Source organism: Urechidicola vernalis, assembly GCF_031846385.1.
GTDB classification, from domain to species: domain Bacteria; phylum Bacteroidota; class Bacteroidia; order Flavobacteriales; family Flavobacteriaceae; genus Urechidicola; species Urechidicola vernalis.
Genome location: NZ_JAVRHV010000005.1, coordinates 1 through 204,447, shown reverse-complemented (window position 1 = coordinate 204,447; position 204,447 = coordinate 1). Strand labels below are relative to the sequence as shown.

Below are 204,447 nucleotides of genomic sequence, written 5' to 3'. Positions count from 1 at the left end.
GCAATAATTTTCAACATTATTGCAACAATTTATATTAAGTTTCGTCTTTAATATCAAACACATAAAAGAAAGTTCAAAAATTGAGAGAATCGAGGATTAAAATTTCATTTATAGTAATTGCTTTTTGCTCATTCATTTTTGGATGTAATCCGAATTTTAATAAGAAAACAGATTCAAAAAAGGAAAAAGCAATAAATAGCCTTATTAAAAATGATAGCACTTTATATTCGGTAAAAGACGCCATGAAACTACATGGTTTAAAAGGATTAAGCGTAGCTGTTTTTGAAAACTATAAGATTGTATGGACAGGAACCTGGGGGATAAAAGATGTTGAAACAGGAGAACCTATTGATGGTAATACTGCTTTTTCAACGGCCTCTATTGCAAAACCAATCACAGCTACTTTATTTGCAATTTTAGAAGAAAAAGGTTTGATAAATTTGAAGGACCCCGTTTCAAATTATTTGAAAAGGTGGAAATTACCAGAGAGTGAGTTCTTAAGTGATACAGAACTAACCTTTGAACATTTATTAAGTCATACAGCGGGAACTACCCAACATGGCTTTGCCGATTTCTATGAAGGTGATTCAATCCCTATCTTGGTCCAAAGCCTAAAAGGCCAACTCCCTCGTTACGATGAGGAAATATCATTCCAATGGAAACCCGGGACAAATTGGAGTTATAGTGGTGGTGGATATGTTATAGCACAAATGGCAATCGAAGATAGTCTTGGAGTGTCATTAGCCGACTTGGCCTATGAATATCTTTTTCAGCCACTGGCTTTAAATAATACTACGATGAAGCAACCAAATGAAACCGATTTTCTTACTAATATTGCTATGGCTCATGATGAAAATGGTGAGATTGTTGGAACAGGTATACCTATTACTCCACAAGTGGCCCCATCAGGCTTATGGTCAACTCCATCAGATTTAGCAACTTTTGTCATTGAAATACAAAATGCCTTAAGAAATAAAAACAATACAGTAATATCGAATAAAGTAGCAAAAAGGGTAACAGCTATTGTTACGTCAAAAGTTTTGGGTGGATGGAGCCTAGGTTGGGAAAGAAGGTACGGTTTCGGTAACTATGATTGGTTTTCTCATGGAGGAGCAAATACCGGTATTGGTGGTCATATATACGGAACGATGAAGGATGGTAACGGAATTGCCTTTTTAGGAAATGGTGCCAACACAAATAGAATGCCAGTAACAAATCAATTCAGAAACAGTATTATTGAAGCTAATAAATGGTATATTCCAATAGATAAATCACTTGAAAAACCTATGACCAAGGAATTAACTGAAATGATTACTGGAAAATACATACATACCTTATTTGGCGAAGTAGTAGAAGTAATTAGCGGGGATGAAGGTTTATATATAAAGGGTTTTATCGGCAATGGCACGAATGAATTGACTTTTATTGGTGACGACACGTTTTTAATTGACGGATCTCCGTCAAAGATAAAAATTAAAAAAAATGAAGCTGATGGTTCATTGTATATTCTCTTGATAAGAAATAACACAAATGAAGAAAGAGTGGCATATAGAAAACAATTTTAGTAATTAATAACTACTGCCAACACCGTGTATAATTCATTGCTAGTATTCGGCTACTTACGAAAATCCTCGCGGATTTTCTATTCGGTTTGTATTTGCTAAATTAGTTGCTCAAACACGCAACGAAATCATACACAAACACGCTGTGTGTAATTCCTGAAAAAACAATATTCGTAATTATTATTTTTACACTAACTATTATTTTAGTTGTATAACTATAAAAATAGTTATATTTGTCCTGTTCAAAATTTTAAACATGAAAAACATAGTATTACTAATTTTTATAGGTGCGATTCAATCTTTAACTATTCAAGCACAAGATAAAGTGGAAAAACCAGAGTATGTTATAATTCTCAATGAGAAAATAGTGACAAAACAGGAAGTACAAGTGTATGCAAACAATGGAAAACTGAAAAACATGAACAAGGGTGTTACACAAGAAAAACGTGACTCTCTTTATGAAATACTCGGAGATGTTATAAAAGATAAAGAGTTTGTTATCACTATAAAAATAAGAACAGAAGAAGAACTTGCGGAACAAAAACGAATTGCTCCTAAAAATAAAGTGGAAAAAAAAGAGTCTAAAAATGACTTCTTTTTAACCATAAACGATAAGGCTTCGGATTTTACCGTAAAAATGTTAAATGGAGAAGATATTACACTTTCAGAACTAAAAGGTAAAGTAGTATTACTGAATTTTTGGGCAACCTGGTGTGGACCTTGCTTGATGGAATTTGCGGAAATTCCAGATAAAATACTAAAACAATTTGGTGATAAGGACTTTATTTTTGTACCCATAGCCATTGGACAAAAAAAAGAAACTGTTTCTCAAAAAATGCCACATTTGAAAAAATACGGAGTCAATTTTAACGTTGGCTATGATACCAATGGAGAAATATGGCATCAATATGCTCAAGGTTCAATCCCAAAAAATTTTTTAATTGATAAAAAAGGAACAATTAGATACACTTCTGAAGGGTATTCCAAAGAAACTATTGACAATCTAGCAGATGGAATAAAAAAACTGATATCTGAATAAAAACTAAACACAACACCGTATAAAATTTATGCTAACTTTAGAGAAAAATTGTAAAAACAAAACAACCAATTAACATTTGTACTAGTTATTTTTTAACTAAATTCTTAGTTGAAACTAAAAATTTAGTTATATTTGAATTCATCAAACAAAAACAACTTTATGAATTCAAAAAATGTTTTAAAAATACTTTTAATAAACTCAATTTTAATTGGATTTTCAAGCTGCAGAAAAGAAAAAAGGGTAATTGAAAAAATTGATTTTAAAACCCACTATAAATTTTCTTCTGAAATAGAAGACAAAATAGCTAAAGACACTGTTCCTTGGAAATATCAATTTTCGGCTGCTGATTATGCTGCAAAAGGAGATTATAAAAATGCTTTAATTCAATGGGATATGGCAACAGGAACAAGGGAAGTAAAGTATTCAAAAAACCAAATAGATTCGATTTACAAGAAATATTCAAAAGTTAACGCATCCGATTATATTCTCGAAAAAGCAAAGGAAAATCAATTATTAATAATAAACGAAGCGCATCAAAATTCTTTCCATCGAGTATTCACTAAATCACTTCTGCAAAACCTTTTCGATAATGGATATAAAAATTTAGGCCTTGAAGCACTAGGAAATGGAAAGTATTTAGATTCAACACTCAATAACCGAAGTTATCCAATTCTCAAAACAGGATATTATATAAAAGATCCTCAATTTGGAAATTTAGTCAGAGAAGCTTTAGAAATAGGATATGAATTATTTGCTTATGAAAATATGAGTAAAGGAGGAGGGAAACCAAGAGAAATAGAACAAGCAAGAAACATTGAAAATGTAATAAACTCTAAACCAAATGAGAAATTTTTAATTTATTGTGGTTTTGACCACGCTTTAGAAGGAATTCATAAACCTTGGGAAAAAGCAATGGCTGGAAGATTAACTGAATACACAAAGATAAATCCTCTAACTATTAATCAGGTACTTTATAGCGAAAAAAGTAACTCAAAATACAACCACCCTCTGTTAAAAGCACTAGATATTAAAGAGTCAACAGTCTTAATTGATAAAGATAATAATCCATTAAAATATAAACGTGGAACTGCTTGGACTGACATAGTCGTTTTTCACCCAAATACAAACTATATTGATGGAAGACCTAATTGGCTCTTTGAGAATGGTAATAAAAAAGTTTCCATTACTTTAAGTGATATTAAAATTAAATTTCCAGTTATGGTTCTTGCTTTCAAAAAAGGAGAAGATATGAATTTGGCTGTGCCAATTGACATAACAGAAGTAAAAAACCAAATAGATAATTGTAGTCTAGGATTAAAACAAGGGGACTATACTATAGTAGTTACAAATGGAAAAGAGTCAGTAAAATTTAAACAAAACGTAAAATAACTATTGCCAACAATGTGTATAATTAATTGCTTGCGGAATTCCCTTTCGGAAAATTCACACGAATTAATTATCTTTCCGCAACGGCGGAAAGTAAATCGCACTTTTAACCGCAACTCATCATAACACAAACAAGTTGTGACACATTCAACTAGCGTTGAACTTTTGTTGCTACGTGCTTTGCGCTCCCACCCCAAAAGGAATGTGTCACAACAGACCTGCTAAACCAAATTACTCCATCTCAATTCTAAATGAATATCAACCCTAGTTGGGCATCGAGCCTAAACGATGACACAACTATACCTAAACGTAATTTGGATCTGTATTTTGCGCTCCCAATAATCAGAATTTGACAAATAACGATAATTACATTATCTATTTGATGAACTATTATCGAACTTTATTAGGAAGTCCAATACTTCGATAATAGTTGTTCAAATTCTTTATATTTACTCTTAAAACACAGAACTTCGTTTAGCAGGTCTGTTGCTACCATTTCTCTATCGCGACCGATCATTTTTAGTCCTGTAACAATTCCTTCATCATTCAAAATAAAATTAAGTTTCATTGCTTGATTGTTATCTAAAAACTTATGGTCTCCATAATAATTAATCTCCACTTTTTGACCTTGCGCATCGCCATAAATTTTGTCTCCTATAATAATTATTGATAAGGTAAAATCTGGCGAGAATTCATAGTTTCCTAAATAAATTGACATTTCTTTATGAGACAATTTGATAAATTCTACGTTCGAAACTATGGGAGCAGTATTTATTTTATGATCATAACTCATCATTCTTGTAGGCATCCATTTTCCTTGTTCTAAAATCCATAGGTTTGTAAATCTAGCAATTGTACTACCAAAAGAATGTCTACCCGTTTGGATTGCTCCATATAAATTCCCTTTATTATATAAAGGAAACACTTCAAGACTGCCTTTTTCTAAAACTCTTTTTATATTGTTTTTCTCTGTACCGCAAATATTCTTTTTTAATGTTCTTATAAATTTTGCTCTAGACTCTGTAATACCATCTTTGTCATGATAAAATTCAAATTCTTCAGGCAACAATTCTTGAAACACTTCCAAATTGCATTTATTAAACCCTACTTCAAAAAACAAACTGTCTTTTGCTTTTAAAACTTGAAACAAATCATTATCATTTGAAATTTGAGCATTAATAACATTTGAAAGAAGTATGGCTATTAAAGCAATTCCTTTAATTTTTCTAACCGGTAATTTCATAATTAAATTTATCTATTTCCAATAGGACAATATTTATTATAAAAAGGTTACCAAATTTCAATAAAATTACTGCTCCCCATAATAAAGCACCTAAAGTTAACACTGGTTATAATTCATTGCTAGTATTCTCTTACTTACGTAAATCCTTGGTTTTTTTCTATTTAGCTTGTATTTACTACATTAGTTGCTGAAAAACGGTGCGAAATCATAAGCAAACTGTTAATTATGAAGTATAGAATTCTTATTTATTGTCTCATTGCAATTATTGCTTTTAGCAGTTTTAATACTTATGAAAATTCAGATTATATAGAATATCATAAACAAATTACCAAGGCAGAAAAGTTTCTAAGTGAACAGCAGTTTGTCAAAGCTTTAATCACATACGAACAGGTTTTTAAACATTATGAGTTCGTTTTTTTGAGAGATTATAAAGTCGCTTCGCAATTGGCGTTTTACTTAGGTGATAAAAAAAAGGCTTTCGATTTTATAAAAATGGGTATAGCAGCCGGATGGGAGTTAAAAGATTTAAAGAAAAATAATTTTTTGAAGTCACTTCAAAACAATCCTGAATGGAGCACCATTATACAATCCTATGATAATCTTCGGAGTAGCTATGAAAGAAGAATTGATTGGAGTTTAAGAGAGCATGTGCATCTTATGTTCAAAAAAGACCAGAAAAAAGCGCTAGGCGCACTATTTAGGATAGGAAATAAGGCTCAAGAAAAATATGGAACAATGAAGTTTGCTCCTCATAGCGAAAATCAAATGCTAGAACTCATAGATATATTGAATAATCAAGGATATCCTGGAGAAAAACTGATTGGTAATGATTTCTGGATGTCAACAATTATAAGCCATCACAATTCTATATCTTTAGAATATAACAAGAAAGACACTCTCTATGTCTTCATTAAACCCAAATTAGTTACAGCCATTGAAAAAGGAAATATATCTCCCTATGAATTCGCCTTAATAGATGATTGGCAAATAGCCGTGTCTTCAAAAAGAACAATGCCAGGTTATGGATTTCTACAATCACCTGTAGATTCCACCTTATCAAAAACAAATCAATTAAGGCAAAAAATAGGGCTTAGAACCATAAATATTCGAAACAAACTAGTTACTATAGAAAGAAACACTGGTATGAATTTTTATCTTCCAGATTGGGTAAATGGTAGTATTAAAATCGAATAAAGTAAAGGCCACAAAAAAACGCTTCTATTTATTTCTGAATTGCCAAAAAATCTACCAATCTCGCAGCCAAACTTGCGGTATGATTGTCAATATCAAACTTCGGATTTAACTCGGCAATATCACAACCCACTACTTCAGCGTTCTTTGCTACAAAATCTAAAACAATCCAAACAAATTTAGGTTCAAATCCTAAAGGTGATGGTGCGCTAACTCCAGGGGCATAAGCACTAGAAAAACCGTCTAAATCTATGGTAATATATAAGTAATCTATTTTATTTATAAACTGTTTTAGTCGGTTTTGAACCTTAGATATATTACTTAATTCACATTCAAAATTTGTCATAAAATCGGTTCCCAAATCTTTAGCAACATCGAACAAAGCTTTACTGTTTCCCTGCTCTTGAATACCCAAAACAAAGTATTCGAATTCCTCTCCTTCCTTGCGTAAGTCATAATAAATCTGATTAAAAACAGTACCTGAAGTGGGTTTATCTACCATAGGTCTTAAATCAAAATGGGCATCAAAGTTTAGAATTCCAATTTTTCCTTCTCCTTTTGACTTTATATAATCGCGAACACCCATATAAGAGCCGTAGGTAATATCATGTCCCCCTCCTAATACAATTGGAAAAATGCCATTTGTTTTTAATTGATGCGTAGCCTTTCGTAAATAGGCTTGTGCAGTCTCTAAATCTCTATCTTCACAACAAATATTACCAAAGTCTAAAAGATCTTTTTCCTGATTGTGAATTGGAATTTTTGCCAACCTATTTCTAATAGCATCTGGCCCATTAATAGCGCCTTCTCTCCCTTGATTTCTTCGAACGCCTTCATCAACCGCATAACCTAGCAAACCAATACTTGGAGAAACGCTTTCAAGGGCTAAATTTTCTTGTAATCGAATTCTATGATGCCAATATTCACAATCTAAACTTCCGTCATTCTCTCTTCCTTGCCATAAAGCAGCACTTACTTTATGCAATAATTCTTTTGTTTCTATCAATTCTTAAAACTCTAAATTGTTTAAAATATCGCCATCAACCATTTCTGGTAAGGTTACTTTTAAATTCGGGCTGCGCTTCATTTCTCTTTTAATAGCAAATAAAGCCTCATCATTTCTTGCCCAACCTCTACGAGCAATTCCATTGTTTACATCATAAAACAACATGCTTTCCAGTTTTCTTTGGGCGTCTGAAGTACCATCTAACAGCATTCCAAATCCACCATTAGAAACTTCTCCCCAGCCAACGCCTCCACCATTATGAATAGACACCCAGGTAGCGCCTCTAAAACTATCGCCAATTACATTATGAATAGACATGTCTGCAGTAAACTTACTTCCGTCGTAAATGTTACTTGTTTCTCTGTAGGGTGAATCCGTACCACTAACATCATGATGATCGCGACCCAATACTACTGGCGCAGATAATGTTCCGTTTTGAACAGCATCATTAAATGCAGAGGCTATTTTCATTCTACCCTCGGCATCAGCATATAATATCCTAGCCTGTGAACCAACCACCATTTTATTCTGTTTTGCGTCTTTTATCCAGGTGATATTGTCTTGCATCTGCAACTGAATTTCCTCTGGTGCGTTTTCTTGGATTTCTGCCAAAACTCGCATTGCAATTTCGTCTGTTTTATCCAAGTCTTCCGGATTACCTGAAGTACAAACCCATCTAAATGGACCAAATCCATAGTCGAAACACATCGGGCCTAAAATGTCTTGGACATATGATTTATACCTGAAATCAATACCATTTTCAGCCATAATATCGGCTCCTGCTCGGCTTGCTTCTAGCAAAAATGCGTTTCCATAATCAAAGAAATAGGTTCCCTTTTCTGTATGTTTATTTATAGCAGAAGCCTGTCTTTTCAAAGACTCCTGCACTTTTTCTTTAAACAATTCTGGATTGTTTCGAATCAAATCATTCGACTCCTCATAAGTTAAACCAGCTGGGTAATAGCCACCCGACCACGGATTATGCAGTGACGTTTGATCAGAGCCAACATGAATATATACATTAGCCTTATCGAATTCTTCCCAAACCTCAACAATGTTCCCAACAAAAGCAATGGAAACAACCTCTTTATTTTTTTGAGCTTCCTGAACTCGAGAAATCAGAGTTGGCATATCTTTAATAATAACATCTGCCCAACCTTGTTCATGTCGTTTCTCAGCTGCTTTTACATTTACCTCAGCACAAACAGTTATACAGCCCGCAATATTCCCTGCTTTAGGTTGCGCACCACTCATTCCTCCTAACCCCGAGGTCACAAAAACTTTTCCATTTGGATTGTCATTTCTATCCAATACCTTTCTAAAAGCATTCATCAAAGTAATTGTTGTTCCATGTACAATTCCTTGTGGGCCAATATACATATATGACCCTGCAGTCATTTGTCCGTATTGGGTTACACCTAATGCGTTGAATTTCTCCCAATCGTCTTGCTGTGAATAATTTGGAATCATCATTCCGTTAGTAACAACCACTCTTGGCGCATCTTTAGATGAAGGAAAAAGTCCCATTGGATGTCCAGAATACATATGTAAAGTCTGCTCTTCAGTCATGGTTGCCAAATATTGCATGGTTAACACGTATTGCCCCCAATTTTGAAACACGGCACCATTACCACCATAAGTAATTAACTCTTCTGGATGCTGAGCTACAAAAGGATCTAAATTATTCTGAATCATTAACATGATAGCAGCGGCTTGTGCTGATTTTGCAGGATACTCCGAAATAGGTCTTGCATATAAATTATATGAAGGCTTAAAGCGGTACATATAAATTCGTCCGTATTCTTTTAATTCTTGAGCAAATTCCAACGCTAATTCCGCATGCCATGCTTTTGGGAAATAGCGCAACGCATTTTGAACCGCTAATTTCTTTTCATCTTTTGATAAAATATCTTTTCGCTTAGGCGCTCTATTTGCGTTTTTAGGATATGCTTTCTTAGCTGGTAATTCAGATGGAATTCCTCGCAATATTTCTTGTTGAAATTCTAATGTCGTCATTTCAATAGATTTTTAATAGTTCTCAAATTCGTTATCGTACTGGCTATACGCCCCATCCATTTCTGATAAATGCAATAAATCTCTAGATTGCACCAATTTCAATGCCTTATCAATATCATAAGAAAAGATGCGGTCTTCTTTAGCAAAACCTACATGCTTGCGAACTTCATCATAAACCTCATCTAATATTTTACTAGAATTTAAAGGTTTTCTAAACTCAAAGGCCTGAGCAGCACTTAACAATTCAATTGCTAATATTTTTTCCAAGTTCTCTAAAACACGAAGTGCTTTTCTCCCGCCAATAGAACCCATACTTACGTGGTCTTCTTGTCCTAAAGAAGTCGGAATGCTATCGGCACTTGCAGGGAAACACAAGCCTTTGTTTTCACTTACCAAAGCGGCAGTTGTATATTGCAGAATCATAAATCCGGAATTCAACCCTGTATCTTCCATCAACAATCTTGGAGTACCTTCATATTTCCCTTCTAACGACAAATAGGTTCTTCTATCTGAAATACTTCCTAATTCCGCCGCTGCCAAGCAAGCATAGTCTAGTGGTAATGCCAATGGTTGTCCGTGAAAAGAACCTCCACTAATAATTAAATCTTCCGAAATTATAATTGGATTGTCTGTTGCTGAATTCATTTCTACCTCAACAATTTCTTTTAAATGTAGCCAAGCATTTCTAGAACTTCCATGCACTTGTGGCATGCATCGTAAAGAATATGGGTCTTGTACCTTACCACAATCTATATGTGATTTTCCAATGTCGGAATCCTTTAAAAATTTGGCAATTCTTGCCGCAACATGTGTATTCCCTTTATACGGCCTAGTAACGTGTAATTCTGGATGAAAAGGCGCTTGTGACCCCATCAATCCCTCTATCATTAATGCACCAATAACATCGGCATGCGAAAGTGTGCTATGTAATTTATCTACAACCATCACCGCATGCGCTAAGATAAATTGTGTTCCGTTGATTAACGCCAATCCCGCTTTTGGGTGTAAAGGAACCGGCTCTAAATTAAATGCACGCAATACTTCTGAACTGTGAACTCTTTTCCCTTTATAATAAACTTCTCCTTCGCCCAATAATGGTAAGAACAAGTGCGATAATGGACATAAATCTCCTGATGCTCCTACAGAACCTTGCTCCGGAACAACTGGAATAACTTCGTTATCAATATGCCATAAAATTCGGTCTATTATTGTTCTTGATATTCCTGAATGCCCTTGCGATAATGACTGAACTTTTAGAATCAACATTAATTTTGCCAAATCTTGTGAAATAGGGTTACCGACCCCAACACTATGACTTAATAAAATTTTACGCTGTAACTCGCTGGTGTCTTCGGGTGAAATTTTAGTGTCACACAATGGCCCAAACCCTGTATTTATTCCATAAACGGCCTCTTCTTTTTGAGAGGTCTTTAACACAATTTGATGTGCTTTTTCTATTTTACTTGCAACCGAAGATGAAATTATTGTTTCTATATTCCCTCTTAAAATGACTAAAACTTTTCCTACAGTTAAATGATCTTCTCCGTATTTAAACATACTTCAACTCCTTTTTAATTTCTTCAAAATTAGCATTATATTTGATGCTTAACAATATCAATACCATCAAGTATTGATAATTAATAGTTATCAATGGAGTTACGTCATATTCATTACTTTTTAGCAGTTGCTGAAGATTTACATTTTCGAAAAGCGGCAGAACGCTTATTTATTTCTCAGCCGGGATTGAGCCGACAAATAAAGCAGCTGGAAGAAGAATTAGGCTTTCCGTTATTTGAACGTAGCAATAAAAAGGTTTCATTGACGAAAGCAGGAAATTATCTTAAAAATGAATTTGTACTCACACTTAAAAACATTAATGATTCAGTGCAACATGCACAATTATTAAATCAAGGAATTGAAGGAAATATAAACCTTGGCTATGTTGGCTCCGCCATGCAAAACGTGATTCCAAGTTTGCTACATCGCATAAATGAGAACCTTCCAAATCTTCATTATAACTTAAAGGAAATGGAAAACCCCGAACAAATTGATGCACTGCTTACACAAGAAATTGATCTTGCATTTGTACGTATGAACCAAGTCCCATCGGGTTTAAAAATAAAACCGATTTTTGAAGATACTTTTTCTCTGGTCCTACCTAAAAATCACCCAATTAATCAAAGTAATTTTAAAAACCTTTCACAATTTAAAAACGAACAATTTATTCTTTTCGATCAATCATACAGTCCGAACTACTATGCTCAAGTGATGCAAATTTTCAGTGATAGTGGGTTTATACCGAGTATTTCTCATAACACAGTACATGCGAGTACCATTTTTAAACTAGTCGAGAACAATTTTGGAATAGCCATTGTTCCGAGCACCCTTCAATTAGGGTATCAAATGAATATTAAGTTTATTGAATTGAAAAAAATAAAACAACGAACTGTTTTATCAGTTGCATGGAATGCCTCCAATAGAAACCCAATTTTAGAAAACATTCTTAAATTAATATAGCTGCCGATTCTATAAAAAAGACATCATTATCTTTTTTACTATATTTGAGTCCTAAAGGAAATCTATGCTATCAAATGCTTGTAAATATGCAATTCGATCCGTTTTGTATTTGGCCATTCACTCAAATGAATCAAAAAAAATTGGGGTGAAGGCTATTGCTGAAGAGTTAGAAACTCCACAACCTTTTTTAGCCAAACTATTACAACAATTGTCTAGAGATAACTTGGTCTCTTCTACCAAAGGTCCAAACGGAGGCTTCTTTTTAAGTGACATGGACAAACAAAATGCCATTTGGAACGTTATTGAAAGTATTGATGGGACTGATAAATTCGACAACTGTTTTTTAGGATTAAAAAAATGCAATGGCGAAAATCCATGCCCTGTTCATTTCATAGTTGCTCCTTTTAAAGAAACTATATTGGCCGATTTTCGAGATAAAACTATCGAAAAATATGTGACCTCTATGCAAGGTACCAGGCAAGTAATTACACTTAAAGATTTAGATAAACTCTAAGAATTTTATTAGCAAGGTTTTCATTCCAATTTCTAAATATTCAACAATTACTTTTTTTATCCTTTATAATTAAAGTGTTCTATAGGATAGCATAAACTATCATTTGTTAGTTGAAGGCTTCAGAAGAAAAGGTCTATTTATAGCGTTCTAAATAATTAAACCATAAAACTAATTTCGAACCCTAATAATATTAAATGACAATGCTCCATAAAGCCTTCCTACTAACCAAATCATAAAAAGAGAACCTTAATTATTGGTTTCAATAAATAAAGTCTTTTGTAAATAAGAGTGTTTTGTCTTCTAAACAAAGAAAAATGATAAAATCCATTCAAGTTCTGATATTTATCATATTTGACAAATTAATTCAGTTCTAAATAGAATCGCTAAAATAAAATGATGAGGACTAAAAAAACTCGGAAATTTCCTCCAAGCTTTTTCAATTTGATTAGAAAAGTTATTCAATTTTTAATTGCCAACTAGCCTCTCCTTTTTCTAATTTATAAATAACTTCTTCTTGATATTCCACAGGCTCGGAATTAATATCTTCGCTTAAATAGATTGGGAAATAACGTATCAATCGATCGTTTTCAAAAACAAAAGTATCATGCCCCTGATAGGCTTCGAACAATGCGCCCTCTTCAAAATCTTTTTCAGTAAATTCTGGAATATATATGGGTGTAACACTTTTATCTTGGTTAGAAGCATATCCATAAACAGTAGCGTAACTTCCTGAACCAGCCGATCGTGTAATTATATACAATTCGTCATAACCATTATTATCTAGATCTGTAACTTTAATTTCCATTACTGGATCAATATCCGTCAAGGTAAACTCGTTGTTGATTTTAAATCCTTTCGTTTCAATTATTAAAGAGGCTAAACTTGCACTATTTGTATTTACTTTATTTACAGTAAATACTTTTCCGGTAGCCGTGATAAATTCATTCGGGTTTTTCTCTTCTCTCTGATTACAAGAAAGTATAGCTAACAATATTCCGAAAATTACGATGCTTTGTTTCATGATGTGAAAATAGATAAAGTTACATATAATTCATAGACAACTGAATTCGTTTTCGTTGCACGTCAACTTCTAGCACTTTTACTATAACTTGTTGATGCAGTGCAACAATTGAAGAAACATCAGACACATATTTATCCGCCAAATTTGAAACATGCACTAGGCCACTTTCTTTAATCCCTACATCCACAAAACATCCAAAATTGGTGATGTTGTTTACAATCCCAGGCAATAATTGTCCTTCTCGTAAATCGTTAATTGTTCGTATGTCTTTATTAAATGTAAATACTTTAGCCGTTTCTCTCGGGTCAGCTCCAGGTTTTTCCAATTCGGAAATAATATCCTTTAAAGTTGGTAAACCCACAGAACCTGTACAATATTTGTGTAAATCTATTTGTTGTAAAACCGTTTTATTACCGATTAACTCATCAACTGATTTCTTTACTTCCTTTGCCATTCTATTTACCAACAAATAACTTTCTGGGTGTACAGCCGAATCATCTAATGGGTTTTTAGCATCTTTAATTCTTAAAAATCCTGCTCCTTGTTCAAATGACTTGGCTCCCAATCTTGGTACTTTCTTAATCTCATTTCTAGATTCAAATGCACCATTTTCATTTCGATACGTCACAATATTCTCGGCCAATTTTGGTCCAATACCCGAAACATAACTCAACAAAGGTTTACTTGCAGTATTGATATTTACGCCAATTGTGTTTACACAACTTTCTACAACAGCATCCAATGATTTCTTTAGTTTCGATTGATCTACATCGTGCTGGTACTGTCCCACTCCTATAGACTTGGCATCTATTTTAACCAACTCAGCCAACGGGTCTGCCAAACGTCTCGCAATAGAAACGGCTCCACGTACCGTTACATCATAATTAGGAAATTCTTCTCGCGCAATTTTTGAGGCAGAGTAAATCGAGGCGCCAGCTTCACTTACTACAAATACTTGAATTTCTTTATCGAATCTAATTTTACGAATCAATTGTTCCGTTTCTCTAGAAGCTGTTCCGTTACCAATAGCAATGGCCTCAATTTTATGCGCATTTACTAAGGAACTAATCTTCTTCATAGCCTCTATAGATTTGTTCTGTGGCGCATGCGGAAAAATGGTTTCGTTATGTTTTAAATCACCTTGCGCATTTAAGCAAACCACCTTACAACCAGTTCTAAATCCAGGATCAATACCCAAAATTCGTTTCTCACCTAAAGGTGATCCAAGCAACAACTGCTTTAAGTTTTTAGCAAATACATTAATGGCAGTTTCGTCCGCTTTCTCTTTAGCTTTTGCCAGAATTTCATTCGATAACGCTGGCAGTAACAATCGTTTATAAGCATCTTTAATAGCCAACGCTATTTGATCTGCACACTCATTGTTTGATCGGATAATTCTACTTTCAATTTTATCCAATGCCCGTTCATCATCTATTTCAATTTTTAGGCGAATAAACCCCTCCTTTTCCGCACGTAAAATGGCCAACAATCTATGTGAAGGACATCTACTTAAAGACTCTGACCAATCAAAATAATCTCTAAATTTTTGTGCTTTTTCATCCGTAATTTTTGTCTTAACTCCTTTGGTTGTAATCTGTGCAAACTTTTCTAATTGCCAACGAATATTATTTCTGATATCAGTTCGTTCATTTATCCACTCTGCAATAATATGTCGCGCACCGTCCAATGCATCGTCTTCATTTGTTACTTTCGCATTCACATATTTAGATGCGATATAATCCAAATCATTTGCGCGTTGACTCATGATTATTTTGGCTAAAGGCTCCAATCCATTTGCTCTAGCAGTTTCTGCCTTTGTTTTACGCTTCTTTTTATACGGCAAATACAAATCTTCTAAGACAACTAAATTATCAGAACTTTCAATTTTCCGCTGTAATTCGTCCGTTAAAACCTCTTGTTCTTTAAGTGCTTTTAAAATGGATGATTTCCGTTTATTTAATTCTTCAAACTGCTCCTTGAATTTTACAATATCCCCAATCTGAACTTCATCTAAATTTCCTGTTCGCTCTTTACGATAACGAGAAATAAAGGGAACGGTACAGTCTTCATTTAACAATTCAACTGTATTGCTAATTGATGCTTCTGACAGGTTGGTAAAATTCTTTATAAATTGAATTAATTGGCTACTCATAGTTTGATTCATGAAAAAGACTGATTGAAAAATGCCATTCTGAATGAAAATGAAGAATCTCTTATTTCTATATCACTTGAATACTAAATAAATGAGATTTTTCGACTTCGCTCAAAATGACAAAAAGTTCTTTTCAATCAGTCTTTATAATTTACTTTTAAAAAGGTGATTTAACTCACGCTCTCTCCATTATTTACTTCTCTTTCTGGCTCAATAAAGGCTAGTTTACCATCCATAGTGTCAGTCATTAAAATCATACCTTGACTTTCAACTCCTCTAATTTTACGAGGTGCCAAATTGACCAACACACTCACTTTTTGCCCAATAACGTCTTCGGCTGAAAAACTTTCTGCAATACCACTAACAATGGTTCTAGTATCAATCCCAACATCAACCTTCAGTTTTAACAATTTCTTTGTTTTTGGAACTTTTTCGGCTTCTAGAATCGTTCCAATTCTAATATCCAATTTTGTAAAATCATCAAAAGAAATTATATCTTTTTGAGGCTCTACTTCTTTATTTGCAATTTCATTTGCAACTTTTGTCGCTTCTAACTTGTCTAACTGAATTTGAATGTCTTTGTCTTCAATCTTAGCAAATAACAATTCAGCCTTTCCAATTTGATGACCAGAAGGTATAAGTTCTTCTTTAATTGAAACGTCATTCCAGTTAGATGCTTCGACATGCTGAGCATGACTTTCGTTGTCATTCTGAGTAACACGAAGAATCACTTTTAATTTATTCGAAGTAAATGGTAAAAATGGTTCGGATAAAGTTGCTAATGCTGCCGCAATTTGTAAAGCAACATACATAATTGTTTCAACCCTTTCCGGATTCTCTTTTACTTGTTTCCATGGCTCTTCATCTGCCAAATATTTGTTTCCTAAACGAGCCAAGTTCATCAATTCGCCCATCGCTTCTCTAAATCGATAACGCTCTACAGAGTTTGCAATGATTCCAGGAAACTCCTTTACTTTTGCTAGGGTCTCTTCATCGACTTCAGAAAATTCTCCCGCTGTTGGAACAATTCCACCATAATATTTATTTGTTAGCACCACAACTCGGTTTATAAAGTTTCCGAAAATGGCAACTAACTCACTATTATTTCTTGTTTGGAAATCTTTCCAAGTAAAATCATTATCCTTTGTTTCTGGCGCATTCGCTGTTAATGCATAACGCAATACATCTTGCTTTCCAGGAAAATCTTCTAAATATTCATGTAACCAAACAGCCCAATTCTTAGAAGTAGAAATCTTGTTTCCTTCTAAATTTAAAAACTCGTTGGCTGGCACATTCTCTGGCAATATGTAGTCGCCATGTGCTTTTAACATTGCTGGGAAAATGATACAATGAAATACGATATTATCCTTCCCAATAAAGTGTACTAATTTAGTGTCTTTATCTTTCCAATAAGGCTCCCAATCTTTTCCATTTTCTTTTGCCCATTCTTTAGTAGAAGAAATATATCCAATCGGTGCATCAAACCATACATACAACACTTTTCCTTCGGCTCCTTCTACTGGAACGGGAATTCCCCAATCCAAATCACGTGTTACCGCTCTTGGCCTTAAACCGTCATCCACCCATGATTTCACCTGACCCAGCACATTGCTTTTCCAATCGTTTTTATGACCTTCTACAATCCATTCTCTTAACCAAGATTCGTATTTGTCTAGTGGTAAAAACCAATGTTTGGTTTGCTTTAAACTTGGTACATTACCGGTAATGGCAGATTTCGGGTTGATTAAATCTGTTGCATTATGACTTGTTCCACATTTTTCACATTGATCTCCATAACTCTCTTCATTTCCACACTTTGGACAAGTACCAATAACAAATCGGTCCGCTAAAAACTGATTGGCTTCTTCATCGTATAATTGCTCATCTACCTTTTCAATAAACTTGTCATTCTCATACAAATTCTTGAAAAATTCTGATGCTGTTTCATGGTGAACCGCTGCTGAAGTTCTTGAATAATTATCAAACGTAATTCCAAATTCATTAAATGAATTTTTAATGATTGCATGATATTTATCTACCACTTGTTGCGGTGTAATGCCTTCCTTTTTTGCTTTTAATGTAATTGGCACTCCGTGCTCATCAGAACCACAAACAAAAGCAACATCATGTCCTTGCATTCGCAAATAGCGCGCATAAATATCTGATGGTACGTAAACGCCTGCTAAATGTCCAATATGAACAGGGCCGTTTGTATAAGGTAATGCCGATGTAATGGTATATCTACTCACAAAAATGAATTTTAATCTTTGATTGCAAAAGTACTCAATCCGACTGATAGGTTAAAATGAGAATGATTTTTTCTTTACTTTTGATAGCATCTAATAATTAACCCATTTCAATGTTGAAACAACTTCTGTTATTCGTATTTTCTTTTAGTTTTATTCTTAGCTATAGTAATAATTTTAAAAGTGACTTAATTAAACCGCCAAGTCTTAAAAAAGGTGATACCATCTTGATAGTTGCACCTGCAGGAAAACTTAAAAATTTAGAGGCAATACAAGCAGGAATTGACCTTGCCGAACAATGGGGTCTAGTTGTGAAGTTAGGAAAATATGTGCTTGGAGAAAGTAATTCCTTTTCAGGCACTGATCAAGAACGATTAGATGATTTTCAAAAAGGATTAGACAACCCTAATATTAAAATGATTTGGGCAGGTCGTGGTGGTTATGGTACTGTCAGAATTATTGATGATTTAGATTTTACTACTTTTAAAAAACACCCCAAATGGGTTGTTGGTTATTCTGATATTACAGTTTTACACAACAAATTACACACGTTAGGATATCAGAGTATTCATGCACAAATGCCAAGTACGTTGGATTTAAAAGATCCCATTCAAGAACCATCTATGCAATCACTTTATCAAGTGTTATTTGGTAAAAAATTGAAATATAGTTTAGACGGAAACGGAAACAATAAAATTGGAAAGTGTAAAGGTACTTTAGTTGGCGGGAACTTATCCATATTATATAGTATGCTTGGTTCTGATACAGATTTAGATACTACTGGAAAAATCATATTCATTGAAGACGTTGGTGAGTATTTATATCATATCGATCGCATGCTGATTAGTTTAAAAAGAGCAGGATATTTTGAAAAGGCAGCTGGACTAATTGTTGGCGATTTTAGATTAAAAACAAATGATAGCAATCCTTTTGGCAAAACATTACAAGAAGTGGTTTTTGAAACCTTAGAAGGAACTGATTTTCCAGTAATTTTCGATTTTCCTGCAGGTCATATTGATGATAATAGAGCATTAGTCTTTGGAAGTGAAGTAAGATTAAAGGTGTCTAAAGAGAAAGTTTCAGTTTCCACAATCAACTAAAAATGGCTCAACATAATGAACTTGGGAAAAAAGGAGAGCAAATTGCCATTGATTATTTGATAGACAAAGGGTATACCATATTAGATAAAAATTGGAGGTTTCAAAAAGCAGAAGTAGATGTTATTGCTCAAAAAAATGAACTCATAATTGCGGTAGAAGTTAAAACCAGAACATCTGATTATTTTGGAGACCCTCAAGATTTTATTTCAAAAAAGAAAATAAGCCTACTCGTTTTGGCTATGAATGAATACGTTCTGTCTAAAAACTTTGATAATGAAATAAGATTTGACGTCATTGCTATTCTCAAAAACAAACAGACCTTTAAAATTGAACATATAGAAGATGCGTTTTTGTATTTTTAACCGTCAACTCAACCATTTATGAACAGATACTGCATTAGTATTATAGCTACGTTAGCATTTATAGCAACTTCTTGTAAAGAAAAACCTCAATCAATTGTAAAAAACGAATCGCCAAAACCAAATGTTGTTATCATCTTTCTAGATGATTCAGGGTATTCAGATTTTAATCCTTTCGGGCAGGTAGCTATCGAAACTCCAAACGTTCAAAAACTAGCAAATGAAGGTGTGCGTTACACCAATTTTCATGTGCCACAAGCAATTTGCTCGGCATCTAGATCCGCTTTAATGACAGGATTATATCCTGGAAGAACAAAGGTTTTTGGTGCGCATGGTCCAAAAGAAAAGTGTTTAGATACCATTTATCCAACGATGGGTGAAATTTTTCAAGCAGCAGGGTATACAACTGGAATATTCGGAAAATGGCATTTAGGAGATACGCCAGAAACGAGACCTCATAATAGGGGGTTTGATGAATCTGAAGGACTGATGTATTCTAATGACATGTGGAAACACCATCCGGTAAATCCTAAATATTGGGGTAGATTTCCAATTCAATATTGGAAAAACGGAAAAGTTACTATTGAGGATGTCGGTGTACCCGAACAAAAACAATTGACGAAATGGTATACAGAAGGTGCAGTAGATTTTATCAATAGAAATAGCAACGAACCTTTCTTATTATACGTGCCACACTCCATGCCGCATGTGCCTATTTTTGCTAGCGAAGAATTTGAAGGAAAATCGGGTAAAGGCTTGTATGCTGATGTCATGTTAGAATTAGATTGGTCAGTAGGACAAATTATGAATGCAATGCATAAGAATGAGGTAGACGAAAATACCATTGTAATTTTCACATCAGACAATGGCCCTTGGGCGGCATATGGAAACCATGCAGGAACAACGCCATTTAAGGAGGCTAAAGCTACAAGTTTTGAAGGTGGTACTAGAAGTGCTTGCATCATAAAATACCCAAATCATTTAGAAGCAAATTCAAGTTCTGATAAAATGTTTTCATCTTTAGATTTATTGCCTACGCTGGCAAGTATAACCTCATTAGAATTACCAGAAGGTCCAATGGACGGCAAAAATGTATGGGATCTAATTACGGGTGAATCCGGTGCAAAAAATCCGCATAATTACTATCCTTTTTCTACAGGGAAAAATTTTGAAAGTGTAATGAGTGGTGATGGAAAATGGAAATTACATTTACCTCACAAATACGCTTCTTTAAATACGCCCGGTAAAGACGGTGCTTCGGGAAACTATGATAACAAGGAGATTGAACTATCATTATTTGATATGGAAAACGATCCATATGAATCGAAAAATGTGATCAACGAGCATCCGGAAATTGCAAAGCAATTAAAGACTTTTGCCGATGCTCATAAAACGAAATTTTATTCAGAAAAATAATCGATTACATCTTCAAAGGTATCTGGCTTTGCCAGAATTTTTTTATCGGAGTCCAATACAAAATAAGAAGGTGTTGCATTGATATCGTAACTACGCGCGAATTCATTTTCCCATTTATCTAGACCTAAAACATTAATCCAGTTGGGCATCGTTTTTATTTGGTTTTTAAAGCCAATTGCGTCTTCCTCTAAGGCAACAGCAATAACTTTTACATTAGGCAAACTTTCTGAATAGTTGTAAAACAAAGGAATTTCATCTAAACAATGTGAACAAGTTGTGCTCCAAAAAACGACAACATACTTTTCAGCTTCACTTAATTCAGATAATTTTTTTTCAACTTCATTTTCAGTCCAAGTAATTTCAGGAGCAGTCATTCCAACCGCTATTTTTATCATGCTATGTATCTGTTTCAAAAACCGTTCGTCTTGAAATTCCTGCGGCTGTGTTTTATAGTAGTTTTCTTCGATATAAGACACCAATTCTATGTTTTGTTGCTGTGCAAATGCATATATTAAAGAACTAATCACCTCATTCTTAACTTTATTATTATCCCCAATCTTATCCATTGCGATAGCAATGACTTGCTTTTTTAAGGTAGCATCTGTTTCCTGATCCTCAGCCGAATTCATATAAAACACATACTCAATCACCTTATCAATAAAAAAAGAAGATGAAGTTAAATTGTCATTCGAGAAATCTACATAATCAAAAAAGTGTTCATTCATGCTAAGCATGTAGTCTTCTAAGCTCTCAATGATTTCAGGACTATAGTACTTCTCATTGCCTTTGATAAAATCCAATGTCATTAGTCCAACAGCTTTCTTTTCAAATCCATCCTGTAGTTCATATAACTTTAGCAATTCTTTTGGATATTCCTCTTTTATATATTGCTTTATCGGAGCATTAAAATAAGCATATTGCAAGGAGTCTAATTTATATTGCTGTGCTCCAATCTGCTGAATATAGGTTTGATAAACTTTATTCTCTTCAGAACTAGAAAAGACCGCAGTATCATCTGGCATAGAAGGGTCAAATTCTACCGCTATGGTTTCATTATTATATAAAACCTCGAAAAAAAGCCCGTTTTGCAAATCAAAAAACAAACGATACATCCCTGGAGTGGCATCCATTGGAAATTCCAATTTAAAATTTCCGTCCTCGCTTTTTGCATTCGTAACATATGCTTGATGCGCTCCATTAATTCTAAACATTGATATTTGATCGAATGCTCCTTGTGGGTTCAGTTTTACAAATAGAGAATCTTGACTTAGCGCAGTAATCGGAACTAAAACTAGTAGAAACAACAGGTGTTTTAACATGGTAACTTTTTAAAAATCAGCGTTATTTTTCGAGCGACTAAAAATACACTTTAATTGCTTATTTTGCTAAAAATTAACGCTTCGTTATGGATTTAAAAAACAAAGTAATTTGGATTACAGGGGCATCTTCTGGAATTGGAGAGGCAACCACTATCGAATTGTCTAAAATGGATTGTAAGTTGATCATCTCATCTAGAAATGAACAGCAATTGGAAAGTGTAAAAAAAGCGGCAATGCATCCTAAAAATATTAAAATATTACCGTTAGATTTAGAGCAATACGAAACCTTAGAAGCAATAACCCATAAGGCAATTGAGTTATTTGGACATATCGATATTCTAATTAATAATGGAGGTATAAGTCAACGCGCTTTAGCCAAAGACACTTTGTTAAAAGTTGATAAAAAAATGATGGATGTCAACTACTTCGGAACAGTGGCGCTTTCAAAAGCTTTACTTCCTCATTTTACGGAGCGAAAATCAGGACAATTTGTTGTGGTAACCAGTGTTGTTGGTAAAGTGGCCACACCAGTTCGTTCTTCTTATTCTGCATCTAAACATGCATTGCACGGCTTTTTTGATAGTTTGCGTGCCGAGGTGCATAAATACAATATAGTTGTTACTTTAATAATGCCAGGTTATGTAAGGACTCGATTGTCATTTAACGCTTTAGTTGGTAATGGCGAGTTGCAAAATAAAATGGATGTAGCCACAGACAACGGTATTTTACCCGAAGTGTTTGCCAAGAAAATGATCCGGGCAATGAGTCGAAAAAAACGTGAAGTGGTAATTGGTGGACTCAAAGAAACCGCAAGCATTTATTTAAAACGAATATCCCCTGCGTTACTTGCAAAAGTGGTTCGAAAAGTGAATGTGACTTAAATCAACTCCTTTTCAATAAAATACTGTACAATAGCTTCTTTCATTAATACCGATTGTTCGCCAGGTTTTAATGTTGGTAATTGTTCTTTAGTATTATAATGTGGCCAGCCATCATCATCAAAAAAGTCAAATTCATAATAGCCATAAGGCTCTAGCAACCTACAAATAGCAATATGCATTAGATTTACTTTTTCATCTTTTTTAAAATTCTTTGCTCCAATACCTAGTTCTTGAACTCCAATTAAATACACAATCGCATCTAAATCTAATTGTTCTCCATCACCAAACTTTTCGGACATAAATCCGACAACTGCTTCCCAGTTTTCTTTCAATTGCTGTTCTCCTATCATGGTGTAAAGATACTTTATTCTATCATTTTTCGTTTATAGTTCAAACAGTTTGATTTACAATTTATTCTGTTAAATTTGTTTACACCAAATCAACTCCTATGAACACCTTTGATATTGTCTTACTTGTTTTATTGCTATTCGGATTTATTCGCGGACTTATGAAAGGTTTGTTTGTTGAACTAGCCTCGCTTATTGCCCTAATTGCTGGAATTTACGGAGCCATGCATTTTTCTTATTTTGTAGGTGATTACTTGCACAAGAGTGTAGATTGGGATGAAAAATACATTTCAATAACAGCGTTTGCTTTAACTTTTATTGTAATTGTAATTGTTATTGCCATGCTTGGTAAAATGCTTACCAAAATGGCTGATTTTGCATCCCTAGGCTTTATTAATAAATTGCTAGGTGCCATTTTTGGAGCGCTAAAAATTGGAGTGATATTAAGTGTTTTGTTATTGATTTTTGACAAACTCAATAAAAACATTCCTTTTACTTCTGAAGATGTAACCGAAGATTCTATACTTTATGAACCAGTGCAGGATTTAGCGCCAATACTGTTCGGAGATTATTTAACTGTGGTAGAAGAAACAATAGGAGATGTTGAGATTTAAATCTCTTTAATATTCTCCCCAACAATACAACCAATTTTACCATCGGCTAGATTTATCGTTTACCCAAGATTAATAATTTCTAGAGTATTCTTTTCTCTCTATAAGTTTATCTACAATCTCTCCGTTATTAATTTTAAATTTTGTCTTCAAAGTGATTTTTTCTTTAATAGTATGTTTAAAAACTGAAACGTGTAAATGAGGAGTTGAAGAATAACCAACATTACCACTATATCCAATTAATTGCCCTTGACTTACTTTTTCACCCACCTTAACCTCTGAACCGTTTTGCTTTATATGCACGTATTCCGCAAATGTTCCATCTGAGTGATAAACTAAAATGACATTATTAAACTTTATACAATCTATTGTTGAACAGTTTATATCATTTTTTTCAACCACTTTTACTACGACTCCATCTCTAATTGCTAAAATTTCCGTTCCAATAGGCATAGAAAAATCAAGAGAATTCTCATTCTGATGAGAAAAAGAACCGTTATAACCTTGAATCAGTAAAAATTTATCTGAAGACTGGTAAGGTAAAGTATAAGGATAATCTAAATCATGCGTTTCAATGCGAAAATCCCCGTAACTTGTTAAATAATCAAAAGAAAAATTGAATGGTTTAGTTTTTTTGAAGTTCTTAAAGTTGCTATTAGTTGATTTCTTTTACGAGGTTTTACAACTTTAGTAACACTTGTTTCCCCCTCTTGTCCGACAACAATCATATTTGCAAGCACAAAATTGAGGTTTAGTGTTGTAGGACAATGTTCCTTACTGTCAACATAAAACTTAAAACCATTACTAATTTGCTCATAATAAATAGTAATATTTTCTTGTCCATTACATAAAGTATAGACAAATAAAAATATTAAAGTATAGTAAAATTTAACCTGAAAGTGCATATTAATCATTTGGGTCGTGAAATTTAAAAAAATCGATTCAATTAAGAAGTAACGGAATACCGTGATTTTTCATATTCACGGTTTTCCGTGAGAGACAATTCTGAGATTAATAAAAGAAATATTCGAAGTTAAATCTCTTTAATATTCTCCCCAACGATCCAACCAATTTTACCATCGGCTAGTTTTATTTTTTTCCAATCGTCTATAGCGTCTAGCACCTGCACCTTTGTACCTTCATGTAACTCAAAGATTGTATCGCTATTAAAAGTAGGTGCGTTTTTAATTTCCGTTTCTTTTTCAAAAACAATTGCCATGGTGGTGTTTTCTTCAAAACTATAGGCTTTAAAGGCAAAAGTTGTAGCAATTACTAAAAGAATCGCACTCAACAAGCTGGTATTAAAAAACAATATTTTCTTTCCAGATGAATAAGAGAAATGATACAATAAAAACAACAGAGCACCTAAAAATGAAAATACAATAGCGAGAACAGCCCATGTTTCATAAGGCAACTTATAAATAACAGCATCAGAAAATTTTTGAAAAACTGTTTTTGGTAATACTTCAATAGCATCTAAGGCTAACTTGTTGGCAAATTCTAAATTTATCTGAGCATCTTCATTGGTCGGGTTAATCTTTAGCGCTTTTTCAAAATTGTAAATTGACGGACCCACCATATTTAATTTATAATAACTATTCCCTAAATTAAAATACACCTCATCCGACTGCACTTCTAAATCTGAAATTTGCTCATAAACCTCAATAGCCTCTTGATATTTTCCTGTCTTGTATAATTCATTACCCTTATCAAATAATTCATATGCCGATTGTGAAAATCCAAAACTTGAAATCAATAAAAACGCTATGATAACTATTCGATTCATCTATATCTGTTTATCAATTTTAGCAATTACCATTTTTGCTTTGTTATACTCCTCTTTCATCATAGTATCTGTGGTTGGGGTATAACGAGCAAAGTCGCAATCATTCAGTACTGCTATAAACTCTTTAATCGTTTCAATATCAACTTTTCTTCCTTGCAGAATTGCTGATATTTTCTCTTTACTGATATCCGAGGTTTCAATATTCAATGTCGCCTTTAAATAATTATGCAACGCTTTTTCTAATGAAATATAAAATGCTTCTTTTTTACCTAATTGCTTCTTAGCCTGAGATAAATATTTCTTCGCAAGTTTATCTGCTTTTCTTAAACGTTTCCCTACCACGTCACCGTCTCTTTGCGCCTTTTTCTTTCCGATAAATATTCCAATCGGAATGGCAATAAATGGAAGGAACAATAATAAATAAAACAAATTAGATTTAAAGAATACCTCTTTTAAAACCGGCTCAAAATTTGTTCTGTATTGAATAAATCTGAAGTTTTTATCCGTTGCCATTACCACTTGTTTTCCTGGAGTTACCGCCTCATCATTTACTGATGCATTCGGTTGTGTTTTACCCTCAGTAACATCAATTATTATGGGTTGATTGGTAATTGTTCTATAGGCCTTTTCTTTTAAACTAAAGTAGGTAAATGATACCTCAGGTATTTTATATTTACCCTTAAACTCAGGCACAATGGTGTATGTATCCGTTATTTTACCTGATAACCCGGTTAAGGTGGTTTTAACACTTTCCTTATGTTCTGGTGTGTAAACCTCTAATTCTTCCGGTGTTTCTATTTTTGGTAATTCAAATAATTTTAAGTTCCCTTTACCAGAAACTTTAACCTCTAATTGTGTGGTTTCATTGGCTCTTAAAATATCTTTTGAAGCAGAAACTAAGAAATCGAATTCTCCTACAGCTCCAGAGAAATCAGCAGGTCTGTTTTCATAAGGCAAGTCTTGAACGTTAACTTTTCGTTTACCAGAACTTGTTGAGTAATTTACCCGCTGCGTAATTGCATTTCCGAAGAAATCACCTCTTCCGGTTGGTACTGCTACGGCAATGTCCATGTTAATTGGATCAATGTCTAGTTTACCCGATTTTTGAGGAATTAACAGGGCGCGTTTTAAAATAATATAACGGTATTTCTCTCCTTTGTACGTAGTATTCTGAACCTCTGGTTTCTTTACTTCAATATCTTGATTCCAAAATCCATTGTATTGGGGTACATCTTTAATTTGCCAATTGCTAAAGCCAATATTATGGCTGAAATACAATTTATAGACAACATAAATACCTTCACCCACATAAGGTCTTTCATTAGAAATTTCAGCAGTTAAGTGTAAATTCTGACTTGCTATATAATATGGGTCATTCGGATCCTTAGGCACTTCGGATTCCGGTAAAACCTTTATTTGAACACTGTTTGATTTAATACGCTTCCCCTTATAGTCAATGGTACCTGGTTGAATAATAAATGTTCCAACCTTTTTAGGTTTTAAAATAAAAATATACGATTGCTCATAAGAAGCTTTGCCATTTATCCAAGATTGATTTATAGAGGAACTTGGGCCAGCCAAGACTTCAAAATCTTCCATGTCTGGCAGTTCAAAATCGTCGGCTCCTTGTTTGTTCACCGTAAATTCTAATCTAAAACGTTGGTGTACGCCTAACTCACTTTTACTTACTGTAGTGATAAATTCCACCTCATTCTGCCCAAATACTGTAGCAGAAACAAATAGAAAAATTACTATGTAAAAATGTTTAATTCGCATTTAATTTACCAATCTTTTTCTTGTTTAATCTTTTTCCCTTTTTCTTTTCTAGCATTCATTTTTTCTTGGGTCTTTTTCTCCTCATTATTCATTGCTTCTAGCAATTGCTGAATTTGTTGAGGCGATAATTTACCCGGTTGAGGCTTTTTATTTTGATCATTACCCTTGTAGTCTTTTTGATCCTTCGGGTCTTTTTGCTGATCGTTTTTATCATCTTTCTCATCATCTCCCTTCTGCTGATCATCCTTTTTATCTTGCTGATCATCATTCTTGTCGTCGTTCTGATCTTTTTTATCCTGATTCTTATCGTCTTTATTATCCTTGTTGTCTTTATTGTCTTTGTTATCTTGATTTTGCTGCTGATCTTCTAACATTTTTTGAGCCAAGGCTAAATTGTAACGAGTCTCGTCGTCTTTAGGGTTGTTTCTCAAAGAATTTTTATAGGCATCAATTGCTGGCTGGTATTTTTTAGCATCAAAATGTGTATTACCAATATTATGATATGCCTCACTCTTTGTCATTTTATCCTCCGTCAACTTTGCAGTTATCTCGTACTGTGCAATTGCTTCTTCATCTCTGTTTTGTTGCGATAAAGCATTTCCTAAATTATAATTTGCTATTTCGTACGCGGGGTCATTTACCAATGCCTTTTTATAAGCGACCTCAGCATCAGAAAATTTTTGTTGGTTGTACAACTCATTTCCTTCTCTAACGTACTTTCTAGCCTCACGTTGTAAAGCAGGGTCAATTTCCTGAGCCAAAATACTCAACGGAATTAATGCACATATGATTATTAAAACTTGTCTCATTTTTTATTAAACAAATTTAATTTTTGAATCCATTTTGTCTTTTTCTCTAGCATAAGAGCATCCATAATTAAAAAGAACAAAGCAATAGCAACAAACCATTGGAATTGATCTTTATAATCTGAAAACTGCTTGGTCTCAAACTCACTCTTTTCTGCCTTCAATAATAAATCTTCAACATAGTCTACAGTAGCCTGCGTTTTATTTCCTAAAATATATTTTCCATTGCCTTTGTCTGCAATTTCTTTTAGAGTTGATTCAACCAATCTTGTAACAACAGTTTCTCCTTTACTATCTTTTTTATAGCCTTCTAATTTGCCATTAAATTTAATCGGAATTGGCCCTCCTTTTGCCGTTCCCACTCCAACCGTATAGGTTTTAATTCCTTCTTTTGTTGCTTTGGCTATGGCGCTCGATGCATCTTCTTGATGATCTTCACCATCCGAGATAATAAACAAAAAACGATTTGTTTGTTCATCATCATTATAATAGGTCGTAGCCATTTCAATAGCATCATTTATAGCTGTTCCCTGGCTCGATACTAAATTTGGACTTGCATTTTGCAAAAACATTTTGGCCGCTCCTTGATCTGTGGTTATTGGTAATAACGGATATGCATTACCCGCATAAATAATGATTCCAATTCTATCACTTCCTAATTTATCAACTATTTTAGAAATGATTTGTTTTGCCTTTTCTAGTCTGTTTGGTGCAATATCTTCAGCCAACATACTTTTAGAAACATCCAGTGCAAATACAATATCTACTCCTTGTCTTTTTACCGTTTCTAACTTTGTCCCCATTTTTGGGTTAGTTAAAGAAATAATTAAAAATGACAACCCAAATAAGAAGGCAATGATCTTAATAAAACTCTTAAAATCAGATTTTTCAGGCATTAACTTTTCTAACAACTCCGGATTTGCGAATTGTTTCTGTTTCCTTTTTTTCCACCAAAATATCGCAAGGAAAACCACAAAAATCACCGGAACAGAGATTAAAAAGGTAAAGTAATATGGTTCTTCTATTTGATACATTGTACTATATAAATGATCTAAAAATTGTAAATCTTAATAACATTTCTAACCCTAAAATAAGTCCAGCTAATATTACCAAGAATCGGTATCTTTCATCGTAATTGTAATATTTAAACTCCTCTATTTCGGTTTTCTCTAGTTTGTTTATTTCGTCGTAAATAGCTTCTAACTTTTTATTGTCAGTTGCTCTAAAATATTTCCCTTCAGTTTCAGACGCTATATATTCTAATAATTCTTCATCAATCTCTACTGGCATGTTTTGAAACACCAACTTTCCGTTGCCATCTCTATAAGCCGGTGAAGGCGCATTGCCCTTTGTTCCAAGGCCAATTGTATAGGTTTTAATTCCTAATTCTTTAGCCAATTCTGTAGCCGTTTTAGGATCTACGAACCCGGAGTTATTTACTCCGTCTGTAAGTAAAATAATAACCTTGCTCTTTGCCTTACTTTCCTTTAATCGGTTTACGGCAGAACCTAAGCCCATTCCAATGGCGGTTCCTCCTTCTAATTGCCCCCATTTGATATCATTAATGGTTCTTTTCACGATTCTTTTGTCACTTGTAATAGGTGTTTGAGTAAAACTTTCTCCGGCATAAATGACAATTCCGATTCTATCACTTGGTCTTTTATCAACAAAATTAGTCGCTACCTTTTTTAAGGCTCCCAAACGATTTGGTTTCAAATCACGTGCCAACATACTTGCAGAAACGTCAATAGCCATTACAATATCAATTCCTTTATTGGTATTTACTTTTGTACTAACCGATGTAATTCTTGGTCTTGCCAATGCTACAATTAATAAAGAAATCGCAGCCAACCTTAACACGTGTAAAATTGGTTTTAACCTTGGTAAAATAGATGGTTCTCCAAACGATTTTGTACTTGATAAAGTAAGTGATGCTGTACTTTTTTTACGCAATACAACGTAATAAACTACCAATAGTGGAACCACCAACAGCAACCATAAAAACTCGGGATTTGTAAATTCTATGTTATTCCACAACCTCATTTTACAACTTTACAGAATTAATTACACGATTCGCTATTTCTTCTCCACTGGCATCTCCATCTTTGTAAGTAACTACAATTGTCCTTGATCCGTTAATATCTCCAAACACTGCACCTCTCAACTGATAAAATTCTGGTTTATTAGTTACAGGATTAACCATGCTATACTGAGAAATTAATTTCACCCCTTCTTCTCCGTCAATTTGCATCGACTCCTGGTCTGAGGAAATAAATTCTACTCCTTGCGACTGCATTGCAGACAATGCACCTTGCACCCCCGATTCCAAATTATACTCAGTAACCTTTTCCGTAAAATCCATCGTAGTAACACTAATTTGAAGACCACCAATAATACTTGTGTAGTCAAATTGTGCTATTTGATTAATCATTTCCTTTGCCCGAGCAGGAACCTCTAATAAATTAGATTTTAGAATTTCTGGAGACTCTAAGGTTACCGTTGGTGAACCGTAGGTGCTTAAACTCCAATCATTCTTCAATAACTCTTTAGTTTGATACCCAATTATATTCTCCTGAGCGTATTTATATCCTTTGAACATCAGAACTCCTACAACTGTTAGAACAACAAAAAGGAAACCAACAACAGATATAATAATAATCTTCTTTTTACTCCACTTTTTCTTTGTTGCTTGCTTGTTCTGCGGAGTATTTATGGTTTCATTTGTTACATTCTCAGTCACTTCAACTTCTTCTGGACGAAGGTTATTGATAATATGTTCCGTTTGAGATCTGTGTCCTTCCACCTCTATGGCCATTGGCTTAAACTTGGCAAATTTTACCAAATCGGCTTCTTGCAATAATTTCTGTAAATTCTTTATTGTCTCTTTTGGCAAATCGAGTTTATCCATACTCTTAAAATCCAAAATCATCTCAATTAATTCATCCGTTGTAGATTCTAATGCCGGAATTTTTAACTCTCGCTCTATAAAAGACCTAATAATATCAGTTAATTCAATATAATAGAGTTTTATCTTGTCTTGTTTCAATAATTCTTTGGCATCTAATTCGCCCAAACGCTGCATTGCTAATTGATACGGTGGTATTCTTTCTTCAAGTGGAATTTCTTCCTTTTTCTTTCTTAAAACAACATACAATACAATTGCAATAATCAACAACAGAATTGCCAAGCCTATCCAAACATACAAGGCATAATCATCAAAAATTATCGGCTGATTTTTAACCGCTTTTATCGGGAAAAGTTTTTGCTTTAACGTATCAACCTTTACAGTAGATACCGCAATAAGTAAGGAATCCGTTTTAAAATTTTTAGCATTTATTAAAACTTCTTGCTGAGGGATTACGTACGAACCACTATCAAAACTAGTCAATAAATACTTTTTTATAAATTTTGTTTTCGTAGTGTCAACTGGCAAATCTTCAACAACCTCAACTTTTTTAAGACTGTCCATTTCCAACTTCGGAAAAACAACAGTTTCTGTATTATCTACAGTTAATTTATATTCAATCTGTTCTCCAATTCTAATGTTGGTTGTATCTACCTCCATTTTTATTGGGGACTGAGCCATTACAAATGCTCCTATGAAAAATGCTATATAGAAAATTCTTTTCTTCAACTTATCTCGCTCCTTTTTGCTTAAAATATCCTAATAATTTCTTTACATAACTTTCATCTACACGCGTACTGATTGTTCCTGCTCCACTGCGACTAAAAGATTTCTCGTAATAATCAACCGATTTTAAATAATTGGCTTTATAACTAGTACGTACAGATTTGGACATGGTGTTTACTAGAACAACTTCGCCACTTTCTGCATCTTTTACAGGTAGCATTCCTAAATTTGGAATCTCTTCGTCATGCTTATCATATACTCTTATACCCGTTACATCGTGCTTATTTCCAACTATTTTCATAGTGTGATCATAGCCTTCATCCATAAAATCTGACAATACAAATACAATGGCTTTTTTCTTCATCACATTAGATAAATACTTTAACGCCTCTTCAATATTTGTTTTATTACTTTTAGGTTTAAATTCAATTAACTCGCGAATAATTCTAAGTACATGTCCTTTTCCTTTTTTAGGCGGAATAAACAATTCAACATCGTCAGAAAACAATAGCAGTCCTACTTTATCATTGTTTTGAATGGCCGAAAATGCCAGTGTCGCCGCAATTTCAGTAACTGTATCTCGCTTAAATTGAGAAGTGGTTCCAAAAAACTCAGACCCACTAACATCAACCATTAACATCATGGTTAATTCTCGCTCCTCTTCAAAAACTTTAATATATGGTTCGTTGTAACGTGCAGTAACATTCCAGTCTATACTTCTAACATCATCTCCAAACTGATACTGTCTTACTTCAGAAAAAGTCATACCACGTCCTTTAAACGAACTGTGATATTCGCCAGAAAATATATGATCAGACAATCGTCTTGTCTTAATCTCTATCTTTCGTACTTTTTTTAATAATTCTTTAGTATCCAATGTTGTTGAATTGTTGAATTGTTGAATTGTATAATCGTTGTTTTACCATTTAAACAATTAAACGGTTTAACAAAAACTATGGTACTTCTACCTCGTTTACGATTTTGCTAACAATATCTTCTGAAGTTACATTCTCAGCTTCAGCCTCATACGTAATTCCGATCCTATGACGTAATACATCTGTAACTACAGCTCTTACATCTTCTGGAATAACATAACCTCTTCGCTTAATAAATGCATAACATTTTGCTGCCATTGCTAAATTGATACTTCCCCTAGGCGATGCACCAAAGCTAATCAAGTTCTTTAACTCTGCTAAGTTATAACGCTCCGGAAAACGTGTAGCAAAAATGATATCTAAAATATATTTTTCGATTTTTTCATCCATATAAACTTCTTTTACAGCCTCTCTTGCCGAGTTGATCTGATCTAAAGAAATCACTGGATTAATCTTATCGAATCCGCCAGACAAATTCTGACGCATAATTAATTGTTCGTGTTCTTTCTGAGGATAATCAATTACCACTTTTAGCATAAAACGGTCTACCTGCGCTTCAGGTAATGGATATGTTCCTTCCTGCTCTACTGGGTTTTGCGTTGCCATTACCAAAAATGGCTCATCTAACTTAAACGTTTCATCTCCAATTGTAATTTGACGTTCTTGCATGGCCTCTAACAATGCCGACTGTACTTTTGCAGGCGCACGGTTAATCTCATCTGCCAATACAAAGTTTGCAAAAATAGGTCCCTTTTTAATCATGAAATCATTCTCTTTCATATTATAAATCATGGTTCCTACAACATCGGCAGGTAATAAATCAGGTGTAAACTGGACCCTACTAAATTCTCCTTTAACCGCTTTAGATAAAGTATTAATTGCTAGGGTTTTTGCCAAGCCAGGAACTCCTTCAAGTAAAATATGTCCATTTCCCAACAAACCAATAAGCAATCGTTCAATCATATGTTTCTGACCAACAATGACTTTATTCATCTCCATTGTTAACAAATCTACAAAAGCGCTTTCCTTCTCTATTTTCTCATTTATCGCTCTGATATCTACGGTAGTGTTAGTATTTTCTATCATTATTTGAATTTTAAGGCGTGAATTTACATTCCTTTATTGAGTGTTGCAAGTAGCAGAATATTTTTTTTTAACGCTGTTAAAAATTGGTTAAAAATATTCTATAAAAAAGCTTATTCTACAAAGGTTTGAAGCGATAATTCGCTTCCATCAAAGACCGCAAAAGTGAAGTGCGTAATCCAGTCTCCGGTGTTGATGTATTTTGAATTTTCTCCAACAGAGATTTCCATAGGTAAATGACGGTGACCAAATAAAAAATAATCATAGTGCTTTGACTCTAATTTGCGCTTAGCATATTGCACCAACCATTCATTTTCTTCTCCTAAAAAAACGACATCCTCGTCACCGGAAATCAATTTGTTTTTTACCGATAAATACTGCGCCAATCGAACTCCGATATCTGGATGTAACCAACGGTACAACCATTTAGAAAAAGGATTTGTAAACACCTTTTTCATGCGCTTATACCCCTTGTCTCCAGGGCCTAAGCCATCGCCATGTCCAATTAAAAATGATTTTTTATTAAAGGTAAATTCTTGTGGTTTATGATAAACAGGAATGTCCAATTCTTTTTGAAAATAATCGTCCATCCACAGGTCATGATTACCAATAAAAAAATAAATCGGTATGCCAGAATCTCTAATTTCCGCAAGTTTACCCAAGACTCTTACAAAACCTCTTGGAACAACTTTTTTATACTCGAACCAAAAATCGAATAAATCTCCAAGCAAGAAAATAGCTTCAGCATCTTTTTTTACAAAATCTAGCCAACGAATAAATTTCTGCTCTCTCGGGAAACTATCTTCAGGAGTTGGTGCTCCAAAGTGCTGATCAGAAGCAAAATATATTTTTTTAGTTGAATCCATTTAAAAATGAAAAGTACAAAGATTAATTGGAGTTTTCCAATTCCTTTACCGTTTCTATCATTGAATCATCGATTTGAATAACTTGATAAAAGCCATTTTCATCATATAAATTCTGAGCAAAACTTGCTTTCAAATAATCCTCTACCCTTTTCCTTGTAGCTGGTGCTAATGGTAGATTTACATCTAACTGTGATAAGTATTTATTCAAAATTTCGCCATCCTGATCGAATTCAGCAATAAATTTATCTACATCTAGTCCTTTGAATTTATCTCGGTTATTATCTACATATTCAAATGAAAATTCGTTCAATCCTCTTACATATCTATTTTGAATATATTGCGTAGTATCAATCCCTACAAAGGTATCTGGCACAATTCCTCCTCCTCCAAAAACAACCTTTCCTTTTGGTGTAACAAATTTTAAAGAATCATTGACTTTAATACTATCCGCACTAACCAGTTCGCCATTGGAATAACGCTCAGAAAATGTTTCATAATATTCCTTGCTTCGACTTAAATTATAAGGTTTTTGAATTGATCTACCGGTTGGCGTATAATATCTTGCTGTAGTTAAACGAATGGCAGAACCATCTCCAAGACCCATTGTTTGTTGCACTAAACCTTTCCCAAAAGAACGACGTCCAATGATTGTTCCCCTATCATTATCTTGCAATGCTCCGGCAATAATTTCGCTGGCCGAAGCAGAATTTTCATTAATAAGCACAAAGACTTTTCCATCTTCAAAACTACCTGTTGAAGTCGCAAAATCTTTCATTACGTCTCCTTTTTTATTTTTTGTAAAGACAATTAGTTTATCCTTCTCTAAAAACTCGTCCGCTATTTGATTGGCTATATTCATAAATCCACCGCCATTATCTCTTAAATCAAACACCAGTGTTGTCATCCCTTTATTTATCAATTGATCCAATTCTATTTTAAACTCATCATAAGAAGTCATTGCAAATCGATCCAGTTTTATATACCCAATATCTTCATTAATCATATAAGAAGAAGTAACACTTTTAATAGGTACATCTCCTCGCGTTAAAGTATATGGTAAAACTTTATCTACAGATCTTCTATAAATAGAGAGTTCCACTTCAGTATTAGGCTGACCTTTTAAAATTTTCATCACTCCATTATTGTCCAATCCAACACCTGAAAGAGAATCGCTGTTTGCCTTCAAAATTCGATCACCTGCTTTCAGTCCAATTCTTTCGCTAGGTCCACCTTCCAACACTCTTGAGACAACAACAGAATCAGCAAAAATTCTAAACTGAACACCAATTCCAACAAAGTTTCCTTGTAACTCCTCTGTTTCACGTTGTAATTGCTCCTTTGTAAAATAAACAGAGTGCGGATCTAATTTTCCAACAATCTGATTAATGGCTCCATCCAATAATTCTTCAGTATTCACCTCATCTACATAATCATATTGAATATAATTTATCAATCTTTTTATTTTAGACTCCTCAGCACTTGCTCCAAAAATGGAACCCGACTTATTTTCGAAGTTTAGAAAACTTCCAATCAATATTCCAACGGCTACAGCTATTCCTAAATATATGGGTCCTTTATTATTCATTCAACTCTTTTAAATGGGTTATTTCTACACCTGCCTTTGCTAAAAAATCCAATCCTGAAGTGTCTTTATATTCTTGATGATATACCACTCTTTTTATTTCGGATTGATGAATTAGTTTACTACAATCTTTACAAGGTGATAGCGTAATATATAACGTAGCGCCTCTACAAGATTGTGTAGAACTAGCAACTTTTAATATGGCATTTGCTTCTGCATGTAATACATGCCATTTGGTATTTCCATCACAATCTTCACATTCATTATCAAAACCCGTTGGAGAACCATTAAATCCATCTGAAATAATCATTCTTTTCTTAACGATTAAAGCCCCCACCTGTTTTCTTTTGCAATGCGACAATTTAGCCCATTCTAATGCCATTCTCATATAGGCATTATCATATTTAAGTTGCTTTTTACTCATCCTTATTTTTAACCTCACGAAAATAAAGAGAATTGATTAATAGTGCGTTAAATATTTACCAAATTTTAATTTCTCGCGTGATCAACCATATTTTTTTTAACCACGTTGTACCACTTATTTTTTAACAAAAAAAAGAAAAGAACACCCAGTAATTATCCTAAATCACTAAACTTCAATCTATTTATCATAAAATTTCTATATTCGAAAAAACTTAACCCATTAAAATGTCCTCACTTAAGCCATTCGAAGGTCCGTTAGGCCAACGAAAAGCGAAACATTTAATTCGCAGATTAACTTTTAAGTATAACAAAGAGCTAATAGATTTTTTTTCTAAAAAATCGGCTTTGGAAAGTTTAAACGAACTAATCAAACAAAAAGAAGACTCTCTTTCAGAGCCCTATGACCCACTTCCTACAGTAAGTCCAGATGGATATTGGACATCGTCTGAATTACATCCAAATCAATTTGATGGACAAGGAAGAAAGAGAAGTTATATTACAGGGCATTGGTGGTACAACGCCATTAACCAATCATCTTTAAGACATAAATTTACATTCTTTTTACATTCATGTTTTACAGTTGGAAAAGATTTAGGTGCTGGTCCAGCAACAACATTTTACGACCATTTGAGGCTTCTAGATTATTACTCCTTAGGAAATATTAAAACCCTCGCAAAAAAAATTACACTCGACAATTCCATGTTGACTTATTTAGACAACACAGATAACAACGCCAATAATCCAAACGAAAATTATGGAAGAGAGTATTTAGAATTATTTACAATTTTAAAAGGTGAACAAAAAGGAGAAGGTGACTATACTAATTACACCGAATTTGATGTGCAGCAAGCCTCGAAAGTATTTTCGGGCTTTAAAACGAAAATAGATCGCTCAAATATTGATTTAGACACAGGAATTCCGAGGGGATATGCGAATAAAAACAAGCATGATAAAAATGACAAAACATTTAGTGCCGCTTTTGACAACAAAACTATCAAAGGTAGAGATTCTGTTCAGGGCATGTATGAAGAACTGGATGAATTTGTTGAAATGGTATTTTCTAAAGAGGCTACAGCCATTTCTTATGCAAGAAAATTATATCGTTTTTTTGTAAAAAGCGAGTGGGATGAAGAAGTTGAAACTAATATTATAAAACCTCTTGCCATCGTTTTAAAAGAAAATAATTATGAACTGATTCCTGCAATAAAAACACTATTTGCAAGCGAGCACTTTTATGATATGGATGATAGTGATACTACGAATGAAATTATTGGCGCTATTGTTAAAAGTCCATTACAATTGCTTTCTGAAATTTCCACTCTATTTAATGTTTCATTCCCAAATCCTGAAGTAAATCCGCTATATTTTTATCGAAACTTTTACCATTGGTTTGTACACAATATTTTTCTAAGCAGTGCGGGGCTACAATTGTACAATCCCGATTCTGTGGCAGGATACCCTGCGCACTATCAAACTCCAGATTTTGATCGGCATTGGTTTTCGTCTACCACCATCATTTCTCGTTACAAACTAATGGAGAGTTTTATTTTAGGAAAGAACACCATTATCTCCGGAAATATTTATTCAGAATTAGATACTGTTTCATTCATTGAAAATAACATCATTAATATTTCCAACTCAATTGAAATGATAACGGAAATTTCTTCAATACTATATCCAGAAGTAATCGACGAGAGTAGGGTTTCCTATTTTGAAAGCATCCTAATCTCTGGATATAATAGTTATTACTGGGGTGCGGAGTGGAGGCGCTTTAAAAACAATGGAAATGATGAAGTTATCAGACCTCGTTTAAATGAATTATTAATTGCAATGGTTAATGCACCTGAATTTCAACTAATGTAACCCCCATTAAAAATGAATAGACGAAATTTTATAAAATTATCTGCAACTGCTAGTGCTATTGGATTAACACCCATTGAAATTAACGCCACCTTAAAACCTTTGCTTTCTATGATGGAATGCCCGGACATTTCTAATAGAAAACTCATTTTAATTAACTTGTCTGGAGGAAACGATGGCTTGAACACTGTAATTCCTCTAAATCAATATGATTTATACAGTAATTTAAGGCCTACCCTAAAAATTGTAAATTCTGGAACAAACGCTTATTTAAAATTAGACACCTCACTAAACGATGATCAGCAAATCGGATTACATCCGGCATTATCTGGATTAAAATCTATTTATGATCAAGGAAATTTGAGAGTGCTTCAATCCGTTGGGTATCCGGCTCAAAACAAAAGTCATTTTAAATCGAAAGATTTATATATGACCGGTAACGACGGAAACAGTTCAAATAACGGACATAATTCTGGGTGGATTGGACGATTTATGGAACAATATTATTATGAATTCCTAGACGACCCTTTCCCAATGGCTGTTGAAATGGGTTCTCCTAAAAACTCCTTAGGATTCCATGGAGTAGAAGAACATGGAATGGGATTAAATATAACCGGACAAGACCCTTCGGGTTATTATTCTGTGTTAAATGGATTGGGTGGAACACCACCCGAAAACATCCCCAATTCGGACTACGGAAAAGAATTAGAGTTTTTAATAAATGCGGATAAATTATCAAACAAATATGCAGAAGCTATCTCTACATCATTTAACAAAGGTAAAAATGCCATTTCATATCCTAGTACGAACATCTCTGACCAACTTAAAACAGTTGCTCGTTTAATTAGTGGAGATTTACAATCAAAGGTGTTTATGGTTCGCCTGCATGGATTTGACACGCATAATTCACAAGCAGAAGAACTTGGAAATCCGATTGGAAATCATTATAACTTATTGAAACAATTATCAGAAGGTATCGAAGCATTTCTAACTGATTTATCTTCTCAAAATCTGGCAAATGATGTTGTGGGATTAACGTTTTCTGAGTTCGGAAGAAAGGCAAAAGAAAATGGAAACTTAGGAACGGATCACGGCCGAATTGCTCCAATGTTCGTTTTTGGAGAACCTGTTGGTGGTGGTGTATCTGGTTCTAACCCAGATCTATCTGAAGCGGGCAGTAGTAATAATTATCAAATTGAAACTGTTCAGCATGATTATCGTGAAACATTTGCAACACTTTTAAAAGATTATTTAGGTGCTTCTAAAGAAATTATTGATGGTTCTTTCTTTAACCACACTTCAAACCGAAGTTTTTATGACAAGCCGATTGAGAATCTTATTAAGGATGAATTCAACGTTTCTAAATATTGCATAAAAGCGCCTAGTCAACCTCCAAAAGATGGAAAAGAATGGCAGATTTTCCCAAACCCTTTTGAGGATAAAATTATTCTTTATAGTATTAATGAACTAGAACAAGTTGAAATTGAAATTTTCTCTTCTTCAGGTCGATTTATTTTAAAACGAACTAAAAATGCGGTTGCCGGCAGATTACACTTAGACCTCAAAAATTTAAAATCAGGAAATTATGTGTTAAAACTTACCTATAATGGCTTATCAGAAACTCATAAGATCATGAAAATTAAATAGAAATTTACATGCTATGAAATTCTACCAAAGTGGCTTCATAATATTGATTTCCAAGTTTTGAAAGTAAACTGTTAATTACATTGCTATCGCCGTCTACAGCAATTGCAGAATACCCAACATCATTTAAACTCCCCAATCGTAAATCGATAATATTAATCTGTTTTGATGCCAATGCTGAAAGAAGAATTAACAAAACTCCGGGTGCATTGTTGTGCTTAGTAACAATCATTTTACCGCTCAGTGCAATTTTTAACTCAACTCCGTCTAACTCTAACAAATAAACACCTTCGCGATTGTAGTTCGGTAAGATTGCATTTTCCTTAAAGGTCAAATTTGTAAACAACCCCGCATCCGTTCCGTTTATAAAATCAATTGCATTTTGAATATTTCCATTACTCGAACCTAAGGATAAAAACGCTACAGCAGTTCCATCACCATTAGATTTTAACCTTGCCGTTTCTACATTAATTTCTTCTGAAGCCAATGTATTAAATAGTGATGATATCACTCCTGGCTTGTCTAAGTGTTCAGAAAACAACCCATTCACTTTTTTATTCGAACTTTCTGGTGCCTTATCAGTAACTGTTATAGATTTATCAAATTTTCTAACACGCAATGCATTGTAACCACCCATGCTCGTTGCATTCTTATAAATATCTACAAATTCTGAGAAGGAACCACCAAACGAAAAATCAGGAATTATTCTTCGTTCTTCATTATCTAATCGAGAGTTCAATAGTTCAATTCCCTTATTTAAAACGGTAAATTTCACCTTTAAATCATGATCATCGAAAATCGTTCTCGTTTCAGGAATTAGTTTTGAATAGCTCACATAATTTTGATATCCTGCTTCATTAATGTACTCTAAACTTTCTTTAAAATTTACGCCGTAATAGCGGACATGATGTGTGTCCGTCCCGACACAAACAGGAATTTGCAATTCATGAGCTCTCTTTAGAATTGGCAATATTGGATAGACGCCAACCCCCTTAAATTTACCTGCCATGTTCACATCGAGAGATAAATTTCTATCGGCAATAATTTCTAGTAATGTTCTTAATTTATTTGCTAACGGATGATCGCTTGTTTCAAAATTTAAAATAGCATCTGGAATGTCAACATTTAATTTAGGTAAGTCTAAATGACCAATAATCTGAATCATATCTCCGAAACCCTCAATCATTTGAATCATTTCATTAAAATAACCATCCCAATAGGCTTCTAAACTTCCTCGAAGTTTTAACAATTCTTGTGCCTCTTCTTTTGAACCATCATATGGCAACCCTTCTGGTGAGAAATGAACCGAACCTATAACATAATCGGCATCTTCTGCCTGAAAAATCTTAGACCTACTCCATTGTAAGCCCAAATCTTCTCCCATCCATTCCAATTCTACACCGTACTTAATATTAATTTGTCCATCATATTTTTCACGAAGATTTGCAATACGCTTTGGATAATTTAAATAAGATTGATTTCCACGAATAAACTTAACATTAGTGTCTAACTCCGCTATATATCTAAACTTAGTTAACCTTGGAGAATGGATAATAAATGTGATGCTTGGATGGCCCGCTTCAATGGCCTTATCAACAATATCTTCTAATTTGTCAATTCCATGCTTTACATGATCTTGCTCAGTCCCAGCATGAATTCCATGTGTTTCCCAAATAAATTCATTCAACTTTTTCATTAATCCGTATTGTTTGTGAATAATATCATACAAACTTACTAATTGGTTTAGAATTTACACCTAATTGATGATTGTTTTGAGAATATTTAAATAATGGCATTCATCTGAATTCATGTTTATGAAATAAACTCGTGTTAATTACATTATTTGCAATGAAAAGAAGTCCTTTAAAATGAAAAAGCTTCAACAAATGTTGAAGCCTTCTAGTACTCAAGGTGGGAATCGAACCCACACTCCCGAAAGAACTGGATTTTGAATCCAGCGCGTCTACCAATTCCGCCACTTGAGCCTGTTTAAAATTGGTGTGCAAATTTAGGGAATAAATTATTTTTAATCCTACAAATACCGAATAAATATTTCTACTTTTGCACCAAACAACACACTTAAATTCTTTCAAAATGTCAAACAACATTCTAGAGCCAAAATTCTTTGCTTGCACTCAAAGTACGGAATTGGCTGAAAAAATTGCAAAAGCCTATGGTACTGATTTAGGCAACGTTATCATATCTAAATATAGCGATGGTGAGTTTCAACCAGCCTTAGAGGAATCGGTTAGGGGGCGTCGGATTTTCGTTATAGGATCTACCTTTCCAAATTCAGACAATTTAATGGAAATGCTGCTAATTTTAGATGCTGCAAAAAGAGCATCTGCAAGACATATTACAGCGGTTATTCCTTATTTTGGATGGGCTAGACAAGATAGAAAAGACAAACCAAGAGTGCCTATAGCTGCAAAATTAATTGCAAAAATGTTGGAAACTGCAGGAGCGACTAGAATTATTACCATGGATTTACATGCTGATCAAATTCAAGGTTTCTTTGAAAAGCCAGTAGATCACTTATTTGCCTCTACTATTTTTATGCCTTATTTAAAAAGTTTAAATCTTGAAAATCTAACAATTGCATCTCCAGATATGGGTGGTTCTAAAAGAGCCTATGCCTATTCTAAGCACTTAAAAAGTGATGTCGTAATCTGTTATAAGCAGCGTTTGAAGGCAAATGTGATAGCTCACATGGAATTAATTGGTGATGTCCAAGGAAAAAATGTTGTTTTGGTAGATGATATGGTAGACACTGCAGGAACTTTAGCAAAAGCGGCTGAATTAATGATGGAACGTGGAGCGCTGAGTGTTAGAGCATTAGCGACTCACGGAATTTTATCTGGCGGAGCAATTGAGCGTATTGAGAACTCTAAATTAGAAGAGTTAATTATTTCAGATACTATTCCATTAGAAAGGAGTAGTTCTAAAATAAAAGTTGTACCTTGCGCGCCCTTATTCGCTGATGTAATGTCTCATGTTCAGAACAATACATCTATTAGCAATAAGTTTATATTATAAATTTTAATTAAATAACAATCATGAAATCGATTACAATCTCAGGATCTAAAAGAGAAAGCGTAGGTAAAGTTGCGACTAAAGCCTTACGTAATGCTGGAAAGGTACCTTGCGTATTATACGGAGGAAAAGAAGCCTTACACTTTTCGGCAGATGAACTAGCGTTCAGAAACTTAGTGTATACTCCAAATGTATATACTGCAACGATTGAACTTGAAAGCGGTGAAAAATTTAACGCTATTCTACAAGACATTCAATTTCACCCAGTAACGGACAAAATCTTACACATTGATTTCTATCAATTGTTTAGTGATAAAGAAGTTACTATGGAAATTCCAGTGCATTTAGTAGGAAACGCTCCAGGTGTTATGAATGGTGGTTCTTTACGTTTTCCTAAGCGTAAATTAAGAGTTAAAGGTTTACCAGATAATTTACCTGACTTCTTCAATGCAGACATTTCTAAATTAAGAATTGGAAGCAAGTTAACAATTACAGAAATTGATGACCACGGTTGTACTTTCTTACACCCTGAAAACACGGTTGTAGTACAAGTGAGACAATCTCGTAATGCATCTGAAGAAGAAGAGGATGAAGACGAAGAAGGAGTTGAAGAAGGAGCAGAGGCTGCTGAAGCAACTGCTGCTGAATAATTCAATTCTAAGCAAAACAAAAAAAGCATCTCAATTATGAGATGCTTTTTTCGTTTACAGCAATATGCTTTTACAATACTTTATCTAGTTTTTTATAACCCTCCAAATTAGATACTCCCCAATTTTTCAATTCTTCCTGAGACCATAAATCAGGAAAAAATATGCGTCGTTGATATTTAGGGTGCATATATTTTCTCCAAGTGCTTCCACCTGTTGCTTCCACTTCTTTATCTCCACTGCTTAAATATTTTCCTGCGGCATCATAATGCGCCATAACCCAACTTACATTAACGGTATGATCATAGTGACGCATGGCATTTACCAATTCAATGTTTTTTTGATCGTCTTCAGGTAATTCTTTAAAACGACTCCATAAATTAGTAGTGTTATACTCTTTCATAAATCGTAAAAAGCGTGATTTATACTTTCGCTCAAATTGTTGTAGCATAAACGTTTTATCGCCTGTTTTATGATCTTTCCCTGCGGCCTGCCAATACAAATGTTCAAACGCATGCTCATAAGGTGTATCTCTATTTATGGAATCTCTAAACCTATAATCGATTAAATTAATTAATTCCGTCGAGGCAAATTCTATCATTCTATATTGAGCGCTTTGAAAACCACTAGCCGGAGTTAACGTATGCCTAAACTGCATATATTGTTCAACATCCATGCCGTCTCCCATAATATCAAAAGAAGTAGCCAGCATATCAAAATAACGGCTTACTCTTCCCAATCTAGACGTGAAAAATTCTGTAGTTAGATTTTCCTTGCGAGAAATTTGAGTCATTTCCCAAAGGATCATTTTAAACAACAACTCATTTATTTGATGATACATAATAAACACTTTCTCATCAGGCAGTGTTGTTCTTTGCGCTTGTAACGAAAGTAAGGGTCCTGTTTGAATATAATCCCAATAAGTCACAGGTTTGCTATAGAGCATCCCTTCTAGAATAGCCTGTTCAGGAATTCCTAATTCGTCATACCTTACTTCTAAATCCTTAAGAATTTGTTCTTTTTTCATTTATAACACTTATAAAGTACCTCTGTTTTCTTGTTCTCTTTCAATGGCTTCAAACAAGGCTTTAAAATTACCAACACCAAACGATTGAGCACCCTTTCTCTGGATAATTTCAAAAAACATTGTTGGTCTATCAACTACAGGCTTGGTGAATAATTGTAACAAATAGCCTTCATCATCCCTATCAATCAATATTCCGTGTTCCTTTAAAATCTCAACATCTTCATCTATTGCGCCTACACGTTCCAACAAATCATCATAATAGGTTTCTGGCACATATAAAAATTCGACACCTCTATCTCTCATTGCAGAAACTGTTTTTACAATATCATTTGTTGCTACCGCAATATGTTGCACTCCTGGTCCATTATAAAAATCGATGTATTCTTCTATCTGAGATTTCTTTTTCCCTTCAGCCGGTTCGTTTATCGGGAATTTAATTCTTCCATTTCCATTCGACATAACTTTACTCATCAATGCAGTAAAATCTGTAGATATATCATCATCTGTAAAGGAAATTATTTGGGCAAATCCCATTACTTTGGCATAGAACTGGCACCATTCTTTCATTTCTCCCCAATCTACATTACCTACCATATGATCTACAAATTTTAAACCTACAGTTTCTGGATTGTAATGAGATTCCCATTTTCTATATCCCGGAAGAAACACGCCGTTATAATTTTTGCGTTCTACAAAAATGTGAACTGTATCTCCATAGGTATGAATTCCAGATCTGACAACCGTTCCGTTTTCATCCTCTTCAACTCTTGGCTCCATATAAGATTTTGCACCTCTTTTTGTAGTCTCTTCCCATGCTTTTCTAGCATCTTCTACCCAAAGTGCAACTACTTTTACACCATCGCCGTGTTTATTAATATGTTCGTTTAACTCTCCTCCCTCTTCCAAGGGAGTTGTTAAAACCAATCGAATTTTATCTTGCTTTAACACAAATGATACGCGGTCTTTCATTCCCGTCTCTAAACCTGCAAAGGCCTCTGATTGAAAACCAAATGCTGTTTTGTAGAAATGTGCCGATTGTTTCGCGTTACCAACGTATAATTCAATATAGTCCGTTCCTAATAACGGCAAGAAATCCTCTGCTTCATCAAATAATTTCTCTAGTCCGTATGTTGTATTCTGTATGTTCTTTAAGTTTTTAATCTCTCCCATCTTCTTAATTTTTATCTAACCATGATTGGTAATATGACTCGTCTGAAATTTTTACAGCCTCCTCCGTAACCATTAAAGGCGCAAACGTATCAACCATGACTGCCAATTCTAATGTTTCTTTTTCTCCTATACTTTTTTCCATTGTTCCTGGGTGTGGTCCATGCGGTATCCCAGCCGGGTGCAATGTTATTTGTCCCTTATCCACACTTTTTCTACTCATAAAATCTCCATCTACATAATACAAAACCTCATCAGAGTCTATATTACTATGGTTATATGGTGCAGGCACGGCATTTGGATGATAATCATATAAACGCGGTACAAATGAACAAATTACAAAGGCATCTGTTTCAAAAGTCTGATGAATTGGAGGGGGCATGTGTACACGACCCGTTATTGGTTCAAAATCATGAATTGAGAATTTGTATGGATAGTTATATCCATCCCAACCAACTACGCTAAACGGATGTGCAGCATAAACATATTCATGAATCATGTCTTGCTTTTTAACTTTTATAGTAAAGTCTCCTTTTTCATTAAAAGTTTCTAATTCTTTAGGTGGATGCATATCGCGTTCACAAAAAGGCGAATGTTCTAAATGCTGCCCAAACCAATTTCTATAACGTTTTGGAGTATAAATTGGACTTTTAGACTCTACTATAAACAATCTATTCTCTTCTGTATCGAAGTCTATTTGGTATATCATTCCTCTTGGAATGACTAAATAATCTCCATACTCAAAGTCTATATTTCCAAGAAAAGTTCTTAATTTCCCTGTGCCTTCATGAATAAAAATGACCTCATCTGAATCTGTGTTTTTATAAAAATACGAGGTAAGTGATTTCTTGGGGGCTGCCAACGCAATATGGCAACTACTGTTGGTCAAAACAATTTTTCTGCTTTCTAAAAAGTCGTCAATTGCTGGAACCTGAAATCCTTTTAAACTTAACGATTTCATGTTTTTATCCACCGCAATTTTTGGGCTTACATCTGTAGATTTTAGCACCTCTTTAACCTGCGTCGGTCGTTGGGTATGATATAATAACGAAGACATTCCATCAAACCCAATAGTTCCGAAAAGCTCTTCATAATAGAATTTACCCCCAGGACTTTTAAAAACAGTGTGTCTTTTAGAAGGAATATTACCTATTGTATGATATCTAGGCATATTTTAATATTTAAAATGTTGAATAATAATTTGCAATACTCTATTAATAAAAGAGTACAATTATTCAGGGCTTCTCTTGATGAGAAATTTTAAAAGAAGTAATAATTCTGCCCATGTATTGTTCATAACAACACAAATATACAGAATTTAAAGGGAAGTATTATTCGACAGTTTCTTGACTAATTTCAATTACTTTTTTAATCTGAGGAACATGTCTCTTAATTGTAGCCTCTACTCCGTTTGTAAGTGTCATTTGATTGACAGAGCAGCCAACGCATGCTCCTTCTAACTTTACTTTTACAACATCATCTTCAATATTTACTAAAGAAATATTACCTCCATCTGTAATTAAATAAGGTCTGATTTCTTCAAGTGCATCTTCTACTTTTGCTATTAATTCTTGTGCTGTCATATCCTATTTTTTATTTGGGCTACATCCGCTCATTGTTGTAATTCTCACCACTTCTGTAGGAGGTAAGTTTTTATTTCTTTTCAATAGTTCTGCAACTGTATTTTTAGTTACTTCATTAAAAATCGTTTCCTGTGGTGTTCCAGATTGCAACGCTGCAGGTGTTCCAAAATCTCCTGCTTCACGTATGCTCTGAACTAAAGGAACTTCTCCTAAGAATCGAGTTTCTAAATCTTCTGCTAAATTCTTAGCACCATCTTTTCCAAAGATATAGTATTTGTTGTCTGGTAATTCTTCAGGAGTAAAATAACTCATGTTTTCTACAATTCCTAAAACCGGAACATTGATGCTCTCTTGTTTAAACATTGCAACTCCTTTCTTTGCATCAGCCAAAGCAATGTTTTGAGGTGTACTTACAATTACTGCTCCTGTAATTGGTAAAGATTGAACAATTGATAAATGAATATCTCCAGTTCCTGGAGGTAAATCCAATAATAAGAAATCTAATTCTCCCCAATCCGCATCAAAAATTAATTGGTTCAATGCTTTGGAGGCCATCGGTCCTCTCCATATTACTGCTTGATTCGGTTGCGTAAAAAAGCCTAGTGATAATATTTTTACACCATAATTTTCAATCGGCTTCATTTTTGAACGTCCATCAACCTTTACAGATCTCGGTCTTTCTTTTGCCACATTAAACATTATGTGTGTTGATGGTCCATATACATCGGCATCTAATACTCCAACACTAAAGCCCATTTTTGCTAAACTTACCGCCATATTGGCCGTAATTGTAGATTTTCCTACACCACCTTTACCAGATGCAATTGCAATAATATTTTTAATTCCAGGAATTTCTTTTCCTTTGATTTGGTTTGTTGGTTTTGCTTGCGCAATGGCTTTTACATTTACCTTTATATCTGCTTTTGGATGTACTTGCTCATGAATTGTTTTCATGATATCAACCTCTACACGTTTTTTTGCTTGTAAAGACGGGTTTCCAATTTCTACATCTACAATTACTTCTTTGTCAAAAACTACAATGTTTTTAACCGAATTACTTTCAACTAAACTTTTCCCTTCTCCAGGAGCAGTAATACTTTCAAGTGCTTTTAATATGTCTTTTTTAAGAATACTCACGTAACTAAATAATAAAGGTTTTACGCAGCAAAGATACGCTTATTTTTTACTTTAATTTAACCTAATTTTCAAGGTCTAATTCTTCGGATGGATCCCAAAAAATCTTATCAAAATCTTGGATTTGATTTTCGATCACAACCACGCCTTCATTTTCTAAAAGTTGCTGCATTAAATTAGTGCCATCAAAGTGGTTTTTACCTGTCAATAAACCCACTCTGTTCACCACCCTATGGGCAGGAACGGTTTCATCGTTATGAGAAGCATTCATAGCCCAACCAACCATTCTTGCCGAACGAGCAGCACCCAAAAATTTGGCAATGGCACCATAACTAGTAACCCTTCCGAATGGGATTAAACGCGCTACTCCATAAGCCTTTTCAAAAAAGTTGTCGTTTGTTTTTTTCATAAACTAAAAGTACTAAAATCAATGATAAGAATTCTCGAATTCACTCGAAATGAAAAAAGAAAACTATTCTAAAGATTAGCGACTAGTAATTCAATCTAAATTTAATGTAAGTAATAGCCTTCCCTGTTTCTAAATACTGACTTTCATAATAAGTTTGCGTATTAACAACCTCTTTTGGCGCATGCTGAATATTCTTATAAACATCATGGTGGGCATACAATACTTCATGACCTTCGCCATGTAAAATACCCAACGTATAACCATGCATAAATTCACTGTCCGTTTTTAAATGAGCCACACCATCTGGTTTTAAAATTGTATCATACATTTTTAAAAACTGTTGATTGGTCATTCTATGCTTAGTACGTGTGTATTTAATTTGAGGATCTGGAAACGTAATCCAAATTTCATCCACTTCATTTTCGGCAAAACACTTATCAATCAATTCTATCTGAGTTCTTAAGAAGCCAACATTTTTCATGTCGCTTTCTAAAGCTGTTTTGGCTCCACGCCAAAAACGAGCCCCTTTAATATCTACACCGATAAAATTTTTGTTGGGGTGTTGTTCTGCTAAGGCCAATGAATATTCACCCTTTCCACAACCTAATTCTAAAATAATTGGGTTGTCATTTTTGAAAAAGGTATTCCATTTTCCTTTCAGCGAAAAATTAGTCAATACTTCTTCACGAGAAGGTTGTATAACATTTGCGAAAGTTTCATTCTCGCGAAAACGCTTCAATTTGTTTTTACTTCCCACGGGAGACTATTTAAATAAGTATAAAGGGAGTGAAGAACTACTCTGTTCCTTCGTCTTTGAATTTCTTCAATTGACGCATCCAATAAACGAAAGCATAGCATGTAATTAACATAAGAATCCAGCTAAACGAATTTTGCAACCACCAGTTATCCATAAATCTAATTCCGTCTAATGGCTTAAATGCTACATTGGTGAAAAAATCGCCTATCGCTCTAAAAATATTGTTTGCAATCATTGTTAAATATATTTACTTTGCAAATGTATAAAAACTCAGAATGATTGCCAATTTTTTTAAGAAAACTAAACCTATTCATGCTATATTTATAGGGGGTATTTTCGTCTTTTTTTATTTGCTATCGATTTTTTTAATAGAAAAACCAGAATTTTCATTTTTAACGGTGTTGTCAAAATTTGGATTTTCCATTGTTTTTTTGATTCTCTTTTTCCTGATTCGATTCATCAATCGAAAAAATAATCTATCTGGTCAAGACTCATATGTACTATTATCGCTAGCATTTTTATTCGGAATGTTCCCAAAAACAATACAATTGAATGAAGTTTTTATTTCTCATTTTGTTTTGCTCTTTGCATTTAGAAGAACCTATAGTATTCAATCTTTAAAAAGTGTAAAACTGAAGATTTTTGATAGCGGTTTTTGGATTGGTATTGCCGCATTGTTTTATGAATGGAGTTCTTTATTTCTTATTCTTACAATTATTGCTATAATCGTTTATAAAAAACAAGAAATTAGGAATTGCATTATAGTATTAATTGGGTTTATAACTCCTTGGTTCTTGTTTTACACCTATTGTTTGGTGTCGGAAAAAATGGAGTTGTTTTCAGATCGACTTTTAATTGAATACAGTTTTGTCTTTGACAATTACAGTTCCTTAAATGTACTTGTGCCTCTTTTATTTATGAGTGCTTATGGTCTTATTGCAATGGGGCTAACAAGACTAAAAATCAATTCACTTACAAACGATATAAGGCCATCTTTGAACCTTTTATATGGTCATATTATTATTGCAGTAACAGTATTGCTATTTGCTCCAAATAAAACTGGTTCCGAATTTATTTTTGCCTTTTTACCGCTTGCTGTTTTCACGGCTAATTTATTGCAATTAGTAACACATCAAAAAGTTAGAGAAGTTCTCGTTTATTTATTAGTTTTGGTCTGCTTAAGCGCCTATATATTATAATTTAGAGCCATAGGCTAAATCGCCGGCATCTCCTAAACCAGGCACAATATATCCTTTATCGTTTAATTTATCATCAACCGTTGCAATCCATAAGTGGGTGTTTTCCGGAAAATGCTTTTTGATATAAGCTATTCCTTCAGCTGAACCAATTACTGCCACAATATGCGTTTGTTTAGGAACTCCATTTTTCAACATCGCCTTATAAGTTTCTACTAAAGATCTTCCGGTAGCCAACATTGGGTCTGCTAGAATAAGCGTTTTCCCGTCAAAACTTGGAGATGCTAAATACTCAACTTTTATTGTAAAATTGGCTTCAGAAGTATGTTTTCTATAGGCAGAGACAAAAGCATTTTCTACATCATCAAAATAATTTAACAAGCCATTATGTAAAGGCAATCCTGCTCTCAAAATGGAGCACAATACCAACTCTTCAGTAATTAATTCAATTGGTTTTACACCAAGGGGTGTTGTAATTTCTTGATTAGAATAATTGAGTACTTGACTCATCTCATATCCTAAAATTTCGCCAATACGTTCAATATTTCTACGAAACCTTAAACTGTCTTTTTGCAAATTTACGTCTCTAATTTCTGAAATAAACTTGTTTAAAATTGATTTTTTAATAGAGAAATCATGAATGGTCATAAGCATCGTTTTCACAAAGATAATTTTTATTCGATATGTTTAACAGCATTATTTATCATCTTTGCAAACTAATAACTACGAGATGAAAGGTAGAATTTTAGCGTTTCTTGCCGCATTAGGAGCTACTTTAATTTATGGTGCCAATTATAGTATTGCCAAAGATGTGATGCCTTTGTATGTTAAACCTTTTGGTTTTATAATACTTCGTGTTGTAGGTGCGTGCCTCTTATTTTGGATCCTCGGTTTATTTGTGAAAAAGGAAAAGATTGATAAAAAAGATTTTATCCCTATTTTCTTTGCTGGCTTGTTTGGAGCGGCCTTAAACATGCTGTTCTTTTTTAAAGGACTTAGTTTAACTACCCCTATAAACGCCTCCGTTATTATGATCGTTGGTCCAATTCTCGTTTTTATTTTATCCATTTTATTTTTGAAGGAAAGGTTGGTTCCGCATAGAATATTGGGAGTACTAATTGGATTTATTGGTGCCGCAATTTTAGTTATTTATGGAAAATCTGAAGCGGAAAACGCCCCCAATATTGTTCTAGGAAATCTATACATCTTTATCAATGCATCTTGCTATGCAGTGTATTTGATCATTATTAAAAAACTCCTCGAAAAATACCACCCATTTACATTGATTAAATGGGTCTATTTATTTGGACTTTTTGTTGTTGTTCCCTTTGGATTTTCGGAATTTCAAGAAATTGAATGGGCACTTTTACCTGAATCAATTATTTACAAAATTCTATTTGTAGTTGTATTCACCACATTTTTCGCTTATTTATTTAATATTATCGCCCTAACCAAATTAAAAACTACAACCGTTGCTGCCTTTATTTATCTACAACCTGTGGTTACAAGTATTTTCGCACTAATTTTAGGAAGTGATGAATTAAGCACTACAAAAGTAACGGCTAGTCTTATAATTTTCTTAGGCGTATATCTTGTAAGTAAACGCCCAAAGCAAACCGCCTAGAACACAATTTTGTGTACCTTTGCATAATTTTATTTTCGAGTATATGTTACAATCAATGACGGGTTATGGTAAGACTGAATTACAATTACCAACAAAGAAAATTACTATTGAAATTAAATCTTTAAATAGTAAAAATTTAGATTTAAATGTAAGAACACCCTCTTATTACAAAGAGAAGGAAATGAAAGTACGTAAAACCATTGCCTCAATATTAGTGAGAGGTAAGGTAGATTTTTCAATTTTTGTAGAAAGCATTGGTCAGAGTTCTTCTTCTCAAATTAACAAAGAAACAGTTGTTTCTTATATGAACCAATTGAAAGAGATTTCTCCTGCTTCAGAACTAGAGTTGCTTGAAATGGCTATTCGTTTACCGGAAACCATACAAAGTAAAAGAGAGTCTTTAGACGATAATGAATGGAAAGAGATTGAAGAAGGCATCAATACAGCGCTAAAAAACATAGCAACATACAGAAAAGATGAAGGCGAAGTTTTAAAACAAGACTTTTTAAAAAGAATCGCTGTTTTACAAAATCTATTAGATGAGGTTATTACCATTGATCCACAAAGAATAGAAAATGTAAAAGAAAGATTGAATAAAGCCATTTCAGAAATTGAAGCAAAAGTAGATGAAAATAGATTTGAGCAAGAGTTGATATATTATCTGGAAAAATTCGATATCACTGAAGAAAAAGTTCGTTTAAAAAATCACCTAGATTATTTTCTTACTGAACTAAATTCAGAAACTTCAAATGGGAAAAAACTTGGTTTTATAACGCAAGAAATTGGTAGAGAAATAAATACCATAGGTTCAAAAGCCAATTTTGCCGATATGCAAAAGCTGGTAGTTCAGATGAAAGACGAATTAGAAAAAATCAAAGAACAAAATTTAAATGTGCTTTAATGAGTAAAGGTAAGTTAATTGTTTTTTCGGCACCATCAGGATCTGGTAAAACTACCATCGTACGTCATTTACTAAAACAGACTGAGTTAAACCTTGAGTTTTCAATTTCTGCAACTTCCAGAGATAAACGTGGCACTGAAGAAGAAGGTAAAGATTATTATTTTTTATCTGCGTCAGAATTTAAAAACAAAATAAAAAACGAAGAATTCTTGGAGTGGGAAGAAGTGTATCGTGATAATTTTTATGGTACTTTAAAAACAGAAGTTGAACGCATTTGGGCACTGGGTAAACATGTTATTTTTGATATTGACGTCTCCGGTGGATTAAGAATCAAGCGTAAGTTTCCAGATCAAACATTGGCGATTTTTGTAAAACCTCCAAGTATAGACGAATTAAAAATCCGTTTAAAAAAGAGGCAAACTGAAAGTGATGATAAAATAAATATGCGTGTTGCAAAGGCTTCGGCAGAATTAGCCACCGCGCCACTTTTTGATGAAATTGTGATAAATGACAACTTAGACGATGCTAAAAAAACAGCATTTAACTTGATCTCAGATTTTACTAAAAAATAGAATATGAAAGTTGGTTTGTTTTTTGGGAGCTTCAATCCGATTCATATTGGTCATTTAATCATTGCAAATCATTTTGTAGAACATTCAGATTTAGATCAGGTCTGGTTTGTTGTTACACCTCACAATCCACATAAAAAAAAGAGTTCGCTTTTAGCAGATATCCATAGATTGTCAATGGTGAAAATTGCTGTTGAAGATTATCCCAATTTAAAGGCTTCAAATATAGAATTTGGGCTTCCCCAACCTAATTACACGGTAAATACGCTTGCGCATTTAACCGAAAAATATCCAACGCATCAGTTCTCAATGATTATGGGAGAAGACAATCTTAATGGTCTTCATAAATGGAAAAATTACGAAATTTTATTGGAAAACTATTCAATTTTGATTTATCCAAGAGTTTCTAAAAAACTTGAAACTTCAGAACTAATTTCTCACCATAACATTGAAAAAATTGAAGCTCCAATAATCGAGATTTCGGCTACACTTATTAGAAACTCAATTAAAAACAATAAAAACTTTAAGCCTTTGGTGCCTGTTGCTGTGTGGAACTTTATAGATGAAATGAATTTCTATAAAAATTAGAGGGAAAATTACTGTATTTTTAAATGAAATTATTCTAAGCAATTTCCGTTGTATATTTGCTTTTAAGAGGATTTATGACAGAACAAACACAAAATAAAAAGAATCTAAAACAGAAACTCACTCACAAATACCGTATGGTATTGATTAACGAAGATACTTTTGAAGAAAAGTTGTCTTTTAAAATGAGTCGGTTAAACGTATTTATTGCAATTGGCATTGTCGCTATAATATTAATTAGTGTTACAGCGGCTTTAATCTCTTTTACTTCTCTAAAGGAATATATTCCGGGCTATTCATCTCTTAAACTAAAAAAACAAACAAATGAATTAATTTTAAAAATTGATTCTTTAGAAACTATTCTAGAAGTGAATAACCGATACATTAGTAATTTTCAGAATGTATTAATGGATGATGTTACTGCTTTTAATTTTGATAAAGACTCGGTGTTTGAAACATTACAGTTCAATCAAGATTCATTGCAAATAGATAGTTCCGAATTAGACTCTCTTTTCCGACTAGAAGTTGAAAGTGAAGACAAATACAGTTTTTTTAACGAGGCCCAAAAAGATGTAGGAATTGTATTTTTTGCTCCCGTAACAGGAAAAATCACGCAAACCTACGATATAAACCTTCGTCATTTCGCCGTTGATGTTGTTGTTAAAACTGGAACCCCTGTTAAGGCCGTTGCAGATGGTACAGTTGTTTTTGCAGAATGGACTGCAGCTACGGGACATGTAATCGTATTACAGCATACTAAAAAATATATCTCAATATACAAACACAATGGAGAATTGCATAAGCAACAAGGAGATTTAGTAAAGTCTGGTGAAGTTATTGCAAGTTCAGGATCTACTGGTGAACTAACTACTGGCCCTCATTTACATTTTGAATTATGGAGTGACGGTTATCCAGTAAATCCAACTAATTTTATTGATTTCGAATAAATGAATATAAAATCAATTCTAGCGATTCCATTTGCAAAAAGCGTAGTAAAACGTATTTATAAATGGGCATATAATCCTGTTAAAACGCAGGATAAAGTAATGGAAAAACTGCTTTCCAAAGCAAAATATACCTCATTTGGAAAAGATCATAACTTTTCTAACATAAAAAATTACGGCGATTTTAAAACAAATATCCCTATTAGAGATTACGAAGGTTTAAGACCATATGTAGATCGTGTTGTTGCCGGAGAATCGAATGTTTTATGGAAGGGAAAACCGCTGTACTTTGCCAAAACTTCAGGAACTACTTCTGGCACAAAATACATTCCCCTTACCAAATCCTCTATGCCCGAACATATTAAGGGCGCTAGAAATGCACTATTAATGTACATCAACCGAAAAAAGAAAGCGAATTTTGTTGAGGGTAAAATGATCTTTCTTCAAGGCAGTCCAGAATTAAATGAAAAAAATGGAGTTAAAGTCGGAAGACTTTCAGGAATTTCTGCGCATTATGTCCCTGGTTATTTGCAAAAAAATAGACTGCCAAGCTGGGAAACAAATTGTATTGAAGATTGGGAAACAAAAGTTGAGAAAGTAATTGATGAAACCATTAATGAAGATATGCGTTTAATTGGTGGAATTCCATCTTGGGTACAAATGTATTTTGAACGAATTGTAGCTAGAACTGGTAAGAAAGTTGGAGACGTTTTTCCAAATTTTGAAGTTTTTGTTTATGGCGGCGTTAACTACGAACCTTATCGAAAAAAGTTTGAAGAATTAATTGGTCGCAATGTGCCGTCGGTAGAATTATATCCTGCTTCTGAAGGATTTATTGCCTATCAAGATACCGATGAAATTGGTATGCTATTAAATTTAAATGGTGGTATTTTTTATGAATTTATACCAGCTGACGAATTTTATGATGAAAATCCGACAAGACTTTCGATTGCCGATGTTGAAATAGGAGTAAACTATGTTATTATTTTAAATACCAATGCAGGTCTTTGGGGTTATAATATTGGGGATACTATAGCATTTGTGAACCTAAAACCTCATAGGATATTGGTTACAGGACGTATAAAACATTTTATATCAGCATTTGGAGAACATGTTATTGGTAAAGAAGTGGAATCTGCAATGCTAGAAGCAACTATCAATTCAAACGCAAGTGTTACCGAATATACTTTGGCTCCTAAAATTAAGACTAAAAATGAATTACCTTATCATGAATGGTTTGTGGAATTTGAGGAAATACCAAACGATATTGAGACTTTTAAATTGGACATCGATAACTCGTTACAAAAACAAAACAGCTATTATAAAGATTTAATTGAGGGTAAAATTTTACAACCCTTAAAAATATCGATTGTAAAGAGAGGTGGCTTTCATGAATATATGAAGTCTCAAGGAAAGTTAGGGGGGCAAAATAAAATCCCGAGGCTTTCAAACGACAGAAAAATTGTTGATCGTTTAGAAAATTATATCCTATGAAAGTTTTAGCTACAAATATTGGTGAAAGAAAAGTAATTCAATGGAAAAATAAATCTGTTGAAACTGGTATTTATAAATACCCAACCAATGGATCAATTTTCTTAGGGGAAGAAGATGTAGAAGATGATGCCGTTGTAGACAGAAAGCACCATGGAGGATCAGAGCAAGCTGTTTATGGCTATTCAGCCCAGCACTATGTATATTTCAAAGATTTGCACCCCAATCTAGATTGGGAATTCGGAATGTTTGGAGAAAATTTGACTTTTGATGAGTTAGACGAAGAAAACATTACTGTTGGCAGTACCTATCAATTAGGACAATGCCTACTTGAAGTAACCAAACCAAGACAACCTTGTTTTAAATTAGGTATTCGATTTGAAACACAAACCATCGTAAAGCAATTTTGGAATAGTACTAAAAGTGGTATTTATTTTAAGGTTTTAAAAACTGGAAAAGTTGAAACTGGAGACATCCTTATTCCTGAGAATATCAAAAAAGACACGCAAACCATTGCGGAAGTATACAACACAAAAAAGTAACTATCATGACAAAATTTAATAGGTACTCTCCTTTACTGCAGCCATTTACATTACCATGTGGTGTAGTAATTCCGAATAGAATTGCGAAAGCTGCAATGACCGAACGTTTGTCTGATAAAAACTTTTACGCCACAGATACCTTAACCAATTTATATAAGAAGTGGGCTAATTCTGGAACTGGGCTTCTAATATCAGGAAACATTATGGTAGATAAACGCTATAAAGAATCATCTGGAAATGTTGTTGTAGAAAATGAAAGTGGGTTAGAGCAATTAACAAAATATGCAAAGGCTGGAACTAGTAATGGTAATCAGTTCTGGGCACAAATAAGCCATGGAGGAAGGCAATCAACCATTTTTTCAACCTTTAATCCTATTGCTCCATCCGCCGTAAAATTGAAAAAATTAGGCCTATTTGCCAAGCCAAAGGCAATGACAATTGAGCAAATTGAAGATGTAATAGAGCGTTATGTTACCACCGCAAAAGTTTGTAAAAAAGCAGGATTTACAGGAGTTCAGTTTCATGCTGCTCATGGTTATTTATTAAGCCAATTTTTATCACCAAATACCAATAAAAGAACGGACGAGTATGGAGGCTTTATAGAAAATAGATCTAGAGTTTTATTAGAAATAATTAAAAAAGCAAGGATAGAACTTGGTGCAGATTTTCCTATAGCAGTTAAATTAAATTCAGCAGATTTTCAACGTGGTGGATTTGATGAAAAAGATGCCTTTTATGTAATTGAGCGATTGAAAGAACTAAACATCGATTTGCTTGAAATTTCTGGCGGAACCTATGAGAATATTGTGTTCTTAACAAAACGTAGTGAACGCGAATCTACTCGAAAAAGAGAGGCTTATTTTATGGAGTTTGCCGAGAAAGTTAGAAAAGAAACAAATATTCCCTTAATGGTAACTGGTGGATTTCGAACCTTAGAATTTTGTGAGCAAGTAATAGCAAATAACGAATTAGAAATGATCGGTTTTGCAAGACCATATTTGGCTGATGAATCATTTCCTTCTTGTTTTGTGAACAAAGAAAAAACAACCATGCAAGATGCTTCCTTTGATTTTCCAATTAAAAAAATGAGCGATTTTGCCGAAGCTGGATTCTACGATTATCAAATACATCAAATTGCAAAAAACAAACCTTTAAAACCAAATTACAGCCCATATGCTGCCATTGTTAGAATGACCAAAAACGAATTGGTAAATGGGTGGTTTTAAAAAAGCCCGATATTTTTAAATATCAGGCTTTTAACTTTATTTTTTCAATAAATCTCTAATCTCGGCAAGTAGATCATTGTCACTTGGACCGGATGGTGCAGGCGGCGGCGGTGGAGTTTTCATTTTATTTACCCCTTTTACAACCATAAACATCACAAACGCGACTATAATAAAATCGATCGTGTTTGTTAAAAAATCGCCATACAACACAGCAACTTCTCCCTCAATTTTACCTTCTGCATTTGCAACGCCTTCCTTTACCACATATTTTAAATCTTTAAAGTTAGAATTAAATATCAGTCCTATTAACGGAGAAACAATTCCTCCTGTAAACGAAGTAACCACACTTTTAAATGCGGCACCCATTACAAAACCAACAGCAATATCTACAAGGTTTCCCTTCATTGCAAAGGCTTTAAATTCTTTGAGCATTCCCATAATAATTAGTTTTAATTAGTAATTAGAATACTAATATAATGATTTTTAAGACACCAACACTCTTCTAACTCGTTGTGAAATAGCGGTTAGCATTTCATACGAAATGGTATCGGCTGCAGTTGCTAATTCTTCAATGGATTCTTGGCTATCAAAAATAACTACAGAATCACCTTCTTTGCATTCAATACCTGAAATATCTACCATTATCATATCCATACACACATTACCCACAATTTGTACTTTCTGTCCATTAATATGTACAAACCCTTTTCCATTTCCAAGGATTCTTGGTATTCCATCGGCATGACCAATAGGAATTGTAGCTATATGCATAGATTCTTTAGCGATTAAGCCTCTGTTATATCCAATACTCTCACCTTTTTTAAGGGAATGAATTTGAGATATTATAGATTTTAAGGAAAGTACGTTTTTTAACACCAAACCGGCGTTTTTTTCATTGGTAAGTCCGTATAAACCAATTCCTACTCGCACCATATCTAAATGAGCTTCCGGGTAATTTAAAACCCCAGATGTATTGCATAAATGAAGTTCAGGCATAAATCCAAATTTATGTTGGAATTCCGTTGAAATCTTTTTGAATAAAGCAATTTGGTCAAGTGTAAATTCCTTTTCATTAAGGTCTTCCGAGGCGGCCAGATGAGAGAAAAGAGATTTAACTTTTAATGCTAGGCTCTCTTTTAATTCATTCCTCAAATAATCAATATCTTCAAACGAAAACCCTAATCTATTTAATCCAGTATTAAATTTAATATGGACAGGGTAATCTGTTACTTTATTGTGACTTGCTATTTCAACAAATTCTTCAAGAATGTTTCTATTGTATAAGTTTGGTTCTAAGTCATACGATAATAGATCCACTAAATTCTCTTTCTGAGGGTGTAAAACCAAAATTGGTGTTTTAATTCCCACTTCTCTAAGACTTACTCCTTCATGGGTATACGCAACAGCAAAATAAGAAACCTTATTTTGGATAAATTGTGCAACAGCAATAGCGTCGCTACCATAACCGAAAGCTTTAACAACGGCCATTATTTTAGTCTCGCTCTTAACTTTAGATTTAAAATAATTTAAATTAAAATGTAAGGCGTTTAAATCAATTCGTAAAGTGGTAACATGGTTACTCATCTTTTTTTATCTCTTCTTCAATAACATCCATTTTGGCAACTTTTTTTTCAAGATTTGCCTTGTAATATGCCGCCCTACTCAACGGTTCATATTCTTGGGTTTCTCCCAATAAAACCAAATCGTCACCCTCTGCAGTTCTATGACTATAATGGGCTAAGTTTCCAGTTCTCGTACATACAGCATGTACTTTGGTCACATATTCTGCAGTGGCCATTAAGGCAGGCATAGGTCCAAACGGGTTTCCTTTAAAATCCATGTCCAACCCTGCTACAATTACTCTAACCCCTCTATTCGCCAAATCATTGCAGACCGCTACAATTTCATCATCAAAAAATTGCGCCTCATCAATACCAACTACATCAACATCACTTGCCAAAATTCTAATATTGGCGGCCGCTGGAACCGGTGTAGACCTTATTTCATTAGAGTCATGAGAAACCACTTTCTCTTCATCATAACGAATGTCAACCGCTGGTTTAAAAATTTCAACTTTTTGCTTTGCGAACTGAGCTCTTCTTAGTCGTCGAATTAATTCTTCAGTTTTTCCTGAAAACATCGACCCACAAATAACTTCTATCCACCCAAATTGTTCTGTATGATTTACTGTATTTTCAAGAAACATTTTGTAATTTTCGGACTTGTAAGGTTAAACAAATTTATCTTGCTAACCCTACAAATGTATCAAAAATAAACACGTACCACCAACTAAATTTTCGAACTTATGCACAAAAGATTGGAAGCCGAATTAGTGAGTTTAGCTCATACTATTTTGCAAATGAAAAACAGAAATGATGTAAATGCTTTAAAAGAGAAAGCAAGAGAATTGCATGAAAGACTATCTGTTTTGGCTTTTGTTGATGAGTATTTAGAAACGACTTCAACTGCAACAGAAACCAAAGAAGAGTTATTAGAAAAAATTGAAGTTGCTGTTGAAAATAATAAGGTTGAAATTGCAGAGGAATTATTGCAGGTGGAAGAAGTTGAAGAGAAAATTGAAATTCAAAAGACTGAAGAACCAGTTGAAACTGTCGAAACCAAAATAGAAATTACACAATCTGAAGTTGATGTTGAAGAAGAAGTTGAAGAGGAAATTGTGTTAGATATAGAGTCGCCGGAAGAAAATGATACTTCTGAATCAGAAGCGGTTAAAACTGAACCCATAAAACAATTAACCATTGAAGAAGAGTTTAAAGATGCTGTTTCTGCTGATGTAACGACAAATTTATTTTCTAAAGCTGAAGATGTTAAAACGCAAACCAAAACTTCTTTAAATGATGTGCTTCAAAAAAATATTCAAGTAGGATTAAATGATCGTATTGCATTTGTAAAGCATTTATTTAATCATTCTCAGGCTGATTTTAACCGAGTTCTTTCTCAATTAAACTCGTTTAAAACAGAAAAAGAGGCTAAGAATTTTATCAAAAAAATGGTGAAACCAGATTACGACTGGACTGGTAAAGAAGAGTTTGAAGGCCGGTTTATAAATTTAATAGAACGTAAATTCTTATAGGATGGCGCAAACAAATTATATTTTTTGCATGAAGTGGGGAACTCTTTACGGAGCAGAATACGTGAATAGATTATATTCTATGGTTAGTAAAAACCTAACATATGATTTTAAAATGGTTTGTTTTACTGATGACGAAACTGGAATTATTGACGAGGTAGAATGTCACCCAATTCCAGAAATTGACATACCATCAAATTTACCCGAAAGGATGTGGAAAAAATTAACCACACTAAAAGCCGATTTATATGGTTTGGAAGGAAGAGCCTTGTTTTTAGATTTAGATATCGTAATTGTAGATAATATTGATTGTTTCTTTGATGTTGAAGGTGAGTTCAGGATTATAAAAGATCATAGTTGGCGTTCATGGAGAATAACAGGAAATTCCTCTGTTTATCGCTTTGATATTGGTAAACATGGGTATGTTTTTGATGATTTTATTGCCAACTTTGACAACGTAATTAAAGAACATAGAAACGAACAGGAATACCTTACACACGCCATTAACGACAAAGGGAAATTACAATATTGGGATAAAGCCTGGTGCCCTAGTTTTAAATACGATTGTATTTCTAGATTCCCATTGGCCTTTTGGAAAAAACCCACTATTCCAGAAGGGTCAAAAATTATCATCTTTCATGGAGAAATAAATCCTCATAAAGCCATTAAAGGTGGTCGTGGTAAATGGTATCGATATGTAAGACCTGCTCCATGGGTGGCAGATTATTGGAACTAATTTATTTCTTTTTATCCTTTCCTGTTGGTGAGATTGTATTTACAATTCCACTTTGAAGAGTTTTCCAAATATAGTTCCCCAAACCTTTATAGGTGTCTCGTGTAAACTGCATTTCTACCTCTTTTACTTTTCCTTTTTTGTTAGGGTTAGATTTTCTAACAACATGATTTACAGACCAACTTAAGAATTTGTTTCTTTCTAAGGAGTTGGATTTAAAAACAGTTGCTTCTAAATTATGATATAGCATGGTCATATTTCCACTTGAAGAAGTATTGTTTGCTTTTGCTGAAAATTGCATTTTATCTATCTCTCCGCTTAAAATCTTTAATCCAAGTACTGGATAAAGTGCAGCATCATATAATTCGAACTCCGATTGCCCTAATTCTCCTGAAAAATAAAAGGTATGTTGTCCTTTTTTCAAAGGCATATTCATAACTACATGTAGTGGGGCCTCATTCATTAAATTCGCATCGATATTAACAGTTATTGGATTTTGAGTAAATTCTGGTATGGTAGATATGTTTTGAATTTTAGCATTTATATCATTAATCGTTAAACTAAACAAGGTGTCTTTATTTTCTAATTGCTCTTCTATTGTTAAATGACTGTTCTTAACAGATACTAAAGGAACGTTTATAACTTTGGAACTATTTTGTAAATTAATGTGTGGTAAGCCAACATATTTATCCATGTTAAACGGCTTCCTTTTATCTTTAAACAACTTTAAATCCAATCCGTTTATAGCTACACTATCGAGTAAAAAAGCATTTTCTTTAAACAATTTAATCAAGTTAAAATTGTAAACATTTACTTCTTGAAAAGTTACATCAAAAACATCATCGTTAAAGGTGTATTTCTCCGCTAAATCGAATTTTGAAATATTTGGTTTGAATGAAAAATCATTAATTGTTGCAACTTGAGATTTAAAATCTAATACCAATTTATCCAAACTTAAAGAGTAGTTCTTTTTTTCAAATTCCAACTGGACATCTTCAATTTTAAATATTTCTTGCGATGGAAGTAATTTAAATAAATTTTCTTCAATTTCAACCAGTTTTACACCACTAGAATTGAAACTAACCGGGCTATTTTGAAACGTAATTTCGCTCTTAGACACATCATAAACCTGATACATAAGATCTACGAATTCCAAATTATCAATAACCAATCCTCCCAATTTTGTAACCTTAATTGAATCTAAATTTATAGGTTTCGGCTTATTCTTTTTATCCTTTTCGATAACTAAATTTGGGTTCTCGATTTTCCGAATAAATAAATCGTTAAACGATAAAGTATTGATGGAAATTTTCTTCGAAAAAAGCAAATTAAATATTCCTATTCCCTTTAATTCCAGCGATTTCAAAGTGATATTATCAACACTATTTACCTCTCCTTTATTCTCTACCATGTCCGAAACCACTTCAGATTTTGGCACAAACTTAACTCCGTTAAAAGACAGTGATCGCCGAATCAATTTAAATTCAACTTTGTCTACCGAAGCTGTATACTCTTTGAGAAGATTTTCAGATAATACGGTAACAATTTTCTTTTTTACTATATAAGAAACAGAATAGTTAGTGAGTAAAATAGCCCCTATCGCAATAAGGATGACTATCAAATATTTTCTTTGTGGGTTTCTAAGTTTCATATAATAGAGGTGATATAAATATATGAAATTAATAATAGAGCGGATTAATTATTCAATATCTCAACAAGCTTCTCAACTGTTTTTTTACTATTCCCTACGAAAATTTCATTATCAATAACAAAAACGGGGCGCTTCAAAAAGGTATATTCATCCAAAATTAATTGACGATACTCTTTTTCACTTAATACCTGCCCTTTTAGATCCATTTGCTTGTATTTCTTTGCTCGCTTATTAAACAGGTCCTCATAACTATTTGTAAATGCATACATTTCTTCTAATTGTGCTACAGTTACTGGATTTGTTTTTATTTCTTGCAATTCAAATCCGTCAATATTTACGGCTTTCAAAATTCGTCTACACGTATCACATGTTTTAAGATGATAGATTTTTTTCATGGATTAAAGTTATCCGTTTTCACTTTAAAATTGGTTATTTTTATGAAAAATTTAAACATGACCCATCAATTCGACATCCTTAAAAAGACGAGATCCGCTATTCTTAGAATTATTGATCCATTTACATTGGAACAAATAAATAAAGTGCCTAGTGGTCATAAAAATAATATTGCTTGGAATATTGCTCATTTAATGGTTACTCAGCAACTATTATGCTACAAGAATTCGGGTTTGCCCATGTATATATCGGATGAAATTGTAGAGAAATTTAAAAAAGGCACAAAAACCGAAGGGGATCTATCTAAAGAAGAATTTGAAGAGGTGAAACGCTTATTTTTAGAGCTTCCGGAGAAACTAGAAGCCGATTATAACAATGGCATTTTTAAAAACTATAATGCTTATACAACCAGTTTAAACGTAACATTGTCCAATATTGAAACAGCATTGGCATTTAGTAATTTTCATGAAGGTATTCATTTAGGCGTTTTATTTGGACTGAAAAAATTGATCTAAATGGATGTATTTACAATAATTACTGTTCTTATCGTCTTAGCGGCACTTTTTGGATATTTGAACGCGAGATTTCTAAAACTGCCAAACACTATTGGGCTAATGTCTATAGCCATTCTTTCTACCCTTATAGTTTTAGGTATTAGTTATTTTGATGATACGCTGTTGGAACAAGAAAAACTATTGATTTCAGAAATAGATTTTGAAACGGTCCTTCTAGATGTAATGTTGAGTTTTTTATTGTTTGCAGGGGCTTTACACACAAGTTTTCAGCAATTAAAAGTACAACGTAAACCTATTTTAGCATTTGCAACCTTAGGTACTATAACCTCTACATTTTTGGTTGGAATTCTTGTTTATTATTTATTGCCATTGTTAAGTTTAGAAGTAGATTTTATTTATTGCCTATTATTCGGCGCCCTTATTTCTCCTACTGACCCTATTGCAGTATTAGGAATTTTAAAACAAGTTGGCGCACCTAAAAAATTAGAAACTAAAATTGTTGGAGAGTCATTATTTAATGATGGCGTGGGTGTTGTGGTGTTTATCACCATTTTCCAGATTGCAAAAGGAGGATCTGAAATTTCTGCTTTACATATAGCAGAATTATTTTTAGTTGAAGTGGGTGGCGGAATTGCTTTAGGGTTATTACTTGGTTGGCTCACGTATCGTCTATTAAAATCTATAGACGATTATGACACGGAGGTAATTATAACAATTGCAACAGTAATGGGCGGAACCGTAATTGCCCAATCCCTGCATTTATCTGCACCACTAGCAATGGTAACAGCGGGATTGATGGTTGGTAATGATACTGTTAGAAACAACGCCATGAGCAAAATAACGGAACAATATGTAGACAAATTTTGGGAACTAGTTGATGTATTACTAAATACTATCCTGTTTGTTTTAATTGGCATGGAAATACTTGTTTTAACGTTTGATAAAGAATACATCTTAGCAGGAATATTAATCATTCCTCTGCTCTTATTTGCAAGATATATGTCATTACTATTACCCATAAAATTCTATTCAAAAAAACTCGATTTTGTACCAAACACCAATTTAATTATGACTTGGGGCGGACTGCGTGGGGGTATTTCAATTGCTCTTGCACTAAGTCTAACTTCAGCAATGCATCGCGATTTATTTTTAGTAATTACCTACATCGTTGTTGTGTTTTCAATTGTAGGCCAAGGGCTTTCTTTAGGAAAATTAATAAAAAGAGTTGTAAAGTAATTTTTAATAACACTTAAGTAGACAGATGAAATTCGAAACAAAAGCAATTCACGGAGGCCAGCAGCATGAACCAAGTACAGGAGCTGTTTCGATGCCTATCTATCAAACATCAACCTTTGCGCAGACTGCTCCTGGAGTACATAAAGGTTATGAATATTCGAGATCTGGAAACCCTACTAGAACCGCTTTAGAAAAGGCATTCGCCAGTCTCGAAAATGGAGCTCATGGATTTGCCTTTGCTTCTGGAATAGCAGCCGTAGATTGTGTATTAAAATTGTTAAAGCCAGGAGACGAAGTTCTCACAACCAATGATATTTACGGTGGGTCTTTTCGGATTTTCACTCAGGTTTTTGAAAGATACAATATTAAATTTCAATTTATAAAACATGACGATGTTCATAAAATGGATCAATATTTTACAGATAATACCAAGTTAATCTGGATAGAAACACCTTCCAACCCTTTATTGAACTTAGTAGATATCAAAAAAATTACATCGCTCGCAAAACCAAAAAACATATTAGTTGCTGTGGATAATACTTTTGCCACTCCATATTTGCAAAGACCTCTAGATTTAGGTGCTGATATAGTCATGCATTCTGCAACAAAATACCTCGGTGGTCATTCTGATGTTATTTTGGGAGGGCTTATTGTTAAGGATAAAAACTTGACTGATGAACTTTATTTTATTCAAAAGTCATGTGGGGCTATAGCAGGCCCAATGGACAGTTTTTTAGTGTTAAGAGGAATAAAAACTTTGCATTTACGCATGGAGTGCCATTGCAGCAATGCAAAAGAGTTAGCGCATTTCTTAAAAGCACATTCAAAAGTTGATAATGTGTATTGGCCAGGCTTTAAAACACATCCAAATCATGTCATTGCTAAAAGTCAAATGAAAGATTTTGGAGGTATGGTTTCATTTACTTTAAAAAATAACCAATTATCAAGCACCTTAAAAATTTTAGAGGGTCTAAGTCTTTTTACAGTAGGGGAATCATTAGGGGGTGTAGAATCACTTTGTAGTCATCCTGTTAGTATGTCGCATGCCTCAGTCCCTAAAAAAGATAGAGATTCTGTTGGCATTGTTGACTCACTTATAAGAGTAAGCGTTGGAATAGAAAACATAGAAGATTTAATTGCGGATCTTGACCAAGCTCTTGATTTAATTTAAGTAGTAAATATAGCCTACATGAAACCAAATCAACCAATCAACAAACTTATTGGCTGCATCATCTCTAGCATTTAATCCATCTATCCAATTAGAGAAGAAATATTGATGTCTATTTTCGATGAAAATATCTGAATATTCACCTAATTTTCTTCGTGTTCCCAGCGCTAACGTTGCTGACATTGTAATTCCTTTAGAATCTCTTGCTCTATCCGGTCCTGCCCATTTAGGAAAAAGCAAACTATAGTCATCTTTCCAATTCCCATCTCCATAGGTGGTTTCAATATCCGGATTATAAAAGTTAACCCCTGCACCCATACTAACGTATGGAGACCATTTTAAATTTGGGTCACGTCTAGAGCCAAAATCATTTATATCTACAAAGTGATATTCTAAATGAGATCCTAAATGCCAAGTTCTCGTTTTTCCGTGCATCGCTCGTAACTTTTCACCATTAGTCCCTCCAATAATTCTTATCCATTTCCCAAAATGGTCCAATTCCGCTTGATGATAAGAAACTTCATTTCGCAATCTAAAGTGCTCGGCAAAATAACTTGTTTGATGATTCCATCTATATCTGTAGTCTGTAAAAGTTAAGTAATGAATAATTCCAATTCCTGGGCCTAAATTTCCAGCTTCATTACTCGATCTATCTCCTCGCTGACCATAATCAGTAGTAAAACTAGAAACTCCGTACGCTATCCCTATCTCATGAGTTCTTTTACTACGAACTCTTTGTGAATAGGACGACATCACGAATATTACCGTAAATAATATTGGGGTTACTATTTTAAATTTACGAATCAATTTCTTTTTCTAAGTTTACAAATGTAGCGATTTAAATTTTCTCATAATATCTAGTTAAAAGTTAACGGTATTTCCCAATTTGCTCTTATTTCAATTGGACCATCAACATCTTGATAATAAACGACTTTTTCAGGGTCTTCTCGTAATAAAAAATTTCCAGAATCCCAGCGCCCATTTTCATTGGTATCATATATAATTCTTACAATATATTCACTTGGTTCTAGGTTTTCGAATCTAAATTTCCTTTCTTCTATAGAATATTCTCTAGCAACAACATCTCCCTTTGTATTTATCAACTCTAATAAAAACGGAAAACTCGAAATTTTATTTAAACTTAAATCTAGTATACCATAATCACTCTCTTCTTTTGTAGAGACCGAATATTGCAATGTATCATTTACATTTCCAAATAAGTCTTCTATAGCATCGGGCAAAATTCTAAATTTATATTTTTCCCGTTGCTTTTTATCAAAATTCAATTTCAATCTCTTTTTAGAAGCATCTAATACGGCCGAAAAATACACGTTTAAAGAGTCCTTATCCACAATTGAAATTTTGGATTTGTCAAATTTATCAATTGGAATATTCGTAACAATTGAAAAAGTATCTCTTAAACTCAATGTCCCTTTGATTTCTGTTGAAACCAATAAAGAGTCTATTTTTTTTGAGCGCAATTTTACAATTAATTCTTTTTTATAATCTCCTTTCAAAATTTCGAAATGCAAAGAATCCTTTATATTGGGAGTATACCAATAGCTAACAGTATCTTTATCTTCTTCAAAAATCAATGTCGACTTAAAATCAGGTGGTGTTGGTGTCAATAGTTTAATTTCCATCCCATCCGGATTACCTTCATATCCAAAATAAATTTGTCCCTTTTTTACTTCCGAAGGTCTTGTTGCTGTAAATGGAAGTTCTTCTCTAAAAAGAGTTAATTCAAAAGATTCATCAGTTGGCAGTGTAATGATTTCCTTATGAAATGCAATTTTATCTTGTCTGCTATCAAATTTGTAATTTTTACTTACATCTTCCAAGGCCACTAATAAGTATTTCCCTTCTTTTAAATTTGTAATTTCAAAACCTATACTGTCTAAAGTATTACCGACATATGTAGGTCTTTCTTTATAAACGATCGAATCTGTATACGCCTCAGTAATTTCATACAATTGAACTGAAATATTCTCATCCGTCTCTTTTTCGAAACCGTCTTTTACCGTTCCACTTATACTTAAAGAATCAATATAGTCTCCTGTAGAAAAAACATACTTAAAGTTTCTTAGAATATTACCTTCATTATTATCGATTACACTATTTCCAAAATTGAACGTGTAAGTCGTGTTTTCTTTTAAGGTATCTAAAATCTTAATGTTAACATCTCTACTTGAGGTTCCAATTGGAGTAATTATTGGTTGTTTTTCCATAGGTGGAGAAATAACCAATTGCTGTTCTAGTTTGTCTAATTTAATATATTCATCAAAGCTGATTCTAATTTTTTCAGCCTTAAATTCTATGGTTTCCTGAGTGGGAGATGCCGTTAAAAAAACAGGGGCAACTTCATCTTTTTCTCCTCCCTCAGGCCTTCCTTGTCTGGCGCATCCTTGAATAATTAATACTCCTATTAAAAAGTACAAAAAACGAATATTCATCAATTTTTACATTTAACTACAAAGAAACATTATTTTGACTTAGAACGAATAAATTTGCGGGATATTTTAAGTAGTGTATGCAACCACGGCGATACTAACGGTAACATTTTTGCATTTTAGAAGTTCCTGAGTACATACTTCAATTGTTGCACCAGTTGTAATAACATCATCAATAAGTAATATATGTTTTCCTTCGAACAAGTCTTTGTCTATTATTTCAAAATGATTCCGTTTTCCTAAAAACCTACCAACTCTTCCTTTATGCGTCTGCGCTGCGGTATTAATTACTCTGATAAGGTTATTTTCAATAAAAGGAAGGTTTAAGATTTCACCAGCGGCTCTACCCAGTTTAGTTAATTGATTAAATCCACGTTGCATTTCTTTTTTAGGATGAATTGGAACCGGGACAATACAGTCAATAAATTGAAATCGTCCGCTACTTTTTAAAGATTTTCCTAGCCATTCCCCGAAAAATATACCAATGTCCTCTTGACCTTTGTATTTCAATTTATGAATTAAATGCTGTACTTTTCCTTTCTTAGTAAAATGAAACAAGGCCATGGCTTCTTTTAATTGAACTCTCCCATAGAACTGTTTCTCTAATTGATTGTTTTTCTGATTTAAAAAATCTGTTTCAGGAAAATCATGCCGACAAGCAATACAAATCAATTTTTCATGTTGATGCAAAACCTCTTGACAAGAATGGCATACTTCAGGAAAAAACAAATGAAATATATCTTTAATAAATTGCATTATATAGAATCATAGCAAGCGTAAAAATACAAATCTATTTCTAAAGCTTTTTAACTTTGTCATGTCCTGAATAATTTAATGTAACTTTGCGCGTTCACAAGAATAATAACCCCATAAATATTAAACCATGGAAAATAACAAATCTTCAAATCACAAAATAATTATAGGTGTTTTGATCGCATTGCTACTAGGATCATTAGGTTATACTTACTATAACAATGGTAAGGCTAATAAAATGCAAGAATTTTTAACTGAAGAAAAAGAAGAAATTCAAAAAGAATTGGATGCTATGATTGCTCAATATGATGAAGCAATTGCAGATAATTCTGCTCTTTCTGAAGAATTGGAAGACGAGCGCGAAAAAATTGTAATGTTTAGAGATTCTGTTTCTAATCTAAAAAAATCTAATAAAAGTATTATCAGACGTTACCGAAAGAAAATTTCTGATTTAGAAGCGAGTAACCAAGATTTATTTGAACAAAACGAAGAGTTGAAAGCGCAAAATGCTGGACTAAATAGCGATTTGAATGATGCCAACTCAACTATTGGAAATCAAAATCAAAAAATTGATTCAATAAACCAATACAACCAAGAGTTGAACAACAGAATTGGTGAAGGCGCCGTATTGAAAATTAACACGGTTAAAGTAGCACCAATGCGTAAGCGAAATAACGGACAGTTAAGACCAACCACACGTCAAAGAAATACAGATGCACTAAGAGTTAGTTTTGTAATTGCTGAAAATGTTTTAGCGGAAGAAGGTTCTAAAAAGGTCTTCTTACAAATTATAGATCCGAAAGGAAATTTAATTATCGATAAGGGTGTAGAAAAGTTAAATGACGATGTAACCGAAATTCATTATTCAGATATTTTTGATGTTGACTTTGTACAAGATAAGTTAGAAGTAATCTCTGTAATTGATGTTAACAGAAAAGAAATGAACGAAGGTACACATACAATAAATGTGTATTTAGATGGAAGATTTGCAGGAATTACAACTTTTGAGTTAAAATAGTAATTATCCTTTCAAAAAATAATGGTGAATGTCCTTTTAATTTAGGGCATTCACTTTTTTATTTATAGTGGTTCATAGTTCTAAAACCTTTACTATTTTTGCAGCATGGCAAAACAAGAAGACAAATTTAAGAGTGTAATTTCACATGCAAAGGAATACGGTTACGTATTTCAAAGCAGTGAAATTTATGATGGATTGAGTGCGGTTTATGATTATGCACAAAACGGAGTAGAATTAAAGAAAAATATTCGCGAATATTGGTGGAAAGCCATGGTGCAAATGAATGAGAATATAGTTGGACTTGATTCAGCAATATTTATGCATCCAACAACATGGAAAGCATCAGGGCACGTAGATGCCTTCAGCGACCCACTAATTGACAATAAAGATTCTAAAAAACGCTATAGAGCAGATGTTCTAATCGAAGATTACGTTGGCAAACTGGATACAAAAATTGAGAAGGAAGTTAAAAAAGCAGCAAAACGTTTTGGAGATTCTTTTGATAAAGCGCAATTTTTAGAAACGAATCCTAGAGTTTTAGGCTATAAAGAAAAAGGAAATGCTATTTTAAAACGCATGGGGCAATCTTTAGAAAAAGAAGATTTAGCCGATGTTAAGGCACTGATTGAAGAGTTAGCAATTGCTTGCCCATTGTCCGGATCAAAGAATTGGACAGACGTAAAGCAGTTTAACTTAATGTTCGGAACAAAATTAGGAGCCTCTGCAGAGAGCGCGATGGATTTATATTTACGACCAGAGACAGCACAAGGAATTTTTGTGAATTTCTTAAATGTTCAAAAAACGGGTCGAATGAAAATTCCTTTTGGAATTGCACAAACTGGAAAAGCTTTTAGAAACGAAATAGTAGCGCGTCAGTTTATTTTTAGAATGCGTGAGTTCGAACAAATGGAAATGCAATTTTTCATTAAACCTGGAACCCAACAAGAGTGGTACAAACACTGGAAAGACGCACGTTTAAAATGGCATTTATCATTAGGAATGGGTGAAGATAATTATCGTTTTCATGACCATGAAAAATTAGCTCATTATGCAGATGCAGCTGCCGATATTGAGTTCCGTTTCCCATTTGGGTTTAAAGAATTAGAAGGGATTCATTCTAGAACTGATTTTGACTTGAAAGCACACGAAAAACACAGTGGTAAAAAATTACAGTTTTTCGATCATGAAGAAAACAAATCTTATGTGCCGTATGTCTTAGAAACTTCTATCGGATTGGATAGAATGTTTTTGGCTGTGTTCTCTAACTCTTTACAAGAAGAAGAATTAGAAAACGGAACCACAAGAACTGTTTTAAAATTACCATCGGTATTAGCGCCGACTAAAGCCGCTATTTTGCCATTGGTTAAAAAAGATGGCTTACCAGAAGTAGCACGTAAAATTGTAGAAGATTTGAAATGGGATTTCGCCGTTAGTTATGATGAAAAAGACGCTGTTGGACGTAGATATAGAAGGCAAGATGCCAATGGTACACCTTTCTGTATTACGGTTGACCATGACACTTTAGAAGATAATTCGGTAACAATTAGACATAGAGATACTATGGAACAAAAAAGGGTTCCAATTTCTGAATTAAAATCAATTATTGAAGAAGAGGTTTCTATGAAAAACTGGTTATTAAGAATGTAACTATTTAAATACTATAAATTAAAGCTCACTTCGGTGGGCTTTTTTTATTTTTGCCAAATGAATCTATTTTCATTTTTTAAAAAAGCGTCTAACGAGCGATTTAAAGTAGAAGATCACATGAAAAAATTCCTAATTGTTGGACTTGGAAATATTGGAGAAAAATATGATGACACACGTCATAATATTGGATTTAAACTGCTTGATAATTTAGCCGGAAATGAAAATGTATCTTTTGAGTCGGATAAACTTGGAGCCGTAACTTCTTTTCGCTTTAAAGGTCGCACCTTTGTTTTATTAAAGCCGTCCACTTTTATGAATTTAAGTGGTAAAGCCGTAAAGTATTGGATGACAAAGGAAAAAATTCCGTTAGAAAATGTGTTGGTTATTTGTGATGATTTAAACATTCCCTTTGGTACAATACGCTTAAAAGCAAAAGGTAGCGCTGGAGGTCATAATGGTCTAAAAGACATTCAAGATAAATTGCAAACACAACAATACCCAAGATTTAGATTTGGAGTAAGCGATGCTTTTTCAAAAGGAAGACAAGTAGATTATGTTTTAGGTAAATGGACCAAAGACGAACAATCTCAATTAATCGAGCGCTTAGAAAAAGGTGCCGAATTGATAAAATCTTTTGGAACTGCTGGTTTAAGAAATACGATGAATAATTTTAATGGGCAGTAATATTGGGTTTATTTTGATTCAGTTATATAATCACAAATCGACTAAATTAGACTAGAATCACTATTTCCATTCATATGATAATGCACGAACAATATTGGTAATTGCCTCGTCTGATAATTCATATCTGTCTTTTAAAAATCTTTCGCACATAGAGCATCCTACTAGTAAATCTGAGTAATTCCATAGTTGAAAATCACCTGCTTTAATACAAATTTCTTTGAAAAGATTTAACTCATTCTTATTTAATGTGTCCTCGATCGACTTTTTAAAAGTCCATGGTTTAGACCAATTATCAAAAAGTAATATTTTGTTTTCAAGTGATTTCATCGAGAATAACCAATTACTGATTATCCGAAGCATACCACTCGGCATGCGACGTACCTGTTTCTCTTAATTTTAAAGAATGTAGTTCTATATTTTCCGGAAGTCTCTTTTTGATTTTATCAGCAAAATCTATAATCATCATTTCACTGGTTGGCTGGTAATCTACCAAAATAACACTATGCCCTCTATCTGCTAATTCCTTAGCAAGTTCTATATGCGGTGTGTTTTTATTAAATACGGTAGCGTGGTCAAAAACATCTACTATTTCGCTTTCTACAATGTCTTTTAAATCTTTAAAATCAATCACCATTCCGTATTTCACATTGTTTGTGTCAGAAATAGGTGTACCAATTACCGTTACTGAAAGTTTATAACTATGGCCATGTACATTTTTACATTTACCATCGTAACCATATAAGGCATGACCCGTTTCAAAGTTGAACTGCTTTGTGATTCTAATTTTGCTCATGTCTTATTTTTTAAACTTTTCTAATGCTTTTTTTGTGAAATCAGACAGCACTAATTTTCCGCTAATTTCGGCGCGTTCTACCAACAATGTTTCCCAATTTTCTGTCCCTTTCCATAATGCGGCTATCATTTCTTCTACTGCTTTTGAGTTGTATGATGCCAATTCTAATGCAATGATATCTACTTCTTTGTGTAATTTTTCAATGGAATCATATACCTCAGCATACAAGCCTTTTTCTTTGGCCCAATAGGCATTTTTCCATGCGGTTGCGTTTAAACTCAACTCGCTTAAACCTACCAATCCTATTTTTCTTTCAACGGCTGGCGCAATTACAAAAGGTCCAATTCCAATGGTCAATTCTGATAATTTAACAGCGGCCTTATCGGTAGCATACACATAATCACAGGCTGCGATTAAACCAACACCACCACCAACTGCTTTTCCTTGAACACAACCAATTATTGGTTTTTTACAAACGCGCATTGCATTGATCACATTTGCGAATCCCATAAAAAAAGTAACGCCAGACTCCAAGGAATCAATTGCTACTAATTCGTTAAACGAAGCGCCTGCACAAAAAGCTTTTTCACCTTCACTCTTTAAAATAATAACATGTGCGTTGTCGTCTGAACTCAACTCGACAAACGCCCTTTCTAAACGACTTAAAAGTACACTTGGAAAACTGTTACTTGCTGGGTGGGCGAACTCAATAGTCGCTACTTTATTCTCAATTTTGGTATATAAACTTCCTTGATCCATTGGTTCAAAGTTACGTGTTTTTAACTAGAATTTTCTTTCTAAATTTTACAATTAAGATTCCGCTTCGCAAAAGCATCCAAACGGTAAATGCAATCCATATACCGGTAAGTTCCAATCCAAAATAATCGGTAATTAATAGCGTTGGAACAAATCCTAAAAAAGTGGCAACTAACAATAGATTTCTTAGTGTAACCGCCTCCGCCAAGCCTTTAAATATTCCGTCATAAACAAAAGCAAGTGCATTTATAGGTTGCATCACTAACACAATCCAAAAAATAGAATTAAAGAGAACCACCACCTCTTTTTCATTGGTGAACAAACCTCCTATTTTGGTGTAAAAAACACCGCAAAACAATGCCAATAAAACGGCAACTACAACAGAATACCTGCCCAATTTTACACTTAACAACCACATTTTTTTGAAATTTCGTTCCCCTAATAATTTGCCCGAAACGATATTTCCAACGCTAGAATATCCATCAATAAAAAAGGCAAAAAACAACCATATTTGAAAGGCTATGGTCTGTGCTGCAATATGATTATCACCATACTTTGTAGCATATGAATTTGCCATAATCAATGCTACGTTTAAAGAAATTGCTCTAATAATTAAATTAAAACTTATCGAAATAATATTCTTAATCTCATGATTAAATGGCAATTTGAACCTTAGTGTAAATGGTGTTTTTTTCAACATTAAAACAAACGCCATAATAGCCATAATTAATTGGGCAATAACACTGGCCCACGCTGCACCTTCAATATGCATTGGCTCAATTATACCTGAAATTCCATATACAAAAGCAAAGTCTAAAACAATATTAATTGAAACGCCAACAATACTAATTACCATAGGCCAGAAGGTGTTTTGAAGCCCTCTGAACACCCCAAATACCGAAAACACAAAAAGAGTCAACGGAAATCCTAATGCTCTAATTTTATAATAGTTAACCGAATAATCTAAAATTAATCCTTTGGCATTATAGACCTGAAATATTTCCTTTGCAAAAAGCACTGTAATAAAATAAATAACAATGCTTAAAGCCACGTTTAAAAAAATAATTTGAGAAGGCAAATTCTCTATTTGATTCAGTTTTTTAGCACCCAAATATTTCGAAACAGTTGCAGATATGGCCGATCTTGTTTGTGCCAAAATCCAAACGATGGCTGAAATAAACGAGCCTGCAATACCGACCGCGGCAAGAGATTCAACCGGGTTTAAAGGAATATTTCCAACAATTGCAGTATCGGTTATAGACAACAAGGGTTCTGCAATACCGGTGATTATAGCCGGAATTGCCAATTTGTTTATCCCTTTAAATGTTATTTCAGAACTCTTATACATTCGTCTGTTTTCCGAAATTAGAATTTCTTATCTGGATTTTCTTTAAATGGAATCGAAGCATCAAAAATTTCAATTAATATTTGTTTTAGATCCTCTATATAGTTCTCCAATCTTTCGGAAGTAATTTCATTATCCTTGCTTCTCCCTTCTCCAAAATTCATTTTTAAGAAACCGTTATTTAAATTCTTAAATGAAATAATTCCAGCTTCCATCATGCTAGAACCTGAATCTTCAGAATTCATTTTATATAAAAAAGCGTACAACATCACTTGCATGGCTTTGGTGTACTTATAATCTAACTTCATTTTAGAGAAATCATTCAGTTTTAAATCTGCAGCCTTTACCATTCCTGTTTTATAATCTAAAATTCGTAATACTCCATCTACCTCATCAATTCGGTCTACGATACCTCCTAATTTTATGGGGAAATCTATCCCATCAACCTTTAAATTATAGGATAGTTTTTGTTCCAATGCAATAATCTTAATTTCTTTTCCAGCCTTAACATCCGCTAGTTCCATATTTAAAAATCGATCCAAATACTTTTTTGAAACCTCAAATATTAATTTGTTTTTACCGGTTGCTATATTACCGTTTACATAAACCTTATTGAAATTAGAAATCACTAAATTTTCTGATATGGATTTCATTTTTTTTATAACTCCTTCTGTTAAAATAGAATTGATATAAGGTGTATAGAGTTCTTCTAGTGTCTCGTGAATTACGGTTCCCATGGTGTTCACCGCTACGGTTTCTTCAACCTCTTCTACTTCTCTAATTTTTAAAATCTTTTGATAGTAAAAATCGATTGGATTATTAATATAACTTGTCAACGCTGAAGGCGATATACCTTTTGCTGCCAATTGTTGAAGTTCAATTTGCAACTCCTTAGATTTTGGAATCTCGAGCAGTTCTTTCGGAGCCATGCTAACCTTTGCTCCAACTAAGGCTTGTTTTATCTCTGGCCTATTGATTTCTAATTGGGTTAAAAATCTACTTTTTTCGCCAGTACCGTAGGCGTCTTTTTCCGTATTATAAAGTAAAAATACTTTCTTTGCTCTTTGTAAAAGTCGGTAGAAATGATATGAAAAAATCGCATCCTTTTCTTGGTAGGTAGGCAACCCAACATGTTTTTTAACGTCAAAAGGTATAAACGAATTTTCTTGCTTAGATGCTGGTAAAATTCCTTCATTCATCGAAGTAAGAATAACGGTTTCAAAATCTATTACCCTTGTTTCTAACATCCCCATTAACTGTAAACCCTCTAAAGGTTCTCCCTGAAACGCCATTTTTTCATTGCGAACTAACTGATTAAAAAAGTGATGTAGTGTTTTTAAATCTTTAATATAGTTGAACTTATTATTCAAATTTAAAAATTGCTGGAATACAGCATAGAATCGCATTAAATATTCCTTTTCTATTCCAGAAAATTCATCCTTAAATTGGTGAATACCATCCAAAATCCTCTGAATTAAATCGTGAACTCCATTCAGTTTTTGAATAAGTAACAAATCAAGAGTTTTAGAATTGCACAATTCTGAAATCTCTTGTGTAGAGACAAATATTAAATTATTTTTTCCAATAAATTGCGAAATCTCCTCGGACTCTTTTTCTATCGTTTTATAAAACGGATTGTTAATTAAATTTAAAATGTCTTTATAATAGAACGCGTTCTTTTTTACCAAGCCGAGTTTTTCTTGGTTTAAAAACAAATTAAAAATAGATTCAAAAAAGTTAGACAAGGGCATATCTCTAAGAGATAGCCCCATGGTAATATTTATCTTATCAATACCATTTGGTAACGAATTTAACATTAATGGTAAGAGCGACTCATCAGCCAAAACCAAAGCTGTATTGTTAAATTTATCTTGCTTCGATAAAATTTCACCTGCGTACTTTAATTGACTAACATTTTTGGCTGCTCCAATAATTTGAATCTCTTGTTCAGAACTCGAAAAATGATCATCTACCCAATTAATCGTATTCTTTAGAACACTCCATTCACTTTTATACTTTCTAACAAATGTTCCAGTTGTATTACTTTTCTCTAAATACGATTTGTCCACATCCCAATAAATGGATGCATTTCCATTTTGTAATAATTCTTGAAAAATGTGCTCTTCTGCTTTGTTTAAAGCATTAAATCCAACAAGTGTTACGTGTTTATTTTCAATATTATTTAAGTAATGTTGAATGTTATTTTCCGCCTCTCTGTAGATTAAGCCTTGATACCCTTTTTTTTGTTCTAGAAGATGTTGATAGAGTTCGAAATAATACGTATTCAATCGTTCAAAAAATGAAAAATAATTCTTTGTTATTTCCGTATTTGGGGTCCAATTATTCAACCTATTAATATCTCTCAGGTAGGTGAACAGATCTTTAGCGTCTATTAAATGCCGATCTACTTCATTAAAATCTTGCAGCACAACTGTGGCCCATTTATAAAATTGGTCAAAAGATTCTACAGCCTCTTCGGGTGTGCATTTTTTATAAACGGAATAGAATTCAAAAATCAATTGAACCTGATCGATTTGACTTATATCAGCTATTTCTTGGATATACGATTCTATGGAGATAATTTTCGGTAGGAAACTGGCCTTATTTAGTTGGGCCTTTAACTCGTGTTTTAAAAAAACACAAGCTCTTTGACTAGGTAGTACAAAAATTTGGTGTTCTAAAGGTGTTTCAACTTTTTGAAGGACATCACTAATAACTCGAGAAAGAAAGCTTTTCATATGCTATTTTGCTATTGTATAAAAATAAAAAAAGCCAACTGAAATCAGTTGGCTTTTTTTAAGAAATGCTATTTCCGTCTTTATCGTATTCGAAATACAAATAATCGTTATACGGAAAGCGTTGCATATGAATTCTTTTTACTTCTTCAAATACTCTTTCTTTAAACTGTTCCATGTTTTCTTTATTGATTGCAGAAATAAAGAGGCTGTTGTCCCCCATTTCATTCATCCAGGTTTTTTTCCAGTCTTCTAAAGTGTAATGCTCCTTTGTAAATTCAGTTACCAAATCGTCTTTGTCAATAGTGCTATGCGTATAGGCATCTATTTTATTAAAGACTAAAATTGTTGGTTTATCGGCGCTTTCAATTTCATCTAAAATTTTATTTACGGATGCAATATGGTCTTCAAAATTTGGATGAGAAATATCAACGACATGTAATAACAAATCTGCCTCTCTAACCTCATCTAGAGTCGATTTGAAAGATTCTACCAATTGTGTTGGAAGTTTTCGAATAAACCCAACAGTATCGGTTAACAAAAAAGGAATGTTTTTAATTACCACTTTTCTAACCGTAGTGTCTAATGTGGCAAAGAGTTTGTTTTCGGCAAAAACATCACTCTTACTCACTACGTTCATCAAGGTAGATTTTCCAACATTGGTATAACCCACCAATGCCGCTCGTACCATTCTTCCTCTATTTTTACGTTGAATGGCCATTTGCTTATCAATGGTTACCAACTTCTTTTTTAATAGCGCAATTTTATCGCGTACAATACGTCTATCCGTTTCAATTTCTGTTTCACCCGGACCACGCATTCCAATTCCCCCTTTTTGCCTACTAAGGTGCGTCCATAAACGTGTTAATCTCGGTAATAAATATTGGCATTGTGCTAGTTCTACCTGCGTACGCGCATATGATGTTTGCGCCCTTTGTGCAAAAATATCTAGAATTAGGTTGGTACGATCTAATATTTTACAATCTAGCACCTTCTCAATATTTCTTAATTGTGCCGGGTTCAATTCGTCATCAAAAATGGCTGTACCAATATTATTTTGTTCAATATAAGCACTGATATCCTCTAACTTCCCAGCACCAATAAATGTTTTAGGGTTTGGCTTTTCTAATTTTTGCGTAAATCTTTTAACAGCAACACCACCAGCAGTTCTTGTTAAGAACTCCAACTCATCCAAATATTCGTCTGTTTTTTCCTCGTTTTGATATTGCGATACAACGGCAATTAAAACGGCTTTCTCAGACTTTGCAACTTTTTCTTCAATCATAAAAATTCTGTGCTAAATATGGCTACAAATGTACGAAAAACAAAAAGAGACTGTTAAAAAAGAATCTAAGGATTGTCAAACTGAGCCTGTCGAAGTTCATAAAATCCTAATCAATAATTAGTCTTCGACAGGCTCAGACTGACATTTCAATAATACCTCACTTTTTAAACAGTCTCTTCTATAAATTGTTTTTTAGTTTCCTGTAACTTTTACATTTTCTAATTGGAACGTGGTTGTAACACCACTGTCGGCGCCTAAATATTTAAATGCAATATAAACTTCGCCTTCTAAACAAGACAAATTTATTGATCCTGAAGGCGTTAAAGTAGCGCCGTAACCATTAGAAGGGCTATCTGCCAAATCTGCCTGAATCAACGCCCATGTAGCCGTATCAACATCTCCAGTGAAATCTGTAGATGCATATACACTTAGCGCATCCCCGTTATAGTAACCTACTTTTGTATCAAATGTTAATTCTTCATCAGTCGTTGTGCTTAAATCTATTGCAGGTGTTACTAACCATACTTCCATAGGAGTTTCGTTACTTCTAAAAGCGGAAGCTTGCATATAACCATTTCCTGAAAAAGATCGCCAATCAAATTTTTCTGAACCTCCGTTTGTGTTTACATTTATCCAACCATCTGCTTCTAATTCCGATTCTGATGTGTTGTCAAAATTTTCATCAAATAAAACTGTAGCGCCTCCTATTGGGTTGCTTCCACAATCTAAAATTACCGGATCACATCTTACATCACTAGAAAAGTCTATATATGTTGGATCGTTGATAATTAGTACAAAGAAATCTGCTCTAAAATCTTTCGCCAGCACGGCGTTTATTGCTCCCTGCCCTGCAGCAATGGTGTATGATTTAAAGTCTGAAAATGTACTGGTTTGCAATGTTGCTGTAAGGTCATCATTACAACTCAATAAAGTACGCATTCCGTCATATTCGTCATTTGCTTCACCCGCATAGGTTTTACCTAATTCACTTATTTCAAATTGCATTGCTTGAATCTGAATTAAAGTATTGATATGATCTTGGGCGAAATCATCGACAAAAACAACATTAGGTACTATTGTTTCTATTTCTAATGATCTTAAAATATGATCTGAGTAGATAAAAGAAGGTATTTCTTCTACGCCACCATTTAACAAAAATCCTAAAGTGTATCTTCCTGGTGTACCATCCGATGGATCTTTATCTTCTCCGTCATCGTAAGAAACACTTAACCCATCTAATTTTATATACACCTTTCTACCAACTTCAAAAGTTTCAAATAAAGACGTTTTATCAACCAGCACTTCTATACCATGAGTCGCTCCTTCTGCTTTGTCTTGTATTATTAATTTTTTATAAAAATTTCCGGCTAAATCACTTGAAACGACATGCCCTTCTAAATACAATCCGTTAGTAGTAACCTCGAAAGTGTAAATATCTTCGCCGTTAGAGTTTTTATTCTGATTCCAGGCTTCTTTAACCGCAGACACACTAGAGTTTACGATTATGTCAGGTTCTTCTCCTCCCACAGGTGGTACTGCGTATTCGCCTCCTTGTACACATGCAAAAACGACCAAAGCCATTAGAATAAGCGCAAGAACTTTATTTATATTCGTTGGTTTCATATTATTTTTTTTATGTTTTAGTATCATTTTTCATCTAGAATCTGAAGTACACATTTAAGTAATATGTTGCTCCATATCCATACCAATATTTAGGTCCAAAAATTGGTTTTTCTCTTTCTTGATCATCTTTTAACACTCGGTAATTCGCATTTCTAGACTGTTCGAAACCTCCTGTTTTGTACTTTGTATTTAGAATGTTATTTATCGAAGCAAAGAACCCTATAAAATAATCATCAACTCTCCAAGATTTTCCTCCAACAGCGTTCACAAGAAAGTAACTATCAAATTGTTCTTGCACTAACAATTGTTTTGCAATTTCTGGATCATAATCATTGAAAGGCTGTCCATCTGATGGGTCGGTACTGAAATTACTTGTTCTAGATAATGGACTAATGTCTAAATATCCGTTAGAAAAGTGATTTCCTGTAGCGCCAAACCACCAATAATTTGGATCTCTATATTCAAATCCGATTGACATGGCTTGTTGTGGCCCTCCGGCAACATGATAATTTTTTAAGTAGGCAGGTTCATCTACTAAATTACCATCAAAAGCATCAGATGTCAAATACAAATTAGGATTGTTATTGTAAATATAATCTCCAATAGCGGCTGCGCCTTTTAATTTAATTGTAGGTGTTATTTGGTAACTTAATCCAAGTTCCATTCCTATATTTCTCTTATCTATACCCGATAAAACTTCTTGAACAAAAGCACTCGATTCCACCGCACCTTGTTCATTTACAAATGAGATTCCATCGGCATAATAAAATGAAATTTCAGTGGCATTAGCAAACTCTGTATAGAAGCCCGTAATTCTAGCCTGAACTTTAGGAGTTCTTAAAATATAACTTAAGTCTGCCGTCGTAATTTTTTCACTTGTCAAATCTTTAACTACATCATTATTTTCTCTTGAATTAGAAAATGAATTTCTTATAGTTGGAGCGTTAGATAAATACCCTGCATTAAAATTTACCAAATGACGTCCTGATATTTTATAAGTCAAACCTCCTTTAAAACTTGCATTCGAAAAACTCAATTTTTCACTTTTTCCATAAGACCGTTCCCCCGGAAAACGACCATTTTCGTACAACCCGTTTCTTTGGTAGTTAGTAGATGCAAACTTTCCGCTGAGATAAAAATCAACTTTGTTATACTGAAATTGAGCTTGTGCAAAAGCATCAATTATAGAGGCATCAATTTCATAATTATACTTAAATCGGTCTCCTTCTTGAACAAGCCTATTTGGGTTTCGTAAGTCATTTTGAGACTCATCTAAAATTTCAGAAAAAGAATCAACATTTAAAAAACCTGTACCTCCTAACAAATCTTTTATTGCTGCAAAATTCTCCGATTTTAAATTGCGATAAGACACCGATCCGTTTAAATCAATATTATCAGTTAACTCAGTTCTTAAAATAGAATTAAAAGTAAATTGTGTATCGTCATTTCTATCATCATACAAGGCGTAAATAGAATTTCCACCTAGATTAGCCGAATTCAAATTCGCATCGTACATAGATTGCCAATCCATTTGCCCATCGTCTTGAAAGTCTTCCGTTGCTAGATACGCTCCTGCATAATCCGGGTTGTCGACATCTCTTAAAAAATAACTCGGCAATTTTTGATAGTACGTTGGATCTGGATTTGAACCTCCGCCAATTAAATAATCATTACCAGAAGAATCTGTAACCAAATTCATACCTCCATGATCTATTCTGCTATTTGCAACTTTACCCGTTTGAAAAGCAATATTTGAATTTAAGGTTGTTTTTTCATTTATGTCCCAATAATGATTCAACATAAAAACGGGTTCTTCAATATGGCGTTCTCTAGAATTTCTTTTTTCTCCACGTTGTGTACCCCAATAGGCATTGTATCTCGTGTCTTTTAAATCGTATACTTCTTGTGTATTTGGTGACGATTTTCCTCTTCTGTTCGGTGTATAAAAAGCGGTGAAGTTTAGACTGTGTTTGTCATTTATAACTTTCTCTATTGCCGCAAAAAATGAATTTGAATCGTATAAACTCGCATCATTATAGCCTTCGTGTGCAAATCTTCTTGATGCAGAAAAAGAATATGCCCAACCATTTTCTGACAAACCAGAAGAATAACTAACCATTAATCTACCAGAATATGACCTATTAGAAGAAGCCAAAGAAACACGCCCTCCACGCGCATATTCTGAAGCACGCATTGTAATATTATTTGTACCTGCTACACCTCCAAAAGTATAATCTGATGCCGTCAATCCATTGGTGAAAACCTGATTACGCATCACATCATTTAAACCGCCCCAATTACTCCATTGCGGACGACCGTTATAGAGTTTATTCATTTCAATTCCGTTGATTAACAAGGAGCCATTTTCTGAATTATAGCCTCTTGCTCTAAAAAAAGTAGGGCTAAATTCGAATGCTGCCGTATTTAGAAATATATCTCTCGAGGCTTGTAATAAACCAGCGGTATTATCAGCGCCCCCCTCATCTTCACTCAATTGATCGTCGGTCAAAGAAATAACACTCAAATCATTTATTTGAACTACTGCCTCATTCAATAAAATCACACCTAAATCAACAGGTTCTCCTTCTTTAATAACAACTGGAAAATTTTGTGTGTAGTACCCATCTCTTTCAATTTGAATCAATTGTTCTCCAATAGGTACATTTTTCAATTCAAATGAACCATCGACTTGTGTTAGTTGGTGCAAATCAGCTCCAATAATTTTTACCATTACGTTTGCAATGGGTTCGGCGGAATGGCTATCCGAAACCGTTCCTTTTACACTACTCAAAGATTGTGCATACGATGCCATTACGCTCATACACAGCATGAATAATGATATATAAATTTTCTTCATACGTAATCTAAAGTTTGGACTAATACAATTTTTTTTGGACTAACAAAATTACACCTTTTTAGGAGTTTAATGAATTCTTTATATTCTTATTCTGATATTCTTGAAAAAAACTATTTACATTTGTTTGCCTCAAAAACTGCCTAACTAAATGAAAAAACACCTCTTTCCTCTTCTTTTTATAATAAGTCTTTGCTGTTTTGGACAAGAACGACAATTTAAAATAAGGACAGTTGCATTTTACAATCTAGAAAATCTTTTTGACACCATTAACAATCCGGCTAAAAATGACGAAGCAAGCCCAATAATGGAGATGAAAGCAAACAAATCTAGAATTTATTGGGATAAAATTGACAAATTAGGAAAGGTATTGTCTGAAATCGGAGTTGATAAAGCAAATAACAGCCCTGCAGTTATTGGTGTGGTGGAAATTGAAAACGATACCGTTTTAACAGACTTGGTAAATGGTACGTATTTAAAAGATAAAAATTATAAAATTATACACTACGATTCGCCAGACGAAAGAGGTATTGACGTAGGGCTTTTATACCAAGAGCGTTACTTTAAACCTACACATCATAAAAATTATGAATTAAAAATTTATACAAAAGATGGAGAGCGTGTGTTTACTAGAGATCAACTTTTAGTTAGTGGCTATTTAGACAACGAAAAGATTCATATAATTGTAAATCACTGGCCGTCTAAAAGAGGAGGAACTAGGAGTATTCCTTTTAGAGAAAAAGCAGCCGCTTTAAACCTTAAAATTATGAAAGAGGTTAGGGAAAAAGAGCCAAATGCCAAGATTATTACGATGGGTGATTTTAACGATGACCCTATTGAATCTAGTTTTAAGAAGGTTTTAAAAACTAAAAAAAATAAAGAGGATGTTAAAGAAAATGACCTCTTCAACCCGTATGAAAACATGTACAATAGTGGACTAAATACTGCTGGTTATAGGGATAACATCAACTTATTCGATCAAATTTTAGTGAGTTCACAGCTAGTCACAACCAAAAATGAATTTGAAAGCTACAAGTTGTATCAGGCAAATATTTTCAATCCTAAATACTTAATCTCAAAAAAAGGACGTTATAAAGGATATCCGTTTAGAAGTTTCTCATACGGAACTTATACAGGTGGATATAGTGATCATTATCCATCATATATATATTTATTAAAAGAAATTAAATAACATTGATACGTGTGAATAACCGCCGAACCATATTCTTTTTACTAATTGCCTGCATCATTTTTCAATCTATAACGGCACAAGATAATATTCAATGGTCTAAGAGCAGAAAACTTGAATGGAAAGATTTTCAAGGACAACCAAATGAAGATGTGTACGCTGCGGCTTTAACTTCTTATAAAATAGAGATTACACCTTCTAAGGTAATTGTTGATGAAAATAATAACATCAAGAATTTTAACGAATTAACTGTTAAGGCCTATTTTTATAAAAACCATTCTTGGGTTGTTGAAATGAACGACTACTTGTTGCAGCACGAGCAACTTCACTTTGATATCGCTGAACTTTTTGCTCGAAAAATGAGAGTGGAGTTCAAAAAGCTTCAGGCAGAAAAAATTGCCAACTTCGATACTTATTACGGAGTATACAAAAAACTTTGGGCAGCATGCAGAGAAATGCAGCAAGCATTTGACAAAGAATCGAATCATAGCATAAATGAAGTTCAGAATAACCTTTGGGTAGAAAAAATAAACAGCTTACTTCAATCTTAGGTATTTCCAATCCAACATACTATTCGCTAACAATCAGCTGATTAATTTAGTATTTAAAAAAAAGTTTAGTACTTTTAAGGTGCTATGAAATCTATTTCTCTAAAATTTTTAGTGTTTTTGGTGTGCCTTCAATCCACGGCTCAAAACAATAGTAAGACGTATAATATTCATACTGTTGCATTTTATAATGTTGAAAATTTATTTGACACTATTGACGACCCTAATTCTAAAGATGAATACAGTCCAATTCTGAAACTTAAAACCAGTAAATCTGATGCCTATTGGAGCAAAATAAATAATATAGCTCGCGTAATTTCTGAAATTGGCAAAGAGACTACCAAAACAAGTCCAACATTAATAGGCTTAGCCGAAATTGAAAACAAAGCTGTACTCAAAGATCTTATAAAAACAGAGCATATAAAAAATCAAAACTATGATTATATACATGTAGATTCGCCCGATTGGAGAGGAATAGACGTTGCGCTACTTTATAAAAAAGGGAGTTTTGAACCCATCAATTTTAAAACTTTTGAACTGTTTGCATTCAATGACAAAGGATATAGGATAAAAACCCGAAATCAATTGTTGGTTACTGGCTATTTAGACAATGAACTCATTCATTTAATAATTACTCATTGGCCATCTCAGCAAAGAGGGCAGCAAAAAACAGAATATTTAAGAGTGAAGTCTGCTGAACTTTCAGCGCAAATTATAGAAGAAGTAAGAAACGAATTCAAGCGTCCGAAAATTATTCTAATGGGCGATTTGAATGAAAACCCAACAGCCGAGTATCTCGAAGAAACTCTAAAAATATCAGCAAATAAAGAGGGTGTTTCTGATGTATCTCTGTACAATCCATTTAAATCTCATTTTAAAAATGGGCATAGTTCTCTAGGTTTTAGAGATAATTTAAACATGTTCGACCAAATTCTAATTTCCCAACCTTTTATTGCAAAAGAATATAATAACTATCAATTTTATAAATCTGGAATTTTTAATCCGAGTTACTTAACTCAAAAGAGAGGAAACTACAAGGGCTATCCATTTAGAAGTTGGGGCCAAAACAACACCTTTACTGGTGGGTATAGCGATCATTATCCTGTTTATATTTACCTGATAAAAGAACAATAATAATTATTCCTCCTGAATATCCTTTAGTAATAACTGAATAGATGTATTACCATTCCAGTGATTTTCGTCTAAATTAAATACTGCTTTAAAGGCTTTACCATTCGAAATCAATTTCTCTTTTGATCCTAAACCAAACCCAATACCGCTATAGGTTTTCTTATCTACACCATTGATAATCCCAACTTTTAAATGTGTTTTATCTTCGCCAACACATTTACCATAGCCGTTATCTCTAAGCCCTTCTGATTTAAAAACAGGTCGCATATTATTAGGACCAAATGGCGCAAATTGTTTTAAAATACTGTAGAATTTCGGCGTGATTTGTTCTAATTCTAATTCTGCATTTATTTTTACCTCGGGCGTTTTTAATTCCTCTGGTAAGGTTGCTGCAACAACCTCCTCAAATTTTTGTTTGAAATTCCTGTAATTTTCAGGAAGTAAGGTAAGTCCGGCTGCATATTTATGACCGCCAAATTGTTCTATAAATTCGGAACATTGATCTAAAGCGTTATAAACATCAAATCCTTTTACAGATCTTGCAGACGCCGCTAACTTATCTCCACTTTTGGTAAAAACTAAGGTTGGTTTATAATAGGTTTCTATGAGTCTAGAAGCCACAATGCCAATAACACCTTTATGCCAAGTTTCGCTATAAACAACAGTCGAAACGTTTTGCTCTTCAGCATTCTCTGTAATTTGTCTAAGTGCTTCATCCGTAATTTTTTTATCTAGTTCTTTTCTGTTCTTGTTAAAATCTTCTATTTCTCCTGCAATTTTAGAAGCTTTCTCAAAATCCGTCTCAGTTAACAAATCCACGGCATATTGTCCATGTTTCATTCTTCCAGCAGCATTAATTCTGGGTGCAATCACAAAAACGACATCTGTAATAGTTAATTCGTTTTTATGTAATTGATGAATAACAGCATTAAACCCAGCCCTCGGTGCTTTGTTAATCATTTGCAAACCGTAATAAGCCAATACCCTATTTTCGCCAGTCATCGGAACAATATCTGCCGCAATCGCAGTTGCTACCAAATCTAAATACGGTAACAAATCGTCAATGGTTTCACCTCTATTTTTTCCAAGTGCCTGAATCAATTTAAAACCAACACCACAGCCACATAACTCATCGAATGGATAAGAGCAATCCTCTTGTTTCGCGTCTAAAACCGCCACAGCATTTGGCACGGATTTCCCTGGCCTATGATGGTCGCAAATGATAAAATCTATTCCTTTCTCTTTTGCATAGGCTACTTTTTCAATGGCTTTAATTCCACAATCTAGCGCTATAATTAAAGAGAAATCATTGTCATCTGCAAAATCAATTCCTTTATAAGAAACTCCATACCCTTCTGCATACCTGTCTGGAATATAGGTCGCAACATTTGGATAATGTTTTAATAAATAAGAGGAAACTAAAGACACAGCGGTAGTGCCATCAACATCATAATCGCCATAAACCAAGATATTCTCGTCTTTTTCGATTGCCTTTTCAATACGAGCCACTGCCTTATCCATATCTTTTAATAAATATGGATCGTGCAAATCACTTAATGAGGGTCTAAAAAATGCTTTTGCTTGGTCAAAGGTTTCGATACCGCGCTGAATTAATAAAGACGCAATCAACCTATCACCGTTCAATTGTTTGGCGAGTGTGTTAACTTTTTCAAGTTCCGGTTGGTCTTCTAATATCCAGCGCATGCCTGTGTTTTGTCACCCTGAGCAAAGTCGAAGGGTCTTGTCTTTTTCTTGCAATTTTCATTTCGTCATTACAAACGGTCGCTTCGACTACGCTCAGCCACCAATCCAAATGACGTATTCTTAACTTTCGTGGTATTCCACTTCAATAGCTACATCCGTAAATTTACGGAACATTCCCATTACACCACAATATTGATCTACTGATAAATCAATCGCTTTCTGAATTTTATCCTTTTTAAAATCTGAACCATAAAATTTATATGTCATTACTACATCCTTGTAAATTTTTGGGTGCTCATCGGTTAATTCAGCCGATACGTCAATTTTTAAATCGTCTACCTCAGCACGCATCTTTTTTAACAAAGAAACAATGTCTAACGCAGAACATCCTGCCAATGAAGAAAGCATCAATGCCTTCGGACGCATTCCTCTAGATTCTTCCCCTTCTGCTGGATTATCGATTAGTACAATTCCGTCGTCGTGTGCAGATTCAAAAGCGTTTCCGCCTTTCCATTCCATTTCTATTTTTGCCATAGTTTTCTGTATTTAAGAATTCAAATTTACCATTTTATTAATCGTTTTTTTGTAACATTGTTTACAAATGTTTCTTAAAAACACATTGCTATGTTAAAAGTATCTGGTCAACTTGTATCTATAGAAGAAAAACGGATATATCCAGCAGAAATTATTGTTGAAAATGGCATTATTATATCTATAACAGAGAAAGAAAGCAGCAACGCCAATTTTATTCTACCCGGTTTTGTAGATGCGCATATTCATATAGAAAGCTCTATGTTGGTACCGTCTGAATTTGCACGATTGGCTGTTTTACATGGAACCGTAGGTACCATTTCCGACCCGCATGAAATTGCAAATGTATTAGGAAAAGATGGCGTGTATTACATGATTGAAAACGGAAATAAAGTGCCGTTCAAATTTCATTTTGGCGCACCGTCTTGTGTGCCAGCGACGGCTTTTGAAACGGCAGGCGCTGTGATCGATTCGGATGATATAAAAGAATTATTAGCGCATCCTGAGATTAATTATTTGGCAGAAATGATGAACTATCCAGGTGTAATATTTGATGATGAAGAAGTGCTTAAAAAAATTGCTTGGGCAAAACATTTTAACAAACCAGTTGATGGTCATGCACCAGGATTACGAGGTACCGATGCTAAAAAATATATTGCCGCCGGAATCTCTACCGACCACGAATGTTTTACCTATGATGAAGCCAAAGAGAAGTTAGAATTCGGTATGAAAATTCTGATTAGAGAAGGTTCTGCCGCTAAGAATTTCGAAGCCTTGATTGATTTATTATCTGAACACTTTGAAAACATGATGTTCTGTTCTGACGATAAGCATCCCGATGATTTAATTCTGGGGCATATCAACCAATTATGTGCAAGAGCCGTTGCCAAAGGCATCGATGTTTTTAAAGTATTACAAGCCGCATGTATAAACCCAGTAAAGCATTACAATATGAATATTGGTTTGCTAAAAGTTGGTGATGCAGCAGACTTTCTCGAGGTTGATGATTTAACCAATTTCAATGTTCTAAAAACTTATATCAATGGAGAATTGGTTGCTGAAAATGGGACCTCTTTTATAAAATCTGTTCCATTTGAAACCCCGAATAACTTTAATGTTTCAGCTAAAGAAACTAAAGATTTTTATGTTGAAAAAACTTCAAATTCCATTAGAGTTATTGAAGCCTTAGATGGTGAACTAATAACCAACGAAATTGAGGCAGAAAGTCTTTCTGAAAATGTAAATCTCATTTCTAATACCCAAACCGACGTTTTAAAAATGGCTGTTGTAAATCGCTATAGCAACACACAACCAGTCATTGCATTTATAAAGAATATTGGACTTAATAAAGGGGCTATTGCAAGTTCCGTTGCGCACGATTGCCACAATATTGTTGTAGTTGGCACAAGTGATGAAGAAATTTGCAATGCCGTAAACTTGCTTATTGAGAACAAAGGAGGAATTTGTGCGGTTAACGGCGAAATGCAAAAATCATTGGCGTTACCGGTAGCCGGTATTATGAGTGACCAAGATGGTTGGACTGCTGGAAAGGCCTATGAAGAAATAGATGCCACGGCCAAAGAATTGGGTTCACAATTAAGAGCCCCTTTCATGACCTTGTCTTTTATGGCATTGTTGGTAATACCCGATTTAAAATTATCGGACTTAGGATTGTTTAGCGGGAAGCAGTTTGAATTTGTTGAATTGCAGAAATAAATGATTTATATTACATATAAAACGAAATAGATAATATGAAAAAAAACACAATAATAGCCAGTATCATTGGCCTTGTTTTACAATGTTTTGGACTTGGATTTATGCTGTATGGCGTTAATAACAATGAAAAATTCACTTGGATTGGATACGGAATAATGTCTATTGGGTTCATTATTATCGTTATTGGACTCATTATTTTGGGTATAAAAAAGGACGGACTTTAAAATAAAACTGTAAACCAAGAATTCAACTTTTATTTGGGTTATAGAAGTCCAGTAGAAGAAATCCATTTTACTTTAAAGCCTCAATTGAGTATCGCTTTTAAACTTTATCATATTGCGATTAAATTTTTCACTCTTTTCTGTAACTCTGGGATAACCGTTTGTTCAAACCAAGGGTTTTTTGTCAACCAAAACCTATTTCTAGGTGATGGGTGCGGTAAAACAAAATATTTTGGTAAATACTCCGGGTAATTATCTACGGTTTCAGTTAGCGTTCTTTTTGCTTTTCCTTTTAAATAATAATTTTGAGCATACATTCCAATTAGAAGTATTAATTCTACATTTGGCATTTTATCTAATAAACTATTATGCCACTGTGGAGCACATTCTTTTCTTGGAGGTAAATCGCCACTTTTTCCTTTTCCTGGGTAGCAAAAACCCATTGGTACAATTGCAAAAAGGTTTTGGCTATAAAATTCGTCTTCTGTAACATTTAGCCATTTTCTTATTTGCCTTCCGCTTGCATCATCCCATGGAATACCAGACTTATGAACCTTCGTTCCCGGTGCTTGACCAATAATTATAATTTTAGAATTTCTACTGCCAGAAACTACAGGCCGTGGACCTAAAGCAAGATGTTCTTCACAAATAGTACATTGCCTAATTTCTTGGAGTAAATTCTCCATTTCTATTTTTTACGTGAATATTGACTCTGCACAATTTGATCTAGATATACTTCAGTCTTTACATGCTCAAATTCCAGCGATTTTGGCATATCTCCGAACAATGAAATACCGCCGCCTAATAGAATTGGAATTCTAGTTACGATTAACTCATCAATCAAATCTTCTTTCAAAAAATTTTGGATGACGGTACCGCCATCAATATATAAACTATGATGCCCTTGGCTATGAATGTTCGCCACAACTTCTTTCAAAGGCCCGTTTAATATTTGAATTTTATTCTCATAACCTTTAGGTGGTTTTTTCATTGAGTTGCTCAATACAAAAACAGGAAAAGGATAAGGCCAATCTACGCCAAAACCAAGAACCGTCTCAAACGTGTTTCTACCCATTATCATAGCATCTACTTGATTAAAAAAAGCAATAGCGCCCATATCATCCTGTCGTGGGTTTGGTATCATTTCTAACCAATCAATACCTTCGTCTTTATCTGCAATAAATCCGTCTAAACTGGTCGCTATAAATACCGAGTTTTTTGTTTTCATAATTATTTTTTATTGTCATTTTGATCGTAGTCGAAACATCTCCTTGTATTGGTTTTTCGCTTTCTCTTCGACAGGCTCAATGTGACAATTTGGAATCAATCCTTATTTCGTTTTCCCTGCAACCACAATTACAATTTCTCCTTTTGGAGGTTTATGGGTATAATGACCTAAGACTTCGGTGGCAGTACCTCTGATTGTTTCTTCGAACATTTTGGTCAATTCTCGAGAGACCGACACTTGTCTGCCTGCTCCAAAATACTCTGCAAAATGTCCTAAAGTCTTTACCAATTTATGCGGCGATTCATAAAAAATCATCGTTCTAGTTTCTTCTGCTAATAATTTTAGACGTGTTTGACGCCCCTTCTTAACCGGTAAAAAACCTTCAAAAACAAACTTATCATTTGGCATTCCACTATTAACAAGTGCAGGGACAAAAGCTGTTGCTCCAGGTAAACATTCTACATCAATATTGTTTTCTAAACAAGCGCGTGTCAATAAGAATCCAGGGTCAGATATAGCAGGAGTTCCAGCATCAGAAATCAACGCTACTGTTTCTCCGCTTTTAATTCGTTGTACAATCCGGTCCGTCATTTTATGTTCATTATGCATATGATGGCTCTGCATATGCGTAGCAATATCAAAATGCTTTAAAAGCTTACCTGATGTTCTTGTGTCTTCTGCCAAGATTAAATCTACCTCTTTTAAAACCGTAATGGCTCTGAAAGTCATATCATCAAGATTACCGATTGGTGTTGGTACTAAATAGAGTTTGGACATAAAAATTGCTTTACAACAAAGTTACAAACTTTGCGCTTCAACTGACTCTATTGAATTTAAATAATCGCGAACTTCTTGACGCACTTTTTCTTTTTGTTCAACTCCTTTACTCAAAATGACCTCAAACCTATTTTCTCCTCTTAGATTGTTAAATTGAGGATCTACTTTTATAAAATGCTCTAAATCCCCAAAAGCCATCCAGCCATTTTCCTTTTCAAATCTCTCTAAATAACTATATGACTTTTCTTTTTCTCCTAAAAAAGCATAAATCCCAGCTAAATCATATAAGGCTCCATGATATTGAAATGTAGTACCATGTTGTAAATCTAAAGTTCTTTCATAAATCTTGATTTGATCTTTCATAAAATCTACGCCCTTTTCTTTTTGTCCAATTAAATAATAGGCTTGTCCTATTCGATGCAAATCATTTGCAGTGTTATAACTATCATAATTGTCTGCTTTTACTTTTTCCCTCCACTTTTCGTAATGTTCAATAGATTTTTCATATTCCTTCAGATACAAATAAACACCACCTAGACCTGCTTCAGCTATTTGATTGTCCTCATAATAATATTGAATAGATTTCAATGCCTCCCTAAACATTCCTTGTTTCGAGTAATACCAAGAATTCATGGGTTCCTCAATATCTCCTATTTGATTACTATAATACTTCTCCTTTTTTAAATCCCCAATTCTTGAGTAAAATTGAGTATAAAAAATATTCAAACGATCTTTGTCTTGAACCGTTTTCGTTTTACTTTCTATTTCTTTTAAAATTTTAATTCCTTTCAAAAAATCAAAATCATGTTGACAAGCAATATTTAGCAATCCCCATAATGGAAACAGATCATTGGGATTTAATTTTTCCGCCTTCAAATAATCTTTTTTGGCTAACTCTTTTTTATTCTTATTAAAATAATAGCGGCCTCTTATTAAATAGGCTTGAAAGATATTTGGATTTAATCTAATTGCTTTATTTGATAATTCAAGTACGTTTTCTAAATAGTTCTCTTCTAATATAGATGAATTTCTATTCAGATCAAATTCAACAGCTGCCAATCCTGCAAATGGTTCAGCCATAAGCGAATCACTCTCAATTGCCATTTGGTAATTTAAGCGCGCTTTTTCTAAATTTGAAAGCCAATCTTTTGAAGACTGAGTAAAAACGCGAGTTCTATTAAAATACTCTTCACCTTTTAAATAATAATCATATGCTTTTTCATTCAGCGTTGGAATTGCCTCTATTCGCTCTTGAACTTCGGGCAGTATAATAGTTTGTAATGTTTCTGCAATGGATTCAGTCACATCCGCTTGCACAGCAAAAACATCTGTTAGTTGCTTTTTGTATCTCTTGGACCATAAATGCGTGTCATCTTCCGCATAAATCAATTGTGCAAAAATTACTACCTGATCTCCTACACGCTGTACGCTTCCTTCGACCAAATACTTAACATCCAATTCCTCCGCAATTTTTCTCAACGATGGTTTATTTTCTCTGTATTGTTCAACTGAAGTTCTAGATGTAACACTGAGGGCTTCTATTTTGGACAAATGATCTAATATTCCTTCCATAATTCCATTACAGAAATACAAATTCTCTTTATTCTCACTATCGTTAATAAAAGGTAATACTGCTATTGATTTTTCAATTGCATCAATGTTTTTTACAGCGTTAGAAGAATAATTACTGTAGACAAATTGACCAATTATTATGACAATAAGAATTCCGATAAACAAATTACTTGTTAATGGTTTCTTCTTCCTTTCTGAATAAGGATTCTGTTGGGCTGCGACTGAAGCGGTTCTTATCATACCTTGTGGAGACATTTCAAATGCCCATGCCAAAATCAGCGCAATTGGAAAACCGATAAATAATAATACAATTATCATTTTAATTACCCAATCTGGTGCACCAAAACTAGATGCTGCTAAACTTGCTAATTGTGCCAACAACCAAGATGTAATAGCATAAGTAATCGCTACCTTGTATACGTTTCGGCGTTTGAGTTCTGAAAAGAACTTTTTTAGATCCATAGGTTAAATTTACTAAAAAATCTCATTAACAACACATTACAACTATTTCCAAGTTGAAATACTCCCTTTTTTATCTTAAAAAGTTCATTCAGTCTCTATAAAAAATCACTAAATTTGCAACCTAATTTTTAGGAATAGATATGTATAGAAGTCATACCAATGGCCAATTGAGATTAGCCGATGTAAATGAAGAAGTTACCTTATCAGGTTGGGTGCAAAAAGTACGCGATAAAGGGTTTATGATTTGGGTAGATCTAAGAGATCGTTATGGAATTACACAATTGATGTTTGATGCCGATCGTACTGATGCTGCTGTTTTAGAAACTGCAAAAACTTTAGGACGTGAGTTTGTAATTCAGGTAAAAGGAAAAGTGATTGAACGTCAATCTAAAAACCCTAATATTGATACGGGAGAGATTGAAGTATTGGTATCTGATTTAACAGTTTTAAACCAAGCGAAAACGCCACCTTTTACAATCGAAGATGAAACTGATGGTGGTGAAGAGTTGCGTATGCAATATCGCTATTTAGATATTAGAAGAAATCCGGTAAAAGAAAGTTTAATCTTCCGTCATAAAGTAACACAGGAGGTTCGTAACTATTTGTCATCTGATGGCTTTATTGAAGTAGAAACTCCCTATTTGATCAAATCTACACCAGAAGGTGCTCGTGATTTTGTGGTGCCAAGTAGAATGAACGAAGGACAGTTTTACGCTTTACCGCAATCGCCTCAAACATTCAAGCAATTGTTGATGGTCGGTGGAATGGACAAATATTTTCAGATTGTAAAATGTTTCCGTGATGAGGATTTACGTGCCGATAGACAACCGGAATTCACACAGATTGACTGTGAAATGGCATTTATTGAGCAAGAAGATATATTGAATGCTTTTGAAGGGTTGACTCGTCATTTATTAAAAGAAGTAAATGGTGTTGAAGTTGGAGCATTCCCAAGAATGCAGTATGATGATGCCATGCGCCTATATGGAAACGACAAACCAGACATCCGATTCGGGATGGAGTTTGGTGAGTTAAATGAGGTAGCACAACATAAAGATTTCGGTGTATTTAATAATGCTGAATTGGTAGTTGGAATTGCTGTACCAGGCGGAAATTCACATACAAGAAAAGAAATAGATAATATTATAAAATGGGTAAAGCGTCCACAAGTTGGTGCTTTAGGAATGGTATATGCTCGTTGTAACGATGATGGTTCATTTAAGTCATCTGTAGATAAATTCTACAATCAAGAAGATTTAGCAAAATGGGCAGAAGTTACCGGAGCAAAGCCAGGTGATTTAATTTGTCTATTGTCTGGTGATACGAATAAAGTAAGAGCGCAATTAAGTGCCTTGCGTATGGAAATGGCAGAGCGTTTAGGATTAAGAAAGCCAAACGAATTTGCACCGCTTTGGGTTGTAGATTTTCCATTGTTAGAATTAGATGAAGAAACAGGGCATTATCATGCAATGCATCATCCGTTTACATCACCAAAACCAGGGCAATTAGAATTGTTAGAAACAAACCCTGGAGGTGTGAAAGCAAACGCTTACGATTTGGTATTGAATGGAAATGAAATTGGCGGTGGATCAATTAGAATTCACGATAAGCAAATTCAGGCAACGATGCTGAAGCATTTAGGATTCTCTGAAGAGGAAGCAAAAGCGCAATTCGGATTCTTAATGGATGCCTTTGAATATGGTGCACCTCCACATGGTGGATTGGCTTTTGGATTGGATAGATTGGTGGCCATATTAGGTGGACAAGAAACCATTAGAGACTTTATCGCATTCCCTAAAAACAATTCGGGTAGAGATGTAATGATTGACGCCCCTGCTCCGATTGATGATGAGCAATTAACAGAATTGAGTTTGAAACTTAATTTAAAAGTATAAAATTAAAGCCCTGCAAATTGCAGGGTTTTATATTTAGAACCGTTCAACTTGGTTTTACAAGTAACGATACCTAACTTTGAAATTCTAATCAGCATAAAAAGACAATCATGATATCAGAAAATATAGAAAAGTCATTAAACTCTCAGATAAAATTAGAAGCACAAGCTTCAATGCAATATTTATCCATGGCATCTTGGGCAGAAATTAACGGATACAATGGTGTGGCTGGGTTCTTTTACAATCAATCTGAAGAAGAAAAAACACACATGCTAAAGTTGATTAAATTCGTAAATGAACGTGGTGGTGTTGCTGAAATTCCAGCATTAGAAAAACCAGAAAGTGAGTTTGAATCGTTACAAGAGTTATTTACAACCTTTTTAACAAGCGAAGAAAAAGTAACACACAACGTAAATCTAATTGTTTTTGAGTGTTTGGAAGTAAAAGACTACACCACTCATAATTTTATGCAATGGTATGTTGCTGAACAGACTGAAGAAGAGGCTTTAGCAAGAACAATCTTAGATAAATTAAGAATTATTGGAGATGATAAAGGAGGTCTATACTTATTCGATAGAGACATAGAAAGTTTAGATGTAAAAACCGAAGAAGCTTAATGCTTATTTAGAATAGTTCTTATATATTTGCGCTTTATTTTAATTAAATCTAAATAAGGCGTTATATGTTGATCATTGGATCTTGTGTTGGTGGTGATGGCGGTGCTTCTGTTTCTGGTTGTTCTATGGACTGTGGTAAGAAGAAAAAGTGTTGTAAGAAATTCAAGAAAAAAGGGAAAACAAATTGTAAAAGATGCCCTAGGTTGTTTGATTAAATTTCAATGTCAGGCATTTAGTAGGTATTCACCGAATGATAAATGCCAAAAACTACAGAACTACTTCGTAAATTTCTAATTTGGAAATACAAACATATTTCCGAAAGACAATTCGTCTATATCTTAAGTATTCTTGTTGGTTTATTAGCCGGTTTAGGAACCGTAACTCTAAAAAATTTAACGCACTATATTCAATTATTACTAGAGGGTAATATTATTAAAGACTATGCTGGTTTCTATTTCGTTTTCCCAATTATTGGGCTGTCATTAGTATTTATATATCAGAAATACATTCTTAAACGAAATATAAGTCATGGTATAACCTCAGCACTGCACTCAATTTCTCGTAGAAATGGTATTATAAAACCTTTTAAAATTTATGCTCCTTTAATCGCAGCTCCATTAACCGTAGGTTTTGGAGGTTCTGTTGGGTTACAAGGACCGGCCGTAACTGTGGCGTCAGCAATAGGCTCGAACATTTCTCAATTGTTTCATATCAATGCAAAAACCAGAATGCTTTTGATTGGATGTGCAACTGCGGGTTCTTTAGCTGCTATGTTCAAGGCACCCGTTGCCGCGATTATATTTGCTGTTGAGATATTTGCGTTAGATTTAGCCTTTGCTTCTCTAATTCCTCTTTTATTGGCTTCAGTGTCTGCCATCTTAACGTCTTATTTATTCTTAGGTTCTGATTCGTTTTTTGGATTTGATTTACAAGATACTTTCGAAATAAAAGATCTTATTTTTTACATAATTCTAGGAGTGGGTACCGGAATAGCGAGTATTTATTTTAGTAAGATGTACTTCTACATTACCCAGTTCTTTAAACGAATTACCAATCCAATTAAAAAACTAATTATTGGTGGAATTGCCATTGGAATAATGCTGTATTTCATTCCGCCGTTATACGGTGAGGGATTCGATTTAATGAATGATTTATTACTTGGAAACAACATTCGTGCACTTAGGCAAACACCTTTTGATGCCGATTTAACCAATATTTGGATCGTAATCGGTCTTTTAATAGGGATTACATTTTTTAAAGCGATTGCAATGACAACGACATTTGCTGCTGGTGGTGTGGGTGGAATTTTCATTCCCACCTTATTTATGGGTAGTACCATAGGTAATATTGTAGCAAAAGTCATAAACAACATTGGGCTTGGCTTTTCTGTTAACGAATCTAGTTTTACATTGGTAGGAATGACAGGCTTACTCGCTGGAGTATTGCATGCTCCTTTAACCGCAATTTTCTTAATTGCAGAAATTACAGGTGGATATGAACTCTTTTTACCATTAATGATTGTTGCTGCCATTTCCTTTGCATTTACTAAATACTTTGTAACCAACTCTATTTACACCTCCGAATTAGCTAAAAAAGGGCAACTTATCACTCACAATAAGGATAGCAATGTACTAATGATGATGAAAATTGATAAAATAATTGAGCAAAATTTTATTTCTCTTTCACCTGAAATGAAACTAGGCGAAATTGTAAAAAATGCGGTAGCAAAATCATCTCGAAATCATTTCCCAGTAGTTAATGCTGATAACGAATTTCTTGGAATATTACGCTTAGATGATATTAGGCATATCATGTTTGACACTGAATTGTATGAAAAAATTACCGTTAAAAAGTTAATGCATAACGCACCAGATATCATCGATTACGATAATGATTCGGTACCTATTATTATGAAGAAGTTCAAATATTCTAGCGCTTGGAACTTACCCGTTATCAAAGATGGTAAATATTTTGGATTTATATCAAAATCTAAATTGCTCACCGTTTACAGGCGGAAATTGGTAGAAGTTACGCATTGATTTTTTGTACCTTTGCACCATGAAGTATCTTATTTCTTTTTTAACGATTTTATCATTTGCTAGTATCGCTTATGGCTATTTCGGAACTTCTGAATTCTCGCAAAAATTCATTGGTTTTGGTGTTGTTGGTATTTTTCTAGTGGTATTTCCTTTATTTTCTTACCATAGATGGAAAGATAAAAACATGAAAGATTATATCATTAACAATGAAAATCTTAAAAAAATGCGCGACAACGAAAAGCGTTAATTTAGATTTCGTTTTTCAATAAAAAAACGTTTCATAATCTTGGAGCAATCCTCAGCCAAAACCCCTCTTACAACTTCTGTTTTAGGATGTAAAGTAGTTTTCAGTTTTTCATATCCTCTTTGTTCATCAGAAGCGCCAAAAACAATCTTACCAATCTGGGTCCAATAACTAGCTCCTGCACACATTTGACAAGGTTCTAATGTTACATATAAGGTACAGTCCATTAAATATTTTCCTCCTAAAAAGTCTGCCGCAGAAGTAAACGCTTGCATTTCGGCATGTGCGGTTACATCGTTCAAGGTTTCTGTTAAATTATGCGCCCTTGCAATAATTTTATCTTTACAAACCACAACTGCACCCACAGGAACTTCGCCCTTTTCAAATGCCATTTCTGCTTCTTGTAAAGCGCGTTTCATAAAATAAGTGTCGTCGAATGGATTTTGCATACAACAAAGATAGTCGTAGTTTTGCTGCATGCAAAAAAGCCTGCTACAACATATTAACAATCCTGACGATTTGCGAAAATTATCGTCTGATGAACTACTTGTTGTGGCACAAGAATTACGCGATTTCATCATAAATATTGTCGCAACTAAAGAAGGTCATTTAGGCGCTAGCTTAGGTGTTGTAGAATTGACCATTGCCTTGCACTATATTTTTGACACACCAAATGATCAATTAATTTGGGATGTTGGCCACCAAGCGTATGGTCATAAAATCCTTACCGAAAGAAAAGATGTTTTTCATACAAATAGACGCTTAAATGGAATTTCTGGCTTTCCAAAAATGGCAGAAAACCAATACGATGCTTTCGGCGTTGGACATAGTTCTACATCTATTTCCGCCGCGTTGGGAATGGCTATTGCGTCAAACCTAAAAGGTGAAACAGAAAAACAACATATAGCAGTAATTGGGGACTCCTCCATTGCATCAGGAATGGCTTTTGAGGCTTTGAACCATGCTGGTGTATCTGATGCCAATCTCTTAATTGTGTTAAACGACAACACTATGGGAATTGACCCAAGCGTTGGTGCATTAAAAGAATATTTTGCCAACGTTAAAGCAGGAAAGGCCGTTCGGAAAAACAATATAATTGAAGCATTAAATTTCAATTATTCGGGTCCGATAAATGGTCATGATTTAAAGGCGCTTTTAAAAGAGCTTGAACGCTTAAAATCTGTAAAAGGGCCTAAGTTTTTACATGTGATAACTACCAAAGGTAAAGGCCTAAAAAAGGCTGAGCAAGATCAGGTAAAATATCATGCTCCTGGAAAATTCAATGCTAAGACCGGAGAGCTTATTGCAAAATCAACAACAAATCAACCTCCAAAATACCAAGATGTATTTGGGCATACCATTGTTGAATTAGCAGAGAAAAACAAAAACATTATTGGAATAACTCCAGCCATGCCTACGGGTAGTTCTTTAAAATATATGTTAGAGAAATTTCCAGATAGAGCATTTGATGTAGGAATTGCAGAACAACATGCCGTAACCTTAGCAGCCGGAATTGCAACACAAGGATTGATTCCGTTTTGTAATATTTACTCAACATTTCTACAGCGCGCATATGACCAAGTAATTCATGACGTTGCTCTACAAAATTTACCCGTTGTATTTTGTTTAGATCGGGCAGGATTAGTCGGTGAAGATGGCGCAACCCATCATGGTGTTTTTGATATTTCCTATTTAAGAATCATCCCAAACCTAATCGTATTTGCGCCCTTAAATGAAATAGAACTGCGTAATATAATGTATACCATTCAATTAGGATTAGAACACCCTATTGCAATCAGATACCCAAGAGGAAGAGGTACAACTACAAATTGGAAAACACTCTTTTCTAAAATTGAATTTGGCAAAGGAGAACAAATTTCAAAAGGTGATAAACTAGCCGTTCTAAGTATAGGAACCGTCGGAAATACAATTATTGAAATTGAAAAAGAACTGCCTGCAAATACAATTGCTCATTTCAATATGAGATTTGTAAAGCCTTTAGATGAAACAATGTTATATAACATATTTAAATCGTTCGAAAACATTATAACTATAGAAGATGGTTCCATAAAAGGTGGGTTTGGATCCGCAATTTTAGAATTTGCAGCTGCGCATAATTATAAAAATAAGACAATTAAATGCTTAGGTGTTCCCGATCATTTTATTGAGCACGGAACAGTCTCTGAACTACAAGAGATTGTAGGGCTTGATAAGGCAAGTATCTTAAAGGAAATTGAAACGTTTCTTTAAAGAACTTCTCCCTTTATTTTCTTATTCAATAGAATTGCATATCCATCGGACATTCCTGAAACAAAACTACAGATAGAAAAAATACGATCGTAGACTTCTTTTTTCTCTGTTTGTAAGTTTTCTGGTAATAAACGCAACACAAGTTTATCGTAGTTAGAAGCCTTGTTTTCAAAATTATTATTCACTGCTGTAATAAAAACATCTAGCAAATCAGAAATAATTTTATAGCCAGCCACCTCTTTCTCGATTACCTCGCTACTCCTATAAATTTTCTCTACACTTATTTTAATAATATCATTTATTTGGGCTTCGTACTTGCACTTATCTAACAATGATTTATTAAAGTTCCCGCTTAAAATAGCGTCTTCGTTTTTCAAGAAAACAGCGACGGCTTCATTGATTAAATTACCTATTGCCAAAGCACGGAGGTAACTTACTCTGTCTTTCTTTGTTTTTAATTGATAGTACTTCTCGGAATTGATCGTGTCTCTTACCAAGTTTATCAAATATTCAAGGGCAAAATCCTCATCAATTAATCCAAGGTTTATTCCATCTTCAAAATCTATAATGGTATAACAAATATCATCTGCTGCTTCTACAAGATATGCTAATGGGTGTCTATTATAAGCGAGGTCTTCATCTTCTCTGAGTTTTGATAATTCTAATTCTGAAACTACATCTTTAAAAGCACCTATATCCGATTGAAATACGCCATATTTTTTATCTACAATATGGTCACTTGGCTTTTTAGGTAGCGATTCTTTTGGGTACTTCATAAATGCTCCCAAAGTAGCATAAGACAAGCGCAATCCTCCTTCTACACCTTCTCTACTTTCGGTTAATATTTTAAACCCGTTTGCATTCCCTTCAAAATCAATTACATCTTGCCATTGTTTATCTGAAAGTTGGTTTTGGTATTGTTTTCCGTTTCCAGACTTAAAATACTCTCCTATCGCTTTTTCTCCAGAATGCCCAAAAGGAGGGTTTCCTATATCATGTGCTAGCGCAGCTGCTGCTACAATGGTTCCAAAATCATTAGCTTGATATCCGTTTTCAACTAAACTAGGATACTTTTTAAGAAGTTCTTTTCCAACAATTCGTCCTAAAGAACGAGCTACCGAACTAACCTCTAAACTATGTGTTAAACGGGTATGAACAAAATCCGTTTTTGACAATGGAACTACTTGTGTTTTATCTTGTAAACTTCTGAATGAATCCGAAAAAATAATTCTATCATAATCAACCTCGAAACCTAATCTAGTTTCATCTTGATCTTTTCTTAACCTTACAGATGTATCTCCAAAACGCTTTAAAGAAAGTAATTGTTCCCAGTTCATACCTAATATTTAGTGCTTGCAATATAGTTGTTTTTAAGAAAAAGCATTGTCCAAACTTCTTAACATTATCTAAACATATTAATGACCTTGATTTAATAACTAGGTAACATTCCCTTTACATATCTACTAGATATTTGCGCCAGATAAAAAGACGAAAACTAAAATGATTTTAAGTAAAAAATTACTGATTATAGCAACTTTATTCATCGGAGTTAGTGTATTTGCACAACAAAAGGGTGAAATTACTGGTAAAGTTCTTGACAAAGACATGAACAACGAACCTTTACCTTTTGCTAACATTTTTATAAAAGACACACAAATTGGAATAACTTCTGATTTTGACGGAAACTATAGTTTCCAAGCATTGCCAGGAACATATACCTTAGTGTTTAGTTTCATCGGTTATGAAACTATAGAAATTCCGAACGTTGTTCTTAGCGAAAACGAATCTGTAATTGTTCCTGATGTGATCTTAGGAGCAAGTGAAGGCGTTGCCCTGGATGAAGTTAACATTCAAGGAAGCACTAGAAAAGAATCTGAAACTTCTTTATTAGCAAATCAAAGAAAAGCATCTGTAATCCAAGAAAGTATTGGTTCAGAGAGATTAACCAAATTAGGTGTGTCTAATGCTGCATCAGCAACTAGTAAAATTTCTGGTGTCACAAAAAATGAGGCCTCAGGAGATATTTATATTAGAGGTTTAGGTGATAGATACCTTTCTACAACAATGAATAAATTACCAATTCCTTCTGACGATGTTGAAAAGAAAAATATAGATTTAAATCTTTTCTCAACAAACGTTATTCAGAATGTTGGGGTTTCTAAAACTTATAATACCGCTAGTTACGGAGATCAGGCATCTGGTAATGTAGATGTAACTAGTAAAAGATATGGTGGTGATAAATACTCGGTAGGATTTCAATTAGGATCTAATACCAATGTGATGCAAGGAGATGTTTGGAGTGATTTTAAGGCTAGTCAAAATGTTAATGATATGACCTTAGGTTTTTATTCTAAAAAATATGCATTGGTAGATGCCATTACAATGCAAAGTTGGAATACAGAAACAAAATCAACTCCGTTAGATTTTAAATTTGATTTTGCAGGAGGTAAAAAAGTTGAATTATTTGGAAATGACTTATCTATTTTCCTAACGGCGTCACATGGTGCAAACCATGAATATGCAAATGGTATATTTAAAACATATCGTTCTAATGTATTGGATAATTCATTTACCGATGCTACCAATTACACAACCAATATTAATACGACTGCTTTATTAGACTTGCGTTATCAACTAGGAGATAACAGTAAATTAAGTTTCAATACTTTATTTGTAAATAAAAGTATTGACAATGTTTATGAGTCTGGTAGAAATGGAGAAGGGTATGTTTTTGATCAAGATCCACAAGAAGACGGAGCGTTTATTCGCGATCAGAACTTGAAACAGACTAGAATGTATGTGAATCAGTTAATCGGAACTCACAATTTATCTGAAACAAATAAATTAGAATGGGCGGCAGGTTACAATTATGTTTGGGCAGAAGAACCAAATAGAATAAGAAACGAAGTAAACATTCTAGACGAAAACACGGTGCAATTTGCACACGTAGGTGATTTTCAACAGCGAAAATCAAGTCAAAAAATTGTTGATGATGAAATAAACGCTTACGTAAATGATCAAATTACTTTTAAACCAGACGCGGATCAACCATTAAAATTAAATATTGGAGCCAACTTAAGAAAAAAAGAACGTGACTTTAATTCTTTAATGATTGGTGTTAGAGCAAAAGGTGTGCAAACAGAGTCAATAGACGATTTAAATGCCGTCTTTACGCAATCAAATTTTGACAATGGTACATTAATTTTAAGAGAACGTATGCCAGATTTATATGTTGGAAACTTAGATGTATATGCCGGTTATGCGAATCTTGACTTTGGTTTCTCTAAACTAACAGGTAATGCTGGTATAAGATATGAGTCGGATAAAATTGATATGCTTTGGGATGTAGCGAACTATGTAGGTAGAATTGGAGAATTATCTAATACGTATAACAATGTTTTACCAAGCTTAAATTTAAAATATGAGTTAAACGAAAAAAGTGCATTTAGATTTGCGGCAAGTAAAACTTTGACTCTGCCAGAATTTAAAGAATTAGCACCTTTCGAGTATGTATCACCAACAGGAAGGGTTACAAAAGGAAATCCAGAACTACAAGAATCTACTGTATATAATGCGGATATTAAGTGGGAATTATTTCCTTCTCCTGCAGAATTAATTTCAGTTTCTGGATTCTACAAAAACATTCAAGATCCAATAAACAAGGCACAAACTAGAGGTTCTTCAGGAATTTTTACATTCGACAATACAGGAGAAAAAGCAACTGTTTATGGTTTGGAATTTGAAGGAAGATGGGGTCTTTTAAAAAGTGAAGACAAAGATTCTGATGAGGTAAACTTTATTGTTAATGTTACTAAAATGTGGTTTGATCAAGATATTTATGAAGAATTTCAATACAACGATAAAACTTCTTCAGATTTAGAAGGAGCGTCTGATTTAATCTTAAATTCATCGTTAAGCTATTCTAATAATAAAGAAAATGAATTCGGAGCGACATTAACAGGTAATTATTCTTCAGATAAGGTTTTTGCCTTGGGTGCACCAGAAGATTTTGCTAATAGTGATATTCTTTATAATGATGAAATTATTGAAAAAGGATTCTTCACATTAGACCTCGTATTGAGAAAACAATTGAATGAAAGATTATCTATGAGTTTTAAAGGATTGAATTTATTAAATCCACAGATAGAGCAAACTCAAAAAGTTAAAGATATTCCAACACAAGTCGAAACAAATGAGACTGTAGTATCATATAAGAAAGGGGTTGATTTACAATTAGGTATCAGTTATTCTTTCTAAACTAGCTATTGAATTAATAAAATTATGGCCAGCGAAATATCGCTGGCTTTTTTCATTTAATCAAGTAACATTTACTTAACATATACAATCGATTTAATCTTAATTGATAATAAACTCATAACGTTTACATAAAATCTAAATTGAACTAATCCTTGTTCTTTGTATCAGAAATTAATCATAAAGAATAATCAAAAAAAAAATGAAAAAATTAAACTCTTTACTAATTGGACTTTCTGTAATTTTTGCTGTGTCAACTTTAATAAGTTGCGCTACGGACGATCCGGATCCTATTATGAATCCATCGAACGCAACTATCGAAAATTTGAAAATAGGAATCTTGAACGGATTACTAGAAGAGAACTTTACCTTAAACCCATCAACTAGTTACCTATTAACAGGTTCATTTATTGTAAATGATGGCGTAACGTTTAACGTACCAGCAGGAACTCAAATTGAAGCTGTAGATGGTGGAACTGATGTCTATATTGCTGTATTAAAAGGAGGGAAAATAAATATTAACGGTACAGGAAGTAGCCCTGTAATTATGTCATCAATTGATGCCCAACCAGGAGACTGGGGAGGGTTAACAATTTGTGGTGACGCAACAACAACTGCTGGTATTGATGCAACGGCTGAAGTTGGTGGCTTTATTTATGGAGGAACCAATGATACAGACAGTTCTGGTATAATAAAGAACCTAGTAATTAAAGGAACTGGAGCACAAATTAATTCAGAATCTCAATACAATGGAGTTTCATTTTATGCTGTTGGTTCTGGAACTGTTGTAGAAAATATTGCAGTTATTGATGGATCAGATGATGGTGTTGAATTTTTTGGAGGAACAGTTTCTGTTAAAAATCTTTATGTAGAAAATACTGAAGATGATGCAATAGACTGGACAGAAGGATGGAATGGAACAATTGATAATGCTTATATTTCTCATACAATCGCAGGTTTTTCTACGGTAGTTGAAGGAGATAAAACAAATAACAATCCTAAATTGAATAACCTAACGGCAATTTCTACTGTTGGAGGTACTGCATTGCAGCATAAAAAAGAATCTGGTTCTACTATTACAAATTTATATTTAAGTGGATATTCGCAAAATATAGATATGAAAGATGGTGGAGCACTATCAAATGTTATGATTGATGGTTCCCCTGCAGACCCAGATGCACCTTACAACACTGGTACGCCTGTAGATATTTCTGATTGGGATTTTATAAATGGACAAATTTTACCTGTTGAGGTTTTAAATGGAAACTTAACAGCTGATAAAACATTAACTGCAGATATTAAATACAGTTTAACTGGATCTTTTATTGTACAAGATGGTGTTACTTTAACTATTGAAGAAGGAACTAAAATATCAGCAGACAAAGGTGGTGTAGACGTTTACATTGCTGTTTTGAAAGGTGGTAAAATTGACGTGCAAGGAACTGCTGAAAATCCAGTAATTATGTCTTCTGTAGATCCACAACCAGCAGATTGGGGAGGTTTAACAATTTGTGGTAAAGCGACTACAACTGCAGGTGTAGATGCAACTGCCGAAGTAGGAGGTTTCATTTATGGTGGAAATGATGACGCAGATAATTCTGGTGCCATAAACTATTTAGTAATTAGAGGAACAGGTGCTCAAATTAATTCTGAGTCTCAATACAACGGAATTTCATTATATGCCGTTGGCTCTTCTACAGCCATAGACAATGTTGCCGTAATTGATGGAGCAGATGACGGAATCGAATTTTTTGGAGGAACAGTTTCTGCATCTAATGTTTATTTAGAAAATAATGAGGATGATTCTATCGATTGGACTGAAGGATGGAATGGAACTGTAACAAACACATATATTTCTCATACAATTGAAGGATTTTCAACAGCGTTTGAAGGTGATAAGGTTAACAACAATCCTAAGTTTGATAATGTAACCGCTATATCTTCTGTAGATGGAACGGCCTTACAATTCAAAAAGGAATCAGGGGCAACAATTACCAATTTATACTTAGAAGGGTATGATACTAATATTGATATGAAAGATGGAGGATCTTTAGATAATGTAAAAATAGACGGTGCATCAGCAACCACTTCAGATGCTTACAATACAGGAACAAAAGTTGATATTAACGCTTGGAACTGGAGATTGGGAAGCCTATAAATTAAAAGTTAGTTAGTAGTACACATATTTGAGTTAATTAAAAAAAGCGTTTTGATTTTAAATCAAAACGCTTTTTCTATGTGTAAATAATCAAATTTACTCTTGTTCAATCGCAACCGTTTTGGAGTCATTCCATTTATAAACTTTGGCAATTGTGTTATTTTCATATTGAACCTCTGTCAATTTTCCATTTGACATAAACATCCAAGTTCCAATTTTCTTTCCATTAGAATAATTTGCTTTGGTAATCTTATCTCCTTCTTTATTGTAAAGACTCCATTCTCCATGCAGTTTTTTATTCTTATAAAACCCTTGTTCTTTTATTTGACCATTTTCATAAAAAGTAGTTACAGCAACCAAATTCCCTTCTATTTCATAAACTGGTTCTGAACCATTCGAGGCATAAGTATACAATCCAACACAAAATAATACTAAAACTAAAATACTTTTTTTCATCTCCATACATGTTTAATTCACAGCCAATTTATCTATTTTATTTACATTTTCCAAACAATTACTTAACATTAACTTAACATTGGAGTCGTTCAAACAGGTAAGCTGCTGACTATCAGTAATTATAATTCTTAATATTTACATAATGTTAAGCTTACATTTTGTACAAATTGAAACACGACTTTTGTTTTGAATTTATGTTTGCTATGCATGAATTCAACATTTCATATATCATTAGTTTTTGTCGGCTTGATTTAGAAATGTAAGGCTACCAATCTACTAGGTAGCCTTTTTTATTGTTATCATAACTTCTTCATAACATTAACTTAACATTGTAGTTGGTTATTTGCAGCGACAAAAACTAATAACGATATATAATGGTAAAACACTACGCTGTAGTTCTTGCTGCATTATTTGCAGCTGTATCAGTACAATCTCAAAAATTAAGTGACACCAAATTTGGAAAAGGCATGGTTAACCATGTTGCAAAAGATAGTTCTTGGAGTGTAAAATTTGCACCTAGAATTCAAATGTTATCCTCTACTAACTGGGATTATGAAGATGGAAATTTTGGAAAAGCCAATACAAGTTTTTTAATACGAAGAGCCCGATTGAAATTTGATGGTTTTGCATTTTCTCCAAAATTTAAATATAAAATTGAACTCGGACTTTCAAATAGGGACATTTCTGGTGGGTCTATTTATACGCGAGATACTCCTCGAATAATTTTAGATGCCGTTATAAAATGGAACTTCCATGAAAACTTTGTTTTATGGGCAGGGCAAACAAAACTTCCAGGAAATAGAGAACGTGTTATTTCTTCTGCTAATCTGCAGTTAGTAGACAGGTCTCTGTTAAATGCCAATTTTAATATAGATAGAGATATTGGTCTGCAATTAAGACACCATTTTAATTTAACCGATAAATTTGTAGTTAGAGAAATCGTTTCCATTGCACAGGGTGAAGGAAGAAATATTACTTATGGAAACCTTGGTGGTCATCAATTTACGGGTCGTTTAGAGTTTTTACCTTTTGGAACTTTTAAAAGTAAGGGAGATTATTTAGGAAGTTCTTTACAAAGAGAGTCTTCTGTTAAATTGAACTTTGCTATAGGTTTTGACCATAATAATAACGCCGTTAAAACAAGAAGTAATCAAGGTGAATTTATGATTACTGATGATGGGTTTTATGAAACAGATATTAATACTGTATTTATTGACGCCATATTAAAATACAAAGGATTCTCATTCATGGCAGAATATGCCAAAAGAACTGCTGATGATCCCATTGCAAAAAACTCTGATAACACACCAACTGGATTTGTAGTTCGTGAGGGTACAGGTTTAAATATTCAATCTGGTTACTTATTTCCGAAAAACTGGGAACTTACAGGCCGTCTTTCTCACGTAGATGTAGTAGATAAAGATTTAACAAATCAATATACATTAGGATTTTCTAAGTATTTTGCAGGTCATAAACTTAAAATTCAATCAGATTTGAGTTATTTGAACCTTGATCTTTTAGGAGACAATCTTATGTACAGATTACAATTAGAGGTGCACTTCTAAACAAACATAACTATAAGGTAACATTAAAAAACTTTTAAAAATTTAATTTTGCAAAAAATATATACACATGGATAATATTTACTTATTAATGATTATTGCTCTTGCGGTTTTAGCCGTAGCCGATTTGGTGGTTGGAGTTAGTAATGACGCCGTAAACTTTTTAAATTCAGCAATAGGTTCTAAGGCTATTTCGTTTAGAACTATAATGATTGTTGCCAGTCTTGGTATTGCTTGTGGGGCCATTTTTTCTAGTGGTATGATGGAGGTTGCACGAAAAGGAATCTTTAATCCGGGTATGTTTATGTTTGAGGATATCATGATCATTTTTATGGCCGTGATGATTACCGACATTTTATTGCTTGATTTCTTCAATACATTAGGTATGCCAACCTCAACAACGGTATCTATCGTGTTTGAATTATTAGGTGCGGCTGTAGCAGTTGCTATGGTAAAAATTGGTGCTAACGGAGAAAGTTTTTCTGAGTTATCTAATTATATAAATACAGGAACGGCCTCAAAAATTATTTTTGGAATTTTCCTATCTGTTTTAGTCGCCTTTTCTGTTGGTGCATTGGTACAATATCTTTCGAGATTATTATTATCGTATAATTTTGAAAAGAAACCTGTTTGGGTAGGTTCTTTGTTTGGAGGTGTAGCCTTGACTGCAATGGTGTATTTTATCTTAATGAAAGGAATTAAAGGTGCTGAAATTGCAAAAGAACAATTCGATTTTATCGGCGGAATGACCATCAAAGACTTTTTAGAAAATTATGTACTTGCAATAGTTGCAGTTAGTTTTGTAATTTGGTCGTTGCTTTCTTATGTTTTTATTGCAATTCTTAAAACGAATATTTATAAACTGATAATTGTTGTTGGTACATTTGCATTGGCATTAGCTTTTGCTGGAAACGACTTGGTAAACTTTATTGGAGTGCCAATGGCTGCTTTAGAATCATTTAACCAATGGAGAGCCTCTGGAATAGATGCTTCATTGTTTAGTATGGAGGTTCTAGCAGGTAAGGTCGAAACTCCGACTATTTTATTATTCATCGCAGGAATTATTATGGTTGCCACATTATGGTTCTCTAATAAAGCAAAAGATGTAGTAAAGACATCGTTAGATTTATCGTCACAAGGTGAAACGAAAGAGCGTTTCCAACCAAACTTTTTATCTAGAGGATTGGTAAGAGGAGCCATGTCTGCATCCAAATATTTAAAATTAGTAACGCCACAGTCTTTCCAAGATAAAGTTGAAGAGCAATTTGAGAAGCCTGTTATTGAATTAACGCAAGGTAAAACACACGAATTACCTGCCTTTGATATGGTAAGAGCTGCTGTGAATTTAATGGTTGCAGGTGTTCTTATTTCTATCGCTACATCATACAAATTACCATTATCTACAACATATGTAACTTTTATGGTTGCAATGGGTACTTCTTTGGCAGATAGAGCTTGGGGAAGTGAAAGTGCTGTTTATAGGGTTGCTGGTGTATTGAATGTGATTGGTGGTTGGTTTGGAACTGCAATTACTGCTTTTGTGGCTGCTGCAATTGCTGCTATCTTAATTAGTTGGAACAAGGAAGTAATGGTTCCTATATTGTTGTTAATTGCTATTCTTTTATTAGTAAGAAACTCGATTAAACATATTAACAAGAAAAAAGAAGCACAAGCAGAGGATAGCTTAAATAGATCAGAAAGCAAGTCTGTACAAGGTGTTATTGAGGAGAGTGCTGACAATATTTCTAAAGTATTGAAAAGAGTAAGTAAAATTAATGAAGATACCATTAACGGTCTTATTAATCAGGATTTAGCCTTATTGAAAAAAGGTAGAAAAACAGTTGAGAAATTGGAAACTGAAATAGAAGATTTACAAAACAACATCTTCTACTTTATTAAGAATTTAGATGAAACTTCTGTAAGTGCAAGTACTTTCTATATCGATGTTATTGGCGATTTACAAGATATTGCCCAATCTGTAGGATTTATATCTAAAGTAAGTCATAAGCATATAAACAACAATCATAAGGCTTTAAAGAAAAATCAGTTGAAAGAGTTGAAGCAGATTTCTCATGATTTGACGGCTTTATTTGCAAAAACTAGAATTGCTTTTGAAACGAGAGAATTTGATCAAATTTCAGGCCTTCTAGAAGAGAAACAAGGTTTATTAGATGAAGTTTCGGTATATGCACAAAAGCAGGTAGAGCGTACAAGAACAACAGAATCTAGTCCTAAAAACACTACCTTATACTTTAGTATTTTATTAGAAACTGAAGATTTGATAAAAGCGACGATTAGTTTGTTAGAAATCTATGCTTTTAAAAAGTAATAGATAAAAATTTATAAACAAAAAAGCCTCAACTAACGTTGAGGCTTTTTTTTCTCGTCTTTGGAGATTAATCAGAAGATTTATGAACCACACATCTCGCAATCGTCAGGATTGTTTTGAGAAGCAATTAACATTGCTTTCAACTCCTCAGGCGTTAATGGTTCGTCTTCCTTTTTCTTATCGTTAGATACCGTAAATTGAATTGCATTTACAGCCGATTTTGTTCTTAAATAATACATTCCAGTTTTTAAGCCCGATTTCCAAGCATAGAAGTGCATTGATGTTAATTTCGCATAATTTGCGTCTTGCATAAACAAGTTCATAGATTGAGACTGATCGATAAAGTATCCTCTCTGACGCGCCATGTCAATAATATCACGCATGCTCAATTCCCAAACAGTTTTATACAATTCTTTTAAATCTTGTGGAATTGACTCGATATGTTGAATAGATCCGTTTGCACGCATAATATCTTCTTTCATATCGTTGTTCCACAATCCTAATTCAACCAAGTCTTCTAATAAGTGCTTGTTTACAACAATAAACTCACCAGACAATACTCTACGTGTATATATATTAGATGTATAAGGCTCAAAGGCTTCGTTGTTTCCTAAAATTTGCGAAGTAGATGCTGTTGGCATTGGTGCCACTAATAATGAGTTACGAACACCGTGTTTCATTACTTGCTTACGTAGTTTTTTCCAATCCCATCGCCCACTTAAATCATCTTCAGAAACATTCCACATATTAAACTGGAATTCTCCTTCACTCATTGGCGAACCTTTAAATGTTGAATATGGCTCTTTCGCTTTAGCAATTTCCATAGAAGAAGTTACAGCGGCAAAATAAATAGTTTCAAAAATTTCTTGATTCAGTTGTTTTGCTTCATCAGAAGTAAACGGCATACGTAGCATAATAAATGCATCTGCCAATCCTTGAATTCCTAATCCTACCGGACGGTGACGGAAGTTAGAATTCTCCGCTTCTTTCACAGGGTAATAGTTACGATCAATAACCGTATCTAAATTTCGTGTTACTTTTTTAGTAACATCGAATAATTTTTTATGGTTGAAATATTTCTTTCCATCCTTATCTTCACTCACAAACATAGAAACCGCAATAGATGCAAGGTTACAAACAGCAACCTCATCCTTTGCCGTATATTCCATAATTTCTGTACACAAGTTAGACGAACGGATTGTTCCTAAATTCTTTTGATTCGATTTTCTATTTGCAGCATCTTTGTACAACATGTATGGGTTTCCTGTCTCAATTTGAGCCTCCAAAATTTTCTCCCATAATTCACGTGCTTTGATAGTTTTACGGCCCTTTCCTACTTTTTCGTATCCAGTATATAGTTTTTCAAACTCATCACCATACGTATCGTATAAATGAGGGCACTCATTTGGACACATCAAGGTCCAATCGGCGTCTTCTTGCACACGTTTCATAAATAAATCCGAAATCCACATTGCATAAAATAAATCTCTAGCACGCATTTCTTCTTTACCTGTATTCTTTCTTAAATCTAAGAAATCAAAAACATCAGCATGCCAAGGCTCTAGGTACATTGCGAAAGAACCTTTACGTTTTCCTCCTCCTTGATCTACATAACGCGCTGTATCATTGTACACTTTCAACATTGGTACAATACCATTAGATGTACCGTTTGTGCCTCTAATATAAGACCCTGTTGCGCGGACATTGTGTATAGATAATCCTATTCCACCTGCAGATTGTGAAATCTTAGCAGTTTGTTTAAGCGTATCGTAAATTCCATCAATACTATCATCTTGCATTTGTAATAAGAAACAAGAAGACATTTGAGGCTTTGGTGTACCTGCATTAAATAACGTTGGCGTTGCATGGGTAAAAAATTTCTTACTCATTAACTCATAAGTTGCTACGGCTTCATCAATATCGTTTAAGTGAATTCCAATAGCAACACGCATTAACATATGTTGAGGGCGTTCGGCAACCTCACCATTAATTTTTAATAAATAAGAGCGTTCTAAAGTTTTAAACCCGAAATAATCATAGTTAAAGTCACGGTTGTAAATTATGGTAGAATCTAATTTAACAGCGTTGTCTTTAATTACTTTATACGTATCGTCAGCAATAAGAGGTGCTTTTTTTCCAGTTCTAGGATTCACATATTTGTATAAATCTTCTACAACTTCAGAAAACGTTTTTTTCGTGTTTTTATGTAAGTTCGATACCGAGATTCTTGCCGCTAATTTTGCAAAATCTGGGTGTTGAACCGTCATGGTCGCAGCAGTTTCTGCAGCAAGATTATCCAATTCAGATGTTGTAACCCCATCATATAATCCTTCAATAACACGCATGGCAACCTTAGTTGGGTCTACCAATTTGTTTAATCCATAACATAATTTACGAATTCTTGCCGTGATTTTGTCGAACATCACTGGTTCTTTCCTACCGTCTCTTTTTACTACGAACATCTTTTTAAACGTTTTTTAATTAGTTATACCTCTTATGCCTCTATGGGCTATTTTAATTAATGTTTTTTGCCATTCGGGATTTCACCGAAAAGCCAAAATATTTGGAGTCTCCTGTTAAAACAAGAAACTAAGTGGGGTTTCTTTATTAAAGAATTCAGTTGAATTCGTTAAATATATAGGTGACTTTTAAAAGTCAGCATCAAAAGAGATGCTTCCAGTTCCTCCAGATTTTACTCCGGCTTTCTGGTATTCAGATACTCTTTTTTCAAAGAAATTTGTCTTTCCTTCTAAGGAAATCATTTCCATAAAATCGAATGGATTTGTTGAATTATATACCTTTTCACATCCAAACTCCAACAACAGCCTATCCGTTACAAACTCAAGGTACTGTGTCATTAATTTGGCATTCATACCAATTAAACTAACCGGTAATGATTCGGTAATAAACCCTCTTTCTATGTCTAATGCATCCGTTAAAATCTTAGTGATTTTTTCCTTCGGCACTTTATTTACAATATGCTTGTTATGAAGGTGAACTGCAAAATCGCAGTGCAACCCTTCATCTCTTGAAATTAACTCATTCGAAAACGCTAATCCTGGTAATAATCCTCTTTTTTTCATCCAGAAGATAGAGCAAAAACTCCCTGAAAAGAAAATTCCTTCTACAGCAGCAAACGCAATTAAACGTTCTGCAAAATCATCGCTTTCTATCCATTTAAGCGCCCAATCTGCTTTTTCTTTAATTGCTGGAAAAACTTCAATTGCTCTAAACAATTGATCCTTTTCTGCTTCTTTTTTTACATATGTATCAATCAATAATGAATACACCTCAGAATGTACATTTTCCATCATTATTTGAAATCCATAAAAGAATTTCGCTTCCGAATATTGTACTTCGTTTACAAAATTTTCTGCTAAATTTTCGTTTACAATACCATCAGAAGCAGCGAAAAATGCTAGGATATGTTTGATAAAATAACGCTCATCGTCACTCAATTTATTTTCCCAATCTTTAACGTCCGCCTCTAAATCAATTTCTTCAGCGGTCCAAATCATTGCTTGTTGTTTTTTATACCAATCCCAAATATCATGGTGTTGAATTGGAAAAATTACAAATCTGTCTTTATTTTCTTGTAATATTGGTTCTACGTTAGGCATTTGAATTGAATCTTATCTAGGGTCAAAAAATTAGTTTCTCTCTCTGAATGGAGTGAAACAAATATTTAAAATAATCGTCAAAAATAAAAGTCATACTTATTCACAATAGGCTCTAGTTTTTAACAAATTATTAAGAATTAGCGATATTGCCACAAAACACCAAGTTGCACAACTATCTTGAAATCAACTGTTTATGCTTACGAAAATTTACTAAAACTAGACGGGTACTGACTTCTCTGCAAAACGTCAAATCAGAAAATTACTATTGTAAAGTAACGGTGTCAAAAACGAAGATCATTTTAAGAGAAAAATAATATGAGATTATTTACTCTTAAATTTTTTATATTCTTCTGCAACTTTCTCTAATTCGGCATACCAATCTTCACCAAATTTTCTAATTAAAGCTTGCTTCACAAATTTATACGTTGGCACTTGTAATTCTTTACCTAAAGAACAAGCATCATCACAAATTTGCCACTTATGATAATTTACAGCAGAAAACTCACTGTAATCCTGAACGCGAATTGGATATAAATGACAAGAAATAGGTTTTTTCCAATCAACATCTCCTTGATTGTAGGCCTCTTCAATTCCGCATAATGCAGTATTGTGTTCATCAAAAATGACATAGGCGCAATCTTTACCATCTATTAACGTGGTTTCATGCTCACCATCAGTTGTGGTAAACAATCCTTGTTCTTCAATCGCTGCAATTCCTTCTGGTCTTAAATAAGGTTTTACTTTAGGATACACATCCATTAATTTCTTTAATTCCCCCTCTTCTAACGGAGCGCCTGCATCGCCGTCTACACAGCAAGCTCCTTTACAAGCTGATAAATTGCAAACGAATTCTTTTTCGAGTATGTCTTCTGAAATAATTGTTTTTCCAATTTGAATCATGCTGCGAAAATACAATTATTATTTCCTTAATTTTACACTAAGATCACATTATCCAATTCTCTATTTACTAATTTTGCAATAAAATAACTAGACATGAATTTTAATTTTAAAGAAATATTTACAGCCTTTATGGTATTATTTGCTGTTATTGATATTATTGGTAATATTCCAATTATTATTGATTTACGTAAAAAAGCGGGTCAAATCCAGTCAGAAAAAGCGTCAATAATCGCTGGTATAATAATGATCTTTTTTCTATTTCTTGGTAAAAGCTTATTGTCTCTAATTGGGGTTGATGTAAATTCATTTGCTGTGGCTGGTGCTTTTATCCTTTTCTTTATTGCGCTTGAAATGATTTTAGGAATAACTTTATATAAAGACGATGAAGGTGATGCTATTACTGCTTCTGTATTTCCATTAGCATTTCCTCTAATTGCAGGCCCAGGTAGTTTAACAACACTATTGTCGCTTCGTGCGGAATTTGAAGTTGAAAACATTATTGTTGCTGTAATTTTAAACGTAATTTTAATTTACATTGTTCTAAAAACTTCTTCTAAAATTGAACGATTAATTGGTCCAAATGGAATCAAAATAATTCGAAAAATATTTGGTGTTATTCTACTTGCTATCGCTGTAAAACTATTTGCTGCAAATATTAAAATGTTGTTCTAAATGACCTACGATGTATTGATTATTGGTGGGGGTGCAGCTGGGCTTTCTTGCGCAATAATGCTAGGTTCTGCCATAACACAGCCTTATGCAAAAGATAAATCTATTGGCATTATTACCCATCAAAAGACCTCTTCTTTACAAAATGCTATGTTCAATAATGTATTGGGCTTAAAAGAAAGTATTACCGGTAAAGAAATCATGAAGGCTGGTACAGATCAATTATCTAAGTTATTTCCGCATGTACATCAAATAGAAAATGAAAAAGTTCTAAATATTATCGAGAGTGATGATACTATTGAAGTTATAACGAATAAGAATAGTTACACGGCCAAAACAATTGTAGTTGCCGTTGGACCTAAAAATTTTAGCATTAAAGGCGTGGAAAAATATACGGAGTTACATGCCAAACTTCCACCTGAAAAAAATAGAACCCAACTAAAAAACGATGACCACCAAGTTACCAAAAACATTTACGTTGCTGGTGTACTTGCTGGTCATCGAAGTCAATTTGCAATAGCTACCGGAAGTGGAACTTCTGTGGCTACCGATATTATGTGTTTATGGAATAATGGAAAACCTGTTAAGGTGCATGATTCCATTATTCAACCGTAACTGATTTTGCCAAATTTCTTGGTTGATCTACATTCTTACCTAGCATCACAGCAATATGATATGATAATAATTGTAATGGGATTGTAGTCAATAAAGGCGTAAACAATTCGTCTGTTTCGGGAATTTCAATTACATGGTCCGCAATTTCTTTTACCTGAGTATCTCCTTCAGTAACAATTGCGATAATTTTTCCTTTACGTGATTTTATTTCTTGAATGTTGCTTACCACTTTTTCATAATGTCCCTTGCTTGTTGCAATAACAATTACCGGCATATTTTCGTCAATTAATGCAATTGGTCCATGCTTCATTTCTGCGGCTGGATATCCTTCTGCATGGATATATGAAATTTCTTTAAGCTTTAATGCTCCTTCTAAGGCTACCGGGAAATTATATCCTCTACCCAAGTATAAACAATTAGGAACATCTTTATAAATAGACGCAACATGCTGTACCAATTCATTCATTGAAAGTAAAACTTCTACCTTTCTAGGAATCAATTCCATTTCATTCAAATAGGCATGGTATTGACCATGAGACAAATTACCATTCGCTTTTCCTAATTTCAATGCTATTAAAGAAAGTAATGTAATTTGAGTTGTGAAGGCTTTTGTTGATGCTACTCCAATTTCTGGGCCAGCATGCGTATAAGCACCTGCATGCGTTTCACGAGCTATAGAAGAACCTACTACATTACAAACTCCAAATACAAAAGCTCCTTTTTCTTTAGCTAATTTAATAGCCGCTAAAGTGTCCGCTGTTTCCCCAGATTGAGAAATAGCAATTACCACATCCTTCTCTGTAATAATTGGGTTTCTATATCTAAATTCAGATGCATATTCAACTTCAACAGGAATACGTGCCAAATCTTCAAATAAATATTCTCCAACCAAACCAGCGTGCCAAGAAGTTCCACAGGCCACCACAATAATTCTATTGGCATTCTGAAACTTTTCAATATGATCATCTATACCAGCCATTCTAATGATCCCTTCATTCACCAATAGGCGCCCTCTAAAAGTATCAGTTATAGCATGTGGTTGTTCATAAATCTCTTTTAACATAAAGTGGTCATAACCACCTTTTTCTATTTGTTCTAGATTCATTTTCAGTTCATGAATATCATGATCTACTAATGAATCGTCAGATAACTTTCTAGTTTTAATTTTTTTCCCAACTCTAATTACAGCCATTTCCTCATCCTCTAAATAAATGGCGTTTTTTGTATATTCAATAAATGGTGAAGCGTCAGAAGCAACAAAAAACTCTGAATTATTTTCACCAATACCAATAGCAATAGGACTTCCTAACCTTGCAACTACCAGTTCGTTTGGTTTATTTTTATCAAACACAGCAATAGCATAAGCACCTATCACTTCATTCAAAGCCAATTGAACAGCTTTTCCAAGTTTAACTTTGTTTGTTTTTTGAATTTCTTCAATAAGATTTACCAACACTTCGGTATCGGTATCACTTTTAAAAGTGTACCCTCTATTGATTAACTCCTTTTTAATAGTATCATAATTCTCAATAATTCCATTGTGAATTATAACTAAATCTCCTGAGTTTGACACATGGGGGTGGGCGTTTTCATCATTTGGTTCACCATGGGTCGCCCAACGTGTATGTCCGAATCCAAGAGTTCCAATTTTTGCATCTTCAGCAGCAATGCTTGCTTCTAAATCTGCTACCTTACCTTTTGTTTTAGATATATGAACACCTTCATTATACATAAGTATTCCGGCACTATCATAACCTCTATATTCGAGGCGTTTTAAGCCATTTACAACAATAGGATACGCATCTCTGTATCCGATATATCCAGCGATTCCACACATAGCAATAAGTTTTTTAAGTTAGCAGTCTTTTTTATTTCTTTTCGGAGTAAACAAGCTCCAATTTCAATCTTTTTTCAGCATTTTCCGAATTACTCCCATGAACAATAATTCCCTTTGGAGTCCAACTATAATCCTGAACTTCAAGATCTAATATCTCATTTGGAATATCTGAAGCATTCATTACCTTAATTGCTAATTGCTTCAATTCAGTTGGGTCATCTTCCTTTAGAATTCTCGAAATATAATTCGTTATTTTCATTTTATAACGCCATGGATTCCCATCTTCATCTCGTTCTAAATAACCTCCAAAAATTTCAGAACCCAAAACGACATCCGCTATCTGAGTTTCATCTTCATAATTGTATAAGAACAAACGCTCTGGCAGAATAGATAAATCCGCAGACTCATCTAAATATAAAATCAAGTTTGCCTCATTAATTAACCAATTTTTAGATCTAATTTCATCCAAATCTTCATCCACAAAAAGATCAACCAAAGCAACAGAGCCAGCGGCTCCATTTAAAAACAAACGGGTATCTCCATCTATTGTATTTGGCGCATCTAAGAATGGTTTCGCTTTAGAATCTGTATAATCTCTAATATATGTATTATTATTTACATTGTTAAAATAGAAATTTGCCGTCTGCTTCGTACGTTCCTCCCCAACGGTATTCGTATAATAAATAATCATTTTTGAACGCTGAAATTCTAACGCCATAATAGATGTATCATCTGTTGGGTTTATCTTTGAAGCTTGAAGGTATAATCCATTAAAAAACTCAATAAAAGCCGCTTGACTTTCAAATACCTCAGGGTTGGTTAAAAAATTATCTTCAAAAAACTGAGTGTTTAAAGGTAATTTTATCGATGGAGCCGAATTTGATTCTTTAATTGTATCAGCATCATGCTCCATTGTATCTTCGTCAATTATTATTTCTTTACGCTGAATAATTGATATCGTATCATTCTTATTTGGCTTAAACGCACCACTATACAAAGCAGTTGGTTTAAACAAATACGTTTCATCCGAATAATAATCTAATTCTTCACCAGGATTCTCTGGATCTAAGGTATTCAAATAAGTGTTTAACTCGTAAACACTTAGTGTATACTCTGTAGATTGGTCACCAAAAATAGAGTCCAATTCCCATTTTGGCGAACCGTCTTCATTGTCTTCTGCATCTCTAGTTGCCAAATAAGGAATGTTTAACACAACAGAATCAATTGCTGGGTCTGTTCCAAAATTTATAGTTGATAGAAAAGCAGCTTGCCCAACAATAGAGGCATCTAACGATCCAAAATCATTATTTTTATAAATTCCTAGTAAATATTGACCTAGTCTATTTGCCTTAACCTCTAAATCATTTTGATTATAGGCTTTTACATTAGAAGAAAACTCTTGTGTTTCAAATAACCCATTATCTACAATTCCAACTCCTACATCTTCAAGATCTCCTTCACAAGAAACTATTCCGGAAACAAATAACAACGCTAACGCTACTAACTTAATAGCCTTTACAATACTTTTAGCCATAAACAATATTAATTTATTGTAACACTTCTGTTTGATAAAAATCGTAGTAAGCATCCTCAAAGTGATCTACCGGTTGAAAATCTAATACCGGTTTCTCTAAAGATTTTGCAAACTCCACCAATTCAGGATCTACATCTTCACTTCCAGTGATGACTGCGTCCGAACTTTCGATGGCTATTTTTAGAAGATTAGAAAAGTTTGGAGTATCAATTTCATTTAACTTTTGATCGTCAATATTATCGAACTGAACTTTCTGCTTCAATTCTTCATTTAACGAACCGTCAAATTTATTATTATAAATAGATGTAACTACTTTACTGTTTTCAAAAAGCGCATCATCTTTGTAATATTCTTTCAAATATAGTGGTAACAAAGAAGCCATCCAACCATGCACATGAATAATATCCGGTGCCCAATTTAGTTTCTTTACCGTTTCCACAACTCCTTTTGCAAAAAAGATCATTCGTTCATCATTATCGTCGAATAATTCTCCTTTATCATCTGTAAATATAGCTTTACGTTTAAAATACTCATCGTTGTCAATAAAGTATACTTGCATTCTCTCTTTTGGAATTGACGCAACTTTTATAATTAACGGCATGTCTATATCGTTAATAATTAAGTTCATCCCTGACAAACGAATTACCTCATGTAACTGATGTCTTCGCTCATTAATAACACCAAACCTTGGCATAAAAATTCTAGTTTGACCGCCTTTGCCATGCACCATTCTCGCTGACTCAAAAGACATTCTCGACATTTCGGTTTCCGGTAAATATGGAACCACTTCCGAAGACACGTACAAAACTTTCTTATCCTTCATTCTATTAGTATGAATTAATTTTGTGCAAAAATACGAAATTTAATACAGAATTTACGCCCAAAAGAGTAAGTTTGCACCCCCTTTAACAGTAATTAACAGATTACTATGTTGGTTTTTGAAACAATAAAAAAATTACAACAACATTTATCATCGGCTTCCACCGAACGAAATATTGGTTTTGTTCCTACCATGGGCGCACTTCATGATGGGCACTTGTCACTTATTGAAAAAGCCAAAACCGAAAACGATTTGGTTGTGGTGAGTATTTTTGTGAATCCTACACAATTTAACAATGCTGATGATTTAATCAATTATCCGAAAACAATAGACGCAGATTTACAACATTTAGAAAACATAGACTGCGATGTTGTTTTTACACCTTCTCCAAAAGAGATGTATGGTGATAATTCTGTAGCTGAAAAATTTGATTTCAACGGACTAGAAAACCAAATGGAAGGGGCTTTTAGAACAGGTCATTTTGATGGGGTTGGAACTATTGTAAAAAGACTATTCGAAGTTGTAAAACCAACTAACGCATATTTCGGAGAAAAGGATTTTCAACAATTACAAATTATTCGAAAACTTGTAGAAAAGTTTAACATTCCTGTACATATTCATGGTTGCGATATTTTTAGAGAAGATGATGGATTGGCTATGAGTTCTAGAAATGTGCGACTTACAGGATTGGAACGAAAAGAAACGCCTTTAATTTATAGCGTTTTAAAAACTGTAAAAGCGAAATTCAACACTACTCAAATATCAGAAATTAATGATTGGGTTGTCAAGGAATTTGATAAAAGTTCTGTTCTTAATTTAGAGTATTTTCAAATTGCGAATGAATCCAATTTAATTGAAACTATTCATCGTAATTCGGGCGAAAAATACCGCGCATTTATTGCAATAAATGTAGGGGAAGTTCGACTGATTGATAATATCGCGTTATAAAATTTATATTCAATAAAAATAATTAATTTTGCCGCATGCAAGTAACGGTCGTAAAGTCTAAAATACACAGGGTTAAAGTAACCGGAGCCGATTTAAATTACATTGGTAGTATTACCATTGATCAGGATTTAATGGAGGCTTCAAATATTATTGAAGGAGAAAAGGTTCAGATTGTAAATAACAACAATGGTGAGCGTTTAGAAACGTACGTAATTCCTGGTGAAAGAAAGAGTGGAGAAATAACCTTAAACGGGGCAGCAGCAAGAAGAGTTGCTGTTGGTGATATTCTTATCATTATCGCTTATGGGATTATGAATATTGAAGAAGCTAAAGAATTTAAGCCTTCCTTAGTTTTCCCAAATGAGGAAAACAATTTATTGCAATAATTTTGAATAAAGGAATTAAAAAAATTCTTTTCACAGTACTTCCAATTGCCTTGGGAGTGTTTTTGATTTGGTATTTTCTATCAAAACTTACCGATGCAGATAAAGAGGCTATTTTGAACTCTTTTAAATCGGCTAATTATTGGTGGGTATTTCTTTCTTTATTCCTTGGGATTTTAAGTCATCTTTCACGAGCCTATAGGTGGAGGTTTATGATTGAGCCATTAGGATACAAACCTAAATACTCCAATTTAGTTTTTACTGTTTTAATCGCCTATTTGGTTAATTTAACAATACCTAGGGCAGGTGAGTTTGCAAGAGCTTCTGCAATTAAAAAATATGAAGGCATTCCTTTTGACAATGCATTGGGAACAATTGTTTCCGAAAGAATTGCCGATGTATTAATGCTTTTAACCATTGTTGGAATAGCTTTTTTTGTACAAGCTGATTTTTTATTTAACAGTGGCCTTATCAATCCTAAACAGTCAATAATTTCTTTAACTATAGCAGGTGTAATAGGTCTAATTGCTATTGCTTTAATAAGAAAGTCGTCTCATCCATTCGCTATTAAAATTAAAACTTTCCTGTTGGGGTTATTAGATGGTATTAAGTCGATCTTAAAAATGAAAAATAAATGGGCTTTTATTTTTCACACTATCTTTATTTGGCTCATGTATGTACTTATGTTTTATGTAGTAACATTTGCCTTGCCAGAAACTTCTAACCTACCATTCGGAGCGATTATTGTTGGTTTTGTCGTTGGAGGGTTAAGTATGGCAATAACAAACGGAGGCTTAGGAGTATATCCTATTTTTGTTGCAAGCGCATTTATCCTATATGGCGTTGAGGAAAATCCGGCTAAAGCATTTGGTTGGATTATGTGGACAGCACAAACCCTGATGGTCCTAGTATTTGGAGGGCTTTCTTTTTTATTACTTCCTTTGATAAACAAAGAGAAATAATTTCTTTTCTTTGTACATCAATCAAATTTAATGGCTAAAACAAAAACGACCTTTTTTTGTCAAAACTGCGGTTCTCAATATGCAAAATGGCTGGGGCAATGCTCATCTTGTAACGAGTGGAATACCATTGTAGAAGAAGTTATTCAAAAAGAAGAAAAACGAAGTTGGAAACAAAATAACGCCCCAAAAAAGGCAGCGAAAGCGCTTAAAATTGATAACATTGTTCTAAATGAAGAGGACAGAATCCATACTCAAAACAACGAATTGAATCGAGTTCTTGGAGGCGGCATCGTTCGTGGATCATTAATTCTACTTGGCGGTGAGCCAGGTATAGGAAAATCCACACTTTCCTTACAAGTTGCTTTAGCAATTGAAAAAAATGTACTTTATGTTTCCGGCGAAGAAAGCCAGAGTCAAATAAAAATGAGGGCTGAAAGACTTAAAAATAACAACTCAAATTGTCATATTTTAACTGAAACAAAGACTCAGAATATTTTTAAAAACCTAGAAGAAGTTCAACCTGATTTAGTCGTTATAGACTCCATTCAAACACTGCATACAGATTCTATTGAGGCTTCTCCAGGAAGTATTTCTCAAATTAGAGAAACGACTGCAGAATTGATAAAATTTGCAAAGGAAACCTCAACCCCCATTTTATTAATTGGCCATATAAACAAAGAGGGGCATATTGCTGGGCCAAAAATTTTGGAACATATGGTCGATGTTGTGCTTCAGTTTGAAGGCGACCGAAATCATACCTATAGAATTTTAAGAGCTCAAAAGAACCGTTTTGGCTCTACAGCAGAATTAGGAATTTATGAAATGCAAAGCACTGGATTACGAGAAGTAGACAATCCTTCAGAAATATTAATTTCTCAAAAAGATGAATCTCTTAGTGGTACCGCAATTTCCGCTACTTTAGAAGGAATGCGACCATTAATGATTGAAGTGCAAGCGCTAGTTAGCACAGCGGTTTATGGCACACCTCAACGTTCGGCTACTGGTTATGATCTTAAACGTTTAAATATGTTACTGGCCGTTTTAGAGAAACGTGCTGGCTTTAGATTGGGCGCCAAGGATGTGTTCTTAAATATAACGGGAGGTATAAAAGTAGACGACCCTGCAATTGATTTAGCCGTTGTTTCTGCAATCCTATCATCAAACGAAGATGACGCCATTCCACAAATATTTTGCTTTGCAGCAGAAATTGGATTGGCTGGGGAAATAAGGCCGATTAACAGAGTAGAACAACGAATATTAGAAGCAGAAAAATTAGGGTTTGAAAAAATATTTATCTCTAAGTATAACAAATTAAGCAAGCCATTTAACGGAATAGAAATAGTCTTAATTTCTAGAATTGAAGAGTTGTACGATAACTTATTCGCATAAAAAAAGGCCGACTAAATAGACGACCTTTATTGAAACAATTGAATTGTTCTTATTTTTTATTTACATCAACAATATACTTTTCTAAAGCCATTGTCATTGATGGTGTTTCTGGAGTTGGAACTTTTATATTACAATCTAAACCTGCTTTTTCAGCGGCTCTTACTGTTGAGTTTCCAAATACAGCAATACGTGTTTTGTTTTGTTTAAATTCAGGGAAATTCTTGAATAAAGAATCAATTCCTGATGGGCTAAAGAAAACCAAAACATCATAGAATACGTTCTCTAAATCAGATAAATCACTTACCACAGTTTTATAAAACACTGCTTTTGACCACTCAATATTTAAGGCGTCTAATTCAGAAGGAATTAATGGCTTTAACTTATCAGAGCATGGTAGTAAGAATTTCTCTTCTTTATGCTTCTTAATCAACTTCACCAATTCAGGGAACGTCTTTTTACCCACATAAATTTTACGTTTTCTATAAACCACATACTTTTGAAGATAATATGCAATTGCTTCAGACTCGCAAAAATACTTTAAAGTATCCGGCACTTTATAACGCATATCTTCAGCAATTCTAAAGAAATGGTCTACGGCATTCCTACTAGTAAAAATAATCGCCGTAAATTGACCTAAGTCTATCTTTTGCTGTCTTACTTCTTTGGCAGAGGCTCCTTCCACGTGAATAAAGGATCTAAAATCAATTTTTACCTTTTGCTTGTCAGCCAACTCGAAGTATGGGGAGTTTTCTGATTTAGGGGCTGGTTGGGAAACCAGAATTGTTTTCACTTTCATAAAATATCGTATTAATTGATTATTTTGAAAATTAACAACAAGGGTGCTATTTCAAGGGCACAAAGATACAATATAAAATAAAACAAACCGCCTAATACCACACTTTTATTAAATTTCAGTGTAAATACATATCTCATAATCAATAATATGCTTAAAACAACTATCAATAATCGAAATGCTAATAATCCATAACTATTTACATAATATGCAAAAATCAAAAAGGGAAGAATAAGAATGGAAACAGAAAATAAATAGGATATTTTAACAAATGCCAATTTTTCCTGCGCTTTTTTTAGCTGAAACACTTGCCCTAAAAACATGCCTATTAAATGCCTAATTAAAAAATAACAAATTAATACTCCTATTATTTTTAAAAATAAAAATGGAATTGAAGCTATTCTATTATCAACATCTATATAATGAGCTGTTAAATAAATTAATAAGGACAGTGCTAAAATTTGAACCGAAAATAATAGGATGTAGAACAAATTGTAGAAATCTCCTTGCTCATTGCGGTAATTTATTAAATAGCGCTTATTAAACAGCACAAATGTCAATTCTAGCAGTCGTTCTTTGTATATGTATTTTGCAACTACCAATAGCAGAAATATTAGCAAAAAAGCTGCAGTAATCCAATCGCCTTTTATAGGTAGTAGAAGAGAAATTTGATTCATTAAGTAAGTAGCGTTTACCGTAAAAGTTAACACAAATTTAGTAATAAAAAACAGTATCTTTGTGCTTCAATAAAAATATATGTCCGACGTTTTAGTCATTATTCCTACTTACAACGAACGAGAAAATATTGAACTTATTATTCGTGCTGTTTTTTCTCAAAAAAAGGCGTTTGATATTTTAATTGTAGACGATAATTCTCCTGATAAGACTGCCGAGATTGTTGCTGATTTAATAGGCGAGTTTCCAGAACGATTATTTTTAGAAGTTCGAAATGAAAAAACCGGTCTTGGTACTGCCTATATTCATGGATTTAAATGGGCATTAAAAAAAGGCTATGAGTACATTATTGAAATGGATGCTGATTTTTCTCACAATCCAAATGATTTGATACGATTGTACGCTGAATGTGCAACCAACAATGCTGATGTTGCTGTGGGTTCTCGCTATTTAAAAGGTCAGATTAACGTTGTAAATTGGGATATTAAACGCATTTTGTTGTCCTATTTTGCTTCGCAATATGTGCGAATTGTAACTAGTATTCCTGTAAAAGATACAACAGCCGGTTTTGTTTGTTATAGGAAAGAGGTTTTGGAAACAATAGACTTAGATAGCATCCAATTTGTGGGTTATGCGTTTCAAATTGAATTAAAATTTAAAGCTTGGAAGCGCGGATTCAATATAAAAGAAGTCTCCATTATTTTTACTGACAGAATTAGAGGGAAATCAAAAATGAATGGCTCCATTATTTCGGAGGCAATTTTTGGAGTGTTAAAAATGAGGTTAAACGGACTACCAAATACAAAAGAAAATGCAAAAAGTACTGATTAAAAATGCGCTGTTAATTAATGAAGGGAAATCCTTTAAACGCGATTTATTGATTGAAGGAGAATATATTTCACAGATAGGTTCTTCAATTAATATTGACGAATCTGAAGTTAATGTAATAGATGCAAATGGGTCTTATTTGCTACCTGGCGCTATAGATGATCAAGTTCATTTTAGAGAGCCTGGATTAACACACAAGGCAAATATAGGTACGGAGAGTAGAGCAGCTGTTGCAGGTGGAATCACTTCCTTCATTGAAATGCCTAATACAGTGCCACAAGCAACCACTCAAGAATTGTTAGAGGATAAGTTTAAAACAGCATCCGAGTCTTCTTATGCTAATTATTCTTTTATGTTTGGTGGTACAAATGACAATTTGGAAGAGTTGTTAAAAACCAACCCAAGAGATGTTGCCGGAATCAAATTATTCTTAGGTTCTTCAACGGGAAATATGTTAGTAGACAACGAAGAAGTTTTAGAGAAGATTTTCTCATCTACAGATCTGATTATTTCTGTACACTGCGAAGATGAAGGGACAATTAAAAAGAATTTCAAAGAGCAATTTGATAAATACGGTGATGACATTCCCATTAAATTGCATCCAAAAATACGAAGTGAAGAAGCTTGTTATCTGTCATCATCAAAAGCCATTGCTCTAGCTAAAAAAACCGGAGCAAGGCTACATATTTTCCACCTGTCAACGGCAAAAGAAACAGAATTGTTCCGAAATGATATTCCGCTAGAAGAGAAAAAAATTACCGCAGAAGTATGTGTACATCATTTATGGTTCGAAGAAAATGATTACGATACAAAAGGAACTTTTATAAAATGGAATCCCGCTGTTAAAACAGCGAACGACAGGGCTGGACTGTGGAAGGCTTTGTTAGACGATAGAATTGACGTAATTGCAACCGATCATGCACCTCATACTATTGAAGAGAAAGAAAATTCATATACCAAAGCACCTAGCGGCGGACCATTAGTTCAACATGCCATGGTTGCCCTATTAAACAAAGTGAGTGAAGGGGTTATTTCTATCGAAAAATTGGTGCAAAAAATGTGTCATAACCCAGCGATTCTTTTTCAGGTAGAAAAACGAGGCTATTTAAGAGAAGGTTATTATGCTGATTTAGTTCTAGTAAATCCAAATGACCCTTGGACGGTAGAAAAATCGAACGTGTTGTATAAATGTGGATGGTCACCTTTTGAAGGAACTACCTTTAATTCGAAAATTACACATACTTTTGTCAATGGTAATTTAATTTATAACAAAGGTCAATTTAACGACACCATTAAAGGAAAACGCCTTTTATTTAATAGATAATGAAACAGTTTAGTCTATACATTCTTTTAATCCTTTTTATTGTTTCTTGTACTAGTAATACCATTTACAAAAGACCCGATGATCTCATAAAAAAGGATGAAATGATTGCCTTGATTCTAGATATTCAATTGGCAAATGGTGCTAGAAATATTAAAAATTCGGATGGACAGCGATTGGTAGAATACATGCCTCTGGTTTATGAAAAATACGGCATTGATAGTGCCCGATTTGCACGCAGTAATTACTATTACTCAACCCGGATCGATGATTATACTAAAATGCTAAGGGCTGTTAAAGAGCGCCTCGGAAAAATGGAAAAGGACTATGATCGAAAAGTTTTTGTTCAGGATTCTATTGATGGCAAATACAATAATTCAGAAGAGAAAAGAAAAAGAGTTGCTCAACTTGATGAAAATAGAATAAATTTAATATCATTTAGCGAAGATTTTAACAACTCCATTTGGTTAAAAGGTAATTCAGGAGATAGCTCTTCTCCAATCATTATTTCAAATTTTGCATCCGCGCCTAATGGACAAGATTCTGCTGATAAAATCATTTTTGAAATAAAGCCAAATAAAAACCAACGGAATAGAAGTTGGATAAGACAAAAAGTGGGGAAAACGAATAACCCTAAAATATTATCTTGTTGGATGAAATCAGCTGATAATAAAGAATATATTATTGGTTGGCATACAGGTAGTGTCCGGGGAGTTGTCAATGTAACTGATAAATGGACTAGATACGTCTTTGAGGACAAATTGGAAAATTCTATTTTTGCTGGGTTAGAAATAACTAATAAGACCTCTGCAAAAGTTTCAATTTTATTATGGGGGTTTCAAGTTGAAGAATCAAAATCTGTTTCTGATTATAGAAAAACAGAAGAATTTGAAATTGGTAATATTCAAAACCCAAAATTAGTACCTCCTCCACAAACTGAAGGTATTCAGAAATAACTAGAAATTATCACAAATCCTTTTAACGGACTCTTCCACTGATTTGAAATTATAATCTAATGCTTTTAAAATTTTGGCGTTGGAAAACTCACTTTTCTTATGAATTGATTTTGCAGAATTTTTCGTTAACATCGGTTCTCTACCTGTTAAAAAAGACATAACTAAAGCCAATCTCCAACCTATTTCTGTCATAAAAACTGAAACTAATTTAGATGGTGGTTTTAAATTAAAACCATTTGCAATCTGTGTAAAAACTTCTTTAAAACTTCTATTTTCCGCTATTAAAATATACCGTTCATTTACAATACTACTATTTAAAAGTTGAATCATTATATCTATAACATCTTGCACATCAACATAACCAGTTGTGCCGTTTGTATAATGTTTTAATCCTTTCTTCACTTTAGAAAACAACTTACCAGATCCTTGATTATAAAATCCCTCGCCCAATATTATCCCCGGATTCACAATTACCGCATCCAATCCTTCCTGTGTTCCGCGCCAAACTTCCATTTCTGCACCATGTTTTGTAATAGCGTATCCGTAATTACTGGTTTCTACATTCCATTCGGTAGATTCATCTATTAATCCGTTGATTGTAGGTTTACCTACAGCCGCAATAGAACTTACATAACATAATTTTTTAATACCTTGTACAATAGAAAAATTCACAATATTTGCTGTTCCCTCAATATTTATATTGCGCATGGAGCGATACTTTTTTGGGTGAAAAGAAATCATCGCAGCACAATGGTATACAAATTCTACATCTTTAAAAACCGGTTCTAAAGAAGTCGTATCCGTAATATCGGCAACTACCCATTCAATTTTATCAAAGTAACTATCAACCTTTTTAAAATAGTAGAAAAACACCTTTTTAACAGCGTCCAAATTGCTGCTGCTCCTGTGTATGGCTCTAATTGGTAGCTTCTCTTGGGTTAATTTCACCAATAAGTGGGCTCCAACCAATCCCGTTCCTCCTGTAACTAATATCATAGAACGAAAGTAAAGAAAACTAAATTATTCATTCTTAATTATTCATTGATTTTTATCTTTGCCAAAAATTATTTTTTTAAGATGAAGAACTTTGTAGAAGAATTGAAATGGAGAGGCTTGTTACATGATATCATGCCAGGAACTGAAGAGCAACTTGCAAAAGAAAAAACGAGTGCATATATCGGATTTGATCCAACTGCAGACTCTTTACATATTGGAAGTTTAGTTCAAATCTTTATCTTAAAACATTTTCAATTAGCCGGTCACAAACCAATCGCTTTAGTTGGTGGCGCTACCGGAATGGTCGGTGATCCATCAGGAAAATCTGCGGAAAGAAATTTGTTAGACGAAGAGACCTTAGCAAAAAATATTGCCGGAGTACAAGAGCAATTAGAACGCTATATCGATTTTGAATCTGATGAAAACAGTGCAGAATTGGTGAATAACTACGATTGGATGAAAGATATTTCACTAATCGATTTTGTACGTGACACCGGTAAACACATCACCGTAAACTACATGATGGCAAAGGATTCTGTTAAAAAACGAATTTCTGGCGAGAATACAGACGGAATGAGTTTTACAGAATTTACCTACCAATTATTTCAAGGATACGATTTCTACCACTTATACAAAGAGAAGAATTGTAAACTACAAATGGGTGGCTCTGATCAGTGGGGAAATATAACCACTGGGACTGAATTAATCCGTAGAAAAGCACAAGGAAAAGCTTATGCCATTACAGTGCCATTAGTTACAAAAGCAGACGGAACTAAATTCGGAAAAACCGAAGGTGGAAATGTTTGGTTAGATGCTAAAAGAACTTCGCCTTATAAATTCTACCAATATTGGTTAAACTCTTCTGATGAAGATGCAGAAAACTTTATCAAAATCTTCACCTTTTTAGATAAAGAAACTATTGAAAAATTAACTGCAGAGCATAAAGAAGCACCTCATATGCGTTTATTACAAAAAACAATTGGTAAAGAGGTAACCATTATGACCCATGGACAAGAAGCGTATGACAATGCTATTAAAGCATCTAACATCTTATTCGGAAAGTCTACTTCAGATGATTTAAAAGGATTGGATGAACAAACTTTTTTAGATGTATTCGAAGGTGTGCCACAGGCTTCAGTTTCTAGAAATCAGATTGAAAATGGATTCGAAATAGTTCCTGCCTTTGCAGAGACTGGATTTTTAAAATCTAATGGAGAAGTAAGAAGAGCCTTAAAAGAAAACTCTATTTCGGTAAACAAAACAAAAGTAAAAGAGGACTTCGTTATTACTACAAATGATTTAATTGCCAATAAATATGTGTTATTACAACGTGGTAAAAAGAGTTATTTCTTATTGAAAGTTGAGTAACGTATTTTTGAATAAAGTAGAATTACCTAAAATCTTTTATTATATTTCTTTAGTCTTAAATATGATTCTTATTTTTTCTTCGACTGAATCAAATGAAAACGTAGGATATTTTTTCTCTAATAATTTTTTCATTTGACCTAGAGTATTCTTAATATTAACTCTTTTCATATCAATTGCTGTAAAAAGTAATTCAACATTTTTGTCTTTCTCTTTTATTACTAATTGAATTCCATTGCTTGAATTTAAACTATGCAATTCTGAGGATATAATTAAAAGACAATTTGTAATTATTGCAATGGCCCAATTACCTTTCGTATAAATTAAAGGGTCAGATTTAAAATCTGGCAAAGAAAATCCCCCAATTAAATTTGTTGCATTTCTAGATAGGTCTTGGGCTGAAATTATTATTTCTGATAATTTCGTAGATTCTATATTTAATATTAATTGCTCAAGTGCGGCGACACAATCTTCCCCATCTCTAATTGCAAATTCAATTTCTCGAAGTAAACTTTCATTCAATTGATTGGCTTCGGAAGCTGCTTCCAAATACAACTTTGATTTTATCGACTCCTGAGTATTTTCTCGATGTTTATATTTTGAATGCAGAATAAAAGATCTTATTGAAGCTACGGCAGAATATCCTTGATTGATAAATTGTTGAATTGGTTTAAACGTTTGTGACAACTCCGAAAGAGCAGGTTTTAAAGTGGCCTCAGTTAAATCAAGCCTCTTGTGCTTTCGCTCCTTTGTAATCGCTACAAGTCTTTTATTTACAAGTAATGACAATTCTTGCAAATTGTCTTTATCCTGAACCGTAAACCCCCTCTTCTTAAAATCAAGAACGCACAACGAGCCAACCACAACATCTTCTACTAAAATAGGCACTCCTAAATAAGATTGAATATCATACTCTTTGACAACATGTTGCGGAATTCTTGAATCATTCGGAGCATCATTCACTTCAAACGGTTCACCATATCGAACCACGAATTGACAAAATGAGACATCTCTATGTGTTCCTCTTGCCGAAGCTAAATCATCAGGCAATCCAACAAAAGCTTTAAAAAATTGGATGTGGTCAAGAACAAGACTAACTAAAGCTATAGGGCTTGAAAGTTCATCAGCCGCTTTTTTTACAATTTCTTGTAATTCTTGGTCGTTAGTTTCTGCCAGTAATTCTTTAGTAAAAACCTTAAATCGATCATTTCTTCCCTCAAGTACATTAATTCTATCCATAAGTATTTCTTTGAATTAATGGGGTTCACAACAATCTCTTAAACGCTAATTTAAAATTATTGTTTGTAAAAAACAAACTAAACCCTAGTTTATCAACAAATTACAGCCTCTTATTTCCGAATTGTCAAAACGCCCTAAAATTTCGAAAGTTCCATTATCAAATTTCTTTCCTAAATCTTGGGTTGCAATAAAACAACAAGAATTGATATTGGCTAAATCGATAACATTTACGCCTCCTGTTTTTCCGTTTGGCAATAAAGACAAAGCGTCTTCAGTATCCCGTATCAAAATATCCATCCAAGGTGGACATTTAAAAATTCCATCTCCTTTGGAATAAGCTTGAGAAAGCAATTCGGTCATACCATATTCTGAATGTATTTTTTCTACATTAAGGCCTCTTGTTAATTCATTATGCAATTCAGCGCGAATCATTTCTTTTCTTCGTCCTTTCATACCACCTGTTTCCATAACAATGGCATTTGAAAGGTCAATTTCACGCTTTTCAGCCTCATCTAACAAAGCATATGAAACACCTAAAATCAGCAATTTTTTATTGTTTAATGATGAATTTTGAACGATTTCTTTAAATTTTGAGTTGTTTTTAAGGAAAAAACCACTTTTTTCACTTTTCGATTTTTTAATTAAATCGTCTACCATATAAATTAAAGAAGATCCATCACGTTCTAAATAACTTGGCAATAACGCCAATAAAATATAGTTATCAATATTTCCATAAAAATGCGCAAACCCTTTTAGATAACTTTCTTCATATACAGTAAGGTCCGTTACAAAATGTTTGCTCTGTATTCCTCCGGTTCCGCTACTTAAAAATGTCTGTTCAACGGCGTCATTGTTAGATACAACTGTATGAGACTTAAAAAACTGAATGGGTAAAAAAGGAATTTCGCTAATATTAGAAACAGAAGAAACATCTACCTTAAGGTGTTTTATAAAATCGCGATATACAGCACAATTCTTCGCTTGAAATCGAAATATTTCAAGTGCTTGTTCTTCAAACTGAATTCGACTCGATATGTTAAAATTGAGTTTTGGTTTCATTCGTGTCGCAAAAATACTATAAATTTGGCCATCAACTAGCCGTATTTTTAATCATATAAACCCTAAATATTAAAATTATGAAACGGTATTTACTACTTATTTTAGCCATTACGACCTTTATTTCTTGTAACGATGATGATGACGATTATCACGATTATCATTTAGAGTACACAGAAGTAATTAGCGCTGATGTTCCAGAGGAATTTGAATTTGGACGCACCTATCGAGTTGAAGTTACCATTGAATTAGACGATAGTTGTCACTTTTTTTACAACCAATACGATTATTTTTATGAAGGTACTTCTAGATTAATCTACCCAATTGTTCATATTGATGATGGCATTCCTTGTACACCTAATATTAGAGAGGTTACTTTCTCTATACCAGTTCAGGCATTGCAAACAGAACCTTATATATTTAAATTCTACCAAGGAGAAGATGCAGATGGCCAAGATTTATTTTTAACAATAGAGGTTCCGGTAGTATAAAAGAACTTTATTATCCACAATATTGAATCCAAATTTTCACTGTTCGAATAAATAGTTTCGAATTCTGAGAATTTGGATTTTTATTTAAAATGAAGTAACCTAATTATTGTATTGTGATTCATTCACCCTTATTTTAAAAACCATTGTTAAATTAATCCTGTACATCAATTCCGATTGAAAATTCAATAATCTAACTCTAAGTATCTTTCCTTTTAAAATTGTAGTTTTAACCATAAAAAACTTAGTAATGACAGATATTAAAAAATCACTTGAAATTTTAGGGTTAAAGGAACTAAATAATGGTGTTTCCACAGGTTCAGACAACTTTGGAAATGGTCCAATAATCGAGTCTTATTCTCCTGTTGACGGTCAATTAATCGGAAAGGTTTCTACGGCTACTAGAGAAGATTATGACAAGGTTATGGATGCTTCTACTAAAGCATTTTTATCTTTTAGAAATATGCCTGCTCCACAACGCGGAGAAATTGTTCGCCAATTTGGAAACAAATTGAGAGAACTTAAAGAACCATTAGGAATGTTAGTTTCTTATGAAATGGGGAAATCTCTTCAAGAAGGTTATGGTGAGGTTCAAGAAATGATTGATATCTGTGATTTTGCAGTTGGATTGTCTAGACAATTAAACGGACAAACGATTCCATCGGAACGTCCAGGGCATGTTATGAGAGAGCAATGGCACCCTATTGGTGTTGTTGGTATTATTTCTGCATTTAACTTTCCAGTAGCCGTATGGGCATGGAACACTGCCTTGGCTTGGATCTGCGGTGATGTTTGCGTTTGGAAACCATCAGAAAAAGCGCCTTTATGTTCAGTTGCGTGTCAAAATATTATTGCAGACGTTTTAAAAGAAAACAACTTACCTGAAGGTATTTCGTGTATTGTAAACGGAGATTATAAAGTGGGCGAATACATGACGACTGATGCTAGAGTTCCTTTAGTTTCAGCAACTGGTTCTACAAGAATGGGAAGAATTGTTGGTGCTACTGTAGCAGAACGATTTGGTAAATCATTATTAGAATTAGGAGGTAATAATGCGATTATTATTACACCAACAGCCGATTTAAAAGTAGTTGTTCCTGGTGCTGTATTCGGTGCCGTTGGAACCTGTGGACAACGTTGTACTTCTACAAGAAGGTTAATTATTCACGAATCTGTATATGATAAAGTAAGAGATGCTATTGTTGGGGCTTACGGCCAGTTAACAATTGGAGATCCTTTAGATGAAAAGAATCATATTGGGCCTCTAATTGATTCGGATGCTGTAAACACCTATTTAGCGGCTATTGAGAAAGCAAAAACTGAAGGGGGTAACGTATTGGTTGAAGGTGGTGTTCTTGAAGGTGAAGGATATGAAAGTGGATGCTATGTAAAACCTGCTATTATAGAAGCAGAAAACCATTTTGAAATTGTACAGCACGAAACTTTTGCTCCAATTTTATATTTGATGAAATACTCTGGTGAAGTTGAAAATGCAATCGATAAACAAAACGGCGTTGCACAAGGATTATCATCGGCAATTATGACCAATGAAATGAAAGAAGCAGAAAAGTTCTTGTCTTATGCTGGATCCGACTGTGGAATTGCAAACGTAAATATCGGAACTTCTGGTGCGGAAATAGGCGGTGCTTTTGGTGGAGAAAAAGAAACTGGAGGTGGACGTGAGTCTGGTTCTGATGCATGGAAAGTGTATATGCGCAGACAAACGAATACGGTGAATTATTCTGATGAATTGCCTTTAGCGCAAGGAATCAAGTTTGATTTATAAAAAACTATTGTCAAACTGAGCCTGTCGAAGTTTCCTTATTTTAAGGTCTTCGACAGGCTCAGACTGACATTTCAAATAAATTAATCTCTTCTAGTATTGTTGAATCCTAACGCCAAAATCTTCCGTAGACTGGTGTAAACTCAAGTTGACATTCTTATTGATACCTTACCTTTCTTAAAATTCGCATCGAATCTTTATAAAGTATATATGCCGTTTTATCCTCTAAAGCTCTGAGAAATAATTTTGATGCTTCCAAATTATCCTTTGCGTCAACAAAATCATTTAGCGCACAGATTAGATACGTTGTAGGGAATTTTTCTAAATCCTTTTGTTCAATTTTAGTTAAGGACCTACCGGTTTTAAGTTTCTCTAGAATTGCATTGTTTGAATTATAAATATGATGTAAAACAGTTCTATCATATGCTGGCGGCTTAAATAATAACTCAGATATCATATTGTGTTTACCATTGTCTTTAAAATGAATAACAACCTTCTCTAAAGGAAAATGTTGATACTCTTCTTTAATCCCCAGTTTTACATATTCAGTAATTATAAATGAAGAATTGTTGTGCTCTATTGTCACTTCATCTAATACGGAGTAAAACAAGAGAACTTGCTCGTTTACCAATTCAATATCTACTCTTGAGTAATAATTCTGGCCATTTATTCTGTTTAATTTCCCAGCCCAACAAATCACAAATTGCTCTTTAAAAACCTTAAATTGTGGATTGTACTCTTCGTTATGACTGTTTATAAAATCAAACACACCAGTCAATGTTAACTCTAAATTGTTACTAGCAATTTTCTCTATCGACTCAACAATAGGTTTGTTTGTATTTCTGAGTTCGAATTGTTCTGTGGTCGGCATAGAATTACTGCCTCTGCGATAAAAAGAGGTTCCTCTAGGGTATTTCCATGCGTTTCGTTTAAAAGAGGAAATAGAGGCCGTAGGGTGAATTGTAACAAGTCCTATTACCTTGTGTTTTTGAAGTTTTGGAAACCCAATATTCTCATATTGAATTTTAGGAGGATTCGCTAAATACGCATTAACTAAGTTTTGAATCTTACTATCATCATAAAAGTCTACACCTAAAATTTTATTCGATTCATCCTCTACACCAATAACTATATAAGAATTGTTTTCTGGATTAGAATTGGACAAAGCGCAAATGTGCTTTATAAACTTTGCCTTTCCAATTTTATTAGAAATGTTTAAGCGCTGTTTTTTATCATAAAAACTATTTTCATCTGAATGGTTGAGTAGGTTTTTAATTAATAAACGCTTGTTAATCATCTTAATTCTTATTTAAGATCGTTGCGCTTGCTTGTGCTGTTGGGTATACCACTAAATCTTCAATATTAACATGGTACGGTCTTGTAACTACAAAATGAATAATGTCCGCAATATCTTCAGCCTGTAAGGCATTATACCCTTCATACACCGCTTTTGCTTTTTCAGAATCTCCTTTAAAGCGTACATCCGAAAATTCCGTTTCTACCGCTCCTGGGTGAATACCGGAAACACGAATGTTATATTTATTCAAATCAATTCTCATTGCCTTGTTTAAAGCATCTACAGCGTGTTTTGAAGCGCAATACACATTTCCATTCGGATAAACTTCTTTGCCGGCTATAGAGCCTATATTAACAATAAAGCCGCTGTTTCTTTCTGTCATTATTGGAAGCACTGCTTTAGACACATATAACAAGCCTTTTACATTAATATCCATCATAGCGTCCCAATCATCAATATCGCCATCTTGAATGGTGCTTAGACCATGCGCATTACCCGCATTATTTATTAGTACATCTATATTTTTAAAATCATTTGGAAGCGAGGCAATAGCTTTAAATATTTCATTTTTATCTCTAACATCAAACTGAAGTGTCCTTACTTTGGTTAATTTACCTAATGTTGTTTTTAAATGCTCAAGTCTTTCCGCTCTTCTTCCACACAGAATTAAAGTAAATCCTTTTTCAGCAAAAAGTGCTGCGGTTGCCATTCCAATTCCAGAAGTTGAGCCAGTTATTAATACTGTTTTATTCAAAATATTTTTGTTTTAGCTAAAGATAGTTTGCTCCTAGCTATAAAAAAAATAAACAAGAAAAAACCCCTCGCGATGCGAGGGGATTCAATTCAATTGGCTACAAGCGTAGCCAACCAAAAATCAACTAACCAAACTTTATTTTAAATGCTTTTCTCCTAATATTGTTCTACTATCTACTTTAGTACGTTTTTTAGATCCATTCCTTACGCTCTTATCAGAATTTGCTGATTCTTTTTTACGTAAGTTTCTTTTCTCTATTAAATTGAAACCTCTACCCGTAAATTGATAGGTTGTACCCGAACTTAAATGGTACATCTCTAGTACGTTGTCATTAATAACGGTCAAATCGAACTTTTCAGTATCTCCACCATCATAATTCAATGTTAAAATTTGAGAATCGATGATAATATTATACAATCCTTGATAATCCCAGATAACATCACCAATCTCTAACCCAGTTTCATCTATTGATGACAAAAATGTATTGTCTCCGTCTTCATAAAAAAATGTCAAATAATTTTCATCATCAAATGGATTTAAATCTCCATCGTCACTAACATACGTTTTTTCCCAGCCATCATATTCCTGCACCATTAAATCTAAATTGTCGTAAAACAATCCATCATAATCAAATGTTGTTGTTTGAAACCCTTCTAAAACGTAGGTCACATCTTCTTCAAAATTGTATAACTCAATAGTATTTACATTCAATTGTTTTACATGAAAGTCAATACGTCCGTCAATATTATGATTGGTAATTAGGGTCATTCCGTTTGTATCATAGGTTCCAACATCAATTCCTAATCCATTACCTGTTTCACCAATACCCACTAAATTATTATTCGCGTGCATTACACCATTTAAATAGGAAAGGGTAAAGGCTTGCGCCACATAATATACATCTCCAGTTCCGTAACTTTTACCGTAATCTACATACCAAACTTCATATTCTGCCAACAATTCATATAGACTTATTGGCTCCACTGGTGGTGGAATATCATTATCGCTTGAACATGACACTAAAAATGTCATTGCTAATACACTCAAAAGTAATTTTACTGCCTTCATATCTTTCTTAATTGATTCGAAATAAACTTTTCAAATTCTATGCCAAACAAAGATACGGGCTTTAAGTGAAACGTTTAACGACACTTACTGTCATAAAAAAACCTCTTTATTTCTAAAGAGGTTTTTATTTTTATAATGAGACCTTTCGACTCCGCTCAAGGTGACAAATAAGTTCTAATTGTTCAATGCTTCCGCACCACCAACAATCTCCAAGATTTCTCCTGTAATCGCTGCTTGACGTGCTTTGTTGTATGTTAATAACAAATCATCACGCATTTCACTAGCGTTGTCCGTTGCTTTATGCATTGCTGTCATACGTGCCCCATGCTCTGATGCATAAGAATCGCGAATGGCTTTGTACAATTGCGTTTTTAAAGACTTAGGAATCAATTCTAAAATAATCTCAGCTTTTCCTGGCTCAAATATATAATCTGAATTACTATCTGCTTCTTCACCTTCTATTTTCTCGATTGGTAAAAATTGTTCAACCTGCGTAATCTGTGTGGCAGCATTCTTAAACTGGTTGTAAATAATTTCTACTTTATCAAAAGATCCATCAACATATAAGTCCATTACTTTTTGAGCAATTTCTGCAACATTATCAAATGTAAGGTTGTCAAAAATTTCCGTATTTGTTTCTATAACATTAAACTGTTTAGAAAGTAAATCGCCTCCTTTTTTTCCAATTGCAAGTACTGAAACTTCTTTACCTTTATAAGAAGAATCGATGTGTTTAGTCGCTCCTTTAATTACTGAAGAATTAAATCCACCACATAAACCTCTATTAGACGTAATTGCAATAACCAATACCTTAGAAACTTCGCGTTGTTCTGCAAAAGCACCTCCTGCATCAGCGTCTAAAGTAGCACTTAAACTTTGTAACAATTGTGTTAACTTATCGGAATATGGACGCATTTGCGTAATAGCATCTTGCGCTTTTTTCAACTTTGCAGCGGATACCATTTTCATAGCACTAGTAATCTGCATCGTTGATCCGATGGAAGTAATTCTGTTACGTATTTCTTTTAAATTTGCCATATTCTTATGGTACTTAAATTAAATACTGAGTAGTTGAAATTTAATTCAACTACTCAATATCAAAATATTATTAAGCGTATTGTGCAGAAATTTCTTTCGCTGCGTTTGTCAATACATCTACAACCTCATCAGTTAATTTTCCTGATTTAATTGTATCTAAAGTATCTCTATGCTTTGCATTCAAATACTCTAAGAAATTTACTTCAAATTCTTTTATTTTATTTACAGGGACCTCTTTTAATAAGTTCTTAGATCCTGCATAAATAATAGCAGTTTGATCTTCAACACTTAAAGGGCTTGCCTGTGCTTGTTTCAAAATTTCAACGTTACGTTGTCCTTTTGAAATCACATTCATCGTTGCAGCATCTAAATCAGAACCAAACTTAGCAAACGCTTCTAACTCACGGTACTGTGCTTGATCTAATTTTAAGGTACCAGATACTTTCTTCATAGATTTAATCTGAGCGTTACCACCAACACGAGATACAGAAATACCTACGTTAATTGCTGGACGAACACCAGAGTTAAACAAATCTGACTCTAAGAAAATCTGACCATCCGTAATAGAAATTACGTTTGTTGGAATATATGCTGATACATCACCTGCTTGCGTTTCAATAATTGGTAAAGCAGTTAGAGAACCTCCTCCTTTAATTTTACCTTTTAATGAATCTGGTACGTCATTCATATCTTTAGCAATAGAATCATCATTGATTACTTTTGCAGCACGCTCTAATAAACGAGAGTGCAAATAGAATACATCACCAGGATATGCCTCACGTCCCGGAGGTCTTCTTAATAATAAAGATACCTCACGGTAAGCAACTGCTTGTTTAGATAAATCATCATAAACAATTAATGCTGGTCTACCAGTATCTCTAAAGTACTCACCAATTGCAGCACCTGCCATTGGAGCATATACCTGCATTGGAGCAGGGTCAGATGCATTAGCCGCTACAATAGTAGTATATGCTAACGCTCCTTTTTCTTCTAATAAAGCTACAATACCTGCAACAGTTGATGCTTTTTGACCAATTGCTACATAGATACAATATACAGGCTCTCCTGCATCGTAAAACTCTTTTTGGTTAATGATGGTATCAATTGCTACAGTAGATTTACCTGTTTGACGGTCACCAATAATCAACTCACGTTGACCTCTACCAACTGGAATCATCGCATCAATTGCTTTTACTCCTGTTTGTAATGGTTCAGTAACTGGCTCTCTAAATACAACACCTGGTGCTTTACGCTCTAAAGGCATTTCAAAAGTTTCACCTTGAATAGCACCTTTACCATCGATAGGAAGACCTAATGTATTTACAACACGACCGACAATTCCTTCACCAACATTTAATGAAGCAATACGGTTTGTACGTTTTACAGTTCCCCCTTCTTTAATATCAGAATAAGGGCCTAATAATACAACCCCTACATTATCTGCTTCAAGGTTTAATACAATTCCTTCTAATCCACTTTCAAACTGAACTAACTCACCATATTGCGCGTTTGCCAATCCGTAGATACGAGCAATACCATCACCTATTTCAAGTACTGTTCCTACTTCGTCAAGAGATGCACTTCCGTCAAATCCTTCTAATTGTTGCTTTAAAATTGCTGATACTTCAGCTGGTTTTATTGCTGCCATTTTTATTTGTTTTTATAAAACTAAATTCTAACTTTATTATTAAGCGTTAAACTCTCTTTTCAAGACATTTAACTTGTTTGAGATACTTGCGTCATACTGAATATCTCCTACACGTAAAATAAACCCACCAATAATTGCTGCGTCTACTTTGTTTTCAAGAATTGCTTCTTTACCTGTCAATTCTTTTACTTTAGCCAATACTTCCTTTTTTAAAGTATCCGATAAAGGAACTGCTGTAGTAACTACTGCATCTTGTTTTCCACTAACTTCATCAAAAAGTTTAATGTATTGTTTTGCAACCGTATCGAAATCTGCCAATCTTTTATTTGTGATTAACAAGTCGATTAGATTTTTTGAAAGGTCATTGATTTGATTTTCAAAAATTGCCAACAACGCACTTTTCTTTACGTCAGATTTTATAATTGAACTGCTCAATACAGTTTGCAACTCCTCACTACCTTTAATTGTAGAAGAAATTAACTGCATTTTGCTATACGTTTCTTCAGCACTGTTTTGCTCTTGTGACAAACTTAGTACTGCTTTTGCGTATCTTAATGCTGCTCTGTTATTACTCATTGCTATGTATTTAGCTGATTGTAACTTCTTTCAATAATGTCTCAATCAATTGAGATTGATCTGCGTCGTTTGCCAATTCTTTGCGAACCACTTTCTCTGCAATACCAACTGACAGTTCAGCCACTTGACTTTTTAATTCTGAAATTGCTGCGTTTTTTTCTGATTGGATAGCCGCTTGTGCTTGCTCAATCATTTTAGCACCTTCAGTTTTTGCTTCTTCCTTAGCATCAGAAATCATTGTTTCTTTGATTTCACGTGCTTCTTTCATCATGGCATCTCTTTCTGCACGAGCTTCTTTTAATAAACGTTCGTTATCAGCATTTAAGTTTTGCATTTCTTTCTTTGCATCTTCTGCAGAAGCTAACGCGTTCTTAATTCCTTCTTCACGAGCATTCACTGCTTCTAAAATAGGTTTCCAAGCAAATTTCTTTAATAAGAATAATAATCCTACAAAAAGGAAAAGTTGCCAAAAAAACAAACCAAATGAAAACTGTTCTATTAATTTATCCATAACGTATATATATGTACTTCTTTCTTAATTTTAATAGTAAAATAGTGACTATAACCAACCGTTATAGTCACTATTTTGTTTGTTATGCTGCGAATAACGCTGCAAATCCAATACCTTCAATAAGGGCTGCTGCAATAAGCATAGCAGTTTGGATCTTTCCTGAAGCTTCTGGTTGACGTGCGATAGCGTCCATTGCTGAACCACCAATTCTACCAATACCTAATCCAGCACCGATAACGATCAATCCTGCTCCTACGAAATTTAAACCTGTCATAATATATTTATTAAAAATTAAACATTCAATTTTAGTGATCGTGCTCTTCAACAGCCGACCCAAAATACAACGCCGATAGCATTGTAAATATATACGCTTGTAATGCCGCTACTAATAATTCTAATAACGATAAAGCAAACGCCAATCCAAAAGATAACGGACTACCAATCCAACTTTTGAAAATAAACATCATACCTATAATACTCATTAATACTACGTGACCTGCAGTAATGTTTGCATACAAACGAATCATTAATGAGAATGGCTTAATAATAGTACCTAACAACTCAATTGGTGCTAATACTATTTTCATAAATACTGGAACTCCTGGCATCCAAAAGATGTGTCCCCAGTAATTTTTATTTGCCGTAAATGTTGTGATCAAATACGTAATCAATGCCAAAGCAAATGTTACAGCAATGTTATTTGTTACGTTTACTCCAAGTGGACTTAACCCTAATAAGTTGATAATCCAAACAAAGAAGAATACAGTTAACAAATAACTCATGTATCTTTTATAGTGCTTTTTACCAATGTTCGGAATAGCAATATCGTCTCTTACATATAAAATAATTGGCTCTAAAGCGCGACCGATACCTGTAGGTAATGGATTAGACTTATATTTCTTAGCCATTCTACTAAACATTACAAACATTAAAATACTTACCAATAAAATAAAGAACACGTTCTTAGTAATTGAAAAGTCTAATGGTTTTGCATTTGTTGGGTGATGTGCTTCGTCATAAGTAATGGTTCCAGCAGCATCTGTTTTGTAAATCTTATTGTGATATAATTTGTAGTAGTTTCCTCCTACCTCAGCAACAGTTTCTCCGTGGTGAAATTTTGAAGACAAAAAGACCTTTAAACCTCCATCAATTAAAATAACTGGTAATGGGAAACCAATGTATTTGTGCTCTCCTTCTTCTGTAGTATAAGAATACAATCCAAAATCATACGAATCTAATAAGTGATGATCTATATATTCTTTAATCTCCGTTTTTAAATCTTTTCCTTCTTGATTTTCTGATTCAGATTTAACCTCTGCAGAAGCAAAAGAAACTGAAAATAAAATCATTATTGCGGTAAGTAATCTAACTGAAAAATTTCCTTTCATTTTACACAAATAATTGAGTGTCTTTAAAATCGGTGCAAAGGTATGTTTTTAAATTTAATTGAAAAACAATTATTCGTCTTTATTTTGAGGGTATTTCGAAGTGTAAAAATCTAGATATTCGAGCAGTCGAATCAATGCTAAAGTCTCCAAAATCAGACTGATAATATAAGGAATAAAAAAAGTGAAAAATTCTTGTTTGGTCATTTCTCCATCAGAAGTATATGATGGATAAAAGGCAATAAAAAAGAGTGCAAATTTTAAAAAACTGCCAATCATAAAAAGACTTCCCAAATTGTCTTTTTGTTTTTCTCTAACAATAAATAAACCACCAACTATAAGAGCCGCAACGCAAAAGTTTAAACTATATGCTAGAATTATTCTGTTTTCAAATAATTCTAATTCCATATAATTTAAAACAACTAAATGAAGCCCGAATCCAACGACAAGACCAAGAAACAAGAGCATTACATATTTAAAAATAGAAAATGCCATCACTTATTAATCTTATTTACTTGTGTAATTAGACTAACCAACGCCACTGCAACCCCTAATAGCGTAAAAACCATGGTAAACCATTTTTTTTCACTAGGGTAATTCTCGTCTAACTTTTTTCCTAGGTATACTGCAAGATAAATGGTGACGCCCATTTGAATGCCCGCTCCAGAAAGAAGAATAAATTTATTAGGCTGTTTTTTGGGCTTTTTGGCTGCCATTCTTTTTTAAATCTTTTATACCAGATTTCATAGTACAACTAGCATTGAAAACAGCTCCGGGTTCTACTAATAATTTATTGATAAAGACTTCGCCATTTATATTGGCTGTTTTCTTTAAGGATAACAGTTCTGATACCACTAATTTACCCGAGAATGTACCTTCAAAATCAGCATTTCCACACTCTACTTCTCCTTTAACAATACCATTACTTCCAATAATAACTCTACCAGATGTTTTAATGGTACCTTCTACAGTCCCGTCAATTCTAAAATCTCCTTCAGACTGAACATCACCAATTATAGATGTGTTCTTTCCAATAATATTTCTTTCTGAGGTTTGCGGCTGTACTCCTTTTTTTTCTGTAAACATAATAAGTGGGGTTTAAAGTTTATTAATTGTTTCTATTACTTCAGTTGCTTTTTTACCTTCTTCAGTATTCGAATATTTAAAAGCAACATACACCAAGGCTTCTCTAAACGCTGCTACTCCATCGCGTTTTCCAATAGCATATGCTCTCAATAGTTCAAACTTAGGAACAATCTCTTGGTCTTTGTATTTTATAATTGCTTCCTCTGATTTGGTAATTACTTCTTCAAAATTTCCTTCTTGATAAGCGTAATATACGTTTTTATAAATATTCTCTGGTGAACTTGCATCATCTTCATCTATAAGTTCATCCGGGTTTAATATCAATTGTGTGTATTTAGACTCTGGATAATTAGATACAATATCAGTTTTAAACTTATCCGCCTTTATTGGATTTAACTCTAAATAAATTTGATACAAATGAAATTTTGTAGGAAGAATATATTTCTCTTCGGGGTTAAACGATAATAAATCTTCGAAGTTATACGATGCAATATCAAACTGCTTAAATTGTTCTTTATAAATCAATCCTAATTTATAATACGCCTCATTGCGAACCGAACCAATACTATCTATTTCAGATTTATCTGTAGGTATACGTTCCAGATATGTTTCTAAATCATATTTCTTTGCATCTTCAATTGCTAATACTTCTAGGTTGTTTACATTTTCGTCTCCAGGAATTAGCACGCTTTTATCTGATAGCCTCCAGTTATCTTCTAAAGGTCTATTGCCCCAAACTTGGTAAAATTCTTGTTGGCCAAATCCAACAATTTGAGAATTGTAAAAATACCATTTTCCATCACCTCCAAAATCATTATTGGCATCATTCAAAGACCCAAAACCGGTATTTTCAATTTGTTGCTGTGCCGCCGCTTCTTCCGCTTTTAACCAATCAATATACTCTTGAAAATAAATAACTTGTTCTTCTTTACTCATAGCAACAACTCCTAAAATACTATCTGTAACATTTGCTATGCTTTCAAAATAAATAACCTCATCTAGACTTTTTCTTTTTCGATCTAATCTTCGAATCCTTTTCGTATTTCTGTCTTGAGGAATCTGCAAAACACTATCATAATAAGAGCCAGCCTCAACATAATTCGCTTTATCAAACTGAATATTTCCTAGGGCTTCATATGACAATCCTTGTTGAAATTGTTGGGCTCCAATTGCGTGAACTGAAGCTACAAAATGCTCTTCTGCCAAATCAATTCTCCCTAACTTTTGATGTACTAATCCAGTATGGTAATGTAACTCATCTAAATATGGTCTGTTTTCTCTATCCGCAATTAACTTATTCAACGTGGCAATAAGCACCTCAGTATCGGTATCATTCGAAAGGTTTTTAGCTATTTCTATTTCTGCATGAATTCTGTAACGGTAGGGAACGCGCTTCATGTCAATCACTTTCTGAAATGCAACATTAGAAGAGTCTATATGGTTTTGTTCTCTGTAAATTTGACCAAGAATAAAGGTGTTTCTTGCTGTTTGTTCTTTATCATAATCCGTAAGCGTTGCTTGCTTTAAATGATGCACTACTTGTGGTGTGCTGTCCATAACCGTATATACCATTGCTGCCGCGGTATGAACACTTTCTATAATTTTTTTATCATCTACAAGAGCCTCTCGCTGTAAGATTCGCTGTAAGGTAATTAATGCTAATTCTTCATTTTGCAAACGCAAATAAGATTTTGCCTGCCAAATTTTAGTTTCATTAATTAAATCGGCATTTGGATAATTTAAAATTATATAATTAAACGCTTCTAATGCAGGAACAAATCGCTGTGAATAATAACGAGATTTACCTAATAATAAAAAGGCGTCATCAATTTGTTTATTCTTTTCTTTTCCAGAAATATTCATGGAATGCTTCTGAACTGCCTTAACTGCTTTTTCTTCCGATTTTTCAAAAGCGGCGCTCGAATTTCCTCCTGAGATTTCGACCCCAGGTATGGCTAATTCTGAAACCTCTAAGCGCTCAATTGGTAAACGTTTCCAATAGTCATCTTTGTAAGTTGCATACAGTTCTTGAATACCTTGATCAAAAGCAACTTGACCATTATAAAGAATATTATATTTTGCAGTAACGGAGTGAAAACTTCTATTTAAAAACGCATCTTTTCTAGTTGAACAACTAACAACAAAAAGGATAGCAAATATTGATAAATATTTATAGAAATTTTTCTTCAAACGAATTTGTTTAGTTCTGACTTAAACTATATTCTACCTTGAATATTGTTATAAGGTGGTAAAAATACAAATTAATTCAGAATAACAGCGACGCCCCGTTATATATGCAATGATTAAAATTACATCGCAAAATGGGACTCTAATTCTTTAAGTGTTTCTGTAGATGTTTGAATATCTTTAATGACATCTCCTTTTTCCAAAACGACTATTCGCTCACAAACCTCAGTTACATGACCCAAATCATGACTTGATACTAACAAGGTAATATCCTTATTCTTGACCAATCCTTTCAACATAGTTTTTAGTCTAATTTGAGTTGTTGGATCTAGATTTGCAAAAGGCTCATCTAAAATTACAAATTCAGGGTTGCCAATCAATGCTGCCACAATTCCTGCCTTTTTCTGGTTTCCTTTAGATAAGTCTCTTAAATACTTTTTCTTACCAAGAATTTCATCATTAAATATCTCTTCGAATTGCTTTACAAAAGAGTCGATATCCGCTTTATTTTGACCTCTTAATTCTCCGATAAAATAAAAGTACTCTTCTGGAGTTAAATACCCTATTAAAAAACTTTCATCTATAAAAGATCCTGTAATAGATTTCCAATCTTCGCTTTGATTAACTTGAATATCGTCTATAGAGATGTTACCCGTACTAGGTTCTATTAAATCTAATAATAAATTGAAAAAGGTTGTTTTTCCCGCTCCGTTATTTCCTACCAAACCAAAACTTTGTCCTTTAGGAATTTCTAAGCCTTCTATTTTTAGAACTTCTACAGCTCCATACTTTTTAGATATATTATTTACTTGTATCATAGTTTCTTTTGTTTTTTATGCAACTTCTTCAAAAGCACTGATGGCTGCATATTTATTTTTTACATATTTTTTTGCAATTAAATCCATAAAATAATTGCGTAGTAACAATCCTAATATTCCAAATACACCAATGGCAATAAGTCCTGCGTGGTAACTTATTGTTAAGTAAAACAAATAAAAGATTGCAATTGGAATTCCCATTATTGGAATTATAATAATAAATTGTTTTGCACTTGTGCCTTGCGTATTTCCAATTCCGCTTACGTTTAGTTCAATACGTTTTCTATTAAAGGAGCCGGCATATAATATTACAAGCGTGTTTATACCAATGTTAAATATTGCGCCAGCGGCTACCATTAAATAGGTCTTTGTTCCAAAATACAAATAAGGTGTAGCTAAAATAAATAGCACGGTAGTAATAGCGGTCATCAAAAACCATTTTGATTCTATGTACTTTCGGTAACTTAAATTTTGAGTCATTAACATTTTGTAATAAGCACTTTCCCAAGCCGGAATAAACTGGCCGTAGTTTAGCACAAACCCTCCTGTAACAAATATGGAAGCGAATACTAAAAACCCCTTCATTTTTTCTTCATAAATAGGATTGGTAAAGAAAATTAGGCCGTATAAAACAAAAAGAAATGACATTAAAAAGACCATTTTTGTTCTTTTGTTTCTCCAAATAAGACGCATTTCATTTTTAATAAATGGTCCCATTTCTCCAAAGCTATTAACCCAAGACAAATCTGAGGCGTTTACCTCCTTAACTTTAGCTTTAATAGCTCCGTCTAAAAACAGTTGACTTTTTAAAATTTTAAAATTTATAAAGTAAAAAGTAAACAATAAGATTAAAGGAATTAAACTTAAACTTGGCGTTTCGTAAATAGCGTTAAACAATGGTTTGCTTATTGCTGTAAGGTCGAATATGTTAAAATATTGCAATGCAACTGCACCACCTAATATTGAGGCAAGCACTGCAAAAGCGATGTTACTTTTATTAATTATAAAGTTTAAGAAATTAGAAGATTGAATAATAACAATCATTGCAAAAAGCCAACCAAGTGCTCCGCTAACGCTATAACCTTCTTTCATTAAAACAATGGCAAACGGAACATAAAAGAACAATCCGAAAATATTGAATGCTGAAATTGCTGATTTAGCCAACACATAATGGACTAGTTTTTTCTTTTTAATTGGTAAAACCAGTAACGGTTTAATTTTCATTGCAGGTAATTTTTGCATTAAATACCTGAAAATTAAATCTCCCATAATAGCAAAAAGCAAATAGGAATTAACAACATGTAATGGATCAGCATCTGGAACTGTTTTTCTAATTATAAAAAAACTAAAGATTCCCAGACTTAAAAATGATACCATCATGTAAACCGCAAAAAAGCCTAGTAAAATCTTAACAGCTAATCCTTTTTGCCAATAAGAAGAGCGGAAATATTGTTTCCACTCAAGAGAAATAAAGTGTTTTATCATAGCGTAGTAGTTAGTTACGAAGTGTTAGTAGTTTTAAACTCTAAATTGTTACAGATTTATACTCAGGATATTCTTTTTCTAAAAAAGTTTCCATATTAGATGGAAGTATAAATGCTGTAATATAAATGGTTAGAGAAAAAACAGTTAAAAAAATTGCAATAAGAAATATTAAAAAATTAGAACTGACTGGATCCATAATAAACACAAATTGAATCAAAAGATTAAATAAGCCTACAAAATTTCCAAAACCGTAAATGTGTTCTTCTAACATCCATTTTTTTTTAGTTTTTTCAAAACCTACTTTCATATGCTTCTTAATTTGAAACGCTCTGAAAATCATTAAAGAAGCTCCGCCAAACCCAATAACTGCAAATACCCATTCTTGATTTACAAGTTGTAATAAAGTATAAATACCAATACATATTGTGGCAGTTACTATAATTTGTGGCAGTTTAAAAAAACCCTTGAATACGGACCAAACTAAGCGCCAATATTTTTTACTTATTTGTTTTTGCTTTTCCTCAACAACTCCCATAAAACCAAAAACACCGAATTTCTTAAACGATTGGTCCCTAGCTTGCTCAAAAGAAAGACTCGGTTGATTTTCCCAAATTGCTTCAATATCATTGGCTAAATGATCTACCAATTCTGTTTGCACATCATAATGCTCTACAAAATGAGCACTTGTAAATTGGTATAATTCTTTTATATGGCTTTTGGTTATACTCATTCCAAACTCAATTTAGGGTTTACCAAATGCTGCATTGTTTTTAAAAACTCTTGCATCTCAGCCAAACGGTGTACTGTTTCTTTAGTACCTTGTTCGGTAAGTTTGTAATACTTACGCATTCTATTTCCTACTTTGGCTATTTCTACATCTAACAAACCATCAGCCTCCAATTTATGCAGTGCAGGGTATAAGGCACCTTCGGTAATCTTTAACTCACCTTGGGTTAAAGCCTTTACTTTTTGAGTAATTTCATAACCATACATTTTATCGTTCTCTTCCAACAACTTTAAAATAATGGTTTGCAAAGAACCTTTATATAATTTCTGATTTCCCATGCCATAAATATATACATAATTTTCTTATGTATAATATTCTTAGGTATATTTTTCAATCCAAATTTTGAAGATGAACTTCGTTATGAAACTTTAAACTACAATAAACAGTACCGTTTTCTTTACTTTAGCTTAGCACCGCTATGGTGAAGTTAAAAAACTGAACAAAGTATTAGTACTTAAAGTAGTTTATAGTTGGAATAGATTTTCTATTGTATAATTTGGGTTAAATTCCCTTCTGAAAAAGAAGTTTCATACCTTTGCAAACTAATTACTATTATACATGGCACAATTCCATAAACTCACTATAAAAGAAGTTAAAAAAGAAACGGCTGACGCGGTTTCAATTACCTTTGATGTACCTGAAAAATTGCAGGCTGAATTCCAATTTAAAGCCGGTCAATACATCACTATTAAAAAGGAAATTGATGGTAAAGAGGTTCGTAGAGCGTATTCTATTTGTTCTGATCCGAATACTGATGTTTTAAAAGTTGCTATAAAAGCGGTAGAAGGTGGTACTTTTTCTGTATACGCAACCAATAGACTAAATGCTGGTGATAAATTAGAAGTTTCTAAACCAGAAGGTCGTTTTATTTTAGAGCCTCAAAGTGGAAAAAACTATATTGCTTTTGCGGCAGGTAGCGGAATTACACCAATTATGGCAATGGCCAAAGCATCATTACACGACGATTCTACTTTTACTTTGATTTATGGTAACAAAACAGAAGACGATGTTATTTTTAAAGAGAAACTAGACGTTCTTAAAAAAATGTATGGAACACGTTTAAATGTACACTATATCTTTAGTAGAGTTGAAGTTGATGGTTCTTTATTCGGTAGATGTGATAATGGAAATGTAAATTATTTCTTAAAAAACGAATATAAAGACACTGCTTTCGATTCTGCCTACATATGTGGACCTGAAAGTATGATTAAAGAAGTTTCCAGAACTTTAGCATCTAATGGAATGGCTGAAGAAAATATTCATTATGAATTGTTTTCTGTTCCAGTTGAAGTTAATGAAGGTGCTGATATACCAGATGGAAATTCTGAAATTACAGTGATGTTAGATGATGAGGAAACAACCTTTATTATGCCTCAGAAAAAATACATTCTTAACGCTGCTTTAGACAAAGACTTGGATGCACCATACTCTTGTCAAGGAGGAATTTGTAGCAGTTGTTTAGCGAAGGTTACAGAAGGAACTGTAAAAATGGATCGCAACGAAATTTTAACAGATGATGAAATTGAGGAAGGGTTAATTTTAACCTGCCAAGCACATCCGACTTCTCCAAAAGTTTCGATTGATTTTGATGATGTTTAAAATCGTACTTTAGCCTTATGGTTGAAGATATTCTAAAAGCAATTCCTATTGGTTTCGGATTGGCCTTTATGATTGGTCCTGTATTTTTTAAACTAATACAAACCAGTATTTTAAAAGGGGCTAGGGCTGCTATTGTTTTTGATATAGGTGTTGTAGCGGCGGATATAGTATTTATCCTATTTGCCTTTTACGGTTCGCATCAATTTTTAACCGAAATAAAGGACGATCCTAATTTATTCTTTGTAGGTGGAGGCATTTTAATCATATACGGTTTAAGTACTTATTTTAGAAGTAAAACCGAATTACCAACTACCGATAATGGATTTGTAATTCCGGAAAAGAAAAACTACCTGGGCTTGTTTGTAAAAGGCTTCTTTTTAAACTTTATTAATGTTGGTGTACTTGCTTTTTGGTTAATTATGGTGCTTGGTGTTAGTTCGGCCTTAAGTATGGATGTAGATCGAATTTTTAGATTTTTTACCGCAATTATAATAGCCTATTTTATTACCGATATAGGAAAAATTGTGCTGGCTAAACAATTAAAAAGTAAACTAACTCCATTAGTAATTACAAAAATTAAAAAGGGAATGGGAATAGCGCTAATTATCTTTGGTCTAGTTTTAGTTGTCAAAGGTTTTATTCCTCCAGAAGACATGAGTATTGATGATATTATAGATAAAGTTCAATAAAAAAGACCTACTAATTAGTAGGTCTTTTTTTTATATGAAACATAAATTACTGCTCGTCTATAGCGGCTTTAATTTTCTTTTCTAATTCGTCTGCTAAATCTGGGTTGTCTTTGATTAAGCCTTTAACAGCGTCACGCCCCTGCCCTAGTTTGGTGTCTCCATAACTAAACCAAGAACCACTTTTCTTAACAATACCATACTCCACTCCTAAATCTAAAATTTCTCCAACTTTAGAAATTCCTGCACCGTACATAATATCGAATTCTGCCATTTGAAATGGTGGTGCTACTTTATTCTTAACTACTTTTACTTTCGTGCTATTTCCTAATACTCTATCGCCATCTTTAATTTGTGTTCTTCTTCTAATATCTAAACGAACAGATGCATAGAATTTTAAGGCGTTACCACCTGTTGTAGTCTCCGGATTTCCGAACATTACACCAATTTTTTCACGTAATTGGTTAATAAAAATTACCGTACAATTTGTTTTACTAATAGTACCAGTTAATTTACGAAGTGCTTGAGACATTAAACGTGCATGTAACCCCATTTTAGAATCACCCATTTCTCCTTCAATTTCACTTTTTGGAGTTAAGGCCGCAACAGAATCCACAACTACTAAATCAATTGCGCCAGAACGAATTAAATTTTCTGTAATTTCTAATGCTTGCTCACCATAATCAGGCTGAGAAATAATTAAGTTGTCTATATCTACTCCTAAATTTTCTGCATAAAAACGATCAAAAGCATGCTCTGCATCAATAAACGCAGCAATACCACCAGCCTTTTGTGCTTCGGCTATGGCATGAATAGTCAAGGTTGTTTTACCAGAAGATTCCGGTCCATAAATTTCAATAATTCTACCTCTTGGATATCCACCAACGCCCAACGCTAAATCTAAGCCTAATGAGCCAGAAGATATAGAATCTACATCTTGATGAGCCACATCCCCCATTTTCATCACAGAACCTTTTCCGTAGGTCTTATCTAGTTTATCTAAAGTAAGTTGTAATGCTTTTAATTTCGCTTCTTTCTCTTTATCTGCTGCCATAATTTCTATGTAAATTAACGTGTTTAGTAAGTACGCTAAAATACAAAAAAGCCTGATAATGATTGCTCATATTTTGAGCAGAAAGTAAAGTATATTATTCTTTAATTTTCAGTAGATAAAATGAAAAACCTTGGTTGTTATTGTCTTTCACTTCTACCAATATTTTCTCTTTTGTAATAAGTGTATATTGAATTTTATTCGGAAAATCATGGGTAGTGTTTTCGAAGGAAAGTTTGTCTTTAACTCTATTATTTAATTCAAAATCAATCCATTTTGCATTGTTTTGATTCAACACCTGAGCGCTATAAATAATTTGATCCTCTATTTTTTGAAGTTTTAATTTTTCTGAAATCTTTTTTTCTCCGTTCTGCAGTTTGTAAGAAACACCATTTAAAACAGAATCGTTTTGCTTGGTCCAAACTTCATAGGTTTCTTTATGCTCGTATTTCCAGGTTCCTTTAAAATCATGAATTGAAAAATTTTGAGCAAGCATATTAATACTGCAAAAAATAAATATTGATATGAATCTGGTCACTTTCATTTTACCATATGTATATGTGGAATTCCATCCTCTAAATACCCCTCGCCTACTTGTTTAAATCCATGGGATTCGTAAAATTTCTCTAGGTAGGTTTGTGCTCCAATTTTAATATTTTTGGTATTAAAGTGAGCTTCTATGGCAGAAATACTTGCTTTCATAAGTATATGTCCTAAACCATCCTTTCTTGCAGATTCTCTTACCACTACCCTACCAATACTGGCTTCTGTGAAATAATCTCCAGGTTTAAACAATCTTGTATATGCTATTATTTCCTCATTCTTAGTAAAAAACAAATGCAATGCTTTTTGATCTTTAAAATCTAAATCTTGATAAACACAATCTTGTTCTACAACAAAAATTTCTGTTCGTATTTGAATTATTTTATACAATTCGCTTGTTGTTAATTCATCAAAAGATTTAATAATAGGTTTTAACATTTCTAATTTCTTTAAATATTAGTTCAGTTAATCTTGAACAATGATATCTTTAGTATCCTCTTTCCTAAATTCTGGTTGAATATTACTGTGATTTATATGATACTTTTCGAACAATAATTTTTCTATTTCTAAAAGTTTGACATCAAACTCTGATAGTAAAATATCCTTTTCAAAATCTATGTGTGCTTCAAGATGTAATTCATCTTCATTCAATTGCCAAATATGCACATGATGCATATTTTTGATACCATCTATTGCATTTACCTCAGCTACAATTTTTTTAATTTCTATTTCTTCAGGGGTAAATAACATTAATACTCTGGTAGATTCTTTTAATAAATCCCAACCCATATAAATTAAATAGATTGCAATTACCAATGTTAAAACACTATCTATCCAATAAACTTCATAGTATTTCATTATTAATCCACCTGCTAAAACTGCTACACTTGCCATCATATCTGTAAGTAAATGTAAATAGGCAGATTTCATATTCATATTAGAATTTGCATCTTTTTTTAGAAGTAAAACACTAAATCCATTTGCCAAAATTGCTATGAAAGATAACCAAATAACCAAATTAGATTCAATTTCTTCAGGATTTTGAAATCTTTTAATTGCTTCAATTATTAACAGAATAGCAACAATAATTAAAGAAGCAGCATTTACAAATGCCGCAATAATTTCGGCCCGTTTATACCCAAATGTTTTATTAGTTGAAGCACTTTTCTTTGAAAGTTTATTTGCTATATAACTGATTATTAGAGATAATACATCAGTAAAATTATGAAGTGCATCAGAAAGTAAGGCTAAACTTCCAGATATTATTCCACCAATAATCTGCGATACTGTAATAACAATATTCAGAAATATAGAGATTAAAAGATTGCGTCCTTTTAAATCTCCATGACTATGGTGATGCGAATGTTTATGATGATGACTCATTATATTTATTTAAAGATCACCTAATAGACTAATTAACATCTTAAAAGATGCGTAATTTCTAACAGTTTAACGGAATCTTATCTACTCTGTTTTGATGGCGACCTCCTTCAAATTCTGTATTTAAAAAAGTTTCTACCATAGCAATTGCTTGCGGAATAGAGGTAAACCTAGCAGGGATGCATAAAATATTTGCATTATTATGTTGTTTGATCAACTCCACAATTTCTTTTGACCAGCACAAACCAGCTCTAACATTTTGATATTTATTAGCGGTCATTGCAACTCCATTTGCACTACCACAAATTAAAATACCTAAATCTACTTTTGCATCATTTACTGCACTCGCAACCGGATGCACAAAATCTGGGTAATCAACACTATCTAATGTATCGGTACCATGATTTATAACAGTAATGTTTTTTGATTCTAAATACTTGATTATCTCAAATTTATAATCAGGTCCAGCGTGGTCGTTTCCTATTGCAATAGTCATTATTAACAGTTTATAAGTTTCATCAAAAATACAAAATAGGCGTTATTAACAACTATTTTTTCCATTGTTAATAGAAGAAATATAAATGATTAGTTATCAGAATATTTAATTAAAATTAAGATTGTTAGTAATTATAAAGCTAATAAGGAAAACTAAATTTGTTGGTTTTAATAATTTTTACAATACAGTGAGTAAACCTTAATATCAAAATTTATTTAATGATTTTTCACCGCTAGTTATGAACCATAAAAATGGTGTTTATCAACACTCAACTTGGTTTTATTTATACCCATTTTAATGTGTTTATAGAAATGAACAAGCTGTGAATAACTGATCAACTTTCATTCTATATGAACGAGTTATAAAATTAATAACTGTTAATGGTTTTTAATAAGTGAAATATCAAAATTTAAATTCAATTAGTTTTTGCACATATTAACACACTATTATAATCATTATTTCTTTTTTTAAAAATTTTAAAATAAAACTTATATATATAATATATGTTAATAAAAGTGAAATTTGAGATAAGATAAGAAATGGAAAAATCTATTACAATTTAGTAACTGTATACAATGAAGAAAGAGGAGCAACAGAAATGATTTCTGTTTTCTCTTCTGTAGAAAGGGTAGTGTTTATACTACGTACCGTAAAATAGATACCTACTAAGAAGATAAGGAAAAATAAGATAATAATTTTGTAAAGTCGTTTCATTTTGCAATTGAACTGTATAATATAGACGGGTCATTTGTTAAAATGTTACAAAAATCTTAAGAAAATTTAACTCTTTTTAGGAGTTATAACTTGAATAGCTTTTGGAATAAGTTCTACTGTAAAGTTTTCTGAATCAATTAATTCACCATCTGCCTGCATAAAAACAGTTTTATTTTTAGGCAATGAAATTGATATATTATTAGTTTTATACGTAGTAACTTTTCTGTGTTTAGTAATTTTTCCGTTAAAGAGTTTTGGTAAGTTAACAAGAACAGTTGCTAAATTTAAATGCTTGATTATAGTAATATCAAAAAGACCATTGGTTGGATCTGATTTTTCTGTTAACCGCATGCCTCCACCAGAATATTTACACAATCCAATTAAGGTCATTAACGAATTTACTTCAATAATTTTATTATCTAATTCAATACTTAAGTCCACTGATTTATATTTAGAGAATCCTACAAAAACAGCTAGTAAATAGGATATTGCTCCATATTTCTTATATTTGCCAATAGAATTTACTACATGACCGTCAAATCCTATGCCGGCTAAATTGTTAAAATAAACAATCGTTTTAGTGGAGTTTAAAGTAATCTTACCGATATCTTGGTAGGTAGTATGTTCAGATTTAATAGTAGAAATGTTTTTACTTAAATCTTTTGAAATTTGATAGTTTTTCACCCAATCGTTTCCGGTACCAAAAGGAATTACAGCTATTTTGATTAGAGAAGAAGAGAGTACGGATTGATGTAATATTCCGTTTACAATATTATGTAAAGTTCCATCACCACCAACACTAATAATTTTGTGATACCCGTTGGTTATAGCATTTTGAACTAATTCAAACTCGTGTTTTACATACTTAGTAATAGCATAATTATAAGTTATTTGTTGCTGTTTTAAAAGTTGTAAAATTTTTGGAATGTGTTTTTTTGATTTTCCATTCCCAGAAGTAGGATTAATAATAATAAACCAATCGTTATGCATAAAAAATCATGATAATAGATAACTAAAATACAACTAAAGCATAACTATTACATAATTATTTAACAATTAAATATGTTGTATTTTTAACCATATAAACAAAGACGAATTTATGTCGAAAAAGAAGAATAAAATTTATAAAAAGAAGAATAATGTTATTAAACATTTAACAGATAAAGTACTAAAAATATTTAATACAAATTCAACCCAATCATTTAATTATAAACAAGTTGCATCAAAAATGAATATTACAGATGCAAATGGTAAACAACAAATAATTCAGAAGATTGAAGAACTAAAAAACAAGGGAAAATTAGAAGAAGTTGATAGAGGAAAATACAAAGTTATTCAGAATGAACATTACTATATTGGAAAAGTAGATGTTACTGCTAGAGGTAATGGATATGTTATTTGTGATGACTTAGAACATGATATTTACATACCATCGCGCAATATGAATCACGCTTTGCATAATGATATTGTAAAGGTTTATGTATATAATCGTAAGAGAAGTGATAAACAAGAGGGTGATATTGTAGAGATTATAGAAAGAAAGAAAACCGACTATGTTGGTGTTCTGCATATGAATAAGAATTTTGGATTTGTAATACCAGATGATTCCAAAATGTATGTTGATTTCTTTGTACCACAAAAGAAATTATTTGGTGCAGTAGATGGAGATAAAGTTTTAGTTTCCTTTGTGGATTGGCCAGAAAATTCTAAAAATCCGTTTGGAAAAATTAAAAAAGTTTTAGGAAAACCAGGTGACCATAATACAGAGATTCATTCTATTTTATTAGAATACAATTTACCATATGAGTTTCCAGCAGAAGTAGAAGAAGATGCTTCTACCTTACCAATAGAAATTACAAAAGAAGAGGTTGCCAAACGTAGAGATATGCGTAAGGTAACTACGTTTACTATTGATCCTAAAACCGCTAAAGATTTTGATGATGCCTTGTCTTTTGAAAGATTAGAGAATGGTAATTATGAAATTGGAATTCATATTGCTGATGTGTCTCATTATGTACAGGAAAATACAATTTTAGATGAGGAGGCTTATGCTAGAGCTACTTCAGTTTATTTAGTGGATAGGGTAGTACCTATGTTGCCAGAAATACTTTCGAATAATGTATGTTCTTTAAGACCTAATGAAGAAAAATTGACTTTTTCTGCAGTATTTGAAATGAATGATAAATCTCAAGTTGTTAATCAGTGGTTTGGAAGAACAGTTACGTATTCTGATACAAGATTTGCATATGAAGAGGCACAGTTCTTAATAGAAAATCCTACTGAAAATACTATTCCAGCGGATATATCTTTAACAGGCGAATCTAGAAAAGTTGATGCTTCAATTCAAGAAGCTACGTTAACTTTAGATCGTTTAGCGAAGACACTTCGTAAAAGAAGAATGAAGCAAGGCGCTATTAGTTTTGATAGGGTAGAAGTTCGTTTTGATTTAGATGAAGAAGCAAATCCGACCGGTGTATTTTTTAAGGAATCTAAAGATGCTAATAAATTAATTGAAGAATTTATGCTATTAGCGAATAGACGTGTAGCTGAGTTTATTGGCTTTAAAGGTGGAAGACCTACAAATAATACTTTTATTTATAGAATTCATGACGAACCCGATATTGAAAAATTAAATTCTTTACAAGGAATCATTTCTAAGTTTGGATATAAATTAAATTTAAATTCTAAGGAAACGATTTCAAACTCGTTAAATAAATTATTGGCAGATGTGCATGGAAAAGGAGAATCTAATATGGTTGAAACCTTAGCGATTCGTTCTATGAGTAAGGCTGTGTATACTACAGATAATATTGGTCATTACGGGTTGGCTTTTGATTTTTACAGCCATTTTACCTCGCCTATTAGACGTTATCCAGATGTTATGACACATAGATTACTACAACATTACTTAGATGGTGGTAAATCGCCTAAAAATGCTATTTATGAGGAAAAATGTGAACATTCTTCTGATAGAGAACAATTAGCAGCGAAAGCAGAACGTGATTCTATTAAGTATATGCAAGTGAAATACATGCAAGATCACCAAGATCAAATTTTTAAAGGTGTGGTTTCAGGTGTTACGGAATGGGGAATTTACGTTGAGATTATTGAGAATAAATGTGAAGGAATGGTTCGAATTAGAGACATTCAAGATGACTATTATATTTTCGATGAAAAACAATATGCTATTGTTGGGCAATCCACTCAAAACATGATTCAACTAGGTGAAGAAGTAACTGTAAAAGTAAAACATACAGATTTAGAACGTAAGCATCTAGATTTTACATTAATTCGAGAATAATAAATTAAGAATATTTCGTTTTAGAAATATAAAATAGATACATAAATGAGAATAGTATTAATAACATTTTTGCTGATTTCTACAATAGGGTTTTCGCAAGATGTGTTAACAAAAGAGATAGGATCCTTTAAAGAATTGAAGGTTTTTAGTGGTTTAACTGTTCAGTTAGAGAAATCAGATACACCAAGAATTGAAATTTCAGGAAAGAAAAGAGATGAAGTGGTTGTAAAAAACATCAATGGTCGGTTAAAATTATCTATGCGTTTTCCAGAAACTTTTAATGCATATGAGGCCGATATAAAATTATATTATTCTGATAATTTGTTATTGGTTGATGCTAATGAAGGGGCGATAATTGCAAGCGATAATGATATTGAGCAGAAAAGCATTGAATTACGTGTGCAAGAAGGAGCAGTAATTAATATGCCTTTAAAAGTGAGTTATTTAATTGGGAAAGCGGTCTCTGGCGGACAATTAAATGTTTCAGGTGAATTAGAAAGTCAAGATTTAGAATTAACAACAGGAGGTATTTTTGACGGATATGATTTAGAAGCAAATCAAACTTATATAACTTCATCATCCGGGGCAGTAGGTAAAATTTTTGTAAATGAAATGTTAGATGTAAAAGTAAGTCTGGGAGGAAGTGTTTATTATAAAGGGAATCCAACGGATGTAATTAGTAAGAAAATAATTGGTGGAACAATTAAATCTAAAGATTAATTATTTCTATATTTGTAATCTAATATTTTAATAGATGAATGCATTGAACATTTTTTTAATGATAAGTGGACCACAAATTGCAATTATTGTGGTGGTTGTATTATTACTTTTTGGAGGTAAGAAAATTCCAGAATTAATGAGAGGTCTTGGTAGTGGAATTAAAGAATTTAAGAACGCTTCTAAGGACGAGGAAAACGAAAAAATTGAAGAGGAAAAGAAATAAATTCCTAATTTTTATAAAAACAAAAACCTGCAAGTAATTGCAGGTTTTTTTATTTTGAAAAGATTAAAATCTTATTACATTTTGTTTTTGTCTTTTGCAGAAGACTGGTTAATTTTATTTGCTGCAACTAAACTTGTTACCATATCGTTTAACATACTACTGGCAGCGTTTGGATTATTTGGTAATAAAATTAAATTAGAATTTGTATCAGATCCTATGCTTTGCAGCGTATCGTAATGTTGTGTAATTACAATTAATGCTGAAGCTTCTTGGCTATTAATTCCTGCACTGTTTAACACATCAACACTTTCTTCTAAGCCACGTGCAATTTCTCTACGTTGGTCTGCAATTCCACGTCCTTGTAAACGTTTACTTTCTGCTTCTGCTTTTGCACGTTCAACAATTAAAATACGTTCAGCATCACCTTCGTGTTGCGCAGCAATTTTTTCACGTTCTGCGGCATTGATACGGTTCATTGCAATTTTTACATTTTCATCTGGATCAATATCAGTTACCAATGCTTTTACAATATCATATCCATAGTTAAGCATAGCTTCTTTTAAATCGCGTTGAATTGCGCGTGCAATTTCATCTTTCTTTTCAAATACATCATCTAAAATCATTTTAGGCACTTCTGCACGAACTACATCAAAAATGAATGCTGTGATCTGCTCATGCGGATTTTGAAGTTTATAAAAGGCATCATAGACATGATCTCGCTGTATTTGAAATTGTACAGAGATTTTTAAATGTACAAACACATCATCTTGTGTTTTAGTTTCAACAATTACATCTAACTGTTGAATTTTTAAACTGATTCTACCAGCAATTTTATCGACTAATGGAATTTTTATGTTTAATCCCGCTTGTCGAATACTTTGGAATTTACCGAAGCGTTCTACAATTACCGAAGTCTGTTGTTTTACAACAAACAGCCCAGTAATTATAATAATTAAAACAGGTAAAATCCATAAATAAGTCGTTATCATAGTTTTGTTTTTAAAGGTTAATAATTGTTATAATATAATGAAAAATTATAGAAAAAGCAAATGAAATAGTATATAATTATATGTAGCTTTTTATTTACTTTTGTTACATATTATTAATGAAACTGAGAAACGTATGAAAACTACTTATAAAAATGCCATAGATTCTGAAATAACCTTAACAGAGTTAATGCTTCCATCACACTCTAATTTTAGTGGTAAAATTCATGGAGGATTTATTCTTTCATTAATGGATAAAGCGGCATTTTCTTCGGCTTCTAAATTTTCAGGACAGTATTGTGTAACAGCATCAGTTAATAGAGTGGATTTTCTAAACCCAATTGAAGTAGGGGAGTTAGTTACGCTTAAAGCACGAATTAATTATGTGGGTAACTCTTCTATGGTTGTCGGAATTAGGGTAGAATCTCAAAATATTCAGACTGGAGAAATTAAGCATTGTAACTCATCATACTTTACTATGATAGCAAAGAATGATACTGGTAAAAAAGTAAAAGTTCCTGGATTGATTATTCGAGATCTCAATGGTCTTCGTCGTTATTTACGCTCTATAGAACACATAAAAATGCGAAATGAGCGTAAGGAGGCTTTTAGCAAAAAGAACTTTATCCCTGATAATTATGAGGAGTTATTACAAGGATTTAATGTTAAATTAGAATTGAGTTAGTTATGGTGAATCTGAGATAACGGATAAAACAATATGATTAAGTTAGGCAGATTACTTTGCTAAGCTCGTAATGACGTATTAATGTCATTCTGAGCACCACGAAGAATCTTTTTTGAATAAGAGATTCTTCACTTTACTACTTTCCGTTCAGAATGACAATTAGTTAAAGTTTTACTATTGCATTTTCAATTCTAGAAACCGTTTCTTTTTGACCAAGTAATTCTGCAATTTTAAATAAATCTGGTCCACTCATAGCTCCAACCAAACTCAATCTAAACGGAGGCATTACCTTTCCAAATCCTAATTCAGAAGATGTAATCCAACCCTTTACAATAGTCTCTAAATTAGTGGCAGTAAAATCTTCGATTTCTGAAAGAACTTTTATGAGATCACTCATTATTTGGGGAGTTGCTTCTTTCCATTGTTTTTTAGATGCTTTTGCATCGTATTCCATTGGCGCTTGGAAAAAGAATTTACTTAAATCCCAAAAGTCAGAAACAAACGTTGCACGCTCTTTAATTAAACCAACGATTTCTATAAGTTTATTTTGAGACCTCTCGACTGCGCTCGAGGTGACATTTTTTTCAATAACAGCTTTAAACAACTCAGCCAACTCCTCATTGGGTTTTTGTTGTAAATATTGTTGATTGTACCACTTTGTTTTATCCGGATCAAAGCGTGCGCCTGATTTATTAACTCTCGCTAAATCAAAATCTGCAATCAATTCCTCTAAAGAAAATAATTCTTGTTCAGTTCCTGGATTCCACCCTAAAAAAGCTAAGAAATTGATAACTGTTTCAGAAAAATAACCATCTTCTTTATATCCGCGCGAAACTTCATTGGTAGCTTCATTTGTATATGCTAAAGGAAATACTGGAAATCCTAATTTGTCACCATCACGTTTGCTTAATTTTCCTTTACCAGTTGGTTTTAGTATCAATGGTAAATGTGCAAATTCAGGTGCCTTCCATTCAAATGCTTGATATAGTAAAACATGTAAAGCCATAGACGGCAACCATTCTTCTCCTCTAATTACATGACTAATTTCCATTAAATGATCATCTACAATATTTGCCAAATGGTACGTTGGCATTCCATCAGATTTGAATAAAATTTTATCGTCTAATGTATTTGTGTCGATTGTAATTTTTCCTCTAATTATATCGTTCATTTCTAACGATACATTGGTAGGTGTTTTAAATCTAACAACATATTTATCGCCATTTTCAATTCGTATCTGAACTTCTTCAACAGATAAAACCAATGAATTTACCAGACGCCCTTTTTCTCTGTTATGCCAATTATAGATAAACGTTTTTCCGTTTTCTTCATGTCCTTTTCTTTCAGCATCTAAAGCTTCAGGTGAATCAAAAGCATAATATGCTTTTCCATCATCAATTAATTGCTGTGCATATTTTTTATAAATCTCTTTACGTTCAGATTGACGGTAAGGACCAAATTTTTCATTTATACCAACGGTTTCATCCGGAGCAATTCCACACCACTCTAAAGAATCCATAATGTACTGTTCTGCATTTGCTACATATCTATTTTGATCTGTATCTTCTATCCTTAACACAAAGGTTCCGTTGTGTTTTTTAGCAAATAAATAGTTGAATAGGGCAGTTCTTACACCACCAATATGTAAAGGTCCTGTTGGACTAGGAGCAAAGCGAACACGTACGTTAGACATCTCTTAATGTTTTTGTTAAAATGTGGCGCAAAGATACGACCTTACAATGAAAATAGTATTTTTATAGATTAATAAATGAGCAACTTTACGCACATACAAGAAAAATTACAGCAGTTCATTAGGAAATACTACCTGAATGAACTGATAAAAGGGAGTATTTTATTTACCTCCTTTGGCCTTATTTATTTTATGTGTACGTTGTTTATTGAGCACTTTTTATGGTTGCAACCATTAGCAAGAACTGTTTTGTTTTGGTTGTTTATTCTAGTGGAAATAGGCTTGTTAACCAACTATATTTTTGTTCCACTGTTTAAATTGTTTGGACTTAGGAAAGGGCTTTCACTAAATGAAGCCTCTCAGTTAATCGGAACCCATTTTAAAGAGGTAGATGATAAATTATTGAACGTTCTTCAACTAAAAGATGAATCGGATCAATCTGAACTGTTATTGGCCAGTATTGAGCAAAAATCAATTGAATTGGCTCCGATACCTTTTAAAAAGGCTATTGATTTTTCTGGTAATAAGGCCTATATAAAGTATTTAATAGTACCAATTTTAATTTGGGGCGTTATATACCTTTCTGGTAATATAAATCTATTTAACGAGAGTTATGACAGGGTAGTGCACCATCAAACTGCTTATGAACCACCTGCACCTTTTTCATTTCATATTTTAAATAATAATTTAGATGTAATCCAAGGAAAATCAATAACGCTTCAAATAGAGACAAAGGGAAATCTAATTCCAGAAGATGTTACCATTCATTTTCTAGATCAAAAATCCTTTACTAAGAACAACGGTTTTGGAATGTTTGAGCACACGTTTTCTTCCGTTCAGAAAAGTTTAGAATTTTATATAGAATCGAATGGAGTTAGGTCTAAATCGTATGTTATCAACACAATTCCTACACCTACAATTACCAATTTTGAAATGTGGTTAGATTATCCTTCGTATACTAAAAAGAGGGATGAATTAGTCCAAAATTCAGGTAATGCTAATGTTCCACAAGGCACATCTGTAACTTGGAGATTGAAGGGGACAAATACTTCTAAGATCCAATTTAAAACGGATGAAACGAAGTTATTTAATAAAGTTTCTACGGATGAATTCGAATTTGTAAAACGTATTTATAATCGTTTGGATTACACAATATCTTCATCTAATGAGCAATTGGAAAATTATGAATCATTAAAATATGGAATTGAAGTGATTAAGGATGAATACCCGAAAATTGAAGTAAAATCGGACATTGATTCTGTGCGTTATGGCCCTGTGCAATTTGCGGGACAACTAAGTGATGATTATGGCTTAAACTCGTTGGAATTAATTTATTATGATAGTCAGAATCCTTCAAATTTACTAAATCACCCTATTGCTATTAAACAATTAACATTTGAAGAATTTTATTATGTTTTCCCTGAAGGAATAGAGTTAAGAGAAGGTGTAGATTATGAAATGTATTTTCAGGTTTCTGACAATGATAAAGTGAATGGAAGTAAGAATTCTAAAAGTTCGGTTTTTAGATATTATAAAAAAACAGAATCTGAATTAGAAGAGCAACTGTTAGTAGAGCAAAATGAATCTATAGAAGATTTAGAAAAATCTGTTCAAAAAAGTAAAGAAACCAAAGATCAGATGCAGCAATTACAAGAATCGCTTCAGCACAAATCTGATATGAATTGGAATGACCAGAAAAAATTACAAAATTTTATGGACCGTCAGCAACAGTATGAAAATATGATGCAGAAGCAAACGGAACAAATCCATCAAAATTTGGAAGAACAACCTAAAAGTGAAAACAAGAATTTAGAAGAACGAAAAGAAGATATTCAGAATCGTTTAAAGGAAGCCCAAGAATTAGCCAAGCAAGATGCTTTAAAAGAGGAACTACAAAAATTGGCTGAAAAATTGGATAAAGAAGAACTTACCGAGAAACTAAAACAACTTACGGAAAAGAATAGGCAAAACGAGCGCAGTTTGGAAAGAATTTTAGAATTAACCAAACGTTTTTATGTGGAGCAAAAAGCAAATCAAATTGGTGAAAAGTTAGAGGAGTTATCCGAGAAGCAAGATGCTTTATCTGAAGACGATGAAAACTCTTCAGAAAAACAAAACGAATTGAATTCTGAATTTGAAGAATTACAAAATCAGTTGGATGATTTGGATAAGGAAAATGAAAAATTACAAAGACCAATGTCACTTCCAAAAACTGATCAGGAAGAGAAAGGGATAGATAAAGAAATGTCAGAGGCGAAGGAAAAGTTAGAGGACTCAGAAAGTGAACCAAAAGAAGAGTCAGAAAAATTAGATCAAAAAAAGTCAGCTAAAAGAAATCAAAAATCTGCCGCTCAAAAAATGAAACAAATGAGTGAGATGATGCAGAAAGCAATGCAATCTATGCAGGGTGAAAGTATGGATGAAGACATAGAAATGCTGCGTGCAATTTTGGAAAATTTGGTTGAGTTTTCTTTTCAACAAGAAGATTTAATGAATGGCTTCGCTGAGATAAATAATGCACATCCAGATTTTTCTAATAAATTAAAAAAACAATATGTGTTGCAAGAATATTTTGAACATATAGATGATAGTTTGTATACGCTCTCTATGCGTCAACCGAAAATAGGTACTCAAGTTTTTAAAGATTTGGGAGACGCACATTATTATTTGGATGAATCCTTGGTTCATTTTGCAGACAATCAATTTAATGTTGGTTTATCCGATCAACAGTTCGTGATGACATCAACAAATAATATAGCATACTTGTTAAGCAATATGTTAAACAGTATGCAGAATTCATCACCTTCTTTGGGGCAGGGTCAAGGTGATTCTTTTAGTTTACCTGATATTATTCAGAAGCAAGGAGAGGCAATTGAAAAGATGGAAGAGGGAATGAAAAAAGGGGAGAAGCCAGGAGATCAACAAGGCGATGACGGTAAACCACAATCTGGTGAATCAGGCGGAAAATCTGGTGAAGGATCGAGAGAACAAATGAACGGTGAGTTGTATGATATATATAAACAGCAATCGGAATTAAGACAGTTACTTGAGGATGCGTTGGGAAATAAGAAAGGGGCAGATGGTAAAGGTGTTGGAGAGAATGCTTTAAAGCAAATGGAACAGCTAGAGCAAGATTTATTAGAAAAAGGTTTTACTAATGAAGTTCTTCAAAAAATGATGGAATTAAAACATGAGTTATTGAAATTGGAAGAAGCTGCCTATAAGCAAGGTCAAGATACAAAAAGAGAGTCCAATACAAACGCTGGCACTTTTGAAAATAGAATTATTAAACAGTTGAAAAGGGATAAATTATGGTTTCAAGAAAATGAAATTTTAATAAGACAAACCCTACCTTTGCAAGAGGGTTATAAAAAAAGAGTACAGCAATATTTTAAAGCGAATGATAGTATACAATAGTGAATTAGAATTTGAATTGTTTAACACTGATTTAGTTTCAGATTGGTTGATTGATGTTATAGTAAATGAAGGGTTTAGTGATGGTGAGATTAATTATGTATTTTGTTCAGACGAGTATTTACTCCAAAAGAATATTGAATTTCTTAACCATGATACATTAACTGATATTATTAGTTTTGATTATACAATGGGTAAGTTAATTTCTGGTGATATATTTATTTCTGTGGAAAGGGTAAAGGAGAATTCTAAAGATTTTAATGTGTCTTTTAATAATGAATTGTGTCGAGTTATGGTTCATGGTATTCTTCATTATTGTGGCTATAAAGATAAAAGTGAAGAGGAGAAATCTGTAATGAGGGAAAGAGAGAACTTTTATCTGGCTAAGTTAGATAGTCAGATTTGAGAATTTTACGAGTATTTTCAATTGTTGCAGTGGTCTTTGGATAGTTTAATATTTGTGTGGTGGATGTAAGTTATTGTAAATCAGAGAATTGATAACTTGTAATTTATTAGAAATCAAGTAGTTAAGTAGTTTGCTTGTTTTAACTCCAACGTGATGTTTATTGTCCCTATGGTTTCTTAATTGTTTTTCTAGTTTTGTAGTTTGTTGTTTTATTGAAGTAGTTCTTATTGTCCCTATTGTTTTCCTTTTTTATTTGTTTATGGTTCTTGATATTGATTAGTTTTCTTTTTGTTATAAGACTCTTTATATTATGTATCTTTGCGTCAAATTTTATATAAAGTTCCACGTGGAACATGGTTATGAGTATATACACAACAACATATGATGTAATTGTAGTTGGTGGGGGTCATGCAGGTAGTGAAGCTGCCGCGTCAGCGGCAAATTTTGGCGCTAGAACTTTACTAATTACAATGAGCCTTCAGAATATTGCGCAGATGAGTTGTAATCCTGCAATGGGTGGTATAGCGAAAGGGCAGATAGTAAGAGAGATTGATGCTTTGGGTGGTTATAGTGGAATCATTACTGATAAGACTGCTATTCAGTTTAAGATGTTGAATAAGTCAAAAGGTCCGGCTATGTGGAGTCCGAGGGCTCAAAGTGATCGAATGCGTTTCGCTGAAGAGTGGCGATGGCAATTAGAGAATATTGAGAATCTAGATATGTTTCAAGATTCGGTGAACGGGTTGTTGTTTAAAGGAGATAAAATAGTAGGAGTAAGGACTGCTCTTGGGATTGAAATAAAAAGTAAAACTGTTGTAATTACTGCAGGTACTTTTTTGAATGGTTTAATTCATATTGGCGAGAAAACATTTGGCGGTGGTAGAGCAGGAGAAAGTGCTTCTACTGGTATTACGGAAGATTTAGTAGCTAAAGGTTTTGAATCTGGTAGAATGAAAACAGGAACACCTCCAAGAGTGGATGCGAGGTCATTAGATTTTAGTAAAATGATTGAACAACCTGGTGATGTTATTCCTGAAAAATTTTCGTATTTACAAAGTGTTGTCCCGTTGGTTGAGCAGAGATCTTGTTATATGAGTTATACTTCCTCTGAAGTTCATGAATTATTGCGTGAGGGTTTTGATAGATCTCCGATGTTTAACGGAAGAATTCAGAGTACAGGTCCAAGATATTGTCCCTCTATTGAGGATAAAATTGATCGGTTTGCCTCTAAAGATAGGCATCAAATTTTTGTGGAACCTGAGGGTTGGAAAACAAACGAAATTTATGTAAATGGGTTTTCAACATCTTTACCGGATGATGTTCAAGATGCAGCATTGAGAAAAGTTGCGGGTTTTGAGAATGTGAAATTCTTAAGATATGGTTATGCAATAGAGTACGATTATTTTCCACCGACTCAGTTGAAACATTCTTTAGAGACAAAGTTGGTAGAAAATTTGTTTTTTGCAGGCCAAATTAATGGAACAACTGGTTATGAGGAAGCAGGTGCACAGGGTTTAATGGCTGGTGTGAATGCCGCTTTAAAAGTAGATGGAAGGGATCCGTTTATATTAAAAAGAGATGAAGCATATATAGGTGTTTTAATTGATGATTTAATTACGAAAGGTACCGAAGAGCCTTATAGAATGTTTACGTCTCGTGCGGAATATAGAACCTTATTACGTCAAGATAATGCGGATTTAAGATTGACTAAAAAAGGTTTTGAACTGGGGTTGGCTAGCCAAGAAAGAATGGATAGAGTATTGGAGAAGCAGGTAAAGACAGATTTATTTATCAAATTTTTGAATGAAACAAGTGTTAAGCCAGGAGATATAAACCCAATTTTAGAACATAAAGGGACGGCTATAATTCCACAAACAATGAAATTGTTTCGAATTGCCGCACGACCACAAATTGATTTAGAAGATCTTGTTAAGTTAGGTTCAGTGGCGACTTTTATTCATGAAAATGATATAGATAAAGAGATAAAAGAACAGGCCGAGATTCATTTAAAATATTCTGGCTATATAGCAAAGGAAAAGAATAATGCGGATAAATTAAGTCGTTTGGAGCATGTTCGTATTCCTGATGGGTTTGACTATGATGGTTTGAAATCAGTATCGATAGAGGCGAAACAAAAATTAAATAAGATAAGACCGACTACAATTGCTCAAGCAAGTAGAATAAGTGGTGTTTCACCTAGTGATGTTTCTGTTCTGTTGGTTTATATGGGTCGTTAATGAGAGTTTCACGTGGAACAAACTTTTTTAGTGAAACGCGTCATTTATAAATATTGGTGAATTTTGTTCGGTTGTGGCATGTTTTTATTGATAACCATTCTAGTATTTCAGAGTTTGTAATATAATTTATTCGTTTTATTGAGTTACTGCAGTATAATGGATCTTTCGATATGTTGTTGATTTTAGTATATGGAAATGTTTTTAGCTCAGTAAAACTATTTCATATTTTAGTTTACCCACAACTTCCGAATAGTGCTTTTTTCAGATTCAGATCTTAATGCTTAACTCATTTTGGAAACATGATGTTTATTTCAAATAATTGTAGATAGATCTTAGAATTTAAGTTATAGGTGAAATAATATATAGAATTCTCGCAAATTTATTGAATGTTTAAAAATTAGCAATTAGATATATAAAATGAAAGATATATTAAGATGTAAGGACTTTACGGTTTCAGGTGAAGAATTTGACCTTATTTATGATGAAACTTTAGAAATGTTGGTTACTTCTCCGCAACCTTCTGTGGAAAAATTGGCTGGTTATTATGAAAGTGATGATTATATATCACATACGGACTCCAGCAAATCTATTTTTGATCGTGTTTATCAAGTTGTAAAAAAATACGCATTAAGGAGTAAGATTATATTAGTGGGTAAAAATTCTGTAGGAACTGAAGTTTCTAAGTCTTTATTGGATATTGGGTGTGGAACTGGTGATTTTTTGGCAATTGCAAAATTGAATAATTGGAATGTTTCGGGCGTTGAACCGAATGAAAAGGCAAGAAGTATTGCGGAATCAAAGTTAGATATTTCTGTTTTCTTTGATATTTCAGAGATAGGATCTCAAAAATATGATTGTATTACGTTATGGCATGTTTTAGAGCATATACCTGATTTACAGAGGTTTATAGCAAATTTGAAGCATTTGTTAGAGCCAAACGGGCTAATAATTGTGGCTGTTCCTAATTTTAAAAGTTTTGATGCTAATTATTATAAGAACAATTGGGCGGCTTATGATGTTCCGAGGCACCTTTGGCATTTTTCTCAAACTTCAATTGCAAAATTGTTTCACATGGAACATATGAAAGTTAAAAGTGTTGTCCCAATGAAATTTGATGCATTTTATGTTTCAATACTGAGTGAAAAGTATAAATCTAATCCATTTGGTATGATTAAGGGATTTTTTGTTGGATTAGTCTCGAATATAAAAGCCATGTTCTCTAAAGAGTATTCTTCATTGATTTATGTGTTAAAAGAGGAATAATTCTTTTTTTAAGCAGTTTTAAGACATTTTTATTGGTTTTGTGATAAAACGATAGCTAAAATTGGTTTTGAAGCTATATAGAGGTATAAAATACTATATTTCACATAGAGAAAATCTATATAATAAAAAAAAGAATAGGTGTTGATTATATGTAGTAAATAGATTGGTCCTCTTTTTATTTCTAAATTTGTTAAGGGTTTAGACCTAATATTATTTATAAGAAAATAGTTGGGGTAATTAAGTGATCAGTAATATTTTTCAGTTTCGTGTTCACAGTCGAGTATTGGGTTAAGAGATTTATTAATTATTAAATTATAATTGCAACTCAAGGATCCAAGCAATTAGTTTATAGAGATGAAAATTCCAATCTTTCCGAAGCAATTATCGACGAATTGATCGCAGCATTTGATTTATAGAATGAGTAAGAAATATTATTCGAATCGTGTAAAGCCAGTTGTTTACAATGGGCTTTTTATTGCAATAAATACAAAGCAAATACATTAATGATAAAGTAAACTGCTAAAGTCATAGCACCTGCATAATCTTTTGCTAATCGCTGACCTATAAGCATGAAAATCAGGCAAATAGCAGAAATTTCTGCTCCAACCAGGGCAATTTCTGCACCTCCATTTGTTGCTAATTGACCTACACCAATTATCATTAAAATACTAGCGACAACCTCAAAAACTAATACGGTAGCCAATAAAAATGGCACCATATTTCTTAAAGGTGAATTTTTAAAATGATCGGTAATAAAGGCAATGTTTCCTTTCCAATCTGTGATTTTATCAATTCCAGATTGTAAAAACGTTACGATTAAAAATACAAGGATTAAAATTTCTGCTGGCTGATTGTTAAAAATATTCATAGGCTTATTCTTTAGTATGTAGCAATCTTGTTAATTTAATGGAAAGATCTAGTAATACAATTTTTGCATTTCCGTTTCTCTCTATATGATATATAGCGTCGTTTAATTCTTTGTCTATTTCAATAATATTTCCACCATGAATAAAAGGAGCGAATTTTCCAATAGTAAATCCAGGTGTTTTAGTTTCTAAAAATACTAAATCGTTGGCTTTATAATTTAGCAACATTGCTTGTCTAAAAAATTGTAAACAATAATTCAAAAATCGTTTTTGAGTTTCTCTACCGGTTTTTGCAATACCTTCGCTCCATCCAATTAACTCATTTATTACAGATGCGTTTCCTTTTGCCTTAAAAGCGGCTCTAATCCACGTAATAAACCATTCTTCAAAAACGAAATCTGCAGAATCATTATGTAAAATATGTAATGCTTTATTGTAATTTCCGTCAGCTTGATGCGCAATCTTATTAGCATCATTTTCAGCAACACGTTCTTTAGAAATCAATCCATCAACAATATCTTGCTCGCTTAAAACAGGAAAATGTAAAACTTGACATCGAGATAAAATAGTATTTATAATTTGTTCTTCATCTTCCGAAATTAATATAAATACTGTTTTTTCAGGCGGCTCTTCAATAAGTTTAAGGAGTTTATTTGCGGCAGAAATATTCATTTTTTCAGCCATCCAAATTATCATTACTTTAAAGCCTCCTTCATATGATTTCAGTTGTAAAGACTTCACAACTTCTTCTGCCTGATCTACACCAATAATACCTTGTTTATTTTCAATTCCAAGTAAATGTAACCAGTTAAACAGGTTTCCATAAGGCTGCTCTTTTATAAACTGCCTCCATTCCACTAAAAATTGATTACTTGTAGCGTGTTTTTTTACTTTATCATTGGTAGCAACGGGAAATGCAAAGTGCATATCTGGATGCGATAAATTATTACATTTTAAATTACAAGCATCTTTGTTTTCACTCTCTAAACATAATAAATATTGGGCATAAGCTATAGCCATTGGTAAAGTCCCCGAACCTTCCTTCCCAACAAATAATTGCGCATGTGCAATACGACCATTATTGGCGGAATGCTGTAAATGATTTTTAATATGTTCGTGACCTAAAATGTCTGAAAACTGCATTGCACAAATATAGGGAATTCACATTAGCACGAAGAATATAGAATCGTTATCTTTGCTCCCCTAAAACACAATTTACACAACTATGTTAACAATTAATGATTTCAATTTCGAAAACAAAAGAGCAATTATAAGAGTCGATTTTAATGTGCCATTAGATGGCGATTTTAATGTTACTGATACAACTAGAATTGAAGCGGCAAAACCAACCATTTTAAAAGTATTAGAAGATGGTGGAAGTTGTGTATTAATGTCACATTTGGGAAGGCCAAAAGGGGTTTCTCCTGAGTTTTCATTGAATCATATTGTTGATACAGTAAGTGAATTAATTGGCGTACAAGTAAAATTCGTTTCTAATTGTATTGGGGAAGAGGCTGAGATAGCGGCCAACTCATTAGAGCCAGGAGAAATTCTTTTACTAGAGAATTTGAGATTTCATGATGAAGAGAAAAATGGAGATGTAACGTTTGCTGAAAAACTATCGAAATTAGGAGATATTTATGTGAACGACGCCTTTGGAACTGCACATAGAGCACATGCTTCTACAACCCTAATTGCACAGTTTTTTAATGATAAAAAATGTTTTGGAGCATTATTAGCAAAGGAGATTGAAAGTATTGAGAAAGTATTGAAAGACAGTGAAAAACCTGTTACAGCTATTTTGGGAGGAGCAAAGGTATCTTCCAAAATTACAGTAATTGAGAACATTTTAGATAAAGTTGACCACTTAATTATTGGAGGAGGAATGAGCTTTACATTTATCAAAGCACTTGGTGGAAAAATTGGAAACTCTATTTGTGAAGATGACAAGCAAGAGCTAGCATTGAGTATTCTTAAGGAAGCAAAGGAAAAAGGAGTTGAAATTCACTTACCGGTAGATGTGGTTGCTGCAGATGCATTTAGCAATGACGCAAATACTCAATTTGTAGATATATATAGTATTCCAGATGGTTGGGAAGGTATAGATGCTGGAACAAAGGCTAGAGCAGCATTTCATGAGGTTGTATTAAAATCAAAAACAATTTTATGGAATGGACCACTAGGGGTATTTGAATTAGAGAACTTTGCAAAAGGAACAATTGCATTGGGTGATTCTATTGCGGAGTCTACCAAGAACGGATGTTTTTCTTTAGTAGGAGGTGGCGATTCTGTCGCTGCAGTTAAGCAATTTGGATTTGCGGATAAAGTGAGTTACGTTTCAACTGGAGGTGGAGCGATGTTAGAAATGCTTGAGGGTAAAACGTTACCTGGCATTGAAGCAATATTGAGTTAGTAAAACTTCAATTAGAGATATTTAAACCTCTTATTTAGGCTGCTAAATAAGAGGTTTTTTGCTTTTTAATTTTTTGTGATCTAATAGAAATGAGAAATAAAATTATTAACTAAATTTGAAATTCTACAAATTAAAGAAGAAGTTAAATGAAATACACCAATTTACCACATACAGATATAAAAGTTAGTAAAATTTGCCTTGGAACAATGACCTGGGGAGAACAAAATACTGCGCCCGAAGGGCATGAGCAAATGGATTTTGCCTTAGAAAAAGGAGTTAACTTTTTTGATGTTGCAGAATTGTATCCCGTACCCGCTAAACTAGAAACGTATGGGGCAACGGAAGAGATTATTGGAACATGGTTTAAGAAATCGGGAAATAGAGACAAAATAGTTCTAGCAACTAAAATTGCAGGACCAGGAGCCTATACTGCACATATAAGATCTACTGGGTTTTCTAAAGAATCTATTAAAGAGGCTGTAGAAGGAAGTTTAAGGCGTTTACAAACTGACTATATAGATTTGTATCAGTTGCATTGGCCGACGAGACCAGTAAATTGCTTTGGCGTTCGAAGGTTTCCTTATGATAATTTTCAAAAGAAGAATGAAGGTTTTCAGCAGATTTTAGAATATTTAGAAGAAATAAAAAAAGAAGGAAAAATTAGAGAAATTGGTCTTTCTAATGAATCTGCTTGGGGAACGATGAAATACTTAAACATTTCTGAGCAAAAAGACTTACCAAGACCAATTACTATTCAAAACTCATATTCCTTATTGCATAGGCCGTTTGAAACGAATTTATCAGAGGTTTGTATGCAAGAGAATATTGGTTTGTTGGCTTACTCACCTTTAGCTTTTGGTGTGTTGAGTGGAAAATACTTAAACGGAACTCCTAAAGATTCTCGTGTAGCATTATATCCTAATTACAATAGATATAGTAGTCCGGAATCTGAAAAAGCCGTGAGAGCCTATTTAAAAATTGCTGAGAAGTATGGGCTGTCATTAACTCAACTATCATTAGCATTTGTAAACGAATTACCATTTTTAACAAGTAATATTATTGGAGCTTCAAAAATGAGTCAATTAAAAGAAAACATTGATTCTATTAATGTAGAATTGAGCCAAGAAATTAAAGATGAAGTCAATGCGGTTCATGAATTAATGCCAAATCCAGCACCTTAACTATAAATCACAATGAATTGTCACACTGAGCCTGTCGAAGTGTAAACTCAGGTCTTATTCTTAGATTAATGAACCAATCAGAACTCAAAGAATTTCTAGACGAAAAAGTACTAGAATATAACAACCCAAAATTTATTGAATCAGATCCTATTCAAATTCCGCATCAATTCACTAAGAAAGAAGATATTGAAATTGCGGCATTTTTAGCCGCTACCATTGCTTGGGGCAATAGAAAGATGATCATAAAAAATGCCAATAGAATGATGGATCTTATGGGAAATTCACCTCATGATTTCATATTAAACCATTCTAAGGATGATTTAAAAAAATGCGAGAACTTTGTTCATCGAACATTTAATGGTGCTGATTTTCAATTTTTTATTCAGTCGCTTCAAAATATATACAAGAATTACAATGGATTAGAGGTATTATTTGCCAAATATCCAGAAGACCTGAACAACAAAAAAGTACTGCATCATTTTAAACAAGTGTTTTTCGAAATTCCTTTTCAACAAAGAACCACAAAACATGTTTCCGACCCTATGAAAGGTAGCGCATCTAAAAGACTGAATATGTTTCTTAGATGGATGGTTCGTAAAGACAATTCAGGTGTAGATTTTGGAATTTGGGACTCAATTCCAATGTCAAAGTTATCCTGTCCGTTAGACGTACATTCAGGAAACGTTGCTCGTAAATTAGATTTATTAATTCGTAAACAAAACGATTGGAAAGCATTGGAAGAATTAGACAATAACCTCAGAAAAATGGATATAAATGATCCCGTTAGATATGATTTTGCATTGTTTGGTTTAGGGGTTTTTGAGAATTTTTAATCTAACTCCCAACCAAAAGAGGTTTGTAACACATAATCATCTTTGGTTGCCCCTTGTGCTGGTTGATTATCGAAATTGTAAGTAATTCCTGTTTTAATATAAAAATCCCAAGGTAGGTCATATTTCATATCAAATTTAAAATCGACCCTAAAACGCCCTTTTTCTGTAATACTCGGGTAGCCAAAAATTGAAGTAAGTAAACTTAAATCCCCAATTTCATATTTATTAAACTCAGATCCAAAATAGAACTCTATACTATTTCTGCTTGGATTGGCATCTTCAATAAACTCTTCATTACTATATGCCAATCCAGAACCAGCCGCAAAAGCCATACTATTATTTCGTCTAAAATAATAACCCGCACCTAGTTTTGCTGTAGTTCTTAGTTGTAATAATTGCTCATTATTTGAAAGTAGCACCGCAGATGTAGATAGAAACCATTCATTTTTAAGATACCATTGAAAAGTAGTATTATTTTCTATCCTTTTAATATCTTCTACACCGTCTTGTCGATTATAAACCGAACTAAAAGCATTATTTAGGCTCCATTTATTCGCGTTATATTTAATTAACGCGTTTCCTGTAAGTTGTTTTGAGTTATTTGCTTTAGTTAAAGTAATACCAATATCAAATTCGGCTGTTAATCTACTTAAGAAGTTCTTACCAATGGCATCTAAATAAATAACTTTATCTAAGGTAGATTCTAGAATGAATTCTCCCTGATCTAATAAAACAATGTTTTTATTGATAGAATCAGTATTAATTGTAGTATTAAATCTGCTACCATTTGATAATGAAACAATAAATAATCGGTTGCTATAAACTTCTTTTACACGGTGCCATTTAATTTTAAAATCACTGTCACTATAAGATGTTGAAATAGTCAAAACGCTTTTATCTAAACTTTGAATCTCACCAACAAGTTTGTTTTTATTATTTAAAACGATTGAATCTTTTTGAGCCGATACACTATGAAAGGTGGCAATTAGTATAAAAAAGAAAACAATTTTTTTCATGTTCGTTTTTGTTCAAAACAAATATAGCAAAATAAGTTATTGATAATAACCTCTTAGTAACCCACCTTAGCACGCACTCTTGACAATACTTTATTAGCAACAATTGAAGCTTTTTCAGCCCCAATCGCTAAGGCCTTGTCAACCTCTTCTAAGTTATCCATATAATAGAAATAGCGCTCTCTAATTTCACCAAATGTTTCTAGTAAAAGTTCAAAAAATGCTTGTTTAGCATGTCCATACCCATAGTTTCCTCCTTCATAATTGTTTCGCATTTCAGCGATTTGTTCTGCTGAAGCAAGCAACTTATACAAGGCAAATAAATTACAGGTGTCTGGGTTTTTAGGTTCTTCTAAAGGTGTAGAATCCGTTTGGATTTTCATTACTTGTTTGCGCAGTTTCTTTTCTGGTAAAAAGATATCAATAAAATTTCCTTGCGATTTACTCATTTTACCACCATTAGTTCCAGGAACATACATTGTACCTTCTTGAATTTTAGCTTGTGGAGGCACTAAAGTATCTCCCATTTGACCATTAAATCGATTAGCTACATCGCGTGTCATTTCTAAATGTTGTAATTGGTCCTTTCCAACAGGTACAATTTCCGCGTCATACAATAAAATATCTGCAGCCATTAACATTGGGTAAGAGAATAAACCAGAATTCACATCTTCTAACCGATCAGCCTTATCTTTAAAACTGTGTGCAAGGGTTAACCTTTGATATGGAAAAAAACAACTTAAATACCAAGTTAACTCTGTTACTTGAGGCACATCACTTTGGCGATAAAAAACTGTTTTTTCTACATCTAAACCACAGGCTAACCAAGTTGCAGCAGTGCTATAAGTGTTTTCTCTAAGGGTTTTTCCATCTTTAATTTGGGTCAATGAATGCATATCAGCAATAAATAAGAAAGACTCATTATCGCTATTTTTTGCTAATTCAATTGCCGGTAAAATGGCTCCTAAAATATTTCCGAGGTGTGGTGTTCCGGTACTCTGTACACCCGTAAGAATTCTTGACATTTTGTATACTTTATACACGCAAAAGTAACGATTTTAATTAGTATTTTTGAATAGATGAAAGTATTAAAAAATCTAGCCATACTTGTTTGGAGAATTTGGTTTTACGCATGGTTTATTGGAACTATAATTGTTGCGTTACCAGTTTTGCTAATTATTACAGCCAAAGAAAGTTGGTATCCTGCCTTTTTTAAAATTGCGAGGGCATGGGGCAAGACCTTGCTATTTGTAATGGGCTTTAAGGCAAGTACAATTTCCGAAGAAACTATTGAACCAAGAAGTAGTTACATGTTTTGCGCAAACCACACTTCTATGATTGACATTATGCTGATGCTGGCCGTAGTTAAAAACCCATTTGTATTTGTTGGAAAAGCAGAATTGGGTAAAATTCCAATATTTGGATATTTTTATAAACGCACATGTATTCTGGTTGATCGAAATAAGCCCTCAAGTAGAAAAGCGGTTTTTGCAGAAGCTGAGCGAAGATTAAAAAATGGATTAAGTGTTTGTATTTTTCCAGAAGGACTTGTTCCGGATGATGAAAGCATTGTTTTAAGCCCTTTTAAAAATGGTGCTTTTATATTGGCTATAGAACATAGAATCCCGATAGTACCGATGACCTTTTACGATTGCAAAAAGAGATTGTCCTATACTTTTTTTAGCGGTTGTCCTGGCGCCCTAAGGGTTAAAATACACGCATTTATTCAAACGGAACACTCTGAAATTTCAGATAGACATAAGGTAAACAAACAAGCTTTCGACACTATATATAATGAGTTGATTCTAGATGCAAATGGATCATAAAAAGTTATCCCATTTTTTTACTGAATATGAACAATGTACACAATTCAACAAAAAATACTATTTCATAAAAAAGGAGATCAATTAATTACTCTATTAGATGGGCCCAGGAATCAGTTTTTGAGAAAAATAGAAGTGAAATAATTCTATTGATTTGAAAATCAATTTTATTCTTTGCCAATAAAGCTAAAAGTTGTAGATTGCATTATAAAAATTGTAACCAAACCCCTGATATATATGTTGAACATAGTATTAGTTGATGACGAGAACGACGCATTAGAAGCTTTAGAATGGAAATTAAATAAATACATTATTGATGTAAAAATCACAAAATGTAATTCGCCGATAGAATCTATACAGGTAATAGAAAACTTAAAACCTGATGTAGTCTTTTTAGACATTCAAATGCCAGAAATGGACGGTTTTACGCTTTTAGAAAATTTAACCTACAAAAAATTTAATTTAATTTTTACGACTGCTCATGATGAGTTTGCTTTAAAGGCAATAAAGGTTTCAGCCATAGACTATTTGTTAAAACCTGTAGATAAAGATGAATTAATTGCTGCTATTGGAAAAATTAAAGACCAACAACAAGAGGCTTTATTAGAAGATAAATTACAACTGCTCTTAGGAAACTTAAATAACAATCACGATAAAATAAATATTTCTGCTGATGGAAAGGTGTATTTATTGGAAAAGGATGAGGTTGTTATGTTAAAATCTGATAAGAGCTATACAACTATTTTCCTTTCTAACGATCAAGAAATTATTGTTTCTAAAACCTTAAAAGAAGTAGAAAAGAAATTTCAATTTTCTCAATTTTATAGGGTGCATAATTCGTATTTGATTAATTTGAACCACGTTAAAGAATATTTAAAAGGATTGGGGGGAGAATTGATTATGACAAATGGTCAAACAGCCTCTATTAGTAGATCTAAAAAGGCCGAATTGTTTACCAAATTATACTTTGATTAATTAGGATGTTTGTAGATATCCATTCTGAAATATATTCTTGGATTCGAGGAGGATTATTTGTTTTAGTAATTTATCATTTACTAATATATTTCCAGAACCGAAGAACAACCTATTTATACTACAGTTTATATCTTCTAGGGCTGTTTATTTATTTCTATCAACATGTATTTGACAACATTGTTTCAGAAGGAATTTATGAATATATAAATTTCCCTATTCAATTTTTAGCATACGCCTGTTTTGCCTTATTTACAAGAAATCTCTTAGAAACTAGGATACACAATGTTCAATGGGATAAGTTTCTTGAACTGGAAGTAAAAGTCTTATTGGCTCTAGCACCTATGTTTATTTTCATTGAGATGTTTTTGGGCTATGAATTTCAATTGCAATCATTTACAATTGTAGGGCCTTTACTAACAATATTCAATCTAACTTCGTTTTATTACCTCTATAAAATTCCAGGGATTACATCGAAGTATTTTGTATTTGGCTCTTTGTTGTACGTAGTACTTGCCAATATTAGTTTCTTACAGTTATTTGTAGATGAAGAAGTGTTTGCAAACTATGGTGTGCATCCTATGTTTTTTATGTATATAGGAGCATTTATTCAGAGTATAGTTTTTGCTTCTACTTTAGGGCATAGTGTTAAACGAATTGAACAGCGGAGTAAAAATGCAGAGGTTAAGTTAGCCATTAAGCAAAAACAAATGGAGGAGTTAAAAATGACCGCATTACAGAGTCAAATGAACCCTCACTTTTTGTTTAATTCCCTGAATTCAATTAACAACTTTGTGTTAAAAAACGATGTAGAAAAAGCGTCAGATTATATTACAAAATTTTCGCGATTAATTCGTGTTATCCTTAAGAGTTCGTCCAGCCTTACAATTCCATTATCTGAAGAATTAGGAATATTAGGGCTTTATGTAAAATTGGAACAAATGCGAATTAAGGGGGGGTTTGAGTATATCATAAATGTAGATAATGGTATTAATTTAGAAGAAGTTAAAGTTCCTCCATTATTTTTACAACCATATTTAGAGAACTCAATTTGGCATGGAATAATGCATGTGGAGGGAGATAAAAGAGTGGAATTAACAATTAGAAAAGAAGAGAACAGTATTCGTTGTGAAGTAGTTGATAATGGGATAGGAATAGACAATTCGAAAAGACAACCTCACAAACAAATTAATAGAAGGAAATTTTTTGGCACACAAGCAACGGAAAATAGAATTAAGTTATTACACAGACAAGCGAATGTAGTTGTCGATATTTCAGATATTTCTACCGAAGAAAAAACGGGAACAAAAGTTACAATTGTATTTCCTATTAGTTCTTAAAACTAAAAACCATTTATAGCGATTCTAATACCATTGGTAAAAAAAAAGAATACAAGCGTTAATTCTAAAAATTTCAATCGAATATTCGGCTTACCTTTGAGTTATAATATTGAGTCTAAACGTTGAATAGACTTTTAAAATTTTACAAAATTACATAATGACAATCATTTCTTTTTTTATCCCCACAGATAAAGATATTTTGAGGGACATAAAAGAAGACACACGCACTATAAAGTTTATAGGAGAGGGCAGTGTGAAACAAAAGTTAGATGTCACCAAATTTATCAGAAAGTTTATATATCGATTCGATGCTGTTAAAACAGTAAGACAGATTGTTTATATAAAAAAAGGACTTTCTTGGGAATTAGAAAGTATTTCTGCAATACAAAGTCAGAATAAAAAAATAAGCTAATTACGTTAAAAATCAATAAGTTGATTTATTTAAAAAACCCGAACAAACAATGTTCGGGTTTTTTATTTCCATTTATTTATTAAAACAAACCATTTGTATATTTTTAGAAGAAAAATAATAGATTGCTATGAATTGTATTAGTAAGAATATTATATTTGTAATGTAAATGAGTCTTTGGGGTTGATTTATTTATAACTCGAGTTAAACATTGTTTGACTCGAGTTTCTTTTTTATACCCATTTTGAAAAAGGATTCTTGCTTAACTCAGAATTATAGAATTTTGTATCTCCGGTAACCTCAACACCTACCCATGTTGGTTTGGAGAAAGATTCATCTACTGAACCAAGTTCAACTTCACCAATAACCAGTCCTTCATTTTCACCTTTAAATTCATCTATTTCGTAAATATGATCCCCATGATTAACGTAATAACGATACTTTTCAATTACACCTTTTTCACAAAGCTGGAATAATTCATTAGCCTCTTCGAGTGGAATTTCCTTTTCCCATTCAAATCTTGAAGTACCATTACTAGAGGAAATTCCTTTAATAGTTAAAAAACCAGAATTGTCTAAAATTCGAACTCTAACAACCCGATTTTTATTTGAATTTAAAAAACCTTGTTTAATAAAAGATACTTTAAAACTATCCGTTTTATAGGAAGAATTTTTTATTAAGAATTTTCTTTCAATTTCTAAAGGCATTTAAGAGTAATTTTTGCTAAAATAATACTTTTCATGTTTCCGTTATTAATGAATACCTTAGCAAAAAATTATTGGAGTGAAATACTTAAATTTTTTTCTTTTTTTTATTGTTATCAATGTCTGGTCTCAAATAGATTATTCCAATAGTTGGGAAGATTCCAATTCTTATAACTACGTAAAAATTGCTCACAATAAAATCAATTTTGGAGAGCTTAAGAATGTATCAGGAGTAAATATTATTTCGCTATCTATCAATGACAATAAGGAAACAAACACTACAAAAATTGTAATAATAAATTAAGAATGCTTGTTGCAACAAAGGCAATTGTATTAAATTCAATTAAATACGGAGATACAAGTCTTATCGTTAAATGCTTTACGGAAAAATCGGGGTGTAAGTCTTATTTATTAAAAGGGGTTTTAGGATCAAGGAAAGGCAAGATTAAAGCATCTTACTTTCAACCATTAACTCAATTAAATATTATAGGAAAACATAACAGTAAGGGAAACCTAAATAGTTTAAAAGAGGTTCATATTCATAATCCTTATCAATCGCTATATTCAAATATATTTAAACAGTCTATTGTGTTTTTTTTATCCGAGGTTTTGAGTACATCAATTCAAGAAGAAGAATCGAATGAGGATTTGTATAGTTATATAGAAAGCGCCTTAATGTGGTTAGATCTTCATGAAAATATTTCTAATTTCCATTTGTTATTTTTATTAAAATTAACCAAATTTCTTGGGTTTTATCCTGAATTAGAAAATATTGGATATAGCAATTTTGATTTGCTAGAAGGGAGATTTGTTAAAAATGTAAAATACCACAATAATGTTGTGTCAAATGAAGATTTAATTGCCTTTAAAAAACTCTTAGGTATAAATATTGATGCTCTACACAAGGTAGAATTTAATGCAGTAAATAGACATCGAGTTTTAGATATTCTGATCCGATATTTTGAGTTACATTTGACGGGATTTAAAAGACCAAAATCACTAGACGTTTTAAGACAGGTATTTAGTTAGTAATGAGGAGTTTAATTAGCGTAGTAATATTTTTTGTTTGTGGGTTTATTTTTAGTCAAGAGGTGACAATTCTTGATATAGAAACTAATTTCCCTATAGAAAACTGTACCGTTTATGGAGAAAATAACACGAAGGTCGTTTATTCGGATAAATTTGGAAAAGTAGATTTGTCTTTTTTTGATGAAAATGAAGTCATTTCATTCAATCATCTATCTTATATCGAAATTGAAATTTTAAAGCGTCATTTAAAAGAGGTAGATTTTAAAGTTTTTTTACACAAACAGGCGGAATCTTTAGAGGAAGTAATTCTTTCAACTTCAAAGCAGAAAGAAACAAGAAGTCGAGTTGCGGAGCAAATTGAAATTAGTATAAATAAAGAAATCGTAAAAATTGCTCCTCAGACTTCTGCTGATTTACTTGCTACCATTCCTGGAGTGAAAGTTCAAAAGTCTCAATTTGGAGGGGGAAGTCCCGTTTTAAGAGGGATGGAAGCAAATAAGGTTTTACTTGTTGTTGATGGAGTAAGAATGAACAATGCTATTTATAGAACCGGACATTTACAAAGTTCTATTACTGTATCACCTTCTACATTAGAACGAACAGAAGTTTTGTTTGGACCATCTTCTGTAATCTATGGATCTGATGCTTTAGGAGGGGTTGTTCATTACTACACAAAAACACCAAAGTTTTCCTATACTCCTCAAACAAAAGTGAGTTTTTTATCAAGATATAGTTCAGTTAACGAAGAAATCACGAATCAAGGAAGTGTATCATTTTCATTTAATAAATGGGCCTCTTTTACCAGTTTTTCATATTCAGATTTTCAAGATTTAAAAATGGGTGAAAACCGAAGGCATGGATTTGAAGATTGGGGTAAAGTTTTTGAATACTCAAATAATTCAGATACATTTTACAATCCAAATCCAGTTTCAAATTCAGACCCAAATAATCAGAAAAATACCGGCTATAATCAAAGAGATTTTTTGCAAAAACTGATTTTTAAAGCCTCAGAAAAGTCAAAATTAATATTGAATTTTCAACATTCTATGTCTTCAGACATACCTAGATTTGATAGACTAACAGAAGAAAAAGAGGGATCTTTGAAATTCGCTGAATGGTATTATGGCCCTCAGAAAAGAACCATGATAAGCTCTCAATTTTCTTTTGAACCATCCAAAAAATGGATGGATTCTGGAACTTTTACAGCGGCATATCAAAATTTAGAGGAATCTAGAATTCAACGAAAGTTTGGAAGTTTGGACAGGTCTTATAGAATTGAAAATGTTGATGTTTTAAGCTTCAATGGTGATTTCTCAATTCCTCTTTCAAATAAATCGAATCGTAGTTTGTCATATGGAATAGAAGTAACTCATAATATAGTAGACTCATATGCTGTCGGAAAGACTTTAAAAGTTGAAGGAAATGAAATAATTGGTTTTTCAGGAAACTTTGCCGTTCAATCCAGGTACCCAGATGGTGGAAGCAACTATACAAGTTCCGCAATTTATACAAGTTATAGACAAGATGTTTCTAAGAAAGGAACTTTAAATACCGGGATTCGCTTTACAAATACATGGTTAAATGCAACATGGATAGATGATACCTTTATTACATTACCAGACATGGATATCAATCTAAATAATGGCGCTTTAACGGCGACTGTCGGTTATGCATACAAACCAAATGATACTTGGCAATTAAACTCCGTGCTTTCTTCAGGGTTTAGATCGCCTAATATTGATGATATCGGAAAAATTAGAGAGAAAAATGGAATTGTAACTGTTCCCAACGTTGCGTTGAAACCTGAATTTGCTTATAGTGGAGAACTCGGTGCAATTAAATACTTAAATGATAAAAACTTTAATGTTGGATTTAATGTTTATTATACCTTACTGAATAACTATATAGCAAGAGAACCATTCCCCATTAACGGATCTCCAACAATTATTTATGACGGAGAAGAAGTAGAAACCTACGCAAATGTGAATCATGATAACGCATATATTTATGGGTCAACATTGACTTTAGGAGGAAATTTATCAAAACATTTTAAAACCAGCGCAAGTGCAACTTATACCAAAGGCAGGGCCTATGATTCCGGATTACCCTTATCATCTATTCCGCCTTTATTTGGTAATGTAGACTTTGCATTTGCTAAGAAGAGATTGGAGATGTCGTTGAGTTTTAGATTTAATGCAACTAAGAAAATAGAGGACTACAATTTAATTGAGGGAATTGATAATATTGAACAAACTCCGATAAATGAAGATGGAGATTTTGTAGGAACACCCAGCTGGAATAGTCTAAATCTTTATAGTAGTTATAACATAACAAAGAATTTGAACATTCAATTTATGATAGATAATATTTTTGATAATCATTATAAAGAATTCGCTTCAGGAATTAGTGCCCCAGGCAGAAATTATTCTATATCATTAATAATAAATTAAATTTTAGTTACAAACTGTTTATAATCAATTAGAAAAAGGCGTTTTTTTTATACTTTCGTGAACTTAAAATTTTCTTAATTAAAAATGCCTCAAAACACCCGTACTAACCGATATCATATTTCTTTTATTGTATCTGTTTTTATGTTGTTAACAGTAAATCTAATTGCTCAAACAGCAGATTGCATCCCGGATAATACTTTAGATATTTATCTTGATGCTTCTGGTAATGCCAGCATTACAGTAGCAAATATTAATGCTGGAGCATCTATGGGGTCCACGATAAGTTTAGATAAGTATAATTTTACTTGTACAGATATTGGTCAGGTTACGGTTACGCTATCGGCTGATAATGGCGGTACCCCCGTTAGTTGTTCAACAATCGTTAATGTTATAGATAATATACCTCCAACTATTGGAGGATCAGGAAATGTAATAGAAAACACCTCAGTTGATGGGTTTGGAGATTGCACATCAGAAATTTTAGTTAGTAATGTGTTTTTTAGTGACGCTTGCTCAATACCTACGTTGAGTTGGGCTACTACGGGAGCGACAATATTGTCAGGAATGAATCAAGTAGGTAGACAGATTTATAATGTTGGAACAACAACAATTACTTATACTGTCATAGACGCTTCATTAAATTCGAATACTTATGATATAATCGTTACAGTTATAGATGATGAGAATCCAACAATTTCATGTATAGGTGATCAAACAAGAAATACAGTTACAGAAGAATGTTACTATACTGTCGTTGGAACCGAATTTGATCCCACAGTAGCCAACGATAATTGTGGGGGAGCTGTGGTAATTAATGATTTTAACAATTCTAACACCCTCGCTGGTGCACAAATTCCTGATGGAACTACTATTGTATGGTCAATTAATGATGGCACTTTTAGTGAAACATGTAGTTTTGATGTTTCCGTAATAGATAATGAAGCTCCAACTGTAGTTGCTAGCAGTGATAGAAGTGGAAATTCTTCTGATGATGGGCCGGGTAATTGTACGTTAGAACTTTTAATTGGTAATGCAATTCCAAGTGATAATTGTTCTGGAACTAATTTAACGTGGGCTATGTCAGGTGCGACAACAGGTTCAGGTTCTGGACAAGTTGGACGTCAATTTTATAATGTTGGAACCACAATAATTACTTATACGGTTACTGACGATGAAGGATTAACAGGTACAGATTTTTTATCAATTACTATAACTGATGATGAAAATCCAGTTTTAAGTTCTTGCCCTCCTGATATTAGTCAAGGAACCGATAGTTCAATTTGTGGAGCAATAGTTGCATGGACGCCCCCGACAGCAGCAGACAATTGCGGTGTTACCGTATCAAGTACACATAATCCGGGAGACACCTTTCCGGTTGGAACAACAACAGTAACATATACAGCAACAGATGGCGAAGGGTTAATAGATTCTTGCAGTTTTGATGTTGTTATAACAGATGTTGAAAACCCAATAATAGTATGCCCTTCTGATATTATAGTTAATGCAGATAGTTTTTGTGAAGCTACTACAGTAAATTTAGGAACACCTACAACATCTGATAATTGCGGAGTTGCCAGTGTAACAAATAATGCACCATCAACTTTTCCATTAGGAACAGTTCAAGTTACCTGGACCGTTACGGATACTGCAGGTTTAATAGCTACTTGTATTCAAAACGTGACAGTTGTAGACGCAACGCCTCCAACAATTACATGCCCTAGCAACGTAACTGTGAGTGCCGATTTAGGATTGTGTACGGCAAGTGGTGTAAGTTTAGCGACCCCAACCTATTCAGATAATTGTTCTGTTGGAATTTCGAATGATGCTCCTGCTACTTTTCCATTAGGAGACACGACAGTAATTTGGACGGCCACAGATGGAGCTGGCTTAACAACTACATGTGTACAAACTGTTACTGTTGAAGATAACGAAGCACCTGTAGCAGTTTGCAAAGATTTAACATTACAGTTAGCACCTGGAACTGGAACTTTAACTGTTTTAGGTAGTCAGGTAGATAATGGGTCAACAGATAATTGTTCTACAAATTTCAGTTTATCGCAATCCTCTTTTACCTGTGCCGATATTGGAGATAACGTTGTAACATTCACCGTTACAGATGATGCTGGAAACACTGATACCTGTTCGGCAATAATAACAATTACAGATGCCGCAGAAAACGCCTCTGTAAGTATTGCTGCAGCAGATACAACAGTTTGTCAAGGGATACCTACAACTTTTACTGCAACACCAACAAATGGAGGAACAACTCCTATGTATCAATGGCAGATTAATGGTTCTGAAGTGGGTGCACCAACAACAAGTTCTACGTTTGTAACTTCTACCTTAAATCAGAATGATATTGTTACGGTTTCTATGACATCTGATTTATCTGTATGTGCTACTTCTCAATTGAGTAATAGTATTCAAATGACTGTAAACTCATTGTTACCTGTTTCTTTTAGTATTGTTGGAAATACAATTATATGCGAAGGTGAATTAACAACTTTTTTACCAGGAACCATAACAAATGGAGGCTCTAATCCATCATATCAATGGTATTTAAATGGTACACCTACAGTAACTACTATTAATTACACGACTTCAGGTCTTTCAAATGGAGATGTTGTAACATTAGAAGTTAGTTCAGATGCCAATTGTGCAAATCCAGTACCTGCATCAGAAAGCATTACAATAACGGTAAATCCGTTACCAACGGTAACAGCACTTATTGATGGATCTTCTAGTAATGTAACAATTTGTTCGGGAGATACTGTAACGCTTACAGGAAGTGGTGCCTCCTCATATACCTGGGATAATGGTGTTTCTGATGGAGATGTTGTTAGCCCGAGCACTACTATGACTTATACAGTTACAGGAACTGATGGGAGCAGTTGCGAAAATTCGGATACCATTACTGTTACTGTAACACCAGATGCAACAATAGGGCTAATATCAGCAGCCGGAACTGAAAGTCAAAACGTTTGTTCTGGTTCGGCTATGACTCCAATTACATATCAATTAACCAATGCAACAGGAGCAAATGTTATAGGCACATTACCTTCAGGCGTTTTACCATCTTTTGATCCAGGAACGGGAATTTTTACAATTAGCGGAAATCCAACAACTACAGAAACTACTACAGGAGATTTTTATAGTTTTTCAATTGAAGCAATTGGGTGTAACCCAGCATCAATTGATGCCTTTATAGGTGTTTATGGAGCAGCACCAGCAGCACCAACTTCTCATGACGGGCCGTATAATATTTGCGTTGGAGCATTTACAAATAATGCTACTGTTAATTTTAGTATACCAGTAGATCCAAATGTTGTGGCATATAATTGGGGTATGCCAAATGGAAGTTTCAACATAACTGATGGTGATAATACCGATGAAGTTACGGTCAATATTACTCAGACATATGATTGGGGTAGAGCATTTCAACCTCAAACATATGTAATAACGGTATCTACAATTAATCCATGCGGCACTTCTTCAGACTACACATTCGAAATCGAATTACAGTATTTAGACGTATTAGATATTACTGCAGGAGAAGATATTTATGTTTGTGAAGATACAAGTTCGATTGACATGGCAGGTGGAACTGACGGACCTTTAGGGAGTGGTTTAGATTATGATGAATGGGATTGGTTTGATGCTACAGGTACGGATGACAACTTTGACCATGATGCTACTTATCAAGAATGCGTTAGAGTATGCACAAGATATTGGCCATGGGGTTGGTGCAGAACTTATACTGAAACTTGTACGGATGAAACGCACCCAGAATTAGATAGTAATTATAATTTACCTACCTCAAATTCAGGGGACATTCATACTATAATTTTAGAAGGAGGAAATGGAACGTGTGATACTGTTACTGATGAAATAAATATTTATGTAATTGAAAAACCTTCAGCCTTATTAGGTGTAGATATTACTATTTGCGAAAATAACACCACAGAAATAACAATAACTGGAACAGAATTTACCGATATTACATATAGTTATAATAGTGGATCTGAAACAGGAACCATTACATTGGATGCAACAGGAAACGCAACTTTTACTACGGTTGCATTAATGGCATCTACAACCTTTAGTCTTACAAGTGCAAATTATAATAATAGTAGGTTTCCTTCTGGTACAAGAAATGAAACATGTACAGAGGCACTAACAGAGTCTTTAGATATCACGGTTGAAGAAGCCCCAACTGTTGATGCAGGTGTAAATCAAACAATTTGTTCATCAGACACGGCAACTATGGCTGGAACTATTGGTGGTTCAAACCCTTCTGGAACTTGGAGCACTAATGGATTTGGGTCATTTAATAATGATACTCCTTTGGCGATCTATACGCCTCATGCCTTAGATGTATTTTTTAGCCCAATTACATTGACTTACACCAACACTCCAACAGGAGAATGTAGTCCAGTTTCGGACACTATGCAGTTAACCATATCGGAAGAAGTAACTATTACTACACAACCACAAAATAGAACTGTTTGTGCTGGAAATACCACAACTTTTTCTGTTGGAGCAACTGGTGATGGTCTTACATATCAATGGTATAGGAATGCATCTTTGATTTCAGGAGCTACAAGCAATTCGTACACTGCTAGCAGTTTAGCAATTGGCGATGATGGAGACAATTATTATGTTATAGTTGGTGGCTCTGGAATTTGTAGTAATGTTCAATCAAATACGGTGTCAATTTCTGTAAATGAAATTGGAATTTCGAGTCAACCTACCAATGTAGCAGAGTGTGAAGGTAATAATGTATCATTTAGTGTTGTAACCACAGGTACAGTTTCAACTTATCAATGGTATCGAAATGGAGTTGTGATTTCTGGTGCAAATTCAACAACACTCAATATTTCCAATATAGATTCTTCAGATGCAGGTAATTATTATGTGGTTATGACAGGGCCTTATTGTTCTAATGTAACCTCTGCAACGGCATCTCTAGCAGTGACGAGTATACCTACAGTTAATTTATCTTATAATACGTCAGTTTTTTGTAATAGTAATAGTTCGGTTTCTCCTAGTTTAATAGGTACAGATGCCTATATAGGTGGCTCATATTCTTATACAGGGTCAGGTACTTTAGATTTAAATACTTCTACAGGTGTTATTGACCCGAGTGGTAGTACGGCAGGAACCTATATCGTTTTGTATGATACACCAACTGGAGTTTGTGCTACTGTTCAAGCCCAAACCACGGTTACTATTAATGAATTCAATTCAGCTGCAGAAGCCGGAACCTCTCAATCAACGGGCGCTTGTAATAATACAACAGTAACCTTAAGTGCAGATCCATTATCAGTCGCTGGTGCTAGTGGAGTTTGGACAGTAATCTCTGGTCAATTAGCAAGTTCTTATGTGTTTTCTGATGTCAATAGTCCCGTATCAACATTTACAGGTCAGAGTGGTGAATCTTATACCTTGCAATGGAGTATTACAAGTGCTTCGCCATGTTCAGGATCTTCGGACACAACACAAGTTACATTTGCAAATTGTGGATCTTTTATAGATTTTGATGGTACAGACGATTATATATCATTTGGTGATAATTACGATAGAAGTGGTAATTTTTCCATTGAGGCATGGGTTAAATCTGAGAGTAACTCAGGAACAAAAACGATCCTATCAAAAAGAGATGCTAGTGATTTTACAGATGGATATGATCTTAGAATTCAAGGAAATAATTTTTCATTTAGATATAACGGATCAGGATTAATTACGAGTTCTAGAGCCATGACAACAGACAGATGGTATCATGTTGCTATTTCTTTTGATGGCAGCACTTATAGAATGTATCAAGATGGTATTTTAGTAAATAGCACTTCAGGAACTTTACCTAGTAGTAATAGTGATGAATTCTTAATAGGCGCTATGGATAGAAGCGTAAATGTTCCAACTAATTATTTTAACGGTTGGTTAGATGAAGTACGTCTTTGGTCTGTTGTACTTACTCAAGATCAGATACGTGAAATGATGAATCAAGAAATTGAAAATAGCGCTGGGAATGTTCAAGGAGCAACAATACCTAAAGATGTTTCTGGATTGTCTTGGGCTAGTTTAGATGGTTATTACCAAATGAATCAAAGCACAGACCTGGCTTCAGGATATCTTGCCTCAAAAAGCGCCTCAGGTTTTAGTGGTAATTTGATTAATATTACTTCATCACAAAGTGAAAGCGCACCATTACCATATAATTCCACAACAAGTGGAGATTGGACGAATTCAAATACATGGCTAAATGGAAATGTTCAGATAACACCGAACAATACGATTAATGGAACAGAGGTAATTTGGAACATTGTAGAAACAAACCATAATGTGTCTTCTGGTGATAAAGACATAACTTTATTAGGCTTATTTGTAAATGACGATAAACTTTCAATTGAGAATTCTGACGCTGTTAGTGGCGGTCAGAGTGTTCGAGTTACAAGTTACTTAAGCATAGATGGTAATGGCGTTTTAGATTTGGTTGGTGAATCACAGTTATTGCAAGATGAAGATAGTTGGATAAATGAAGCAGGAACTGGATATTTAGAAAGAGATCAACAAGGAACAGCGAATAGTTTTGCTTATAATTATTGGTCATCTCCAGTTAGCTTATCGAGTGGAGCAGGAAACAATCTTCCGTTTACATTAAATGACGTTTTATTTGATGGTAGAGACCCAGATAATCCTAGACCAATAAAATACGGTGATCGATATGATTATTACTTTGCTGACGGAGGATCTACAAGTTCAGAACAATTAAAGTTAGCAACTTCATGGATTTATAAATATGCTTATTCTAATAGAGTTGGAGCCTATGCAAATTGGGAGTTTGTAGGGAATATAGGAACTCTTAACGTAACAGAAGGATTTTCCATGAAAGGAGCAAGTGGAGCGATCTCACTTGATTTAGGTGTAGCATCACAAAACCTGGTATATAGAGGGAAACCTAATAACATTCCAAATGGAGAAACAGAAATGTTGGCAGTAGACTTTGCCACTTCGGGGATAGATGGGCAATATGTATCGTTAATTGGAAATCCATTTCCTTCGGCTATAGATGCGAACGAATTCTTAGCAGACAATAGTGCCTCTACAGACGGAACTTTGTTATTTTGGGAACATTGGTCAGATAACACACACATAGTGCGTTCTTACCAAGGCGGTTATGCCGTGTATAATAGTTCTGGAGGAAATCAAGCAACTTCTCAAGTTCCTCATCCAAACAATCCAACAATTACCCCTGGAAGTAGTCCTAGGAGAGTTCCTCAAAGGTACATTCCGATAGGCCAAGGATTTATGGTTAAATCTAGCGCATTAGGAGGTAGAGTTGTATTTAAGAATAGCCAGAGGATTTTTTATAAAGAAACAGGCAGTTCTTCTAATTATATCAAGCCAGGAGGGGGTAAAGAGAGGAATATAGACATTGAAACCGATGACGGCGTTATGAGAATTCGATTGGGAATTGATACACCACAAGGTATTCATAGACCACTATTGATTGCGTTTTTGGAAGGAGCAACGGATGCTCATGATCACTTATTCGATGCAGAGGCACCTGAACAAAATAGAAGTGATGCCTTTATGCTGCTTGAAGATGAAAAGTTCATAATTCAAGGATTTGGTGAATTTAAAAAGGAAAGAGAAATTCCAATTATTCTTGACATAGCGGAAGAAGATGAAGCATATCCCTTTAAATTTATGATTGATGGCTTGGAGAACTTCCCGGATGAGATAGAAATATATGTAAAGGATTTTGGCAATAATGGAGAAACTTATAACATAAGAAATTCTAGTAGTTTTGACATAAAACTTAAGGCTGGAGAGTATAAGGAAAGGTTTGCTTTGGTATTTAGGTCAAGAAAGGAAAGTGTTGAATCTGTTGAAGAAATTGAAGATGCATTTAAGGTATACACAAATAAGGAATACAAAGAAATTAGGGTTGTTAAAACCAGAGATGTAGATTTTAATAATATTACACTATTCAATTCTATAGGTCAACAAATAGCGTATTGGAATACCAACTTAAATAAGTTAAAACTAAACTTACCAGTTCATCATTTAAGTACAGGAGTTTATATTCTGACCATAGATACACCAAAAGGCTCCATCTCGAAAAAGCTATTATTGGAATAAAAGGCCGGATTTTATTGCGGATAAATCAACAACAAGACCTGCTTATTAACATAAAATCAAAAATGTTGATAACTTTTTGTATGTTTGCATCTGTAAACCTCAATTGTTATGATTTTAAATTTGCCCCAATTTAAAAGCATTTTTCTTTTTATATGCCTCTTTTTTTCAATAGGGGCTGTTTCTCAGACCACTATTAATTCAGAAGATTTTAATTCAAATTGGGGAGATTGGAATTCTGGTGGAGGCAATGCAGTCATTAGAGATGATAACCGACCAAATACTACTGATGCGGTTAGATTAAGAAACGGAACAGGTACTTCAAACCTATATTCTGATTATTTCGATTTATCAAGTTATTCTTCAGTTAGTATCACTTTCGATTTTGAATTTAGAGGAATGGAGGATACTGAGTCCTTCGTTATTGAGTATGATGATGGAGATGGTTCTTGGCAAGAATTGATTAAATATGAGAAGGGGAATACAGGCTTCGAGAATAATGATACTGAGTATATTGGCACTTATACATTAGATAGTTCTTCTTATGATTTTTCATCAGGAACATCAAGATTTAGAATTAGAATAGACGACGCAAATGCAAATAACGATAGAGTTTATATTGATAATATTGTTATTCTAGGGTTTAGCGGAGGAGGTGGTGGATTATCCTATTGCGAATCTGGAGGATACGAATCTGATGGATGGGAAGACGTTATTAGACAAGTTCAATTTAGTGATATTAACAATTCGAGCCCTTTAAACGAAAATTGATATACAGATTTTACAAGTATTACTGGAAATATTGAACAGGGAGAGCCATACGATATTTCTGTTAATGTTAGTACAGACGGAGATTATGTGTACCATGTTTTTGTTTGGATTGATTGGAATCAAGATGGAGATTTTAACGATTCAAATGAAGAATATGATTTAGGATCCACTGAGGATTCATCAAATGGACCAACAACTTTATCACCTTTAACAATTGTTGTACCGATTGGAGCAGTCGTGGGTACTACTAGAATGAGAGTAAGCTCAAGATATGATGAAGATCCGAACAATTGTGACGATGAAATTTGGTATGGTGAAGTAGAAGACTATTCCTTGGAAATTTCGGCAGCTACAAGTCCAATTATTGATATAGTCGGAAGCGGAAATACCATGTCAAATGGGCAAACATCCATATCGACATTAGATGATACAGATTTTGGGTCTTTTTTTATTGAAAATGGAACTGTGACTCATACGTTTACAATTGAGAATAACGGAGCATCGGATTTAACAGGTATAATTGTTTCTATTTCAGGAGACACTGGAGATTTTTCACTCGATACAAGTTTAACCGCTGCAACTGTTTCAGCCTCTGGCAGCACTAATTTTACGATAGAATTTGACCCTACAATTATTGGAACTAGGGCTGCACAAATATCAATAGCGAGTAATGATTCAGACAGAAACCCTTATACTTTTAATGTTGAAGGAGAAGGTTCTACATATTGCACTTCTTATGGAGATACTGAATATGATACAGGTATTAGTAATGTTATTTTTAATACAATTTCAAACGCATCTGATTTATCGTTAAATGCTTATTCTGATTTTACCAATATATCAACTGATGTAAATCGAGGATCTACTCATGATCTAACAATTAATTTAAATACAGATGGCAATTACTCTTTGTTTGCTATGGTTTGGATAGATTGGAATCAAGACGGAGACTTTGATGATGCCGGAGAAGAGTATGATTTGGGGCTGGCATCTGATGTTGATAATGGCCCAACGTCTTTATCTCCTTTATCTATTGTTGTTCCAGTAGATGCAGTATTGGGGAGTACTTTAATGAGGATTTCTTCTAAATGGGATGGAAGTGAAGATAATGATGGTGCAGAAGATTCACCCCCTACAAGTTGTGAAGTTGATTTTGATGGTGAAGTTGAGGATTATACTTTAAATATCATCGAAAGTGTACCAATGATCGATTTTGATGGAATCGACGATTATGTAGATTTTTTAGATAATTTTAATTTAACAGGAAGTTTTTCAATTGAGGCATGGATTTTACAAGAAAACACAATTGCTAACGGAACAATAGTTTCTAAAGGTGATTTTGATTCTTCTGACGGCAGTAAGAGTTATGGGTATGTGTTGGCTGTAGAAAATGGAATTATTACGTTTAAAACATTTAATAATGGTGGACAGTCGACGGTTGAATTATCGGCATCTCCATATTCAATTACGAATAACAAGTGGCATCATGTAGCTGTATCTTATGACGGTACTAATTCTAGTTTATTTGTGGATGGAATTTTACTAGATACTGATGGAACAAACAGTTCCTTAATGAATAATTCAGAAAATTTTTTTATTGGCGCCTATTATGATAGTGACTCTGCAAATCCCATCAATTATTTCAATGGATTTATAGATGAAGTTAAAATTTGGAATGTAGGGTTAACTCAAGTACAGATTCAAGAAATGATGAATCAAGAGATTGAGAAGAATGGGGATTATGTAGTTGCAAAAGTTACTTCGAAAGATATATCAGATAATCTTGAATGGAGTAATTTGATAGGGTACTATAATTTTAATGATAATATGGCATCGGATAGTTCGGAAAGCGAAATAGATGGTTCACCACTCAATATTACAACCAATCAATCACAAACGGCACCAATACCTTACTATACCATGCAAGACGGAGATTGGGACGCAACTGATAGTTCTACACCGTGGCAATATGGAGAAACTGTATGGAATATTCCCAATTCAATAGGTATAGATGGATCTTCTGAAATAGAATGGAATACTGTAAGAGTTTTACACAATCTATCTGTAAACCGAAATTTATATTTAGGGTCACTAATATCGGAATCTAGTGCCCTTGTTACGGATGAAGAAATAACGGATAGTGAATTAACTATTGGTGCAGATGGGAATGACTATGAACTAAATATTTCTACATACTTAAAATTAGATGGTAAGATTGATTTACAGAATGAGTCTCAATTAATACAAAGAGAAGGAAGTTGGTTAGATACAAATAGCAGTGGCTATGTAGAAAGAGATAGACAAGGTACTGCAAATAGCTTTACCTATAACTATTGGTCTGCACCTGTAAGTTTAAGAAATACAACGCAAAACAATGCTGCTTTTAAAATTGGCGATGTCCTACGTGATGGTCATCAAGGGGGCGATGTAATTAATACACTATCCTTTAATGCAAACGCATATTTTGCGGATGGAGCCGCTTCTAATCCTAGAAAATTATCTACTTATTGGTTGTATAGGTTTGTTTCGAATCAAGATAATAGTTATGCCAATTGGGAATGGGTTGGAAATACTCATAATTTCAATCCAACTGAAGGGTATACTATGAAAGGAACTTCAGGCTCAGGAAGTATTGATATGAGCGTTGAAGCGGAGAGTTATGTGTTTAGAGGAAAACCAAATAACGTATTAAATGGCGATACAGAATTGGTGCACACTACTTTTTCTGCTTCATTTGATTCGAATGGTAACCCAAGAATTTCATTAGCCGGAAACCCTTTTCCTTCGGCAATTGATGCAAATGAATTTATTGACGATAATATAAACTCTATTAATGGCCAATTATATTTTTGGGAGCATTGGGGAGGAGGTAGTCATCGTTTATCTGATTACCAAGGAGGATATGCTATTTACACCAAATCAGGAGGTACACCAGCACCTTCTCATCCTGACATAAGCCAAGTAGGAAGTGGAACAAAAACACCAAGTAGGTATATTCCTGTCGGCCAAGGATTTTATGTTATTCAAAAATATGATTATGATGGAGATACCGAGGTGGTTTCTAACCCACAAGGAGGGAACGTGGTATTCACAAACAACCAACGAGTTTTTAAAACTGAAAAATCCGGAGAATCAATTTTTACCAAGAGCAACTCTAAAAAGGTAAACTCAAAATTAAAAGAAACCAAGGACAGTATTCAAAGAATAAGATTAGGTTTTAAATCTTCAGAAGGATTCTATAGAAGTAATATGATAGCCTTTTTAGAAGGAGCATCGGATCAATTTGATTACGGTTATGATGCTGTTTCTGGTGATGTAATGAAATCGGATTTATTCTTTTTAGGAGAGAAAGGGTATCAAGTTATTCAAGCATATAGAGATTTTAACGTTAAAAGAGAAATCCCGATTTCAGTAATTGTTGATGAAAATAATCAGGATACGAGTCAAACGATTTCATTAGAATCAATTGAGAACTTTGGTGAAGATATTGAGGTTTATTTAAAAGATTTAGAAAATAACGGAGAGACCTATGATTTACTGAATGATGATTTTAAAGTGAAATTGGATGCTGGAATTCATAAGAGTCGCTTTTCTATAGTATTTCAATCAAAATTGCTCGAACTAGAGTCAGTTCCAAATGTTGACGATACGGTAATATTATTTATGAACAATGAGCAATCCCACATTCAGATAGAAAAACTAGCAGATATTGATATTAAACAAGCAATTCTTCATAATTCTATAGGTCAATCTATTAGCATTTGGAATAGCGATCTTGATGAAAGGAATATGCAATTACCTGTAAATGTGAGTACTGGAGTCTATGTTATTTCTTTGGATACCGAGGTAGGTATTATTTCAAAAAAGATTGTTGTTAAATAGCAATTACCTTCCAACATTTTTAAATATAGTCTTAGGTAAAAAGCTAACTTTTTAATTTAGAAGCAATTAAACCGTTGGTTAATGAAGTGTTCTTTTAACTATTGGTAAACTAAACAAGACCATTTGTTAACTCTATTAAGCGAACCGTCTATTAATCAAATAGATAAGTGTAATTTATTGTAATTTTAACTCCCTATAACTAATTTTGAATACAATTATATGATATAATGTTACTTTAAGTCCCCTTTTTTACCTTCGGTTACTTTCAGTGAGTACGTATCTTTTTGAACCCCTTTTCAAATTTGTTTTAAGGAAGTTAAAAAGAATTGCGCTATGGAAAGACCCCACGTCTTTTATAAAAATTATCTATTATATTCCATTCTCCTTGTTTTGAGTTTGAATAGTTTTTGTCAAACTGTTTGGGAGGAGGATACTCCTTATGTAGCAGAATTACCTTCTTTGTATGAAGAAGATTATGCTATAATAATGGAAACGAATGTATTGAATACTTCCATTTTTACCGCAATCTGTCAGGATTTTACAATTCAATTAGATGCTTCTGGAAATGCTATAATTAGCCCTTCTGATATTGATGCTGGTTCAGGATCAGGTATACTTTCGATAGACATTTCTACATTTACATGTTCAGACATTGGAGATAACATCGTCATATTGACCCATGATGATTCGGGTACGATTACGACT

The 204,447-nt window shown here is 33.4% G+C and carries 180 protein-coding genes and 1 tRNA gene; 82 read left to right on the top strand and 99 right to left on the bottom strand.

The features are described 5' to 3' along the window. Positions 1-80 precede the first annotated feature (80 nt). From RM519_RS11020 to RM519_RS11010, 3 genes are all read left to right on the top strand, one after another. Positions 81-1,565: a serine hydrolase domain-containing protein gene (locus tag RM519_RS11020; RefSeq protein ID WP_311593864.1), complete on the top strand. Its 1,485-nt coding sequence runs from the start codon at positions 81-83 to the stop codon at positions 1,563-1,565. A 253-nt stretch (positions 1,566-1,818) separates the two neighbouring features. After that, positions 1,819-2,601 carry a TlpA disulfide reductase family protein gene (locus RM519_RS11015; RefSeq protein ID WP_311593863.1) on the top strand — a complete coding sequence of 261 codons (783 nt, stop codon included), beginning with the start codon at positions 1,819-1,821 and terminating at the stop codon, positions 2,599-2,601. A 159-nt stretch (positions 2,602-2,760) separates the two neighbouring features. Further along, positions 2,761-3,990 carry a hypothetical protein gene (locus RM519_RS11010; protein ID WP_311593862.1) on the top strand — a complete coding sequence of 410 codons (1,230 nt, stop codon included), beginning with the start codon at positions 2,761-2,763 and terminating at the stop codon, positions 3,988-3,990. Between the two features lie 400 nt (positions 3,991-4,390). On the opposite strand, the gene RM519_RS11005 is transcribed toward RM519_RS11010, so the two are convergent. Next, positions 4,391-5,230, bottom strand: coding sequence for a nuclear transport factor 2 family protein (locus RM519_RS11005; protein ID WP_311593861.1), 840 nt, complete (start codon positions 5,228-5,230; stop codon positions 4,391-4,393). Positions 5,231-5,455: 225 nt separating this feature from the next. On the opposite strand from RM519_RS11005, the gene RM519_RS11000 reads away from it, so the two are divergent. Next, complete coding sequence (locus tag RM519_RS11000) at positions 5,456-6,424, top strand: hypothetical protein (protein WP_311593860.1); 969 nt, start codon at positions 5,456-5,458, stop codon at positions 6,422-6,424. Between the two features lie 28 nt (positions 6,425-6,452). Here the strand turns inward: RM519_RS11000 and hutG are convergent, their stop codons facing one another. Genes hutG through hutH form a run of 3 tightly spaced genes read right to left on the bottom strand, consistent with a single transcriptional unit; the run spans position 6,453 to position 11,000 of the window. After that, on the bottom strand, positions 6,453-7,427 hold the full coding sequence (gene hutG / locus RM519_RS10995) for a formimidoylglutamase (protein ID WP_311593859.1): 975 nt from the start codon (positions 7,425-7,427) through the stop codon (positions 6,453-6,455). Between the two features lie 3 nt (positions 7,428-7,430). After that, positions 7,431-9,443, bottom strand: a complete 2,013-nt coding sequence (hutU, locus tag RM519_RS10990; protein WP_311593858.1) for a urocanate hydratase — start codon at positions 9,441-9,443, stop codon at positions 7,431-7,433. A 12-nt stretch (positions 9,444-9,455) separates the two neighbouring features. Next, positions 9,456-11,000 (bottom strand): histidine ammonia-lyase, encoded by a 1,545-nt coding sequence (hutH, locus tag RM519_RS10985; protein WP_311593857.1) that lies wholly within the window; start codon positions 10,998-11,000, stop codon positions 9,456-9,458. Between the two features lie 93 nt (positions 11,001-11,093). Here hutH and RM519_RS10980 point away from each other — a divergent pair, with 93 nt between their 5' ends. Continuing rightward, on the top strand, positions 11,094-11,960 hold the full coding sequence (locus RM519_RS10980) for a LysR substrate-binding domain-containing protein (protein WP_311593856.1): 867 nt from the start codon (positions 11,094-11,096) through the stop codon (positions 11,958-11,960). A 64-nt stretch (positions 11,961-12,024) separates the two neighbouring features. Next, positions 12,025-12,474 (top strand): RrF2 family transcriptional regulator, encoded by a 450-nt coding sequence (locus RM519_RS10975; RefSeq protein ID WP_311593855.1) that lies wholly within the window; start codon positions 12,025-12,027, stop codon positions 12,472-12,474. A gap of 454 nt (positions 12,475-12,928) precedes the next feature. Here the strand turns inward: RM519_RS10975 and RM519_RS10970 are convergent, their stop codons facing one another. From RM519_RS10970 to metG, 3 genes are all read right to left on the bottom strand, one after another. Beyond that, positions 12,929-13,495, bottom strand: coding sequence for a hypothetical protein (locus RM519_RS10970; RefSeq protein ID WP_311593854.1), 567 nt, complete (start codon positions 13,493-13,495; stop codon positions 12,929-12,931). 19 nt (positions 13,496-13,514) lie between these two features. Beyond that, the gene (locus RM519_RS10965; protein WP_311593853.1) at positions 13,515-15,647 is read right to left on the bottom strand and encodes a Tex family protein; all 2,133 of its coding nucleotides are present in this window, start codon (positions 15,645-15,647) and stop codon (positions 13,515-13,517) included. A 170-nt stretch (positions 15,648-15,817) separates the two neighbouring features. After that, a complete protein-coding gene (gene metG, locus RM519_RS10960) occupies positions 15,818-17,896 on the bottom strand; it encodes a methionine--tRNA ligase (RefSeq protein ID WP_311593852.1) in 2,079 nt (692 codons plus the stop codon). A gap of 110 nt (positions 17,897-18,006) precedes the next feature. Between metG and RM519_RS10955 the strand changes: the two genes are divergently transcribed. From RM519_RS10955 to RM519_RS10945, 3 genes are read left to right on the top strand one after another with little or no spacing between them, the layout of a single operon-like run. Further along, the gene (locus tag RM519_RS10955; RefSeq protein WP_311593851.1) at positions 18,007-18,993 is read left to right on the top strand and encodes a S66 peptidase family protein; all 987 of its coding nucleotides are present in this window, start codon (positions 18,007-18,009) and stop codon (positions 18,991-18,993) included. Positions 18,994-18,995: 2 nt separating this feature from the next. Then, the gene (locus tag RM519_RS10950; protein ID WP_311593850.1) at positions 18,996-19,355 is read left to right on the top strand and encodes a YraN family protein; all 360 of its coding nucleotides are present in this window, start codon (positions 18,996-18,998) and stop codon (positions 19,353-19,355) included. A gap of 18 nt (positions 19,356-19,373) precedes the next feature. Continuing rightward, a complete protein-coding gene (locus tag RM519_RS10945) occupies positions 19,374-20,768 on the top strand; it encodes a sulfatase family protein (protein WP_311593849.1) in 1,395 nt (464 codons plus the stop codon). Here the strand turns inward: RM519_RS10945 and RM519_RS10940 are convergent. Next, entirely contained in the window at positions 20,753-22,087 is a 1,335-nt protein-coding gene (locus RM519_RS10940) for a TlpA family protein disulfide reductase (protein WP_311593848.1), read from the bottom strand. The genes RM519_RS10945 and RM519_RS10940 overlap by 16 nt on opposite strands. Before the next feature lie 86 nt (positions 22,088-22,173). Between RM519_RS10940 and RM519_RS10935 the strand changes: the two genes are divergently transcribed. Continuing rightward, positions 22,174-22,968, top strand: coding sequence for an SDR family oxidoreductase (locus tag RM519_RS10935; RefSeq protein WP_311593847.1), 795 nt, complete (start codon positions 22,174-22,176; stop codon positions 22,966-22,968). Here RM519_RS10935 and RM519_RS10930 read toward each other — a convergent pair. Beyond that, positions 22,965-23,318, bottom strand: a complete 354-nt coding sequence (locus RM519_RS10930) for a hypothetical protein (protein WP_311593846.1) — start codon at positions 23,316-23,318, stop codon at positions 22,965-22,967. The two genes, RM519_RS10935 and RM519_RS10930, sit on opposite strands and share 4 nt — an antisense overlap. A gap of 98 nt (positions 23,319-23,416) precedes the next feature. On the opposite strand from RM519_RS10930, the gene RM519_RS10925 reads away from it, so the two are divergent. Beyond that, complete coding sequence (locus RM519_RS10925) at positions 23,417-23,929, top strand: CvpA family protein (protein ID WP_311593845.1); 513 nt, start codon at positions 23,417-23,419, stop codon at positions 23,927-23,929. A 69-nt stretch (positions 23,930-23,998) separates the two neighbouring features. Here the strand turns inward: RM519_RS10925 and RM519_RS10920 are convergent, their stop codons facing one another. From RM519_RS10920 to RM519_RS10865, 12 genes are all read right to left on the bottom strand, one after another. Continuing rightward, positions 23,999-24,436 carry a M23 family metallopeptidase gene (locus RM519_RS10920; RefSeq protein ID WP_311593866.1) on the bottom strand — a complete coding sequence of 146 codons (438 nt, stop codon included), beginning with the start codon at positions 24,434-24,436 and terminating at the stop codon, positions 23,999-24,001. 523 nt (positions 24,437-24,959) lie between these two features. Beyond that, on the bottom strand, positions 24,960-25,712 hold the full coding sequence (locus tag RM519_RS10915; protein WP_311593844.1) for a tetratricopeptide repeat protein: 753 nt from the start codon (positions 25,710-25,712) through the stop codon (positions 24,960-24,962). Beyond that, positions 25,713-27,488 carry a BatD family protein gene (locus tag RM519_RS10910; RefSeq protein ID WP_311593843.1) on the bottom strand — a complete coding sequence of 592 codons (1,776 nt, stop codon included), beginning with the start codon at positions 27,486-27,488 and terminating at the stop codon, positions 25,713-25,715. Between the two features lie 5 nt (positions 27,489-27,493). Next, on the bottom strand, positions 27,494-28,297 hold the full coding sequence (locus tag RM519_RS10905) for a tetratricopeptide repeat protein (RefSeq protein WP_311593842.1): 804 nt from the start codon (positions 28,295-28,297) through the stop codon (positions 27,494-27,496). Further along, on the bottom strand, positions 28,294-29,328 hold the full coding sequence (locus RM519_RS10900; protein ID WP_311593841.1) for a VWA domain-containing protein: 1,035 nt from the start codon (positions 29,326-29,328) through the stop codon (positions 28,294-28,296). The genes RM519_RS10905 and RM519_RS10900 overlap by 4 nt, the downstream gene beginning before the upstream one ends. Before the next feature lie 4 nt (positions 29,329-29,332). Beyond that, positions 29,333-30,337 (bottom strand): vWA domain-containing protein, encoded by a 1,005-nt coding sequence (locus tag RM519_RS10895; RefSeq protein ID WP_311593840.1) that lies wholly within the window; start codon positions 30,335-30,337, stop codon positions 29,333-29,335. A 1-nt stretch (position 30,338) separates the two neighbouring features. Further along, positions 30,339-31,928 carry a hypothetical protein gene (locus RM519_RS10890; protein ID WP_311593839.1) on the bottom strand — a complete coding sequence of 530 codons (1,590 nt, stop codon included), beginning with the start codon at positions 31,926-31,928 and terminating at the stop codon, positions 30,339-30,341. 1 nt (position 31,929) lies between these two features. After that, on the bottom strand, positions 31,930-32,802 hold the full coding sequence (locus tag RM519_RS10885; protein WP_311593838.1) for a DUF58 domain-containing protein: 873 nt from the start codon (positions 32,800-32,802) through the stop codon (positions 31,930-31,932). Positions 32,803-32,878: 76 nt separating this feature from the next. Further along, entirely contained in the window at positions 32,879-33,886 is a 1,008-nt protein-coding gene (locus RM519_RS10880) for an AAA family ATPase (RefSeq protein ID WP_311593837.1), read from the bottom strand. 110 nt (positions 33,887-33,996) lie between these two features. Further along, on the bottom strand, positions 33,997-34,749 hold the full coding sequence (locus RM519_RS10875) for a UDP-2,3-diacylglucosamine diphosphatase (RefSeq protein WP_311593836.1): 753 nt from the start codon (positions 34,747-34,749) through the stop codon (positions 33,997-33,999). Positions 34,750-34,771: 22 nt separating this feature from the next. Then, entirely contained in the window at positions 34,772-36,334 is a 1,563-nt protein-coding gene (locus RM519_RS10870; protein WP_311593835.1) for a S41 family peptidase, read from the bottom strand. After that, on the bottom strand, positions 36,327-36,755 hold the full coding sequence (locus tag RM519_RS10865) for a deoxycytidylate deaminase (protein WP_311593834.1): 429 nt from the start codon (positions 36,753-36,755) through the stop codon (positions 36,327-36,329). Before RM519_RS10865 ends, RM519_RS10870 begins: the two co-directional genes overlap by 8 nt. Positions 36,756-36,979: 224 nt before the next feature. Here RM519_RS10865 and RM519_RS10860 point away from each other — a divergent pair, with 224 nt between their 5' ends. Together RM519_RS10860 and RM519_RS10855 are read left to right on the top strand one after the other, a co-directional pair. Continuing rightward, the gene (locus RM519_RS10860; protein ID WP_311593833.1) at positions 36,980-38,617 is read left to right on the top strand and encodes a DUF1800 family protein; all 1,638 of its coding nucleotides are present in this window, start codon (positions 36,980-36,982) and stop codon (positions 38,615-38,617) included. A gap of 12 nt (positions 38,618-38,629) precedes the next feature. Beyond that, positions 38,630-40,261, top strand: a complete 1,632-nt coding sequence (locus tag RM519_RS10855) for a DUF1501 domain-containing protein (protein WP_311593832.1) — start codon at positions 38,630-38,632, stop codon at positions 40,259-40,261. Between the two features lie 4 nt (positions 40,262-40,265). Here RM519_RS10855 and RM519_RS10850 read toward each other — a convergent pair whose 3' ends face one another. Both RM519_RS10850 and RM519_RS10845 read right to left on the bottom strand, forming a co-directional pair. Beyond that, positions 40,266-41,954 carry a histidinol-phosphatase HisJ family protein gene (locus RM519_RS10850; protein WP_311593831.1) on the bottom strand — a complete coding sequence of 563 codons (1,689 nt, stop codon included), beginning with the start codon at positions 41,952-41,954 and terminating at the stop codon, positions 40,266-40,268. Between the two features lie 207 nt (positions 41,955-42,161). Next, positions 42,162-42,243: transfer RNA gene (locus tag RM519_RS10845), tRNA-Leu, on the bottom strand. 109 nt (positions 42,244-42,352) lie between these two features. Between RM519_RS10845 and RM519_RS10840 the strand changes: the two genes are divergently transcribed. Both RM519_RS10840 and RM519_RS10835 read left to right on the top strand, forming a co-directional pair. Beyond that, complete coding sequence (locus RM519_RS10840; RefSeq protein ID WP_311593830.1) at positions 42,353-43,294, top strand: ribose-phosphate pyrophosphokinase; 942 nt, start codon at positions 42,353-42,355, stop codon at positions 43,292-43,294. Positions 43,295-43,314: 20 nt separating this feature from the next. Continuing rightward, positions 43,315-43,941 (top strand): 50S ribosomal protein L25/general stress protein Ctc, encoded by a 627-nt coding sequence (locus RM519_RS10835; protein ID WP_311593829.1) that lies wholly within the window; start codon positions 43,315-43,317, stop codon positions 43,939-43,941. 70 nt (positions 43,942-44,011) lie between these two features. Here the strand turns inward: RM519_RS10835 and RM519_RS10830 are convergent, their stop codons facing one another. From RM519_RS10830 to RM519_RS10795, 8 genes are all read right to left on the bottom strand, one after another. Beyond that, positions 44,012-44,965 carry a tryptophan 2,3-dioxygenase family protein gene (locus tag RM519_RS10830; RefSeq protein ID WP_311593828.1) on the bottom strand — a complete coding sequence of 318 codons (954 nt, stop codon included), beginning with the start codon at positions 44,963-44,965 and terminating at the stop codon, positions 44,012-44,014. Positions 44,966-44,974: 9 nt separating this feature from the next. Beyond that, positions 44,975-46,135 carry a 4-hydroxyphenylpyruvate dioxygenase gene (gene hppD, locus RM519_RS10825; protein WP_311593827.1) on the bottom strand — a complete coding sequence of 387 codons (1,161 nt, stop codon included), beginning with the start codon at positions 46,133-46,135 and terminating at the stop codon, positions 44,975-44,977. 4 nt (positions 46,136-46,139) lie between these two features. Beyond that, positions 46,140-47,303, bottom strand: coding sequence for a homogentisate 1,2-dioxygenase (locus RM519_RS10820; protein WP_311593826.1), 1,164 nt, complete (start codon positions 47,301-47,303; stop codon positions 46,140-46,142). 160 nt (positions 47,304-47,463) lie between these two features. Further along, positions 47,464-47,715: a NifU family protein gene (locus RM519_RS10815; RefSeq protein ID WP_311593825.1), complete on the bottom strand. Its 252-nt coding sequence runs from the start codon at positions 47,713-47,715 to the stop codon at positions 47,464-47,466. 3 nt (positions 47,716-47,718) lie between these two features. Further along, on the bottom strand, positions 47,719-48,852 hold the full coding sequence (locus RM519_RS10810; protein WP_311593824.1) for an Mrp/NBP35 family ATP-binding protein: 1,134 nt from the start codon (positions 48,850-48,852) through the stop codon (positions 47,719-47,721). A 61-nt stretch (positions 48,853-48,913) separates the two neighbouring features. Further along, positions 48,914-49,258: an MGMT family protein gene (locus RM519_RS10805; RefSeq protein WP_311593823.1), complete on the bottom strand. Its 345-nt coding sequence runs from the start codon at positions 49,256-49,258 to the stop codon at positions 48,914-48,916. Positions 49,259-49,340: 82 nt separating this feature from the next. After that, the gene (gene trmB, locus RM519_RS10800) at positions 49,341-50,015 is read right to left on the bottom strand and encodes a tRNA (guanosine(46)-N7)-methyltransferase TrmB (RefSeq protein WP_311593822.1); all 675 of its coding nucleotides are present in this window, start codon (positions 50,013-50,015) and stop codon (positions 49,341-49,343) included. A 37-nt stretch (positions 50,016-50,052) separates the two neighbouring features. Beyond that, positions 50,053-50,250 (bottom strand): DUF6341 family protein, encoded by a 198-nt coding sequence (locus RM519_RS10795; RefSeq protein WP_311593821.1) that lies wholly within the window; start codon positions 50,248-50,250, stop codon positions 50,053-50,055. A 40-nt stretch (positions 50,251-50,290) separates the two neighbouring features. Here RM519_RS10795 and RM519_RS10790 point away from each other — a divergent pair, with 40 nt between their 5' ends. Further along, positions 50,291-51,214, top strand: coding sequence for a DUF6427 family protein (locus tag RM519_RS10790; RefSeq protein ID WP_311593820.1), 924 nt, complete (start codon positions 50,291-50,293; stop codon positions 51,212-51,214). Here RM519_RS10790 and upp read toward each other — a convergent pair. After that, complete coding sequence (upp, locus tag RM519_RS10785) at positions 51,209-51,859, bottom strand: uracil phosphoribosyltransferase (RefSeq protein WP_432280184.1); 651 nt, start codon at positions 51,857-51,859, stop codon at positions 51,209-51,211. The genes RM519_RS10790 and upp overlap by 6 nt on opposite strands. 82 nt (positions 51,860-51,941) lie before the next feature. Here upp and RM519_RS10780 point away from each other — a divergent pair, with 82 nt between their 5' ends. From RM519_RS10780 to RM519_RS10745, 8 genes are all read left to right on the top strand, one after another. After that, positions 51,942-52,835, top strand: coding sequence for a DMT family transporter (locus RM519_RS10780; RefSeq protein ID WP_311593819.1), 894 nt, complete (start codon positions 51,942-51,944; stop codon positions 52,833-52,835). A 43-nt stretch (positions 52,836-52,878) separates the two neighbouring features. After that, complete coding sequence (locus tag RM519_RS10775; protein WP_311593818.1) at positions 52,879-53,736, top strand: YicC/YloC family endoribonuclease; 858 nt, start codon at positions 52,879-52,881, stop codon at positions 53,734-53,736. Then, on the top strand, positions 53,736-54,308 hold the full coding sequence (gmk, locus tag RM519_RS10770) for a guanylate kinase (RefSeq protein ID WP_311593817.1): 573 nt from the start codon (positions 53,736-53,738) through the stop codon (positions 54,306-54,308). The genes RM519_RS10775 and gmk overlap by 1 nt, the downstream gene beginning before the upstream one ends. A 3-nt stretch (positions 54,309-54,311) precedes the next feature. Further along, on the top strand, positions 54,312-54,893 hold the full coding sequence (gene nadD / locus RM519_RS10765; RefSeq protein WP_311593816.1) for a nicotinate (nicotinamide) nucleotide adenylyltransferase: 582 nt from the start codon (positions 54,312-54,314) through the stop codon (positions 54,891-54,893). A gap of 74 nt (positions 54,894-54,967) precedes the next feature. Next, positions 54,968-55,837, top strand: coding sequence for a M23 family metallopeptidase (locus RM519_RS10760; protein ID WP_311593815.1), 870 nt, complete (start codon positions 54,968-54,970; stop codon positions 55,835-55,837). After that, positions 55,838-57,328 carry a GH3 auxin-responsive promoter family protein gene (locus RM519_RS10755; protein ID WP_311593814.1) on the top strand — a complete coding sequence of 497 codons (1,491 nt, stop codon included), beginning with the start codon at positions 55,838-55,840 and terminating at the stop codon, positions 57,326-57,328. Beyond that, positions 57,325-57,867 carry an MOSC domain-containing protein gene (locus tag RM519_RS10750; protein ID WP_311593813.1) on the top strand — a complete coding sequence of 181 codons (543 nt, stop codon included), beginning with the start codon at positions 57,325-57,327 and terminating at the stop codon, positions 57,865-57,867. The genes RM519_RS10755 and RM519_RS10750 overlap by 4 nt, the downstream gene beginning before the upstream one ends. A gap of 5 nt (positions 57,868-57,872) precedes the next feature. Next, the gene (locus RM519_RS10745) at positions 57,873-59,093 is read left to right on the top strand and encodes an NADH:flavin oxidoreductase/NADH oxidase family protein (protein ID WP_311593812.1); all 1,221 of its coding nucleotides are present in this window, start codon (positions 57,873-57,875) and stop codon (positions 59,091-59,093) included. Positions 59,094-59,129: 36 nt separating this feature from the next. On the opposite strand, the gene mscL is transcribed toward RM519_RS10745, so the two are convergent. From mscL to RM519_RS10730, 3 genes are read right to left on the bottom strand one after another with little or no spacing between them, the layout of a single operon-like run. Then, positions 59,130-59,531, bottom strand: coding sequence for a large conductance mechanosensitive channel protein MscL (gene mscL, locus RM519_RS10740; RefSeq protein ID WP_311593811.1), 402 nt, complete (start codon positions 59,529-59,531; stop codon positions 59,130-59,132). 45 nt (positions 59,532-59,576) lie between these two features. After that, positions 59,577-60,677 carry an alanine racemase gene (gene alr, locus RM519_RS10735; RefSeq protein ID WP_311593810.1) on the bottom strand — a complete coding sequence of 367 codons (1,101 nt, stop codon included), beginning with the start codon at positions 60,675-60,677 and terminating at the stop codon, positions 59,577-59,579. Then, on the bottom strand, positions 60,670-61,299 hold the full coding sequence (locus RM519_RS10730; RefSeq protein ID WP_311593809.1) for a thymidine kinase: 630 nt from the start codon (positions 61,297-61,299) through the stop codon (positions 60,670-60,672). The genes alr and RM519_RS10730 overlap by 8 nt, the downstream gene beginning before the upstream one ends. A 99-nt stretch (positions 61,300-61,398) precedes the next feature. Here RM519_RS10730 and RM519_RS10725 point away from each other — a divergent pair, with 99 nt between their 5' ends. Then, complete coding sequence (locus RM519_RS10725) at positions 61,399-62,187, top strand: DUF8457 domain-containing protein (protein ID WP_311593808.1); 789 nt, start codon at positions 61,399-61,401, stop codon at positions 62,185-62,187. Between the two features lie 28 nt (positions 62,188-62,215). Beyond that, positions 62,216-62,920 carry a glycosyltransferase gene (locus RM519_RS10720; RefSeq protein ID WP_311593807.1) on the top strand — a complete coding sequence of 235 codons (705 nt, stop codon included), beginning with the start codon at positions 62,216-62,218 and terminating at the stop codon, positions 62,918-62,920. A 1-nt stretch (position 62,921) separates the two neighbouring features. Here RM519_RS10720 and RM519_RS10715 read toward each other — a convergent pair whose 3' ends face one another. Both RM519_RS10715 and RM519_RS10710 read right to left on the bottom strand, forming a co-directional pair. Next, the gene (locus tag RM519_RS10715) at positions 62,922-64,568 is read right to left on the bottom strand and encodes a hypothetical protein (protein ID WP_311593806.1); all 1,647 of its coding nucleotides are present in this window, start codon (positions 64,566-64,568) and stop codon (positions 62,922-62,924) included. A 44-nt stretch (positions 64,569-64,612) separates the two neighbouring features. Further along, positions 64,613-64,963, bottom strand: a complete 351-nt coding sequence (locus RM519_RS10710) for an arsenate reductase family protein (RefSeq protein WP_311593805.1) — start codon at positions 64,961-64,963, stop codon at positions 64,613-64,615. A 42-nt stretch (positions 64,964-65,005) separates the two neighbouring features. Here RM519_RS10710 and RM519_RS10705 point away from each other — a divergent pair, with 42 nt between their 5' ends. The 3 genes from RM519_RS10705 to RM519_RS10695 are packed head-to-tail and all read left to right on the top strand — an operon-like array spanning position 65,006 to position 67,883. Continuing rightward, complete coding sequence (locus tag RM519_RS10705) at positions 65,006-65,476, top strand: DinB family protein (RefSeq protein ID WP_311593804.1); 471 nt, start codon at positions 65,006-65,008, stop codon at positions 65,474-65,476. Continuing rightward, positions 65,477-66,712, top strand: coding sequence for a cation:proton antiporter (locus tag RM519_RS10700; RefSeq protein ID WP_311593803.1), 1,236 nt, complete (start codon positions 65,477-65,479; stop codon positions 66,710-66,712). A gap of 25 nt (positions 66,713-66,737) precedes the next feature. After that, positions 66,738-67,883 carry a trans-sulfuration enzyme family protein gene (locus RM519_RS10695; RefSeq protein ID WP_311593802.1) on the top strand — a complete coding sequence of 382 codons (1,146 nt, stop codon included), beginning with the start codon at positions 66,738-66,740 and terminating at the stop codon, positions 67,881-67,883. Here RM519_RS10695 and RM519_RS10690 read toward each other — a convergent pair. From RM519_RS10690 to RM519_RS10680, 3 genes are all read right to left on the bottom strand, one after another. After that, complete coding sequence (locus RM519_RS10690; protein ID WP_311593801.1) at positions 67,875-68,633, bottom strand: THC0290_0291 family protein; 759 nt, start codon at positions 68,631-68,633, stop codon at positions 67,875-67,877. The genes RM519_RS10695 and RM519_RS10690 overlap by 9 nt on opposite strands. Before the next feature lie 104 nt (positions 68,634-68,737). Then, on the bottom strand, positions 68,738-70,333 hold the full coding sequence (locus tag RM519_RS10685) for an Ig-like domain-containing domain (protein WP_311593800.1): 1,596 nt from the start codon (positions 70,331-70,333) through the stop codon (positions 68,738-68,740). Positions 70,334-70,399: 66 nt separating this feature from the next. Further along, positions 70,400-71,086 carry a ComF family protein gene (locus RM519_RS10680; protein ID WP_311593799.1) on the bottom strand — a complete coding sequence of 229 codons (687 nt, stop codon included), beginning with the start codon at positions 71,084-71,086 and terminating at the stop codon, positions 70,400-70,402. Between the two features lie 127 nt (positions 71,087-71,213). Here RM519_RS10680 and RM519_RS10675 point away from each other — a divergent pair, with 127 nt between their 5' ends. The 3 genes from RM519_RS10675 to pth all read left to right on the top strand — a co-directional run bounded on the left by RM519_RS10675 (position 71,214) and on the right by pth (position 74,432). Beyond that, positions 71,214-72,101 carry a DUF8428 domain-containing protein gene (locus RM519_RS10675; RefSeq protein ID WP_311593798.1) on the top strand — a complete coding sequence of 296 codons (888 nt, stop codon included), beginning with the start codon at positions 71,214-71,216 and terminating at the stop codon, positions 72,099-72,101. Between the two features lie 105 nt (positions 72,102-72,206). After that, the gene (locus RM519_RS10670; RefSeq protein WP_311593797.1) at positions 72,207-73,748 is read left to right on the top strand and encodes a glycine--tRNA ligase; all 1,542 of its coding nucleotides are present in this window, start codon (positions 72,207-72,209) and stop codon (positions 73,746-73,748) included. 117 nt (positions 73,749-73,865) lie between these two features. Then, positions 73,866-74,432: an aminoacyl-tRNA hydrolase gene (pth, locus tag RM519_RS10665; protein WP_311593796.1), complete on the top strand. Its 567-nt coding sequence runs from the start codon at positions 73,866-73,868 to the stop codon at positions 74,430-74,432. Positions 74,433-74,492: 60 nt separating this feature from the next. On the opposite strand, the gene RM519_RS10660 is transcribed toward pth, so the two are convergent. From RM519_RS10660 to RM519_RS10625, 8 genes are all read right to left on the bottom strand, one after another. Continuing rightward, on the bottom strand, positions 74,493-74,759 hold the full coding sequence (locus RM519_RS10660; RefSeq protein ID WP_311593795.1) for a hypothetical protein: 267 nt from the start codon (positions 74,757-74,759) through the stop codon (positions 74,493-74,495). 13 nt (positions 74,760-74,772) lie between these two features. Continuing rightward, positions 74,773-75,225 (bottom strand): 6-pyruvoyl trahydropterin synthase family protein, encoded by a 453-nt coding sequence (locus RM519_RS10655; RefSeq protein ID WP_311593794.1) that lies wholly within the window; start codon positions 75,223-75,225, stop codon positions 74,773-74,775. Between the two features lie 3 nt (positions 75,226-75,228). Beyond that, the gene (locus tag RM519_RS10650; protein WP_311593793.1) at positions 75,229-75,984 is read right to left on the bottom strand and encodes an enoyl-CoA hydratase/isomerase family protein; all 756 of its coding nucleotides are present in this window, start codon (positions 75,982-75,984) and stop codon (positions 75,229-75,231) included. Positions 75,985-75,994: 10 nt separating this feature from the next. Beyond that, positions 75,995-77,329: an MATE family efflux transporter gene (locus RM519_RS10645; protein ID WP_311593792.1), complete on the bottom strand. Its 1,335-nt coding sequence runs from the start codon at positions 77,327-77,329 to the stop codon at positions 75,995-75,997. Positions 77,330-77,346: 17 nt separating this feature from the next. After that, entirely contained in the window at positions 77,347-80,064 is a 2,718-nt protein-coding gene (locus RM519_RS10640; RefSeq protein ID WP_311593791.1) for a PD-(D/E)XK nuclease family protein, read from the bottom strand. 58 nt (positions 80,065-80,122) lie between these two features. After that, positions 80,123-81,346, bottom strand: coding sequence for a GTPase HflX (gene hflX, locus RM519_RS10635; protein ID WP_311593790.1), 1,224 nt, complete (start codon positions 81,344-81,346; stop codon positions 80,123-80,125). Positions 81,347-81,538: 192 nt separating this feature from the next. Beyond that, positions 81,539-82,969 (bottom strand): DUF5689 domain-containing protein, encoded by a 1,431-nt coding sequence (locus RM519_RS10630; protein ID WP_311593789.1) that lies wholly within the window; start codon positions 82,967-82,969, stop codon positions 81,539-81,541. A gap of 34 nt (positions 82,970-83,003) precedes the next feature. Then, on the bottom strand, positions 83,004-85,826 hold the full coding sequence (locus RM519_RS10625; RefSeq protein ID WP_311593788.1) for a carboxypeptidase-like regulatory domain-containing protein: 2,823 nt from the start codon (positions 85,824-85,826) through the stop codon (positions 83,004-83,006). Positions 85,827-85,974: 148 nt separating this feature from the next. On the opposite strand from RM519_RS10625, the gene RM519_RS10620 reads away from it, so the two are divergent. From RM519_RS10620 to RM519_RS10610, 3 genes are all read left to right on the top strand, one after another. Beyond that, positions 85,975-87,015: an endonuclease/exonuclease/phosphatase family protein gene (locus RM519_RS10620; RefSeq protein WP_311593787.1), complete on the top strand. Its 1,041-nt coding sequence runs from the start codon at positions 85,975-85,977 to the stop codon at positions 87,013-87,015. Between the two features lie 11 nt (positions 87,016-87,026). Further along, complete coding sequence (locus RM519_RS10615) at positions 87,027-87,563, top strand: DUF922 domain-containing protein (RefSeq protein ID WP_311593786.1); 537 nt, start codon at positions 87,027-87,029, stop codon at positions 87,561-87,563. 120 nt (positions 87,564-87,683) lie between these two features. Beyond that, positions 87,684-88,694 carry an endonuclease/exonuclease/phosphatase family protein gene (locus tag RM519_RS10610; RefSeq protein ID WP_311593785.1) on the top strand — a complete coding sequence of 337 codons (1,011 nt, stop codon included), beginning with the start codon at positions 87,684-87,686 and terminating at the stop codon, positions 88,692-88,694. Positions 88,695-88,697: 3 nt separating this feature from the next. Here RM519_RS10610 and recJ read toward each other — a convergent pair whose 3' ends face one another. After that, positions 88,698-90,395 (bottom strand): single-stranded-DNA-specific exonuclease RecJ, encoded by a 1,698-nt coding sequence (recJ, locus tag RM519_RS10605; protein ID WP_311593784.1) that lies wholly within the window; start codon positions 90,393-90,395, stop codon positions 88,698-88,700. 120 nt (positions 90,396-90,515) lie between these two features. Next, positions 90,516-90,929, bottom strand: a complete 414-nt coding sequence (locus RM519_RS10600; protein WP_311593783.1) for an OsmC family protein — start codon at positions 90,927-90,929, stop codon at positions 90,516-90,518. A gap of 90 nt (positions 90,930-91,019) precedes the next feature. Here RM519_RS10600 and ade point away from each other — a divergent pair, with 90 nt between their 5' ends. Next, positions 91,020-92,642 carry an adenine deaminase gene (gene ade, locus RM519_RS10595; protein ID WP_311593782.1) on the top strand — a complete coding sequence of 541 codons (1,623 nt, stop codon included), beginning with the start codon at positions 91,020-91,022 and terminating at the stop codon, positions 92,640-92,642. A gap of 35 nt (positions 92,643-92,677) precedes the next feature. After that, on the top strand, positions 92,678-92,866 hold the full coding sequence (locus tag RM519_RS10590) for a hypothetical protein (protein ID WP_311593781.1): 189 nt from the start codon (positions 92,678-92,680) through the stop codon (positions 92,864-92,866). Positions 92,867-92,973: 107 nt separating this feature from the next. Here the strand turns inward: RM519_RS10590 and RM519_RS10585 are convergent, their stop codons facing one another. The 4 genes from RM519_RS10585 to RM519_RS10570 form a co-directional block, all read right to left on the bottom strand. Then, positions 92,974-93,549: a uracil-DNA glycosylase family protein gene (locus tag RM519_RS10585; protein WP_311593780.1), complete on the bottom strand. Its 576-nt coding sequence runs from the start codon at positions 93,547-93,549 to the stop codon at positions 92,974-92,976. Positions 93,550-93,551: 2 nt separating this feature from the next. Then, complete coding sequence (locus RM519_RS10580; RefSeq protein ID WP_311593779.1) at positions 93,552-94,091, bottom strand: dihydrofolate reductase family protein; 540 nt, start codon at positions 94,089-94,091, stop codon at positions 93,552-93,554. Positions 94,092-94,193: 102 nt separating this feature from the next. Then, complete coding sequence (gene rsmI, locus RM519_RS10575) at positions 94,194-94,868, bottom strand: 16S rRNA (cytidine(1402)-2'-O)-methyltransferase (protein WP_311593778.1); 675 nt, start codon at positions 94,866-94,868, stop codon at positions 94,194-94,196. Positions 94,869-94,889: 21 nt separating this feature from the next. Further along, positions 94,890-96,902, bottom strand: coding sequence for a hypothetical protein (locus RM519_RS10570; protein WP_311593777.1), 2,013 nt, complete (start codon positions 96,900-96,902; stop codon positions 94,890-94,892). 140 nt (positions 96,903-97,042) lie between these two features. Between RM519_RS10570 and aspS the strand changes: the two genes are divergently transcribed. From aspS to RM519_RS10545, 5 genes are all read left to right on the top strand, one after another. Continuing rightward, complete coding sequence (gene aspS / locus RM519_RS10565) at positions 97,043-98,797, top strand: aspartate--tRNA ligase (RefSeq protein WP_311593776.1); 1,755 nt, start codon at positions 97,043-97,045, stop codon at positions 98,795-98,797. Positions 98,798-98,904: 107 nt separating this feature from the next. Further along, positions 98,905-99,411 (top strand): ferritin, encoded by a 507-nt coding sequence (locus RM519_RS10560; RefSeq protein WP_311593775.1) that lies wholly within the window; start codon positions 98,905-98,907, stop codon positions 99,409-99,411. Positions 99,412-99,476: 65 nt separating this feature from the next. Beyond that, the gene (locus RM519_RS10555) at positions 99,477-99,626 is read left to right on the top strand and encodes a hypothetical protein (RefSeq protein WP_311593774.1); all 150 of its coding nucleotides are present in this window, start codon (positions 99,477-99,479) and stop codon (positions 99,624-99,626) included. A 42-nt stretch (positions 99,627-99,668) separates the two neighbouring features. Beyond that, complete coding sequence (locus RM519_RS10550) at positions 99,669-101,450, top strand: chloride channel protein (RefSeq protein WP_311593773.1); 1,782 nt, start codon at positions 99,669-99,671, stop codon at positions 101,448-101,450. 19 nt (positions 101,451-101,469) lie between these two features. Continuing rightward, entirely contained in the window at positions 101,470-101,697 is a 228-nt protein-coding gene (locus RM519_RS10545; RefSeq protein ID WP_311593772.1) for a hypothetical protein, read from the top strand. Here RM519_RS10545 and RM519_RS10540 read toward each other — a convergent pair. Further along, the gene (locus RM519_RS10540; RefSeq protein ID WP_311593771.1) at positions 101,694-102,143 is read right to left on the bottom strand and encodes a nucleoside deaminase; all 450 of its coding nucleotides are present in this window, start codon (positions 102,141-102,143) and stop codon (positions 101,694-101,696) included. The genes RM519_RS10545 and RM519_RS10540 overlap by 4 nt on opposite strands. A 28-nt stretch (positions 102,144-102,171) precedes the next feature. Between RM519_RS10540 and dxs the strand changes: the two genes are divergently transcribed. After that, positions 102,172-103,944, top strand: a complete 1,773-nt coding sequence (gene dxs / locus RM519_RS10535) for a 1-deoxy-D-xylulose-5-phosphate synthase (RefSeq protein ID WP_311593770.1) — start codon at positions 102,172-102,174, stop codon at positions 103,942-103,944. On the opposite strand, the gene RM519_RS10530 is transcribed toward dxs, so the two are convergent. Further along, a complete protein-coding gene (locus tag RM519_RS10530; RefSeq protein ID WP_311593769.1) occupies positions 103,941-105,281 on the bottom strand; it encodes a deoxyguanosinetriphosphate triphosphohydrolase in 1,341 nt (446 codons plus the stop codon). The genes dxs and RM519_RS10530 overlap by 4 nt on opposite strands. A 163-nt stretch (positions 105,282-105,444) precedes the next feature. Between RM519_RS10530 and RM519_RS10525 the strand changes: the two genes are divergently transcribed. Both RM519_RS10525 and RM519_RS10520 read left to right on the top strand, forming a co-directional pair. Beyond that, complete coding sequence (locus tag RM519_RS10525) at positions 105,445-108,201, top strand: TonB-dependent receptor (protein WP_311593768.1); 2,757 nt, start codon at positions 105,445-105,447, stop codon at positions 108,199-108,201. Positions 108,202-108,400: 199 nt separating this feature from the next. Then, positions 108,401-110,356, top strand: a complete 1,956-nt coding sequence (locus RM519_RS10520) for a hypothetical protein (protein ID WP_311593767.1) — start codon at positions 108,401-108,403, stop codon at positions 110,354-110,356. A gap of 96 nt (positions 110,357-110,452) precedes the next feature. Here the strand turns inward: RM519_RS10520 and RM519_RS10515 are convergent, their stop codons facing one another. Then, the gene (locus RM519_RS10515) at positions 110,453-110,812 is read right to left on the bottom strand and encodes a toxin-antitoxin system YwqK family antitoxin (RefSeq protein WP_311593766.1); all 360 of its coding nucleotides are present in this window, start codon (positions 110,810-110,812) and stop codon (positions 110,453-110,455) included. Between the two features lie 374 nt (positions 110,813-111,186). On the opposite strand from RM519_RS10515, the gene RM519_RS10510 reads away from it, so the two are divergent. Then, complete coding sequence (locus RM519_RS10510) at positions 111,187-112,377, top strand: porin (RefSeq protein ID WP_311593765.1); 1,191 nt, start codon at positions 111,187-111,189, stop codon at positions 112,375-112,377. Between the two features lie 67 nt (positions 112,378-112,444). Next, positions 112,445-114,703: an inorganic phosphate transporter gene (locus RM519_RS10505; protein WP_311593764.1), complete on the top strand. Its 2,259-nt coding sequence runs from the start codon at positions 112,445-112,447 to the stop codon at positions 114,701-114,703. Between the two features lie 80 nt (positions 114,704-114,783). Here the strand turns inward: RM519_RS10505 and RM519_RS10500 are convergent, their stop codons facing one another. From RM519_RS10500 to RM519_RS10490, 3 genes are all read right to left on the bottom strand, one after another. Beyond that, positions 114,784-117,165 carry a ribonucleoside-diphosphate reductase subunit alpha gene (locus tag RM519_RS10500; protein WP_311593763.1) on the bottom strand — a complete coding sequence of 794 codons (2,382 nt, stop codon included), beginning with the start codon at positions 117,163-117,165 and terminating at the stop codon, positions 114,784-114,786. Positions 117,166-117,351: 186 nt separating this feature from the next. Beyond that, the gene (locus RM519_RS10495; protein ID WP_311593762.1) at positions 117,352-118,323 is read right to left on the bottom strand and encodes a ribonucleotide-diphosphate reductase subunit beta; all 972 of its coding nucleotides are present in this window, start codon (positions 118,321-118,323) and stop codon (positions 117,352-117,354) included. 321 nt (positions 118,324-118,644) lie between these two features. Then, positions 118,645-119,223, bottom strand: coding sequence for a DUF3109 family protein (locus RM519_RS10490; protein ID WP_311593761.1), 579 nt, complete (start codon positions 119,221-119,223; stop codon positions 118,645-118,647). A gap of 93 nt (positions 119,224-119,316) precedes the next feature. Here RM519_RS10490 and RM519_RS10485 point away from each other — a divergent pair, with 93 nt between their 5' ends. Continuing rightward, positions 119,317-119,895, top strand: a complete 579-nt coding sequence (locus RM519_RS10485) for a MarC family protein (protein ID WP_311593760.1) — start codon at positions 119,317-119,319, stop codon at positions 119,893-119,895. Next, positions 119,896-120,507, top strand: a complete 612-nt coding sequence (locus RM519_RS10480; protein ID WP_311593759.1) for an FAD-dependent oxidoreductase — start codon at positions 119,896-119,898, stop codon at positions 120,505-120,507. It begins immediately after the preceding gene. Here the strand turns inward: RM519_RS10480 and glmS are convergent. Genes glmS through RM519_RS10465 form a run of 3 tightly spaced genes read right to left on the bottom strand, consistent with a single transcriptional unit; the run spans position 120,494 to position 124,701 of the window. Further along, entirely contained in the window at positions 120,494-122,344 is a 1,851-nt protein-coding gene (glmS, locus tag RM519_RS10475) for a glutamine--fructose-6-phosphate transaminase (isomerizing) (RefSeq protein WP_311593758.1), read from the bottom strand. The genes RM519_RS10480 and glmS overlap by 14 nt on opposite strands. Before the next feature lie 31 nt (positions 122,345-122,375). Further along, positions 122,376-123,878, bottom strand: a complete 1,503-nt coding sequence (locus tag RM519_RS10470; protein WP_311593757.1) for a DUF4270 domain-containing protein — start codon at positions 123,876-123,878, stop codon at positions 122,376-122,378. 13 nt (positions 123,879-123,891) lie between these two features. Then, positions 123,892-124,701: a glycogen/starch synthase gene (locus tag RM519_RS10465; protein WP_311593756.1), complete on the bottom strand. Its 810-nt coding sequence runs from the start codon at positions 124,699-124,701 to the stop codon at positions 123,892-123,894. A 105-nt stretch (positions 124,702-124,806) separates the two neighbouring features. Between RM519_RS10465 and panC the strand changes: the two genes are divergently transcribed. The 4 genes from panC to radA are packed head-to-tail and all read left to right on the top strand — an operon-like array spanning position 124,807 to position 128,380. Beyond that, positions 124,807-125,646, top strand: a complete 840-nt coding sequence (gene panC, locus RM519_RS10460; protein ID WP_311593755.1) for a pantoate--beta-alanine ligase — start codon at positions 124,807-124,809, stop codon at positions 125,644-125,646. Positions 125,647-125,681: 35 nt separating this feature from the next. Next, positions 125,682-126,032, top strand: coding sequence for an aspartate 1-decarboxylase (panD, locus tag RM519_RS10455; protein WP_311593754.1), 351 nt, complete (start codon positions 125,682-125,684; stop codon positions 126,030-126,032). 2 nt (positions 126,033-126,034) lie between these two features. Beyond that, a complete protein-coding gene (locus tag RM519_RS10450; protein WP_311593753.1) occupies positions 126,035-126,991 on the top strand; it encodes a lysylphosphatidylglycerol synthase transmembrane domain-containing protein in 957 nt (318 codons plus the stop codon). 30 nt (positions 126,992-127,021) lie between these two features. Then, entirely contained in the window at positions 127,022-128,380 is a 1,359-nt protein-coding gene (gene radA / locus RM519_RS10445) for a DNA repair protein RadA (protein WP_311593752.1), read from the top strand. A gap of 49 nt (positions 128,381-128,429) precedes the next feature. Here the strand turns inward: radA and RM519_RS10440 are convergent, their stop codons facing one another. Together RM519_RS10440 and RM519_RS10435 are read right to left on the bottom strand one after the other, a co-directional pair. Next, the gene (locus RM519_RS10440; protein ID WP_311593751.1) at positions 128,430-129,176 is read right to left on the bottom strand and encodes a uroporphyrinogen-III synthase; all 747 of its coding nucleotides are present in this window, start codon (positions 129,174-129,176) and stop codon (positions 128,430-128,432) included. A gap of 11 nt (positions 129,177-129,187) precedes the next feature. After that, positions 129,188-129,850, bottom strand: a complete 663-nt coding sequence (locus RM519_RS10435; RefSeq protein ID WP_311593750.1) for a DUF4271 domain-containing protein — start codon at positions 129,848-129,850, stop codon at positions 129,188-129,190. Between the two features lie 79 nt (positions 129,851-129,929). Between RM519_RS10435 and RM519_RS10430 the strand changes: the two genes are divergently transcribed. From RM519_RS10430 to RM519_RS10420, 3 genes are read left to right on the top strand one after another with little or no spacing between them, the layout of a single operon-like run. Then, positions 129,930-130,679 (top strand): polyprenol monophosphomannose synthase, encoded by a 750-nt coding sequence (locus tag RM519_RS10430; RefSeq protein WP_311593749.1) that lies wholly within the window; start codon positions 129,930-129,932, stop codon positions 130,677-130,679. Then, the gene (locus RM519_RS10425) at positions 130,660-132,000 is read left to right on the top strand and encodes a dihydroorotase (protein ID WP_311593748.1); all 1,341 of its coding nucleotides are present in this window, start codon (positions 130,660-130,662) and stop codon (positions 131,998-132,000) included. Before RM519_RS10430 ends, RM519_RS10425 begins: the two co-directional genes overlap by 20 nt. After that, positions 132,000-132,953 (top strand): DUF4296 domain-containing protein, encoded by a 954-nt coding sequence (locus RM519_RS10420; protein ID WP_311593747.1) that lies wholly within the window; start codon positions 132,000-132,002, stop codon positions 132,951-132,953. Before RM519_RS10425 ends, RM519_RS10420 begins: the two co-directional genes overlap by 1 nt. Here RM519_RS10420 and RM519_RS10415 read toward each other — a convergent pair whose 3' ends face one another. Continuing rightward, positions 132,954-133,949 (bottom strand): NAD-dependent epimerase/dehydratase family protein, encoded by a 996-nt coding sequence (locus tag RM519_RS10415; protein ID WP_311593746.1) that lies wholly within the window; start codon positions 133,947-133,949, stop codon positions 132,954-132,956. Positions 133,950-134,030: 81 nt separating this feature from the next. On the opposite strand from RM519_RS10415, the gene tyrS reads away from it, so the two are divergent. Beyond that, a complete protein-coding gene (gene tyrS, locus RM519_RS10410) occupies positions 134,031-135,317 on the top strand; it encodes a tyrosine--tRNA ligase (RefSeq protein ID WP_311593745.1) in 1,287 nt (428 codons plus the stop codon). Positions 135,318-135,356: 39 nt separating this feature from the next. Here the strand turns inward: tyrS and RM519_RS10405 are convergent, their stop codons facing one another. Together RM519_RS10405 and RM519_RS10400 are read right to left on the bottom strand one after the other, a co-directional pair. After that, positions 135,357-136,553, bottom strand: a complete 1,197-nt coding sequence (locus RM519_RS10405) for a GAF domain-containing protein (RefSeq protein WP_311593744.1) — start codon at positions 136,551-136,553, stop codon at positions 135,357-135,359. A gap of 84 nt (positions 136,554-136,637) precedes the next feature. Continuing rightward, positions 136,638-137,612, bottom strand: coding sequence for a LuxE/PaaK family acyltransferase (locus RM519_RS10400; protein ID WP_311593743.1), 975 nt, complete (start codon positions 137,610-137,612; stop codon positions 136,638-136,640). A gap of 77 nt (positions 137,613-137,689) precedes the next feature. Here RM519_RS10400 and RM519_RS10395 point away from each other — a divergent pair, with 77 nt between their 5' ends. Both RM519_RS10395 and amaB read left to right on the top strand, forming a co-directional pair. Continuing rightward, a complete protein-coding gene (locus RM519_RS10395) occupies positions 137,690-138,100 on the top strand; it encodes a hypothetical protein (protein WP_311593742.1) in 411 nt (136 codons plus the stop codon). A 247-nt stretch (positions 138,101-138,347) separates the two neighbouring features. Then, positions 138,348-139,883, top strand: coding sequence for an L-piperidine-6-carboxylate dehydrogenase (gene amaB / locus RM519_RS10390; protein ID WP_311593741.1), 1,536 nt, complete (start codon positions 138,348-138,350; stop codon positions 139,881-139,883). Positions 139,884-140,037: 154 nt separating this feature from the next. Here the strand turns inward: amaB and RM519_RS10385 are convergent, their stop codons facing one another. From RM519_RS10385 to RM519_RS10305, 17 genes are all read right to left on the bottom strand, one after another. Beyond that, complete coding sequence (locus tag RM519_RS10385; RefSeq protein ID WP_311593740.1) at positions 140,038-141,177, bottom strand: ATP-binding protein; 1,140 nt, start codon at positions 141,175-141,177, stop codon at positions 140,038-140,040. A 1-nt stretch (position 141,178) separates the two neighbouring features. Further along, positions 141,179-141,931 carry an SDR family NAD(P)-dependent oxidoreductase gene (locus tag RM519_RS10380; RefSeq protein ID WP_311593739.1) on the bottom strand — a complete coding sequence of 251 codons (753 nt, stop codon included), beginning with the start codon at positions 141,929-141,931 and terminating at the stop codon, positions 141,179-141,181. A 135-nt stretch (positions 141,932-142,066) separates the two neighbouring features. Next, positions 142,067-142,999, bottom strand: a complete 933-nt coding sequence (locus RM519_RS10375; protein ID WP_311593738.1) for a hypothetical protein — start codon at positions 142,997-142,999, stop codon at positions 142,067-142,069. Positions 143,000-143,173: 174 nt separating this feature from the next. Beyond that, entirely contained in the window at positions 143,174-144,037 is an 864-nt protein-coding gene (gene atpG / locus RM519_RS10370; protein ID WP_311593737.1) for an ATP synthase F1 subunit gamma, read from the bottom strand. Positions 144,038-144,107: 70 nt separating this feature from the next. Further along, on the bottom strand, positions 144,108-145,685 hold the full coding sequence (gene atpA / locus RM519_RS10365; RefSeq protein ID WP_311593736.1) for a F0F1 ATP synthase subunit alpha: 1,578 nt from the start codon (positions 145,683-145,685) through the stop codon (positions 144,108-144,110). A 39-nt stretch (positions 145,686-145,724) separates the two neighbouring features. After that, on the bottom strand, positions 145,725-146,261 hold the full coding sequence (gene atpH, locus RM519_RS10360) for an ATP synthase F1 subunit delta (RefSeq protein ID WP_311593735.1): 537 nt from the start codon (positions 146,259-146,261) through the stop codon (positions 145,725-145,727). Between the two features lie 10 nt (positions 146,262-146,271). Beyond that, the gene (locus RM519_RS10355) at positions 146,272-146,772 is read right to left on the bottom strand and encodes a F0F1 ATP synthase subunit B (RefSeq protein ID WP_311593734.1); all 501 of its coding nucleotides are present in this window, start codon (positions 146,770-146,772) and stop codon (positions 146,272-146,274) included. A gap of 82 nt (positions 146,773-146,854) precedes the next feature. Then, on the bottom strand, positions 146,855-147,046 hold the full coding sequence (gene atpE, locus RM519_RS10350; protein WP_089380496.1) for an ATP synthase F0 subunit C: 192 nt from the start codon (positions 147,044-147,046) through the stop codon (positions 146,855-146,857). A gap of 31 nt (positions 147,047-147,077) precedes the next feature. Continuing rightward, complete coding sequence (gene atpB, locus RM519_RS10345) at positions 147,078-148,160, bottom strand: F0F1 ATP synthase subunit A (RefSeq protein WP_311593733.1); 1,083 nt, start codon at positions 148,158-148,160, stop codon at positions 147,078-147,080. Between the two features lie 69 nt (positions 148,161-148,229). Continuing rightward, positions 148,230-148,652, bottom strand: coding sequence for a hypothetical protein (locus RM519_RS10340; RefSeq protein WP_311593732.1), 423 nt, complete (start codon positions 148,650-148,652; stop codon positions 148,230-148,232). Beyond that, a complete protein-coding gene (locus tag RM519_RS10335; protein WP_311593731.1) occupies positions 148,652-148,873 on the bottom strand; it encodes an AtpZ/AtpI family protein in 222 nt (73 codons plus the stop codon). The genes RM519_RS10340 and RM519_RS10335 overlap by 1 nt, the downstream gene beginning before the upstream one ends. Next, positions 148,842-149,243 (bottom strand): bactofilin family protein, encoded by a 402-nt coding sequence (locus tag RM519_RS10330; protein ID WP_311593730.1) that lies wholly within the window; start codon positions 149,241-149,243, stop codon positions 148,842-148,844. The genes RM519_RS10335 and RM519_RS10330 overlap by 32 nt, the downstream gene beginning before the upstream one ends. Before the next feature lie 12 nt (positions 149,244-149,255). Next, on the bottom strand, positions 149,256-151,433 hold the full coding sequence (porW, locus tag RM519_RS10325) for a type IX secretion system periplasmic lipoprotein PorW/SprE (protein ID WP_311593729.1): 2,178 nt from the start codon (positions 151,431-151,433) through the stop codon (positions 149,256-149,258). Positions 151,434-151,552: 119 nt separating this feature from the next. Continuing rightward, complete coding sequence (locus RM519_RS10320; RefSeq protein ID WP_311593728.1) at positions 151,553-152,248, bottom strand: ABC transporter ATP-binding protein; 696 nt, start codon at positions 152,246-152,248, stop codon at positions 151,553-151,555. Positions 152,249-152,263: 15 nt separating this feature from the next. Then, a complete protein-coding gene (locus RM519_RS10315; RefSeq protein ID WP_311593727.1) occupies positions 152,264-153,733 on the bottom strand; it encodes a DUF5687 family protein in 1,470 nt (489 codons plus the stop codon). A gap of 40 nt (positions 153,734-153,773) precedes the next feature. After that, complete coding sequence (locus tag RM519_RS10310; protein ID WP_311593726.1) at positions 153,774-154,463, bottom strand: hypothetical protein; 690 nt, start codon at positions 154,461-154,463, stop codon at positions 153,774-153,776. Beyond that, positions 154,460-154,798 carry a PadR family transcriptional regulator gene (locus RM519_RS10305; RefSeq protein ID WP_311593725.1) on the bottom strand — a complete coding sequence of 113 codons (339 nt, stop codon included), beginning with the start codon at positions 154,796-154,798 and terminating at the stop codon, positions 154,460-154,462. Before RM519_RS10305 ends, RM519_RS10310 begins: the two co-directional genes overlap by 4 nt. A 280-nt stretch (positions 154,799-155,078) precedes the next feature. Between RM519_RS10305 and RM519_RS10300 the strand changes: the two genes are divergently transcribed. Continuing rightward, positions 155,079-156,119, top strand: a complete 1,041-nt coding sequence (locus tag RM519_RS10300) for a 2Fe-2S iron-sulfur cluster-binding protein (protein ID WP_311593724.1) — start codon at positions 155,079-155,081, stop codon at positions 156,117-156,119. Between the two features lie 17 nt (positions 156,120-156,136). After that, positions 156,137-156,808, top strand: coding sequence for a LysE family translocator (locus tag RM519_RS10295; RefSeq protein ID WP_311593723.1), 672 nt, complete (start codon positions 156,137-156,139; stop codon positions 156,806-156,808). A 46-nt stretch (positions 156,809-156,854) separates the two neighbouring features. On the opposite strand, the gene recA is transcribed toward RM519_RS10295, so the two are convergent. From recA to RM519_RS10260, 7 genes are all read right to left on the bottom strand, one after another. Continuing rightward, a complete protein-coding gene (recA, locus tag RM519_RS10290) occupies positions 156,855-157,859 on the bottom strand; it encodes a recombinase RecA (RefSeq protein ID WP_311593722.1) in 1,005 nt (334 codons plus the stop codon). A 94-nt stretch (positions 157,860-157,953) separates the two neighbouring features. Next, a complete protein-coding gene (locus RM519_RS10285) occupies positions 157,954-158,400 on the bottom strand; it encodes a DUF6265 family protein (RefSeq protein ID WP_311593721.1) in 447 nt (148 codons plus the stop codon). After that, on the bottom strand, positions 158,397-158,837 hold the full coding sequence (locus RM519_RS10280; RefSeq protein WP_311593720.1) for a GNAT family N-acetyltransferase: 441 nt from the start codon (positions 158,835-158,837) through the stop codon (positions 158,397-158,399). Before RM519_RS10280 ends, RM519_RS10285 begins: the two co-directional genes overlap by 4 nt. A gap of 27 nt (positions 158,838-158,864) precedes the next feature. Beyond that, positions 158,865-159,782, bottom strand: coding sequence for a cation diffusion facilitator family transporter (locus tag RM519_RS10275; RefSeq protein ID WP_311593719.1), 918 nt, complete (start codon positions 159,780-159,782; stop codon positions 158,865-158,867). A gap of 58 nt (positions 159,783-159,840) precedes the next feature. Then, the gene (gene rpiB / locus RM519_RS10270) at positions 159,841-160,275 is read right to left on the bottom strand and encodes a ribose 5-phosphate isomerase B (protein WP_311593718.1); all 435 of its coding nucleotides are present in this window, start codon (positions 160,273-160,275) and stop codon (positions 159,841-159,843) included. A 552-nt stretch (positions 160,276-160,827) separates the two neighbouring features. Beyond that, positions 160,828-160,989, bottom strand: coding sequence for a hypothetical protein (locus RM519_RS10265; protein ID WP_311593717.1), 162 nt, complete (start codon positions 160,987-160,989; stop codon positions 160,828-160,830). A 66-nt stretch (positions 160,990-161,055) separates the two neighbouring features. Further along, on the bottom strand, positions 161,056-161,979 hold the full coding sequence (locus tag RM519_RS10260) for a diacylglycerol/lipid kinase family protein (protein WP_311593716.1): 924 nt from the start codon (positions 161,977-161,979) through the stop codon (positions 161,056-161,058). Between the two features lie 109 nt (positions 161,980-162,088). Here RM519_RS10260 and rnr point away from each other — a divergent pair, with 109 nt between their 5' ends. The 3 genes from rnr to RM519_RS10245 are packed head-to-tail and all read left to right on the top strand — an operon-like array spanning position 162,089 to position 165,233. Continuing rightward, the gene (gene rnr / locus RM519_RS10255) at positions 162,089-164,290 is read left to right on the top strand and encodes a ribonuclease R (RefSeq protein ID WP_311593715.1); all 2,202 of its coding nucleotides are present in this window, start codon (positions 162,089-162,091) and stop codon (positions 164,288-164,290) included. A 45-nt stretch (positions 164,291-164,335) separates the two neighbouring features. Continuing rightward, positions 164,336-165,010, top strand: a complete 675-nt coding sequence (locus tag RM519_RS10250; RefSeq protein ID WP_311593714.1) for a head GIN domain-containing protein — start codon at positions 164,336-164,338, stop codon at positions 165,008-165,010. 34 nt (positions 165,011-165,044) lie between these two features. Then, positions 165,045-165,233, top strand: coding sequence for a Sec-independent protein translocase subunit TatA/TatB (locus RM519_RS10245; protein ID WP_311593713.1), 189 nt, complete (start codon positions 165,045-165,047; stop codon positions 165,231-165,233). A 74-nt stretch (positions 165,234-165,307) separates the two neighbouring features. On the opposite strand, the gene RM519_RS10240 is transcribed toward RM519_RS10245, so the two are convergent. Next, positions 165,308-166,222 (bottom strand): SPFH domain-containing protein, encoded by a 915-nt coding sequence (locus RM519_RS10240; RefSeq protein ID WP_311593712.1) that lies wholly within the window; start codon positions 166,220-166,222, stop codon positions 165,308-165,310. Positions 166,223-166,355: 133 nt separating this feature from the next. Between RM519_RS10240 and RM519_RS10235 the strand changes: the two genes are divergently transcribed. Then, entirely contained in the window at positions 166,356-166,904 is a 549-nt protein-coding gene (locus RM519_RS10235) for an acyl-CoA thioesterase (RefSeq protein WP_311593711.1), read from the top strand. A 163-nt stretch (positions 166,905-167,067) separates the two neighbouring features. Here the strand turns inward: RM519_RS10235 and gltX are convergent, their stop codons facing one another. Further along, positions 167,068-168,597 carry a glutamate--tRNA ligase gene (gltX, locus tag RM519_RS10230; protein WP_311593710.1) on the bottom strand — a complete coding sequence of 510 codons (1,530 nt, stop codon included), beginning with the start codon at positions 168,595-168,597 and terminating at the stop codon, positions 167,068-167,070. Between the two features lie 75 nt (positions 168,598-168,672). On the opposite strand from gltX, the gene RM519_RS10225 reads away from it, so the two are divergent. From RM519_RS10225 to RM519_RS10210, 4 genes are all read left to right on the top strand, one after another. Next, a complete protein-coding gene (locus RM519_RS10225) occupies positions 168,673-172,011 on the top strand; it encodes a DUF4175 family protein (protein WP_311593709.1) in 3,339 nt (1,112 codons plus the stop codon). Further along, a complete protein-coding gene (gene ybeY, locus RM519_RS10220) occupies positions 171,995-172,414 on the top strand; it encodes an rRNA maturation RNase YbeY (protein WP_311593708.1) in 420 nt (139 codons plus the stop codon). The genes RM519_RS10225 and ybeY overlap by 17 nt, the downstream gene beginning before the upstream one ends. 359 nt (positions 172,415-172,773) lie before the next feature. Beyond that, positions 172,774-174,651 carry a tRNA uridine-5-carboxymethylaminomethyl(34) synthesis enzyme MnmG gene (mnmG, locus tag RM519_RS10215; RefSeq protein WP_311593707.1) on the top strand — a complete coding sequence of 626 codons (1,878 nt, stop codon included), beginning with the start codon at positions 172,774-172,776 and terminating at the stop codon, positions 174,649-174,651. A gap of 417 nt (positions 174,652-175,068) precedes the next feature. Further along, positions 175,069-175,914 carry a class I SAM-dependent methyltransferase gene (locus RM519_RS10210; RefSeq protein WP_311593706.1) on the top strand — a complete coding sequence of 282 codons (846 nt, stop codon included), beginning with the start codon at positions 175,069-175,071 and terminating at the stop codon, positions 175,912-175,914. 472 nt (positions 175,915-176,386) lie between these two features. Here the strand turns inward: RM519_RS10210 and RM519_RS10205 are convergent, their stop codons facing one another. Both RM519_RS10205 and RM519_RS10200 read right to left on the bottom strand, forming a co-directional pair. Continuing rightward, positions 176,387-176,782 carry a DoxX family membrane protein gene (locus tag RM519_RS10205; RefSeq protein WP_311593705.1) on the bottom strand — a complete coding sequence of 132 codons (396 nt, stop codon included), beginning with the start codon at positions 176,780-176,782 and terminating at the stop codon, positions 176,387-176,389. A gap of 4 nt (positions 176,783-176,786) precedes the next feature. Beyond that, positions 176,787-177,923 (bottom strand): DNA polymerase III subunit, encoded by a 1,137-nt coding sequence (locus tag RM519_RS10200; RefSeq protein ID WP_311593704.1) that lies wholly within the window; start codon positions 177,921-177,923, stop codon positions 176,787-176,789. 82 nt (positions 177,924-178,005) lie between these two features. Between RM519_RS10200 and RM519_RS10195 the strand changes: the two genes are divergently transcribed. The 3 genes from RM519_RS10195 (at position 178,006) to RM519_RS10185 (ending at position 181,207) form a co-directional block, all read left to right on the top strand. Next, positions 178,006-179,193 carry a phosphoglycerate kinase gene (locus RM519_RS10195; RefSeq protein WP_311593703.1) on the top strand — a complete coding sequence of 396 codons (1,188 nt, stop codon included), beginning with the start codon at positions 178,006-178,008 and terminating at the stop codon, positions 179,191-179,193. A gap of 146 nt (positions 179,194-179,339) precedes the next feature. Beyond that, on the top strand, positions 179,340-180,374 hold the full coding sequence (locus RM519_RS10190; protein WP_311593702.1) for an aldo/keto reductase: 1,035 nt from the start codon (positions 179,340-179,342) through the stop codon (positions 180,372-180,374). Between the two features lie 68 nt (positions 180,375-180,442). Beyond that, positions 180,443-181,207 carry a TIGR02757 family protein gene (locus tag RM519_RS10185; protein WP_311593701.1) on the top strand — a complete coding sequence of 255 codons (765 nt, stop codon included), beginning with the start codon at positions 180,443-180,445 and terminating at the stop codon, positions 181,205-181,207. Here RM519_RS10185 and RM519_RS10180 read toward each other — a convergent pair. Beyond that, on the bottom strand, positions 181,204-182,223 hold the full coding sequence (locus tag RM519_RS10180; RefSeq protein WP_311593700.1) for a DUF481 domain-containing protein: 1,020 nt from the start codon (positions 182,221-182,223) through the stop codon (positions 181,204-181,206). The genes RM519_RS10185 and RM519_RS10180 overlap by 4 nt on opposite strands. 53 nt (positions 182,224-182,276) lie before the next feature. Beyond that, on the bottom strand, positions 182,277-183,245 hold the full coding sequence (gene trpS, locus RM519_RS10175) for a tryptophan--tRNA ligase (protein ID WP_311593699.1): 969 nt from the start codon (positions 183,243-183,245) through the stop codon (positions 182,277-182,279). Between the two features lie 54 nt (positions 183,246-183,299). On the opposite strand from trpS, the gene RM519_RS10170 reads away from it, so the two are divergent. The 4 genes from RM519_RS10170 to RM519_RS10155 all read left to right on the top strand — a co-directional run bounded on the left by RM519_RS10170 (position 183,300) and on the right by RM519_RS10155 (position 186,767). Next, on the top strand, positions 183,300-184,046 hold the full coding sequence (locus RM519_RS10170; RefSeq protein WP_311593698.1) for a lysophospholipid acyltransferase family protein: 747 nt from the start codon (positions 183,300-183,302) through the stop codon (positions 184,044-184,046). A gap of 234 nt (positions 184,047-184,280) precedes the next feature. Next, positions 184,281-185,018: a LytR/AlgR family response regulator transcription factor gene (locus tag RM519_RS10165; protein ID WP_311593697.1), complete on the top strand. Its 738-nt coding sequence runs from the start codon at positions 184,281-184,283 to the stop codon at positions 185,016-185,018. Positions 185,019-185,023: 5 nt separating this feature from the next. Then, entirely contained in the window at positions 185,024-186,355 is a 1,332-nt protein-coding gene (locus RM519_RS10160) for a sensor histidine kinase (protein ID WP_311593696.1), read from the top strand. A gap of 157 nt (positions 186,356-186,512) precedes the next feature. Next, on the top strand, positions 186,513-186,767 hold the full coding sequence (locus RM519_RS10155; protein WP_311593695.1) for a hypothetical protein: 255 nt from the start codon (positions 186,513-186,515) through the stop codon (positions 186,765-186,767). Between the two features lie 230 nt (positions 186,768-186,997). Here the strand turns inward: RM519_RS10155 and RM519_RS10150 are convergent, their stop codons facing one another. Further along, entirely contained in the window at positions 186,998-187,471 is a 474-nt protein-coding gene (locus tag RM519_RS10150; RefSeq protein WP_311593694.1) for a CYTH domain-containing protein, read from the bottom strand. Positions 187,472-187,774: 303 nt separating this feature from the next. Here RM519_RS10150 and recO point away from each other — a divergent pair, with 303 nt between their 5' ends. The 6 genes from recO to RM519_RS10120 all read left to right on the top strand — a co-directional run. Then, a complete protein-coding gene (gene recO / locus RM519_RS10145; RefSeq protein WP_311593693.1) occupies positions 187,775-188,497 on the top strand; it encodes a DNA repair protein RecO in 723 nt (240 codons plus the stop codon). 2 nt (positions 188,498-188,499) lie between these two features. After that, positions 188,500-190,947, top strand: coding sequence for a TonB-dependent receptor plug domain-containing protein (locus RM519_RS10140; RefSeq protein WP_311593692.1), 2,448 nt, complete (start codon positions 188,500-188,502; stop codon positions 190,945-190,947). Between the two features lie 84 nt (positions 190,948-191,031). Next, a complete protein-coding gene (locus RM519_RS10135) occupies positions 191,032-199,092 on the top strand; it encodes a DUF8693 domain-containing protein (RefSeq protein ID WP_311593691.1) in 8,061 nt (2,686 codons plus the stop codon). A gap of 108 nt (positions 199,093-199,200) precedes the next feature. Then, positions 199,201-199,860 carry a hypothetical protein gene (locus RM519_RS10130; protein WP_311593690.1) on the top strand — a complete coding sequence of 220 codons (660 nt, stop codon included), beginning with the start codon at positions 199,201-199,203 and terminating at the stop codon, positions 199,858-199,860. An 87-nt stretch (positions 199,861-199,947) separates the two neighbouring features. Next, a complete protein-coding gene (locus RM519_RS10125; protein WP_311593689.1) occupies positions 199,948-203,742 on the top strand; it encodes a DUF8693 domain-containing protein in 3,795 nt (1,264 codons plus the stop codon). Positions 203,743-204,075: 333 nt separating this feature from the next. Further along, a partial coding sequence (locus RM519_RS10120) for a hypothetical protein (RefSeq protein WP_311593688.1) occupies positions 204,076-204,447 on the top strand: 372 nt, incomplete at its 3' end.

Bases quoted from the DNA above. Each gene is read 5' to 3' on its own strand.
- RM519_RS11015 (WP_311593863.1), top strand. From the start codon at position 1,819: ATGAAAAACATAGTATTACTAATTTTTATAGGTGCGATTCAATCTTTA.
- RM519_RS11010 (WP_311593862.1), top strand. From the start codon at position 2,761: ATGAATTCAAAAAATGTTTTAAAAATACTTTTAATAAACTCAATTTTA.
- RM519_RS11005 (WP_311593861.1), bottom strand. From the start codon at position 5,230: ATGAAATTACCGGTTAGAAAAATTAAAGGAATTGCTTTAATAGCCATA.
- RM519_RS11000 (WP_311593860.1), top strand. From the start codon at position 5,456: ATGAAGTATAGAATTCTTATTTATTGTCTCATTGCAATTATTGCTTTT.
- hutU (WP_311593858.1), bottom strand. From the start codon at position 9,443: ATGACGACATTAGAATTTCAACAAGAAATATTGCGAGGAATTCCATCT.
- hutH (WP_311593857.1), bottom strand. From the start codon at position 11,000: ATGTTTAAATACGGAGAAGATCATTTAACTGTAGGAAAAGTTTTAGTC.
- RM519_RS10980 (WP_311593856.1), top strand. From the start codon at position 11,094: ATGGAGTTACGTCATATTCATTACTTTTTAGCAGTTGCTGAAGATTTA.
- RM519_RS10975 (WP_311593855.1), top strand. From the start codon at position 12,025: ATGCTATCAAATGCTTGTAAATATGCAATTCGATCCGTTTTGTATTTG.
- RM519_RS10970 (WP_311593854.1), bottom strand. From the start codon at position 13,495: ATGAAACAAAGCATCGTAATTTTCGGAATATTGTTAGCTATACTTTCT.
- RM519_RS10965 (WP_311593853.1), bottom strand. From the start codon at position 15,647: ATGAGTAGCCAATTAATTCAATTTATAAAGAATTTTACCAACCTGTCA.
- RM519_RS10955 (WP_311593851.1), top strand. From the start codon at position 18,007: ATGTTGAAACAACTTCTGTTATTCGTATTTTCTTTTAGTTTTATTCTT.
- RM519_RS10950 (WP_311593850.1), top strand. From the start codon at position 18,996: ATGGCTCAACATAATGAACTTGGGAAAAAAGGAGAGCAAATTGCCATT.
- RM519_RS10945 (WP_311593849.1), top strand. From the start codon at position 19,374: ATGAACAGATACTGCATTAGTATTATAGCTACGTTAGCATTTATAGCA.
- RM519_RS10940 (WP_311593848.1), bottom strand. From the start codon at position 22,087: ATGTTAAAACACCTGTTGTTTCTACTAGTTTTAGTTCCGATTACTGCG.
- RM519_RS10935 (WP_311593847.1), top strand. From the start codon at position 22,174: ATGGATTTAAAAAACAAAGTAATTTGGATTACAGGGGCATCTTCTGGA.
- RM519_RS10930 (WP_311593846.1), bottom strand. From the start codon at position 23,318: ATGATAGGAGAACAGCAATTGAAAGAAAACTGGGAAGCAGTTGTCGGA.
- RM519_RS10925 (WP_311593845.1), top strand. From the start codon at position 23,417: ATGAACACCTTTGATATTGTCTTACTTGTTTTATTGCTATTCGGATTT.
- RM519_RS10915 (WP_311593844.1), bottom strand. From the start codon at position 25,712: ATGAATCGAATAGTTATCATAGCGTTTTTATTGATTTCAAGTTTTGGA.
- RM519_RS10910 (WP_311593843.1), bottom strand. From the start codon at position 27,488: ATGCGAATTAAACATTTTTACATAGTAATTTTTCTATTTGTTTCTGCT.
- RM519_RS10905 (WP_311593842.1), bottom strand. From the start codon at position 28,297: ATGAGACAAGTTTTAATAATCATATGTGCATTAATTCCGTTGAGTATT.
- RM519_RS10900 (WP_311593841.1), bottom strand. From the start codon at position 29,328: ATGTATCAAATAGAAGAACCATATTACTTTACCTTTTTAATCTCTGTT.
- RM519_RS10895 (WP_311593840.1), bottom strand. From the start codon at position 30,337: ATGAGGTTGTGGAATAACATAGAATTTACAAATCCCGAGTTTTTATGG.
- RM519_RS10880 (WP_311593837.1), bottom strand. From the start codon at position 33,886: ATGATAGAAAATACTAACACTACCGTAGATATCAGAGCGATAAATGAG.
- RM519_RS10875 (WP_311593836.1), bottom strand. From the start codon at position 34,749: ATGGATTCAACTAAAAAAATATATTTTGCTTCTGATCAGCACTTTGGA.
- RM519_RS10870 (WP_311593835.1), bottom strand. From the start codon at position 36,334: ATGAATAATAAAGGACCCATATATTTAGGAATAGCTGTAGCCGTTGGA.
- RM519_RS10865 (WP_311593834.1), bottom strand. From the start codon at position 36,755: ATGAGTAAAAAGCAACTTAAATATGATAATGCCTATATGAGAATGGCA.
- RM519_RS10860 (WP_311593833.1), top strand. From the start codon at position 36,980: ATGTCCTCACTTAAGCCATTCGAAGGTCCGTTAGGCCAACGAAAAGCG.
- RM519_RS10855 (WP_311593832.1), top strand. From the start codon at position 38,630: ATGAATAGACGAAATTTTATAAAATTATCTGCAACTGCTAGTGCTATT.
- RM519_RS10850 (WP_311593831.1), bottom strand. From the start codon at position 41,954: ATGAAAAAGTTGAATGAATTTATTTGGGAAACACATGGAATTCATGCT.
- RM519_RS10840 (WP_311593830.1), top strand. From the start codon at position 42,353: ATGTCAAACAACATTCTAGAGCCAAAATTCTTTGCTTGCACTCAAAGT.
- RM519_RS10835 (WP_311593829.1), top strand. From the start codon at position 43,315: ATGAAATCGATTACAATCTCAGGATCTAAAAGAGAAAGCGTAGGTAAA.
- RM519_RS10830 (WP_311593828.1), bottom strand. From the start codon at position 44,965: ATGAAAAAAGAACAAATTCTTAAGGATTTAGAAGTAAGGTATGACGAA.
- hppD (WP_311593827.1), bottom strand. From the start codon at position 46,135: ATGGGAGAGATTAAAAACTTAAAGAACATACAGAATACAACATACGGA.
- RM519_RS10820 (WP_311593826.1), bottom strand. From the start codon at position 47,303: ATGCCTAGATATCATACAATAGGTAATATTCCTTCTAAAAGACACACT.
- RM519_RS10815 (WP_311593825.1), bottom strand. From the start codon at position 47,715: ATGACAGCACAAGAATTAATAGCAAAAGTAGAAGATGCACTTGAAGAA.
- RM519_RS10805 (WP_311593823.1), bottom strand. From the start codon at position 49,258: ATGAAAAAAACAAACGACAACTTTTTTGAAAAGGCTTATGGAGTAGCG.
- RM519_RS10795 (WP_311593821.1), bottom strand. From the start codon at position 50,250: ATGATTGCAAACAATATTTTTAGAGCGATAGGCGATTTTTTCACCAAT.
- RM519_RS10790 (WP_311593820.1), top strand. From the start codon at position 50,291: ATGATTGCCAATTTTTTTAAGAAAACTAAACCTATTCATGCTATATTT.
- upp (WP_432280184.1), bottom strand. From the start codon at position 51,859: ATGACCATTCATGATTTCTCTATTAAAAAATCAATTTTAAACAAGTTT.
- RM519_RS10780 (WP_311593819.1), top strand. From the start codon at position 51,942: ATGAAAGGTAGAATTTTAGCGTTTCTTGCCGCATTAGGAGCTACTTTA.
- RM519_RS10775 (WP_311593818.1), top strand. From the start codon at position 52,879: ATGTTACAATCAATGACGGGTTATGGTAAGACTGAATTACAATTACCA.
- gmk (WP_311593817.1), top strand. From the start codon at position 53,736: ATGAGTAAAGGTAAGTTAATTGTTTTTTCGGCACCATCAGGATCTGGT.
- nadD (WP_311593816.1), top strand. From the start codon at position 54,312: ATGAAAGTTGGTTTGTTTTTTGGGAGCTTCAATCCGATTCATATTGGT.
- RM519_RS10760 (WP_311593815.1), top strand. From the start codon at position 54,968: ATGACAGAACAAACACAAAATAAAAAGAATCTAAAACAGAAACTCACT.
- RM519_RS10755 (WP_311593814.1), top strand. From the start codon at position 55,838: ATGAATATAAAATCAATTCTAGCGATTCCATTTGCAAAAAGCGTAGTA.
- RM519_RS10750 (WP_311593813.1), top strand. From the start codon at position 57,325: ATGAAAGTTTTAGCTACAAATATTGGTGAAAGAAAAGTAATTCAATGG.
- RM519_RS10745 (WP_311593812.1), top strand. From the start codon at position 57,873: ATGACAAAATTTAATAGGTACTCTCCTTTACTGCAGCCATTTACATTA.
- mscL (WP_311593811.1), bottom strand. From the start codon at position 59,531: ATGGGAATGCTCAAAGAATTTAAAGCCTTTGCAATGAAGGGAAACCTT.
- alr (WP_311593810.1), bottom strand. From the start codon at position 60,677: ATGAGTAACCATGTTACCACTTTACGAATTGATTTAAACGCCTTACAT.
- RM519_RS10730 (WP_311593809.1), bottom strand. From the start codon at position 61,299: ATGTTTCTTGAAAATACAGTAAATCATACAGAACAATTTGGGTGGATA.
- RM519_RS10725 (WP_311593808.1), top strand. From the start codon at position 61,399: ATGCACAAAAGATTGGAAGCCGAATTAGTGAGTTTAGCTCATACTATT.
- RM519_RS10720 (WP_311593807.1), top strand. From the start codon at position 62,216: ATGAAGTGGGGAACTCTTTACGGAGCAGAATACGTGAATAGATTATAT.
- RM519_RS10715 (WP_311593806.1), bottom strand. From the start codon at position 64,568: ATGAAACTTAGAAACCCACAAAGAAAATATTTGATAGTCATCCTTATT.
- RM519_RS10710 (WP_311593805.1), bottom strand. From the start codon at position 64,963: ATGAAAAAAATCTATCATCTTAAAACATGTGATACGTGTAGACGAATT.
- RM519_RS10705 (WP_311593804.1), top strand. From the start codon at position 65,006: ATGAAAAATTTAAACATGACCCATCAATTCGACATCCTTAAAAAGACG.
- RM519_RS10700 (WP_311593803.1), top strand. From the start codon at position 65,477: ATGGATGTATTTACAATAATTACTGTTCTTATCGTCTTAGCGGCACTT.
- RM519_RS10695 (WP_311593802.1), top strand. From the start codon at position 66,738: ATGAAATTCGAAACAAAAGCAATTCACGGAGGCCAGCAGCATGAACCA.
- RM519_RS10690 (WP_311593801.1), bottom strand. From the start codon at position 68,633: ATGTCGTCCTATTCACAAAGAGTTCGTAGTAAAAGAACTCATGAGATA.
- RM519_RS10685 (WP_311593800.1), bottom strand. From the start codon at position 70,333: ATGAATATTCGTTTTTTGTACTTTTTAATAGGAGTATTAATTATTCAA.
- RM519_RS10680 (WP_311593799.1), bottom strand. From the start codon at position 71,086: ATGCAATTTATTAAAGATATATTTCATTTGTTTTTTCCTGAAGTATGC.
- RM519_RS10675 (WP_311593798.1), top strand. From the start codon at position 71,214: ATGGAAAATAACAAATCTTCAAATCACAAAATAATTATAGGTGTTTTG.
- RM519_RS10670 (WP_311593797.1), top strand. From the start codon at position 72,207: ATGGCAAAACAAGAAGACAAATTTAAGAGTGTAATTTCACATGCAAAG.
- pth (WP_311593796.1), top strand. From the start codon at position 73,866: ATGAAAAAATTCCTAATTGTTGGACTTGGAAATATTGGAGAAAAATAT.
- RM519_RS10660 (WP_311593795.1), bottom strand. From the start codon at position 74,759: ATGAAATCACTTGAAAACAAAATATTACTTTTTGATAATTGGTCTAAA.
- RM519_RS10655 (WP_311593794.1), bottom strand. From the start codon at position 75,225: ATGAGCAAAATTAGAATCACAAAGCAGTTCAACTTTGAAACGGGTCAT.
- RM519_RS10650 (WP_311593793.1), bottom strand. From the start codon at position 75,984: ATGGATCAAGGAAGTTTATATACCAAAATTGAGAATAAAGTAGCGACT.
- RM519_RS10645 (WP_311593792.1), bottom strand. From the start codon at position 77,329: ATGTATAAGAGTTCTGAAATAACATTTAAAGGGATAAACAAATTGGCA.
- RM519_RS10640 (WP_311593791.1), bottom strand. From the start codon at position 80,064: ATGAAAAGCTTTCTTTCTCGAGTTATTAGTGATGTCCTTCAAAAAGTT.
- hflX (WP_311593790.1), bottom strand. From the start codon at position 81,346: ATGATTGAAGAAAAAGTTGCAAAGTCTGAGAAAGCCGTTTTAATTGCC.
- RM519_RS10630 (WP_311593789.1), bottom strand. From the start codon at position 82,969: ATGAAACCAACGAATATAAATAAAGTTCTTGCGCTTATTCTAATGGCT.
- RM519_RS10625 (WP_311593788.1), bottom strand. From the start codon at position 85,826: ATGAAGAAAATTTATATATCATTATTCATGCTGTGTATGAGCGTAATG.
- RM519_RS10620 (WP_311593787.1), top strand. From the start codon at position 85,975: ATGAAAAAACACCTCTTTCCTCTTCTTTTTATAATAAGTCTTTGCTGT.
- recJ (WP_311593784.1), bottom strand. From the start codon at position 90,395: ATGCGCTGGATATTAGAAGACCAACCGGAACTTGAAAAAGTTAACACA.
- RM519_RS10600 (WP_311593783.1), bottom strand. From the start codon at position 90,929: ATGGCAAAAATAGAAATGGAATGGAAAGGCGGAAACGCTTTTGAATCT.
- ade (WP_311593782.1), top strand. From the start codon at position 91,020: ATGTTAAAAGTATCTGGTCAACTTGTATCTATAGAAGAAAAACGGATA.
- RM519_RS10590 (WP_311593781.1), top strand. From the start codon at position 92,678: ATGAAAAAAAACACAATAATAGCCAGTATCATTGGCCTTGTTTTACAA.
- RM519_RS10585 (WP_311593780.1), bottom strand. From the start codon at position 93,549: ATGGAGAATTTACTCCAAGAAATTAGGCAATGTACTATTTGTGAAGAA.
- RM519_RS10580 (WP_311593779.1), bottom strand. From the start codon at position 94,091: ATGAAAACAAAAAACTCGGTATTTATAGCGACCAGTTTAGACGGATTT.
- rsmI (WP_311593778.1), bottom strand. From the start codon at position 94,868: ATGTCCAAACTCTATTTAGTACCAACACCAATCGGTAATCTTGATGAT.
- RM519_RS10570 (WP_311593777.1), bottom strand. From the start codon at position 96,902: ATGGATCTAAAAAAGTTCTTTTCAGAACTCAAACGCCGAAACGTATAC.
- aspS (WP_311593776.1), top strand. From the start codon at position 97,043: ATGTATAGAAGTCATACCAATGGCCAATTGAGATTAGCCGATGTAAAT.
- RM519_RS10560 (WP_311593775.1), top strand. From the start codon at position 98,905: ATGATATCAGAAAATATAGAAAAGTCATTAAACTCTCAGATAAAATTA.
- RM519_RS10555 (WP_311593774.1), top strand. From the start codon at position 99,477: ATGTTGATCATTGGATCTTGTGTTGGTGGTGATGGCGGTGCTTCTGTT.
- RM519_RS10550 (WP_311593773.1), top strand. From the start codon at position 99,669: ATGCCAAAAACTACAGAACTACTTCGTAAATTTCTAATTTGGAAATAC.
- RM519_RS10545 (WP_311593772.1), top strand. From the start codon at position 101,470: ATGAAGTATCTTATTTCTTTTTTAACGATTTTATCATTTGCTAGTATC.
- RM519_RS10540 (WP_311593771.1), bottom strand. From the start codon at position 102,143: ATGCAAAATCCATTCGACGACACTTATTTTATGAAACGCGCTTTACAA.
- dxs (WP_311593770.1), top strand. From the start codon at position 102,172: ATGCAAAAAAGCCTGCTACAACATATTAACAATCCTGACGATTTGCGA.
- RM519_RS10530 (WP_311593769.1), bottom strand. From the start codon at position 105,281: ATGAACTGGGAACAATTACTTTCTTTAAAGCGTTTTGGAGATACATCT.
- RM519_RS10525 (WP_311593768.1), top strand. From the start codon at position 105,445: ATGATTTTAAGTAAAAAATTACTGATTATAGCAACTTTATTCATCGGA.
- RM519_RS10520 (WP_311593767.1), top strand. From the start codon at position 108,401: ATGAAAAAATTAAACTCTTTACTAATTGGACTTTCTGTAATTTTTGCT.
- RM519_RS10515 (WP_311593766.1), bottom strand. From the start codon at position 110,812: ATGAAAAAAAGTATTTTAGTTTTAGTATTATTTTGTGTTGGATTGTAT.
- RM519_RS10510 (WP_311593765.1), top strand. From the start codon at position 111,187: ATGGTAAAACACTACGCTGTAGTTCTTGCTGCATTATTTGCAGCTGTA.
- RM519_RS10505 (WP_311593764.1), top strand. From the start codon at position 112,445: ATGGATAATATTTACTTATTAATGATTATTGCTCTTGCGGTTTTAGCC.
- RM519_RS10500 (WP_311593763.1), bottom strand. From the start codon at position 117,165: ATGTTCGTAGTAAAAAGAGACGGTAGGAAAGAACCAGTGATGTTCGAC.
- RM519_RS10495 (WP_311593762.1), bottom strand. From the start codon at position 118,323: ATGCCTAACGTAGAACCAATATTACAAGAAAATAAAGACAGATTTGTA.
- RM519_RS10490 (WP_311593761.1), bottom strand. From the start codon at position 119,223: ATGATTCAAATTGGAAAAACAATTATTTCAGAAGACATACTCGAAAAA.
- RM519_RS10485 (WP_311593760.1), top strand. From the start codon at position 119,317: ATGAATTTTAATTTTAAAGAAATATTTACAGCCTTTATGGTATTATTT.
- RM519_RS10480 (WP_311593759.1), top strand. From the start codon at position 119,896: ATGACCTACGATGTATTGATTATTGGTGGGGGTGCAGCTGGGCTTTCT.
- glmS (WP_311593758.1), bottom strand. From the start codon at position 122,344: ATGTGTGGAATCGCTGGATATATCGGATACAGAGATGCGTATCCTATT.
- RM519_RS10470 (WP_311593757.1), bottom strand. From the start codon at position 123,878: ATGGCTAAAAGTATTGTAAAGGCTATTAAGTTAGTAGCGTTAGCGTTG.
- RM519_RS10465 (WP_311593756.1), bottom strand. From the start codon at position 124,701: ATGAAGGATAAGAAAGTTTTGTACGTGTCTTCGGAAGTGGTTCCATAT.
- panC (WP_311593755.1), top strand. From the start codon at position 124,807: ATGTTGGTTTTTGAAACAATAAAAAAATTACAACAACATTTATCATCG.
- panD (WP_311593754.1), top strand. From the start codon at position 125,682: ATGCAAGTAACGGTCGTAAAGTCTAAAATACACAGGGTTAAAGTAACC.
- radA (WP_311593752.1), top strand. From the start codon at position 127,022: ATGGCTAAAACAAAAACGACCTTTTTTTGTCAAAACTGCGGTTCTCAA.
- RM519_RS10440 (WP_311593751.1), bottom strand. From the start codon at position 129,176: ATGAAAGTGAAAACAATTCTGGTTTCCCAACCAGCCCCTAAATCAGAA.
- RM519_RS10435 (WP_311593750.1), bottom strand. From the start codon at position 129,850: ATGAATCAAATTTCTCTTCTACTACCTATAAAAGGCGATTGGATTACT.
- RM519_RS10430 (WP_311593749.1), top strand. From the start codon at position 129,930: ATGTCCGACGTTTTAGTCATTATTCCTACTTACAACGAACGAGAAAAT.
- RM519_RS10425 (WP_311593748.1), top strand. From the start codon at position 130,660: ATGCAAAAAGTACTGATTAAAAATGCGCTGTTAATTAATGAAGGGAAA.
- RM519_RS10420 (WP_311593747.1), top strand. From the start codon at position 132,000: ATGAAACAGTTTAGTCTATACATTCTTTTAATCCTTTTTATTGTTTCT.
- RM519_RS10415 (WP_311593746.1), bottom strand. From the start codon at position 133,949: ATGATATTAGTTACAGGAGGAACGGGATTGGTTGGAGCCCACTTATTG.
- tyrS (WP_311593745.1), top strand. From the start codon at position 134,031: ATGAAGAACTTTGTAGAAGAATTGAAATGGAGAGGCTTGTTACATGAT.
- RM519_RS10405 (WP_311593744.1), bottom strand. From the start codon at position 136,553: ATGGATAGAATTAATGTACTTGAGGGAAGAAATGATCGATTTAAGGTT.
- RM519_RS10400 (WP_311593743.1), bottom strand. From the start codon at position 137,612: ATGAAACCAAAACTCAATTTTAACATATCGAGTCGAATTCAGTTTGAA.
- RM519_RS10395 (WP_311593742.1), top strand. From the start codon at position 137,690: ATGAAACGGTATTTACTACTTATTTTAGCCATTACGACCTTTATTTCT.
- amaB (WP_311593741.1), top strand. From the start codon at position 138,348: ATGACAGATATTAAAAAATCACTTGAAATTTTAGGGTTAAAGGAACTA.
- RM519_RS10385 (WP_311593740.1), bottom strand. From the start codon at position 141,177: ATGATTAACAAGCGTTTATTAATTAAAAACCTACTCAACCATTCAGAT.
- RM519_RS10375 (WP_311593738.1), bottom strand. From the start codon at position 142,999: ATGAAGGCAGTAAAATTACTTTTGAGTGTATTAGCAATGACATTTTTA.
- atpG (WP_311593737.1), bottom strand. From the start codon at position 144,037: ATGGCAAATTTAAAAGAAATACGTAACAGAATTACTTCCATCGGATCA.
- atpA (WP_311593736.1), bottom strand. From the start codon at position 145,685: ATGGCAGCAATAAAACCAGCTGAAGTATCAGCAATTTTAAAGCAACAA.
- atpH (WP_311593735.1), bottom strand. From the start codon at position 146,261: ATGAGTAATAACAGAGCAGCATTAAGATACGCAAAAGCAGTACTAAGT.
- RM519_RS10355 (WP_311593734.1), bottom strand. From the start codon at position 146,772: ATGGATAAATTAATAGAACAGTTTTCATTTGGTTTGTTTTTTTGGCAA.
- atpE (WP_089380496.1), bottom strand. From the start codon at position 147,046: ATGACAGGTTTAAATTTCGTAGGAGCAGGATTGATCGTTATCGGTGCT.
- atpB (WP_311593733.1), bottom strand. From the start codon at position 148,160: ATGAAAGGAAATTTTTCAGTTAGATTACTTACCGCAATAATGATTTTA.
- RM519_RS10340 (WP_311593732.1), bottom strand. From the start codon at position 148,652: ATGGCATTTTCTATTTTTAAATATGTAATGCTCTTGTTTCTTGGTCTT.
- RM519_RS10335 (WP_311593731.1), bottom strand. From the start codon at position 148,873: ATGGCAGCCAAAAAGCCCAAAAAACAGCCTAATAAATTTATTCTTCTT.
- RM519_RS10330 (WP_311593730.1), bottom strand. From the start codon at position 149,243: ATGTTTACAGAAAAAAAAGGAGTACAGCCGCAAACCTCAGAAAGAAAT.
- RM519_RS10320 (WP_311593728.1), bottom strand. From the start codon at position 152,248: ATGATACAAGTAAATAATATATCTAAAAAGTATGGAGCTGTAGAAGTT.
- RM519_RS10315 (WP_311593727.1), bottom strand. From the start codon at position 153,733: ATGATAAAACACTTTATTTCTCTTGAGTGGAAACAATATTTCCGCTCT.
- RM519_RS10310 (WP_311593726.1), bottom strand. From the start codon at position 154,463: ATGAGTATAACCAAAAGCCATATAAAAGAATTATACCAATTTACAAGT.
- RM519_RS10305 (WP_311593725.1), bottom strand. From the start codon at position 154,798: ATGGGAAATCAGAAATTATATAAAGGTTCTTTGCAAACCATTATTTTA.
- RM519_RS10300 (WP_311593724.1), top strand. From the start codon at position 155,079: ATGGCACAATTCCATAAACTCACTATAAAAGAAGTTAAAAAAGAAACG.
- RM519_RS10295 (WP_311593723.1), top strand. From the start codon at position 156,137: ATGGTTGAAGATATTCTAAAAGCAATTCCTATTGGTTTCGGATTGGCC.
- recA (WP_311593722.1), bottom strand. From the start codon at position 157,859: ATGGCAGCAGATAAAGAGAAAGAAGCGAAATTAAAAGCATTACAACTT.
- RM519_RS10285 (WP_311593721.1), bottom strand. From the start codon at position 158,400: ATGAAAGTGACCAGATTCATATCAATATTTATTTTTTGCAGTATTAAT.
- RM519_RS10280 (WP_311593720.1), bottom strand. From the start codon at position 158,837: ATGTTAAAACCTATTATTAAATCTTTTGATGAATTAACAACAAGCGAA.
- RM519_RS10275 (WP_311593719.1), bottom strand. From the start codon at position 159,782: ATGAGTCATCATCATAAACATTCGCATCACCATAGTCATGGAGATTTA.
- rpiB (WP_311593718.1), bottom strand. From the start codon at position 160,275: ATGACTATTGCAATAGGAAACGACCACGCTGGACCTGATTATAAATTT.
- RM519_RS10265 (WP_311593717.1), bottom strand. From the start codon at position 160,989: ATGAAACGACTTTACAAAATTATTATCTTATTTTTCCTTATCTTCTTA.
- RM519_RS10260 (WP_311593716.1), bottom strand. From the start codon at position 161,979: ATGCATAACGATTGGTTTATTATTATTAATCCTACTTCTGGGAATGGA.
- rnr (WP_311593715.1), top strand. From the start codon at position 162,089: ATGTCGAAAAAGAAGAATAAAATTTATAAAAAGAAGAATAATGTTATT.
- RM519_RS10250 (WP_311593714.1), top strand. From the start codon at position 164,336: ATGAGAATAGTATTAATAACATTTTTGCTGATTTCTACAATAGGGTTT.
- RM519_RS10245 (WP_311593713.1), top strand. From the start codon at position 165,045: ATGAATGCATTGAACATTTTTTTAATGATAAGTGGACCACAAATTGCA.
- RM519_RS10240 (WP_311593712.1), bottom strand. From the start codon at position 166,222: ATGATAACGACTTATTTATGGATTTTACCTGTTTTAATTATTATAATT.
- RM519_RS10235 (WP_311593711.1), top strand. From the start codon at position 166,356: ATGAAAACTACTTATAAAAATGCCATAGATTCTGAAATAACCTTAACA.
- gltX (WP_311593710.1), bottom strand. From the start codon at position 168,597: ATGTCTAACGTACGTGTTCGCTTTGCTCCTAGTCCAACAGGACCTTTA.
- RM519_RS10225 (WP_311593709.1), top strand. From the start codon at position 168,673: ATGAGCAACTTTACGCACATACAAGAAAAATTACAGCAGTTCATTAGG.
- ybeY (WP_311593708.1), top strand. From the start codon at position 171,995: ATGATAGTATACAATAGTGAATTAGAATTTGAATTGTTTAACACTGAT.
- mnmG (WP_311593707.1), top strand. From the start codon at position 172,774: ATGAGTATATACACAACAACATATGATGTAATTGTAGTTGGTGGGGGT.
- RM519_RS10210 (WP_311593706.1), top strand. From the start codon at position 175,069: ATGAAAGATATATTAAGATGTAAGGACTTTACGGTTTCAGGTGAAGAA.
- RM519_RS10205 (WP_311593705.1), bottom strand. From the start codon at position 176,782: ATGAATATTTTTAACAATCAGCCAGCAGAAATTTTAATCCTTGTATTT.
- RM519_RS10200 (WP_311593704.1), bottom strand. From the start codon at position 177,923: ATGCAGTTTTCAGACATTTTAGGTCACGAACATATTAAAAATCATTTA.
- RM519_RS10195 (WP_311593703.1), top strand. From the start codon at position 178,006: ATGTTAACAATTAATGATTTCAATTTCGAAAACAAAAGAGCAATTATA.
- RM519_RS10190 (WP_311593702.1), top strand. From the start codon at position 179,340: ATGAAATACACCAATTTACCACATACAGATATAAAAGTTAGTAAAATT.
- RM519_RS10185 (WP_311593701.1), top strand. From the start codon at position 180,443: ATGAACCAATCAGAACTCAAAGAATTTCTAGACGAAAAAGTACTAGAA.
- RM519_RS10180 (WP_311593700.1), bottom strand. From the start codon at position 182,223: ATGAAAAAAATTGTTTTCTTTTTTATACTAATTGCCACCTTTCATAGT.
- trpS (WP_311593699.1), bottom strand. From the start codon at position 183,245: ATGTCAAGAATTCTTACGGGTGTACAGAGTACCGGAACACCACACCTC.
- RM519_RS10170 (WP_311593698.1), top strand. From the start codon at position 183,300: ATGAAAGTATTAAAAAATCTAGCCATACTTGTTTGGAGAATTTGGTTT.
- RM519_RS10165 (WP_311593697.1), top strand. From the start codon at position 184,281: ATGTTGAACATAGTATTAGTTGATGACGAGAACGACGCATTAGAAGCT.
- RM519_RS10160 (WP_311593696.1), top strand. From the start codon at position 185,024: ATGTTTGTAGATATCCATTCTGAAATATATTCTTGGATTCGAGGAGGA.
- RM519_RS10155 (WP_311593695.1), top strand. From the start codon at position 186,513: ATGACAATCATTTCTTTTTTTATCCCCACAGATAAAGATATTTTGAGG.
- RM519_RS10150 (WP_311593694.1), bottom strand. From the start codon at position 187,471: ATGCCTTTAGAAATTGAAAGAAAATTCTTAATAAAAAATTCTTCCTAT.
- recO (WP_311593693.1), top strand. From the start codon at position 187,775: ATGCTTGTTGCAACAAAGGCAATTGTATTAAATTCAATTAAATACGGA.
- RM519_RS10140 (WP_311593692.1), top strand. From the start codon at position 188,500: ATGAGGAGTTTAATTAGCGTAGTAATATTTTTTGTTTGTGGGTTTATT.
- RM519_RS10135 (WP_311593691.1), top strand. From the start codon at position 191,032: ATGCCTCAAAACACCCGTACTAACCGATATCATATTTCTTTTATTGTA.
- RM519_RS10130 (WP_311593690.1), top strand. From the start codon at position 199,201: ATGATTTTAAATTTGCCCCAATTTAAAAGCATTTTTCTTTTTATATGC.